Annotated in this window: 222 protein-coding genes, 3 tRNA genes and 2 riboswitches (2 of these 227 cut by a window edge); of the genes, 148 read left to right on the top strand and 77 right to left on the bottom strand. The window is 55.9% G+C overall.

Annotation, left to right across the window (positions count from 1 at the left end; all coding sequences use genetic code 11):
- Positions 1 to 480 carry the beginning of an acyl-CoA carboxylase subunit beta gene (locus tag FJV47_RS15095; RefSeq protein WP_159614427.1) on the bottom strand. The gene continues 1131 nt to the left of window position 1, outside the view, so 480 of the gene's 1611 nt are visible here — the first part of the coding sequence; it begins with the start codon at positions 478 to 480; its stop codon lies off the left edge, out of view.
- A 195-nt stretch (positions 481 to 675) separates the two neighbouring features.
- On the opposite strand from FJV47_RS15095, the gene FJV47_RS15100 reads away from it, so the two are divergent.
- The 7 genes from FJV47_RS15100 (at position 676) to FJV47_RS15130 (ending at position 8343) form a co-directional block, all read left to right on the top strand.
- Entirely contained in the window at positions 676 to 1533 is an 858-nt protein-coding gene (locus FJV47_RS15100; protein ID WP_159614428.1) for an NAD(P)-dependent oxidoreductase, read from the top strand.
- Positions 1534 to 1574: 41 nt separating this feature from the next.
- Entirely contained in the window at positions 1575 to 2441 is an 867-nt protein-coding gene (locus FJV47_RS15105) for a biotin--[acetyl-CoA-carboxylase] ligase (RefSeq protein WP_159614429.1), read from the top strand.
- Positions 2442 to 2527: 86 nt separating this feature from the next.
- A complete protein-coding gene (locus FJV47_RS15110) occupies positions 2528 to 3076 on the top strand; it encodes a hypothetical protein (RefSeq protein ID WP_159614430.1) in 549 nt (182 codons plus the stop codon).
- Entirely contained in the window at positions 3073 to 4284 is a 1212-nt protein-coding gene (locus FJV47_RS15115) for an adenylate/guanylate cyclase domain-containing protein (RefSeq protein WP_159614431.1), read from the top strand. Before FJV47_RS15110 ends, FJV47_RS15115 begins: the two co-directional genes overlap by 4 nt.
- Complete coding sequence (locus tag FJV47_RS15120; RefSeq protein ID WP_159614432.1) at positions 4284 to 5216, top strand: PP2C family serine/threonine-protein phosphatase; 933 nt, start codon at positions 4284 to 4286, stop codon at positions 5214 to 5216. The genes FJV47_RS15115 and FJV47_RS15120 overlap by 1 nt, the downstream gene beginning before the upstream one ends.
- Before the next feature lie 47 nt (positions 5217 to 5263).
- A complete protein-coding gene (ligA, locus tag FJV47_RS15125; RefSeq protein WP_235026491.1) occupies positions 5264 to 7540 on the top strand; it encodes an NAD-dependent DNA ligase LigA in 2277 nt (758 codons plus the stop codon).
- Positions 7541 to 7542: 2 nt separating this feature from the next.
- A complete protein-coding gene (locus FJV47_RS15130) occupies positions 7543 to 8343 on the top strand; it encodes an inositol monophosphatase family protein (RefSeq protein ID WP_159614433.1) in 801 nt (266 codons plus the stop codon).
- A gap of 12 nt (positions 8344 to 8355) precedes the next feature.
- Here FJV47_RS15130 and FJV47_RS15135 read toward each other — a convergent pair whose 3' ends face one another.
- The 4 genes from FJV47_RS15135 to FJV47_RS15150 are packed head-to-tail and all read right to left on the bottom strand — an operon-like array spanning position 8356 to position 11457.
- Positions 8356 to 8970: a hypothetical protein gene (locus FJV47_RS15135; protein WP_159614434.1), complete on the bottom strand. Its 615-nt coding sequence runs from the start codon at positions 8968 to 8970 to the stop codon at positions 8356 to 8358.
- Between the two features lie 3 nt (positions 8971 to 8973).
- Positions 8974 to 9423, bottom strand: a complete 450-nt coding sequence (locus FJV47_RS15140) for an SRPBCC family protein (protein WP_159614435.1) — start codon at positions 9421 to 9423, stop codon at positions 8974 to 8976.
- A gap of 40 nt (positions 9424 to 9463) precedes the next feature.
- Positions 9464 to 10270 carry a glucosamine-6-phosphate deaminase gene (locus tag FJV47_RS15145; protein WP_159614436.1) on the bottom strand — a complete coding sequence of 269 codons (807 nt, stop codon included), beginning with the start codon at positions 10268 to 10270 and terminating at the stop codon, positions 9464 to 9466.
- Positions 10271 to 10311: 41 nt separating this feature from the next.
- Positions 10312 to 11457: an ROK family transcriptional regulator gene (locus FJV47_RS15150; protein WP_159614437.1), complete on the bottom strand. Its 1146-nt coding sequence runs from the start codon at positions 11455 to 11457 to the stop codon at positions 10312 to 10314.
- 75 nt (positions 11458 to 11532) lie between these two features.
- Here FJV47_RS15150 and FJV47_RS15155 point away from each other — a divergent pair, with 75 nt between their 5' ends.
- The 8 genes from FJV47_RS15155 (at position 11533) to FJV47_RS16810 (ending at position 19665) form a co-directional block, all read left to right on the top strand.
- Entirely contained in the window at positions 11533 to 12069 is a 537-nt protein-coding gene (locus FJV47_RS15155; RefSeq protein ID WP_159614439.1) for a GNAT family N-acetyltransferase, read from the top strand.
- A gap of 51 nt (positions 12070 to 12120) precedes the next feature.
- Positions 12121 to 14034 (top strand): penicillin-binding transpeptidase domain-containing protein, encoded by a 1914-nt coding sequence (locus tag FJV47_RS15160; RefSeq protein WP_159614441.1) that lies wholly within the window; start codon positions 12121 to 12123, stop codon positions 14032 to 14034.
- 42 nt (positions 14035 to 14076) lie between these two features.
- On the top strand, positions 14077 to 14628 hold the full coding sequence (locus FJV47_RS15165; RefSeq protein WP_159614443.1) for a 1,4-alpha-glucan branching protein: 552 nt from the start codon (positions 14077 to 14079) through the stop codon (positions 14626 to 14628).
- A gap of 84 nt (positions 14629 to 14712) precedes the next feature.
- Positions 14713 to 15009, top strand: coding sequence for an Asp-tRNA(Asn)/Glu-tRNA(Gln) amidotransferase subunit GatC (gene gatC, locus FJV47_RS15170; RefSeq protein ID WP_159614445.1), 297 nt, complete (start codon positions 14713 to 14715; stop codon positions 15007 to 15009).
- 4 nt (positions 15010 to 15013) lie between these two features.
- The gene (gene gatA / locus FJV47_RS15175; protein WP_159614447.1) at positions 15014 to 16552 is read left to right on the top strand and encodes an Asp-tRNA(Asn)/Glu-tRNA(Gln) amidotransferase subunit GatA; all 1539 of its coding nucleotides are present in this window, start codon (positions 15014 to 15016) and stop codon (positions 16550 to 16552) included.
- Between the two features lie 3 nt (positions 16553 to 16555).
- A complete protein-coding gene (gatB, locus tag FJV47_RS15180) occupies positions 16556 to 18064 on the top strand; it encodes an Asp-tRNA(Asn)/Glu-tRNA(Gln) amidotransferase subunit GatB (RefSeq protein ID WP_159614449.1) in 1509 nt (502 codons plus the stop codon).
- Positions 18065 to 18207: 143 nt separating this feature from the next.
- Positions 18208 to 19140 carry a hypothetical protein gene (locus FJV47_RS15185; protein WP_159614451.1) on the top strand — a complete coding sequence of 311 codons (933 nt, stop codon included), beginning with the start codon at positions 18208 to 18210 and terminating at the stop codon, positions 19138 to 19140.
- Between the two features lie 153 nt (positions 19141 to 19293).
- Positions 19294 to 19665 carry a GrpB family protein gene (locus FJV47_RS16810; RefSeq protein ID WP_159614453.1) on the top strand — a complete coding sequence of 124 codons (372 nt, stop codon included), beginning with the start codon at positions 19294 to 19296 and terminating at the stop codon, positions 19663 to 19665.
- 35 nt (positions 19666 to 19700) lie between these two features.
- Here the strand turns inward: FJV47_RS16810 and FJV47_RS15195 are convergent, their stop codons facing one another.
- Entirely contained in the window at positions 19701 to 20648 is a 948-nt protein-coding gene (locus FJV47_RS15195) for a GlxA family transcriptional regulator (RefSeq protein ID WP_159614455.1), read from the bottom strand.
- A gap of 70 nt (positions 20649 to 20718) precedes the next feature.
- On the opposite strand from FJV47_RS15195, the gene FJV47_RS15200 reads away from it, so the two are divergent.
- Together FJV47_RS15200 and FJV47_RS15205 are read left to right on the top strand one after the other, a co-directional pair.
- Complete coding sequence (locus tag FJV47_RS15200; RefSeq protein ID WP_159614457.1) at positions 20719 to 21294, top strand: cysteine hydrolase family protein; 576 nt, start codon at positions 20719 to 20721, stop codon at positions 21292 to 21294.
- 89 nt (positions 21295 to 21383) lie between these two features.
- Entirely contained in the window at positions 21384 to 21923 is a 540-nt protein-coding gene (locus FJV47_RS15205; protein ID WP_159614459.1) for a GNAT family N-acetyltransferase, read from the top strand.
- Positions 21924 to 21939: 16 nt separating this feature from the next.
- Here the strand turns inward: FJV47_RS15205 and FJV47_RS15210 are convergent, their stop codons facing one another.
- Complete coding sequence (locus FJV47_RS15210; protein WP_159614461.1) at positions 21940 to 22413, bottom strand: DUF664 domain-containing protein; 474 nt, start codon at positions 22411 to 22413, stop codon at positions 21940 to 21942.
- A gap of 186 nt (positions 22414 to 22599) precedes the next feature.
- Positions 22600 to 23157 carry a HutD family protein gene (locus tag FJV47_RS15215; protein ID WP_159614463.1) on the bottom strand — a complete coding sequence of 186 codons (558 nt, stop codon included), beginning with the start codon at positions 23155 to 23157 and terminating at the stop codon, positions 22600 to 22602.
- Between the two features lie 134 nt (positions 23158 to 23291).
- On the opposite strand from FJV47_RS15215, the gene FJV47_RS15220 reads away from it, so the two are divergent.
- Both FJV47_RS15220 and FJV47_RS15225 read left to right on the top strand, forming a co-directional pair.
- Entirely contained in the window at positions 23292 to 24203 is a 912-nt protein-coding gene (locus tag FJV47_RS15220; protein ID WP_159614465.1) for an aminoglycoside phosphotransferase family protein, read from the top strand.
- Positions 24204 to 24298: 95 nt separating this feature from the next.
- Complete coding sequence (locus FJV47_RS15225; protein ID WP_159614467.1) at positions 24299 to 24925, top strand: maleylpyruvate isomerase N-terminal domain-containing protein; 627 nt, start codon at positions 24299 to 24301, stop codon at positions 24923 to 24925.
- A gap of 39 nt (positions 24926 to 24964) precedes the next feature.
- On the opposite strand, the gene FJV47_RS15230 is transcribed toward FJV47_RS15225, so the two are convergent.
- Positions 24965 to 25642, bottom strand: a complete 678-nt coding sequence (locus FJV47_RS15230) for an HAD family phosphatase (protein WP_235026493.1) — start codon at positions 25640 to 25642, stop codon at positions 24965 to 24967.
- 31 nt (positions 25643 to 25673) lie between these two features.
- A complete protein-coding gene (locus FJV47_RS15235; protein ID WP_159614901.1) occupies positions 25674 to 26120 on the bottom strand; it encodes a MarR family winged helix-turn-helix transcriptional regulator in 447 nt (148 codons plus the stop codon).
- A gap of 114 nt (positions 26121 to 26234) precedes the next feature.
- On the opposite strand from FJV47_RS15235, the gene FJV47_RS15240 reads away from it, so the two are divergent.
- Entirely contained in the window at positions 26235 to 27416 is a 1182-nt protein-coding gene (locus tag FJV47_RS15240; protein ID WP_159614469.1) for an MFS transporter, read from the top strand.
- Between the two features lie 45 nt (positions 27417 to 27461).
- Positions 27462 to 28292, top strand: a complete 831-nt coding sequence (locus FJV47_RS15245; protein WP_159614471.1) for an aldo/keto reductase — start codon at positions 27462 to 27464, stop codon at positions 28290 to 28292.
- Positions 28293 to 28346: 54 nt separating this feature from the next.
- On the opposite strand, the gene FJV47_RS15250 is transcribed toward FJV47_RS15245, so the two are convergent.
- Positions 28347 to 29252: a LysR family transcriptional regulator gene (locus tag FJV47_RS15250; protein WP_159614473.1), complete on the bottom strand. Its 906-nt coding sequence runs from the start codon at positions 29250 to 29252 to the stop codon at positions 28347 to 28349.
- Between the two features lie 133 nt (positions 29253 to 29385).
- Here FJV47_RS15250 and tdh point away from each other — a divergent pair, with 133 nt between their 5' ends.
- The 7 genes from tdh to hutI all read left to right on the top strand — a co-directional run bounded on the left by tdh (position 29386) and on the right by hutI (position 37755).
- On the top strand, positions 29386 to 30438 hold the full coding sequence (gene tdh / locus FJV47_RS15255; RefSeq protein ID WP_159614475.1) for an L-threonine 3-dehydrogenase: 1053 nt from the start codon (positions 29386 to 29388) through the stop codon (positions 30436 to 30438).
- A 44-nt stretch (positions 30439 to 30482) separates the two neighbouring features.
- Positions 30483 to 31682 (top strand): glycine C-acetyltransferase, encoded by a 1200-nt coding sequence (locus FJV47_RS15260; RefSeq protein ID WP_159614477.1) that lies wholly within the window; start codon positions 30483 to 30485, stop codon positions 31680 to 31682.
- Between the two features lie 69 nt (positions 31683 to 31751).
- Complete coding sequence (locus FJV47_RS15265) at positions 31752 to 32768, top strand: LacI family DNA-binding transcriptional regulator (protein ID WP_159614479.1); 1017 nt, start codon at positions 31752 to 31754, stop codon at positions 32766 to 32768.
- 131 nt (positions 32769 to 32899) lie between these two features.
- Complete coding sequence (locus tag FJV47_RS15270) at positions 32900 to 34261, top strand: ABC transporter substrate-binding protein (RefSeq protein ID WP_159614481.1); 1362 nt, start codon at positions 32900 to 32902, stop codon at positions 34259 to 34261.
- A 68-nt stretch (positions 34262 to 34329) separates the two neighbouring features.
- Positions 34330 to 35469: a carbohydrate ABC transporter permease gene (locus tag FJV47_RS15275; RefSeq protein ID WP_159614483.1), complete on the top strand. Its 1140-nt coding sequence runs from the start codon at positions 34330 to 34332 to the stop codon at positions 35467 to 35469.
- Positions 35466 to 36413, top strand: coding sequence for a carbohydrate ABC transporter permease (locus FJV47_RS15280; RefSeq protein WP_159614485.1), 948 nt, complete (start codon positions 35466 to 35468; stop codon positions 36411 to 36413). Before FJV47_RS15275 ends, FJV47_RS15280 begins: the two co-directional genes overlap by 4 nt.
- A 151-nt stretch (positions 36414 to 36564) precedes the next feature.
- Positions 36565 to 37755 carry an imidazolonepropionase gene (gene hutI / locus FJV47_RS15285; RefSeq protein WP_159614487.1) on the top strand — a complete coding sequence of 397 codons (1191 nt, stop codon included), beginning with the start codon at positions 36565 to 36567 and terminating at the stop codon, positions 37753 to 37755.
- A gap of 32 nt (positions 37756 to 37787) precedes the next feature.
- Here hutI and FJV47_RS15290 read toward each other — a convergent pair whose 3' ends face one another.
- A complete protein-coding gene (locus tag FJV47_RS15290) occupies positions 37788 to 38174 on the bottom strand; it encodes a hypothetical protein (protein WP_159614489.1) in 387 nt (128 codons plus the stop codon).
- 40 nt (positions 38175 to 38214) lie between these two features.
- The gene (locus FJV47_RS15295) at positions 38215 to 38847 is read right to left on the bottom strand and encodes a bifunctional 2-polyprenyl-6-hydroxyphenol methylase/3-demethylubiquinol 3-O-methyltransferase UbiG (RefSeq protein ID WP_159614491.1); all 633 of its coding nucleotides are present in this window, start codon (positions 38845 to 38847) and stop codon (positions 38215 to 38217) included.
- Positions 38848 to 38945: 98 nt separating this feature from the next.
- Here FJV47_RS15295 and tpx point away from each other — a divergent pair, with 98 nt between their 5' ends.
- Entirely contained in the window at positions 38946 to 39443 is a 498-nt protein-coding gene (gene tpx, locus FJV47_RS15300) for a thiol peroxidase (RefSeq protein ID WP_159614493.1), read from the top strand.
- A 148-nt stretch (positions 39444 to 39591) separates the two neighbouring features.
- Here tpx and FJV47_RS15305 read toward each other — a convergent pair whose 3' ends face one another.
- The 3 genes from FJV47_RS15305 to FJV47_RS15315 all read right to left on the bottom strand — a co-directional run bounded on the left by FJV47_RS15305 (position 39592) and on the right by FJV47_RS15315 (position 41983).
- The gene (locus FJV47_RS15305) at positions 39592 to 39978 is read right to left on the bottom strand and encodes a hypothetical protein (RefSeq protein ID WP_159614495.1); all 387 of its coding nucleotides are present in this window, start codon (positions 39976 to 39978) and stop codon (positions 39592 to 39594) included.
- 269 nt (positions 39979 to 40247) lie between these two features.
- Complete coding sequence (locus tag FJV47_RS15310; RefSeq protein WP_159614497.1) at positions 40248 to 41141, bottom strand: phosphotransferase; 894 nt, start codon at positions 41139 to 41141, stop codon at positions 40248 to 40250.
- Positions 41138 to 41983 carry a phosphotransferase family protein gene (locus FJV47_RS15315; protein WP_159614498.1) on the bottom strand — a complete coding sequence of 282 codons (846 nt, stop codon included), beginning with the start codon at positions 41981 to 41983 and terminating at the stop codon, positions 41138 to 41140. Before FJV47_RS15315 ends, FJV47_RS15310 begins: the two co-directional genes overlap by 4 nt.
- Positions 41984 to 42079: 96 nt before the next feature.
- Here FJV47_RS15315 and FJV47_RS15320 point away from each other — a divergent pair, with 96 nt between their 5' ends.
- Both FJV47_RS15320 and FJV47_RS15325 read left to right on the top strand, forming a co-directional pair.
- Positions 42080 to 42862 carry a CPBP family intramembrane glutamic endopeptidase gene (locus FJV47_RS15320; protein ID WP_159614500.1) on the top strand — a complete coding sequence of 261 codons (783 nt, stop codon included), beginning with the start codon at positions 42080 to 42082 and terminating at the stop codon, positions 42860 to 42862.
- A gap of 16 nt (positions 42863 to 42878) precedes the next feature.
- Positions 42879 to 43298 carry a GNAT family acetyltransferase gene (locus FJV47_RS15325; RefSeq protein ID WP_159614502.1) on the top strand — a complete coding sequence of 140 codons (420 nt, stop codon included), beginning with the start codon at positions 42879 to 42881 and terminating at the stop codon, positions 43296 to 43298.
- Between the two features lie 70 nt (positions 43299 to 43368).
- On the opposite strand, the gene FJV47_RS15330 is transcribed toward FJV47_RS15325, so the two are convergent.
- A complete protein-coding gene (locus tag FJV47_RS15330) occupies positions 43369 to 44013 on the bottom strand; it encodes a VOC family protein (RefSeq protein ID WP_159614504.1) in 645 nt (214 codons plus the stop codon).
- A gap of 172 nt (positions 44014 to 44185) precedes the next feature.
- Positions 44186 to 44306: riboswitch (SAM riboswitch) on the top strand.
- An 87-nt stretch (positions 44307 to 44393) separates the two neighbouring features.
- On the opposite strand from FJV47_RS15330, the gene FJV47_RS15335 reads away from it, so the two are divergent.
- Complete coding sequence (locus FJV47_RS15335; RefSeq protein WP_159614506.1) at positions 44394 to 45752, top strand: bifunctional o-acetylhomoserine/o-acetylserine sulfhydrylase; 1359 nt, start codon at positions 44394 to 44396, stop codon at positions 45750 to 45752.
- Positions 45753 to 45754: 2 nt separating this feature from the next.
- Positions 45755 to 46906: a homoserine O-acetyltransferase gene (locus tag FJV47_RS15340; protein WP_159614508.1), complete on the top strand. Its 1152-nt coding sequence runs from the start codon at positions 45755 to 45757 to the stop codon at positions 46904 to 46906.
- A 16-nt stretch (positions 46907 to 46922) separates the two neighbouring features.
- Here the strand turns inward: FJV47_RS15340 and FJV47_RS15345 are convergent, their stop codons facing one another.
- Complete coding sequence (locus tag FJV47_RS15345; protein WP_159614510.1) at positions 46923 to 47780, bottom strand: SGNH/GDSL hydrolase family protein; 858 nt, start codon at positions 47778 to 47780, stop codon at positions 46923 to 46925.
- Between the two features lie 64 nt (positions 47781 to 47844).
- Positions 47845 to 48243 (bottom strand): SHOCT domain-containing protein, encoded by a 399-nt coding sequence (locus FJV47_RS15350; protein WP_159614512.1) that lies wholly within the window; start codon positions 48241 to 48243, stop codon positions 47845 to 47847.
- Between the two features lie 248 nt (positions 48244 to 48491).
- Here FJV47_RS15350 and FJV47_RS15355 point away from each other — a divergent pair, with 248 nt between their 5' ends.
- The 4 genes from FJV47_RS15355 (at position 48492) to FJV47_RS15370 (ending at position 52762) form a co-directional block, all read left to right on the top strand.
- Complete coding sequence (locus FJV47_RS15355) at positions 48492 to 49556, top strand: hypothetical protein (RefSeq protein WP_159614514.1); 1065 nt, start codon at positions 48492 to 48494, stop codon at positions 49554 to 49556.
- Positions 49526 to 49915, top strand: a complete 390-nt coding sequence (locus tag FJV47_RS15360) for a GntR family transcriptional regulator (RefSeq protein ID WP_159614516.1) — start codon at positions 49526 to 49528, stop codon at positions 49913 to 49915. Before FJV47_RS15355 ends, FJV47_RS15360 begins: the two co-directional genes overlap by 31 nt.
- Positions 49916 to 50093: 178 nt before the next feature.
- Positions 50094 to 51653, top strand: coding sequence for an HNH endonuclease signature motif containing protein (locus FJV47_RS15365; RefSeq protein WP_159614518.1), 1560 nt, complete (start codon positions 50094 to 50096; stop codon positions 51651 to 51653).
- A gap of 458 nt (positions 51654 to 52111) precedes the next feature.
- Positions 52112 to 52762 carry an alpha/beta hydrolase gene (locus FJV47_RS15370; RefSeq protein WP_159614520.1) on the top strand — a complete coding sequence of 217 codons (651 nt, stop codon included), beginning with the start codon at positions 52112 to 52114 and terminating at the stop codon, positions 52760 to 52762.
- Here the strand turns inward: FJV47_RS15370 and FJV47_RS15375 are convergent, their stop codons facing one another.
- Positions 52763 to 52993 carry an RNA-binding S4 domain-containing protein gene (locus FJV47_RS15375; protein ID WP_159614522.1) on the bottom strand — a complete coding sequence of 77 codons (231 nt, stop codon included), beginning with the start codon at positions 52991 to 52993 and terminating at the stop codon, positions 52763 to 52765. It abuts the gene before it with no gap.
- Between the two features lie 180 nt (positions 52994 to 53173).
- Between FJV47_RS15375 and FJV47_RS15380 the strand changes: the two genes are divergently transcribed.
- The 7 genes from FJV47_RS15380 to FJV47_RS15410 all read left to right on the top strand — a co-directional run bounded on the left by FJV47_RS15380 (position 53174) and on the right by FJV47_RS15410 (position 61353).
- A complete protein-coding gene (locus FJV47_RS15380; RefSeq protein ID WP_159614524.1) occupies positions 53174 to 54559 on the top strand; it encodes a glycine--tRNA ligase in 1386 nt (461 codons plus the stop codon).
- Between the two features lie 6 nt (positions 54560 to 54565).
- Positions 54566 to 55489, top strand: a complete 924-nt coding sequence (locus tag FJV47_RS15385; RefSeq protein WP_159614526.1) for a GNAT family N-acetyltransferase — start codon at positions 54566 to 54568, stop codon at positions 55487 to 55489.
- Between the two features lie 83 nt (positions 55490 to 55572).
- Positions 55573 to 56772, top strand: coding sequence for a chromate efflux transporter (gene chrA, locus FJV47_RS15390; protein ID WP_200832024.1), 1200 nt, complete (start codon positions 55573 to 55575; stop codon positions 56770 to 56772).
- 46 nt (positions 56773 to 56818) lie between these two features.
- A complete protein-coding gene (dusB, locus tag FJV47_RS15395) occupies positions 56819 to 58003 on the top strand; it encodes a tRNA dihydrouridine synthase DusB (protein ID WP_159614530.1) in 1185 nt (394 codons plus the stop codon).
- Between the two features lie 53 nt (positions 58004 to 58056).
- Complete coding sequence (locus FJV47_RS15400; RefSeq protein ID WP_159614532.1) at positions 58057 to 59340, top strand: deoxyguanosinetriphosphate triphosphohydrolase; 1284 nt, start codon at positions 58057 to 58059, stop codon at positions 59338 to 59340.
- Between the two features lie 9 nt (positions 59341 to 59349).
- Positions 59350 to 61227: a DNA primase gene (gene dnaG, locus FJV47_RS15405; protein WP_159614534.1), complete on the top strand. Its 1878-nt coding sequence runs from the start codon at positions 59350 to 59352 to the stop codon at positions 61225 to 61227.
- Positions 61228 to 61280: 53 nt separating this feature from the next.
- A tRNA-Asn gene (locus tag FJV47_RS15410) sits at positions 61281 to 61353 on the top strand.
- Positions 61354 to 61401: 48 nt separating this feature from the next.
- Here the strand turns inward: FJV47_RS15410 and FJV47_RS15415 are convergent.
- The 7 genes from FJV47_RS15415 to FJV47_RS15445 all read right to left on the bottom strand — a co-directional run bounded on the left by FJV47_RS15415 (position 61402) and on the right by FJV47_RS15445 (position 66409).
- Complete coding sequence (locus tag FJV47_RS15415) at positions 61402 to 62229, bottom strand: hypothetical protein (protein WP_159614536.1); 828 nt, start codon at positions 62227 to 62229, stop codon at positions 61402 to 61404.
- Positions 62230 to 62345: 116 nt separating this feature from the next.
- A complete protein-coding gene (locus FJV47_RS15420; protein WP_159614538.1) occupies positions 62346 to 62720 on the bottom strand; it encodes a PH domain-containing protein in 375 nt (124 codons plus the stop codon).
- A gap of 107 nt (positions 62721 to 62827) precedes the next feature.
- The gene (locus tag FJV47_RS15425; RefSeq protein WP_159614540.1) at positions 62828 to 63265 is read right to left on the bottom strand and encodes a 6,7-dimethyl-8-ribityllumazine synthase; all 438 of its coding nucleotides are present in this window, start codon (positions 63263 to 63265) and stop codon (positions 62828 to 62830) included.
- A 179-nt stretch (positions 63266 to 63444) separates the two neighbouring features.
- On the bottom strand, positions 63445 to 63744 hold the full coding sequence (locus FJV47_RS15430; protein WP_159614542.1) for a hypothetical protein: 300 nt from the start codon (positions 63742 to 63744) through the stop codon (positions 63445 to 63447).
- A gap of 229 nt (positions 63745 to 63973) precedes the next feature.
- The gene (locus tag FJV47_RS15435; RefSeq protein WP_159614544.1) at positions 63974 to 64960 is read right to left on the bottom strand and encodes an Abi family protein; all 987 of its coding nucleotides are present in this window, start codon (positions 64958 to 64960) and stop codon (positions 63974 to 63976) included.
- Positions 64961 to 65065: 105 nt separating this feature from the next.
- On the bottom strand, positions 65066 to 66088 hold the full coding sequence (locus FJV47_RS15440; protein ID WP_159614546.1) for an LLM class flavin-dependent oxidoreductase: 1023 nt from the start codon (positions 66086 to 66088) through the stop codon (positions 65066 to 65068).
- A gap of 39 nt (positions 66089 to 66127) precedes the next feature.
- A complete protein-coding gene (locus FJV47_RS15445) occupies positions 66128 to 66409 on the bottom strand; it encodes a helix-turn-helix domain-containing protein (RefSeq protein ID WP_159614548.1) in 282 nt (93 codons plus the stop codon).
- A gap of 46 nt (positions 66410 to 66455) precedes the next feature.
- On the opposite strand from FJV47_RS15445, the gene map reads away from it, so the two are divergent.
- Complete coding sequence (gene map, locus FJV47_RS15450; RefSeq protein ID WP_159614550.1) at positions 66456 to 67238, top strand: type I methionyl aminopeptidase; 783 nt, start codon at positions 66456 to 66458, stop codon at positions 67236 to 67238.
- Between the two features lie 22 nt (positions 67239 to 67260).
- On the opposite strand, the gene bioD is transcribed toward map, so the two are convergent.
- From bioD to FJV47_RS15490, 8 genes are all read right to left on the bottom strand, one after another.
- Positions 67261 to 67959, bottom strand: a complete 699-nt coding sequence (gene bioD / locus FJV47_RS15455) for a dethiobiotin synthase (RefSeq protein WP_159614552.1) — start codon at positions 67957 to 67959, stop codon at positions 67261 to 67263.
- Complete coding sequence (locus FJV47_RS15460; protein ID WP_159614554.1) at positions 67956 to 69134, bottom strand: cytochrome P450; 1179 nt, start codon at positions 69132 to 69134, stop codon at positions 67956 to 67958. Before FJV47_RS15460 ends, bioD begins: the two co-directional genes overlap by 4 nt.
- Positions 69134 to 70306, bottom strand: a complete 1173-nt coding sequence (locus FJV47_RS15465; protein WP_159614555.1) for an aminotransferase class I/II-fold pyridoxal phosphate-dependent enzyme — start codon at positions 70304 to 70306, stop codon at positions 69134 to 69136. Before FJV47_RS15465 ends, FJV47_RS15460 begins: the two co-directional genes overlap by 1 nt.
- A complete protein-coding gene (bioA, locus tag FJV47_RS15470; protein WP_159614556.1) occupies positions 70299 to 71663 on the bottom strand; it encodes an adenosylmethionine--8-amino-7-oxononanoate transaminase in 1365 nt (454 codons plus the stop codon). The genes FJV47_RS15465 and bioA overlap by 8 nt, the downstream gene beginning before the upstream one ends.
- Positions 71660 to 72892 (bottom strand): biotin synthase BioB, encoded by a 1233-nt coding sequence (gene bioB / locus FJV47_RS15475; protein ID WP_159614557.1) that lies wholly within the window; start codon positions 72890 to 72892, stop codon positions 71660 to 71662. The genes bioA and bioB overlap by 4 nt, the downstream gene beginning before the upstream one ends.
- 193 nt (positions 72893 to 73085) lie before the next feature.
- Complete coding sequence (locus tag FJV47_RS15480; RefSeq protein ID WP_159614558.1) at positions 73086 to 75434, bottom strand: GNAT family N-acetyltransferase; 2349 nt, start codon at positions 75432 to 75434, stop codon at positions 73086 to 73088.
- A gap of 13 nt (positions 75435 to 75447) precedes the next feature.
- Positions 75448 to 76794, bottom strand: coding sequence for a lysine N(6)-hydroxylase/L-ornithine N(5)-oxygenase family protein (locus tag FJV47_RS15485; protein ID WP_200832025.1), 1347 nt, complete (start codon positions 76792 to 76794; stop codon positions 75448 to 75450).
- Complete coding sequence (locus FJV47_RS15490) at positions 76794 to 78317, bottom strand: aspartate aminotransferase family protein (RefSeq protein ID WP_235026495.1); 1524 nt, start codon at positions 78315 to 78317, stop codon at positions 76794 to 76796. The genes FJV47_RS15485 and FJV47_RS15490 overlap by 1 nt, the downstream gene beginning before the upstream one ends.
- A 318-nt stretch (positions 78318 to 78635) precedes the next feature.
- Between FJV47_RS15490 and FJV47_RS15495 the strand changes: the two genes are divergently transcribed.
- The 3 genes from FJV47_RS15495 to FJV47_RS15505 all read left to right on the top strand — a co-directional run bounded on the left by FJV47_RS15495 (position 78636) and on the right by FJV47_RS15505 (position 81233).
- Positions 78636 to 79904 (top strand): MFS transporter, encoded by a 1269-nt coding sequence (locus FJV47_RS15495; protein WP_159614560.1) that lies wholly within the window; start codon positions 78636 to 78638, stop codon positions 79902 to 79904.
- A gap of 42 nt (positions 79905 to 79946) precedes the next feature.
- Positions 79947 to 81017 (top strand): glycosyltransferase family 1 protein, encoded by a 1071-nt coding sequence (locus tag FJV47_RS15500; protein ID WP_159614561.1) that lies wholly within the window; start codon positions 79947 to 79949, stop codon positions 81015 to 81017.
- 143 nt (positions 81018 to 81160) lie between these two features.
- Positions 81161 to 81233 (top strand) — tRNA-Asn (locus FJV47_RS15505).
- Positions 81234 to 81283: 50 nt separating this feature from the next.
- Here the strand turns inward: FJV47_RS15505 and FJV47_RS15510 are convergent.
- Positions 81284 to 82252 carry an isoprenylcysteine carboxylmethyltransferase family protein gene (locus FJV47_RS15510; protein WP_159614563.1) on the bottom strand — a complete coding sequence of 323 codons (969 nt, stop codon included), beginning with the start codon at positions 82250 to 82252 and terminating at the stop codon, positions 81284 to 81286.
- 480 nt (positions 82253 to 82732) lie between these two features.
- Between FJV47_RS15510 and FJV47_RS15515 the strand changes: the two genes are divergently transcribed.
- The 4 genes from FJV47_RS15515 to FJV47_RS15530 all read left to right on the top strand — a co-directional run bounded on the left by FJV47_RS15515 (position 82733) and on the right by FJV47_RS15530 (position 85982).
- Positions 82733 to 83572: a phage holin family protein gene (locus FJV47_RS15515; protein ID WP_159614565.1), complete on the top strand. Its 840-nt coding sequence runs from the start codon at positions 82733 to 82735 to the stop codon at positions 83570 to 83572.
- An 89-nt stretch (positions 83573 to 83661) separates the two neighbouring features.
- Positions 83662 to 84573 carry a DMT family transporter gene (locus FJV47_RS15520; protein ID WP_159614567.1) on the top strand — a complete coding sequence of 304 codons (912 nt, stop codon included), beginning with the start codon at positions 83662 to 83664 and terminating at the stop codon, positions 84571 to 84573.
- A gap of 49 nt (positions 84574 to 84622) precedes the next feature.
- Positions 84623 to 85810 carry a glycosyltransferase gene (locus tag FJV47_RS15525; protein WP_159614569.1) on the top strand — a complete coding sequence of 396 codons (1188 nt, stop codon included), beginning with the start codon at positions 84623 to 84625 and terminating at the stop codon, positions 85808 to 85810.
- A 98-nt stretch (positions 85811 to 85908) separates the two neighbouring features.
- Positions 85909 to 85982 (top strand) — tRNA-Ile (locus FJV47_RS15530).
- 451 nt (positions 85983 to 86433) lie between these two features.
- On the opposite strand, the gene FJV47_RS15535 is transcribed toward FJV47_RS15530, so the two are convergent.
- Entirely contained in the window at positions 86434 to 86961 is a 528-nt protein-coding gene (locus FJV47_RS15535; protein WP_235026496.1) for a M23 family metallopeptidase, read from the bottom strand.
- A 393-nt stretch (positions 86962 to 87354) separates the two neighbouring features.
- Between FJV47_RS15535 and rpsB the strand changes: the two genes are divergently transcribed.
- The 6 genes from rpsB to FJV47_RS15565 all read left to right on the top strand — a co-directional run bounded on the left by rpsB (position 87355) and on the right by FJV47_RS15565 (position 92541).
- Positions 87355 to 88179, top strand: coding sequence for a 30S ribosomal protein S2 (gene rpsB / locus FJV47_RS15540; RefSeq protein ID WP_159614571.1), 825 nt, complete (start codon positions 87355 to 87357; stop codon positions 88177 to 88179).
- A 146-nt stretch (positions 88180 to 88325) separates the two neighbouring features.
- Positions 88326 to 89162, top strand: a complete 837-nt coding sequence (gene tsf, locus FJV47_RS15545; protein ID WP_159614573.1) for a translation elongation factor Ts — start codon at positions 88326 to 88328, stop codon at positions 89160 to 89162.
- Positions 89163 to 89362: 200 nt separating this feature from the next.
- Positions 89363 to 90085 (top strand): UMP kinase, encoded by a 723-nt coding sequence (pyrH, locus tag FJV47_RS15550; RefSeq protein WP_159614907.1) that lies wholly within the window; start codon positions 89363 to 89365, stop codon positions 90083 to 90085.
- A 78-nt stretch (positions 90086 to 90163) separates the two neighbouring features.
- Positions 90164 to 90721, top strand: coding sequence for a ribosome recycling factor (gene frr / locus FJV47_RS15555; protein ID WP_159614576.1), 558 nt, complete (start codon positions 90164 to 90166; stop codon positions 90719 to 90721).
- On the top strand, positions 90721 to 91842 hold the full coding sequence (locus FJV47_RS15560) for a phosphatidate cytidylyltransferase (RefSeq protein ID WP_235026497.1): 1122 nt from the start codon (positions 90721 to 90723) through the stop codon (positions 91840 to 91842). Before frr ends, FJV47_RS15560 begins: the two co-directional genes overlap by 1 nt.
- A 105-nt stretch (positions 91843 to 91947) precedes the next feature.
- Positions 91948 to 92541, top strand: a complete 594-nt coding sequence (locus tag FJV47_RS15565) for a DivIVA domain-containing protein (protein ID WP_159614578.1) — start codon at positions 91948 to 91950, stop codon at positions 92539 to 92541.
- 70 nt (positions 92542 to 92611) lie between these two features.
- On the opposite strand, the gene FJV47_RS15570 is transcribed toward FJV47_RS15565, so the two are convergent.
- From FJV47_RS15570 to FJV47_RS15595, 6 genes are all read right to left on the bottom strand, one after another.
- Positions 92612 to 93820: an MFS transporter gene (locus tag FJV47_RS15570; protein ID WP_159614580.1), complete on the bottom strand. Its 1209-nt coding sequence runs from the start codon at positions 93818 to 93820 to the stop codon at positions 92612 to 92614.
- The gene (locus FJV47_RS15575) at positions 93821 to 94492 is read right to left on the bottom strand and encodes a GntR family transcriptional regulator (RefSeq protein WP_159614582.1); all 672 of its coding nucleotides are present in this window, start codon (positions 94490 to 94492) and stop codon (positions 93821 to 93823) included.
- 108 nt (positions 94493 to 94600) lie between these two features.
- On the bottom strand, positions 94601 to 96025 hold the full coding sequence (locus tag FJV47_RS15580) for a cation acetate symporter (RefSeq protein ID WP_159614911.1): 1425 nt from the start codon (positions 96023 to 96025) through the stop codon (positions 94601 to 94603).
- Positions 96026 to 96068: 43 nt separating this feature from the next.
- A complete protein-coding gene (locus FJV47_RS15585; RefSeq protein WP_159614583.1) occupies positions 96069 to 96491 on the bottom strand; it encodes a hypothetical protein in 423 nt (140 codons plus the stop codon).
- Positions 96492 to 96508: 17 nt separating this feature from the next.
- A complete protein-coding gene (locus FJV47_RS15590) occupies positions 96509 to 97225 on the bottom strand; it encodes a LytTR family DNA-binding domain-containing protein (RefSeq protein WP_159614585.1) in 717 nt (238 codons plus the stop codon).
- A 45-nt stretch (positions 97226 to 97270) separates the two neighbouring features.
- Positions 97271 to 98452, bottom strand: a complete 1182-nt coding sequence (locus FJV47_RS15595) for a sensor histidine kinase (protein ID WP_159614587.1) — start codon at positions 98450 to 98452, stop codon at positions 97271 to 97273.
- Between the two features lie 195 nt (positions 98453 to 98647).
- On the opposite strand from FJV47_RS15595, the gene FJV47_RS15600 reads away from it, so the two are divergent.
- A complete protein-coding gene (locus FJV47_RS15600) occupies positions 98648 to 98992 on the top strand; it encodes a DUF485 domain-containing protein (RefSeq protein WP_159614589.1) in 345 nt (114 codons plus the stop codon).
- Positions 98993 to 100618 (top strand): cation acetate symporter, encoded by a 1626-nt coding sequence (locus FJV47_RS15605; RefSeq protein WP_159614591.1) that lies wholly within the window; start codon positions 98993 to 98995, stop codon positions 100616 to 100618.
- Between the two features lie 78 nt (positions 100619 to 100696).
- Here the strand turns inward: FJV47_RS15605 and FJV47_RS15610 are convergent, their stop codons facing one another.
- Complete coding sequence (locus tag FJV47_RS15610; RefSeq protein ID WP_235026498.1) at positions 100697 to 101155, bottom strand: Lrp/AsnC family transcriptional regulator; 459 nt, start codon at positions 101153 to 101155, stop codon at positions 100697 to 100699.
- Positions 101156 to 101319: 164 nt separating this feature from the next.
- Here FJV47_RS15610 and pdhA point away from each other — a divergent pair, with 164 nt between their 5' ends.
- From pdhA to FJV47_RS15665, 11 genes are all read left to right on the top strand, one after another.
- The gene (pdhA, locus tag FJV47_RS15615; RefSeq protein WP_159614913.1) at positions 101320 to 102435 is read left to right on the top strand and encodes a pyruvate dehydrogenase (acetyl-transferring) E1 component subunit alpha; all 1116 of its coding nucleotides are present in this window, start codon (positions 101320 to 101322) and stop codon (positions 102433 to 102435) included.
- 2 nt (positions 102436 to 102437) lie between these two features.
- A complete protein-coding gene (locus FJV47_RS15620) occupies positions 102438 to 103439 on the top strand; it encodes an alpha-ketoacid dehydrogenase subunit beta (protein ID WP_159614595.1) in 1002 nt (333 codons plus the stop codon).
- Entirely contained in the window at positions 103439 to 104740 is a 1302-nt protein-coding gene (locus FJV47_RS15625; protein ID WP_159614597.1) for a dihydrolipoamide acetyltransferase family protein, read from the top strand. Before FJV47_RS15620 ends, FJV47_RS15625 begins: the two co-directional genes overlap by 1 nt.
- 196 nt (positions 104741 to 104936) lie before the next feature.
- Positions 104937 to 106568, top strand: coding sequence for an ABC transporter substrate-binding protein (locus tag FJV47_RS15630; RefSeq protein WP_159614599.1), 1632 nt, complete (start codon positions 104937 to 104939; stop codon positions 106566 to 106568).
- 185 nt (positions 106569 to 106753) lie between these two features.
- Positions 106754 to 107680: an ABC transporter permease gene (locus tag FJV47_RS15635; protein ID WP_159614601.1), complete on the top strand. Its 927-nt coding sequence runs from the start codon at positions 106754 to 106756 to the stop codon at positions 107678 to 107680.
- Positions 107681 to 107714: 34 nt separating this feature from the next.
- Positions 107715 to 108695, top strand: coding sequence for an ABC transporter permease (locus FJV47_RS15640; protein ID WP_235026512.1), 981 nt, complete (start codon positions 107715 to 107717; stop codon positions 108693 to 108695).
- Positions 108696 to 108698: 3 nt separating this feature from the next.
- The gene (locus FJV47_RS15645) at positions 108699 to 110342 is read left to right on the top strand and encodes an ABC transporter ATP-binding protein (protein WP_159614605.1); all 1644 of its coding nucleotides are present in this window, start codon (positions 108699 to 108701) and stop codon (positions 110340 to 110342) included.
- 438 nt (positions 110343 to 110780) lie between these two features.
- Positions 110781 to 112580 carry an ABC transporter family substrate-binding protein gene (locus FJV47_RS15650; protein ID WP_159614607.1) on the top strand — a complete coding sequence of 600 codons (1800 nt, stop codon included), beginning with the start codon at positions 110781 to 110783 and terminating at the stop codon, positions 112578 to 112580.
- Between the two features lie 140 nt (positions 112581 to 112720).
- On the top strand, positions 112721 to 114238 hold the full coding sequence (locus tag FJV47_RS15655) for an ABC transporter permease (protein ID WP_159614609.1): 1518 nt from the start codon (positions 112721 to 112723) through the stop codon (positions 114236 to 114238).
- A 17-nt stretch (positions 114239 to 114255) separates the two neighbouring features.
- Positions 114256 to 115314, top strand: coding sequence for an ABC transporter permease (locus FJV47_RS15660; protein ID WP_159614610.1), 1059 nt, complete (start codon positions 114256 to 114258; stop codon positions 115312 to 115314).
- A complete protein-coding gene (locus tag FJV47_RS15665) occupies positions 115311 to 117002 on the top strand; it encodes an ABC transporter ATP-binding protein (protein WP_159614612.1) in 1692 nt (563 codons plus the stop codon). The genes FJV47_RS15660 and FJV47_RS15665 overlap by 4 nt, the downstream gene beginning before the upstream one ends.
- 83 nt (positions 117003 to 117085) lie before the next feature.
- Here FJV47_RS15665 and FJV47_RS15670 read toward each other — a convergent pair whose 3' ends face one another.
- Positions 117086 to 117547, bottom strand: a complete 462-nt coding sequence (locus FJV47_RS15670) for a GNAT family N-acetyltransferase (protein ID WP_159614614.1) — start codon at positions 117545 to 117547, stop codon at positions 117086 to 117088.
- A gap of 69 nt (positions 117548 to 117616) precedes the next feature.
- Complete coding sequence (locus FJV47_RS15675) at positions 117617 to 118264, bottom strand: TetR/AcrR family transcriptional regulator (RefSeq protein WP_235026499.1); 648 nt, start codon at positions 118262 to 118264, stop codon at positions 117617 to 117619.
- 213 nt (positions 118265 to 118477) lie between these two features.
- On the opposite strand from FJV47_RS15675, the gene FJV47_RS15680 reads away from it, so the two are divergent.
- The 8 genes from FJV47_RS15680 to FJV47_RS15715 all read left to right on the top strand — a co-directional run bounded on the left by FJV47_RS15680 (position 118478) and on the right by FJV47_RS15715 (position 125971).
- A complete protein-coding gene (locus FJV47_RS15680) occupies positions 118478 to 119632 on the top strand; it encodes an acyl-CoA dehydrogenase family protein (RefSeq protein WP_159614616.1) in 1155 nt (384 codons plus the stop codon).
- A gap of 106 nt (positions 119633 to 119738) precedes the next feature.
- Positions 119739 to 120926: a 1-deoxy-D-xylulose-5-phosphate reductoisomerase gene (gene dxr, locus FJV47_RS15685; RefSeq protein WP_159614915.1), complete on the top strand. Its 1188-nt coding sequence runs from the start codon at positions 119739 to 119741 to the stop codon at positions 120924 to 120926.
- Between the two features lie 2 nt (positions 120927 to 120928).
- A complete protein-coding gene (locus FJV47_RS15690; protein ID WP_159614618.1) occupies positions 120929 to 122278 on the top strand; it encodes an RIP metalloprotease in 1350 nt (449 codons plus the stop codon).
- Positions 122279 to 122301: 23 nt separating this feature from the next.
- The gene (locus FJV47_RS15695) at positions 122302 to 122601 is read left to right on the top strand and encodes a YciI family protein (protein WP_159614620.1); all 300 of its coding nucleotides are present in this window, start codon (positions 122302 to 122304) and stop codon (positions 122599 to 122601) included.
- A 115-nt stretch (positions 122602 to 122716) separates the two neighbouring features.
- A complete protein-coding gene (arfB, locus tag FJV47_RS15700) occupies positions 122717 to 123139 on the top strand; it encodes an alternative ribosome rescue aminoacyl-tRNA hydrolase ArfB (RefSeq protein ID WP_159614622.1) in 423 nt (140 codons plus the stop codon).
- 120 nt (positions 123140 to 123259) lie between these two features.
- Entirely contained in the window at positions 123260 to 123814 is a 555-nt protein-coding gene (locus tag FJV47_RS15705; protein ID WP_159614624.1) for an NAD(P)H-dependent oxidoreductase, read from the top strand.
- A gap of 140 nt (positions 123815 to 123954) precedes the next feature.
- Positions 123955 to 125121: a flavodoxin-dependent (E)-4-hydroxy-3-methylbut-2-enyl-diphosphate synthase gene (gene ispG, locus FJV47_RS15710; RefSeq protein ID WP_159614626.1), complete on the top strand. Its 1167-nt coding sequence runs from the start codon at positions 123955 to 123957 to the stop codon at positions 125119 to 125121.
- Positions 125075 to 125971, top strand: coding sequence for a DUF4081 domain-containing GNAT family N-acetyltransferase (locus FJV47_RS15715; protein ID WP_235026500.1), 897 nt, complete (start codon positions 125075 to 125077; stop codon positions 125969 to 125971). The genes ispG and FJV47_RS15715 overlap by 47 nt, the downstream gene beginning before the upstream one ends.
- 92 nt (positions 125972 to 126063) lie before the next feature.
- On the opposite strand, the gene FJV47_RS15720 is transcribed toward FJV47_RS15715, so the two are convergent.
- Entirely contained in the window at positions 126064 to 126324 is a 261-nt protein-coding gene (locus tag FJV47_RS15720) for a hypothetical protein (RefSeq protein ID WP_159614628.1), read from the bottom strand.
- 210 nt (positions 126325 to 126534) lie between these two features.
- On the opposite strand from FJV47_RS15720, the gene FJV47_RS15725 reads away from it, so the two are divergent.
- The 10 genes from FJV47_RS15725 (at position 126535) to FJV47_RS15770 (ending at position 135885) form a co-directional block, all read left to right on the top strand.
- The gene (locus FJV47_RS15725; protein ID WP_159614630.1) at positions 126535 to 126774 is read left to right on the top strand and encodes an iron chelate uptake ABC transporter family permease subunit; all 240 of its coding nucleotides are present in this window, start codon (positions 126535 to 126537) and stop codon (positions 126772 to 126774) included.
- Between the two features lie 95 nt (positions 126775 to 126869).
- Positions 126870 to 127112, top strand: coding sequence for a siderophore-interacting protein (locus FJV47_RS15730; RefSeq protein ID WP_159614632.1), 243 nt, complete (start codon positions 126870 to 126872; stop codon positions 127110 to 127112).
- A gap of 20 nt (positions 127113 to 127132) precedes the next feature.
- Positions 127133 to 127390 (top strand): SIP domain-containing protein, encoded by a 258-nt coding sequence (locus tag FJV47_RS16815; RefSeq protein ID WP_370515046.1) that lies wholly within the window; start codon positions 127133 to 127135, stop codon positions 127388 to 127390.
- A 138-nt stretch (positions 127391 to 127528) separates the two neighbouring features.
- Positions 127529 to 128227: a hypothetical protein gene (locus tag FJV47_RS15740; protein WP_159614636.1), complete on the top strand. Its 699-nt coding sequence runs from the start codon at positions 127529 to 127531 to the stop codon at positions 128225 to 128227.
- Between the two features lie 10 nt (positions 128228 to 128237).
- Positions 128238 to 128984: a hypothetical protein gene (locus tag FJV47_RS15745; RefSeq protein WP_159614638.1), complete on the top strand. Its 747-nt coding sequence runs from the start codon at positions 128238 to 128240 to the stop codon at positions 128982 to 128984.
- 78 nt (positions 128985 to 129062) lie between these two features.
- Complete coding sequence (locus tag FJV47_RS15750) at positions 129063 to 129782, top strand: hypothetical protein (protein ID WP_159614640.1); 720 nt, start codon at positions 129063 to 129065, stop codon at positions 129780 to 129782.
- A 120-nt stretch (positions 129783 to 129902) separates the two neighbouring features.
- The gene (locus tag FJV47_RS15755) at positions 129903 to 131072 is read left to right on the top strand and encodes a GAF domain-containing protein (RefSeq protein WP_159614642.1); all 1170 of its coding nucleotides are present in this window, start codon (positions 129903 to 129905) and stop codon (positions 131070 to 131072) included.
- A gap of 134 nt (positions 131073 to 131206) precedes the next feature.
- Positions 131207 to 132997, top strand: coding sequence for an NAD(P)/FAD-dependent oxidoreductase (locus FJV47_RS15760; RefSeq protein WP_159614644.1), 1791 nt, complete (start codon positions 131207 to 131209; stop codon positions 132995 to 132997).
- A gap of 253 nt (positions 132998 to 133250) precedes the next feature.
- Positions 133251 to 135038, top strand: coding sequence for a proline--tRNA ligase (locus tag FJV47_RS15765; RefSeq protein WP_159614646.1), 1788 nt, complete (start codon positions 133251 to 133253; stop codon positions 135036 to 135038).
- A gap of 58 nt (positions 135039 to 135096) precedes the next feature.
- A complete protein-coding gene (locus tag FJV47_RS15770; RefSeq protein ID WP_370515049.1) occupies positions 135097 to 135885 on the top strand; it encodes a sulfite exporter TauE/SafE family protein in 789 nt (262 codons plus the stop codon).
- A gap of 21 nt (positions 135886 to 135906) precedes the next feature.
- Here the strand turns inward: FJV47_RS15770 and FJV47_RS15775 are convergent, their stop codons facing one another.
- Together FJV47_RS15775 and FJV47_RS15780 are read right to left on the bottom strand one after the other, a co-directional pair.
- Positions 135907 to 136356, bottom strand: a complete 450-nt coding sequence (locus tag FJV47_RS15775; protein ID WP_159614650.1) for a hypothetical protein — start codon at positions 136354 to 136356, stop codon at positions 135907 to 135909.
- A gap of 453 nt (positions 136357 to 136809) precedes the next feature.
- Positions 136810 to 137874: a hypothetical protein gene (locus tag FJV47_RS15780; protein WP_159614652.1), complete on the bottom strand. Its 1065-nt coding sequence runs from the start codon at positions 137872 to 137874 to the stop codon at positions 136810 to 136812.
- Between the two features lie 174 nt (positions 137875 to 138048).
- Between FJV47_RS15780 and FJV47_RS15785 the strand changes: the two genes are divergently transcribed.
- The 6 genes from FJV47_RS15785 (at position 138049) to FJV47_RS15810 (ending at position 144355) form a co-directional block, all read left to right on the top strand.
- On the top strand, positions 138049 to 138615 hold the full coding sequence (locus tag FJV47_RS15785) for a ribosome maturation factor RimP (RefSeq protein WP_159614654.1): 567 nt from the start codon (positions 138049 to 138051) through the stop codon (positions 138613 to 138615).
- A 2-nt stretch (positions 138616 to 138617) separates the two neighbouring features.
- On the top strand, positions 138618 to 139601 hold the full coding sequence (gene nusA / locus FJV47_RS15790; RefSeq protein WP_159614656.1) for a transcription termination factor NusA: 984 nt from the start codon (positions 138618 to 138620) through the stop codon (positions 139599 to 139601).
- A gap of 139 nt (positions 139602 to 139740) precedes the next feature.
- On the top strand, positions 139741 to 140061 hold the full coding sequence (locus FJV47_RS16820; protein ID WP_159614658.1) for a YlxR family protein: 321 nt from the start codon (positions 139741 to 139743) through the stop codon (positions 140059 to 140061).
- Positions 140062 to 140238: 177 nt separating this feature from the next.
- A complete protein-coding gene (infB, locus tag FJV47_RS15800; protein WP_159614660.1) occupies positions 140239 to 143211 on the top strand; it encodes a translation initiation factor IF-2 in 2973 nt (990 codons plus the stop codon).
- Between the two features lie 101 nt (positions 143212 to 143312).
- Positions 143313 to 143747 (top strand): 30S ribosome-binding factor RbfA, encoded by a 435-nt coding sequence (gene rbfA, locus FJV47_RS15805; RefSeq protein WP_159614662.1) that lies wholly within the window; start codon positions 143313 to 143315, stop codon positions 143745 to 143747.
- A 161-nt stretch (positions 143748 to 143908) separates the two neighbouring features.
- Positions 143909 to 144355, top strand: coding sequence for a YdeI/OmpD-associated family protein (locus FJV47_RS15810; protein WP_159614664.1), 447 nt, complete (start codon positions 143909 to 143911; stop codon positions 144353 to 144355).
- A 15-nt stretch (positions 144356 to 144370) separates the two neighbouring features.
- On the opposite strand, the gene FJV47_RS15815 is transcribed toward FJV47_RS15810, so the two are convergent.
- The 4 genes from FJV47_RS15815 to FJV47_RS15830 form a co-directional block, all read right to left on the bottom strand.
- On the bottom strand, positions 144371 to 145855 hold the full coding sequence (locus FJV47_RS15815) for a molybdopterin-dependent oxidoreductase (protein ID WP_159614917.1): 1485 nt from the start codon (positions 145853 to 145855) through the stop codon (positions 144371 to 144373).
- Between the two features lie 198 nt (positions 145856 to 146053).
- Positions 146054 to 146878, bottom strand: a complete 825-nt coding sequence (locus FJV47_RS15820) for an anti-sigma factor domain-containing protein (RefSeq protein ID WP_159614666.1) — start codon at positions 146876 to 146878, stop codon at positions 146054 to 146056.
- The gene (gene sigK, locus FJV47_RS15825; protein WP_235026501.1) at positions 146878 to 147459 is read right to left on the bottom strand and encodes an ECF RNA polymerase sigma factor SigK; all 582 of its coding nucleotides are present in this window, start codon (positions 147457 to 147459) and stop codon (positions 146878 to 146880) included. Before sigK ends, FJV47_RS15820 begins: the two co-directional genes overlap by 1 nt.
- 169 nt (positions 147460 to 147628) lie before the next feature.
- Positions 147629 to 148291: a fasciclin domain-containing protein gene (locus FJV47_RS15830; RefSeq protein ID WP_159614668.1), complete on the bottom strand. Its 663-nt coding sequence runs from the start codon at positions 148289 to 148291 to the stop codon at positions 147629 to 147631.
- Positions 148292 to 148569: 278 nt separating this feature from the next.
- On the opposite strand from FJV47_RS15830, the gene truB reads away from it, so the two are divergent.
- From truB to FJV47_RS15885, 11 genes are all read left to right on the top strand, one after another.
- Positions 148570 to 149493, top strand: a complete 924-nt coding sequence (truB, locus tag FJV47_RS15835) for a tRNA pseudouridine(55) synthase TruB (protein WP_159614670.1) — start codon at positions 148570 to 148572, stop codon at positions 149491 to 149493.
- Positions 149494 to 149521: 28 nt separating this feature from the next.
- Positions 149522 to 149875, top strand: a complete 354-nt coding sequence (locus FJV47_RS15840) for a hypothetical protein (RefSeq protein WP_235026513.1) — start codon at positions 149522 to 149524, stop codon at positions 149873 to 149875.
- A gap of 11 nt (positions 149876 to 149886) precedes the next feature.
- On the top strand, positions 149887 to 150354 hold the full coding sequence (locus tag FJV47_RS15845; protein WP_235026502.1) for a hypothetical protein: 468 nt from the start codon (positions 149887 to 149889) through the stop codon (positions 150352 to 150354).
- Between the two features lie 62 nt (positions 150355 to 150416).
- Positions 150417 to 151370: a bifunctional riboflavin kinase/FAD synthetase gene (locus FJV47_RS15850; protein ID WP_159614674.1), complete on the top strand. Its 954-nt coding sequence runs from the start codon at positions 150417 to 150419 to the stop codon at positions 151368 to 151370.
- A gap of 5 nt (positions 151371 to 151375) precedes the next feature.
- Complete coding sequence (locus tag FJV47_RS15855; RefSeq protein WP_159614676.1) at positions 151376 to 152161, top strand: class I SAM-dependent methyltransferase; 786 nt, start codon at positions 151376 to 151378, stop codon at positions 152159 to 152161.
- A 107-nt stretch (positions 152162 to 152268) separates the two neighbouring features.
- Positions 152269 to 152538 carry a 30S ribosomal protein S15 gene (gene rpsO, locus FJV47_RS15860; RefSeq protein WP_013348393.1) on the top strand — a complete coding sequence of 90 codons (270 nt, stop codon included), beginning with the start codon at positions 152269 to 152271 and terminating at the stop codon, positions 152536 to 152538.
- 371 nt (positions 152539 to 152909) lie between these two features.
- On the top strand, positions 152910 to 153947 hold the full coding sequence (locus FJV47_RS15865; RefSeq protein ID WP_159614678.1) for an ABC transporter substrate-binding protein: 1038 nt from the start codon (positions 152910 to 152912) through the stop codon (positions 153945 to 153947).
- A gap of 3 nt (positions 153948 to 153950) precedes the next feature.
- Positions 153951 to 154799, top strand: a complete 849-nt coding sequence (locus tag FJV47_RS15870; RefSeq protein WP_159614920.1) for an ABC transporter ATP-binding protein — start codon at positions 153951 to 153953, stop codon at positions 154797 to 154799.
- Entirely contained in the window at positions 154796 to 155638 is an 843-nt protein-coding gene (locus FJV47_RS15875; RefSeq protein ID WP_159614680.1) for an ABC transporter permease, read from the top strand. Before FJV47_RS15870 ends, FJV47_RS15875 begins: the two co-directional genes overlap by 4 nt.
- A gap of 29 nt (positions 155639 to 155667) precedes the next feature.
- On the top strand, positions 155668 to 156996 hold the full coding sequence (locus FJV47_RS15880) for an LLM class flavin-dependent oxidoreductase (protein ID WP_159614682.1): 1329 nt from the start codon (positions 155668 to 155670) through the stop codon (positions 156994 to 156996).
- Between the two features lie 34 nt (positions 156997 to 157030).
- On the top strand, positions 157031 to 157525 hold the full coding sequence (locus tag FJV47_RS15885; protein ID WP_159614684.1) for a hypothetical protein: 495 nt from the start codon (positions 157031 to 157033) through the stop codon (positions 157523 to 157525).
- Between the two features lie 85 nt (positions 157526 to 157610).
- Here FJV47_RS15885 and FJV47_RS15890 read toward each other — a convergent pair whose 3' ends face one another.
- The 3 genes from FJV47_RS15890 to FJV47_RS15900 form a co-directional block, all read right to left on the bottom strand.
- The gene (locus FJV47_RS15890; protein WP_159614686.1) at positions 157611 to 158846 is read right to left on the bottom strand and encodes a cobalamin-independent methionine synthase II family protein; all 1236 of its coding nucleotides are present in this window, start codon (positions 158844 to 158846) and stop codon (positions 157611 to 157613) included.
- Between the two features lie 12 nt (positions 158847 to 158858).
- Positions 158859 to 158969: riboswitch (SAM riboswitch) on the bottom strand.
- A 193-nt stretch (positions 158970 to 159162) separates the two neighbouring features.
- Complete coding sequence (locus FJV47_RS15895; RefSeq protein ID WP_159614688.1) at positions 159163 to 159888, bottom strand: type 1 glutamine amidotransferase domain-containing protein; 726 nt, start codon at positions 159886 to 159888, stop codon at positions 159163 to 159165.
- 83 nt (positions 159889 to 159971) lie between these two features.
- A complete protein-coding gene (locus tag FJV47_RS15900) occupies positions 159972 to 161162 on the bottom strand; it encodes an MFS transporter (protein ID WP_159614690.1) in 1191 nt (396 codons plus the stop codon).
- A gap of 216 nt (positions 161163 to 161378) precedes the next feature.
- Here FJV47_RS15900 and FJV47_RS15905 point away from each other — a divergent pair, with 216 nt between their 5' ends.
- A complete protein-coding gene (locus FJV47_RS15905) occupies positions 161379 to 162476 on the top strand; it encodes an alanine--glyoxylate aminotransferase family protein (protein ID WP_159614692.1) in 1098 nt (365 codons plus the stop codon).
- Positions 162477 to 162604: 128 nt separating this feature from the next.
- Positions 162605 to 163051, top strand: a complete 447-nt coding sequence (locus FJV47_RS15910; RefSeq protein WP_159614694.1) for a DUF4282 domain-containing protein — start codon at positions 162605 to 162607, stop codon at positions 163049 to 163051.
- A gap of 68 nt (positions 163052 to 163119) precedes the next feature.
- Here FJV47_RS15910 and FJV47_RS15915 read toward each other — a convergent pair whose 3' ends face one another.
- The 4 genes from FJV47_RS15915 to FJV47_RS15930 are packed head-to-tail and all read right to left on the bottom strand — an operon-like array spanning position 163120 to position 166627.
- Positions 163120 to 163521, bottom strand: a complete 402-nt coding sequence (locus FJV47_RS15915) for a universal stress protein (protein WP_159614696.1) — start codon at positions 163519 to 163521, stop codon at positions 163120 to 163122.
- Positions 163518 to 165092, bottom strand: a complete 1575-nt coding sequence (locus FJV47_RS15920) for a tripartite tricarboxylate transporter permease (RefSeq protein ID WP_370515050.1) — start codon at positions 165090 to 165092, stop codon at positions 163518 to 163520. The genes FJV47_RS15915 and FJV47_RS15920 overlap by 4 nt, the downstream gene beginning before the upstream one ends.
- A gap of 21 nt (positions 165093 to 165113) precedes the next feature.
- Entirely contained in the window at positions 165114 to 165617 is a 504-nt protein-coding gene (locus FJV47_RS15925; RefSeq protein WP_159614698.1) for a tripartite tricarboxylate transporter TctB family protein, read from the bottom strand.
- Positions 165614 to 166627, bottom strand: coding sequence for a tripartite tricarboxylate transporter substrate binding protein (locus FJV47_RS15930; protein ID WP_159614700.1), 1014 nt, complete (start codon positions 166625 to 166627; stop codon positions 165614 to 165616). Before FJV47_RS15930 ends, FJV47_RS15925 begins: the two co-directional genes overlap by 4 nt.
- A gap of 199 nt (positions 166628 to 166826) precedes the next feature.
- Here FJV47_RS15930 and FJV47_RS15935 point away from each other — a divergent pair, with 199 nt between their 5' ends.
- The 3 genes from FJV47_RS15935 to FJV47_RS15945 all read left to right on the top strand — a co-directional run bounded on the left by FJV47_RS15935 (position 166827) and on the right by FJV47_RS15945 (position 169721).
- Positions 166827 to 168434, top strand: a complete 1608-nt coding sequence (locus FJV47_RS15935) for a sensor histidine kinase (protein WP_235026504.1) — start codon at positions 166827 to 166829, stop codon at positions 168432 to 168434.
- 10 nt (positions 168435 to 168444) lie between these two features.
- Positions 168445 to 169119: a response regulator gene (locus FJV47_RS15940; RefSeq protein ID WP_159614704.1), complete on the top strand. Its 675-nt coding sequence runs from the start codon at positions 168445 to 168447 to the stop codon at positions 169117 to 169119.
- A 104-nt stretch (positions 169120 to 169223) separates the two neighbouring features.
- Positions 169224 to 169721 (top strand): hypothetical protein, encoded by a 498-nt coding sequence (locus FJV47_RS15945; RefSeq protein WP_159614706.1) that lies wholly within the window; start codon positions 169224 to 169226, stop codon positions 169719 to 169721.
- A gap of 12 nt (positions 169722 to 169733) precedes the next feature.
- On the opposite strand, the gene FJV47_RS15950 is transcribed toward FJV47_RS15945, so the two are convergent.
- From FJV47_RS15950 to FJV47_RS15965, 4 genes are all read right to left on the bottom strand, one after another.
- A complete protein-coding gene (locus FJV47_RS15950) occupies positions 169734 to 170594 on the bottom strand; it encodes a prephenate dehydratase (RefSeq protein WP_159614921.1) in 861 nt (286 codons plus the stop codon).
- A gap of 76 nt (positions 170595 to 170670) precedes the next feature.
- Positions 170671 to 171681 (bottom strand): NAD(P)-dependent oxidoreductase, encoded by a 1011-nt coding sequence (locus tag FJV47_RS15955; protein WP_159614708.1) that lies wholly within the window; start codon positions 171679 to 171681, stop codon positions 170671 to 170673.
- Positions 171678 to 174272 carry an alpha/beta fold hydrolase gene (locus FJV47_RS15960; protein ID WP_200832031.1) on the bottom strand — a complete coding sequence of 865 codons (2595 nt, stop codon included), beginning with the start codon at positions 174270 to 174272 and terminating at the stop codon, positions 171678 to 171680. The genes FJV47_RS15955 and FJV47_RS15960 overlap by 4 nt, the downstream gene beginning before the upstream one ends.
- Positions 174266 to 175291 (bottom strand): 3-oxoacyl-ACP synthase III, encoded by a 1026-nt coding sequence (locus FJV47_RS15965; RefSeq protein WP_159614712.1) that lies wholly within the window; start codon positions 175289 to 175291, stop codon positions 174266 to 174268. The genes FJV47_RS15960 and FJV47_RS15965 overlap by 7 nt, the downstream gene beginning before the upstream one ends.
- 513 nt (positions 175292 to 175804) lie before the next feature.
- On the opposite strand from FJV47_RS15965, the gene FJV47_RS15970 reads away from it, so the two are divergent.
- Positions 175805 to 176839: a LacI family DNA-binding transcriptional regulator gene (locus FJV47_RS15970; protein ID WP_159614714.1), complete on the top strand. Its 1035-nt coding sequence runs from the start codon at positions 175805 to 175807 to the stop codon at positions 176837 to 176839.
- Between the two features lie 25 nt (positions 176840 to 176864).
- Here the strand turns inward: FJV47_RS15970 and FJV47_RS15975 are convergent, their stop codons facing one another.
- Complete coding sequence (locus FJV47_RS15975) at positions 176865 to 178496, bottom strand: glycoside hydrolase family 32 protein (protein ID WP_159614716.1); 1632 nt, start codon at positions 178494 to 178496, stop codon at positions 176865 to 176867.
- A gap of 309 nt (positions 178497 to 178805) precedes the next feature.
- On the opposite strand from FJV47_RS15975, the gene FJV47_RS15980 reads away from it, so the two are divergent.
- Positions 178806 to 180377 (top strand): glycoside hydrolase family 68 protein, encoded by a 1572-nt coding sequence (locus FJV47_RS15980; RefSeq protein WP_235026505.1) that lies wholly within the window; start codon positions 178806 to 178808, stop codon positions 180375 to 180377.
- 236 nt (positions 180378 to 180613) lie between these two features.
- Here FJV47_RS15980 and FJV47_RS16495 read toward each other — a convergent pair whose 3' ends face one another.
- The 4 genes from FJV47_RS16495 to FJV47_RS16000 form a co-directional block, all read right to left on the bottom strand.
- Positions 180614 to 182734, bottom strand: a complete 2121-nt coding sequence (locus FJV47_RS16495) for a hypothetical protein (RefSeq protein ID WP_200832026.1) — start codon at positions 182732 to 182734, stop codon at positions 180614 to 180616.
- Positions 182735 to 183539: 805 nt separating this feature from the next.
- The gene (locus FJV47_RS15990) at positions 183540 to 183833 is read right to left on the bottom strand and encodes a DUF1883 domain-containing protein (RefSeq protein WP_159614718.1); all 294 of its coding nucleotides are present in this window, start codon (positions 183831 to 183833) and stop codon (positions 183540 to 183542) included.
- A gap of 102 nt (positions 183834 to 183935) precedes the next feature.
- A complete protein-coding gene (locus tag FJV47_RS15995) occupies positions 183936 to 184982 on the bottom strand; it encodes an NAD(P)-dependent alcohol dehydrogenase (RefSeq protein ID WP_159614720.1) in 1047 nt (348 codons plus the stop codon).
- Positions 184983 to 185223: 241 nt separating this feature from the next.
- Positions 185224 to 186474, bottom strand: a complete 1251-nt coding sequence (locus FJV47_RS16000) for an MFS transporter (RefSeq protein WP_159614722.1) — start codon at positions 186472 to 186474, stop codon at positions 185224 to 185226.
- A 401-nt stretch (positions 186475 to 186875) separates the two neighbouring features.
- On the opposite strand from FJV47_RS16000, the gene FJV47_RS16005 reads away from it, so the two are divergent.
- Together FJV47_RS16005 and FJV47_RS16010 are read left to right on the top strand one after the other, a co-directional pair.
- Positions 186876 to 187232: a hypothetical protein gene (locus tag FJV47_RS16005; RefSeq protein ID WP_159614724.1), complete on the top strand. Its 357-nt coding sequence runs from the start codon at positions 186876 to 186878 to the stop codon at positions 187230 to 187232.
- Between the two features lie 322 nt (positions 187233 to 187554).
- Positions 187555 to 189783 carry a polyribonucleotide nucleotidyltransferase gene (locus FJV47_RS16010; RefSeq protein WP_159614726.1) on the top strand — a complete coding sequence of 743 codons (2229 nt, stop codon included), beginning with the start codon at positions 187555 to 187557 and terminating at the stop codon, positions 189781 to 189783.
- A 175-nt stretch (positions 189784 to 189958) separates the two neighbouring features.
- Here the strand turns inward: FJV47_RS16010 and FJV47_RS16015 are convergent, their stop codons facing one another.
- Positions 189959 to 190519, bottom strand: coding sequence for a purine-nucleoside phosphorylase (locus FJV47_RS16015; RefSeq protein WP_159614728.1), 561 nt, complete (start codon positions 190517 to 190519; stop codon positions 189959 to 189961).
- Between the two features lie 125 nt (positions 190520 to 190644).
- Between FJV47_RS16015 and FJV47_RS16020 the strand changes: the two genes are divergently transcribed.
- The 5 genes from FJV47_RS16020 (at position 190645) to FJV47_RS16040 (ending at position 196745) form a co-directional block, all read left to right on the top strand.
- Entirely contained in the window at positions 190645 to 191136 is a 492-nt protein-coding gene (locus FJV47_RS16020; RefSeq protein ID WP_022875897.1) for an S-ribosylhomocysteine lyase, read from the top strand.
- A 138-nt stretch (positions 191137 to 191274) separates the two neighbouring features.
- Positions 191275 to 191658, top strand: coding sequence for a hypothetical protein (locus FJV47_RS16025; RefSeq protein WP_159614730.1), 384 nt, complete (start codon positions 191275 to 191277; stop codon positions 191656 to 191658).
- Between the two features lie 409 nt (positions 191659 to 192067).
- Positions 192068 to 193576, top strand: coding sequence for a peptide MFS transporter (locus tag FJV47_RS16030; protein WP_159614732.1), 1509 nt, complete (start codon positions 192068 to 192070; stop codon positions 193574 to 193576).
- Positions 193577 to 193774: 198 nt separating this feature from the next.
- On the top strand, positions 193775 to 195235 hold the full coding sequence (locus FJV47_RS16035; protein WP_159614734.1) for a PucR family transcriptional regulator: 1461 nt from the start codon (positions 193775 to 193777) through the stop codon (positions 195233 to 195235).
- A gap of 139 nt (positions 195236 to 195374) precedes the next feature.
- Complete coding sequence (locus FJV47_RS16040; protein ID WP_370515047.1) at positions 195375 to 196745, top strand: M16 family metallopeptidase; 1371 nt, start codon at positions 195375 to 195377, stop codon at positions 196743 to 196745.
- Here FJV47_RS16040 and FJV47_RS16045 read toward each other — a convergent pair.
- Both FJV47_RS16045 and FJV47_RS16050 read right to left on the bottom strand, forming a co-directional pair.
- Complete coding sequence (locus FJV47_RS16045; protein WP_159614736.1) at positions 196740 to 197567, bottom strand: alpha/beta fold hydrolase; 828 nt, start codon at positions 197565 to 197567, stop codon at positions 196740 to 196742. The two genes, FJV47_RS16040 and FJV47_RS16045, sit on opposite strands and share 6 nt — an antisense overlap.
- Positions 197568 to 197651: 84 nt before the next feature.
- The gene (locus FJV47_RS16050) at positions 197652 to 198062 is read right to left on the bottom strand and encodes a hypothetical protein (RefSeq protein ID WP_159614738.1); all 411 of its coding nucleotides are present in this window, start codon (positions 198060 to 198062) and stop codon (positions 197652 to 197654) included.
- A gap of 195 nt (positions 198063 to 198257) precedes the next feature.
- On the opposite strand from FJV47_RS16050, the gene dapB reads away from it, so the two are divergent.
- Complete coding sequence (gene dapB, locus FJV47_RS16055) at positions 198258 to 199016, top strand: 4-hydroxy-tetrahydrodipicolinate reductase (RefSeq protein ID WP_159614740.1); 759 nt, start codon at positions 198258 to 198260, stop codon at positions 199014 to 199016.
- Positions 199013 to 199474, top strand: coding sequence for a tetratricopeptide repeat protein (locus tag FJV47_RS16060; RefSeq protein WP_159614742.1), 462 nt, complete (start codon positions 199013 to 199015; stop codon positions 199472 to 199474). Before dapB ends, FJV47_RS16060 begins: the two co-directional genes overlap by 4 nt.
- 144 nt (positions 199475 to 199618) lie before the next feature.
- Here FJV47_RS16060 and FJV47_RS16065 read toward each other — a convergent pair whose 3' ends face one another.
- A complete protein-coding gene (locus FJV47_RS16065) occupies positions 199619 to 200803 on the bottom strand; it encodes a heparan-alpha-glucosaminide N-acetyltransferase domain-containing protein (protein WP_159614744.1) in 1185 nt (394 codons plus the stop codon).
- A gap of 67 nt (positions 200804 to 200870) precedes the next feature.
- Between FJV47_RS16065 and dapA the strand changes: the two genes are divergently transcribed.
- Both dapA and FJV47_RS16075 read left to right on the top strand, forming a co-directional pair.
- On the top strand, positions 200871 to 201782 hold the full coding sequence (gene dapA / locus FJV47_RS16070) for a 4-hydroxy-tetrahydrodipicolinate synthase (protein ID WP_159614746.1): 912 nt from the start codon (positions 200871 to 200873) through the stop codon (positions 201780 to 201782).
- Positions 201783 to 201801: 19 nt separating this feature from the next.
- Positions 201802 to 203508, top strand: a complete 1707-nt coding sequence (locus FJV47_RS16075) for a ribonuclease J (RefSeq protein ID WP_159614748.1) — start codon at positions 201802 to 201804, stop codon at positions 203506 to 203508.
- Between the two features lie 86 nt (positions 203509 to 203594).
- On the opposite strand, the gene FJV47_RS16080 is transcribed toward FJV47_RS16075, so the two are convergent.
- The gene (locus FJV47_RS16080) at positions 203595 to 203933 is read right to left on the bottom strand and encodes a hypothetical protein (protein WP_159614750.1); all 339 of its coding nucleotides are present in this window, start codon (positions 203931 to 203933) and stop codon (positions 203595 to 203597) included.
- A 167-nt stretch (positions 203934 to 204100) separates the two neighbouring features.
- Between FJV47_RS16080 and FJV47_RS16085 the strand changes: the two genes are divergently transcribed.
- From FJV47_RS16085 to FJV47_RS16150, 14 genes are all read left to right on the top strand, one after another.
- Positions 204101 to 204928 carry an ABC transporter ATP-binding protein gene (locus tag FJV47_RS16085; protein ID WP_159614752.1) on the top strand — a complete coding sequence of 276 codons (828 nt, stop codon included), beginning with the start codon at positions 204101 to 204103 and terminating at the stop codon, positions 204926 to 204928.
- Positions 204925 to 205611, top strand: coding sequence for an ABC transporter permease (locus FJV47_RS16090; protein ID WP_159614754.1), 687 nt, complete (start codon positions 204925 to 204927; stop codon positions 205609 to 205611). Before FJV47_RS16085 ends, FJV47_RS16090 begins: the two co-directional genes overlap by 4 nt.
- On the top strand, positions 205608 to 206339 hold the full coding sequence (locus FJV47_RS16095) for an ABC transporter permease (RefSeq protein WP_159614756.1): 732 nt from the start codon (positions 205608 to 205610) through the stop codon (positions 206337 to 206339). The genes FJV47_RS16090 and FJV47_RS16095 overlap by 4 nt, the downstream gene beginning before the upstream one ends.
- Positions 206336 to 207238 carry an ABC transporter substrate-binding protein gene (locus FJV47_RS16100; RefSeq protein WP_159614757.1) on the top strand — a complete coding sequence of 301 codons (903 nt, stop codon included), beginning with the start codon at positions 206336 to 206338 and terminating at the stop codon, positions 207236 to 207238. Before FJV47_RS16095 ends, FJV47_RS16100 begins: the two co-directional genes overlap by 4 nt.
- 165 nt (positions 207239 to 207403) lie before the next feature.
- Positions 207404 to 208804 carry a mycothione reductase gene (mtr, locus tag FJV47_RS16105; protein ID WP_159614759.1) on the top strand — a complete coding sequence of 467 codons (1401 nt, stop codon included), beginning with the start codon at positions 207404 to 207406 and terminating at the stop codon, positions 208802 to 208804.
- Positions 208805 to 208859: 55 nt separating this feature from the next.
- A complete protein-coding gene (locus FJV47_RS16110) occupies positions 208860 to 209321 on the top strand; it encodes a hypothetical protein (protein WP_159614761.1) in 462 nt (153 codons plus the stop codon).
- Between the two features lie 123 nt (positions 209322 to 209444).
- Positions 209445 to 209696: a hypothetical protein gene (locus FJV47_RS16115; protein WP_159614763.1), complete on the top strand. Its 252-nt coding sequence runs from the start codon at positions 209445 to 209447 to the stop codon at positions 209694 to 209696.
- Between the two features lie 99 nt (positions 209697 to 209795).
- A complete protein-coding gene (locus tag FJV47_RS16120) occupies positions 209796 to 212801 on the top strand; it encodes a DNA translocase FtsK (RefSeq protein ID WP_159614765.1) in 3006 nt (1001 codons plus the stop codon).
- A 4-nt stretch (positions 212802 to 212805) separates the two neighbouring features.
- Positions 212806 to 213408, top strand: a complete 603-nt coding sequence (gene pgsA, locus FJV47_RS16125; protein WP_159614767.1) for a CDP-diacylglycerol--glycerol-3-phosphate 3-phosphatidyltransferase — start codon at positions 212806 to 212808, stop codon at positions 213406 to 213408.
- A gap of 11 nt (positions 213409 to 213419) precedes the next feature.
- Positions 213420 to 213905 (top strand): CinA family protein, encoded by a 486-nt coding sequence (locus tag FJV47_RS16130; protein WP_200832027.1) that lies wholly within the window; start codon positions 213420 to 213422, stop codon positions 213903 to 213905.
- Positions 213906 to 214100: 195 nt separating this feature from the next.
- Positions 214101 to 214514, top strand: a complete 414-nt coding sequence (locus FJV47_RS16135; RefSeq protein WP_159614769.1) for a helix-turn-helix domain-containing protein — start codon at positions 214101 to 214103, stop codon at positions 214512 to 214514.
- Positions 214515 to 214624: 110 nt separating this feature from the next.
- Positions 214625 to 214849: a DUF3046 domain-containing protein gene (locus FJV47_RS16140; protein ID WP_159614771.1), complete on the top strand. Its 225-nt coding sequence runs from the start codon at positions 214625 to 214627 to the stop codon at positions 214847 to 214849.
- A gap of 240 nt (positions 214850 to 215089) precedes the next feature.
- Positions 215090 to 216142 (top strand): recombinase RecA, encoded by a 1053-nt coding sequence (recA, locus tag FJV47_RS16145; protein ID WP_159614773.1) that lies wholly within the window; start codon positions 215090 to 215092, stop codon positions 216140 to 216142.
- The gene (locus tag FJV47_RS16150; protein WP_159614775.1) at positions 216142 to 217023 is read left to right on the top strand and encodes a regulatory protein RecX; all 882 of its coding nucleotides are present in this window, start codon (positions 216142 to 216144) and stop codon (positions 217021 to 217023) included. Before recA ends, FJV47_RS16150 begins: the two co-directional genes overlap by 1 nt.
- Here FJV47_RS16150 and FJV47_RS16155 read toward each other — a convergent pair.
- Positions 217020 to 217235, bottom strand: coding sequence for a hypothetical protein (locus FJV47_RS16155; protein ID WP_159614777.1), 216 nt, complete (start codon positions 217233 to 217235; stop codon positions 217020 to 217022). The two genes, FJV47_RS16150 and FJV47_RS16155, sit on opposite strands and share 4 nt — an antisense overlap.
- 260 nt (positions 217236 to 217495) lie before the next feature.
- Between FJV47_RS16155 and miaB the strand changes: the two genes are divergently transcribed.
- From miaB to dapF, 3 genes are read left to right on the top strand one after another with little or no spacing between them, the layout of a single operon-like run.
- The gene (gene miaB, locus FJV47_RS16160) at positions 217496 to 219025 is read left to right on the top strand and encodes a tRNA (N6-isopentenyl adenosine(37)-C2)-methylthiotransferase MiaB (RefSeq protein ID WP_159614779.1); all 1530 of its coding nucleotides are present in this window, start codon (positions 217496 to 217498) and stop codon (positions 219023 to 219025) included.
- A gap of 4 nt (positions 219026 to 219029) precedes the next feature.
- Positions 219030 to 219956 carry a tRNA (adenosine(37)-N6)-dimethylallyltransferase MiaA gene (gene miaA / locus FJV47_RS16165; protein ID WP_159614781.1) on the top strand — a complete coding sequence of 309 codons (927 nt, stop codon included), beginning with the start codon at positions 219030 to 219032 and terminating at the stop codon, positions 219954 to 219956.
- Between the two features lie 8 nt (positions 219957 to 219964).
- Positions 219965 to 220900: a diaminopimelate epimerase gene (gene dapF, locus FJV47_RS16170; RefSeq protein WP_159614783.1), complete on the top strand. Its 936-nt coding sequence runs from the start codon at positions 219965 to 219967 to the stop codon at positions 220898 to 220900.
- A gap of 71 nt (positions 220901 to 220971) precedes the next feature.
- On the opposite strand, the gene FJV47_RS16175 is transcribed toward dapF, so the two are convergent.
- Entirely contained in the window at positions 220972 to 221577 is a 606-nt protein-coding gene (locus FJV47_RS16175) for a class I SAM-dependent methyltransferase (protein ID WP_159614785.1), read from the bottom strand.
- Positions 221578 to 221999: 422 nt separating this feature from the next.
- On the opposite strand from FJV47_RS16175, the gene hflX reads away from it, so the two are divergent.
- The 3 genes from hflX to FJV47_RS16190 all read left to right on the top strand — a co-directional run bounded on the left by hflX (position 222000) and on the right by FJV47_RS16190 (position 226713).
- Entirely contained in the window at positions 222000 to 223568 is a 1569-nt protein-coding gene (gene hflX, locus FJV47_RS16180; protein WP_159614787.1) for a GTPase HflX, read from the top strand.
- Positions 223561 to 225561, top strand: a complete 2001-nt coding sequence (locus FJV47_RS16185; RefSeq protein WP_159614789.1) for an ATP-dependent DNA helicase — start codon at positions 223561 to 223563, stop codon at positions 225559 to 225561. Before hflX ends, FJV47_RS16185 begins: the two co-directional genes overlap by 8 nt.
- A gap of 63 nt (positions 225562 to 225624) precedes the next feature.
- Positions 225625 to 226713, top strand: coding sequence for a glycoside hydrolase family 76 protein (locus tag FJV47_RS16190; RefSeq protein ID WP_159614791.1), 1089 nt, complete (start codon positions 225625 to 225627; stop codon positions 226711 to 226713).
- A 52-nt stretch (positions 226714 to 226765) separates the two neighbouring features.
- Here FJV47_RS16190 and lexA read toward each other — a convergent pair whose 3' ends face one another.
- A complete protein-coding gene (lexA, locus tag FJV47_RS16195) occupies positions 226766 to 227485 on the bottom strand; it encodes a transcriptional repressor LexA (RefSeq protein WP_159614793.1) in 720 nt (239 codons plus the stop codon).
- A gap of 256 nt (positions 227486 to 227741) precedes the next feature.
- On the opposite strand from lexA, the gene FJV47_RS16200 reads away from it, so the two are divergent.
- The 4 genes from FJV47_RS16200 to hisH form a co-directional block, all read left to right on the top strand.
- Entirely contained in the window at positions 227742 to 228095 is a 354-nt protein-coding gene (locus tag FJV47_RS16200) for a LysM peptidoglycan-binding domain-containing protein (RefSeq protein WP_159614795.1), read from the top strand.
- 81 nt (positions 228096 to 228176) lie between these two features.
- Positions 228177 to 229283: a histidinol-phosphate transaminase gene (locus tag FJV47_RS16205; protein WP_159614797.1), complete on the top strand. Its 1107-nt coding sequence runs from the start codon at positions 228177 to 228179 to the stop codon at positions 229281 to 229283.
- Positions 229284 to 229305: 22 nt separating this feature from the next.
- Positions 229306 to 229926, top strand: coding sequence for an imidazoleglycerol-phosphate dehydratase HisB (gene hisB, locus FJV47_RS16210; RefSeq protein WP_159614799.1), 621 nt, complete (start codon positions 229306 to 229308; stop codon positions 229924 to 229926).
- A protein-coding gene (gene hisH / locus FJV47_RS16215; protein ID WP_159614801.1) for an imidazole glycerol phosphate synthase subunit HisH crosses the window boundary here: on the top strand, positions 229927 to 230160 show its beginning. The gene runs 402 nt beyond the window's last position; only the first 234 of its 636 coding nucleotides appear in the window; the start codon lies at positions 229927 to 229929; the stop codon falls past the right edge of the window.

Genomic DNA, 230160 nt, shown 5'->3' on the forward strand with positions numbered 1-230160 from the left:
GGCAAACATTGCCAGGGAGGCAACGCCCTCCTGAATGCGAGCGCCACCGCCGTCGAGGATGCCGACGACTGGGCAGCCATTGCGCAGTGCGAATTCTTGAACCTTAACAATCTTTTCGCCGTTCACCTGTGAGAGCGAGCCGCCGTAGACGGTGAAGTCTTGGGAATAAACGGCAACCAAGCGGCCGTCAACCGTGCCGTAGCCTGAGACTAGACCGTCGCCTAGTGGCTTCTTCTTTTCCATTCCAAACGCGGTGGAACGGTGAACGGCCAGGGCATCAAATTCTACAAAAGAGTCCTCGTCCATGAGCATCTCGATACGCTCACGAGCGGTGTTCTTGCCGCGCGAGTGCTGCTTTTCGATAGCTGCTTGACCGCTCGGTGCTTCGGAAAGCTTCTGGCGGCGGCGGAATTCAGCGAGTTTGCCGGCGGTGGTGGACAGGTCGATTGCTTCGTCTGCCTCGGTTCTGCCCTGCGTCATACCTTCGACTCCCTCGAGTTGTCATCAATGTGTAGGAATAGCACAAGAAAAATGCCATCTAAGTCAGTCTAGCTGGGGAAACGCGAGTTCTGATTGTAGGAATCTTACAAATTGCCAAGATATCCACTGCGTGGCACGCCAGAATAAGTTACTGATCGGTAGCTTAGTGGAGAATCATCGCGTAACCTAGATCACATGACTAATGAATCTCGAACTCAGGTTAACCCAGTTGCGCAAAACTTGAAGAACCGGACAATCTTGATGAGCGGTGGAAGTCGCGGGATCGGGCTAGCTATTGCCACAGCCGCCGGCGCTCTGGGTGCCAACGTAGTATTGCTCTCCAAAACTTCGGATCCACACCCAAGTTTAGAAGGCACGATCCATACCGCCGTTGAAGAAATCAATCAGGCCGGCGGACGAGGATTAGCAGTAGTTGGCGATGTCCGTGTCGACGCAGACGTAGAACGAGCAGTGCAAGAAGCGGTAGCAACTTTTGGTGGCATCGACATCGTGGTTAATAACGCCTCAGCGATCAACCTCGCCAAAACCGACCAGGTCGACATGAAGCGATACGACCTGATGCAGGACATCAACGTTCGCGGAACATTCTTACTGTCCAAAACCGCGTTGCCTTACCTGCGCGCCTCCGAGCACGCGCATATCCTCACGCTTTCGCCACCACTGAATCTCGATCCTCGGTGGGCCGGCGAGCACTTGGCCTACACCATGGCTAAATACGGAATGTCACTGACCACACTTGGCTTAGCCGAAGAACTCAAAAATGATCTGGTTGGTGTCAATTCCCTGTGGCCGGAAACCCTCATCGACACCGCGGCCATTCGCAATTTGCCCGGCGGGCAGAAAATGATTCAGGGAGCCCGCGATGCTCAAATCGTTGCCGATGCCGCCATGGCGATTTTAAGTTCTTCGCCAGCAACGCTCAGCGGAAACTTCTTCACCGATGGACAGGTGCTGAAACTTGCTGGAGTGACCGACCTGGATAAATACACGTTGAATCCGGACGTTCCCCTAGTAGAAGACATCTTCCTATAAGCAAGCGGTCGACGGGCAGAAGGTGTCATAGGGTTGAGAGCATGGATAATTCCTCTGGCACCGCCCGTGCTGCAATTGACCCAACTGAGTTTGCCAAGCTCACCGATCAGTTGAACCTAGGGCTCGTGCAGCTCAAACAAGTCTCAGGCTCGACCAATATCGAGCTCGCCGCGCTGGCATCTACCGGCGAGGCAGGCGATCTCAGTGTCTACTACACCGAACATCAGCAGGCCGGAAAAGGTCGACTTGGGCGTAGTTGGCTAACGCCACTTGGCTCCGCCATCACCGTGAGCGTCTTAGTTGTTCCTGGCGCGAGTATTCCCACCGAAGCTTTGAGCTGGTACACAATGATTGCTGCTGTGGCGTGGAGTCGCGCTGCGCAATCGGTCACGGGCGTGAAGGTGGGGATCAAGTGGCCCAACGACTTGCTCGCTGGAGAATATAAGATCTGTGGCATCCTGGCCCAAATGGTTCCGGTCTCCAGTGGATACGGCGTAGTCATTGGTACCGGAATGAACGTGGATCAGGGCCGAGAAGAACTACCTGTCCCCACGGCGACTTCGCTCAGGCTTGCCAGTTCGCACTCGGTGGACCGTACCCAACTGCTGGCCCAGTACCTGAAAGAACTAGCGGCATTGGACCGCAGTTTCCGCCAGGTTGGCGGATCTGTGCACATGCCGTTGCCAGGATTTGAAGGTCAATCTTTGCACCAGTTGGTCAGTGAAAAACTAGCGACCCTAGGCCACGAAGTCCGCGTGGAATTTCCTGACGGATCGGTACTAGAGGCTAGAGCGGTGCAGCTTGGTGTCGATGGTGCACTGGTTCTGGAAGAGGCCACGGGTAAACGACGAGAGGTGCTGGCCGGGGACGTGCACCACGTGCGGCGCGCCGATGGAAAGTACGCCTAATAGGCGTTGGGCCTAGTGCCGGGACTATTATTGAAGGTACTGATCGAAGCACTGTGTCTGTAAGGGGAGGGGCGAGGACCCGTACGATGAAGTTGCCGCTACATGAACGGGAGCGAGTGGTTATCAAGACTCGTGAGCACTCCCGAGTACTGCGACAGCCGATTACCGCGTTTCTCATCCTCACTGCCCTGTGCACCTTTGCCTTAGGCTATCTATCTCGCGATGACCTCTCGGATTGGCTGGCCAACAACGCCAATGTCTGGATGATTGTGAGCGTTGTGCTGTGGGCAGTGCTCATACTTATCTGGGTCGTACTACCCTGGATCCGCTGGTCACGCAGCCTAGTGGTACTGACTACCGAACGGATCATGTTCCGTTCGACTTACAGCCAAGGCCAGCTGCAATCTGTAGGATTATTTACGGTTCGTGATCTTGTTGCTTACGCCAAGAAGAACAACGCCATGACTCGCGCTGGAACCTTGGATATCGTCATGAATCAGGGATATGTCCGCGTATCCCATGTACCGGCAGTAGGGTACTTCCGCTCGTTGGCCATGGAAACAATAGCCAACCTACGCAACAACCAGAGCGCGGCGCACAGCGAAACGACGAACAGTGAGGGCATGGGGGCATGAGTACCGAGCACACTAATCAACCCCGGCCGGATTCTCCACAGTCCGCCGCGCAGGCTGCCGCCGGCGCCCGTCAACACCCTACCCCTGATACCCCAGCGGAATCCGATCCCATCCTGGAACTAGCCCAGGCGATGGAAGGTCCACTGCGTATTCCAGCACACACGTCAGATGCGGTACGTGATGGTGTCGCTTCCTTGGAAAATCGGCTGATCGGTGGCCAGCGCGAATTCCGTCGCCGCGAGGTCGCTGCTGAGGCCGGCATTTCCTTGCACTCTGCACGTAAGCTTTGGCGCGCCATCGGCTTCCCCGAACTCAGCGACGATGAAGTCTTCTTCACCAAAGCGGACAAGGCAGCCTTGGGCACCATGGTGGGCATGGTTCGTGAAGGCAAACTCACCGAAGAAACCGCGATTTCCCTGATGCGTTCGGTCGGGCAGATGACCGACCGGATGGTCGTCTGGCAAATCGAAGCATTGGTTGAGGATATGATCGCCAACCAAAATATGTCCGACCGCCAAGCGCGCCGCCAGCTCTTTGGCATGCTTCCAGAAATCATCCCGGCCATCGAAGATTTGCTGTTGTACTCCTGGCGTCGTCAGCTGAACTCCGCTGTACACCGCATGGCCTTGCGTGTGGAGACCGGAGTAGCAGCATACAAACAGGACACCACGGATGCTGACGGCGGTACTCCCTTGCCGCTGGCTCGTGCTGTGGGCTTCGCCGACCTCGTTTCCTATACCTCGCTCTCCCGGCGAATGAACGAACGTACCCTAGCCCAGCTTGTTCAACGCTTCGAGGCTAAATGCGCCGAAATCATCTCCGTGGGTGGCGGACGACTAGTCAAAACCATTGGTGACGAAGTGCTCTATGTGGCTGAAACCCCACAGGCTGGAGCCCAAATCGCCCTCTCGCTCTCGCGTGAACTGGCCAAGGACGAGCTCTTCCCGCAAACCCGTGGGGCAGTGGTGTGGGGCCGGGTACTTTCACGACTCGGCGACATTTACGGACCGACCGTGAATATGGCAGCTCGTCTGACTTCTTTAGCTGAACCCGGGATGGTGCTCACCGATCCGATCACCGCTAACACCTTGCGCAATGACGCACGCTTTGTGCTTACCGCCCAAGAAATTACGTCGATCCGCGGTTTCGGAGATATCCAACCCTATGAACTCTCGCGCGGCGAGGGAGAAGGACTGGTGATTGACTAATGACCACCGAATCAACCCCGGTACCCTTCATCCTTTCTGCTGCAGGGCTAACCGATGTAGGGCGCAGACGCACTGAAAACCAAGACCGAATCTTGCTCCATGACATCGTGTATGCGGTAGCAGACGGCATGGGCGGGCACGAAGCCGGAGAAGTTGCTAGCCAGCTCGCAGTAGAAACCATGCAGGAAATCTGTACCTTCGCCAACAAAACTTCGGTTCGCAAGCTACCGACGGTGGCCGAAGTACAGAGACAAGTACAACTTGCCGATGACCGAATTCGTGAAGCACTAGAAGCCCGTGGTGGGACAACCTTGTGCGCATTGGTGCAGATCAAGGCACCGGATCAGGGCCGTGATACGGTGACCGCACCGGTAGCCGCAGTACCACCGTGGACCTCCAGCTTCTCTATGAAGGTCAACACCGACGTGATCGCAAAGATCACTCCCGAAATGCTCAAGAATCACCGGGTGAGCGCCGAACCTGATACCACCCAACTACCTGTGGTGAGCGAAGAAATTCCCAACTTGCTACTGGTCAACGTCGGCGACTCACGCGGATACCGGTTACGTGACGGGGCGCTACAACAACTAACTCGTGACCATTCGGCCGTCCAAGAAATGGTTGACGCCGGGCAGATCACCGAGCTTGAAGCGCGCAATCACCCGCACCGCAATCTGATCACCCGCGCTTTGGGCGCCGGGGCGGAAAGTCAGCCCGAAGTCACCGTGCTACAGCCGCGCATCGGCGACCGGTACCTGCTGTGCAGCGACGGGCTCTCGGGCGAATTGACCGAAGACATTTTGCAGACCATCATGGTCAACTTTAAGGACCGGGCGGAGGCTGCTAAGGTCCTCACCGGTGCCGCCTTGGAAGCTGGTGGACGCGATAATATCGCGGTGATCGTCATAGACGTATTGGCTGCCGAAAACTAACAGGTCAAGTCATCGCTTCTGGCGATAGGTGGGGCACAATTGGATATGTGAGTGAAAATTCCGTAACCCCAGTTGAGACTACCAATGCTCCACCGGAAGCTGAGAAGACCCGCTACGAAGAGCTGGTTGAACAGATTCGTGGTCACCGCGATGCGTACTACCAGAATGACGCCCCGCTCATTTCCGACGTAGAGTACGACGCACTGTTCCATGAGCTGCAGCTGTTGGAAGCGAAGTTCCCGATTTTGGCGGGTCAGGATTCACCCACTCAGGAGGTCGGAGGCGAGGTTTCTTCCGCCTTCGCATCGGTGACCCACGCCAGCCGCATGTACTCGCTGGAAGACGTCTTTTCCCTCGATGAGCTCGAGGCCTGGCTTGAACGAGCTCAGCTAAATGCCCAACGCCTGCACCCACAAAATCCCGTCAAGTGGTTGTGCGAAGTCAAAATCGACGGTCTAGCGCTGAACTTGACCTATCGGAATGGCAAATTGGTGCGAGCTGCTACCCGAGGCGATGGCACCACTGGTGAAGATGTTACTCACAATGCACTGACCATTAGCGATATTCCGCAACAGCTGACCGGTGCAGGCTGGCCAGAAGAATTTGAAGTCCGCGGTGAAGTGTTTATCGCCACCGATGACTTCAACGCCTATAACCAGACGCTCATCGCCCAAGGCAAAGCACCTTTGGCTAACCCGCGCAATGCTGCTGCCGGTAGCCTGCGCCAAAAGGACCCGGAGCAAACCGCCAAGCGCCCACTGCGCATGTTTGTTCACGGACTGGGGCGCAGCCGTGACTTCGAGTTGACCGAACAATCCCAAGCCTATGAGCTGATGCGCGGCTGGGGCCTGCCGGTTTCGCCCTACGGACGGGTCGTAGATTCCCGCGCCGAGGCCAAGGAATACATAGCCGAACACGGCGAAAAACGCCACGACCTCATTCACGATATTGACGGCATTGTTATCAAAGTTGATGACCTAGCCACTCAAGAGCAACTGGGCTACACCTCCCGAGTTCCGCGGTGGGCCGTTGCCTATAAGTACCCTCCAGAGGAAGTGCATACCAAACTTCTGGACATCCAGGTCCAGGTGGGCCGCACCGGTCGTGTAACTCCCTTCGGCATCATGGAGCCAGTACTTGTCGCCGGTTCCACCGTGGCTCGCGCGACCCTGCACAACCAAGAGGTAGTGATTGCCAAAAACGTCAAAATTGGCGACACCATCATATTGCGTAAAGCCGGCGACGTAATTCCAGAGATCGTTGGGCCAGTCCTGCCGCTACGTGAAGGCAATACCGACCTGCGTGACTTCGTCATGCCCACACACTGCCCTTCCTGCGGTGAACCCCTGGCGCCAGCAAAGGAAGGCGACGTTGATATTCGTTGCCTCAACGCTGAAACATGCCCAGCCCAGCTAACCGAACGTGTTGCCTACCTTTCGGGACGCAGCGCACTGGATATTGAAGCACTGGGTTATGAAGCCGCAGCTGCCTTAACCAGCGGGCCGGGCGAAGACCCTGCCACCCAGGGCGGAGTGATCCTCCCTGCAGGACCTGGCCCACTGCACAATGAAGCAGAACTCTTCAACCTCAAGGACAAGCTCGAAGAATTGGGCGAGGTGAAGGTTTGGCGTGAAAAGCGGGTGAAGGGTGAAGGAACCGGCAAATTTGAGTTGGTTCCGTACTTCTACTCCAAGGCCACCGCGAAAAAGCCGTCGGCGCCAACGCGCAGCACCATGAAACTGCTCGACGAATTAGAGAAAGCCAAAGAGAATCCACTATGGCGGGTGTTGGTGGCTCTGTCCATTCGTCACGTAGGTCCTAACGCCTCACGAGCCATCGCCACTCGATATGGTTCTATGGATGCGCTACTTGAGGTTTTGAATTCTCCCAACGCGCAGGCAGAGCTCAGCGAAATTGACTCCGTTGGCTCCATCATTGCCGAGGCACTGGTCGAATGGTTTAAGGTTCAGTGGCATCGTGACATCGTTTCAGCTTGGCAAACAGCCGGGGTGAAGATGAAAGACGAGCAAGACGAAAACATCACCAAAAATCTTGAAGCCTTGGCCATCGTGGTGACCGGAACTTTGGAGAACTTCTCACGAGATACAGCCAAGGAAGCGATCATCGTGCGCGGTGGCAAGGCCACCGGCAGTGTTTCGAAGAAAACCGATTTTTTGGTAGCGGGAGAATCTGCCGGATCCAAGCTTGATAAGGCCCAATCACTTGGTGTGCCAGTGCTGGATGAAGCCGGATTTGTAGTGCTACTTGAACAAGGACCAGAAGCAGCGCGCGAGGTTGCCCTCGCCGCACCAACGGAAGGCTAAAGATGGATCACGCAATTGTTCACGACCCACTGGTATTAGTGGCTCGTCGCGCCGCCGCAGCTGGCGCAGAAGTATTAGCCGGCCGTGACGAAGCGCAGTTCAACATCAGTGATAAATCGGCTCTCGGGGACTGGGTGACCGATTTTGACCGAGCCTCAGAAGAAGCGATCCGTGCCACGATCACCACCTCGCGACCCAACGACGAGCTAACCGGTGAAGAATACCCCAGTGCTAAGCCGCTAAATCCCAGTGGTGTTCGTTGGAGCATTGACCCGTTGGATGGAACCATCAACTTTGTTCGAAACATCGCTTACTATTGCTCGTCGGTAGGTGCATGTCAGCTTGAAGAAGATGGAACTGAAACCTGGGTTGCCGCGGCGATCGTCGCCCCGGCACTACAAGTGGAGTACTTTGCCGGTAAGGGATTAGGCGCCTTCAAACGCGATCTGCGCACCGACAAGCTCACCCAACTTACCGGCCCGGTTGACGCTCCCGCGAAGATTCTGGGAACTGGTTTTGGCTACGACGCACAGCGACGTCAGTTCCAGGCCCGTGTTTTGGAAGAAATGCTCGCCGACTACGTCAATGTACGACGTATCGGTTCGGCCGCACTGGACTTGTGCTTGGTCGCTCAGGGCTCGCTGGATGCTTATGCCGAGTATGGCACCAATGAGTACGACTGGGCTGCTGGTGCATTGATCGCTGAAGAAGCTGGATGCCAGGTGGGCCGACCGGCAACCACCCCGGGCTGGCAGTACGCCGGTTTTGTGGATCCGGCCAAGCTCACCGAGCCAACAAACTAGCCCCTTCGAGAGCTAGTTCATTATTAGAGCTAAACCTTGATGGGCATAGTGAATGACTACGCCAACCGCCACACCGCCGCACACCTGTGTGGCGGTGTGCTGGTAACTACGAATCCGTGACCACGAGAGTATCGCGATGAACAGTAGTACCACCGGTATGAGCTCGACTTGATGACCCACGGCTTGCAAGATGACGTAACTACCTACGGCCAGGTGCACGGAGACCTTCCACCACAGGTTGATCACTGCCACCGTGGCCAGACCCAACAAGATGCACAGGACTTCGCGGAAAATTCCGACGCCCGAATTCATGAGCCACAGGACGAGTAGTCCGAGCACAATCATCGACGCGGTCATCGCATAAATTCGATGGCGCTGGGCACGTACCGTCACGTGCATGTCGGTGACCTTGCCACGGATATTGGCGACCGCCAGAATCATCCACGGAATGATGGTGGTGAACATCCCTGCCACCAGCGCTTCGATCCAGCTGATTGAGGCGTCTCGTACCGGTGAAAGCAACAGCAACAAGGTGGCCAGAACGATTGGTGAGAGCACGTGCGAAGTGATCAACGCGATCTTGCGTACTGGATCCGCCGTGCTGGTCGAGGAATCTAACGGTGTCACTAGTTACTGCCCGTCCTTGACCAGGTAGGCGTTACGAACCCGAATCAGTTTGGGCATATACCAAGAAAGCACCAGCCGTTCGGCTAACCATCCCAGTGGCCCCAGCGGAGCTTCAAAGTGGATCTTATCCACCATGACCGTGCCTTGAGCCGTCTCAAAGAAAATATGCTCGTGTCGAAACTTCTTGAACGGGCCACGCACCTGTTGGTCGGTAAATTGACGCGGTGCACTAAGCTCCACAATTTCTGAGGTCATCCGAAACGGAATCCCGAAGTGTGTGGCCTTCCACGTCACTTGCTCGCCAAGACCGATCTGACCGCTGGTGACACCTGCGATGGCCTGCTCGCCGGAGTCCACCATGGAACCGGTATGTGCATCGATACTCAGTGACTTTTCGAATAACTCCTGAGCTGATATATCGGTGGTGGTGAGGCATTCAAAATATACGGCCATGTGTTTCAGTCTGTCACAGCCCCCAGCCGGAGCACTGATTCTAGTCTAGGTGCAACTGCATGTTGGACAGTCCGGCTGCTGCATCGTCATAGTAGTCCCGCAGTTTGAGGCCAGTAGCCGCCGCTTCATCAAGAACCACAACAGCATCGGGGTGTAGCTGTAAAACCGAGCCAGGGCAGGAAGCAGAGAGCGGACCTTCAACGGCGGCCGCAATTGCTTCAGCCTTGCCAGCTCCGGTAGCCACCAATACCAGTCGTCCAGCCTCAAGAATGGTCCCCAACCCCTGCGTGACGCAATGGGTAGGAACTCGTTCCAAACCCTCAAAGAATCGAGCGTTATCCTGGCGCGTTTTGGCGGCCAAACGTTTGATGCGGGTACGTGAGCGCAGGGCGGATCCGGGTTCATTAAAACCCAGATGCCCATTGGCTCCGATACCAAGAATTTGAACCTGAATTCCACCGGCCGCGGCGATGGCCTGATCGTAATTTGCGGCGGCCGCCTCAATTTCTTCGATAGTCTCGCCCAGACCTTGGGGTGTGAACAGAAAGTGTTCCGGAAGGCCGATGACATTGCAGACTTCACTAATTAGTGTCTGGCGGTAGGACTGCGGATGCGTTGCCCGGATGCCGATGTACTCGTCCAAGGCAAATCCGCGGGCCGCAGAAAAGTCTGCCTTTCCTTCTCGCACTGCCTGAGCCAGCTCGCGGTACAGCCCTAGGGGAGAGGAGCCGGTGGCTAGGCCTAGCACCGGTGTGTTGCCAGAACCGTGGGCCGTGAGCCCAGCCAATACGTTCTCGGCAGCGATCTTTGCCACCTGGGATGCTGAGTTACCAATGAGCACTCGCATGGTGAATTTCCGCTCTGTTGATGGTGATTAGTGGATGCTAGTTAGGAGATGCCAAGTTCGTGAAAAAGGACGTTAACTACCGCTCCGCGGAGCACCAAATGTTCAGGCTCCTGGCTGATATTCAGCTGGAAATCATCGGCTCGGGCAGTGCGCGAACGTTCCTTGAGCGCTGCCAGTAACCAGTTAGCCAGTGCAGCGTTAACGACGTCTTGAGGTCCGGTGAAAATAAGATTGCGAATATCAAGGACCGAGATCAGCGGTGCTACCGCGCTGGCTAACGACGCGCCAACTAGTTGCCCCACCTCGTCGCTCGATTCCCCGGATTCGAGGGCCCGCTTAATGGCCGGGATACAAGCGTAGGCTTCCAAACAACCTTGCTCGCCGCAACTGCATCTCTGGGTGGATGAAGGGTCAACCTTGACGTGGCCGAGCTCGCCGGCGGAAAACTGTGCACCGCGTACAAGGGTGTTGTGGGTGATCACGCCGCAGCCCACGCCTCTCCCGAGACGCAATAACAGCATATGTTCACTTCCGGATCCGAAGGTGTGCTCGGCGAGGATCGCGCAGTCCGCATCGTTCAGTACGTGGGTGTTGAGGCCCGTGGCCTGTTCAATGGTGCCGCGCAAATCGTAATTGACCCAGCCAAATTTTTCGGCCGAACGTACTTCTCCCTTGTCGGTCACGATGCCTGGTGTTCCAATGCCGATCCCCAAGACCGGAAGGTCACAGTGGCTCAGGGCCTGGCCGATGAGCTCAAGTACTTGTGCGGTGGCTTGCTCCCCGGTGGCGGTTTCGTGGCTTTCAGGCAAAGCGAAACTGTGCAGAATCTTGCCATTCAGGTCCATAATGGCTGCGGTGAATGGGAGCACCGAGGAGAGATCCACGCTAATGATCCGCAGCCCCGAACGGTTCAGATCAACTAAGGTTGCCGGTTTGCCCGGTCGCTTACCTTCTTGCTGGCCGGTTTCGACCACATGGCCACGGGTGAGGAGTTCTGCCACGAGCTCTGAGATGGTTACCCGGGTCAGCCCGGTGACGCGCGAGAGCTCGGCTCGGGTGTGTGCTCCATGTTCCAGCAAGATCTGCAACACCAGCGCCAGGTTATTTTCTCTGCCGTCGGAGGGCAACAGGGCGCCACCATGTCGCAACATGGTCGGATTGTGGCGCGGCTTAGCGTTGGAACTCATGAGGTTAGTTAACTCTATTAACAAACCTTGGCGCAAGGGGGTAGACCTAGGAATTTGTGCCACACTTGAACCATCATGAATCAGCCCGCACACTTCACCGCCACTTGCGGTCAGCTACTCATAGAACTGGCAACGGTGCAGGACTACCAGCGCGTAGGAGAACTCACCGCGCAGTCCTACTTCGCGGCCGGGCACTTTGATAGTCCAGATCATCAGTATCTGAAGTTTGTGCAGAAAGTGGCGGCGCGAGCTAAGGACACTGAAATCTATGTTGTGCGACGCCACGGCGAAATTCTCGGTTCCATGACCCTCATCCAGCACGGCAGCAGCTATGCCGACATTGCCCTGCCCGGCGAACTAGAAATCCGCATGCTCAGCGTTGACCCAAAGGCTCAACGCAGTGGCATCGGAAAAGCCATGGTTCAGGCCAGCATTGACCGCGCTCGCCGAGAATCGGGGCTCACCGCGGTCAGCCTGACCACGGGTGAGAGCTGGCATTCGGCGCGGGCCCTTTATGAATCGATGGGTTTCATCCACCAGTCACAGCGTGACTGGCTGGTGCCGGGGACCGAGATCCAACTTGTGGTCTATCGGTACGACCTCGAACAGTAGGCTCAAGCTAAACATTGGGAACCTACAGGTGAGCATGAATAGAATGACTCCATGAGTGCTCTTCGTCGTAGTGTTGCCACCCTGTCTGTTACCGCCCTGGCCCTAGCCTCGCTGAGTGCTTGTAGCGCCAAAACACCGGATCCGGCACCGTCGGTCGATGCCTTGGTGTCGGCTATTAACTCCGGAGACTTCAGTGGCGTACAGTTCGCCAGCTCGGACGCAGATGCCGCGGCCAAGGAACAAAAGACCGCTTTTGGTTCCATGGGCGAAATTAAACACAACAGCACAGTGACTACCGTGGCTCAGGACGAGGAAGAAACTGACGGCGTGAAAACCGCGACGGCAGATATCACCACCGTGTGGGACGTTGATGACACCGACAAAGACCTGAGCTACACCACCAAGGCAGTCTGGGAATTCGATAAAGATGCCGATTCGTGGAAGCTACGTTTTGACCCAACGATTCTGGCCCCCGATCTGCAAACCGGCGACTACCTCAAATCCAGTGTCGAGGTGGCCGACCGCGGCAGCATCACCGCGGGAGACGGCTCGGATATTGTCACCAACCGGCCGGTAATTCGGGTTGGTCTGGATAAGACCCGCACGGAGCAGGCAAACTGGAAAGCCTCGGCGACCAAACTGGCCAAGCTGGTGGATATCGATGAAGACCAGTACGTCAAAACGGTGATGGCCGCGGGGGAGAAAGCCTGGGTCCCAGCCATTGTGCTGCGCGATGATTCCACCCGCGAGGTCACCGATGCTCAAATCACCGCCATCGACGGGGCAACCTTCACCAACGATGAAATTCCGTTGGCCCCCACCCGCGAATTCGCCCGTCCGCTGCTGGGTTCAGTGGGTGAAGCCACCGCGGAAATCATCAAGAAGTCCGACGGAAAGATCAAGAGCGGCGACCAAGTTGGAACTTCCGGACTGCAATCTGCCTACAACGGCACCCTCTCGGGCACCGATGGATTGAGCATCTCGCGCTACAACAAAGACGACGAAGCGCAAGATCAGCTCTTCAGCTCTAAGCCTGTCGCGGGCAAGGACGTAGAAACCACCTTGGATGTGGATCTGCAGAAGGCTGCCGATAAGCTGCTGGCCGATGCCGACGCAAATTCGGGCATTGTTGCCATCCGCCCCTCCGATGGAAGCGTTTTGGCTGCCGCATCCGGCCCTGTGAGTTCCGGACTAAACACCGCATTGCAAGGTTCCTACGCGCCTGGTTCATCTTTTAAGGTCATCAGTGCACTGGCCATGGTTCGTGATGGGGCCACCGCCGACACCAAGGTCAAATGCACCGAGACAACCACGATCGACGGCAAGTCTTTTAAGAACTACGACCACTATCCCGCCTCCAAGCTGGGAACCATCCCACTCTCTGAAGCGATCGCCCAATCCTGCAATACCGTGTTCATCAATGAAGGCTCCACAATTGGCGCCAAAAAGTTAAACGAAGCTGCCGCAGCCTTGGGGCTGACCGGCGAAGACGGCACCGGGACCGGGGCCATTCTAGGCTCCGTGCCCGATGATTCCGAAGGCACCACCCAGGCCGCCAACATGATCGGCCAGGGCGTTGTGGAAGCCTCGCCGCTGGGCATGGCCACCGTTGTCGCCTCCATTCAGGCCAAAAAAACGGTGCAGCCAAAGCTGGTGACTTCCCCGGCGCCTAAGGAAGTGGCCAAGCCTGCCTCCAGCCTCACCGAGGATGAAGCAACCCAGCTGGCCGACATGATGGCTGAAGTGATCGACCACGGCACCCTAGAGGACCTTAACTCCCTAAGCGGAGCGAAGATCATCGGTAAGAGTGGCACCGCCGAGTACGACAGTGAGCACAATGCCCACGCGTGGGCCATCGTTGCCCAGGGTGACCTAGCTATTGCAGCCTTTGTGGCCGAAGGCAACGGTGGCGCACAGACCGCAGGCCCACTGGCCAAGGCCATGCTTGAGGCCGGTGTGAAATAGTTATGGCTTGTGCCTCAATGACACAATTGACAGACTAAGCTCATGGGAATTGTCTACAACACCAGTATGTCGCCAACCAAAAACGAGTTGGTCTCCGCTTGGTTGCCCAAGCAGAAGTTCTATACCGGCAATGGCACCCCAAAGCTTGAGCATATCGGTGGGTTCCGCCTCGAAGACCCGCGCGGTGAGGTCGGAGTGGAATTGCGCATGTACGCGGACCATTCCGACACCTCCGATGTGGTCTACCATGTGCCGCTAACTTATCGTGATGCGCCGCTGCCCGGCGCCCAAAAGTATCTGCTCGGCACCAGCGAGCATGCCATTTTAGGCAAGCGATACATTTACGATGCCGAGGGTGATCCTCTCTTCACCGCCCAAGCCCGCGCTCTGCTGGCCGGTAACAGCACACCGCAACATCACAGTGAGTCTTTCACCGACGATCCACGGATCATCGTTCACGGCCAAACAGCTGGTAAAGATGCTCTGATTATCCGCAAACCGGTCTCCGGTGCGCCCACGGCAGATGGCATCATTGGCTACTGGGAGAACGCGCTGGGACAAGAACTGCGTGGATTGGTATTGCGCACAGCATAAGTAATGGGCCGTATATCGGCTTTTTGGGTGGCGTGCACGGGATAGACTTATCTATGAAATCCAATCGCCATTCTAGGGAGATATATGTCTGCCATCAGCCGTGAGGACGTTGTGCACTTGGCACACCTTGCCCACATCGAGATGAGCGACGCAGAGCTGGACAAAATGACCGGTGAACTCGACGCTATCGTCGGTGCCATCGCCTCTGTCAGCGAAGTCGCTTCCTCCGACGTTCCAGCCACTAGCCACCCGATCCCGCTGACCAATGTGTTGCGTGAAGATACGGTGGGGCAGACGCTGAGCATTGACGAAGTTCTGCTCAACGCCCCAGATTCGGACTCGGACCGCTTTAAGGTCCCAGCAATTCTGGACGGTGAATAATTTCATGAACGACCTTATTAAACTTTCAGGCACCGAACTGGCCGCCAAGCTCCGCGCCGGCGAAGTCACCTCGGTTCAGGCCGTTCAGGCTCACCTGGACCGCATCGCAGAAGTTGACGGTGCACTGAACGCCTTCCTGCACGTGAACGCGGAAGAAGCACTTGCAGTAGCCGCAGAAGTCGACGCTATCCGCGCTGCCGGCGGTGCCGAGGCGCAGGCGCTGCACCCACTAGCCGGTGTGCCGATCGCCATTAAGGACTTGATCGTCACCAAGGGTCAGCCAACCACCGCAGCATCGAAGATGCTCGAAGGCTGGATGAGCCCGTATGACGCGACCGTGATCGAAAAGATCCGAGCAGCCAAGCTGCCAATGCTGGGCAAGACCAACCTGGATGAATTCGCTATGGGTTCCTCCACCGAGCACTCCGCTTACGGCGTGACTCGCAACCCGTGGAACCTGGATCGCATCCCCGGTGGTTCCGGCGGTGGCTCGGCCGCTGCCGTGGCTTCCTTCGAAGCGCCGTTGGCTCTGGGCACCGACACCGGTGGCTCCATCCGTCAGCCAGGTGCTGTCACCGGCACCGTGGGCGTGAAGCCAACCTACGGCGCGGTTTCGCGTTACGGTGCGATCGCCATGGCCTCCTCGCTTGACCAGATCGGCCCGGTCTCCCGTACCGTGCTGGACTCGGCCTACCTGCAGGAGCTGATTGGCGGGCACGATCCCAAGGATTCCACCTCGCTGCCAAAGGACCTTGAAGGCCTCGTTGCAGCCGCTGAAGCTGGTGCCACCGGCGACCTGAAGGGTCTGCGCGTTGGTGTGATCAAGGAACTGACCGGCGAAGGCTACCAAGAAGGTGTGCAGGCACGCTTCAATGAATCCCTAGAACTGCTCAAGGCTGCCGGAGCTGAAATCGTCGAGGTTTCCTGCCCGAACTTCAAGTACGCGCTGGGCGCTTACTACCTGATCATGCCTTCGGAAGTTTCCTCCAACTTGGCTAAGTTCGACGGTGTCCGTTTCGGCCAGCGCGTGCTTCCAAAAGAGGGTCCACTGACCATCGAGCGCGTGATGGCTGCTACCCGTGCCGCCGGTTTCGGTGACGAGGTTAAGCGCCGCATCATTCTGGGTACCTACGCCCTGAGTGCCGGCTACTACGACGCCTACTACGGCTCGGCGCAGAAGGTCCGCACCTTGATCCAGCGCGACTTCGACGCCGCGTTTGAGCAGGCCGACGTGCTGGTTTCCCCAACCTCACCAACCGTGGCCTTCGAGCTGGGTAAGAACGACAATGACCCGCTAGCCATGTACCTCAACGACGTGGCAACCATTCCGGCGAACCTCGCCGGTGTTCCAGGCATTACCGTGCCTGGCGGCCTGTCCGAGGATCTTCCGGTGGGTATCCAGTTCCTGGCTCCGGCCTTCGAGGACGCACGCCTGTACCGCGCCGGCGCTGCCCTTGAAGCCCTGCTGGAAAAGCAGTGGGGCCACTCGCTGATCTCGCAGGCACCAGCCATTGATTCCGCTTCGATCGCGCAGGAGGCCTAGATCATGAGCAACTACACCGATGAATTGGTCGATTTCGACGAAGCACTGGATCGCTACGATCCGGTCCTGGGCTTTGAGGTCCACGTTGAGCTGAACACCAAGACCAAGATGTTCTCCGACGCGCCGAACGCTTTTGGCGACGACCCGAACACCAACGTCACCCCGGTTGACCTGGGACTGCCTGGCGTGCTGCCGGTGGTCAACAAGACCGCAGTAGAGTACTCCATCCTGATTGGCCTGGCCCTGAACTGCCAGATCGCCGAGAAGTGCGGCTTCGCCCGGAAGAACTACTTCTACCCGGACACCCCGAAGAACTTCCAGACCTCCCAGTTTGAAGACCCAATTGCCTACGACGGTTACCTGGACATCGAGCTGGAAGATGGCGAAGTCTTCCGCGTTGAGATCGAACGCGCCCACATGGAAGAAGACGCCGGCAAGCTGACCCACATGGGTGGCTCTACCGGTCGCATCCAGGGTGCGGACTACTCTCTGGTGGACTACAACCGCGCAGGTGTTCCACTGGTTGAGATCGTGACCAAGCCAATCACCGGCGCCGGCAAGCGCGCCCCAGAACTGGCCAAGGCCTACGTGGCCGCAGTGCGTGAAATCGTGAAGAACCTTGGTGTTTCCGATGCCAAGATGGAACGCGGCAACGTACGCTGTGACGCCAACGTTTCGCTGATGCCAAAGGACGCTGACAAGTTCGGTACCCGTACCGAAACCAAGAACGTCAACTCCCTGCGCGCAGTGGAGCACGCGGTGCGTTTCGAGATCGAACGCCACGCAGCAGTACTGGATTCCGGTGCGAAGATCGTTCAGGAAACCCGCCACTGGCATGAAGACACTCGCACCACTACTTCGGGCCGCCCGAAGTCGGATGCCGATGACTACCGCTACTTCCCAGAGCCTGACCTGGTGCCAATCGTCACCACCGTTGAGTGGATCGAAGAGCTACGCGGCCGTCTGCCAGAGCCACCAGCTGAGCGCCGCAAGCGCCTGAAGGCTGAGTGGAACTACGCGGACAAGGAATTCCGCGACGTGGTCAACGCCGGTGTGCTCGACGAAATCGAGCAGACCGTTGCCGCTGGCGCCACCGCTGCCGTAGCCCGCAAGTGGTGGATGGGTGAGATCGCTCGTCTGGCCAAGGCTGCGGACAAGGACATCTCGGATCTTGGTGTCACTCCTGCGACCATCGTTGAACTGAACTCGCTCATCGAGGGCAAGAAGATCAACGACAAGATCGCCCGTCAGGTTCTTGAGTACGTCATTGACGGCGAAGGCACCCCGAGCGAAATCGTTGAGAAGCGCAGCCTTGCTGTGGTCAACGACGATGGCGCACTGGGCAAGGCCGTGGATGACGCCATGGCTGCCATGCCTGACGTTGTTGAGAAGATCAAGGGCGGTAAGATGCAGGCTATCGGTGCGCTGATGGGTCCTGTTATGAAGGCTACCCGCGGACAGGCCGATGCCGGCCGCGTTCGTGAAATCGTGATGGAGAAGCTGGGACTCTAGTCCACAGACTCCAAACGCCGACGCCTGCCTCGAACTTCCAATAGTGAAGTCCGAGGCAGGCGTTTTTAACGAGCATTACGCGCAGGTGTTCTTGATAGCACACGTTTTTATGAGTCGTTTATATATTCAGTTAGTATCTGAATATGATCAATGCATCTCGTGGAGTAAAGGTTTTCAGTTTGATGGCGACGGTCGGATTGCTGCTTGCTGGATGTAGCGAACCGAAATCTGACCTCAAGACTCTAACGCCGACGGTTGTTCCTTCACCGAGCAAGGAAGAACCGAAGATCAAGTCCCTGCGAGATGCTGATCTTGGAAATACTACCTGGGCAGATCCGATGGCACTTGATGGCAAAGCCTCGAAAATTCGTCTGAAGAACTCGAAAGCCAGCGATGAATTCAACAACTATGCGCTGGGGAAGATCGTCTACGCGGACCTGAATGCCGACGGCGTTGATGACGCTGTCGCAACCTTCACCAGCACTTCCGGCAACGCCTACTGGCAACATTTTGTTGCATGGGTAGCGACCGAGGACGGGCCAGTTCAGGTTCCTGGCGAGATCGCTTATTCGCATAATTGCGGATCCACCGTTAAGAGCGTGGCGCCGGCCAAGCAAGGCGTCAAGGTCACTGAGTACCTCCGCAGCGACTTCAAAGATACTGCCTGCTCCGAGAACGGGCCACTAAAACAAGTTCGAACCGTAGGCGTAAAGCAGTACGCCGGCGATGACCAGCACTACCTCGTGCGCACAGATGCACTGGGTGGATACGGTGGTTACTGCCATCCAGAGGGCGAGGGTGACACGATTTCGGTCTCGATCCCGGTCTATGCTGCTCCGAACGCCAAGAGTAAGATGCCTTTGCAACGCCAGACAATGATGGGTTACATGGCCGGCCCGGAAGCTGCTGGCACGGTCACTAAAGATGGCCAGTGGGCGTTGTCAACGGTACTGATCAGGGATGAGAAATCGGCGACTGGTATGCAGACACGTTGCGCCTGGATGCCAACGACCAAGAACCCGCTGCACACAGACGGAGAAGCGGTGTTGGGTGAAAACGGGGAGCCGGTGGGGTAAGGCAATTTGGAACCTTCCGGGAACGGCATTTTCGGGCATCTGCTGTCGATGAATAATGAATAAGTGAATAGCGAATGGTTCGATAGGCCAAGGGGTGAGCCTGTCCATCTTGTTGAACATGATCCGTCGTGGGGCGTCCAAGCAGCTGACTAGATGCTGCGCATCAAGGTAGCTGTCGGTTCTACTGCAGAATCACTAGAACATATAGGATCGACCGCCGTTCCAGGTCTCATCGCCAAGCCAGTCCTCGACCTCCAAATAGCTGTTCCGGATATCTCGAAGGAAGCCGCATACCGTCGCGGCCTCGAAACCCTAGGGCTTGTTCTGTGGCAACGAGAAACTGACCATCGTTTCTTTCGGCCACCGGCGGGTGAACTGCGAACAGTTCATGTTCACGTGTGCGAAGTTGGCTCGACTTGGGAACGTGAGCATTTGGTGTTCCGTGATCGGCTGAGAGCAGACGCGTCGTTAGCCCGCGCTTACGCCGATTTGAAACTTGGTTTGGCTAGAAGCCGTTGGCCATGACCGGCTTGCTTACACCACCGGCAAATCTCAGTTCGTCAGGGACGTAATTGACGGAACGCTGCCGCGTGACTTGTCGGTGTGATTCCTAGACGAGCCGTGAAGTGCTTGCGCAGCAGATCATCAGAGGTGAATCCGACTTCGCGAGCTATGGCACCAATCGACAGATCCGTTTGTTCAAGGAGACGCTGCGCTTCGCGTACGCGCAGATCATTGAGCCACGCAACCGGTGTGGTTCCCAGATTCGCAGAGAACCATCGGTGAAATGTTCTGGGTGACATTGCGCAGGTAGCTGCGAGCTCCTTGATACTCCACCGTCGTTGAAGATCCTTTGTGACCTGCAACTGTAGCTGCTCGGCGGACGGCGCCGAACTGGCAGGAAAACTGGTATCCGCATATTGTGCTTGAGTGCCGGGCCTAAATACGGGGGTGACCATCGCCTTAGCGATGGTCTGTGCGGCGCTGGCTCCCCAACTCTCACGGACCAAATGCAACAAGAGATCAACCCCTGCAGTGACTCCAGCCGAGGTCCATACTTTGTCTTCGCCACAATACAGATCCCTCGACTGGACCTGGATTGATGGATAGAGCCGGGCGAGTTCATCGGCAAAGCGCCAGTGAGTTGTCGCATTACGTCCATCGAGCAGTCCTGCGGCAGCCAGAGTGAATGCCCCTGTGCACAATGAAGCGACGAGTACACCGGCAGCTGCAGCTCTTGCGACCGCGGAGACATCTTGCTGCGGCGGTTCAGAAAGCGGATCTTCGCTCCCTGGGACCACAAGGATGTCCAGTTCCTCCACCGAGGTGAAGTCATGGGTGCTCCGTATCGACTGGAACGGGTCCAAATCAGTGATGCTCTCGGCAGCAATGAGTCGAACAGTTGGTTGGGGGAGACCACGATCCGAACGGTCATCGAAGACTTCTCGAATAACAGCAATATCGAATGCACGCCGTCCCGGGCCGATGAGAATTCCCACGATCGTCATGGCGTAATCTTATCGAACCATGACATTCATGCCACTGTTGATGTCCCCGTATCACTGATGAACTATAAGCATGAGAAGGAATTATGAACCAGCATTGATCGTGGTCGACATGCAGCAGGGTTTTTACGACGCCTCGTGGGGAGAAACCGTTAATTACCCCGAATGCGAGAAAAACGTTGATCGCCTCCTTACCGCGTGGTCTGCACACCGGTTGCCAATAGTGATCGTCAGGCACGATAGCCGTAATCCAAACTCACCCTTGTTCGTTGAGGGGCCCGGCAATGATCTTCACAAATCGGTGCAAGCATTTACCCCTGATGTGGTGGTGACTAAAACGGTGAACTCCTCCTTTTATGGTTCGCCGGATTTGGAGCAGTGGCTTAGGTCCAGAGGGATCAATCAGATTGTCATCTGCGGGATCCAAACCAATTTATGCGTAGAAACTACCGCGCGCATGGGTGGGAATCTTGGCTTTGATGTCGTTGTTCCTCTCGACGCTACTCGCACCTTCGACCTAGCTGGCCCCGACGGCAGCGTCATTCCAGCGGCCACTTTGATGCAAGTTACGGCGACGAATCTGCATGGCGACGGGTTCGCGCAGGTGGTTTCGACACAAGAGGTGCTGGACTCACTGAGAGTGACATGATTGTGTAACGCCTGCTCAATGGCGAATTCGGTGCAAACGAGTCCTGGCTTTGCCCGCCACACGCGGCAAGATTCGTATAGGGTTGACCCATGAATATCTCGTTCACAGCGATGGGAGCAGAAGACAGTAGCGCAATTATCGCGTTTTTATCTAGTAACAGCTTCCCATTCCATGTCCGCCGGGACTGGTCAGTACCGGAGCTACAAGTGGTAGTTGATAGTGGCAGATATTGGAACAATGAGAGCCAAGGGTTCTGGATTGTTGGCGACGGTGAACGCTTGGGAATGGTTGTGCTTGAAGATCTGGAAGACGACACCCCAATGTTTGACCTGCGCCTGGCAGAGAACTATCGCGGGCAAGGCCTGGGAACCCCCATTCTGAAGGAATTGTGCGCCATGGTCTTCAAGGAATACCCGGAGATCGTTCGATTCGAGGGCCAAACCAGAGAAGACAATATTGCGATGCGCAAGGTGTTCCATAAGGCGGGTTTCCTCAAGGAAGCCCACTATCGGATGAGTTGGCCCGTCGAGGATGGTACAAGACTGGCATCGGTCGCCTACGCAATTCTCCGCCAGGATTGGGAGTCCGGCGAATCGACCAGCTTCGACTGGTACGACTTGGAAATCTGACTTCGCGCTCAAGATTTCATGTGGCGGGGCGGCACAAGAAATCTCGAGTGATTTCCAAATGCCCCAGATGCTGGCAAAGCTCTTCGTAGACATGCATGAGGACGCCTTCGCAGGTGGCCATCCAATATTCGATCTCGCGACCCGGTGGCAAGGCCGCGGGAGATTGGTGCAATTCGGTGCGCGAAATGTCTGCAACGAATGCTGTTCTGGTTTCGGACGCGAGATTCAACGCGTCGGGCTTGGCCAATTTCGCGCTAAACTCAGCGTTCCGATCACGGGGGACTGTGATGCCGAGATTCACTGTTGAAGACCAGCGACGCATCATGCCGCAACAGTGCAACAGAATCTGCACCGGAGAATTGCTGCCTTCTATCGGCGAGCAACTATTGATCACTTCGTCTGGAATATCGTTGACGGTCTCGAAGAGCTGGTCAAACTTTTCAAGTACGAGTTGAACGAGAATCTGATCGTTCGGTGCCGATGAATTCATGCCCCGAGTCTAGACGAAAGCTAGCGTTGCCATGGGCACAAGGCAGAACCACGAGATACACCCGCCAGAACAGGTTGAAAGAAGTCCTCATTGCGGGTGCTTCTTCTTTCGGGCCGTGGCGAACCTGGTCATCGATGGAAATAGCAGGTAGAAAAACCACAACGTCCCGGACCACCTAGGCATCAACTAATTGGTGTCGGAGCCCCAAGGGATCAAAGTTGCACGAAGAAAACGTCCCTCAACGGTTATCGATGCATCTGTAGGAACCACGAGTGCATCCAATCGGGCAAGATCTTCATTCTCAACTCGACAGGTGTTGTCCAATGCCACGAGGATTGTCACCGCGTAGTTGCCCGAGATCTCGCTGAGCGAGTTCTCCGTGGAGACGCTAGCCTGCCATTTCTTGCCGAGGAACATCAAGTTCAGGGCCTGAAACCCAACTCCGAGGGGTGCAACGGAAACCTCATCGTCGCCAGCAAACGCTATGTGCTCACCTGCATGGAGACGATGCGTCTGGCCACCAATGGTCAGGTCTATCTCGCCAGGCCCAAGTGCTACCTGAATCCGCTGAATTCCAGAATATTGGCTGTAGGGCTGAGACTGAGAAATTTCAGCGACGCTTACTTTCCAAGTCCACTCACCGAGTGCATCCGAATCACTGAGGAGGGTACGCGATACTCCCTTGCCGTTCTTCCAAAGCTGGGCAGAAAGATTTGCATATCGAACAACGAGCAATTCGTGCATAGCGGTAGGCTTCCTCAACGTTCACGTGGCTTTGAAGGTCATTTTGCCATCCGAGTTCTGGCCCGCTTCAATTCGTGACGGCACGAAGGGCGCTTTTCTGCCGTCCGTTCCAAACGGAAGATTAGGATTGAACGATGAGCCACGCACCCGCCAACAAATCAGCCATGCCCGACGCTGAAGTCGCGATTGATCTGAAGTTGGTGCGCGAGTTGATAACAACACAAGCTCCGCAATGGGCCCATGAAGACATTACCTACCTGGCCACTGGCTGGGACAACGAGGTCTATCGCCTCGGAGATACCTTGCTGATCCGTTTGCCCCGGCGACAGATGGGGGAGGAGATCGGTGTCAAAGAGCGCCGTTGGCTCCCTCTGTTGGAAAGGGACACCGGCGTGGATATTGGCCTGGCGATCTTTGAAGGCCAGCCCACCGCAAGCTACCCTTTTACCTTTTCAATTTGCCGCTACGTTCCTGGAACTAGCGCTGCACAACTAGCGCGCCAGGAGCGCGATGGATATGCGGAAGAATTCTCGGGGCTGCTGCGGGATCTTCATCAACCTGCAAGTTCACCGGAACCGCGAAGCAGCTTTCGCGGTTGTGCCCTGGCGCTGCTGGATACACGGACTCGCGAGCAAATCTCGAATTTGGAATCACCGTTGCAGCCCGGAGCTCTGGCGCTGTGGCAGGAAGCGTTAGGGGTCGAAGCGTACATGGACGCCCCAGTGTGGCTGCATGGTGATCCGCATCCACATAACACCGTAGTTGGCGAACAGCCGCGGCATCCCAGTGTCTCGCTGGTTGATTATGGGGACCTATGCGTTGGTGATCCTGCCTCGGATCTGGGTATGTTTTGGATGCATTTCAGTCTGGAAGGGATCACTAAGGCTTTCGAGAGCTACGGTATCGCGGAGGGCAGCCCAACGTGGAAACGCGCGAGGGGTTGGGGGCTGCGGTATGCGATGTTGACCGCAAATCTTGGCACTGATGATCTTCTAGGCATTGTTGGACGAGAGGCCTTGGAGGTGCTTCTTGGTAGTTCCGAGTAGGTCCAGAAGCACTCCATTTGGGGCGTCCCAGACCGTAAGCTAAATCCAAACCAAGCAACCCAGTGCTGTCTAATCTGGTCAATGAGAGGACCGTCATGGATCTCGAGAAAAATCCGAGCCTTGCTGCACAATTGTGCCTCGAATCCCACAAAGAGCTACTGGAGCATTTAGCTGGCCTCAGCGACGTGAGCATGCAACGAGACAGCAAATTGCCTGGTTGGTCCGTGGGCCATGTGCTGACGCACCTTGCTAGAAATGCTGATGCACATGCACGGCGTCTTGAAGGAGCCCTGAATGGCGAGGACCTTCCCAAATACGCGAATGGTGCCGAGCAGCGTCGCCAAGAAATTGAGGATGGTGCGCGGAATTCAGCTTCTGAAATCTTGGCGGACCTTGAAGTGAGCATTCATCGTTTAGACCGTCTTCTTGAGCAAAGTGAACAGGCTGAATGGCCTAACGCAGATTTCATGGGCGGCGGGCACTACGGGGTTGGAGGTTGCCCGGCGCATCGCCTGCGAGAAGTGCAGATGCATCTTGTAGATCTTGGACTGGGATACTCGCCAAGCCAGTGGCCCGACGAATACGCAGCGTGGGATCTTGGCAATCTACTGGCCACTGTTCCCGAACGTTTGGCAAGCGTGGAAGCGCGTACCGAGCTTATTGCATGGTTAGCCGGACGTGGACCATTAAGCAAGGGATTCACGTTGGATCCATGGGGTTGAGCTGCTCTGCCTGCAAAGGCTGAAGCATTCCCAAGCCAATTACTTCAGCGTGAGAAGGCCCGGCAGCTGATCCATATTCGTGAACACTTTGGTTGCGCCGGCCGCCAAGAGTTTCTCTTCGGTGCTGCTGATGGGTCCACCCGGGCAGTAACCGAAGACTGTGGCTCCGGCTGCAACGCCAGCGGTCACACCCGTGACCGTATCTTCGACGACCGCTGCCTGACGCGGATCAATGTCCAAGCCGGCGGCGGCTGCTAGATACACATCGGGCGCTGGCTTGCTTCGTGCATATTCCATACCGCTGTAGACCTGGTTGCCGAAATATGGCGCCATCTTGGTAATGGAAAGCTGCATCTCTACTTTGGTGCGATCAGCTCCTGTCGCGCACGCAATCTTGTTGTCATACAGGCCAGCAACTTGAGCCACCGCCTCCAAGGCACCGGGAATGGCAGTCAGGTTTTCGCGCAATGCGACATCGCGGCGCTGTCTGAATTCGGCGATCCATTGTTCGTCAATGCGGAATCCGGTATTCGCCAGGATTGGTTCCCATTGATCTTTCAACGCCTTGCCGATGAAGATTCTGATGCAGTCTTCTTGGCTGATGTTCCAGCCCAATTCCATGAGCATCTCGCGGAGCACTGCGTTCGTGATGGACTCGGAATCAACCAGTACGCCATCGCAATCAAAGAGCACAGCGGAAAATTTTGGACGCGACAAGTTTGACCCTTCGTGCAGGCTCGGCGAGCGGCTAGGCGACAGAGAACTCGTGGAGAATGCGGGCCAGCGGCGCCAGTTCGGGCTGCTCCTCTGCCTGCTTCAATACGCGTTCCAAGGTGGCGTCGTGAATGGGCTTGGCCTTCTGATACAGCTCGTGGCCGATCGCGGTGAGCTCGGTGTAAATGCCGCGCCGATCATCGGCACACAGCACGCGTGAGAGCAGATTGCGATCTTCCAGCCGGGTGACCAGGCGCGTCGTTGCGCTGGGGCTCAGGGCTGTGGCACGGGCCAACTGCGCCATACGCATATGCCAGCCATCCTGCCGGTTCAAGGCGTCCAATAATGTGTACTCGACCACAGAAAGTCCAGCCTGGGCAGTTAGGTCTTTTTCAAGTGCAGCATCGATTAAACCGTGCAATGACGCCAAAGTGCGCCATCCACGAGCACGGATTTCGACAGCATTATCTGCGATTCCCATGAGTTCCTCCAAAAATACTTGCTTGCGCTGGTTAGTTGCGTGTGCAACGATAGTATCCATCGCGCAATAACAAGCGTGTGCAACTAATTTATCTAGTCTATCAGGAGTAACGCTATGCCGCTCGGTCTTATTGCGTTGGCTATCGGTGCCTTTGGTATCGGGCTTACAGAATTTGTCATCATGGGCCTGTTGCCAGACGTCGCTAACGACTTCGCTGTTAGCGAGGCCGCTGCAGGCTGGCTCATTTCGGGATACGCGCTGAGCGTAGTGGTTGGAGCCCTGGGCCTGACCGCAGCAACTGTTCGTTTGCCTCGCAAGCCAGTGCTTGTTGGCCTGCTGGTTCTGTTTATCGTGGGCAATTCACTCACCGCACTGGCCTCAACCTACGAAGTGGCCATGATCGGCCGCGTGATCGCCGCCCTATGTCATGGCGCCTTCTTCGGTATTGGTTCGGTTGTCGCCTCCGACATGGTTCCAGCCAATAAGAAAGCCGGCGCTATCGCCATCATGTTCACCGGCCTGACCGCTGCCAACGTCCTAGGCGTTCCTTTTGGCACCCTGCTTGGGCAGCACTCCGGCTGGCGATCCACCTTCTGGGCAATCTCCGGTATCGGCGTTCTGGCCTTGGTCGGAATCCTTGTGTTGGTTCCGGCTATTAAGCACGCAGCCGAAGGAATCTCCCTGCGTAAAGAACTCGGTGCCTTCACCTCCTTGCAGGTCTGGCTGTCCTTGGCTGTCACCATTCTGGGTTACGGCGGTATGTTCGGTGCCTTCACCTACATCGCCTACACGCTGACCGAAATTACCGGCTTCAGCGCAACCACCGTGCCTTGGCTGCTGATGCTCTTCGGCGTAGGCCTCTTTGTTGGTAACTGGATTGGCGGTCGCATGGCCGATAAGAGCATCGACCGCACCCTGCTCTTCTTCATCTCGGCTCTGCTGGTCGTCCTTGTCCTCTTCGGATTCTTCGCGAGCAACCCGATCGCCACCGTCATCGCCTTGCTGCTTATGGGCGGCTTTGGCTTCGGTACCGTTCCCGGCCTGCAAAGCCGCATCATGCAGTACGCCGGAAACGCGCCAACCTTGGCCTCGGGCGCAAACATCGGTGCCTTCAATGTTGGCAACGCATTAGGTGCCTGGGCCGGTGGCCTGGGTATCGCAGCAGGCCTCGGCTACACCTCGCCGATCTGGATTGGTGCACTGATCACCCTCGTGGCGCTGATTGTCATTCTTGCCGCCATGGGCTTGGCCAAGAAGGCCTCGGCATCGGCACCTCAGCTAGTTCCAGCTAGCTAATCAATAGTTTTCCTCAGTCCCTCAACCAATTTTTAGGAGTTAGACATGACTACTGCTATCCCAACCATCACCCTGAACAACGGCGTTGAAATGCCTCAGGTAGGTTTCGGAGTCTTCCAAGTTCCCAACGAGGAGACCACTGCTGCGGTGAACGCAGCGCTCAAGGCAGGCTACCGCAGCATCGACACCGCTGCCATCTACGGTAACGAAGAAGGGGTCGGCAAGGCTCTGGCGCAGTCCGGTATTGCCCGCGAAGAATTGTTCATCACCTCCAAGATCTGGATCGCAGATATGGGATATGAGCAGACTCTAGAAGCCTTCGAAGCAAGCCTTGAGCGCTTGGGTCTGGACTACTTGGACCTTCTGCTGATTCACTGGCCAGCTCCAGAAAAGGACCTGTATGTGGATACTTGGAAGGCTTTCGAGAAGCTTTACGCCGACAAGAAGATCCGTGCCATTGGCGTTTCGAACTTCCAGCCAGAGCACCTGAACAAGCTGATCGCTGAAGGAACCATCGTTCCAGCCGTGCACCAGGTTGAGCTGCACCCGGCTCTGCAGAACCGCGAAGTGATCGCTGCCAACGCCGAGCACGGTATCGTCACCGAAGCATGGAGCCCACTGGCTCAGGGCGCAATGCTGACCGACGAAACCATCCTCGCCATCGCAGAAGCCCACAAGGTTTCTGCGGCACAGGTCATCCTGCGCTGGCACCTGCAGCAGGGTCGCGTGATCATTCCAAAGTCGGTCACTGAGTCCCGCATCATCGCCAACCTTGACCTGTTCGGTTTTGAGCTGACCTCCGATGAGCTGGCCAGCATCGATGCGCTTGATCGTGATGGTCGTACCGGTCCAAACCCTGACACCTTCAACGGCTAACAGCATGGCACTAGCGAAGCCCGCTCTCAATTGAGGGCGGGCTTTGCTCGTTAACTAGCCCGTAACCAGTTGCTGCACGGCCGTGCGAATAGCTTCAATAACGTCATTGATGGTGCTTCGGTGTAGATGCTCTGCCCGGAGTAAAATGTCGATTTGTCGACCAGAATTTAGCCCCTTAATTGGTCGTAAAGTCACCGACTTATCGAGGGTCTTTCTGGCGGTGAACCTCGGTAGAATTCCAAGGCAATCGCCGGCTTCAACGAGCGCCCCGGCGGTCGCGTAATCGTTGACCCGGTGCTCGATATTTGGTGCCTTGCCGGCCAGGGCGGCAATAGTTTCCAGCACATCGGCGGGGGAGTAGCCAGGGCGTGAAACGACCCACCGCTCGTCGATAACCTGCTGTGGGGTGAGCTGCTCGAATCTAGCCAGTGGATGATCCTGATGGATGGCAATGTCCAGTGGTTCGAAAGCCAACGGGATCACGGTGATGCGGTCTTCTGGCCATGGTGAGGTATGCGGCATGCGGTGGGCCAACACCAGATCATAGGTCGAGGTGAGCGCAGGGAAATCGTGTTGGGAAACATCCTCATCAAAGAAGTGCAACGGAGGCAACTGGGCCTCCGGCAATGCGAGCAGCGGCGCAAAAATAGTTTGTCCGATGGAATGGAATCCAGCGATCTTGATCGGAACATTCTTATCTTGCTCTACGGTACGAATTTTTGCTGAAGCTTCGGCCAATGTTGAAGCAACGGAGGCCGCTGCGGACGCGAGCAGTTTGCCTTCGGACGTCAATACCAAGCGCCTGCCGTCTTTCTGGGTCAGGGGTGTAGAGAACCCCCTCTGCAATTGAGTCAGGTGCTGGGAAACGGCCGACGGGGAGACGAAAAGCGCCTTCGCCACCGCGTTGACGCTGCCTAGATCCGCCAGTTCTCGCAGAATCCGTAGCTGATGTAATTCCATGAAGTAAATGCTAAATCAAGAGATCAGTGATTCGCGCTTCTTCTAATATATTTTCTCTTCGCATGTGGTGCGACACTGGAAGCAACACAGTCCGTCGTGTGTGAACCCGACGGCCATCTCCAAAGGATCACGCATGAAAGCACTGTATAAGTCCGGGCCACACGCTGGGCTGGAACTCGTGGACCGACCAGAACCAGAAGTCGGGGTGCACGATGTAAAAATCCGTGTCATGACCACCGGAATCTGCGGAACCGATCTGCACATCGAAGCCTACGATGACGCAGCCAAAGCCATTCTCAATACCCCATTGGTTCCGGGGCACGAGTTTTACGGTGAAGTTGTTGAAGTCGGTTCCTTCGTTCACGGCGTTAAAGTCGGCGAACGCGTCTCCGGCGAAGGCCACGTGGTCTGCGGGATCTGCCGCAACTGCCGCGCCGGGCGCAAACAAATGTGCATCAATGTCGACTCGGTCGGCGTTCAGCGTGATGGTGCCTTCGCCGAATATGTGGTGATCCCCGAAAGCAACGTGTACGTTCACCGCGATGAACGCATCACCCCACTGCTCGGCGCGATCTTTGACCCCTTTGGCAACGCCGTGCATACCGCCTTACAGTTCCCGATGATCGGTGAAGATGTCCTCATCACCGGAGCCGGACCCATCGGTCTGATGGCCGCCGCAGTGGCACGCCATATTGGAGCCCGCAAGATCGCGATTACCGATATCTCGGATCAACGCCTCGAACTGGCCCAGGCTATGGGCGTGGATCTAACGGTGAATGTCGGCACCACCCGCATCAACCAAGCCCAGCGTGAGCTGGGCATGGTCGAAGGCTTTGACTACGGCATGGAAATGTCCGGCCACGCAAGCGCCCTACCCGAGATGATCGAGAATATGAATCACGGTGGCAAGATCTGCATGCTCGGCCTGCCTAGCTCCTCTATCGATATCAACTGGGGCAAAGTGGTCACCCACATGCTCACCCTTAAGGGCATCTACGGCCGCGAAATGTTCGAGACCTGGTACGCAATGAGTGCCATGCTCACTTCTTCGGAACTCATGCGCGAACGCATCTCTTCGGTGGTCACCGACTTTGTGCCAGCCACCGACTGGCAAGCCGGATTTGAAGCCGCCCGCGGCGGTCACGGCGGCAAGGTCGTGCTGGACTGGACCGTTTTCGCAAGCTAATTACGCAGGCTAAGAATTTCTCGCACCAACAAGGAGCACTCCCTATGTACACCGATCTCAAAGACCACCTGGCCGCGGAACTCGACGAGCTGAAGACCTCCGGGCTGTTCAAAGCCGAACGCCACATTGACTCAGCCCAGTCTGCCTCCATCATGGCCGGCTCGCTGGGCGCCGAGGCCCGCCAGGTCTTGAACTTTTGCGCCAATAATTACCTGGGCCTGGCAGATAACCAGCAGATCATCGACGCCGCGAAGTCGGCCATGGACGAACGTGGTTTTGGTATGGCCTCGGTGCGCTTCATCTGCGGCACCCAGGATGCACACCTTGAGCTGGAAGCCAAGCTATCCAAGTTCCTGGGCACCGAAGACACCATCTTGTTCTCCAGCTGCTTTGATGCCAACGGCGGAGTCTTCGAATCGCTCTTCGGCAAGGAAGATGCCATCATTTCCGATGCGCTGAACCACGCCTCGATCATCGACGGCATCCGCCTGTCCAAGGCCGCCCGCTTCCGCTACGCCAACCAGGACATGAATGATCTGGAAACCCAACTTCAGGCCGCAGCAAAGCTCAACGACGGGGCAGGCGCACGCCGCACCATCATCGTCACCGACGGCGTGTTCTCCATGGACGGCTACCTCGCCCCACTTGAAGCCATCTGCGATCTGGCCGAAAAGTACGGCGCGCTGGTTATGGTCGATGACTCCCACGCGGTGGGCTTCATGGGCGCAACCGGTGCCGGAACTCCAGAGCACGCAGGGGTCTCGGACCGCGTGGACATCTACACCGGCACTTTCGGTAAAGCCCTGGGCGGAGCCTCCGGCGGCTATGTGTCAGGTCGCGGCGAAATTGTTGCCATGCTGCGCCAGAAGGCCCGCCCATACCTTTTCTCCAACTCACTGGCACCATCGATCGTGGCCGCCACACTCAAGGCATTGGACCTCGTGGTGGGTTCAAATGACCTGCGCGAAAAGCTCTTCGAGAATGCAGCGCTCTTCCGCCGCCGCATGAGCGAAGAAGGATTTGAACTGCTTGAGGGTGAGCACGCGATCATCCCGGTGATGTTCGGCGATGCCATCAGGGCAGCCGAAGTAGCTGCCAAAATGCTCGACCAGGGCGTATTTGTCACTGCCTTTAGCTACCCGGTGGTGCCCAAGGGCGCGGCCCGCATCCGTGTCCAGCTCTCCGCCGCGCACTCGGCGCAGGACATTGAAGCCTGTGTCCAAGCATTTGTTGCCAGCCGATGAAGCTGTAGGCTAACTGCCGACGTGTTTCAATAGAAATTACGTTTCGGCACAACCAAAGGCGGAGGACTGATGGCGACAAGGGATGATGTGGCGCACCTAGCCGGAGTTTCTCCCAGTACCGTGTCCTACGCAATCAGTGGTCGTCGCACCATCTCGGATGCCACCAAGGCCAAAGTCCTAGCGGCCATGCGGGAGCTGAACTACACCCCGGATGCGTTTGCCCAGGGCCTGGCCGGCGCACGTCGCGGTATCCTCGCGTTGCACTTTCCCACCAGTGTCGACGGCTACTCAAGTACCGAATTCGAGTACGTCACCGCGGCCATGGAGCGTGCCCGCACGCTGGGCTATCACATGCTGCTGTGGTCAAATCCGATGACCGACGTGATGGGACTGGAGAGTCTGGTCGGCCAGAAGTTGGTGGCTGGGGTGTTGATGATGGAAGTGTCAATCAACGATCTGCGCTTTGGCGTATTACGCCGAGCCAAGGTGCCCTTTGCTTCCATCGGTCGACCGGATGACAGCGACGACGTGTCCTACGTGGACAACGATTTTGCCGAAGCCGGCCGCATCGCGGTGGAATATCTCGCCGGACTTGGGCACAGCTCGATCATGTACATCAACGTCTCGGAGGAAGACCAGCAAGCCGGAAATGGTCCTGCCATCCGCACCGCCAGGGCGATCAGTGACGCAGCGCGCGAATACGGTGTGCAGATGCAGGAAGTCCCGGTAGAAAACAATGCCCGCGGTGGCCGCGAGGCGTTGGAGGCCTACCTGAAAATGGATCCACGGCCTACCGCCGTGCTGGCCCTGAAGGAATTTGCTACCGCCGGTTTTGTCAACGCTGCGGTCATGGCTTCGCTACGCATCCCCGAAGATCTTTCGGTGATTGCCTTGGGCGTGGGGGACCGCTCGGCAGAGATGGTTGCCCCGGCGCTGACCACCGTCGCTCCTTCGGGGGAGCAGATTTCCCATGCCGCGGTCGATGCCCTAGTGCAGCAAATTGAGGGGCGTACCACCGGTGTGGTGCAGAAACTGATCGCCCCGATTATGAGCGTTCGAGAAAGCTCGGGCCCGGCCCCGCAGTAGTGGGCGCGCGAAATTTATGGACAGTTTTGCCACAGGTGTTGACGCGCGTCGATGATCTAGGTCACTATTGAGGGGATCACTCGTGCCAGGCCATCCTTGCCGGTCAGGCACTTCTCGACGTGGAGGGCATCATGAAGAAAACGAAACGCGGTCTGAAGCTCGCGCCGGCCATCTCTGTAGCAGCAATCAGCCTGCTGCTCGCCGGCTGCTCCGGTGGCGCCGACCCTAACGATCCCAATGCCGGCGGAGGAAGCGCCGCACCTTCTGTCGGCACGGCAGACGGAGTTGTTGACATCTACGGCCCGGTGACCGGCACCGAAGCTCAGCTGCTCGAAAAGTCCTGGGCCAAGTGGTCCGAGGAAAACAACATCAAGATTCGCTACACCGGCGATAAGAACTTTGAATCCCAGATCGGCATCAAGGTCCAGGGTGGCGACACCCCGGACCTGGCCGTCTTCCCCCAGCCAGGCCTGCTGCAGGCCACCGTGGCCCAGGGCAAGGTGCAGAAACTTCCCGAAGGCGTCCAAACCCAGCTGTCAAACAACTGGTCCGAAGACTGGCAGAACTACGGCAAGGTTGATGGAGTCCAGTACGGTGTGCCACTGATGGCCAACGTTAAGGGCTACATTTGGTACTCGCCAAAGCAGTTTGAAGAATGGGGCGTGAGCGTTCCGAAGACCTGGGATGAAATGACCAACCTGGGCACCGAGATCTCGAAGAAGACCAACAAGCCTGCCTGGTGCGCCGGCTTTGCCTCCGGTGAAGCTTCGGGCTGGCCAGGCACCGACTGGATCGAAGACGCCGTGCTACGTCAGGCCGGCACCGACGCCTACGACAAGTGGGTTGCCGGAGATCTGGAATTCACCTCACCAGAAATCACCAGCGCTTTTGACTCCGTGGGCAAGATCCTGCTCGATCCCAAGCAGGTCAACGCAGGCTACGGCGACGTAAAGTCGATCAACTCCACCGCCTTTGGTGATGTTGCCACCGCAGTTGCCAAGGGCACCTGCCCACTGACCCACCAGGGTTCCTTCCTCGAAGGCTACTTCGCGGAATCGAAGAACGCCGATGGTAAGACGGCTACCGTGGGACCTGACGGAGACGTCTGGGCCTTCGTCGCCCCTCCAGCCAAGGCCGATGATCCCGTCTCCGTTGTTGGTGGCGGCGAATTTGTCGCAGCCTTCTCCAACGATGAGGAGACCGCCAAGGTTCAGGAATACATAGCCAGCGCGGACTGGGCGAACAGCCGCGTATCCCTCGGTGGCGTGATCTCGGCGAACTCGGGCCTTGACCCGAAGAACGCCAGCAGCGATCTTTTGCGCAGCGCCGTGGAACTGCTCCAGGATCCAAACACCACCTTCCGCTTCGACGGATCTGACCTGATGCCAAAGAGCGTCGGTTCGGACTCCTTCTGGAAGGGCTTGGTTGACTGGGTCGACGGCAAGTCCACCGAAGAGGTGCTGAAGAATATTCAAGCAGGTTATGACTCCTAGTCACCACCTGGTTCGTCGTCAACGGCCGGGACTCCCGGCCGTTGACGTGATTGTAGGAGCCTAAGACCATGTCTGAATTTTTCCAGTGGCTTGCCGGTGTGCCACCGCTGGGCCAGATCCCGATCGTACTGCTAGCTTTTGCAGTCCTGATCGCCGTGATCCTCGCCTTTGTTGAGGTCGCCACCAAACGTGGCCGTGCCTTTAACATCGTTCGTTTACTTGCCGCCGTGCTCGTCCCGGTCATCATTTTGCTAGCACTAGGGCTGTACAACTCGGTGATGTGGGTAGCCGGCATCGCGGCCGTTGCCGGCGCAATCCTGTTCTACTTTGATCGCCGTTCGCGCGACGGTGCCGGCTCGCTGCTACAACTGAGCGGCTTCCTGGCTCCGGCCATGGCCTTGTTGGCAATTGGCCTGATCTATCCGACGATCCGCACCGCCATGAGTGCCTTCATGGCCAATGATGGTTCCGGGTTTGTGGGCCTGGCCAACTTCGCCTGGGTCTTCACCAGCCCTGATGGCCTCACCGCGCTGCTGAACACCCTGGTCTGGGTCTTGGTCGCGCCGATCGTATCGACCATCGTCGGCCTGGCCTACGCGGTGTTCATTGATAAGTCCCGCGGCGAGAAGTTCTTCAAACTCCTAGTCTTCATGCCCATGGCCATCTCCTTTGTCGGCGCATCGATCATCTTTAAGTTCTTCTACGACACCCGCCAGGGCGAACAGATCGGTGTACTGAACGCGATCATCACCGCCTTTGGCGCCAAGCCGGTTGACTGGTTGGGACTTGAACCTTGGAACACCCTGTTCCTGGTGATCATCCTGATCTGGACGCAGTCAGGTTTTGCGATGGTGATCCTCTCGGCCGCCATCAAGGGTGTACCAGCCGAACAGCTCGAAGCTGCCGCGCTAGATGGCGCCAGCCCATGGCAACGCTTCACCAATGTCACCCTGCCGGGCATCCGTTCCTCGGTGATCGTGGTGCTGACCACCATCTCGATCGCCTCGCTAAAGGTCTACGACATTGTTTCCTCGATGACCGGTGGCCGCTCGGACACCACGGTGCTCGCCTTCGAAATGGTTCGCCAGTTCCAACTCGGCGCACGTACCGGGTACAGCTCGGCCCTTGCGGTGATCCTGTTCATCCTGGTCTTGCCGATCATCATCTACAACGTGCGTCAGCACAAGAAGCAAAGGAGCATCCGATGAGCGCCGTGGGTGAATCATCTCGTCGCCTGCTCAAGGCCACCGAACAAACCAGCGGCAAGCTGCGCAAGGCGACCACCTCCCGTGGTGCGACCATCGCAGCCTTCATCATCGCCGCCATCTGGACCATCCCGACCTTTGGTCTTTTTGTCTCATCCTTTAGACAGGCCGATGACATCAAGACCACCGGCTGGTGGACCGCGCTGGCTAACCCCTCGTTTACGCTGGATAACTACGCTCAGGCTTTCACCTCGGGTGATAGCTTGCCACTCTCCAAAGCGTTTTTGAACTCGTTGGTCATCACCATCCCGGCAGCTATTGTGCCGATCATCCTGGCAAGCCTGGCCGCCTATGCTTTCGCCTGGATCAACTTCAAGGGCCGCAATACGCTCTTTGTGATGGTCTTCGCGCTGCAGATTGTTCCGATCCAGATGGCCTTAGTGCCACTGCTTCAGCTGTTCTCCGATGGCGTGAAGATCGGCGGTCTTTACATCCTGCCCGGACTAGGTGTTAACGGTCTGGATGGAGCCTATGCGAAGGTGTGGATCGCGCACACGATCTTTGCATTGCCGCTGGCGATCTTCATGTTGCATAACTTCATCTCTGAAATCCCCGAGGAAGTCATTGAGGCTGCCCGAGTGGACGGCGCCGGGCACGGCAAGATCTTCGCGCAGATCGTGTTGCCACTGTCGATGCCGGCCATCGCGTCTTTCGGCATTTTCCAGTTCCTCTGGGTGTGGAATGACCTGCTGGTCGCCACGGTCTTCACCTCTGGCGCAGGACTGCCGATCACCAAGGCGTTGCAGGACTTGTCCGGAACCTATGGACAATCCTGGGAGCTGCTCACCGCTGGTGCGTTCATCTCGATGATCATTCCATTGGTGGTCTTCTTCGCCTTGCAGCGCTACTTTGTGCGTGGCCTGCTGGCCGGTGCCACCAAGGGCTAAAACGCGGTTGACCCCCAGCAAGGGCCTCGGATTTTTCCGGGGCCCTTGCTGCGTTTGAAACTGCTGGGTTTGAATCTGTTGCGTCTGAAATCCCGGATCAGAAAAGAGCGAGGCGAGCCACAAGTTTTATCCAAGCCAGTAGGCTCATCCCATGGCTACAACCTTGTTGACGAATATCGGGCAACTAACCACCGTTGATGCGTCTTCACGCGTGGTGGAGAACGCGGCGGTGCTGATCGAGAACGAGCAGATCGCGTGGATTGGCTGCGCATCCGATGCGCCACAGGCCGCTACTGTCACCGATCTCTCCGGCAAGGCTGTCCTGCCTGGCTGGGTCGACTCGCATAGCCACCTGATCTTTGGGGGAGACCGCGCCGAAGAATTTGTCGCCCGCATGGCTGGCGAATCCTATGCCGCCGGAGGCATCGCGGTGACCACCGCAGCCACCAGAAACCTCAGCAACGAACAGCTCACCAATCTAGTCGCTACTCGTCGGCACGAGGCCCTGCGCATGGGAACCACCTGGATGGAAACCAAAACCGGCTACGGTCTGGAGATGGCTGAGGAGATTCGCCATGCACAGCTAGGCCGCCGGCTAGTCGACACCCTGACCTTCCTCGGTGCCCATCTGGTACCCGCAAATTCCAACGCCGATGAGTACACCGACCTCGTCGCCGGTCAGATGCTGGAAGCAGTAGCCGAGCACATCGACTTTGTGGATGTCTTCTGCGAACGTGGCGCCTTCAATGAAGAGCAATCCCGTCGAGTACTACACGCCGCCCAGCAGAAAAACATCCCCAGCAAAGTCCACGGAAACCAGTTGGGCCACGGACCTGGCGTCAAACTGGCCGTTGAGTTCCACAGCCATTCGGTGGATCACGTCAACTACCTTGAAAATTCTGATTTCCAGGCGCTCGCCGGAAGCTGGAGCAACTGGGAGAGCACGTCCAGAACGGGGAAGCGCGGAACCGTCGCCACTTGTTTGCCCGCCTGCGATTTGTCCACCCGGCAGCCTTTGGCCCCAGGTCGCGAGCTATTGGACGCCGGGATACCTATCGCGCTGGCGAGCAATTGCAATCCCGGCACCAGCTACACCAGCAACATGAACTTCGCGGTAGCTACCGCGGTGCTACAAATGAACCTGACGCTTGCCGAAGCCATCGAGGCAGCCACTTATTCGGGAGCGCTGGCCCTCGGCGTCCAGGACCAGGTCGGGTCCATCGAAGTTGGCAAACGCGCAGACCTGCACGTTCTTGATGCGCCAGTGGCAGCGCACCTGGCCTACCGTCCCGGGATGAACCTGACTCACAGCGTGTATCGGGCGGGTCAACTGGTGCGGTAAGGCTGATTCAATGAGATCTGGCATGAAGGGCATTAACCATTAGAGCCATGATCCAGCTTCTTCCACAGTCGGTCGCGTTCTGCGCCCGTCATTGGATTTGCTTCAAATCTGGCTTCGGCTTGCGTTTTTGGATCGTCGACTAGAACGTAACCATCTCGAAGCTCGTTCACGGTGTACCAGCCCGGTCCATAGTCTTCCTCGACAAGATCGTGCTGACCGTCGGCCCAATGGGTCTGCCACCAAAGGCACTCTTGTTTCTCCCATAAGAAGGGGAAAGAGCGCATGATGCTCACCGAAGTAGTCAGCCACCCACGGACTTGACCATCGAGAGTGAGCTCCCAGACCGAGTCCCGGAAAATATCCAGCTCTGGATCTCGTGTCCAATCGCTCTCATTGAACCACTTGCCTAGCCAACGCATGGCAACAATCATGGCGGAGGCTCACTGCCTGTAAAATTACTTATGATGGCAAGACAAAGATGCCATCTGGCTTGGTAAAACCCGTTCTTTTCTGGGTTTTGGCGTACATGCTGACGCACCAATCGGCTGAGAAATCAAAAGTAGATAGGTGCCAATCTGAGAATCGTCCTACTAGCCGCAATTGTGATCGCTCAAGCAACTCGTCTTGTTGCTCCGTTCCACCTCTAGCTACTGCGCTTGTTCCAATGACTAACACGCCTGAATCACTCAGTAGCAGTTGAGCCACGGAGAACAATCCCGCGAACTCTTCTGCGGGCAAGAATGCTGGAACGTTTCCCGCAAGAACGATGGCTTCAAAACTAATCGGTAGTCCACACGCTCGAAGAGTTTCCAAGTTCAGCTCCCCAGCACCAAGTTGCCTAAACCAAGTATCGTCAAATAGCTCACCGGCGACCTCCAGAACCTGCTGCGTTGGATCGATGCCGAATGCCTGATGTCCTCGTTGGCGTAGCGCATTGACCGTATTGCCGATGCCGCAACCGATGTCGAGAATTCTCGAGCCCCGTGGGCATAACATATCAACGAATCGTGCTGCAGTCTCAAGATCCGTTCCCGCCATAGTCAGGTTGCGCATCTTAATTGCGTAGGAATCGTAGTCCTTGCTAACGCTCATGCTGGCAAGTATTCCATGCGCCAGCCAACCCGCGACTTGTTTCCGCGCGTTCATCTAAAATCTGGCAGTGAAATAGGCATTCGTGATAAACAAGAACCATGGCTAATACTGCTTTCAAGGGAACTCCCGTACAGACCATTGGTGAACTGCCAGCCGTAGGCTCGCAGGCTCCATCATTCACCCTCACCGACACCGACCTTGCGGACCTGACTAGCGATTCGCTGGCTGGCCGTCGCGTTGTCCTGAACATCTTCCCATCGGTTGATACCGGCGTCTGCGCTGCCAGCGTTCGCCGCTTCAACGAACTGGCTGCCGGCCTGGATAACACCACCGTTGTGTGTGTTTCCGCTGACCTGCCATTCGCACTGGGCCGCTTCTGCGGCGCAGAAGACATCGAGAACGTCTCGGCTGCTTCGGTTTTCCGTTCGGACTTCGGTTCGGACTACGGCGTCACCCAGGTTGACGGTCCACTAGCAGGCCTACTGGCCCGCTCGGTCATCGTCCTGGACGAGACCGGCAAGGTGATTTACACCCAGGTCGTTCCTGAGATCACCACCGAGCCAGACTACGATGCAGCAATCGCAGCCCTGAGCTAAATCTTCCTTGCATCGGCGACGATGCGCCGAAATGCCCACCCGAGCACGATGCTCAGGTGGGCATTTTGCGTTTTCAACGCGTTCGAGAAAAGTGATGTTTCGCTAAATCCTGATCGACGAAGACAACGCGAGGGATCATCATCAAGTGCTAATTCGCAGTTGAGGCAATTGATACCTTAAGTTCGTGTCCTTGCAACTCGCTCGTGACGAAAGTGAGCGAACTTGAGTAGCCGTTAAGAGAAATCTGTTCGCGGACTTTCGCGCCTTCAATTGTGCAAGGCACGCTGATTTCTCCGTTCTCTTTTTCATCATCGCTTTGCCATGCGATGGTGGACAACTTATCTTTGCCCGAGCATTCGAGCGCAATCGTATAGTCGCCGCCGCGGAGCGGAATAGCAAGGGAGATATTCTGGTCCTCTTGTTCAACTACCGTGCTGATGGCAGCCAGCTCGTGGTCTTGCAACGGCATCATCGACTCCGTAGCTGCCGTTCCCGCGCTGCTGGAATCGCTGGCAGAACAACCGGTGAATGCCATTGAAGCTCCTACGATGATCGTGAGAGCGAATGCATGTTTCAGTGTCATAGTTTCTCCTCGGTTAGGAAGCTACGACTCGAAACTGGACTCCGGTTGGGGAGAAAACTGTTCCTGAGCCGCTCGAGGTTTTAATTCCCGCGGTGTACTTGCGCCATTTGAAGATATAAAAAGTGCCTTGAGGGCGTGCCACGTACATCTGACGCGAGTTCATTTTAGATACCAACTCTAAGCATAACCCTGCGGCAAAGCCTCCTGTGCCTGCGAGAAGCCTATAGATCCTGCAGCAGGATCCGAACCCTATTGAGGAATACACTGGCAAGTTCTTCGTTCGGGCTCACCGAGGTGAAAACACCGGCCAGCATGAGAGCAGCATCCAGACGCAGCACCGCCCAAGCGGTCGTGGACTCATCGATGGTTCCGCCATAAGCACGGTAGCCGGCAAGGATGTCCATGTAGTCCAGAGCGTTTTCTGGTATCTGAGCGTATTCGCGAATACGCGCCATCTCGAGTTCTGGAGCAGCAGTGAGTGCGTTGCTCCAATCAAACAATGCCCGCGGTTCACCGGCAGCCACACGAATGTTCTGCCGGCGAATATCCAGATGCAGCTGGCTGACCCGGTGCAACGAACGTTGGAGCACCTTGGCCAGATGAGTTGGTTTAGGCAAGGCTGGCAGCTGATGATCGGTAATAATTCTCGAATGACGATCACCGATGCGCTGAGCCAGATAATCATAGATATCCGGGCATCGGGCTACTTCACTAGCTAGTGGCTCAACCTGGTGCATCTTGGCCAGGACAGCTCCCAACGCCTGCTGGTTTACCGGCGTCTGGTCGTCGTCGATAACTTCGGTGACCAGCACCGAATACCCGCCTTGATCCACCAGCTCCGTCGGATTCGCAGAGGGCACACCATGCCCTAAGGCCCAGGCGCTGAGCCTCAGTTCTTTGCATTGGAGCTCCAAAGCCTGAATTCCTGGATTATTCATGGTGTCAAAAACACGTGCGCGCGGTACGCGGTAGCCTTCACGCCGTGTCTCTGCCCTCGCGCTGAAAAACAGGAACTCCACGCCTGCACCCAATAGCCTCAGGTCGTGCGCTCCACGATTCAGCGCGAGCTCTTCCGCTGCTTGCTGCGGGGAAGTGATCTGGGAATTGAACGTCAAACGAGAACAGCTTCCGCCGCATTCAGTATCCGCGGACCGATCTTGCGCATGAGTTTGCCCATCTTTGGGTTATCGGTGCGCGAGAGGGTATCTGAAAGCCGTTCCAAACTCATCAAACCCAGCCAGATCTTCGCACGGCGGGCTTCGTCCGGATTTGGCGCAATCAAGTCCACCATCTTCAGCCCATGCCACAGGCTCAGGTATGCGGTGTTAAGCGCAGGATCCCAAGCCGCGGCCAGATCCCAGTCCAGAATGCCAATCAGTTCTTCGCCAACCCAGTGCATATTGTGCCCGGCCAGGTCTCCATGAACTAGTGCCGGGGGCACCTGTGCCAACTCATCAAGCTGTGCCCACAGGCTTCTGGCCGCTGGGCGCAGTTCATCGGGCAGTGCGTCGTAGCACTGCTGCTGGCGTTCTTCGGTCCATGGGCCGCGGAAGGCAAATGGTTTGGCCAGGTGATCGCTGATGGGTTCCAACGGAATCTCAGCAAAGTCCTTGACTACCTTGCCCAGCACCTGCGGATCTCCATAGTGCGGTTCGTGGGCACTGCCTGGAATGAATGACATCGCCACCGAACTCAGTCCATCAACGCTCAGGATCTGAGAGATGGCCACCGGGATCTGGTAATCCAACTGGCTTTCGAGGCGGTCCAGAAGGTCCAAGGTGCGCGGCATCTGCTCGGTAGCTTGCGGCGTGCGTGCCATGCGAATGACTGCCTGCGGGTTGGCAATGATCACCTTGTGGGACTGCCCGCCCTCGTTTACTGCCGCGTCATCCCATGAGAGATCGGGGCAAAGCTGGCGGGCAATCTGCAATTCTTCATTGGTGGCAGGTCGGCTCACTGGCACTCTTCTCATGTAGCTTGCTGGCGGTCTTGATCTCAGGCTATCGCAGGTTTGCCACGCGCTTCCTCAGTACGCGCAAAGCCAGATCAGCCTATGATCGAAAACGTGAATGCTGAACAAATTGAGCAGAAAGCAACCCGCAAGACCCTCAGGTTTGAGGTCGTCTTGGTACTTGCGTTGTCCTTGGGCCAAAGTGCGGTGTATTCGATCCTGAGTTTGGCCGACAAGCTCACCCGCGGGCCACTGCGCGAACAAACTACCTCGCTGAATAATCAGCTGAGCAACCGCGAATTTTTCGACTTCAGCTACCAGCTGCTCGACATTATTTTTGCTTTGGTGCCGGCGCTACTGGCCCTCTACCTGATGAAACGTAGCACCGGTCGCGGTATCCACGAGATCGGTATTGACCTGCGGCGGCCAGGCAAGGACGCTTTGCTTGGTGCTGGACTGTTCCTAGCCATGGGACTTGGCACCCTTGGCGTGTACGCCGCCGGTCGAGCACTGGGCATTACTACGGCGCTGTCCGCGGCCAACCTAGGGGATTACTGGTGGAGCGTGCCGATGCTCTTGCTCTCGGCGGTGCGCCATGCGGTGCTCGAAGAAGTACTGATGCTCGGCTTCCTTTTCACCTACGCGAAGAAGCTGAACCTCGGATTATGGACCACCATCATTTCTTCGGCGGTGATTCGCGGTAGCTACCACCTGTATCAAGGTCTGGGGCCAATGATCGGCAACTTGCTCATGGGTGTGGTTTTTGGCTGGGTCTATCACAAGTACGGCCGAGTGATGCCGCTGGTGATCGCGCACTTCCTGCTAGACGCCATCGGCTTTGTTGGGTACGCGCTGATTGGCCCGGCCATCGGGATCGGGAGCTAGCACCTAAACTGTAATAATGCAGATTTCCGAGCTGAGTACCCAGCAGATTTCCGGCGCTGTGGCGTTGTGGGAGCGCACCGGGCTGACGCGGCCCTGGAATGATCCCTACGCCGATGCCAGGCGCGCTCTGGAAACCTCCACCTCCACTGTGCTGGCCATAATCGAGGATGAAAAGGTTATCGCCACCGTCATGGTTGGCCACGACGGTCACCGCGGTTGGCTCTACTACGTGGCCGTGGATCCTCGACGCCAAGGCGCGGGCCTGGGGAGGAAGATGGTTGAAGCCGCAAGCGACTGGCTCACCGAGCGGGCTGTACCTAAGGTCCAGCTGATGGTGCGCAACGAAAACAAGGCCGTGCTCAAGTTTTATCAGCGATTGGGTTTTGAGGACCAAAAGACTGTGGTCTTGGGCAAGCGCCTGGGTGCTAAATCTTGATTCCAGCGCATAAAAAATGGTAGGTGGGGACGCCATTGTCCCCGCCTACCAACGTACTACAACACCCGCGTCACAAAACTACTGGACCATTTTCGGTTTCGAAGGTGACGGTCATGATTCCCGGGGTGCCATTAGGCGCCTCGTAGTCCATGGTCACCGCGCCGAGGTGCACATTTTCGGGTTGTCCCAACCATTCCAACACACGTTCACGTGAGCCGGCAATGGTGATCTCGCTGATCGCCCCGGTCGGCTCCAAAGCCTTGGACGGGTGAAGATCCTTGGCCTGCTCGTCCCAGGAAATTAGGTACGGGCACTGTGGATCGGCGATCAAACCTTTAATGCCGATCTGCTGCCAGGTCAGCTCCCGGCCATCGGGGAATTTGCGGTTACCCGGAACCGATTTGCGACCCAGGCGGTCTTCGGCGCCCGATAGATCGTCCACCGAAACGCACCAGCCCATCCAGCCGCCGCCAAGCTCCGAACGAGCTCGTACCGCCTGACCGAAGGGGGCCTTGTCGCTGGCCGGGTGATTGAGTACTTCGACGACCTCAAGATACTGGCCGTGCTTGAGTGGGAAGATGACATTGCGCGTCCCGAACCGAGGATGCACGCCTCCCTTAACGAACTCCAAACCCAAGGCCTCGGAGATTCTTTGCGCGGTTGGCAGCAGCCCGTCAGGGCCGCAGGCATAACTTACGTGATCTAGCCTCATCATGATGCCATCATGGCAACATGTGATGGCAGTCTCTACTTAGGCCAGCCTAATTTGCAAGTGGCAATCGAATTCTCTGCGACAAAATCGCCGATGCCGCGAAATATGACCGATTGAGACCCCGTGCCCGCTGTCATATTGCAAAAATCTTCGGTTTTCGGGCACACTAGAAATAGGTCATGAGTCCCAGTAACAAGCCCCGGCTTACTGGGCGGCAACCCTCCAACCGCGGTGGGGTGCCCCGGGTGAAGACCTGGCCCTTAGCCGTACAAGGCGACTAAGGACAAGCGCGGGTAACCCTGGAAGACCTCTCGATCGGGCTCTTCTCATCGGTGTCTTCTTAGTGGTCTACCCCAAAGTCACAGAACTATTTGGAGGAAACCATGAGCAACAACTGGTCATTTGAAACCCGTCAGATCCACTCCGGACAGACCCCCGATCCGACCACCGGGGCACGCGCCCTTCCGATCTTCCAGACCACATCCTTCGTTTTCCCGACAGCAGAAAGCGCCGCAGCACGTTTTGCGCTCCAGGAACTGGAGCCGATCTACACCCGCATCGGCAACCCAACCACCGATGCGGTGGAAACCCGGATCGCCGATCTTGAAGGTGGCGTTGGCGCACTGTTGCTGGCTTCGGGCCAAGCAGCCACCACTTTCGCGATCCTGAACCTTGCCGAAGCCGGCGACCACCTGGTGGCCAGCCCAAGTTTGTACGGCGGCACCCAGAACCTGCTTAAGCACACCCTGAAGCGTCTGGGCATCGAGGTCAGCTTTGTGGCCGACCCGGATAACCTGCAGGATTGGCGCGACGCGGTTCGCCCAAATACCAAGGCCTTCTTCGGCGAAACCATTTCCAACCCACGCCAGGACGTGTTGGATATTGAAGAAATCGCCAAGATCGCCCACGAAAATGGGGTGCCGTTGCTGGTGGATAACACCCTAGCCACCCCGTACCTGATCCGCCCGATCGAGTTCGGTGCCGACATCGTCATTCACTCGGCGACCAAGTTCCTTGGCGGTCATGGCAATGCGATCGCCGGGGTAATCGTGGATTCGGGCAACTTCGACTTTGCCAAAGATCCAGAACGTTTCCCCGGTTTTAACACCCCGGACGAGTCCTATAACAACTTGGTTTTCGCCCGCGATTTGGGTGTGAACGGGATTCTCGGCGCCAACCTGGCTTACATCCTCAAGGCGCGTGTGCAGCTGCTGCGTGACCTGGGCTCCGCGGTCTCGCCGTTCAACGCGTTCCTGATTGCCCAGGGTTTGGAAACCCTGTCCTTGCGTGTTCAGCGCCACGGTGAAAACGCCCGTGAGGTCGCCAATTGGTTAGAAGCCCGCACCGAGGTGCAGAAAGTGGCTTATGCGGGGCTGGCCTCGTCGCCATGGTTTGAACGTGCCAAAAAGTACTCGGAACACGGTGCCGGTTCGGTGATCGCCTTTGAGCTGGCCGGCGGTGCTCCGGCAGGTCAGGCCTTCGTGAATGCGCTGGAATTGCACTCCCATGTGGCCAACATCGGTGATGTTCGCTCGTTGGCCATTCACCCGGCGTCCACCACCCACGCGCAGCTTTCCGAGGCCGATCAGATCGCCGCCGGTGTCAGCCCGGGCTTAGTCCGCATCAGCGTCGGACTAGAAAATATCAAGGACATCCTGGCCGATTTGGAGCTAGGCTTCAACGCGGTGGCAGAACTTGAAAATTCGGCTCCAGATAATAAGGAATTGCAGGAAACGCTCTAGGTATGCCATCCATTGCAACCAATGAAGACACAGTGACCACCGAAAATACGCAGCTCACCCACGGCCAAGACGGCATGATGCGCCGTAGCGCCGTGGGGGAGTACCACTTCGAATTTGGGGGCTACCTGCCACAGGTTCAGCTCGGATTTGAAACGTGGGGCACCCTGGCCGCCGACGGCTCCAATGCGGTCCTGGTGATGCATGCACTGACCGGCGATGCGCACGTCGCCTCCGGAGACAGCGCAACGGCTGGCTGGTGGGACTCATTTGTGGGCCCCGGGGCCACGGTCGACACCAACAAGTACTTCGTTCTTGCCGTGAATATGATCGGCGGTTGCAATGGATCTACCGGGCCTGCCAGCCTGGATGAACATGGCCAGCCCTACGGCTCACGCTTTCCCTTTGTCACCATCAAGGATTCGGTGCGCCTAGAATCGCGCCTTGCTGCCCAACTGGGAATCACCTCTTGGCATGCGGTGATTGGTGGTTCCATGGGTGGAGCGCGAGCCCTAGAGTACGCCGTTGAATTCCCTGAGCAGGTGAAAAACCTGGTGGTGATGGCTTCCAGCGCCCAAGCCACCGCGGAACAGATCGCCTTCGCGCAGGTGCAGACCCAGTCCATCAGGCTGGATCCGCACTTTGCCGGCGGAGATTATTACAACACCGATGCGCGTCCCGATGCCGGGCTAGGCCTGGCCCGGCGTCTGGCGCACATCACCTATCGCTCTGAGTCGGAGCTTGAAGCCCGGTTCGGTCGCAGCGCACAACCCGGCGAACAGCCCACTGGGATCCTCGAAGGGCCACGTGGCCGGTACCAGATCGAAAGCTACCTAGACCATCAGGCCAGCAAACTGGCCCACCGCTTTGACGCCAACAGCTATCTACTTCTGACCGAGGCGCTGATGAGTCACGATGTGGCCCGTGGCCACGGCTCGCTGACCTTAGCGCTGGCACGACTGGCACAGACGAACGTAGTTGTTGTCGCTGTCACCTCGGACCGGCTGTACTTCCCTGAGCAGTCGCACAAGCTGGCCGCAGCGTTGCCAACACCGGTGCCGGTGCACTTCATCGAGTCGCCGATCGGACATGATGGGTTCCTCACCGATGCGCACCAGCTCGAAGGTGTTTTGCGCAGCCAGGTTTTTGATCGCTAGTTACAAGCGCTAAAAACTACTGCGCGCTGTCGCCGGCGCCCAGGGAATCGTTGGGCTTAGAAGTGGTAAATGGTGTGGCCGACGGGCGCTTTGCGGTGATTCCGTCACCCGAGGACTGGTGACGCAGGCGGCGCAATACCCACGGAGCCAAGTGCGTGCGTGCCCACTGCAGATCCTCGATGCGAGCTTCGCGCCAAGTGCGCAAATCCGGAATCGGCTGAACCGTGGTGTCCAGCGTGTGCTCAACATTCAACGCGTCCAGCGCCATCGCGGCGATGCGTTGGTGCCCCAGCGGCGAGAAGTGCAGGCGGTCCGGCGCCCACATTTGTGGCTGGTGCAGTTCGCGCAGCGCCCACATGTCGGCGACGACCGCATCGTGGCGCGCGGCCACGGTGCGGATGTTCTCGTTATAGATCGCGACCTTGCCACGGATGCTTCCCAGCACCGGAGTATCACGAATATCCGGCCCGGTGACGATCAGCAACGTCGCGCCGGACGTGCTCAGTTTTGCTACTGCGTCATCAAGTATGTCGGCGATCTTATCCGGATCCCCGCCCGGTCGCAGCACATCATTACCGCCCGCGCACAGCGAGATAAGATCTGGCTTGAGCTCGATCGCTGGTTCTAGCTGTTCGTCGACGATCTGCCCGATTAGCCGACCGCGGATCGCCAAGTTTGCGTAGGCAAAGTCAGGGACCGAGGTGCTTAGCTCCTGAGCCAAACGGTCTGCCCAGCCAAGATGCGCACCAGCATTGGCTGGATCCGGATCGCCGATTCCCTCGGTGAACGAATCGCCCAAGGCGACATAGCGGCGCCATGGGTGCAGGTTCTTTTCGGTGGAGTTGGTCGTTTCTAAGTCAAAGTCTTTAGGCACAATTCATATTGTTACCCTATGGTAACCATCCGTCAATCAACCTCAAGGATGATCTATGCCACCGCTAGCTTTTCAGCGCATCTAGGCGGGCCTGCGCGTATTCATCGCTGGAGATCACTCCACGCGATCGCAACTGATCAAGTTCGGCCAACTTCGCTTCAATACTCTTTGCCGGTGCTAGCACTTGGGACTGAGCCAACCGCGCCGCCATATCGGTCTGCAAGGTTAGCGGGTCCAGCCCAGCGCTCTTGGCCTTCTGATAATTACGCACCTGCGCGTAAATAATAAAGACCACCGCGGCCACGAAGATCACTAGGAAAATGCCGATCAGCCACGGCATGAGCGCAAGGGCCGTGTCAATAAAAGTTGAGCCGGTGGATGGTGTCTCATCGATGAAACTAAGGTCGTCGATCTGACTCGGGTCGATCTGTGAGTAATCCTCTATGACTTCGAAACTATTCATGGACCCTTGCTCCGGTATGTGTTTGTGAAATGACCTGATGAACTTGTCTTTCCACTAGTCAAGCATCGAAGCATTTAAACGCGTAGTGCCGAATCGAAAATTTACCAATTTGCAACCAAGAGTTGTGTAGGGCGCTTTGGTGCAAGAATTCTTGTATCAACCCATTGACACAAGGTGTAGTTGTTGCTTGTATTAGTCCATTGATACAAGAGGAGCTGAATCGGGCTCCCTGCCCGAAAGGACCGACCGTGAGCAACTTGATTCTGATCGTTGCACTACTTGGGTTCGCTGTTGTGCTTTTAGTTCTGCTGCGTATTGGCCTCTTGCCGCATCGACGAATCAGCGTGATCGATGCGATGCCAGTTAAAGAGGCCGATCGGGCGCTGGCCGAACGCATCTTGAGAGCACTTCGTGCTCGTAATCTGTCCGCTCTTATTCTCGGGGTGATCGGAGTCGTGGCGGCAGTCCTAATTCATCAGGCGTTTATCACTTCCGGCGGTCTGGTATTGGTGGCTGCCCCTGCGGGAATTTGGGTCTTGGTCGTGCTGGTGTTGCTGTGTTGGCCGATTCCCTTCGAAGCATCTGAACGGCAACTCGGCGAAAAGGGTCCCGCTAGTGCATCGTTGGTACCTCGAACCACGCGAATGTTCGGTCCTGCATGGGGGCTTGTTGTTCCAATCGTTCTATTCTCGGTTGCCCTGGTGGGAATTCTCGGCGCGGGGGTGCTTTCCTCCGTGGATGATCGTGGCCGTTACAGGCAGATCGACTATCAAACTGTCACCTCTTCGGTGGTGGATGGCAACATGATCGTCACTGACAACTTGGTTGGCCAAGCTTCAGCGGGACCTTTTCCAGGGTGGTATTACACAGTGCCTGTCGTAGTTCTGCTGGTTGCTGGTCTCGGACTGACCTTGTTTGCGCTTTTTGGTAATGCCCGCCGTCCAAGTTTGCGTAACCCAGGACTGGCCGAATTTGATCATGTAGTTCGCACCCACAATGGATATGTTCTGAGCTCGGGCTTTAGTGCTTTCCTTTGTCTGCAGATGGTTCCGTTGCTTTCGATGGCGGCAACGGTCGTGTACACCATGGCGTCTAATCACATATATACCGTGGGGCAAAAGATGGACGATGGCTCAACCGGTGGGGTTGTTTACGACCCGTGGCAAGTTGCCTTCGCCTGGTCGCTCGGGGGGCTTGCCGTCCTGCTGCTTATCGTTGGAATCTTACTGTTGGGCTATTTAGTTGCCTGGGTAGCGGTAGCCTATGGGGCAGGTTCCAAAAAATGGCAGCGTCGGGTTGGGGCGTCGGCGTGATCGTAATTGACCCAGCCAACCAAAATGGTCCCTCCGAGCAGATCAGGGCGCAGATCGCCGCGTTGATCTACAGTGGTGCGCTGGCCGAAGATACAAAGCTGCCTACGGTGCGCCAGCTTGCAGGAGACCTCCGTGTGGCAACAGGGACCGTCGCCAGAGCATATAAAGAACTTGAAGCGGCAGGGATGGTGCGTACGGGACGGGCCAACGGGACCAAAGTGAACGCGGGTCAAACGCTAGAGTCACCATTACTGGCTGAAGTTCGGGATCTAACTCTCGATGCGCAAAGGGCGGGCCTGGGATTGGAAGAGCTTCAAAAAATGGTTGAGGCAGCCTGGAATTCATCGATATCGCAGTAGGCGACCACCTGAACTTGCCAACTGGGAAGAGTTCGAACGAGCTCACTGAAAGCTCGAAATGCTTCTGTCTGGCCATGTTGTTGACAGCAGTCTCAGGGTTAGAACTAGCTTTCGAATCTAATTCCACAGTGAGTAGATAAGTAGTACAAATTGTCGGTACTCGGTGGGAAAATTGATCATGAGCTATCCAAGAAACGAAGAAGAATACGACGATGAAAATCGTCTCCCGCTGCGCCCTCCAGGCACTCGCAAGGAATCCCACGTGGACTCCTCGTTCGCTAATCAGCTCGATCACCAGATGTACAACGGTCCGGCCAAAAAACTGATTGATGAGCTTTACAACGCTGGGCCCGTAGATGGTCCGGGAGACGCACTGATTCGTCTTCAGAAAATTGGGAAGTTGCGAAGTTCGGTTGACGCGCTAACGGCCACGCTGTTGGCGGACTCGGTGGAACAAGTCAACCAATCATTCGCTGACATGATGGCAGTGCAACAAGCAAACTCACCTCAGGAGTACCTGGAAGCTCAGCGGAGTGCTGAATTCTATGGTGTTGATCCGGGCGATGACGAGACGATCAATTCCAATTTCATAGCTGAAGCGGCCGTTGCTCTTCGCGAAACTCCACAGAAAGTTAGCCACAGAATGTTTGTCGCCAAGGGGCTTCGACACGTCTGTACTAACACCCTCACCGCCTTGGCCGCAGGTGACATCACCGAGAAAGCTGCACATGACATCGTTAGGTTTTGTCAGGATCTCACGCCGGAACAGGTTAGCGTCATGGAAGAGAAGCTACTAGAAGCGGCCAAGACGGCTAGCGACAGCACTATCTACCAAAAGGCAAAGCGATTCCACGACCGGATGAACCCAGAGGCGGCAGCGTCACGCCATGAGAAGTCCGCACAATCAAGGAAAGTCACTGAATGGTACGACGCACACGGCATGGGCACCTTGAAGCTTTATCATCGAGCCGACGTCATTAAAGCTCTCTCTAGTACGTTGCGTTGGGTGGCAAATCAGAATAACGATCCGCAAGACACTCGAACCACAGATCAGTTACTGGCGGATGTTTATTCAGATGCCTTGGTCCACGGATGGCCCGGTTCTGAAGGAACGCCGTTGAAGCCAAGACTGTCCATTACAATTCCTGCTTTGGATATGTTGGTCAATCCAGATAAGACGTTGGCTGATTTGGAAGGCTACGGGCCTATTCCGGTATCTCTGGCATTGGAGTTGGCAAAAGACGCACCGTCCTTCCATCGCGTACTCACGGACCCTTGGACCGGAGCTGTCATTGACGTTGAACGCAGGAACTATCGCCCAACTCAGGGTTTGAAAGATCTTCTGAGATTGCGGGATGTCCATTGTTGTTTCCCGGGGTGTCGACGTAGTGCTGATCGATCTGAAATTGACCACATCGATGACTGGGCTCATGGCGGGAAGACTGAGCGGGAAAACACTCACCTACTCTGCAAACAGCATCAAATGTTCAAGCACGCGTTGGGGTGGAAGGTCGTTGCGCGGGCGGATGGAACCAAGGAATGGGTTACGCCCCACGGACTGAAAACCATTATCACTCCGGAGAGCATGAACCTAGTCGTCCGACCGGGCGGTACCGAAGATCGCGATCGGAGCTCCACCGAATCTACAGCGGAACCTTCGGTGCGGATGACTCCGGATATCAATCGGGTCCTAGGATATCCCATGGATCTTGAGCATCCGGAAACAGAAGCAAGCTGACTGATCCAGCTCTAACGGTTCTTGGGTGAACATATTTTTCGTTCACTAAGTAGGTTTCTATCACCCATCATCACGCATCCGGCAACAGCGTTCAGGCTGTGAGCCTTAGGCTTTTGCGTCCAAGGACGGCTAGCGTGTTCAGATCATTTTCTTCATGAGCCGAAGTGAACATATTTTTCGTTCACTGCACAGATCCCATTCACCGTAAACACGTATACAGGCAACAGCACGGAAGCTGCGAGCCTCATAGTTTCACGTCATGGGTGAGCTGGCGCCACTGGGCATTTTCGACGCAAGATGAAGTGAACATATTTTTCGTTCACTAAGCACGTTTAAGGTAATGGTGCTGAAGAGGGAAACCTTGGCTTTTCACGCCTGCCACAAGCTAGTGCGTCTGGATAGTTCTGGTCTTGGTCTGAAGTGAATATATTTTTCGTTCAGCCGATACGCTTGGAATCATGACTTCATACGAAACAGCTCCGGTCGCAATCATCTCCCGCAACGACGATTCCCGACTCGGCACCCCGTTGCTAGTCTTCCTGCATGGGTATGGCTCCAATGAGCAAGACCTGATGGGTCTGTCTCGGTATCTTCCTGAGGAATTCACGTATCTGTCCGTGCGCGCACCCTTGAAGGCTGGACCGGGTTACAGCTGGTTCCCTTTAACGCAGGACATCGATTATTCGACGGAAGCGGTGGGTCAAAGCGTGCAGGCGCTCTGGTCACTTCTGCAGCCCTTGAGTGAACAGCATTCGTCGATTACTTTGCTCGGCTTTTCGCAGGGGATGGCCATGGCCACCTCGCTGGCACGCTACCAACGTGATTCGATCAAGGCGGTGGTCGGGCTTTCAGGATTCGCCGTAGAGCCACGCGATCTGCAGATGTTCGACGATCGTAAACTAGTTGGATCGCCGTTGCCAATGTTCTGGGGACGAGATCTTGCGGACCCGGTCATTACTCGCGACAAAATTGCTTACACCTTGGAATGGATTTCCAAGCACGTTGAGCTAACCAGCGAAACTTACCCGCAGATCGGGCATTCGGTCAGTATGGAAGAACTGGGAGACGTCAACGCATTCCTCAAAAAGACCGTGCTCGAACAGTATTAACTACCGCGCAGAAGCGACCTTCACGCATTCTCCGTTGACGCAGACGATGTCGCCGGGGCGAATCTGCGCACCACGTCGGGTGTCGACCGCGCCGTTAACGGTAACGACGCCTTCGGAAATAAGCTCCTTGGCGTGGATGCCATCTTCGGCGAGGGACGCCAGTTTAAGCAACTGGCCCAAGCGGATGGATTCGTCGCGGATTTCTAGGTCAAAAGCTTCGTTGGCACTCATGGCTTCTATTCTTCCCTATAACTGGTGCTGCTCAAGTCCACGGTATCTAAGAGCGGGGAAATTCACTTTCGCGTTACCCGGATTCGCTTAGTCTCTAGGCCGCGGAAACGATACCCTTGAACGGTATGTATTTTTCTACGGACCGCAACCAGCGGCCTCGTAATTTCCATTGGAGTTGATATGGCGCCACAGTCCAAGCTAGACCAGGTAATTTCCCTCGCAAAGCGTCGAGGATTCGTTTTCCAGGCTGGTGAAATTTACGGTGGTTCCCGTTCCGCATGGGATTACGGACCCCTGGGTACCGAACTAAAAGAGAACATCAAGCGCGAGTGGTGGCAGAACTTTGTTCGCGGACGCGAAGACATGGTGGGTCTAGACTCGTCGATCATCTTGCCAAAGGCCGTTTGGGAAGCATCGGGGCACGTTGCTACCTTCACTGATCCGCTGGTTGAATGCATCCAGTGCCACAAGCGTCACCGTCAGGATCACCTGATTGAAGCCTTCGAAGCAAAGAAGGGTCGTCCTGCTAAGGATGGAATGAGCGAGATCGCTTGTCCTGATTGCGGCACCAAAGGTCAGTTCACCGAACCGCAGAACTTCTCCGGTTTGATGAAGACCTTCCTGGGCCCAGTGGATACCGAGGCAGGTCTGGCCTTCATGCGTCCAGAGACTGCACAGGGGATCTTCGTGAACTTCGCCAACGTGCTCACCGCCTCGCGCAAGAAGCCACCATTTGGCATCGGCCAGGTTGGTAAGGCCTTCCGTAACGAAATCACCCCAGGTAACTTCATCTTCCGTACCCGCGAGTTCGAACAGATGGAAATCGAGTTCTTCACCGCACCAGAAGATGCTCCAAAGTACTTCGATCAGTGGGTCAAGGACTGCTGGGCATGGTTCCTGGATCTGGGCATCAAGGAAGAGAACCTGCGCCAGTTCGACGTGCCAGAAGATGAGCGTGCACACTACTCGGCCGGCACCATCGACTTTGAATACCGCTTCGGTTTCCAGGGTTCGGAGTGGGGCGAGCTGATGGGTGTCGCTAACCGTACCGACTACGATCTCTCCTCCCACGCCAAGGCCTCGGGCGCCGAGCTGTCCTACTTCAACCAGGCCAGTGGCGAACGCTACACCCCCTACGTGATCGAGCCTTCCTTCGGTTTGACCCGTTCGATGATGGCGTTCTTGGTGGATTCCTACACTGAAGATGAAGCACCTAATACCAAGGGCGGGGTGGATAAGCGCACCGTGCTCAAGCTGGACCCACGTCTGGCACCGGTGAAGGCCGCCGTGCTGCCGCTGAGCCGCAACGAGAACCTCTCGCCAAAGGCTAAGGCACTGGCTTCCGAGCTGCGCAAGCGCTGGAACATCGACTTTGATGATGCCGGTGCGATCGGCCGCCGTTATCGTCGCCAGGATGAGATCGGCACCCCGTTCTGCATCACCGTTGACTTCGATACCCTGGATGATCAGGCCGTGACTATTCGCGAACGCGACACCATGGCGCAGGAACGCGTTTCCCTCGACCAAGTCACCGCCTACCTTTCCGAGCGTCTGAACGGAGCCTAGAGCCCGATGAACGAACTGGAATTTCGTAGCTGGCGCAATGGGGATGACCTAGAACTGCTGCAGGTTTTTGGTGATCCGCGCTCGCCGCAGGCCCATCAGGACCGTACGATGTTGCGCGAAAATAGCGATGCGCCGTTTTCCCGCACTTTGGTGGCCAGCGTTGATGGTGTGGCCATCGGCGCGGGCGTGGTTTTCGCTTCTTCGCTGCACCCGCAACGTTTGTGGTTGTACGTTGAAGTAGCTGCCGAACAGCGCCGCAGTGGCGTAGGTACGGCACTGGTCGCGCAGCTGCGCAAGGCGATCCCTGCCGATCAGGCGCAGCAGCTCAAGGCTCGTTACACGGTGACTGCCGGTGACCCGGCCACCGCGGCAGCAGGATTCTGCAAGTCCTTGGGGCTGAGCGAAATTCAGGTCTCGCGAGATGTTATCTTGGAGCCCGGAGCCCTAGCTGAGCCGGTTTTTGATACCAACGATCGGGTCATCGAGGAGCTGTCCACCGGCAGTGTTGAGCTGACCAAATTGGTGATGGACTTCTATAACTCGGTGCACGAGTCCTGGGACCCAGCCAAAATGACCGTGGGTTCGGCGCAGCGCATGTTGCTCGACGAACACACCTCAGCTCAGGCTGCCTTGGTGCTACGCGATAAGCCCAAGCGCGAAGGCGGTATTCCGCTGGCCTTTGCCGTGAGCTACGTTCCGGCCCGCGAGGATGCGCCATCGGATGTTTTGGTGGGGCATAACCCCGCTTTGTCCGATGAGGAGGTAGCCGAAGCGGTCCGCGACATGGTTGCCATGCTGATCTATCAATACCCGGTGAAGGTGGAAGTGGACTCTTCGATGTTCATTCTGGCTTCGCTGATTGATGCGCTGGCAGGCGTTGAGCAGGCCACGGTCATTTCGACAACGCATATTGTGGCTAGCGACGCCTAGAAGCTGCCGCACGTGATGGGACCCGGTTATCCGGGTCCCATTGCTTTACCTGCTGTTCGCTTTACTGACCTATGCTCGTATCCATGCATACAGCGCACGATCATCGCGGCACGGCCACAGAAGTGTTCCGCGCCTTCTTCAAGCTCGGAGTCACCTCCTTTGGCGGACCGGTGGCCCACTTGGGGTATTTCCGCGACGAGCTGGTGGTCAAGCGCCGCTGGGTTGATGAATCGCAATACGCCCAATTGGTGGCGCTGAGCCAATTCCTGCCCGGTCCGGCTTCCAGCCAGGTCGGTTTCGGATTGGGGCTGCAGCGTGCCGGATGGCGCGGGGCGCTGGCAGCGTTCCTGGCCTTCACGCTGCCCTCCGCCGTGCTCATGGCGGCGATCGCCTTCGGCGCTTCGATGTTCACCACGCCGCTGGGAGCCTCTGTGATCGCCGGGCTGAAGATCGTAGCGGTGGCGATCGTGGCCCAAGCGGTGATGGGCATGGCCAAAACCCTGGCCCCGGATAAGTCCCGAGCGCTGATCGCGGTGCTGGCCGCCGGATCGGCGATGCTCATCGGCGGGGCGGCCGGCCAGCTGCTGGCCATCGTGGCCGGGGCAGTGGCCGGATACTTCTTCTGCCGCGCACCGGGCAGCGCGCTGGATGGCGTCCTGGATATCGGGGTCAAGCGCTCGGTCGGGATCTGGTGCCTGGGCATCTTCGCCTTGCTGCTGGCGGGGTTGCCGCTGATCGCCGCGGCCACCGGGGCGCCGGTGCTGCAGATGATCGACGCGTTCTACCGGTCGGGGGCGCTGGTCTTCGGCGGCGGGCATGTGGTGCTTCCGCTGCTGCATAGCGAGCTGGTCGACCCCGGGCTGATCACCGAGGACCAGTTCCTCACCGGCTACGGCGCGGCCCAGGTCATGCCCGGCCCGCTGTTCACCTTCGCCTCTTATCTGGGAGTGCTGTCCCATGGGGGAGCAGGTTCCATCCTCGGGGCGGCGATCGCGCTGGCGGCGGTCTTCCTGCCCGGGTTCCTGCTGCTCGCCGGGGCGCTGCCCTTCTTTTCGCGCCTGGTCGCTTGGCCGAAGGGGCAGGCGATGATGCGCGGGGCGAATGCCGCGGTAGTGGGCATCCTGGCTGCCGCCCTCTACGATCCGGTGTTCACCACCTCGATCCACAGTCCGCAGGCATTTGTGCTGGCCCTGCTGGGTTTTGTGCTGCTGGCTGTGTGGAAGATCGCCCCGTGGCTGGTGGTCGTTCTCACCGTGATTTTGGCGGTAGTGCTGGGGGCTTGACGAAGATCTCAGTTACGCGCGGGCGGAAATCGGCAATAATAGATAGGTGACGACCCTGACTGATGCGCCGAATGACACTCCCACCTTGAAGCTGCCACCCTTGCAGCTGGGCAAGCTCACCATCGATACCCCGGTGGTTCTTGCGCCCATGGCCGGGGTGACTAACCGCGCCTTCCGCCGGCTGTGCCGCGAATACGGCGGCGGGCTGTTCGTCACCGAAATGGTCACCGCCCGTGCCCTGGTGGAACGCAACCCGGAATCCTTGCGCATCATCTCGCACGACCCGGATGAAGAAATTCGCTCCATCCAGATCTACGGCGTGGACCCGGGCACCGTTCGTGCTGCGGTACGCATGGTCGTGGATGAAAACCTGGCCGATCACGTGGACTTGAACTTCGGCTGCCCAGTGCCCAAGGTGACCCGCAAGGGCGGCGGCTCGGCCCTGCCATGGAAGACCGACCTGTTCACCTCGATTATCGAGGCCGCCACCTCTGAGGCCGCCAAGGGCGATATCCCGCTGACCGTGAAGATTCGCACCGGCATCGACAAGGACCACCTGACGTACCTAGAGTCGGCCAAAATCGCCCGCGATCACGGCGCTGCGGCCGTCACCCTGCACGCCCGCACCGCCGGTCAGTACTATGCCGGGCACTCGGACTGGGATGCGATCACCACCCTGCGCGAAGCCATGGATGACCTGCCGGTACTGGGCAATGGCGATATTTTCAGCGCCGAAGATGCGATCAATATGGTCGAACAGACCGGCGCCGCCGGCGTGATGGTGGGCCGCGGTTGCCAGGGACGCCCATGGATTTTTGGCGACCTTCAGGCAGCCTTTGAGGGCCGCGCGGATCGCTTCCGCCCTGGCGTACGCAAGGTGGCCGACACCGTGTACCGCCATGGTCAGCTGCTCACCGAGTTCTTCGAGGACGAGGGCAAGGGCATGCGTGATATCCGCAAGCACATTGCCTGGTACTTTAAGGGCTACCCGGTGGGTGGGGAAATCCGCTCGCAGCTGGCCCAGGTGCCGTCTTTGGCGGTCCTTCGTGAGCTGCTCGATCAGCTAGATCTAGACCTTCCGTACCCGGGTGATGCCGCCGAGGGTACTCGTGGCCGCGCCGGTCACCCGAAGAAGACCCACGTGCCCGACGGTTGGTTGGATAACCGAGAGATGTCCGATGCGCACCGCGAAATGATCAAGGCCGCAGAACTGGATATTTCCGGAGGCTAACCGTTGGCGGTGGATAACCCGCGCACGCCAAAAAAGTCACTAGACTAGGACACATGACTCAGATTCCCGGATACACCGACGCCGATGCGCAACGGTGGGTGCCCGAGCCAGCAAAGAAGTCCTACCGCACTGCCTTTGAGCGAGATCGTGCCCGGGTGTTACATTCGTCGGCACTGCGCCGGTTGAGCGCTAAGACCCAAGTGGTCGCTCCCAACCAGAACGACTTTGTGCGCAACCGGCTCACCCACTCGCTGGAAGTGGCTCAGGTGGGCCGCGAATTAGGCGCCGCGCTGGGCTGTGATCCGGACGTAGTTGATACCGCCTGTTTGGCGCACGATCTGGGCCACCCGCCCTTTGGCCACAATGGTGAGAAGGCGCTGGATAAGCTCGCGGCAGATATCGGCGGCTTTGAAGGTAATGCGCAGACCCTACGCCTGCTGACCCGGTTGGAAACCAAGACCTTTAGGCACAACGGGCATTCGGCCGGGCTGAATCTCTCGCGCGCTTCGCTGGATGCTGCCTGTAAGTACCCGTGGTTGAAGGCCGATGCCCCTGAGGCCAACGGCAAAAAGACCAAGAAGTTTGGCGTGTACCAGGACGATGCCCCGATCTTCAACTGGTTGCGTAATGTGCCTGAGGCGGCCGCCGGTGTGGTGTGCATGGAAGGCCAGGTGATGGATCTGGCCGATGACATCTCCTACTCGGTCCACGATGTGGAGGACGCCATCGTTGGCGGGCAACTGCAGCTGCGTTGGCTTAAGCAGGATGTACCGCGCGATCGTGCCCTGCAGGTCACCCGGGATTGGTATCTTCCGGCGACCGATGAGGCACAGATTGAAGCGGCCCTGCGTCGGTTAGAAGCCAGCGATGAATGGGTCTCGCACTTTGATGGTTCGCGCCGTTCCATGGCCGGCCTGAAGGATATGACCAGCCAATTCATTGGGCGTTTTGCCGCCGCCGCGTTGGAGGCCACCCGCGAACGCTACGGGACTGAGAATTTGACCCGCTACAACGCGAGCCTGATGGTGCCGGAAGAAACCGTGAACGAAATTGCGGTGATGAAGGGGATCGCGGCCAGTTACGTGATGACCTCCGAGGTGCGTCAGCCGCTCTACCAGGATCAACGAGCACTGCTCAGCGAATTGGTGGGGCTCTTGATGGAGACGGGTAAGGATAATTTGGAGCCGATCTTCGCTGCTGACTGGGAAGATGCGGCCGACGAGGCTGGTCAGCTACGCGTAGTGATCGACCAGGTCGCCTCGCTCACCGACGTTTCGGCCACCGAGTGGCATTCATATCTGGTCAAGGGCGAAGCCCCTGAAGCACAACTGTTTTAGAAGGGAATCATGGCAGGGCTGATCAAGCGTGAAGATATCGACGAGGTACGTAATCGTACCGACCTGCGCGAGGTCGTCGAATCCTATGTCACGCTCAAATCCGCGGGCATCGGCTCGTATAAAGGCCTATGCCCATTCCATGACGAGCGCAGCCCTTCCTTCCACATCCGCCCTCAGCTAGGCACCTTCCACTGCTTCGGTTGTGGCGAATCCGGCGACGTGATCGCCTTCATTCAGAAAATGGACCACTCCTCGTTCACCGAGACCGTGGAAGTGCTGGCGGCCCGGATTAATTACGAGCTGCACTACGAGGATGGGGGACCGGGCCCGCGCCGCGAGGACTACGGCAAGCGTCAGCGCTTGGTAGACGCGCATAAGATCGCCGAGGAGTTCTTCCGCGCACAATTGGCCACCGAAGAAGGCACCGCAGGTCGCGAGTTTTTAAGCGGTCGCGGTTTTGATGCTGAAGTCACCGAGCAGTTTTGTGTAGGTTACGCCCCCAAAGGATGGGATGCGCTGCTCAAACACCTGCGCTCCAAGGGATTTAGCGATGAGGAGCTAAAACTCACCGGCATGTTCTCCGAGGGCAACCGGGGGATTTACGACCGCTTCCGTGGACGGGTGATGTGGCCGATCCGCGACCTATCCGGGGCGACTATCGGTTTTGGTGCTCGCAAGCTGTACGAGGACGACCAGGGCCCGAAGTACTTGAATACCCCGGAGACTTCGCTGTATAAAAAGTCGCAGGTGCTCTATGGCCTGGATCTAGCCAAAAAACAGATCTCCAAGGACCGCCAGATTGTTGTGGTCGAGGGTTATACCGATGTGATGGCCTGCCACCTTGCAGGGATCAAAACCGCGGTGGCTACCTGCGGTACCGCCTTTGGTACCGACCACATCAAGATCGCTCGTAGGTTGCTTCAGGATGATGGGACCGGAGGCGAAGTAGTGTTCACCTTTGATGGCGATGCGGCCGGGCAGAAAGCCGCGCTGCGCGCCTTCGAGGAAGACCAACGCTTTATCGCTCAGACCTATGTCTGCGTGGAACCAACTGGGGCTGATCCCTGTGATCTGCGTCTGCACCGCGGGGACGAGGCAGTGCGCGAGCTCATCGCACTTAAGCGTCCGCTGTTCGAATTTGCGATCCGCGCCGAGCTGAAAAAGTTCAACCTGAATACGGTTGAAGGTCGCGTGCAGGCCTTGCGCCAGACCGCGCCGATCGTTGCGCAGATCCGTGACTCGGCGATCCGTCCGGCCTACGCGCGAGAGCTGGCCGGCTGGCTGGGCATGAACAACGAGGACGTCAACCGCTCGGTGGGTGCATCGATCAAACGTGCCCGGCTGCCCAAGAATGCCGAGCAGCAGATGCCGGTTCCGGCACAGGGCACCGAGCAGCCCGTGGCTGCGCCGGCTTTTGAACGCCCGGATCACCGCGACCCAGTGATGCGCCTGGAGCGCCAGGCCCTGGAAGTAGTTATCCAGCAGCCACAGCGTCTGCAGGACGAGCAGTGGCAGGCCTTCTACGAGGCACGGTTCATGGCACCGGCCCATTCGGCGGTGCATGACGGAATTGTTGCTGCTTCCAGCGCCGGAGCTTCGGCCACCTCGTGGGTAGAAGTGATCCGAGATGAAGTGCCGGAGCAGCTACGTAGCTTTGTTTCTGAGTTGGCGGTGACCAGTATTCCTGCCTCGGATGAGCACAGCCTGAAGCGTTATTGCGCGGACATCATTAATGGTTTGATTGAGCTTCAAATCACACACCGGAAGGCTGAGCTGATCGGTCGGTTGCAGCGCGCCGAGATGGAACCGGAAGGCGAGGAATACGCCCAGATCAACCGGGAATTAATGGAGCTGGAGATGCGCCGGAGAATCCTGCGCGGCACCTAAGGTGCCGATTTTGCATTAGCGAGATTCTTCGGTAAAGTTATATCTCGTTGCATTCCTCCATAGCTCAATTGGCAGAGCATTCGACTGTTAATCGAAGGGTTACTGGTTCAAGTCCAGTTGGAGGAGCTTACAAAAAGATCCCGGCTCGCGAAAGCGAGTCGGGATCTTTTGTTTTCACTCAACAGGATCCCACAGGCGCCGTGATTCCACGTACCAGAAGTAGGCGAACAGCCCGATTTGGAACCACTCGACGATGAACAAGGCTTCATCAACGCCGGCGATTACCAGGATCGGCCAGGCGATCAAACCCAGCGCCATCAGTGTAAGAACGACGCGATAGCGGTTCGGAGTACCGCCGCTGGTATCCGCCGGGCACATAGACGCGTGGCCCAAGTGGCTGGCAATGGCGATGCCCATGGAGAAGATCAGCAAAAACGCCGCGCTGGCATGGACCCACGCAAAAGTCTTTCCTTCGATGGCCCTGAAGAGCAGCAGCACGACAAACACGGCGAGCAGGCCGGTGCTGATCCCGCCCAAGATCTTGGTCAAGGAGCTATGGGCCAGGGCCTTATGAGGGGAACGACTGGTTTTAACCCCCAACCAGACAAATGCTGCGCTCACCACCAACACGGCAATGATCGCAACGCGAACCGAGAGGATCAATTTGCTTTGGTCCCCAGGGGAAAGCGTGGAGAGTGTCTCGCCGAGTTTGGTGGGAACCAGCGCGACGAACATGGCGTAAAACCCCGCCAAATTCAGTGCATAGTCCTCCAGCTCTTCGCCGCTGTACACCACCAGCAGGGCACCGGTGGTCACCAACATGGCCACAAACAGATCTCTGGCAGGACCCAGATAGTAGGAACTGAGCGAGTCCTCGATGCGGTGGTTGACCAAGCCGTAAATGATGATTGCTACGACCAAGAGCAAAGGAACCACGAGCAGCATGAGGCGCACATAGCGCAGGGTATCGCGACCTTGAGAACGTTCTGCTGTGGTGTGCATACAAGCATTCTGTAACGAAGGTAGTGAATCTGAGAAGGAGGCTTGCCCAGTGGACACAGTTATTCAGGAATCCTGATGGTGGGCGCATGAGGAAAGTTATTTGCGCTCCAGCGTAGTTACAGCACGTAGCTGGCGATCAACTGCGACAGGGCACGGATATCAACTTTGCCCTTGAACTCCAAGCGAACCTTGCCCAAAGAGCTGAACCAAAGATCTAGTTCCGCATCGAGGTCGAAGGTTCCTGCCGTCTCGACGGAGAAGGACTGGACTTTTGAATAGGGCAGCGAGGTGTAGTCGCGCTTCTTGCCAGTCATTCCTTGGACATTAACTGCAATGAGACGCTTGTTGGTGAAAACCACGTAGTCGCGAGCACCCTTAAAAGCGGCAAGCAGTTCTTCGCCGTTCACCAACATGGGCATGATTTCTGGTGCGACCTGTGCAAGATCCCAAGGGCCCAACTTGAAGACGGAGGAATTATTAAAATCGATCATGTCCTACAGCTTAGTGAGACTGGGGGACAAGATAGATACAGTTCAGGCGTGCTGCCGAATCCATGCGGTGTGGAGAAAACAGCACGCCTGATTCTGAACCCTCGTGGCTAGAGTTCGATAGCGGTCACGGCTCGAACTGCGCGAGCTGCCTCGGCACCCTTCTTCAGGAAGTGCTCGAAGTAGAAGTTCTGGTGTTCATCGTTGGAGTGGAAATGATGCGGGGTCAGGCTCACCGAGAAGGTTGGAACATCGGTATCCAGTTGGACACGCATCAGCCCATCAACTACTGCTTGGGCGACAAAATCGTGGCGGTAGATGCCGCCGTCGACCACCAATGCGGCGGCAACAATCGCATCATACTTTCCGGTCTTTGCAAGACGCTGAGCCTGAAGTGGCATTTCGTAGGCGCCCGGGACGCTGATGGTACTGATGGTGTAGTCGGTGCCAGACGCGTCGATGTCGGCGGTGAATCCGGCCAGTGCCTGATCAACGATATCTGCGTGCCAGCTTGCTTTGATGAAGGCGACCTTCAGCGCTTTGGACATGTCGTTCTCCCTGCGTAGTCATGTTTATGAGGTCTTTGTTCCAAGCCTAGCGCTGGGGGACTTGATGGCTTAATGGTCCTTCGACGTTGCGTAACTATTGCGCCACAGTACGTCGCAAATAAGCAGGGCAGATCCGCCGTCAATGCTGTATGCCTCAGAACAGTGTGCCTGACATATCCCTAGTCCTGCAGGAAGCCGGTGGCAGGATTTATGTCTGCGAGAAATTCGCGGATGACTGCTTCGTGCTGTTCGACGGTCGGAGCCTGATCAGTGCCGAGAGCGCTGAACCCATATCCATCATTAAGTCCGGAGATCCACGTGTAATGGACTGAAGCATGGCTCGTCGAGCGGACGGAAAATATCTCGCCATCTACCGTCAGCCGCAGATCATCGTCACCGCTGAGCCCCGGAGCGTTCTGTACTTCCACCGGTAATGGTCCGTAGCTGAAGCTCTCCCCGGGTACTTTCCTCTTACTCATGGACCGAGTGTAGCCTGGCACAGATACCGGAAATGGTTGAGATAGGACCAACCTAGCTAGAAAGCCAGATAGTTGAGCACCGATTCGATCGTATGTTCTTCCTGCTAGCCGCCTGGTTGGATAGATACGGTCAAAAGGATAATATCTACTGCCGCGATGGTTTCATCTTTGGCTATGTTCAAAGGATCTAAATCGGGCTCTTCATTTATGTGAGACCTGGATTTCGTAGTCACTTATTCCAGAGTTCGAGTTTCGTCCAACCCACGGGGACGCCCAGCGACTGAACCGTCAGCGCATGCGAGGACGGAAATTGCTTCAACAAGTCACTAGCGCGTTTGATCCATCCGCAGTCAGGGTCAACCGATTGCAAGAGGTATGCGATCACTGCCAACGCGTTGTAGGTCCCAAAGTCTTGCTTTGGGGCGTCAGCCGCCCGAAGGTGGTCAAGCATAGGAATCGTCCCGTTTGGTGGTCTGGAAGGCGCGTTCTGTAACTTTCGATTGAACAATCGTGCATGATGAGCCGCTACGTTGCGAACATAATTCAAGCTAGCAAGCCAGCTGGTCATTGTCTTCTTTTTGGGTACACCGAACGCGACCGCGAGTTCTTCGGCGTCCTTCTGGCGCATTCCTCGGTAGAGTGTTGAAAGATGCCCCAGTTCGAGTAGCTCGGTGAGGGCCCAAATCGGCATGCGATCGTCGTACTTGTCGCGAAAATGCGAGACGACTTGTTCATCGGAACTGTCTCGGCGCGCTTTGACGCGATCCAGCCACAGGACGTGTTTGCTGGGGCGCGGGTCTTGGCTATCGGTACTTTGACTTGTGAATGAGCTGTCGAAGCAATCGGCGTTTTCGTAGGCGAAGGCCGAGGTACGTCCCAAGATGTAGCCTGTCTGCATTCGGATGTCGACTTCGATGCGCTCTACGCCTTCCAGAACCAATAGCCGCAAGTGACGGTCAAAATCAATTATGTCCTCGGCATGGCTCAGAGCGGTACCTGGACGGTATCTGCCCAACAAGCGGGTGCGCTCGCGACCATCATTCCCTATGTATCGTTCCGACTCTAGGAAGGGGTAAAGATAACCGGTGAGTCGATAGTAGCCGACCGCTTGCAAGACTGAAATCGCGTGGGAGTGGTCCTCGATTCTAAGTCCCCGTGCGACCAATCGGTCGATCTGTTGTTCTAGGGACAGCCACTTTTTCGCATACTCAGTCATCAGCTCTCCTGCGGAAAGAAAATCAGTCCGCGCCTAAAGGCAACGGACTGATCATGATGAACTCATTGTAACATCATTGTTCTCTGGGAAGCACTCTCGGTTTATCTAGCGCCAGCCGAGCTGTGGAGCCACATACTTAAGTACTGACTCGATGACATGTGCGTTGTATTCGACGCCCAACTGGTTGGGCACGGTCAGCAATAATGTGTCTGCAGCGGCGATGGCTTCATCTTCTGCTAGCTTTTTTGCCAGTTCGTCGGGTTCACCGGCGTAGGACTTGCCGAAAACTGCGCGCGTCTTTTCGTCGATGTTGCCGATCTGGTCTGAGCTGTAGCGGTCGCGGCCAAAGTACTGCCAGTCGCGCTCGTCGGTCAGGGCGAAGATGCTGCGGCTGACTGAGACGCGTGGCTCGCGCTGGTGGCCGGCTTCCTTCCATGCATCACGGTAGAGCTGAATTTGTTCGGCTTGCTGAACGTGGAAAGGCTTGCCCGATTCGTCGTCTTTTAAGGTGGAGCTTTGCAAGTTCATGCCAAGTTTGGCAGCCCAGACCGCGGTGGCGTTGGAGCCCGAACCCCACCAAATGCGCTCGCGCAGACCTGGCGAATGCGGTTCGATACGCAGTAGCCCAGGTGGATTGGTGAACATTGGGCTGGGGCTAGGTTCGGCGAAGCCCTCACCGGTGAGCACTTCGAGCAGTCGTTCGGTGTGGCGGCGGCCCATGTCGGCGTCGGATTGGCCCGGCTCGGGTTCAAAACCGAAGTGGCGCCAGCCATCGACGACCTGTTCGGGTGAGCCACGGCTGATGCCCAACTGAAGGCGACGGTTAGAAATGAGATCTGCAGAACCCGCATCTTCGGCCATGTACAACGGGTTCTCGTAGCGCATGTCGATGACACCGGTACCAATTTCGATGCGGTTGGTTTTAGCGCCAATGGCAGCCAACAATGGGAACGGTGAGGCGTACTGCTGGGCGAAGTGGTGGACACGGAAGTACGCGCCGTCTGCCCCGAGTTCTTCGGCTGCCACTGCTAGGTCGATGGCCTGCAACAAGGCATCCGAGGCGTTGCGTGTTCCCGATTGCGGATGGTCGGTCCAGTGGCCGAATGACAAGAATCCGATGTTCTTCATGCTTGAAGCAACAAGCGGTATCGGTTGCTTATTCCGGTGTTAGTTCTGGGCGAGTTGGACCGCGCGAGTCGCGGTGTCTTGTTGGTTTAGCGCCAACCAAATTTCATCCAGCGAGAGATTCAGTACCCCTGCGACGGCGGCGATGGTGGAAAAAGCGGGAGTAGGCACTCGTCCGGTTTCAATTTTCCGCAGAGTCTCGGGGGAGAGGCCAGCTTCGAGAGCGATCTCAAGAATGGTGCGTTCACCGCGGGCACGTCGCAGGATCGATCCGAGGATCTTTCCTTGTTCAAGTTCGTTGGCAGTGAGCGGTAATCTGACCATAAGAAAATTATAGTACCGGTACTATATGACCGGTATAGTTATTGGCATGATTGAAATTCTTACGCCTGCAGAAGTGGACAAAGCCCGCGAAACCGGCCGATTGGTCGGCACTATTCTTGCAACGCTCAAAGAGCGAGTCCAAGTTGGTACCAACCTACTGGAAATTGATCAGTGGACCAAGGAAATGATCTTGGAAGCAGGTGCCGAATCCTGCTACGTGGACTACGCCCCGGCCTTCGGTAACGGTCCCTTTGCGCACTATATCTGCACCGGAGTTAATGACGCGGTACTGCACGGTCTGCCACGCGATTATGCATTGGTTGAGGGAGACCTGCTGAGCCTAGACTTGGCGGTTAAGCTCGGTGGCATCGCTGCCGACGCGGCGATTAGCTTTGTGGTGGGGGCTGAAGGAACCGACGAAGATCGCAAGCTCATTGAGACCACCCAGCGTGCCCTGGCCGCAGGTATTGCCGCGGCTGGACCGGATGCCAAGATCGGCGACCTTTCCTACGCTATGGGTTCGGTGATCAAGGCTGCCGGATACAAGGTCAATATGGAATTTGGTGGGCATGGCATCGGCTCAACCATGCACCAAGATCCTCATGTATCCAATGATGGTCGCCCCGGACGCGGCTATAAGCTACGCCCAGGGCTATTACTGGCGCTGGAGCCATGGATTATGACCAACACGGATCGACTGATTGTAGATAAGGACGGGTGGACGCTGCGTAGCTCCACCGGCTGCCGAACCGCGCATACCGAACACACCATCGCCATCACCGAAACCGGGGCAGAAATTCTGACCCTGCCTCGCGACCTGTCGGCCTAAGCAGAGGCAAGGCGGCTGCCGGTTACCGATCTAGGACGCTGGCGACCCGGTGCAACACGCTGTGGCTGCCGGCGGGATCCGCCACCAGATTCGCGGGCAGTGCCCCGGCGAAGTGCCAGCCGCAGCTAACGGCCATCTGCCGCAAGTTCTCCAGATACCGGGCGTGCAGGGCCGAGGGCTGCGCCGGATAGCTGCCCAGCAATAGCGTCCCGTGATCAAAGCCGCGCGCAAGACAGGCCTCCAAGGTCAGCATGCTGTGGTTCAAGGTGCCCAGATCTGGTCGAGCCACCACCACGAGCTCCGCACCGAGCGCTGCGGCGAGATCCGCAATGTTTTGCCCCTGCGCGGTCAGCTCCACAAGTAGCCCGCCGGCACCTTCGACGAGCACCACATCGTGGCTGTCCGCCATTTCGAGGATCCGCTGCACATGGCTGTCCAGACTCGGCAGGGCTAGCGCAGGATCCAATCCGGCGCACCGGGCCGCGTCCGCCGGTGCCATGGGTTCGGCTAAGCGCACACCTTCGGAAACCGTCAGCTTCTCGGGATGCCCCAGCCAGCGGGCCACGTCCAGCGCGTCGCCGGGTACCTGGCCCTGCACCCCGGTTTGGGCAGGCTTGTAGATGGCCACGCTTTGCCCGTGCTGCAATGCTCTGGCCGCCAGCACGGCTGTGGATACGGTCTTGCCAACTTCGGTATCGGTTCCTGTGATGACTTGGATCATGGGTGCCTCAATTCATCCGGGTAGCGGCAGAACACCGCATCCGGGGCCTGGAAAGATAATGAGTAGCCGAATCGCACGGGCTTCGGATCGGCCGCAAGTGCCGGCAGAAGTTGCGCAGTTTCGGCGAGGATCAATTCAGCTTCCATCCGGGCTAACCCGGCGCCGAGACAACGGTGGATACCGTGTCCGAAGGCCAGCGAGGCATCAGCGGCGGTGCCCAGCTCTCCTCCGGACAGGCGCAAGACCAGTTCGTCCCCGGCCTGGAACTCCTGGTCACCGAGCCGGATGGCGCTAGTGGCAATCCGCCGCCAGGTCGGCACCGAGGAAGCCCGGGAAAGCACCTCGTCTACCAGCTGTCGCGCCGAATCCATGCCCGTGTCCGGGTGGGCCAAGGCGCTCCAGCGATGATCGCGAAGGCCTGCGTGCAATGCGGTGGAAATGAGCATCGAGGTGGTTTCCTGCCCGGCGATGCCCAGGAAATAGGCCAGGGAGCGCAATTGCCGCTCGCCAATCCCGGTCCGGCGCAGCTGAGCGCAGAGATTTTCGTCATCGCGTTGCACCGCCTCATGCACAGCACCGTCCAGCCAGGCATAGTATTGGGCTGCGCTGCGGGCCAATTCCAGCTGTCGTGGCTCTTCGGGCCAGCCCCAGAACAGCTCCAGAGAATCCTGGCTCCAGGCCTTCAAGCTGCTGCGCGGCGGCACCGGGAGTCCGATCATTCGAGCCATGATTTCCACCGGGATCACCGCAGCCAGCTCGGTGCCCAGATCCAGAACCTCGCCTCGGCGCAGTCGGGTATCCAAGCCGGCGCAGATTTCGCGCACCCGGGTCCGGATCTGCTCGCGCTGGGCGCGAACCTTGGCCGGGCTGAAGAATCCTGCGGTAGTCCGCCGCACCGACAGATGCTCCGGTCCCGAGGCGCTGGCCAGCACCTCGGGTAACGCGAATTTCACCCGACTTAAAATGCGTAGCGCCGCCGGGGCAAGGGGCACCGCGGTGGCCAGCGCATTGGCGGGGGAGAAGTGCTCGGGTCGGGCCAGGATGGCGCGCACCGTCGCAGGGTCCTCGATACTCCGGTAGCGCCGGTTGATGGCGGCCGGGTAGGCGGCCGGCAAGTCACCTGCCAGCGGGGCCTGGTCCAGGGCGCTCGCCGTAGCGGCATAGGGACAGTTCATCAATCCTCCTCGGCGATGGTTCGAGCCACCGTATGGATGGCAATTTCAAGTTCCGGTCCCTGGTGCTGGGCATGGGCGGTGAGCCTCAACCGGGAAATCGAGTCGGGCACGCTGGGCGGGCGGAAGCAGGCCACAGCAATGCCCGCGGCCGCCAGCTTGGCCGTTGCCCTGAATGCCGCGGCGGAACTGGACATCCGCACCGAGTGGACCGCTCCAGCCCCGGCGTCTACGCGGTCAGCCAGATGCGAATAACTGCGCAACTGCTCGAAAACCAGCAGCGCATTGGACTGCAGGGCAGCTAGCCGCTCCGGGGTGGCCAAGCGCAGTGCGGCCAGTGCCGCGACCGCGGCCACAGGGGACAGCCCCGTGTCGAAGATGAAGGTGCGCGACGCGTTGACCAAGTGCTCACGCAGCGCCTGGGCACCAGGTCCGCCCAAGAGTACGGCACCGCCCTGGGAACCCAGCGCCTTGGACAAAGTGGCGGTGGACAGTACATGCGAAGCACCAGCCAGCCCGGCCGCGTGAACCGCCGAACCCTGTGGCGTGGCGGCCAGCGAATGGGCTTCGTCCACTAGCAGTAGGGCACCGTACTGCGCGCACAATGCTGCCAGCTCGGGCAACGCCGAGGCGTCCCCGAAGACCGAATAGACGGATTCGACCACCACCAGCACCCGCGGCTTGCCCTGCGGATCCTCACGGTTGGTTTGTAGCAGGCGGGTGACATCTGCGAGGTCGTTGTGCGCAGCGGTAGCCACCGCGGATGCCGAAAGCTTGGCGCCATCGATTAGGCTGGCGTGCGCATGCGCATCGAGGATGAACAGACTGCCCGGACCACCCAGGGCGCTGAGCGCCCCCAGATTGGCGGTGTAGCCGCTGGAGAAAACCAGCGCCGCTTGCCGGTGGGCGTAGTCGCATAGCCCGGCTTCTAGCTCCCGGTGCACAGCGGAAGTTCCACCGGCCACCCGGCTGGCACCGGCGCCCGCGCCGTGCTCCAGCGCGGCATCGGCCGCGGCTTGGCGTACCTGCCGGTGCGCGGACAAACCCAGGTAGTCGTTGGACGCCAGATCGAAGACCCGGCACTTGAGACTATCGTTGCGCTGCAGGCCGCGCCGTTCGCGCACTCGTGCTCGGGTGCCCAGCCAGGCCTCCCAGTGTTCAGCGGGCTCAGCCATGGATTTGTTCCAGCGCGCCGATCAGACTCCGGCCTAGGGCGGCGATGTCGCTGGGGGTGCTGGTGTACGGAGGCATCACATAGGCCAGGTTTCGGAAGGGCCGCACCCACAGTCCGCGGTCCACCGCGGCCTGGGTCAGTGCCGTTACGTTCACGGGCCCGTCGAGCTCGATGGCCCCAACCCCGCCGAGTACCCGCACATCCGTTATGCGGTCAAGCTGCGTGGCGGGAGCCAGTGCGGAGCGCAACCCGGATTCCAAGGCGGCAACCTGGGTGCGCCACGGTTCCTGGCCCGGGGAATCTGTTCCCGGAGCGCCGGTGAGCAGATCGAGTGAGGCGCAAGCCACTGCGCAGGCCAGTGGGTTGCCCATGAAGGTGGGACCATGCAGCAGTGCGGCCCCGGTGCCACCGCGGCCGGAGGCCAGGGCCGAGGTGATTCTGGTGGTGCAGAGCATCGCGGCCAGCGTGAGGTAGCCTCCGGTCAGGGCTTTTCCCACGCACATGATGTCCGGTTCGATCCCGGCATACTGCACCGCGAACAGTTCCCCGGTGCGCCCGAAACCGGTGGCGATCTCGTCGGCGATCAGCACCAGGTCGTACTCATTAGCCAGCCCGCGCAGGATCCGCAGCGCCGCCGGGGCGTAGATGCGCATGCCTCCAGCTCCCTGCAGCACCGGCTCGCACACGATCCCGGCCAGTTGGGAAGCGTGCGCTGCAATAAGGCGGCGGGTTTCTTGCTCCCACTGCTGCATCGCAGATTCGCTCTGCTCCCAGCCACCTTGCTCGGTGCGGCGTGCCGCCGGCGGCTTGGGCAGGAATACCTGCGTGGTGGCCAGCGGAGCGAATGCTGCATGCATGCCATCCACTGGGTCGCAGATGCCCATGGTCGCGAAGGTATCCCCGTGGTAGCCGCCGCGCAACGCTGCGAAGCGGTGCCGTCCTGAGCGGCCTTTGGAATCCTGATATTGCAAGGCGAGCTTTAGTGCCACCTCAACGCTGATCGACCCGGAGTCGGCCAGAAACACATGGCGCAGCCCTTCGGGTGCTATAGCGACCAAGCGTTCGGCCAGTTCGATTGCCGGACGGTGGGTCAACCCGCCGAACATCACGTGGCTGAATCGCTCAAGCTGCCCGCGCGCGGCGGCATCCAGCACCGGATTGCGGTAGCCGTGCACCGCGGACCACCATGAGGACATGCCATCGAAGACCTCACGGCGTTCGCCCCGGGCATCTTCCAAGACCAGCCGGGTGCCGCGTGCTTCGGTGACCGCATAGCTGGCTCCGGCATCCAGCGGAGCATAGGGGTGCCAGAGCAGCCCGGCATCCCGGGCGAGCAAGTCCGGTTCGGTGGCGATCATGCGTTCGGGATCTGCTGCGTCCCGGCACCGCGGCGGCGCAACACCGGCTCAGAGTCGGCAGGGCCGCAGCCCGAAGACCCGCTGCCGCAGGCAGGGGCTGCATTCGCAGAGCAGCAGGATCCGCTGCACCCGCTGACCTCGGCATTGCCCGCATCTTCCGGTTGGCGCGAAGCATGGGCCGCGGCCTCACCCAGCGCTTGGGCGAGGCCGGCGGGGTTCCGACCCTCTTGACCCAGCACCACAAAACCGGCATCGGCGATCATGGCCAGATCGGTTTTCGCGTCTTGTCCTTCGCTGGTCAGGTAGTCGCCGAGGAACAGCGAATTGGCAACTTCCAGGGCACTGGCCTGCAGGGAACGCAGATGCATTTCGCGTCCGCCGGCCATCCGGAGTTCCTTGTCTGGGCAGGCTAATCGCACTACGGCTAAGATCCGCAGACAGGCCAGCGGGGTTAAGTTCCACGTGCCTTCCAGAGGGGTGCCGTCAAAAGGCATCAGGAAGTTCACCGGGATGGAATCGGCATCCAAAGCGCGCAAGGCGAAAATTGCCTCAACCAGCTGCTCAGCGGTTTCGCCCAGTCCCACGATGAGCCCCGAGCAGGGGGAGAGGCCCGCAGACTTGGACTGCTCAACCGTGGCGACGCGCTGATCGAAGCTGTGGGTGCTGCAGATTTCCGGGTAAAGAGACTCGGCTGTATTCAGATTGTGGTTATAGGCATCGACGCCGGCGGTTTTGAGTCGCTGGGCCTGGCCCTCTTTCAGGATGCCCAGGCATGCGCATACCTCAACCTGAGGGTGCTCCTCCTTTAATGCCCCAATCATCGTTGCGACGCGGTCAACATCCCGGTCCGTTGGGCCTTTGCCCGAGGCAACCATGCACACTCGTGAGGCACCGCCGGCGATACCCAAGCCGGCTTGGTGTACCGCCTCTTCGGGCTTGAGCCAGGTGTACTTCAGAATTTCGGCCTTGGAACCCAGCCGCTGCGAGCAATAGGTGCAATCTTCGGGGCACAATCCCGATTTCAGGTTCACCAGGTAATTGACTTTGACCGTATTGCCGAAGTGCTTGCGCCGCAGCATTCCGGCGGCGCTGACAAGCCTAGAGGTAGCGGAATCAGCAGTGGCCAGCAGCTCCAGCGCTTCTTCGGCGTTGAGCTCATGGCCCTGCTCGATTCTCGTGGCCAGTTCGGTGAAATCGATCGTGGTGGTGTGCCGCGGGGAGATGCTCATGGGTTCCTTCGCCTTGTACCTTGGCCGCCTAAACTGAAGCGGTTTCGACTTGAACGGTGTTCAATACGACACTAATGTACACGAAAAAGTCCCTGCATTGAACATTGTTCAATGCAGGGACTTTTTCGGAGCTGACTGAAAATTATCTCGCCACACGATTACTGTGCGACGTGGTGCAATTTCTTGTTGAGTGCTAGTTGACGCTTCGAACTACCACCGTCAACGGGTTCTCCAAATCGCCGGCGTAGAGCAGACCACCGGACTGGTCGGTGAGATCGAGCATCTGTTGATTATTGCGTAGCTGCAACCGGTTCAGGCAGGAGAGCGGGAAGGAAGTTTCGAAAAGTCCCAAGGCATCAAAGTCCAGCGCGAATTCCGGGTGCTCATCACGATAAGCCAGAAGTCGATCGGCAACAACTTTCCAGAATTCGTCCTGCGCCAAGAGGCCTTCTCGGTCCAAGAGCGGGGCTAAGAAACGGAAGAAGGAATCAAAGACATCGGTAAAGACCGAGAGTACCGGATCCCCACCGGTGCGCACGCGACGGATTTCATCGGGCAACTCAACCCGGTCGGAAAGTACCGCGATCTCCTCGCCCAAATCCTTCAGGAGCACTTTCTTCACGACGCCGTTCTCAAGAATCATGATCACGTTCTCACCATGTGGCATGAATACTAGGTCATAAGCGGTCAGGCAGTGAACCAACGGAACCAAGTAAGCATCAAGATACTGCGAAAGCCAATTACTTGGTTCTATGCCGCTTCGCCGAATCAATGCAGCGGCGAAAGAACAACCTTGGGCATCAACATGCAAGAGGCTGGCCATCGTGGCCAATTTCTGGTCCTCTTCAAGCAGGCTGATCGGCGATTCACGCCATAGGGCAGCCAGCATTTTGCGTTGTGGTGCGCTCTTGGACGTAGCGGCTTCAAATTGCGGGTTGCGGTAACCGACGGCAGCGATTTCGCGCAGTAGCGCCACCGGTTGGGTGGAAAGTACCCGGTCCTTCTCAAAGAGCTCACCAAGCCACTGGTTGATGGCAGGGGTGACCTTCATATATTCGGCACTTAACCCGCGCATGAATCCCATATTGAGGATCGACATCGCAGTCTTCACGTAGTGGCGGGTCGGGTCCGAGAGATTAAAGAAGGTGCGGATCGACTGCTGTGCTTGATACTCGTCGGAACTAGTACCAAGCCAGACGAGCTTCTTGCGGGCAATGTCGTTGGCGAAGGTGATGGCTAGCCGATTTTCCCATTGCCAAGGGTGAACAGGAATGAAGATGTAGTCCGCGGTGGATACTCCGGTTCCGGTCAATTCAGCGCTCAAGAGGTTGTTAAGGCGTTGGCGTTCGGCATGATCCAACTGATCCTCGAGCAACGAGTCGTAATCTAGGGTGTCGATGGAGTCGAACTGCGCTCGGGATGTGTGTGCAGCAACCCAACCAAGATTTAGCGCCGCACCGGTTTCAGGAGCATAACGCAGGTAGTCGCTGCGATCCACACCCATTCGACCATTGTTGGCCACAAAGCACGGGTGGCCTTCTGTCATGGAGGATTCGATCAGCTGGAAGGACTGCGCCGCGGTGCCGGGGAACTGGGCCAGTGCAGCGGAATCGTGGGTGGTGTGCACCTGCTTATAACAGTGACTGGACAGCGTGGAGCCAAGCTCTTCTAAGTAGGTGGGCAACTGTGCTTCGGCGAGTGTGAGCTCCTGACTAAAGAGCGTGACAAAGTCGATCACGTCGACGTCCGAAGGCTGCCACGAACCCTGGACAAATTTTTCGTGCACGATGCTTTCGGGATCCACCAGCCAGTGATTGAGCTGGTACCTTGAGGCGGTAAAACGGTAGCGATGGCTATCTTTTTGCAGTGAATAGCTCTCTTCGCCATGTTCCACCGGGTCTAACAAACGTTCGTGCGAGAACTCGCCGAGGGCTTTGGCCAAGACGTGGCGGTTGGCGATTTCCCATCGTTCAGGGCTGAGGAAGGAGGAGCCCAAAGCACGCCCGGTTGCGGCTTCAAACTCGTTGCGGGTACAGATTGAGAGCAATGCGGCCTTGGTTGATCCGTCGGCTTCGGTCAGTTGGATCGGACGAATTGCGCGGAATCCTACCCGAGCGTTGAGCGCATGGATGGCCTTGTTACGTGCGTCGGGTTCAACGATGATGCGTTCGATACCTGGCTGAGCGAAGGCGTGTTGGATCGCGTCAGTCATGGCTTCCAGGGTAAAGCCCGGTTGCGGCTGATCGCTGGCGGGAGCCAAGAAGTGTAAACCGCGATCGCCACGCACATAGTTGTAGGCCGCAGCCAGCGGGGAAGTAGCCGGATCGTAGAGCTCGACGAGGAACCGCGGGGTGCCGGTGCTATCAAGACCGAGCAATACCTCATAATCAGCGGTGGCCAGAAGGCTGCTGTATTCGTCAGCGATTTGTGTCTTCGTCGCGGTGGGCATGCCCCAGAAGGCGGCGTGTTCGGTAGCGATCCATGAGTGCAGCAGGTCCGTGTCCTGTGGCAGAGCGACAGAGCGGAAAGTAAACGTGGTCATAAAGTCAGTGTCCTTAGACGTGCGAGTTGACGGGGGAGGCGGTGGGCAAATTGGCAAGTTCAGCGGCGCCAAATTCTTGGAAGGCGATGCGCTCTTCCACCGGGTACACCTCGCGTCCGGCGATGCGATTGATAATGACCGAATTGCGGTAGGCACCCATGCCCAGATCCGGCGCGGTGAAACCGTGCGTGTGAAGCTCGGCGTTCTGCACGAAGATGTCCTGCGCTAGGCCGATGGAGTATTGACGGTCCACGTTGAATCGGCCATCGGTGAGGTAGTCGATGCGCTGGCTGATTCCGTTGAGGAAATCGGGAACCCCGGCCCGGTAGCCGGTAGCTAAGACCAGGTTGTCGACCACAAAACTCAGCTGCTCATCGGTGCGTTCATGGTGCAAATGCACGTTGATGCCCTGATCGGCGGCGGTGAAACTCGTTGCTGCGCACCCGGTGCGTAGATGCACATTGGTGGGGCCGTTGATGCTGAGCTCGTAGAGCTCTTCGTGGATCTGGTTAATCAGATCTGCGTTAATGCCCTTGTAGAGTCCCTTTTGTTCGGCATTGAGCTGATCGCGTTTGGCCATCGGCAGGGAATGGAAATGATCAATATATTCGGGCGAGGTCATTTCCAAGGTGAGCTTGGTGTATTCCAACGGGAAGAACCGCTCGGAGCGGGTGGCCCAGATCAGGTGGTCTTCGTCCTTCTTGCTATGCAGCAGATCGAGAAAAACCTCCGCGGCACTTTGTCCGCTACCGATTACGCAGTGCACTTGATCACGAGAATCGACGGTGGAAGAGCTCAACAGCGATTCACGTTCAAAGAGGTACCGGCCCGAATGAATGATTTGGCCATTTTGGGCCGCGTTTTCGGCGATAACCGGTGGCATATAGGGCTGGGTGCCGGTGCCCAGTACCAGCTTGTCGGCGCTGAAGTGGCTTACTCCTTCTTCGGTCAACACCGAAAGGTGATAGCATCCGTCGCGGTATTCAGAATCTAGAACGCGGTGAGAAAACCGGACGCTGGGAAGGTTTTCTGCGGCCCACGCGAGATAGTTGGAGTACTCTTGGCGCAGCGCATAGAAGTCTTCGCGGATATAGAACGGGTAGATTCGTTGCGTCGCCTTGAGATAATTCAGGAACGAGTACTGATTTGTCGGATCTGCCAACGTAACAAGGTCAGCCATGAAGGGAACCTGAAGGTGGGTACCAGGCAACATCATGCCCGGATGCCAGATGAATTCTTCGCTGGCCTCAAGCACAGCAACACGGAGGTCTTCGACACCGTCGGTCAGTGCCGCGAAACCCAAATTGAAGGGTCCAGCACCGATGGCGATGACGTCGAAATGTTGACTTGGCTGGTTCATTATTTCTCTCCGGTGGTGAGTTCGGCCAGGATCTGGGTGCCGATGCGGCAAATGGCATCGAGGATTTCGCTGACGTCAGACAGGGTCGTGTTCGGATTAAGCAGGGTGAGTTTGAGTAGTCTCTTACCCTTGATGGTGGTGGCCGCGATCATGGCTTCACCACTGGAATACAGTCGCTGACGGATTTGATTGGCCACGGCGTTATGCTCACTCAGCGTCAGTGGGTGCTCCGGGTCTTCAAATGCGAAGACCAAAGTGCTTAGTTGTACGTCGGTCACCAGATGTAGCTGGGAGCGCATGGCAACTTCTTGTTGCGCGTCCTCGGCCAGCGCGATGACCTGATCAAACATCGCCCCGAGGCGCGCGGCCCCCAAGGAGCGCAGGGTGACCCATAATTTCAGCGCGTCAAAGCGGCGGGTGGTTTGCAAGGACTTGGAAACCTGATTTGGGGTAGCTGCTGCTTCGGCAGCTGGGTTCAGATATTCGGCATAGTGAGCGATCGATTCAAAACTCGATGCGGATTTGACTAGTAGCGCGCTTGAGCCGATGGGCTGGAAGAAGGACTTGTGATAATCCACGGTGACCGAGTCTGCTTGCTCAATTCCATCCAACCTGTGACGGTGACGTTCCGAGAGCAGGAGACCGCAGCCGTAGGCGGCATCCACATGGAACCAGGCATCAAATTCGTTGGCGATCTGGCGTAGTTCGGGCAGAGGATCAATGGCGCCAAAATCGGTCGTGCCACTGGTGGCTGAGATCGCCATCGGCACCAATCCGCCTTGCACATCTTCCACGATGCGGGTTCTCAGCGCATGGGCATCCATGCGGTGCTGAGCGTCGGTAGGGATGGCCACTGCAGCGTCGTAGCCCAGGCCGAGAAGCATTGCCGCGTTGCGGATAGAGAAGTGGGCGTCTTCGGAGCAGTAGATCCTGAGGTTTGCTAGCCGCTCGGGCAAAGATCCTTGAAGTTTAGCCGTGGCGGTGTTGCGCGCGATGAGCATCGCCTGCAGATTGGACTGGGTGCCACCGGAAGTGAATATTCCGTCGGCCTGAACAGGATCATAACCGATGAGCTCAGCGGTAAAGTTGACCAGTTTCCGTTCGATGAGCGTTGCCCCGGCGCTCTGGTCGAAGGTATCCATCGAAGTGTTGATGGAGGTGACGAAGTTTTCTGCCACAACCGCCGGGATAACCACAGGGCAGTTCAGATGGGCGGCATATTTTGTGTCGTGAAAATACACGGCGTCGTTCAAATAGAGGTCATCAAGCTCAGCCAATGAATCCGCGGTGCTGCCCAATGGGAGAGTCAGATCAACCTGATTGATCTTGCTAGCCAGCTGCTCTGGACTTGGACCAGTCGTCGGGGCATTGACTGTCGCAAATTTGGTGGCAACGGAAGCTACAGCGTTGCGGGAGTCGTTTTCATAGATTGCCGCGGTGTCCGAGCACAGCAGTGCTTCGTCATAGAGTGGCAACGGAACATCAGGGAATTGCAGGGTAGGTAGTGAAGTACCCAAGAGCATGCTCCTCAGATAGGATCGAAAGTATTTGGTCAGGCTCACCTAACAAGATTCTATTAACAACACAAAGTAATTAGTTAATGCAAGCCGAGTAACTCGGCGCTATGCGAAAATGCGATTTTTCGACATCTTGCGCGACTGAAGTATCTACTGTGATAAATTGACCCCTGACCTGATATTTGAAGCTTCATCTATTTCAGTTCAAACGCTTCATGCGGAGGAAAATCCTCACGTTAGCCAATTTCCTAGTTTCGCTAATCGGTTGATTGTGCAGTTGTATCGAATTGCATAAGCTCAGGCGAAAGAAACTAGGAGGCGCTTGTGGCAGCGAATGAGCTTGCAACTATCAGCCGTAGCCAACGGCATTTGGTTGCTTCGAATGCCACCGATGCTGCCGGGCGAAGCCTGAGCGACATCACCATTGAATTACTCTTTGTTGGCACCTTGGGCGCTAGTGCAATGCAAATGGGGTTGCTGAACACCCTGGGGTCTCTGGCGTTCGTTTTATGCGCTATTCCGGCCGGCCATTGGGTGGATAGGTACTCTGCCCTGCGGATGCTACGCATTGGCCTATCGGGGAAAATTACACTTCTGTTTTGCCTGATGGTGCTCGCGTTTAGCGGTCAGATGAGTATTGGAATCGGGCTTCTGCTTTGTACGCTGCTCGGGGCTTGCAACGTATTTTCTGAAACCGCACAAACCTCAGCGGTACCGCGAATCATCGGAGCTGATCCCAAAACTCGAACTGCCAGCATTAGCAAGCTCATCGCTCGGCTTAGCGCTGCAGATCAATCGATGACGGTGATCATTCCGGCGCTCGCCGGAACCGGGTTCACGCTTTTGGGCGCACCGGCATTGCTTGGCGTATCGCTGGCTCTTGCCATCTTTGCGCTACTACTCGCAGTACGCATTCGCCCTCATCTTGCTGGGATCAGGGAAAGCTCGAATGTAGCCGAGGCCCGAGCAGGTACCAAAGGCAAGAGGGAAGTGTTCGCCGGTGTAAGTCATCTGCTTCAACACCGTGAACTACGAATGACGACGTTTGTCGTGGGCCTTTCCAACCTCGGTTTGGCGATGGGATCTTCGGTGGAAGCTATCTTCATCATCAAAGACCTAGGCTTCGGCGAATTTGGATTTGGACTCTATGCTTCTTTAGCAGGCGTCGGCGGTCTGATCGGAGCTCTGCTGGCCAGTAGGGTTGTGGTACGATATTCCGCCCAAGAATTGTTGTTCAGTATGACCTTGGCCCAGATGGTCCTGGTGGCCGTGCTCGTAGTGGCCGCCTTCACCAATGAATTTTGGAGTATCGCTCTCGTGGCGTTACATGCACTGGGGTGGGGCAGTGCGACGCTGCTATTTAATGTCTCCGCTTCGAGCTGGCTGGTGGAAATCGTTCCAGAGAAACTTCTGGGTAGAGTCCTGAGCGCACGACGCCTTTTTACCTTTGGCGCGATCCCGCTGGGTAGTCTGCTCGGTGGTGTACTGGGAAGTGGCTTCGGAACGGTAGTGGCGCTCACTGGTTGGGGTGTTGCTGCCCTAGCCGCGTTGCTTTGCTGCAGTTGGAGCATGGGTCTTCGGCCAAGACGCTAGGCTGGAAAACATTGGATCCGAAAATTTAAGGCAACCGCGCACGTGAAACTAGTTATCGACGCCCGATATACCCGCATCACCCACCATGACGGAATTAGTCGCTATACCGCAGGACTGATTGCCTCAGCGAGCAAGCTCGCTGACGTCACCATGCTGATCAACGACACGCGCCAGTTGGCGATGCTCCCTGAGGTTCCATATTTGAAGGTGAGCGCACCAACGAGCGTGTTAGAACCATTGGTCGCACTGCAGATCAATAAGCTCAAGCCCGATGTTGTCTTTTCGCCGATGCAAACCATGGGTACGATTGGGCGAAAATTTCCGGTAATCCTCACCCTGCACGACCTGATTTACTATGCGCATCCGCACGCGCCTAAGTTCTTGCCTGCGCCAATTCGTGCTGGCTGGTTCCTTTTCCATCAGGTTTATTGGCCGCAGCGGTTCTTGCTTAATCGTGCCGATGCGGTGGCTACTGTCTCGAACACCACCGCAGATCTCATGCGCCAACACCGACTGACCAAAAAACGCATCGGTCTGGTATCAAACGCTCCTTCCGGAAATTTTGCTCGCCGAAACCCGGCAGAACAGCCCAAGAAAACCCTGCTCTACATGGGCTCCTTTATGGAGTACAAGAACGTTGAAACCCTGCTTCGTGGCATGGAGTACCTACCTGAATTTGAACTTCACCTGCTGAGCGGTATTAACGGTCAGCGTCGAGAAGAGCTCGTGGAACAGATTCCTGAGGGCGCCAGCGTGGTGTTTCACAACGGGGTCAGTGACGATGAATACGAGCAATTGCTCAGTGAATGCACCGCGCTGGTCACTCTCTCCAGAGAAGAAGGCTATGGGCTACCTCTTGTTGAGGCCATGAGCATGGGCACTCCGGTGGTTGTCACCGATATGCCAATCTTTAAAGAAGTTGCTCAAGACGCTGCCCTTTATGCCCATCCTGATGATGCGCAAGAATTCGCTGCTCAGGTTCGAAAATTGGGTGAGCGATCAGTGTGGGATGACTATTCGCGCCGCGCCGTTCAACGCGCAGAGTTTTACTCTTGGGAACGCTCTGCGCAACAACTGTTGGACTTGGCGGAATATGTGTCAGATCACAAATAATGATTCCTCGGCGTTGGTGTCGACGAGGGCCTGAATAGCAGAGGAAATCGTGGAAAATTTGGGGGTAAATCTGCTTCCTGAGCGTTGGAGCTCACCGATTTGAAAACCTGACTTGGCCAGTGCTAAAGTATTACTCGTTGCATTCCTCCATAGCTCAATTGGCAGAGCATTCGACTGTTAATCGAAGGGTTACTGGTTCAAGTCCAGTTGGAGGAGCTCATTGAGGCCTCGATCCGTTTGAAACGGATCGAGGCCTTATCTTTTTGCTATCGCTTGGCCGAGATCCGGCGCATCTTCGGAACCCAACATGAGACGCGCTGCTGATAAGTCGTAAATTCTTCGCCGAAATTTTCTCGCAGATTAGCTTCTTCGGCCGGACGTATTAGCCAATTCCACAGCAGCGATCCAACTAGCGCGTACGCAACAACGAGCCATGAGCCCAAGATCAGCCCCACGGCAACGCCCTGAGTGATTCCTGCAACGGCCATGGGATTACGCACGAACGCGTAGGGCCCGGAGATCACCAATTTTCGAGGCATTGCTGATGGCAACGGCGTGCCTTTGCCCCGAGCTGACATGGTCAGGGCGGACCAAATCCCGAGAGCACTGGCCAAGAGTAAAAGGACTAGTCCGAGGACGAGCAAGGTCATCGAGCCCTCGAGAGAAATTTCCAATCTCCGTTCGACCACCACAATGATTCCCGGAATGACCGCCAAAAAGAGCGTCCAAAAGACCAGGAGCTGCTTCACTGTGCGCCTTAGGTTACCGTGAACATCGGTGGGCGGAGCGCTACAAAAAGCAAAAGGACCGTGCAGCAAATATTCGGTGGGAATTCTCCCAAGCACTAACTGGAACGCAGAAAATGTCGAACAAAATGCGGAAGCAATCATGAGTAGCGCACCCATGCCGGCAGTTCGAGTAATCAGAGAGTAGGCGAACAGCGAAACGGTGACGAGCAGAATCCACGGCAGAACAATCCAAACGAATCTGCGCCAACCGAATGCCAATAGCAATGAACCAACTACAAAAAGAGGCACATCCATCCAGACCAGTACCCCAGGATTTAGCCCCCCGAGAGTCGAAACGCGGATGCCTTCGACGGTGAAGACCATAATCCACCAGGCTGCGCCGGCAAGCGCCTGAAGCAAGAAGAAGAGTCGTGACCAATCAAATGGCTGAGCTAGTGAGAATCGAGCGGGGTTTGCCGAGGGTTCCGTATTTGCTGCATCAGCCATGTAGTTCAGCCTACGCGACCCATGGTAGAACGTTAGGCGTCCATCAAAGGGCATCCGTTTGCGACTTCGGATTCTGCAGTTGCATTGCAAACGACCGTGAATAGGCTGACGTAGTACCGAATAGTGCCGAGCGTAGCTACCACCAGAGCACCATCCGTTGTAGCCGATCGCCGGATAATTGGCTTTCTACCAATCGTGAAAGTCCTGAAAAATTCTTCAGACACAATGCAATTCGGGCAAGTTCTTAGTGCGGGGAAGCCATCAGCGTTTGAAAACTATTTTTAAGTGGTTTCTTCGCATCGGCTGGATCTCCTATAACCTCAGGTGATTAGACGATAGACTTTCGAATCGTTAACAGTTACACCCAGAGCATGAGATTGAGCTATGGGTTTTACGCCTGAAGACTGAGTCGTTCAAGGTAACCGGAATGTTAGCGTAAGTTATATCCGGTTGCTGCGCGATCGAGAATATGGAGAAACCATGACTGAAGCTGAATCGACGCAAGCTGACGAAAGCCTTAAGTCGAGCGTGAAAAGTGCTAAGTCGCAGGTTGATGGCCTCAAGGAGCTTGTTCCCCAACAGCTTTCTGATGAAGTCAAACTTGCAACTACGGTACTCAAGGGCAAAGGAATCAGCCTAGGCACGGCCGCAGCACTCGCGGGTGCAGCAGTGGTCGTGGTTCTGCTTTTTGTTATTGCCGTCGTAGTTACCTTGGTTAACGTTCTGGCCATCTGGTTGCCCGGATGGGCTGCCGCTTTGATTATTGCCGGGTTCTTCCTACTAGTCGCCGGAATTTTGGGATTGGTTGGATACGCGAAGGTCAAGAAGGCTCTTCCGTTGAAGCCGGAAGCAGCAATCCGCGGTCTCCGCCATGACTTCGGCGTTCTCAAGGACGGTAGCGAGTTCGACGTGACCACCCTGGACGAGCCAATGAAGAAGAAGTCTGAGGATGACGAAGGCAAAGACAAGAAGAAGGAACCAAAGCCACCGGCACCAAGTGCCGACGAGCTCATCCTTCGTACCCGTCGCCGTCGCCGTCAGATTCAGGCTCTGCGAGACAACTTGGGTGAGAGCGTTCAAGCGCCACTGGCCAAGATCGACAAGGTACGTACCTTTACGCAGAACGCAGGAGACAAGGTTTCCGGTGCAGCTGCCAAGGCTCGTGGATTCGTCCGACCTGCGTCTTCGTCTTCCGAAGATCAATCGGAGGCTGACAGAGCCAGTGGTAAACGACTAGAGCAAGCACGCCCTTACGTAGTGATCGCCGGTTCCACGGTGGCACTCGGGGCTGTAATCCGCGCTTTATTCAAGCGCTCCTAAGTTTTCTACTGACGGGGCGGTGCAACAGCGCCTGGGCGAGTGGGACCGTCCCGTCATATAAGAACAATTTAGGCTAGAAAGGCACTGACATGGTTTGGATCGCTATTGCAGCGGCACTATGCAGTGCCTTTTGTCTTGCCTTCGGCGCCCATTTCCAGTCCAAAGCGGTACGCAAATCTGTGGACGGGCTGGAACTGACGCTGAAGAATGCAGGAAAAGTCGCCAGTAACAAGGTCTGGATGGCCGGTTTGTTGCTGATGATCCTAGGCATGTCGCTCAACGTCTTTGCTTTAGCCAGCGCGCCACTGACCGTGGTGCAGCCTATCGGCGCTATTGCGCTTGTCGTCACTGCCGTAGTGAATGCCAAAGAAACCAAGATCTCGATGAATCGTCCTACGGTGATGGCGATACTGAGCTGCATGATCGGCTCTGTGGGTTTTGTGCTGTTGGCGGTCACCGCAACAAATAGCAACCATGCCGTCACCGAAGAACAGTCTCACTTGATCGAATTGATCCTCGCCGGGGTGGTAGTAATCGTGGGGTTGGCCACGGTGCTGTTCCACCGCAAGCTGGTTGCGATCTTCTTTATTATCGGCGCCGGAGTGCTCTTTGGGTTTGTTGCAGTGTTGGTCCGAACCATTGCGGTCGCGGTGCTGGGCATCGGAAACAGCAACTTCTTGCAGCTTCCATGGATTGCTGGAATCGCCGTGGTGGTCGCTGGCCTACTGGGTTCATATTTTGTGCAAAAGGCCTACTCAAAAGGACCTCCGGAACTTGTTATTGCCGGATTGACGGTTATTGATCCGATCATCGGAATAGCCATCGGAGCAAGTATTTTGGGTGAGTTGCGTCCGGATGTGCCGCTAATTGTTTCGGTGCTGATGGTCGTTGCTGCCGGCTTTGCGATTGTCGGAGTGGTTGCTCTTTCTCGCTACCACCCGGATGTGATCGAGCGTCGGAACCAATCCGAGGCTGAGGAAGAACTGCAAGAGCCCAAATAGACTAAACCTACAGACTTTTCATCCAACCAAAATTTGTGAACGACTAAGGATGCCCGTGGCCGAGGAAAAACCACTGACCATTGTCATTGCAGCTGACACTTATCCGCCAGACGTCAACGGCGCAGCGATGTTTTGCTATCGGTTAGCTACCGAAATGCACGCCCGTGGACATCGGGTTCATGTACTGGCAGTACGTGGTGACAAGGGGAAGACTTTCACCGAAATTCGCGATGAGGCGATTATTCATCGCCTTGAATCGCATTCGGTTCCAACCCACGAGTACTTCCGTATCGTATTCCCCTGGGAAGCCAATCGGCAGATCGACAAGCTACTGAACGATATTAAACCTGACGTCATTCACGCACAGAGCCACTATATGATCGGCCAGCGTGCTATCGGATGGGCCAAGAAAAATAGGGTGCGCTCGGTGGCGACGAATCACTTTATGCCCGAAAATCTAGATCCGTTTCTTCCCTTCCCACGATGGTTCAAGCGCATCGTTGCGCATAACTCGTGGAAGGACATGGGCAAGATTTTTGGCCGTGCGGATGCAGTGACAACTCCAACTCCGCTGGCTGCCAAAGCGATGCGCGAACGAGCTAAGCTGATGAACGTCATGCCGTTGTCTAACGGTATTGAAGTGGGCAATTATGAGTTGGCCTCGGGGGAGCAGATCGTCAAAAACGATTTCCCCACGATTCTCTTTGCCGGTCGCCTGGCCGTTGAGAAGAACATCAACGAGCTCATCGAGGCACTACCGCTGATGACCCACGTGCCCGACGCCATTATTGAAATCGTCGGTGGTGGGGAGCAGCGAGTCCACTTGGAGAAAATCGCGGACGAGCTACAGATTCGAGACCGTGTCCGTTTCCTAGGCCATGTGAGCGACGAGGAACTTCGCCAGGCTTATTTACGGTGTGACGTTTTCTGCCAGCCAGGTACCGCAGAGCTGCAGTCGTTGGTCACCCTTGAAGCGCTTTCGGCCTCCAAGCCTGTGGTGCTGGCCAACGCGATGGCCCTGCCGCACCTGGTGGACGAGGGCGTGAACGGGTACATGTTCAAGCCAGGTGACCGAAAGGATCTAGCTGACAAGCTGGATCGGATTCTGGCCCTGGACGAAACCGAGCGAACCAAGCTCGGTGAAGCGGGGCATCGTAAGGTGATGAATCACGCGCAGAAGAAAACTATGAACTCTTTTGAAGCCCTGTACCGAGGTGAAAAGGTCACGACTCACTAAGTCTTGTGACCGGCACGGGAGCGCCAAATCGGTGTTTTGGCTAGTGATGCCCTAGAATATTTCGAGTGTGGTTTCGCCGATTGGTGTTGAGCACATGTGGGGAGTTAGCTCAGTTGGTTAGAGCAGGGGACTCATAATCCCTTGGTCATGGGTTCAAGTCCCATACTCCCTACAAATGAATTTCGCCCGGTAGCTTGTGTTAACAAGCTACCGGGCGATTTCTATTTTTAGTCGGCAGGATCTTTGAACGGACTTTGAACGTGGTGCTGAATAACGCGTGGGTCGGTTTCGGACTTCCTGCCTAAAACTAGATTCTCAAAAGTTGTGTTGGCGTCCCGCAGTGGTTCAAAGCCCCTTTTTGGATTTCCGGAACGATAAGCCACAATGAATCGGCAAATCAGTCCTGCGATGAACGCTAGACCGAATAGGACGAACGGGATGATTCCAAAATTGGGTTTGGTTCCGTCTTGCCAAAATTATAAATAACTCCAAGGATCAAGGCGACGATGCATGCGGTAACGACCAACGCTTTTCTCATAGTCTTCTAGACTCCTTGCTTCCTTTAGTGAAGGATCTTCATCGTACCGAGGGAATAGCATGAAGCACAGGCTGTGCAACATTGCTTAGTGGTGCAACGGCAACAGGATCGATGGCCGCATGTCGCGGATGAGTAGGACCGGGTCAACGTATTCGCCGTTCAATCTCACGCCCCAGTGGATGCACCGCCCAGAGCAATGAGCGCCGGTGGCCACGGTTCCCACTTGGTCCCCAGCATCGACGATGTCACCCACCATTACCGTGGCGGTGACCGGTTCGATGCTCGTCTTAAAACCTCCGCCGTGGTCGATTACCACTACCGGTCTATCCACCACTTTTGAGGTGAAAGTGACTTTGCCGCGCTGCGGGGCTAAAACCTTGGCGCCTTCGGACGCTGCCAGATCAACGCCACGATGGCCAGGTAGCCAGTTTTGGGCAGGCTTATCGAAAGGTTCCAGGATCTTTGGTTCTCCATTCAGCGGCCATCGCCAACCTGCGGTAGTACTTAGAGCGGCCGGCACCGGGCTTGATGTTGGCGGGCTTGCTGAGGCTGACGACGATATGAAGCTCAACGTCAGCACCAGTGCAAGGTAGAAAATGCGTTTGGTTTTCATGTAATCACGCTGTGCCTTCAGGTGAGGTAGGAGTATTAGTCGAACGCGAATTGTGGGTAAGTCGGTGGGCTCTAGATCACTGTTCTCGGTGCCTGCGAGCCCATTGTCTGTAGTACACTTGAATCAGCAGTTTCCTGTCATAGGTGTGTCCAAAATTGGATTCGTCTGATGGGGGATTGACTTCGCGTATGAGTTTCCATGGCCACTTCGGCTGTGGCCTGAGATTCCAGTGGTCCGAGAGAATCGGTGGATCGAAGGCGAGATGCCAAGCATCTTCGGCACGCATACTAGGGCGGGTATCCACAATGGCTATCTGCATCAACCCAAACAAACAAGAGCAGTTACCGCGGGCGCACCTGTGCCCGGTCCGCCACTGCTGAAAGGAGTTGCGACATGCCAGTCGTAACCATGCGAGAGCTGCTTGATAGCGGCGTTCACTTCGGCCACCAGACCCGTCGCTGGAACCCAAAGATGAAGCGTTTCATCTTCACCGAGCGCAACGGCATCTACATCATTGACCTGCAGCAGTCGCTGTCGTTCATCGACCGTGCTTACGAGTTCGTGAAGCAGACTGTTGCTCACGGCGGTAGCGTACTGTTCGTTGGTACCAAGAAGCAGGCTCAGGAATCCATCGCTGAGCAGGCTAACCGTGTTGGCCAGCCATACGTGAACCAGCGTTGGCTCGGCGGTATGCTGACCAACTTCCAGACCGTTTCCAAGCGCGTTCAGCGCATGAAGGAACTGGAAGAGATCAACTTCGAGGACGTTGCTGGCTCCGGTCACACCAAGAAGGAACTTCTGCTGCTCAAGCGCGAGCTGACCAAGCTGCAGAACAACCTCGGCGGTATCCGTAACCTGACCCGCACCCCTTCGGCTATCTGGATCGTTGACACCAAGAAGGAACACTTGGCTATCGACGAAGCTCAGAAGCTGGGCATCCCAGTTGTTGCTATCTTGGACACCAACTGCGATCCAGACGAAGTTACCTACCCAATCCCAGGCAACGACGACGCAATCCGCTCCGTCAACCTGCTGACCCGCGTTGTTGCTGACGCTGTGGCCGAAGGCCTCATCGCCAAGAACAACAAGGCTGCAGGCAAGTCTGAGGGTGCTGCTGAGCCACTGGCTGAGTGGGAGCGCGAACTGCTTGAGGGCGAGAAGGCTAAGGCTGAAGCTCCTGCTGCAGAAGCTGCAACCGAGGCACCAGAAGCCAAGTAGTCACCTGCGTGACTCTAAGAGTTTGCCTTGGGACACTAGCGTGTTACTAAGAGGCTGACTCGACTAAGTCTTGTGGGACGGGCCGGAGAACCGACCCGTCCCACAAGCAAATCAAACTTGAAACTCCTAGCTGAATGGGATTGCACGTGGCAAACTACACCGCTGCTGATATCAAGGCACTGCGCGAGCGCACTGGCGCTGGCATGATGGACGTTAAGAAGGCTCTTGACGAGGCTAACGGCGACGCCGAGAAGGCCATCGAGATCATTCGCGTTAAGGGCCTGAAGGGCGCTACCAAGCGCGAAGGCCGTTCGACCGCTGAAGGCTTGGTTGCTGCCAAGGTTGAAGGCAACGTCGGCGTCATGGTCGAGATTAACTGCGAGACCGACTTCGTTGCAAAGAACGAGAAGTTCATCGCACTGGCTGCTAAGGTTCTGGATGCCGCTGTGGCTTCCGGTGCAGCAGATGCAGAAGCATTGCTGGCCTACGAACTTGATGGCAAGACCCTTGGCGACACCGTGATCGAAGAGGGCGCAATCCTCGGCGAGAAGATCGTTGTACGTCGCGTAGCTCGCATCGAGGGCGCAAAGGTTGCAGCTTACCTGCACAAGACCAGCAAGGATCTGCCAGCTCAGGTTGGCGTTCTGATGGCTGTGGACGCTGACAGCGAAGCTGCTGCTACCGTTGCTCACGATGTTGCTGTTCACACCGCTGCTTTGGCTCCAACTTACCTCTCACGCGAAGAGGTTCCAGCAGATAAGGTCGCCGATGAGCGCCGTATCGCTGACGAGACCGCTCGCGCAGAAGGTAAGCCAGAGGCTGCTTTGACCAAGATCGTTGAAGGCCGTCTGACCGGCTTCTTCAAGGAGATCGTTCTGGTTGACCAGGCTTTCGCTAAGGACGCAAAGAAGTCCGTTGGTAAGGTCTTCGAAGAAGCTGGCACCAAGCCAGTTGCTTTCGCTCGCTTCCGCGTTGGCGCCTAAGCTTTAGAGCTTCAGGCACTAAAAACACGTTTTAGCGAACGGCGGGCAGGGTAACCTGACCGCACCAGAGACAAAGGGAGGTGAGCACCGAGAAAAACTCGGTGACTCGCCTCCCTTTTCTCGAGCCCGGATCTCAAGATACCTTGGGAACTGGGAAGTACTACCCACAGCTTGATTCCGAGAACCAGGAAAGACTACTAATGACAACCACCCCAGAAACCAAACGTCGTCGAGTCCTGCTCAAGCTCTCCGGTGAGGTGTTCGGCGGCGGCAAGGTCGGCGTAGACCCAGACACCGTCCGCGGCGTCGCCCAGCAAATCGCGCAGACCGTTGGGGAAGTCGAAGTGGCCATCGTTGTCGGTGGCGGTAACTTCTTCCGAGGCGCGGAACTCTCGGCTGCCGGCATGGATCGCTCGCGCGCCGACTACATGGGCATGCTGGGCACCGTCATGAACTGCCTGGCACTACAGGACTTCCTGGAACAGTGCGGTGTTGAAACCCGCGTCCAGTCAGCCATTGCAATGGCACAGGTCGCCGAGAACTACATTCCACGCCGGGCCATTCGCCACATGGAAAAGAACCGCGTTGTCATCTTTGGCGCCGGCGCAGGTCTGCCATATTTCTCCACCGATACCGTAGCCGCTCAGCGTGCTTTGGAAGTGGACGCCGATGAGGTACTCATGGCTAAGTCCGGGGTTGATGGCGTGTACACCGCGGACCCAAAGAAGGATCCCAGCGCAAAGAAGCTGGCTACCCTGACCTACAGCGAAGCCCTGCTTAATGACATCCGTGTCATGGACCAAACCGCCATGACCATGTGCCAGGACAACCAGCTGGACATGCTGGTCTTCGGCATGGAAGGCGAAGGAAATGTCGCTGCTGCCATCCGTGGCGAGCGGATCGGTACCACCGTCACCGTTTAATCGGTGATCGTGGCCTAGGATTGAAGTAGATTTATTTTCCCGTTGCGGAAACACAGATGAAGTACTTGAGGAGTACCGGTGATTGATCAAACGCTGGCGGAGACCGCCGAAAAGATGGAACGCACCATTGATGCCGCCAAGGAGGACTTCGCGACAATTCGCACCGGTCGCGCCCACCCAGGTATGTACTCGAAGGTCATGGTTGACTACTACGGTGCACCAACCCCGCTGCAGCAGCTGGCCACATTTGCGGTACCTGAAGCACGCACCATCACCATCACCCCATTCGACGTCAGCGCCATGCGTGAAATCGAAAAGGCTCTGGGTGACCCAGAGGTAGGCGCAAACCCTTCCTCGGACGGCAAGATGATCCGCGTGACCCTTCCGGTGCTGACCGAGGAACGTCGCAAGGAATACGTCAAGCTGGCAAAGGCCAAGGGTGAAGACGCTCGCGTTGCGCTACGTAACCACCGTCGCAAGGCTAAGGACGCCATCGACAAGCTGGTCAAGGACGGCGAAATCGGTGAAGACGAAGGTACTCGTGCAGAAAAGGACCTGGACGCGCTGACCAAGAAGCACGTTGAATCGGTCGATGAGATCGTGAAGAAAAAAGAAGCTGAGCTGCTGGACGTCTAATGCCAGGCTCGACAGAGAACACTGAGGGCAACGCTTCGGCGGTGCCCTCAGTGGCATCCGGTATCGCCCAGCCAATGACCCGGCGAGAAGCTCGTGCGTTGCGCGAGGCGCAAGCTAAAGCCAGCCAAGGTGCTACCGAGACAGACCATCAAGACAGTGCGGAAACCGCGCCGGCCAAGCAGGGCGAACTTAGTGTGCCGGCCCCGCCACACACTGATTCTGATGATCTTGCTGAAACCGGTGAGCCCGATGTGCAAGAGGCGGCGATCCCGCCCGAGCTACTGATCGGCAACCCCGAACCCAAGGCCTCACGTGCCGGGAGGAATCTGCCGGCAGCTATCGGCGTCGGAGTTCTTCTGCTGGGCATAGTGTTGGTGGGACTGTTTTGGGTGGAGCCCTTGCTGGTTTTCGCCGTCACCGTGCTAAGCGGCATCGGCTGTTGGGAAGTAGCCAGAGCAACAACTCACGCTAAAACCGCAGTCCCACAGGTGCCGTTGTATCTGGCCTCGATCCTGCTGCCGGTCAGTGCCGTGCTGGGCGGAATAGAAGCCCTCGGATTCAGCTTTGTCGCCTGCATCCTGATCGCGCTGCTCTTCAGATTGATGGAAGGTCTGAAGGGTGCGGTGGCCTCGGTGATGAGCAGCGTGTTCATCATCAGCTGGATTCCGCTCTTGCTCTCCTTTGCACTGTTGATGCTCGACGGGGAAGACGGGCAGTGGCTAATCGCGACGATCTTGCTTCTGGCGGTCGCCAATGACACCTTCGGATACATTGTTGGAGTGCTGATCGGCAAACATCCGATGGCCCCAAAGATCTCGCCCAAGAAGTCGTGGGAAGGCTTTGCCGGCTCGCTACTCGGCTCGGCTGCCATCGGTGCCGGAGCCATGTACTTCTGGCTGGATATGCCGTGGTGGACCGGTGTGATTCTGGCCTTATTCACCACAATCGCGGCGACCACAGGCGACTTTGCGGAGTCGATGGTCAAGCGTGAACTGGGCATTAAGGACATGAGCAACCTGCTACCGGGACATGGCGGAATTATGGACCGACTGGATTCGGTACTCTTTGTGATTCCTCTGGGTTACTTGATTTCGCATATGCTCGCCGCCGCGGTGTTGTGATCCATCATTGGCCTGCCGGTACTGGTGTGGCCATTGAGCCAAGAAGTAGTTTGAACAACTAGAATATGTGGGTATCGCCTTGCGGCGATATGCCACTGACATCTGATGAGAGACAAAGGAACTGTCGTGTCGCAGCAGCAAGATGCTCCGTTTTCCCGCGTGCCGGATGCGGAGTTTGGCTACAACGCAAAGCAGGTTGATGCGTTCCTCAGCCGTGCCCGCGCTACCTTTAACGGCGACGGCAATGACGACAGTGTGGTCACTAGCCACCTGATTCGGCGAACCACGTTTGCCCCGCAAAAAGGTGGCTATCAGGCGCGCGAAGTTGACGGAGCGCTGGACCGACTAGAAGACGTATTTGCCAAGCGGGAACGCGATGATTTGATCAGCCACCAAGGCGAAGAAGTCTGGCTACAGCAAGTTGGACGCCTCGCAGCGATCCTTCGGGGCCGTCTGCACCGTGCCAAGGGCGAGCGCTTCCGTCGCCCATCGCGGTCCAACGCAGCTAGCTACAACGTTGAAGACGTGGATCGCCTGTGCGACCAGCTCATCGACTACTTCGAAAACGACGTACCGATGGCTGTGGATGCCGTGCGTCGGGTGGAGTTCCGCTCGGCTCAAGGCACTGAGGGTTATGAAGAGTCGCAGGTTGATGCGTTCTTAGACCGTGTGGTTGAGCTGATGGCCTCCATCGACTAGCTCAGGCACCACCAACTGAATATTTTCTGTGGGCACCGAATGTTATCGTTCGGTGCCCACGGTATTTAGGCTAAGCCGCATTTGGGATTCGCAAGCTGCGTGCGCAGTAGATGGCGCAGATGCCACAGACCGCGGCGACTAAGGCAAGCGAAACCGCATAGGACATCAACGGAAGTAGCGTCGCCAGAAGGGTCGGAAGCAAGAACCCGCTGTAGGCCAGTGAGTAGTACAGGCCTGAGAGGCCGGCCAAATCTTGTGCTGTGGCGATAGCCTGCACCTGTATTAAGCCCGCTACCGTGCAGATGCCGTATGCGGCACCTAGCAACACGGCCACACACAAAGCCAGTACAGGGGCATCGACCCACGCGACCAGTACTGAGAGCAACATTCCGATGGTCATCAACGTCATTCCCACGGGTAGTGCCCGACCGCCAGTGATTTTTGCGATCCACGGCACCAAATTCTGGCTCAACGCCCCGGTTCCCAATGTCAGCACGGTCAGCACCGTGGCGTAGAGCGTACTCCAAGTACCAAGTCGGTCTTGGACGGCCGCGGGGATGATCGCATATGCGACTCCGGCAGCGGCAAAGATCCATGGGGCAGTGGGAATGATGACCTTACGGAATCGATGATGAGATGCCGAGGGGATTCGTAAATCCTTATACCAAGCACCTTCAGTCCGTTGTGCTGGTGCTAGGGACTCTTGGGCCCTGAGTAAGAAGGCCAGCGCTACGAGTGAGAGAACCAGATGAATGAGGTAGGGCGCTTGTTCGGGCATCGGGGCCCACTGAGCCATGGCTCCGCTGACAGCTGCTCCCAGACCGAATCCGAGCGTCAGAGTCAAAGATGAACGTTTTGCGCCAGCGGTGGGACCAGCATGAGTGTCGAAGGGGTGGCTTGAAAGTTCCTTGATCCAGCTTGAACCAACCGACATAGCCGCTCCCACGCCTACCCCTGACATCAGTCGCCCGAGGCAAAGCAACAGCAACGAATGAGAACCAAGGGCCAAAAGTGCACTGGCAAAGATGCTGATCACCGTCCCAGCAATCAACACGGGTTTGCGCCCGTGCTGATCAGATAAGGGACCGAGTAATAACAGGCCAGGGATCAGGCCCCCAACATAGGTGCCCAGCAACAAATTGGCTTGCCATGGCTGGAAACCTTCAAGCACCTCATATAGGTGCAGTAACGGTGTGAAGTGATTTCCGCCCCAAGCGATCATGAATACGGCGCAGGCGACATAGAGATATCCGGTTTTGCCTCTGGTGGACGTGAACAATTAATTCGCCTTTTTCGGGAAATGAGCTTTGGTGAGGTGAGCGTTGAGGCATTGAGCAAATTCGGTCGCATTGGCTTGGCCAGCCAGATCGGCTAATCTCTCATGCTCTTTGAGGTAGGTGGCTAGTTGCTCCGGGTGTTCAAGGGCAGCCTCGAAGGTGAGCCTTGCCAGCCGGGGCGCCAATTCGGTGAGCAGGTCAGTGATCACATTGTTGCCCCCAGCCTGAACGAGCGCAGCATGGAAAGCGAAGTCAGCACTGGCAAAACCCAAAAGATCTCCGGACGCGAGGGCTGCACGCTGTGCTTGGAGCGGTTCGTTCAGTGAACTGGAAAGCTCGGCGAGTTTTCCGGGTGTGGAGGTGAGCGCTTCTAATGCTCCACGCTCGAACAGGCCGCGTGTAGCAAGTAGGTCTCTGCGTTCTTCGAAGGTGATTGCCGTGACTACAGCGCCTTTTTTGGGCATGAGTCTGACCAAGCCCCATCGAGCCAGCTGGAGCATTGCTTCACGAGATGGCGTTCTGCTGACTCCCATTTCTAGGGACAGCTCGGCCTCGGTGAGTAGATGTCCAGCGGGTATGGAGCGTTCGACAATACGTTGCGCAGCATGAGCTGCGACGCGACGGGCCAATGACCCATCGGCTTGATCGGGTTCCCAAGGTAGCAAATAGCTCATACATTCACTGTACTCCTTGATGCATGCATCAATAAATTCTTGTGTCAGACAATGAAACTAGCGAATGGGGAGAGGAAGATCTGGCTCGTGGCCGTCAGGAGAAGATTTTTATGAATTGCTCGACGGGTCAGGTACATGCAGGAGCGCCATAACCCGATCGGTGTTCTGCGGAACCGCGCGTCGAGTGCCGCGCGACACCACGATCATCACCACAAAGGCCAGTGGTACGCTCCACGCTGCAGGCTGACGCAGAAGGTGAACCCACCACAGATCGATCGTGGGCAGGAAAATGCCTACGGACAGCGAAAGACCGCAGGTGATGGCGCCGGTGAGCAGGCCGGCAATCGCCCCCTTCGCGGTAAGCGAGCGCCACCAAATCCCGAGAAGCAGTAACGGGCAGATGGTGGAGGCGGTAAAGGCAAAGACGTTGCCGATGGCTCCAGCAAGGGCCAGTGAACTGGTGAGTACCGCGATGAGCACGGGCAGGGCGGTGGCAAGGATCGTGGAGATTCTAAAACCACGTACGGTGCCGTTGAAGAATTCTTGAGAGATCGCGCCGGCTAATGAGACCACGAGACCAGAGGTGGTGGAGAGGAACGCAGCAAAGGCGCCACCCACCACAATCGCGGTCAATGCATCGGCCACCACACCGTCAAGCAGTCTGCCTGGCAGTAACAGAATCGTCGCATCGCTCTCGTTAGCGGCGCCAAGTTCTGGGGTGTACAAGATACCTAACACACCCAAGGTGGTGGGCAGCAGGTAGAACGCGGAGAGCAGGCAGAGCACGATCACCGTGGTGGTGCGGGCACTGGATCCGGTGGGATTGGTATAAAAACGGACTAGTACATGCGGCAAGCCAAGGGTGCCAAAGAGCAGGGCCAAGATGATCGAGATGGTCTCGTACATATTCATCGTCGTGACCGATTCCAGCTGGGTGGAAAGGCTCTGGGCTCGTTCACTGGCAGCATGTTCTGGGATAGCTCGGGCCAAGAGGAAAAGGGTGGGGATCACCAATGCTGCCAGCTTGAACCAGTATTGGAAGGCCTGGACGAAGGTGACCGAGCGCATGCCGCCGGATAGTACGGTCACACAAACCACCACTGCCACAACAATTGGCCCTACCCAGCCCGGGAGCCCGGTAGCGATAGAGAGGGTCAGCGCCGCTCCATGCATCTGCGGGACGATATACAGCCAGCAGATCACCACCACCAGGTAGGTGGTCAGTTTGCGCAGCAGCGCAGAATCCTCGAAGCGGATCTGCGCGAAGTCCGGAATGGTATAGGCGCGGGATCGGCGTAGGGGAGCGGCGACAAAGAGCAAAAGCATGAGGTAACCGGCTGTGTAGCCGATCGGGAACCACAAGCCCGATTCTCCGGAGAGCACGATGAGTCCTGCCACGCCCAGGAAGGAGGCGGCAGAGAGATACTCGCCGCCGATCGCCGAGGCGTTCCACCACGGCCGCACGGTGCGTGAAGCTACGTAAAAATCCGAGGTGGTGCGGGAGATGCGCAGACCGTAGAAGGCAATGAGCATGGTGGTTACGCAGACTACGATAAGGGCCGCCACCGAAAATAAACTAGCCACGGCTGATACTCCGATACCGCCGCTCGTTGCGTGCTGCAGCCTTGGTGTACAGCATGCCCGCCACGATAATCAGCGGGTATATCCCTACCCCGAGCACCCACCACGGCAGCGGAATGTGAAAGAGCTCGATATCCGAGACCACAGGCCAGAACACTAGCAGTGAACAGATGCCCACCAGCAGGGCCAGCAGCCCGGCCGCCACAGCGCAAGCTAGGCGCAACTGCGAACGAATGAGCTGTCTGACGTAGAATTCTTCGGCAGTATGCTCAGGTGGTTGGCGAGTGACTGAGAGCGAAGCATCTTGTGGTGCTTGCACCCGCACTCGTTGCGGGCGCTGCTGGGCAAACCGTCCCGGTAAATCGTTGACCGGTGAACTATCGGGCTGAGAATGATGCTCGGCTTCTGGATTCTGCACGCAGGCTCCGCAGATCCCTAGAGTGGACGGACGCGGTTGGCAGCCAGACGCTCACGCAGGTACGGCAGGGCGCGTCGGGAAATGGGCAACTCCGCTCCATGCACGATCACCGCTGCCTTACCGGTCTGCAGTCGCACGGTCTCGATCTTCTCCATACATACCAAGTAGGAACGGTGGATGCGCACAAATCCGGATTCTGCCCATTGGGCCTCCAGATCGTTGAGCGGAACCCGGATCAGATAGCTGGCTTCCTTGGTGTGCAGCCGTGCATAGTCGCCTTGAGCCTGAACATAACCGATGTCACTGCGAGGGATCAGCTTGGTGATGCCGCCTTGATCCACCGTGATCATTTCCGGCTTGGCTGGTGTTTCATCAACAAGTTCGCAAATTCGGCGAACGGACTCGGCCAAACGCTGCGGGCGGATGGGTTTGAGGACATAGTCGATGGCTGCTAATTCAAAGGCTTGCAGCGCTTGGTCTTCATCGGCGGTCACAAAAACAACCAGCGGGGGATGGGTAAAGCGGGAGATTACCCGGGCGATATCAAGCCCGGAGAGGGCTGGCATGTGGATGTCTAAGAAGAGCGCGTCCACTTCGTTTTCTTCTAGGGCCTTCAGGGCGGCGGCCCCGGAGGTAGCGCGGTGGATCTTGCCAATGCGCGAATCTTGGCTCAGCAGGAAACAGATCTCTTCCACTGCAGGGAGTTCGTCATCGGCTACCACCACATTAATCATGCAAAAATTCTACCGTTTCCATAGTATTTCTAAACAACCCGAGTCCTAAGTCTGGGCGCCGGTGGTGTCCGGCGCCCGGAACTTCGGTACGCGTAGGGTGATCAGTGTTCCAGCGCCCGGTGCCGTATCGATGATCAGTCCGTTGGAGTTCCCATACAACTGGCGTAGCCGCAGGTCCACATTGCGCAGGCCTACATGCATGGTGGTCGTGGTGCCGGCTAGGACGCTGGCCAGTTGCTCGGGGTCCATGCCCATCCCGTCGTCTTCGACCGTGATCACCGCGTGCAAACCATCCTCCATAGCGGTGATGGAGATGACCCCACCATCGGGGCGGGCCTCCAGCCCATGGCGCACCGCATTTTCCACCAATGGTTGCAAGGCTAAAAAGGGGATTTGGGTGGGGAGAACTTCCGGGGCGATCTGTAGGGCAACCTTGATCCGTTCGCCGAATCTTGCCTTTTCAAGCAGTAGGTACCGGTCAATGGCTTCTAGCTCTTCGGCCAGCGTGGTGAATTCACCGCGACGCCTGAAGGAGTACCGGGTGAAGTCGGCAAATTCGATGACCAATTCGCGAGCCCGGGCCGGATCGGTATTAATAAACGAGGCGATGGCGTTTAGCGAGTTGTAGATGAAGTGTGGGGAGATTTGCGCCCGCAGGGCACGCATTTGGGCTTCAAGCAGCATTGCCTTGGACTCATCGAGCTGCGCGGTGGAAACCTGAGCGGAGACAAAAACGGCGACCTCCGAGACCGCGCGAACAAAGCTGGCTCCAGCGTGATGTGAAAGGGCAACCACCGTACCGACCACTTGATCGCCCACCATGATTGGGGCGGAAACAATATCCATGGAAGCAGAATGATTCACCTGCGTTTTGCCGGTGCTCAGCGTGGATGTGCAGGCCTTCGCCGCGTCTTCTTCCAACTGGGCAGTGAACTCGATGCCGGAGTCGGTGGCCAAGATTCGAGTGCTGTCGCTAATCAAGAGCACCTGAGAATTCAGCAACTTGCGTAGTGCCTTAGCGCTTTTGGCCGCCCCTTCTTCGGTCAAGCCACGCTCCAGATGAGGTACCGCTACCGACATGTGGTGCAACGTTTTGTAGGTGGCTTCTTCAGCGTCGGTTCCCATTTCCTTGGTGGAACGCGAGATCCTAAATCCGAAATAGCCCACGATGCTTATGCCGAGCACCACGATGACCACGATCAGGGTGATTTGCAGGGCGGGAGACATATTCACATCCTACGGCCCACGATCTCAGTGTGCGCTCAGCGCGATGGTGTGTGCCGTTGAACGCATAAAACAGCCCGTTGAACCACGGAGCGGTCAATAGGCCTAGTCGCGCGAGGATTCATGCCCAATAGTGAATTGAGTCACACCATTGATGTGGGCTCGCTCACATCTTCAACTCGCTCAAGGAGGGCCTCAATGAGCGCCAACCCGGAACACGACGTCACCGGCGACGTCGATTTCGTCAAAGAGAGCCAATCCGAGGAATTTCAAGAACTGCGCAAAACTCATCGCAGCTTCGTTTTCCCGATGGCCATCTTCTTCCTCGTCTGGTATTTCGCCTACGTCTTGCTCGCTGACTATTTCCACGACTTTATGTCCATAAAGGTCTGGGGCAATGTCAACCTCGGTATCCTCCTTGGGCTCTTGCAGTTCGTCTCTACCTTTGCAATCACCGCTGCGTACGTGAGCTACGCGAATAAGAAAATTGACCCGCAGGCAACGCGCATTCGCGAACGTCTGGAAGATCAGGGAGTGAAATAAATGCAGTCGCTAACTCTCCTGGCTCAAGGGGCAGCCGAGTCCACCAAGGTGGGCAATCCACTGGTGAATATCGCCATCTTTGTCGCTTTCGTGGGCATCACCCTGGTCATCGTGCTTCGGGCCTCTAAAAACAACAAGACCGCCGCCGATTATTATGCTGGTGGACGTTCCTTTACCGGAACGCAGAACGGCACCGCGATCGCCGGTGACTACCTCTCGGCAGCATCCTTCCTAGGCATTGTTGGCGCCATCGCCATCAATGGTTATGACGGATTCCTCTACTCCATCGGCTTCCTGGTCGCATGGTTGGTCGCATTGCTGTTGGTTGCTGAACTATTGCGCAACACCGGTAAGTTCACCATGGCCGACGTGCTCTCCTTCCGTCTCAAGCAGCGCCCGGTGCGTATTGCAGCAGCAATTTCCACCTTGGCTGTTTGTGTGTTCTACCTATTGGCCCAGATGGCTGGCGCCGGGGCACTGGTGTCCCTGCTACTGGGTATCGACGAAAAACTGGGTCAGTCACTGGTCATCGTGATCGTTGGTGCCCTGATGATCCTGTATGTACTGGTCGGTGGCATGAAGGGCACCACCTGGGTGCAGATAATCAAGGCCTGCCTGCTCATTGCCGGTGCGCTAATCATGACCGTATGGACCCTTGCGATCTTCGGCTTCAACTTCTCTGAACTCTTGGGTAAGGCCGCCGAAGTTGCTGGTAACCCAGAAATTTTGAACCCGGGATTGCAGTACGGCAAGAGTGAAACCTCGAAGCTTGACTTCATCTCGCTGGCCTTGGCACTGGTACTGGGTACCGCTGGTTTGCCACACGTGCTGATGCGTTTCTACACGGTGCCTACCGCCAAGGAAGCTCGTAAATCCGTGGTGTGGGCGATCTGGTTGATCGGTGCCTTCTACCTGTTCACCCTGGTACTGGGGTTCGGTGCTGGTGCATTGATTGGACCAGATCGGATCAAGGCTGCTCCAGGTGGCGTGAATTCGGCAGCGCCACTCTTGGCGTACGAACTAGGCGGAACGGTGTTGCTGGGTCTGATCTCGGCCGTAGCCTTCGCCACCATCTTGGCTGTGGTGGCCGGTTTGACCATCACCGCAGCGGCTTCCTTCGCTCACGATGTGTACGCTTCAGTGATCGCTAAGGGCAAGACCACCCCTGAGAAGGAAATGAAGGTGGCGCGACGTACCGTGCTGGTGATCGGTGTCTTCGCTATCGCCGGTGGTATTGGTGCTCAGGGGCAGAACGTGGCCTTCCTGGTGGCGCTGGCCTTCGCCGTGGCTGCCTCGGCCAACCTTCCAACTATCCTGTACTCGCTGTTCTGGAAGGGTTTCAAGACCCGCGGTGCAGTCTGGTCGATGTACGGTGGTTTGGGATCGGCACTGTTGCTGATTATTTTCTCGCCGGTCTTCTCTGGCTCGCCAACCTCGATGATCCCAAGTATCGATATGTCCATCTTCCCGCTGGCCAACCCTGGCATCGTTTCGATTCCGCTGGCCTTCCTGCTCGGTTGGATCGGCTCGATTACCGACAAGGGAGTTGAAGATCGAACCAAGGCAGCTGAAATGGAAGTTCGTTCACTTACCGGCGTCGGTGCTGAAAAGGCAGTCGACCACTAAAACAAGGTCAAACTGAATAACAAGTAACTCTGGGAACCAACGGCAGTAGTTGGTTCCCAGAGTTTTTTGTGCGCACAGCTAGTTGGAGTTTTTGATGCAGTGGCGTAACAGGGCGGTAGTTCGATAAGGCACCAGCTGGGCCATCGACAGGGCAGAGTCAGCGCGGTTCACACCTTCGATATGTAGCAGTTGGCCATGAACGCCAAAAAGCTGTTCGGCATCTTTGGCCGCGACGCGCACCAAAATATCGGCATTGCCCGTCAGGCCGTGAGCTTCAAGGACTTCTGGGATGGTGGCCAATTTGGCGGTAATTTCTTCGAGGTAGCGCTGATCGACGTGCAGCTCGATGAAGGAGAGCAAGCCGTAGCCTAACGCGGCTGGAGGGATGCGGCGGTCCGGATTTTCTAGAACCTCGTTCTCTAACCGAGTTAGGCGAGTCTGCACCGTATTTCGTCCCAAGTTCAACGCGGTCGCGATCGCGGAGCCGGTACGTCTTTTGGCGGTGGCCAGCGCGAGCAAGATTCGTCGATCTGTCATGTCTAAGAGGTGCATAATGAGCACGTTAGCACTAGCTGATGGGGATAAATAGGGCGTTTTGCGCTAATTTTTCGCTGACCATTGTGCGACTTGCTTTACGTGAGTAGCATCACACTTAGCGGGGTTCGATGAGGAATCTCGCCAACGACTACGTGAAAGTAAGGATGCCGATCGTGTCCACACAGCACATGGACGTAGCCGCCGGATGCCTACCAACGCATCAGCTGCTGAACGTCGACGGGAAACGAATCCCAGACGAAGAACTTGACCACCACCTCAAAGAGCTCAAGGAAGCTGACCTTGCGGATTTTTTGCGCGACATGATCGTGCTGCGCCGCATGGACAACGAGGCCACCGCCCTGCAGCGCCAGGGGCAGCTGGGGCTCTGGGCACCATTGCTCGGTCAGGAAGCTGCACAAATTGGTTCGGTACGAGCCACCGAAAATGATGACTTCATTTTTCCGTCCTATCGCGAACATGGTGTCGCATGGGCCAGGGGAGTGCAGGCAGAGGACCTGCTCAGCGTATGGCGCGGGGCTCAAGCCAGTGGATGGGATCCGAACGAAGTCAACATCGCCTGTCAACAAATTGTCATCGGATCTCAAGCGCTACACGCAGCCGGTTACGGTATGGGCATCAAATTTGATGGTGGCAAACAGGTTTCAGTGGCGTACTTCGGGGATGGCGCCACCAGCCAGGGTGACGTGAATGAAGCGATGATTTTTGCAGCCAGCTATCAAGCGCCCGTACTTTTCTTCTGCCAGAACAACCAGTGGGCCATCTCAGAGCCGGTAGCTTTGCAAAGCCGCACGCAGATTGCCGACCGCGCCCATGGATTTGGGCTGAAAACCTGGCGGGTCGACGGCAACGACATCCTGGCCGTCTATGCGGCCACCAAGGCAGCACTTGCTCATGCGCGGCACGGTTTAGGCCCCACATTCATTGAGGCCGTTACCTATCGCATGGGTTCACACACCACAGCCGATGATCCCACCAGATATCGCAAGGCCGAGCAGCTTGAAGAGTGGAAAGCCAAGGACCCGATCGACCGGTTGGTGAAGTACCTGCATGAACTTGGTGCGGACGTTCAGTCCTATCAGCAGCGTGCGGAAAATGCTGCTGACGATATGGCGGCAAAACTGCGTGCCGCCATCACCAGCATGGAAGATCCGCAGGCTGAAGAACTCTTCACCAATGTATATGCAGAAGAGCACGAACCAACCCAACGGTCGGCAAAGCAGTACTTGGATTATTTGGCTGACTTTGAGGGTGGTGAATGATCATGGCAACCACCATGCTCAAAGCATTAAACAAGTCTCTACACGATGCGCTGAGCGATGATGAAAAAGTCATCTTGCTCGGTGAGGATATCGGAACCCTAGGTGGTGTCTTCAGGGTCACCGACGGGCTCAAAGCAGAGTTCGGTGAACACCGTGTTGTGGATACACCGCTAGCCGAATCGGGAATTGTGGGAACTGCCATTGGCTTGGCCTACCGAGGTTACCGCCCGGTGGTGGAGATCCAATTTGATGGCTTCACCTATCCTGCTTTTGATCAGCTGGTCTCGCAGTTGGCCAAATTGCATTACCGTTCGCGGGGCCGAGTGAAGATGCCGGTGACCGTGCGTATTCCTTATGGCGGCGGCATCGGTTCTCCTGAGCATCACTCGGAATCACCGGAAGCCTACTTTGCACACACTGCAGGGCTTCGCGTATTTGCGCCCTCCAGTGTGGAAGATGCCTACGCAATGCTCCGTCAGGCCATTACCTGTGATGATCCAGTGATCTTCTTTGAACCAAAACGTCGATATCACGAGAAGACTGATGTTCAGCTCGGTGAAGTGCACCCAGATGCATCACCTAAGGCGAAAGTACTTCGAGAAGGTAAGGATGTGACGGTCGTGGGATATGGGCCGACCACCTACACCTTGTCCGAAGCCGCACTAGCCGCCGAGGACGAAGGCATCAGCCTAGAAGTGATTGATCTGCGTAGCCTGGATCCGCTGGATATGGATACCATCGCGCAATCGGTGCAACACACCGGCAAGCTCGTAGTAGTCCACGAGGCTAGCCGAACGGCCGGCCTTGGCGCAGAGATCTGTGCCGAGATTACCGAACGCTGTTTTGATTACCTGGAGCATGCGCCGTTGCGAGTCACCGGGTTCGATATTCCCTATCCTCCTTCCCGACTCGAAAGCCATCATTTACCTGACCTTGATCGGGTGATGCATGCGGTAGATACCGTCATGAACCACCATGAGGCTACCGAAGGAGCTGCCAAGTGATGACAGATCAGACTTTTAAGCTTCCAGATCTTGGAGAGGGCCTGACCGAATCTGAGGTGTTGAACTGGAAAATCAAAGTGGGCGAGCACGTGGCCTTAAACCAGGTGATTGCAGAGGTGGAGACCGCCAAGGCCGTTGTCGAACTTCCCTCGCCGTTTGCCGGAGTAGTGCAGCAAATCCACGCTGAGCAAGGACAAGTAGTGCAGGTAGGTGGGCCACTTGTTACCTTCGGTGATCAGGTCAACACTCAAAGCTCACCTGAGACTGGAAAGCCAAATGAAGCAGCGGGAGCGCAGCGCACCCCTACGCTCGTTGGTTATGGTGCTCCTGCGTCTACCGGTGCCCGACCCCAGCGCAAGGTGCGAAACTCACGGTCTAGTGCCGCCCCGGTTGCTTCCAACCACGCGAGCGTTCAACGTTCGGTGACTCGTTGCACTCCTCCGGTGCGAAAGCTCGCCCGAGATCACGGAGTGGATATTTCGGCGCTCGCCGGAAGCGGCGAGGATGGTCTGGTGCTGCGCAGAGACGTTCAGCAAGCAATAGATGCTGGTGGCCAGGTAACTGAGTTGTCCAGGCCCCAACCGCTCACTGCTCCTGGAACCGGCGATCGACATGTGAAGATCACCGCGGTACGCCGAGCTACTGCCAAGGCCATGGTGGCTTCTGCTTTTACCGCACCACACGCCACCGAGTTCTTAACCATCGATGTCACCGAATCGATGGAGTTGGTTCAGCGCTTGCGTTCGCATCCCTTGATGAAGGACGTGAAGCTGAATATCACTACGCTGACGGTATTGGTTGTTAGCCGATTGTTGCAGACTCACCGGTCGCTGAACTCCACCTGGGATGAGGGGGCAGACGAGATCATTGAGTTTGGTTCTGTGAATCTTGGCATGGCGGTTGCTAGCGATCGTGGATTGCTGGTCCCGGTGCTTAAGGAAGCTCAAGGGATGCCATTGGCTCAACTCGCTTCAGCTCTGAGTCAAATTATTGAGCAGGGGCGGGCCGGAACGCTGTCTCCAGCACAACTGACCGGTGGCACTTTCTCGATTACGAATGTTGGTGTGTTTAGTGTTGATGCCGGTACGCCGATTTTGCCACCGGGTCAGGCGGGCATTTTGGCACTAGGCCAAGTGAAGCGACGGCCTTGGGAGTATCAAGATGAAGTAGCGCTTCGCCATACCATGACGCTGGCCTTGTCCTTCGATCACAGAGTGGTCGATGGCAAAGAAGCAAGCGAGTTCCTCTCAAGTGTCGGAACTGTTTTACATGACCCCGCAATGATGAATATTTTTATTTGAGACTGAACAAGAGTTGACTCGGTAAGAATATTGTTCAACGAACGACTAAATGGATTTCAAGCATTGCTTTCATGAATATTCATTGGTTGTTTCGCAATTTTTGATGTAATCTCATTCACTACGTGCTATAGCTCACGCTCACGCGCACGGCTCTGCGAAACGCAGAAGCAGCAACCTTATGTTGAGGAGAAATAAGATGCGATACTCGCACGCATCTAAGGCTGTCGTTCTTTCAGCAGCCTTGGCACTGACCCTGTCGGCTTGTGGAGGCGGTTCAAGTGATTCCGCCAGCGGTGAAGGGGACGGCTCCTACGTCGTCACCGCTAACACCACCGAACCGCAGAATGGTCTTTTACCAGCTAACACCAACGAAGTTGGTGGCGGTCGTGTCATGGACCTGCTCTTCACGGGTTTGGTCAGCTATGACGCAAAGGGTAAACCAGTCAATGAACTCGCAGAGTCCATTGAATCCAAGGATTCACAGAACTACACCATCAAGATCAAGTCTGGTCAGACTTTCTCCGACGGTTCCCCGGTAACTGCTGCTTCGTTCGTGGACGCTTGGAACTTCGGTGCCGCAGCCAAGAACGCTCAGCTGAACTCCTACTTCTTCGAGTCCATCGAGGGCTACGACAAGGTAAGTGCCGAGAAGTCCAAGGAAGACAAGATGTCGGGTCTGAAGGTTGTCGATGACACCACCTTCACCGTTAAGCTGGCTCAGCCTGAGTCTGACTTCCCGTTGCGTCTGGGCTACACCGCATTCATGCCGTTGCCTGAGGCAGCATTCGAGGATCCTAAGGCCTTCGGCGAAAAGCCAGTTGGCAACGGTCCATACAAGCTGACCGAGTGGAATCACGACGTCAACCTGAAGATGGACGTCAACGACAAGTATGACGGCCCTCGTAAGGCCGCTAACGGTGGCATTGACTTCAAGGTTTACCAGTCCACCGATTCTGCCTACTCTGATCTGCAGTCCGGTAACTTGGACGTGCTCGACCAGATTCCTCCAGGACAGCTCGCTTCCTACCAGGATGACTTGGGCGAAAACTCGGTCAACTCGCCATACGCTGGTAACGCGACCATCACCATTCCAAGCTACTTGGACCACTTCAAGCAAGACGAAGAGGGCAACCTACGTCGTGCTGCAATTTCCAAGGCTATTGACCGTCAGCTGATCATCGACAAGGTGTACCAGGGTGGCAAGTCAATCGCTAAGGACTTCACCGCACCAGTGCTCGAAGGTTACAGCGATTCGCTACCTGGTAGCGACGTACTGAACTTCGATGGTGATGAGGCTAAGAAGCTGTGGGCTGAGGCTGACAAGATCAGCAAGTGGGATGCCGACAAGGAATTCACCGTTGGCTACAACGTTGATGGTGCCGGCAACAAGGAATTTGTTGAGGCAGTTGTTAACCAGCTGAAGAACAACTTGGGCATCAAGGCTAGCGCTCAGTCGTTCAGCTCCTTCAAGGAACTACGCGCCAAGGTCACTGCCTACACCATGACCGGTAGCTTCCGTACCGGCTGGCAGGCTGACTACCCATCGCTCTACAACTTCCTGGGCCCACTATTCGGCACCGGCGCAGGTTCGAACGATGGCAAGTACTCCAGCAAGGAATTCGACGATGCACTGGCCAAGGGCCTAGCAGCAACGGACCCAGCAGAGGGCGCAAAGACCTTCAACGAGGCACAGGAGATTCTGTTCAAGGATCTTCCAGCAATTCCACTGTGGTACCAAGCTGTTCAGGGCGGTTGGAGCACAAACGTTTCCAACGTTGAGTTCGGCTGGAACGGTGTTCCACTGTACAACGAAGTCACTGGTAAGTAATTTCAGCTTTCGGACTGGTCAAGTCCTAAAATAGCTGAAAGGCACGTCGAGGGAGACCCTGCTATAAGTGGGTCTCCCTTTGGCGTGTTGATCTGCCTCCCAAAAATAAACGTCGAGTTAATTATCGACGGAAAGAGGGAAATAATGGCCATGTGCCCTCCGGCATCTCGAGGTGAGATGCACGCATGTTAAGTTTCATGCTCAAACGAATCGCGCAGCTGATTCCAGTCTTTATTGGCGCAACCTTGCTTGTCTACTTCTTGGTATTTGCCACCCCGGGTAATCCGATTGAAGCGTTGTCCGGTGGAAAGCCAATGTCTGACGCAACCCGCGCTGCTTTGGAAGCACAATACAACTTGGATAAGCCCTTCTGGGTTCAGTACGGGTTATACCTGAAAAACCTGCTGACTTTCGACCTCGGAACCTCGTTCTCAGGTCAGGAAGTCTCGGCCATGTTGGGTAGGGCATTCCCAGTAACTGCACGACTAGCGATTCTCGCGCTACTCATCGAGGGCATCTTCGGCATCATCTTTGGTGTTATCGCCGGTATGCGCAAGGGCAAGTGGTTCGACTCAACCATCCTCATTGCATCGCTGATCGTTATCGCAGTTCCAACCTTCGTTCTGGGCTTCGTATTGCAGTTTGTTGTTGGTGTGAAGCTTGATCTGGTGAAACCAACGGTTTCCGGGTCCGCGACCTGGGGCGAACTCTTCCTCCCAGCTCTCGTACTTGGTCTCGTCTCATTGGCCTATGTTGTTCGCTTGACCCGTACTTCGGTGATCGAGAACAAGAGCGCCGACTTTGTACGTACCGCGACGGCCAAGGGCTTGAGCCGTCGTCGTGTCATTACCGTACACATCCTGCGTAACTCGCTGATTCCAGTTGTGACCTTCCTCGGCGCCGATCTCGGTGGCCTGATGGGTGGCGCGATTGTCACCGAAGGTATCTTCAACGTTCCTGGTGTGGGCCATTTGCTCTATCAAGCAATTCAGAAGGGCGAAACACCGACCGTTGTTGCAGTCGTCGGTGTTTTGGTTATCGTCTTCGTCGTCGCCAACCTGGTTGTAGATATGCTGTACGCACTGCTTGACCCAAGGATCCGTTATGCCTGAGAATCAAAACTTTAATCCGGAAGACGGCCTGCAAATGAGCAAGGTTCGTGCCGGTAAGGTTTCCAAATACAAGATCGACCACTATGTTGCTCCGCTGGAGGAAACGCCCTTGCAGGCAGTGGACTCGGTCAAGGAAACCGGTAAGCCACTATCAATGTGGGCCGAAGCTTGGCGTTCGCTGCGCAAGCAGCCACTGTTCATCATCTCTGCGATCATGATTCTTGCGGTCATTGTCGTTGCGGCCTTCCCCCAACTGTTCACCTCGATCGATCCCAATGGGCAGAACGCTTGTCAGCTGGAGTACTCAAATGAACCGGGTCGTCCTGGGCACATCATGGGCTTCAACCTGCAGGGCTGCGATGTCTACGCGCGAGTCATCTACGGTACGCGTGCTTCGTTGCTGGTGGGAGTCTTCACAACCCTTATTGTTGTGATCCTCGGCGGTGCGCTGGGCGCATTGGCTGGATTCTACGGCGGCTGGATCGATGCCATCTTGGCTCGTCTGGGCGATATCTTCTTCGCACTGCCACTGATCCTTGGCGCAATCATCGTCATGCAGCTTCCTGCATTCCGCGAAAACCGCAGTGTGTGGACGGTTATTGTCACGTTGGCAATCTTCGGTTGGCCTCAGCTGGCCCGGATCACCCGTGGTGCCGTAATCGAAGCGCGAGACGCTGACTATGTCAAAGCTTCACGAGCTTTGGGGCTCTCAAAGTTCAAGTCGCTGGTCAAGCACGTACTACCTAACTCGTTAGCTCCAATCATTGTTGTCGCAACAGTGAACCTCGGCGTGTACATCGTGGCGGAAGCTACCCTGTCATTCTTGGGTGTAGGGTTGCCCGGTGAAGTTATGAGCTGGGGCAACGATATCTCTCTGGCACAGCAGCAACTTCGTAGTAATCCAATGATGTTGATGTGGCCAGCGCTGTTCCTGTCGGTAACAGTTTTGAGCTTCATCATGCTCGGTGACGCAGTGCGTGACGCACTGGATCCCAAGGCCCGGAAGGGAGCCTAGGCAATGACTGAAACCGCAACACCTAAGCCGTTGCTGGAAATCAAGGACTTGGCAATTACCTTCTCCACTCCTGATGGACCAGTGCATGCAGTGCGCGATGCAAACTTTACAGTGATGCCAGGGGAGACCGTGGCGATCGTGGGCGAATCGGGGTCAGGTAAATCGACCTCGGCGCTGGCCGCTATCGGTCTGTTGGCCGGCAATGGTTCGGTCTCCGGAGGCCAGATTCTCTTTGACGGCGAAGATATTTCGCATGCCAGCGAAAAGCGCTTTGTTGAGCTTCGCGGAAATCATATTGGCATGGTTCCACAGGATCCGATGTCCAACTTGAACCCTGTTTGGAAGATTGGTTTCCAGGTTAAGGAAACCCTCAAAGCAAACGGACTGGCAGGGGATAACCCCAAGCAACGAGTGTCGCAGATTCTGGCTGACGCTGGCTTGCCCAACCCGGAGGCGCGTGCGAATCAATACCCGCATGAATTCTCCGGTGGTATGCGCCAGCGTGCCCTGATTGCTATTGGTCTGGCCTGCCGTCCGCGCTTGCTGATTGCTGATGAGCCAACCAGTGCGTTGGACGTGACTGTTCAGCAGCAGATCCTCGATCATCTGGACACGATGACCAGCGAGCTGGGCACCGCCGTTCTGCTGATCACCCACGACCTCGGCTTGGCAGCAGAGCGTGCTGAAAAAGTTGTCGTGATGTACAAGGGGCGCGTTGTTGAATACGGCCCGGCGCTAGATATCCTACGCAACCCGCAGCACCCCTACACCAAGCGTCTGATCAGTTCCGCTCCGTCCTTGTCTGCACAGCGTGGAGACAAACACGAAGCCATCGTTGATGAGATCGTCCCGGGTAAGGCTGAGCCGCTACTGAAGATCAGCAACCTGACCAAGGTCTTTGATATCCGCAAGGGATTCGGTCGTAAAGAAAAGTTCACCGCGGTGGACAATGCTTCCTTCGAAATCCCCAAGGGCACCACGACTGCAGTAGTGGGTGAATCTGGTTCGGGTAAGTCCACCATCGCTCAGATGGTGCTGAACCTGCTGGATAAGACCAGCGGGGAGATCACCTTTGACGGTGAGCAAATCGGTAACCTGAACGAGAAGAAACTGTTCAAGTACCGCCGTCGTGTACAGCCGATTTTCCAGGATCCTTACGGATCTTTGGACCCGATGTACTCGATTTACCGAACCATTGAAGAGCCACTACGCATTCACGGTATTGGCAATTCAGCATCGCGCCAGAAGAAGGTTGCGGAGCTGCTTGATCAGGTTTCCATGCCCGCTTCGACCATGCATCGCTTCCCGAATGAACTCTCTGGTGGCCAGCGTCAGCGTATTGCCATTGCTCGCGCGCTAGCGTTGCAGCCCGAGATGATCGTTTGTGACGAGGCAGTATCGGCGTTGGACGTACTCGTTCAGGCGCAGGTGCTGGAGCTTTTGGACGAACTGCAACGTGAAATGGGTTTGACCTACTTGTTCATCACCCACGACTTGGCTGTGGTCCGACAGATCGCCGATAACGTTTGCGTGATGGAACGAGGCAAGATCGTTGAGCAGGGGACTGCTGATCAGATCTTCGCAGCTCCTAAGAGTCAGTACACCCGAAACCTATTGGGTGCTATTCCAGGTGCTTCGCTGATCTAACTTGCGTTAGTGACGGCACCAAGGGCCGCTGAAACCGAAAGGTTTCAGCGGCCCTTGGTGCTTAACCGACGGTGCATACTTCGTCATATTCAACGAATATTTCAGATTTTTTCAAACTGAAGCAAATGTTGCAAAACCGTTATAAACCCATCCATGAAACATACTCGTAACACCGGTGTTCTGATTGGATTTTCCCAATGTGAAAGAAATCCTTGAAATCTCGCGGATGTGGCGCAGATCGCTCATACTCGCCCGTAACAACCTCGTTGCGAATAGATCGCAAGAACGGAGCGGTGGATGAGATGTGAAGCGAATCTTTCTCTATCCAAGCCAGAAAATTCAGGTTAGTGTATTCCTCAATGGATCGGTCATGTGACTTGGTCCACAATGAATCACACCGGTTCACAACTCGTATCATCACGAACTCAAGGAGGCGAAATGCGGTATCAGCGCGTTTCGAAAGCGGTTGTTGTAGGCGCAGCCCTGGCATTGGCACTTTCTGCATGTGCCCCAGGCGGAAGCGATTCTTCTTCAGAAACCAAGAAGAGCACCGAAGCCAACGGTGGCGCCGAAGTCACCAACTCCGGTCTGGCTGATCTGGGTGACGTTACCACCAAAGACGACACCCTCAAGGTGACCGTCGGAGCTCCTGAGTTCATCAGCTACAACGGCCTCACCCCACAGACCTACTCGACCTACAACTCGGCCATCGTAGACCGCTTGTTTGCAAGCTTCTACTACATGGGCACCGATGGAACCGTTTACCAGAATGAAGATCTGGGTTCCTACGAAAAGGTCAGCGATGATCCACTGACCATCAAGTACACCATCAAGGACGAAGCCAAGTGGTCCGATGGAACCCCCATCACCGTAGCCGATGCAGTTCTGGCATGGGGTACCCAGAACCTCAACCTGAACAGCGGTTCCAAAGATAAGCCTTTGTTTAACTCGGTCTCCACCGACTTGGGCGACACCGTGCCTAAGGGCCCAGAAGGCGCAGCCGATGGCAAAGAGTTCACCGTCACCTTCAAGGATCCAGATCCAGACTGGCAGCTACAGACTTGGCTCTCCCACCCAGCGCACGTGGTTGCTAAAAAGGGCGGCCTGAGCACCGAAGAGTTGGTTAAGGCCATCCAGGACGGCGATTCAAAGAAGCTGGAAAAGGCAGCCAAGTTCTGGAACGACGGTTGGATGACCAAGCCAGGTACGTTGCCAGACGAAGCCGACATGCCAGTATCCGGCCCGTACAAGCTAGAGTCCTGGAAGGCCGGCGAGTCGGTCACCCTGACCGCTAACGAAAACTACTATGGCGTTAAGCCTGCCACCAAGAAACTGAACTTCCGCTTCTTGGCTGACACCGGTATGGTTCAGGCGTTGCAGAACAAAGACGTTGATGTCATCTCTCCTCAGCCAACCGTTGATACGCTGGCGCAGTTGCAGGGCTTGGGTAATGCGGTGAACATCCAGCAGGGCGATACCCTGACCTGGGAGCACCTGGACTTCAACTTTGCCAAGGGCAACGAGATGACCAACCTGGAACTGCGCAAGGCATTCGCCATGTGCGTTCCACGTCAGGAAATTGTTGACAACCTGGTCAAGCCGCTGAACCCAGAGGCAGTGGTCATGAACGCACGCGAAGTCTTCCCAGTGCAGGACAACTACAAGGAAGTAGTCGACTCGGCCTATGACGGTCGCTACGATCAGGTAGATATCGACGGCGCCAAGAAGATCCTTGAAGAACAGGATGCTGTTGGCACCGAGATCCGTATCGGTTACTCTGCTCCGAACGAGCGTCGTACCAACGAAGTTGCTGCCATCAAGTCCTCTTGTGACAAGGCTGGTTTCAAAATCAAGGATTCTGGTGACGCTAAGTTCTTCGCACCGGGCGGTACCCAGGAGCGTGGCGACTACGAAGTTGCGCTGTTCGCATGGTCAGGTTCCGGCCAGATCACTTCCGGCCAGAACATTTACTCCACCGGCAAGCCACAGAACTACGGCAAGTACTCGAATAAGGCTGTAGACGAGGCATGGACCAAGCTGGCAACCTCGATGGATCCAGCAGTTCACGCTGAGCAGACCAAAGTTATCGAGAAGCTGTTGTGGGACGACCTGTATGGGATCCCAGTCTTCGCGCACCCAGGTTTGAGCGCTTCGGGTTCCGATATCCAGAATGTCCGTCACACTGCTACCCAGAGTGGCATCGTTTGGAATGCAGAACAGTGGCAGCGCGCTGAGTAAGCCCCCGAGGGCAATCTAGCTGCTAACACTAACTGTGAGCGCCTGCGGGGCCCGATCAACATCGGGCCCCGCGGTGTGTCCAACACCAGCACCGGGTGGCACTTACGCAAACAGGTGAGAAGAAAGAGGACATTAGAACCGTGTTGAAGTTCATTCTCAAGAGACTGGGATCGGCGGTCGGCGTACTACTCGGCGCCTCCCTGCTGCTCTACATCTTGGTTATCAACGCTGGCGACCCGTTGGGAGACCTGCGCGAAAGTAACGCCGACAACCGCGAGTACCTGATGCAACAACGCATCGAGTACATGAACCTAGAACAGCCGTGGTACCTGAGGTACCTGACGTGGCTGGGCGGAGTAGGCAAATGCTTTGCCGGTTCTTGCGACCTAGGCCGAAATATCAACGGTGTTGAGGTCAGCGGCTTGCTGGCCAACGCGGCATCCTCGACCTTACGTTTGGTACTGTTGGCCACGGTGATCGCGGCCGTGCTTGGCATCGCGATCGGTGTTCTGACTGCAGTTCGTCAGTATTCGGGTTTGGACTACCTGGTGACGTTCTTGACCTTCCTGTTCTTCTCCCTTCCTGTCTTCTGGGCCGCCGTATTACTCAAGGAATTCATGGCCATCGGCTACAACAACTGGCTCGAAGACCCCCAAATTTCCATCGGTACCAGCATCCTGATAGGCGTTGTTGCCGGTATTGTCTTGCAGATGCTGCTGGCTGGTTCGCTCAAACGCCGAGGGCTGACTTTCATCATCACCGCGATTTTCGTGCCACTCTTGCTGCAGTACAGCGTCTGGTTGAATTTCTATCGATACCCCCAAATGGGGCCGGCCATCATCGTTGTGCTCACTGTGTTGCTCGCGCTCTCGGCCACCGCGATGAGCGTGGGTCTAAAGGAGAAGAAGGTTCTCTATCCCGCATTGATCACCGCGGTCCTAGTACTCGTGATGTACTACGCAACCTTCTGGTTACTTAAGGATGCCAACACCTGGATCTTGTTGATCGGCCTGGTTCTGGCCGTGCTTATCCCCGGACTTATCGGCAAATTTATGGGGGGACGCCTTTCCAAGCTCGCTTCCGGGGTTTCGGTGCTGGTGGGTGTCGTTGGTGCAGGACTGACAGTGCTGGATCATATCTTCCGTGCATGGCCTGGTTTCCTTGAGCTCAAGGGTCGCCCAATCGGTACGATCGGTTCCTCCACCGCAAACCTTGGCGGAGGGTTCTGGGATAGCCTCTTGGACAACGCAACGCAGCTTTTACTGCCAACCATCGTGCTGACCATCATCTCCTTGGCCAGCTACTCGCGTTACACCCGCTCCTCGATGCTTGAAGTGCAGCAGCAGGATTACATCCGCACTGCACGTTCCAAAGGACTGAGTGAACGCACCGTGATCTTCCGCCACGCGTTCCGCAACGCACTGATCCCGATTGCCACTATCGCGGCCTTTGACTTCGCAGGACTGATCGGTGGCGCTGTGGTCACCGAAACGGTCTTTGGCTGGAAAGGCATGGGCGACATGTTCAGCACCGGTCTGCACGCAGTAGACCCGGCACCAGTCATGGCCTTCTTCTTGGTTACCGGTACCGCAGCGGTGCTCTTCAACCTGCTGGCCGATATCGTTTACGCGCTGCTTGATCCGCGGATCCGGGTCTAGGGAAATAAGGACAATCGATGAGTAACTTAAACGGAAAAATTCCGCAGGACCTGACCTCAATCGCTGAAGTCGAGGACGCGAAACTAGCAGCCGCGACAGAACAATCAAAAAGCCAATCAAAGATCGTTCTTGAACGATTCCTCAAGCACAAGCCTGCCATGATCTCCTCGGTAATTCTTGTGGTGATTACCGTCATTGCGTTCACCTCCGTGGGCTTTGGACCCATCCCAGGATGGTGGAAGCTGAGCTACCTGGATGCAGGATCCGTGGTCAACGGTGGCAAGCCGACCCTTTCGCTGATCCCCACCTGGCTCGGGGGATCGGGCATTACCATTGGTGATCATCCTTTCGGCCAAGACTCGGTAGGCAAGGACTACTTCGCGCTGGTGATGAACGGTGCACAGAAGTCCATCATTATTGGTGTCGTGGTCGGTGCGGTGGCCACCTTCCTTGGTGCGGTGATCGGCGCAGTCGCCGGCTACTTCCGCGGCTGGGTTGATGAAGTGCTGATGCGCATCACTGACCTGTTCATCGTGATCCCACTGTTGGTTCTAGCTGCTGTCCTAGGTCAAATTGCCGGACGTAGCTCGGGATCGATCTTCGCCCTAGCATTGGTGCTCGGTCTGGTCACTTGGACCGGTCTAGCCCGTCTGGTGCGTGGTGAGATCCTCTCTCTGCGCGAACGCGAATATGTGTCGGCAGCCCAAGCCATGGGCTCGCGCACTTCGCGAGTCATCTTTAAGCACCTGTTGCCCAATACCATCGGCGTGATCGTCGTGAACGCCACCTTCGCGATTGCCGGGGCAATTCTGCTTGAATCCTCGCTCTCCTTCCTCGGCTTTGGTGTGCAACCACCGGAATCTTCGCTGGGTCTGCTAATCAGCCAGTACCAAAACGCGTTCTTGACCAGGCCGTGGCTGTTCTGGTGGCCGGGCATGATCATTGTGGTCATTGCCCTGTCTGTAAACTTCCTTGGCGACGGGCTGCGCGATGCGTTTGACCCACGCCAAAGTGGCAAGCGCCGTCGCCCTCGTGCTGGTCTGTTTGCCCTTCCAACTCGTAAGGAGAAGCCATGAGCCACGTAGCACCAGAGAATAACGCCGGTGAGTACGCACTGAGCTTCAACGACCTGAAGGTCACTTTCGAAACCTCCGGTCCATTGGTCCACGCGGTCAAGGGTCTGTCCTTGGCTGTGCGCCCCGGCGAGGTAGTTGCCCTAGTGGGTGAATCCGGCTCAGGAAAGTCCGTGACGTCTACCGCGGCCATGGGCCTACTTCCTTCAAACGCCAATATCAGCGGCGAGGCCAAGATCGGCAACGTCAACGTTGTTGGTCTGGAGCAAGGCAAGATGCGCAAGATGCGCGCCACCGACATCGCGATGGTCTTCCAGGAACCAATGACCGCCCTGAACCCGGTGCTGACCATTGAACGGCAGTTGACCGAAGCATTGGAGCTTCACGGTTTGGCCTACGGTAAGGCCGCCACTCAGCGTGCGATCGAACTGTTGGAGATGGTGGGGATCCCGGAGCCAGATAAGCGCATCAAGCAATACCCGCACCAGTTCTCCGGTGGTCAGCGTCAGCGCATTGTGATCGCCATGGCGATTTCCTGCGATCCCAAGGTCATCATCGCTGATGAGCCGACCACGGCGTTGGATGTGACCGTTCAGGCCGAAATTCTGGACCTTTTGCGTGAGCTCAAGGATCGGCTGAACACCGGCATCCTGTTGATCACGCACAATATGGGTGTGGTCGCCGATATGGCGGATCAAGTGGCGGTCATGTTCCAAGGCAGCTTGGTGGAAACCGGCCGCGTCGATCAGGTGTTGTTGCACCCACAGCATCCATACACCCAGCGGCTGCTGGCCGCCGTGCCTCGCCTATCGTCGGCTTCGATCACCGCGGAAAACGAGCCTCATAGCGCCCAGACTGCTCCGGCCGGTCGTGAACTGGTGCTCGAGGCCAAAGACCTTGTCCTTGAATACAATATGCGTGGCAAGATTTTCCGAGCTGTTGAAGGCGTGAGCTTTGATGTGGCCAAGGGCGAAGTACTTGGCATTGTGGGGGAGTCCGGGTCGGGCAAGTCCACCATTGCCAAGGCAGTGATCGGACTGTTGCCGGTGGCTGAAGGTTCACTGTCAGTCAAGGGGCATAATCTGCCCAAGCTCTCGCCCAAGCAGGCTCGCGTGGTGCGCAAGCAGATCGGCGTCATCTTCCAGGATCCTGCGGCCTCGCTGAACCCGCGCTTCCCGATTGGCGAATGCATTACCGAACCCATGGTGGTGCACAAGGTAGGCACCAAGGCCTCGCGTATCAAGCGTGCAGAAGAGCTGCTCGATGCGGTTAAACTTCCTCGCAACGTGATCAACCGTTACCCACATGAGCTCTCCGGCGGTCAGCGTCAGCGTATTTGCATCGCTCGTGCGCTGACTTTGAACCCTGAGCTACTGATTGCTGATGAGCCAACCAGTGCGTTGGATGTTTCGGTGCAGGCAGTGGTGCTGGAGATGATCCAGGAGCTGCAACGCGACTTCAACTTTGCTTGCCTCTTTGTCAGTCACGACCTTGCTGTGGTGGACATGCTGGCGGATGCGGTAGTGGTGATGCGGTCGGGTAAGGCCGTGGAGCAGGGCATGGTGAAGAACGTTTTGCATGCGCCAACCCATGATTACACCAAGCGTTTGTTGGCGGCAGCACCTGTGCCGGATCCACACGCGCAGGCGGTACGTCGTGATGCGTGGCGGGTGCTGAATAAGACGAAGTAACTGAAACACCAGACAATGACGAAGGGAGCTGACCAAACTGGTCAGCTCCCTGTCTAATATCCGCTGTGTCGCAGACTTTAGTTCTAGTCCAGCTGCATGACGTTCTCGGTTACAACCTCAGCACGGGCGTTCGAGAAGATCTGCTCGGTGCCGATGGTCTTGAAACCACGGCGTTCAAGTACCTTGATAGAACCAAGATTGTCCTGCACCACATGGGCGGTCAGTGGACGCTTGGTGTATTCGGCAAGGAAAGCATCCACCGCGCTGGTGGTGATTCCTTTGCCCCAGTACTTGGTGGAAGTCCAGAAGTTGATTTCTGGGCTCTCGCCATCAAATACCAAGATCGATCCGACAACTTCACCATCGTCTTCGATGGTGCGAACTAGGACGCTAGGATCGTTCAAGATCGAGTTCCAGTGGTGGTCGAACACCGCACGGTCCGCTGGGTTACGGGCCTGGTAGGCGGCCATGAGGTTCGCCTCGGGTTCTTGCTGGTGAGCAAAGAATGCGTCCAAGTCGGAAGGGCGGACTTCACGTAGCTGCACGATAAAGGCCTTTCAATCGGGTAGGTCAGCATGCCGTTTTCGGAACGCTGCGGAACAATGGCTTGGGAACTACACTACCGGGGATGTGAGCGCAGCGAGAGCCATATTGGACAAAAGTGGCTTAAGACCAGACTTTTTAGTTCTTGGGGAGTGCGCCGAATGAGCTGTGGAGTTCAATAGGCCAAAGACTGCATGGGCGCGGAAACGGTGGGACTGCTTTGATCCTGTGGGGTGTAGTTTGGCAAGTTCGTTAGTCCACAACGCTATGTAGGAGTTTTGAAGCTTTCGCACCAGCGCCAGTTCCGCTGTTGGTAGAGACTTCAAATCCCGGTCCTGAACCTGCAGAATATCTGGGCGAGCCAGAGAAAAATCGGTGTGGAAGTCCACTAGGCGAGAGAGAACTTCTAGTGCCGTTCCGCCTGCTTCGCAAGCCTTTTGACCACCGGCGTAGATGTCTTTGGACATGTCTACCAATAGGGCAATGAGAACGGCCTGCTTGCCGGCGAAGTGGCGGTAAACAGCGGGACCGGAAATGCCGCAGGCCGCTCCGAGATCTTCAAGCGAAACTCCGGCATAGCCATGCTGGGCAAAGAGGCGAGTGGCTTCGCGCAACAGGGCTTCTCGTCGTTCAGCTTTGGCGCGTTCGCGGTCTGTTGGTTCGTTGAGAGCCTGGTATCTACCGGCCATCACCATCATCTCCTCACGACGTCGCGCCATACTCTGGACAAGTGTGACCCGTGCCACTACTGTCAAAAATGAAGCTGTTTACCCATCGGTAGGCAGCAATCAGTTAACAAGTATTAACCATACGCGTCACACAGTGTGCTTCCAAGACCTGCGCTCATCGATCGCAATAATCGATCGTGAGTGAGATCAAATAAGCATGCGGTCCACTGCACGGACAACGTCCCTCAACGAAGAGAGAGTCTGATGATTAACCTCGAACTCGATGATCAATACCAAGACCTGGTAAGCATGGTCCGAGAATTTGCCCAAGAAGTGGTTGCCCCGCAGAGCGCCGAGAACGACGCTAATCATTCTTTCCCCTATGACATCGTGAAACAAATGGGTCAGATGGGATTATTTGGTCTGCCGATTTCTGAAGAATATGGCGGCTCGGGCGGAGACTACTTCCATCTAGCGCTGGCGCTAGAAGAATTGGGCAAGGTCGATCAATCGGTAGCCATTACCCTAGAAGCGGGTGTGTCCCTGGGTGCTATGCCGATCTATCGATTCGGCAACGAGGAACAGAAGCAAAAATGGCTCCAACCGTTGGCCACCGGCGAACGTCTTGCCGGATTTGGTCTCACGGAACCTGGAGCGGGTTCGGATGCATCGGCAGCGCTGACCAAAGCAACACTAGATGATGGCCAATGGGTCATCGACGGGGCCAAGGAATTCATCACCAACTCTGGCACCGATATCACTTCGCACGTCACTGCCACAGCCGTGACCGGAGTTGACCAAGGGACCGGCAAAAAAGAAATTTCCGCCATTATCGTGCCCACCGGCACGCCAGGATTCACCGCGCAGAAGGCTTACAACAAGGTGGGTTGGCATGCTAGTGATACCCATCCGCTAAGTTTCGACTCGGTTCGAGTGCCAGAAGAGAATCTCTTAGGCGAGCGCGGAAGAGGATATGCCTACTTCCTAGAGATCCTCGATGAAGGACGTATTGCGATTGCGGCTTTGGCAACCGGTGCTGCGCAGGGATGTTTGGATGAAGCCGTGAAGTACGCCAAAACCCGAACGACCTTCGGCAACGCGATTGGTACCAATCAGGGCATTTCATTCATGATCGCCCGCATGGCCTCGCGCGCCCACACCGCACGACTGGCCTACTACGCGGCAGCAGCCAAGATGTTGGCCGGCAAGGACTTCAAAATTGAAGCGGCTCATGCCAAGCTCGTAGCCAGTGAGGCGGCCATGGATAACGCCCGAGATGCCACCCAGATCTTTGGCGGTTACGGTTTCATGAATGAAACCTTGGTGGCCCGACACTACCGCGATTCTAAGATCTTGGAAATTGGCGAAGGGACCACCCAGGTGCAGCAGATGCTGATCGCACGAAGCCTGGGCCTTTAAGCCAATCTCGCCGATCGCGCGTCACGCCATACACACCGCGTGGCGCGCTTTGGGCGCTCACAGATAAACGAACCATAATGGATGAGTGAGCTCCCAAAATACTTTCATTCCGGCCGAGCAGATACGCCGAGTTAGCCTCATTGGTTCTACTGGTTCGATCGGAACCCAAGGGCTAGACGTAATTAGTCAGACGCCTGAGAAATTCAGTGTTGCCGCTATTTCAGGCGGCTACAACCTTGAACTGCTCGCCCAGCAAGCCGTGCGCTTTCGCCCCGCGCTCGTTGGCTGCGCTACAGAGTCAACCGATGAGCTGGCCGCCGCGATTAAGCAGGCCGCCAGCGATGCCTGTGTGACTGGTTATGAACCGGAGCTTGTAGCTGGAGAACAAGCGGCCACCATAGTCGCCGGATATGCAGACGCCGACGTAGTGCTCAACGGCATTACCGGAGCTATCGGTTTGGCACCAACAATTGCGGCCCTGGAAGCCGGACACCTGCTCGCCCTGGCAAACAAAGAGTCATTGATCATTGGCGGTCAAGTCGTCAAGCAAATCGCAGCCCCGGGACAGATCTCACCTGTAGATTCTGAACACTCGGCCCTTGCCCAGGCTCTTCGCTCGGGCGCTCCGGAAGAAGTGGCCAAGCTTCTAGTCACCGCGTCAGGTGGACCGTTCTTCGGCTACAGCTATGACCAGCTGCGTGAAGTCACCCCATCCCAGGCTCTAGCTCACCCAACCTGGGATATGGGTCGAATGGTGACCACCAACTCGGCAACTATGGTCAATAAGGCGCTAGAAGTTATAGAAGCACACTTGCTCTTTGATGTACCGCTGGAGAAAATCGAGCCAGTAGTTCACCGTCAATCGATCATTCATTCGATGGTCGAGTTCATCGATGGGTCGGTGATCGCTCAGGCCTCACCCCCAGATATGCGACTGCCCATCGCTTTAGGGATCAACTGGCCGCATCGTGTAGCCGGTGCAGCGACCCCTTGCGATTTCTCGCAGAGCGCCAGCTGGACATTTGAACCGTTAGATCAGGATGTGTTCTTCGCCGTCAAATTAGCTAAGCAAGCGGCCGCTGCTTCAGGAACTCATATGGCGGTTTATAACGCTGCCAACGAAGTTGCCGTTGATGCTTTCCACGAGGGCAAGATCAAATTCACTGACATCGTAGAAACCATTGAGCGCGTATTGAACAACTACACTCCGGTTAATGCTCAGTTGAGTGTTGAAGCCGTTCTGGAAACCGACCGCTGGGCGCGTGCCCACGCTACAAAGATCGTGGGTGCCTAAGCATGAGCGTGATCCTGTTTATTGCTGGCATCCTCTTTATGTTGGTGGCCGTTGGATTGTCCATCGCCTTGCACGAGATCGGGCATCTGGTTCCGGCCAAGCTCTTTAAGCTGCGAGTGCCGCAGTACATGATTGGTTTTGGCAAGACCTTGGTCTCGTTCAAGCGGGGCGAGACGCAGTACGGCATTAAGGCTCTGCCACTGGGTGGCTACATATCCATGGTTGGAATGTACCCACCTAGGGCAAAAACCGCCGATGGCCAGCCTGGTAAGAAACCCGGCCTGTTCCAAAAAGTCTTTGGCCAGATGGTTGATGATGCTAGGTCGCAGGCCAACGAAAATGTATTGCCCAGCGACGAAGGCCGCCTGTTTTATCAGTTGCCGGTCTACAAGCGTGTGATCATCATGCTCGGCGGCCCGCTGATGAACCTGATCATTGGGTTTGTGGTCATTGCCATCGTGCTCACCAGCTTCGGCCAAGCTACGCCGAGTACCACGGTCTCCGAGGTATATCAGTGCATTGCCACTGCGCAGAACGCGGATCAAAAGCAATGCACCGACAAGGATGAGCCTGCGCCCGCGTATGCAGCTGGTCTACTCCCGGGCGATACCATCACCTCCGTGAATGGCAACGCAGTGGCAGAGGACCAATGGAACAAGCTCACCGATGTCATTAGGGTCAATCCGGGCAAGCCCATTACCTTGGACTACCAGCGCGATGGGGTCAGCCACAGCACAACTTTGACCCCATATCTGACCGATCGTCCGGCTACGGATGACAAGGGTTATGCCCTCACTGATGATCAAGGCAACACGATCATGACCAAGGTTGGATTTGTTGGCATGAGTTCTTTGCAAAAAGACATGACGCAGCCCTTGAGTGCAGTGCCCGCAGTGATTGGTGATCAACTGCTAAGCATCGGCAACGTCATCCTGCATTTGCCACAGCGTATGGTGGACGTTGCTCAGGCGGCATTTGGTAGCGAGCAACGAGACCCCAACGGTCCGGTGTCCATTGTGGGCGTCGGACGAATTGCGGGGGAGATTAGTGCGGAAGATTCAATTTCCGTAACTGATAAGTTCGCGACCTTACTCTCATTGGTCGGGGGACTGAACCTAGCGTTGTTCGCCTTCAATTTGATTCCACTGTTGCCTTTGGACGGCGGCCACGTGGTGGGTGCACTGTATGACGGTATAAAGCGCTTGTTTGCGCGAATCTTCAAGCTGAAAAACGTGAAACCCGTCGATACGGTCAAGCTGTTGCCGCTGACGTATGTGGTCGTGGTAGCCATGCTGCTCATGGGTGGTCTCTTAATATATGCAGACATCTTCAAGCCAATACAGCTGTTCTAGTCCAAGAGAAATAAGGTGTAGCTATGACTGTTTTTGCTGTTGAATACGTGTATGCACAAGACTCCGTTGACTTACGCAACGAGCATCGCCCCGCCCACCGTGAATACCTTGGTGGCTTCCTGAACGAAGGCCCAGTTCGCGTTTTGGCGTCGGGCCCAACCCCCGCAGCAGACGGCGCTCTGTTGATCATCGCTGCTCGGTCACAGTCGGCCCTTGAAGAAGTGCTTGCCAACGACCCGTTCAACAAGTCCGGTGCTTTGGCAGGGACCAAGATTACCGAATGGAATCCAGTGACCGGTCTCTTGAAGGAATTCTCTTCCTAAGCTCGTTGGTATGCTAAGCCCTCGCGCTCCTGTAAACGGAGAGCGAGGGCTTTTTACCTTTTGAGCCCTTATTCCCAAGGCGATATCTCGCTAAGCAGGAAAGGAGGCATTGATCATGGATCTGCACGTAACTGATTCCTTGGTGATTCCAAGCTCGGAGCTGTCGTGGAATTTCAGCCGCTCAACTGGTCCCGGCGGCCAACACGTTAATACTTCTGATTCGCGGGTTGAGCTTTCCTGGGTGGTTGCGTCTTCCCGTGCGCTTACGGCGTGGCAGCGTGAGCGACTCCTTCAGAAGCTATCGTCGAAGCTGGTGTCCGGAGCGGTGGTGATTCGAGCCTCGCAGGAGCGCTCGCAGTGGCGTAACCGGCAAATTGCCATGGACAAACTGGCCCAGCTAATAGCCAAGGCGTTGGCGCCAGATGCACCGAAACGAAAAGCTACCAAGCCGACGAAGGGCTCTGTGCGGCGTAGGATCACAGCGAAAACTAACCGCTCGGTCACCAAGCAGTTGCGTCGCAAACCCGGGCGGGATTGATGTGACAAAGCATGACATGACGTGCGACACAAAGTTTCGCATAATTGCGTGCGCTCAACCATAGTTAAAAGTAGATGAAGCGTCAGCTTCTTTTCTCTTTTGTCTTTTAGGAGCACACCCATGGCTACAAAGGTTCTCACCCTCGTTGGATCCCTGCGTAACGGTTCAACCAACGCGCAGCTGGCTGAAGCCACATCCCACCACGCTCCAGAAGGCGTGGAAGTTTCGGTCTTTAGCGGTCTGGAGACTATCCCTTTCTACAATGAGGATCTCGACGTTGAAGGCACTGTTCCAGCAGCAGCTCAGAGCCTTCGTGATGCAGCTGGCGATGCAGATGCGCTGATCTTGGTTACCCCTGAGTACAACGGAACCATGCCAGCCGTGTTGAAGAATGCGATTGACTGGCTGTCGCGCCCATTCGGTGCAGGCGCCGTTTCGGGTCTTCCAACCGTGGTTGTTGGTACCGCCTTCGGTCAGTACGGTGGCGTGTGGGCTCAAGATGAAGCTCGCAAGGCCCTGAATATCGCTGGCGCCAAGGTGCTTGAAGACGTCAAGTTGGCAATCCCTAACTCCGTTGTCCGCTTCGCTGAACTTCACCCAAAGGATGACGTTGAGGTTGCCGAGCAGGTTGCTGGCGTTCTAAAGGCCATCAAAGAAATCGCAGAGGCAAACTAGTTCTCTTTGGTAGAACCGCGCAAGACTCTTCGAGAGGCCACGGGTTCCCCGTGGCCTTTCTCGCATCAGTACCCGCTCACCTAAATACGGTGACATACTTGGACTAAGAGATTTATCCACAATTTACTCGGAGGCGTCCATTGACTTCGGTCAGCCTAGGCATGCCGGCAGGCCCACCGCCGGTCCTTACCCCACGTCGAAAGACCCGTCAGTTCCAGGTTGGTTCTGTGGGCGTCGGTTCCGATTCACCGATTTCGGTTCAGTCGATGACGACCACCAAGACTCACGACATCAATGCAACGCTGCAGCAGATCGCTGAGTTGACCGCGGCTGGTTGCGATATCGTTCGTGTTGCGTGCCCTACGGATAAAGACGCAGAAGCGCTGAAGATCATCGCGATGAAATCGCAGATCCCAGTGATCGCCGATATTCACTTCCAGCCAAAGTACGTCTTTGCTGCGATTGAAGCCGGTTGTGGCGCTGTGCGTGTGAATCCGGGCAATATCCGCCAGTTCGACGACCAGGTCAAGGAAATCGCTCAGGCGGCCAAGGACCACGGCACTTCGATCCGTATCGGAGTCAACGCCGGTTCCTTGGACCGCCGCCTTCTGCAAAAGTACGGCAAGGCTACTCCTGAAGCTTTGGTTGAGTCGGCCGTTTGGGAAGCTTCCTTGTTCGAAGAGCACGGATTCCATGACTTCAAGATTTCGGTCAAGCACAATGACCCAGTGATCATGGTTCGAGCATATGAACTTCTGGCAGAACGTGGTGACTGGCCACTGCACTTGGGTGTAACTGAGGCGGGTCCTGCCTTCCAGGGCACTATCAAGTCCGCTACCGCATTTGGTGCTTTGCTCTCCAAGGGCATCGGCGACACCATCCGCGTATCGCTCTCAGCGCCTCCTGTTGAGGAAGTTAAGGTTGGCAACCAGATTCTGGAATCGCTGAACCTGCGTCCTCGCAAGCTCGATATCGTTTCTTGCCCATCGTGTGGACGCGCTCAGGTGGATGTTTACACCTTGGCTGAGCAGGTCACCGCAGGGCTTGAAGGAATGAAGGCTCCGCTGCGAGTTGCGGTCATGGGCTGTGTCGTCAACGGACCCGGTGAAGCGCGCGACGCTGACCTTGGTGTAGCATCAGGCAACGGCAAGGGACAGATTTTCGTCAAGGGCGAAGTCATCAAGACCGTTGCCGAGGATCAGATCGTTGAGACTCTGATTGAAGAAGCTAACCGCCTGGCTGAGGAAATGGGACTAAGCGATGACGAGAATCCTACCTCGGGTTCTCCCGTGGTCTCCGTCAGCTAAGGAGAATCGACGAGGCGAGGCGACGGCGCCGCGGACTCTGGGCCGTCGTGATACGACGGCCCTCATTGAGCTACTCGACCGTGACCCGGTGGTCAATATCTTTACGCGTTCGCAGGTATCCCTGCATCGTTCTGCCGTTCCAGATGGCTTCGCGCATATCGTGGGTTTGGACGGTAATGAGGGGCTGAACGCTGCGTGCTGGATGGGTGCCAATGTTGCGCCAACGGCTATGACAGAAGACCAAGCACAAAAGGTTGCTGTCCATGCTTTGGATTCACGGCAACGTTTTGCCTCGGTCTTCGGGCCCGCTCAGTCGGTTTTGGCCATGCACGATGTACTTCGCCAAGGCCCACAATCGATCTTTGACGTGCGAGAAAATCAGCCGTTGCTGACCATCTCAAAGCTTCCCGAAGGTGTGGAACGAAACCCGATACGAGCAGCGAAAATCCACGAATTTGATCTGGTGCTTCCTGCTAGTGCTGCCATGTTTGAAGAAGAGCTCGGCTATTCACCTCTGGAAAATGGCGGTAGCTTTTACCGCAATCGGGTGCGTCAGCTGATTCGTGACGGGCATACCGTCATTGACTGCGATGACCACGGCGAGGTGATCTTCAAGGCTGATTTGGGAACCGTTACCAATGAAGTAGTCCAAATCCAAGGAGTCTGGGTTAACCCTCGATACCGGGGGCTGGGCTTGGCCTCGGGCTATATGAGCTCTACGGTTCAGTATGCATTGGGATTTGCGCCTCTTGTAAGTCTCTACGTCAACGACTTCAACGTGCCGGCACTGAAAACTTATCAACGAATTGGTTTTGAGCAGGTTGGCACCTTCGCGACGATCTTGTTCTAACGCAGGAATACTGAGCAAATTAGCCAAACGAGTTCAGGGCGGGACAGGACCTTCTGGTCCTGTCCCGCCCTGAACTCGTAGTGCTTAGACTTCTACTTCGAGAGAATCTGTTCTACGTCGTCGAGGATCTTGTTGGCTCCAAGAATTCCGATTCCAACCATCCAAGTTTCATCGGCAACTTCGTGGAGTTTTTCATTTTTCACGGAGTCAAGGGACTTCCATAGACCGGTGACTTTCTCCATGGTAGTTGCTTTGGGATCCCCACCTGAGTTGGTGTAGAAGACCACGTCGCCATCGATCTTTTCGCCAACTTGCTGAGCGCGTTCGTCGAGATCGGAGATCAGGTTTTCCATTTTGTCGCTCTCACCGACTGCCGCGGTGGTGATGCGAGCCTGTTCCGTTCACAGTGCTGAACAATTGTCTGTTGACCCAGGTTTTTGTCCCGTCTGCGCAAGTGGCTCAGACATGGTTGGTCGGATCTTTACGGGGCAGAGGGTGGGTCGAAATTCCATGGCTCAGCGTGGCAGTCTGGGTTGTCCTAGTGGTCCAGTTGGCTTGCGACCGTGATCTGTGCCGGTCCAATTGGTTTTGTTGCGCTGGTTGCTCCGCATATTACTTACGCGATGAGCAGATCTCGCAATCTCGTGGTTTGTGCGCTCACCGGTGGCATGCTGCTCATGCTCAGCGACTTGGTGGCTCAATATGCACTGCCCGTGGTCCTGCCCGTGGGTATGGTGACCAATCGTCTTTGGCGGTGGTTTATTCCTGTGGCTGTTATCCAGGCGGGGCGGGTAGGTGGCTGAAACTATGGAACGACGAAGGACTAAGCTTCGCGATCAACACTGCCATGCAAAGAGACTGACGCAACTCCGGGTTCACGCGGTGAGGTTCATCAACGATGAATTCTCATGACTTCGACGACTCGTTGGTGCTGCGCTTCCCGGTGGAATCAGTAACCGCGGCGGTTTCTCACGATGAGGATGAATCCGCAGTATCCGTCACGCGCGAGTACACAGTTCAGTCCTTGGATCCTGAAAATAGTCGCTTGAGTGTGGATTTTTTAGTGCATGAGCATGGGGTAGCGTCGCAGTGGTCTCAACGTGCCAGAGCCCAGCGGTCAGCAGATTTCATCGTGAAGTAGGAAATACGCCGGGGCATAAAGTGTTGATTGACTCGAACCCGCCTCCCTCAATGGTTGATTATTCAGGGAGCCGTAAAATCACCATCCTCCATGTTGATTCTTCGCCTGAACAATTGATTGAGGCGAGTGAACTAGCGCAGACGGGCAGAGCCGAAACAACTTTTATCTGGATTGTGGGAGAGGCTAGCTGGGCCGGAGAGCTTCGACGGACGCTGATCCGGGACTATGGAGTCGACAAAGACAACATTCAGTTCACCGGGTATTGGAAGTCGGCCTAGTGCTGCACGTAGCTCAACGGGTTCAGATACGGGAGGACTCATTCTTAATGGAGCCGATACGATCTCATAGACTCTAGAGAGCAGTGAACCGTAGGGATGGGAGATTTTGTGGCTAGAGTTTTCGGGTCTGCGAAGCTGGTGGGCGCTGCTTTGCTCCTGGGTTCCTTGCTCCTGGGCGGCTGCAGTCAGGTAGAGCCTGTCCCTGAACCGAGCGCCAAAAAATCAGTGAATCTCGACAGTAGCGAATTGCAAAGAATCTTGACGCAATTTACTTCTTCAGAAGACAACCCGAAGGTGCTTTCAGATCAGAAGCTTCGCGCCAGCATCCCTCTAGCTCAACAGTGGCTCGAAAGTGCAAAGATCAAACCAAGTAAATGTGGTGTGACTTTTGCTCAACCAGTGAGCGGGCAGCTAGGGACAGCGACGCTTGGTGCGGTGGAACTTAAAGACAGCTATCTCATGGTTGCGATCTTTCACAACCCAGATGTCTTGAAAAAGCAATGGTCGGCGATGAACGATCTCTTTAACGAGTGCTCCCGGTATTCGGTAGCCACCGACGGGAAATCTCGTGCCTATCACTTAGCTGCTCAACAATTGAATTCTGATGCTGAGCACGACCAAAGTTACGTAGTCACTAGCAGTGACGGAACAACGTCTCAGCAACAGTTCGTAGTTCATTCCGTTGATGCAAATGTGTTGATTGGAATCCAACAGCCTGTCACTCAGACTCAAACAGCGGAGCAAATTGAATCTGCGACTGGCATAATCAACAACTTGTTGCGGGAACTACAGCACGCAGGTCAGGTTTCGGCGACAGCTCCGTCAGGAAATAATTAGAGGAATCTTAATGAACAAACTTCGAATTCTGTCGCTCGTTACCGTGGTGGCTTCCATGGCCTTGGTCGGTTGCTCTGAGGGATCCCAGCAGTCACAAACTAGCGATTCCTCGCAATCCTCTGATTCGGTCCAGAGCCCGAGCGAAAACCTAACAAACCAGCAAAACTTGAGCGCGGAACAAGTCAAAAGTGTGGCTTCAAAATTGCTTTCCAGCGACCAATCGGTACAGGTTATTGGCAACGAACAGATGCAACCTCAACTCAAGGCCGCCAAAGACGCCACTGCGCCTTCAGGCATTAAGCCGGAAAAGTGTGCAGATTTGAACGCCAAGTATTCGGTAACTGATCTCACCGGAACGGTAGCGGCTACGGCGACTAGCAGTTCGGAACAAATGGGCAAGGTGGTCCAGATATTTTCAGTGACCGATGCAGCTACCAAGAAGAACATTTCGAATGCTTTGGCATTTGATGATCTTGCAGACTGCGACAAGGTCACGATTGAACAAGATGGCGAAAATCTGACTGCACAACGTCAGATTTTGCCGATGAATGTGAAAGCAGAACAAGCTTTGACCATGTCCACTATTCTCGATGCCGGTGGTGGACAGAAGCTGAGTTCAATCGCCGTTCAAGCGATGGACGGAAACAATTTTGTTCTGGTTACGCTGCAGACCGGTTCGATGCAACCGGCCGAGCTTGCCACCGAAGCTGTAGAGCTGACGGATCAAGCGTTTGATGAAATCAAATCGGTGCAATAGTTCTGGTAATTACTTTTATTTCGAACGTGTTGTGTAATACTGGGTATTGCATTTCATCACCGACGTGAGGATTACATCATGAAGAAGCAAGCTCTGTGGGTGCTACCGATCGCGGCAGCATTCGCTTTGACCGGTTGTGGCGGCGCCAGCGACAACTCTGCAGGTAGCAACGGTGGCGATGAAGCCAAAGCGCTGACTGCCGAACAGACCACCACCGTCGTTAAATCATTGGTTGGAGACGACTCCGATGCAAAGGTCTTGGACAGCGAGACGCTCAAGTCAGCACTGCCGGATTCCAAGAAGCTGATTGAGCAGATGAATATCAAGCCGGAGAAGTGCGCCGAACTGGTCACCCAGCAGGGTACCGAGGATCTTGATGGAATTAATATGGCTGTTGCCATGATTACCAGTGGCGGTACCGCATCGACGACGTATTCAGTCGCTGGTTATGAGGACACGGCCAAACTAGACAAGACCAAGGAAATGGCCGAAAAGAAAGACATGCAGGGCTGTGACAAGTTCACCATGTCCATGTCTGGACAAGAGATCTCCGCATCAGCCAAGATCCTCGATGCGTCCTCTGATGCAGACACCACTATCGCTACCCAGACCAGCATGACGGTCAACGGCCAAGAGTTCCCTGGTGGTGCATACCAGATTCAGGGACTCGTTGGAAATAACGCTGTCGTCATCGCCTACTCGGGTGGAGACGGAAGCGAGTCCGAGGCAGATGTACTCAAGAAGCTCACCACCGAGCTGAACAAGGGCGTCGCCAAGATTAAGGAAACTGCGAAGTAGTCAATACTGAAACTTCGAACGGCTCCTTTGCAGGTCACCTCGATCTGTAGGGGAGCCTTCGGTGATTAAAAACCTGAGTGGCACTTCCCAAGCATTGTGTCGACGTGGCATTCTCAATAAATGACTGTGGAGCAACGTGGCCCGCGGGGGCTAATTCAGGCAGCCTTAACTGCGGGCGAAGACCCGGCGGCTAAAGCGCGGAGCCTCAAATCCTTGCATCAATCATGGGCTGAGGGAACACGCATTGAAGAAGTCGTGCGCCCGGTGGTTGCGCGGTCGTGGTCACGAGCCGGGTCGCTAGGCAAAAACATCGTGCCATTGGACGCTTCCGCGGTGCGCGAAAAGCGCGAGTCCAATGAGCAGCTTGTTGATTTGGTTGATCTGTTCAAGGATCGCCTCCTGTCCATGGCGACTCAAGCCGGAAACCAGTTGGTGATTTCTGACGAGCAAGGATACGTGCTGTGGGTACTGGGACCATCGACCATCCGACGTCGAAGTGACGGAATAGGATTCGTTTCAGGAGCCAGATGGCGCGAAAGTGATGTCGGGACCAACGGGATCGGCGCGGCCATGGCGGAGATGCTACCTGTGCAGATCTTTGGCCCAGAGCATGCCCGTGAAGAGCAACATTCTTGGGTGTGTACCTCAGCGCCTGTTGTGAACCCGGCGACCACTGCGTTGGTGGGTACGGTGACTCTGGCCGGATCGTTTCGAACGGCACACCCTCACTCGCTTGCTCTAGTCTCCTCCGTTGCCAAAGAAGCTGAATCCCTATTGCTTGCGGAGCACAAGCTAAAAATGCAACGGCTCGAGCTCACGAGCGAATTGCCTCAAGGGGAATTTGTCCTGGTAGATTCGCACGGTTCGGTTGCGGCAAGCCGGGGTTTTAGTACCGGCGGTAAGGTACATCTGCCGCCGGGTCTAGCCGAAGGGCACGTCTGGGTCGATGCATTGGGTCCGGTTGATGCTCTGCGTACCGTAGGTGGTTGGATTTTCACCCGGACGAAAGAAGGTATGAGTCTCCAACTGTGCTTCGGTCCTCAGCGACAGGTGATGATTCATGCTGCCACGGGAACGTCTCTCGTAGTTTTGGGGGAGAAGCACTGGCAAATCATCGAGTTATTGTCTCGACATACCCACGGAGTGGATGCCGAACAATTGCGATTATTGTGGCCACCGTCCACTCCACAGGTAACCATCAGGGCGGAGATTTCTAGGCTCCGAGCCAAACTGCCCGGAGTCATTGCGTCGCGTCCATATCGATTGGTTGTTCCTATCGTTAATCAATAGCAGCACATGAGCTTTCTTCTTTGGGTGCAACCTTTTGCAACGCTTCTCTTTTGTGACGCACGTCATATTCTTACTTCAAGGCGGTATGAACGCCGTGAATTTTTCCGGACTTCGAACGAATTGAAGTGATGAAGATGTCAAGCAATGAAGCACTGTCCCAAGCCCAAGAATGGGGCAAAGCACTTGAAGTAGCACTGGGCGCCGGCGATGTCGAACAGGCCATCGAACTATTTGGTGAAGAGTCCTATTGGCGAGATCTCACCGCCTTGACCTGGAATCTGCATACCTCCGAAGGACGCGAAGACATTGCCAAGATGCTCTTGGGCGTTGACCGCGGCTCCTGGCCTAGGAATATCCAAGTGACCAGTGCGGAAGAAAACGACGGGGTTATCGAAGCGTGGTACACCTTCGACAATGATGCCATCCAAGGTCTGGGTCTCTTCAGGCTGCGTCAGGGGAAGTGCTGGACTTTATTGAGCACAGCTCAGTCGTTGGTCGAGTACCCTGAACCAGCAGGGAAACTTCGCGAACGCGGCGCCGAACATGGTTCATCCATGAGCAAAGAAAACTGGCTGGATCGACGCACCGAACAGCAGCTATCCATAGGAATTACCGAGCAGCCCTACACCCTGATCATTGGAGGCGGCCAGGGAGGCATCGGGCTGGCTGCCCGACTCAAGCGCATGGGCGTGCCTGCCCTTGTCATCGACAAACATCCGCGGCCAGGAGATCAATGGCGCTCGCGTTACCACTCACTGGCTCTCCATGACCCGGTTTGGTACGACCATATGCCCTACATTGACTTTCCCGATCACTGGCCGGTGTTTACCCCGAAGGACAAAATGGGGGACTGGCTTGAAAGCTATACCAAGCTCATGGAACTGGATTACTGGTCCTTGACGGAAGCGAAGAGTGCACGCCAAGATCCAGAAGGTGAAGGATGGATTGTAGAGGTGGTGCGTGATGGTGTACCGGTGACACTGCGCCCAACACAGCTTGTCCTGGCTACCGGGATGTCAGGTGTTCCCAATATTCCGCACTACCCGGGCGCCGAGATTTTCACCGGTGAACAAAACCACTCATCCACCCACCCCGGCGGCGAGCGTTACGCGGGCAAAAACGTTGTGGTAATTGGGGCCAACAACTCTGCCCATGACATTTGCGCAGACCTGGTTCAAAACGGTGCCAAACCAACGATGGTGCAACGTTCGAGCACGCACATCGTCCGGTCGGAATCGTTGATGAAGTACGTGTTGGGTGGCCTCTATTCGGAAGAGGCTTTGGAAGCAGGAATTGACCACAATAAAGCGGACCTGATCTTCGCATCGATTCCCTATAAGGTCTTGCCTGATTTCCATAGGCCAATTTTTGACAAGATTCGTGAAGTTGACGCCGAGTTCTATCAGTCCCTGGAAGATGTGGGCTTCGACTTGGACTTCGGTGACGATGATTCTGGACTATTTTTGAAGTACCTGCGTCGTGGTTCGGGCTATTACATCAATATTGGTGCCAGCGAGTTAGTGGCCGACGGATCCATAGCACTGGCCAAGGGCGAAGTTTCTCACCTGAGTGAAAATGCCGTGGTACTCGCCGATGGCACACAACTGCCAGCAGATGCAGTGGTCTACGCGACCGGCTACGGTTCAATGAACGGGTGGGCTGCCAAGCTCATCTCCCAAGACGTTGCCGACGAAGTAGGCAAGTGCTGGGGATTTGGTTCGGGAACCACCAAAGATCCGGGCCCATGGCAAGGGGAACTACGAAACATGTGGAAGCCGACCAAGGTGAAGAACCTATGGTTCCACGGTGGCAACCTGCACCAGTCGCGGCACTATTCCAAGTACTTGGGGTTGCAACTCAAGGCGCGTTATGAGGGGCTAGCCACCCCGGTGTACGCGCTCGCCGAGACGTTCCATCAGTCTTAAAAAATCAAACCTGCTAGATCAGCGTCGAACAGGTAGGGGAGATCCTTATTCTTGGGATCTTCCCTACCTGTGTGTGAGGAAGAAAATCCGCAACACGATCTAGTGGATTCCCCTTGAATTTATTGGGAAGTGGCGCGAAGCGGTAGCATTAGAACTGGTCGACTTTGCGGCCAAAAACCCTTTTGATTTTGCATAGCTAGTCGGCACCGGATTACCTTCTTCCGAGTCGACGGACGGAATAGGACGCCCCTCAGTGGTTTTGAAGCTTTCCACTACCTTCTTGCGCACCCTGCGTGAAGATCCGGTTGACGCCGAAGTCGCCAGCCACAAGCTGTTGGTTCGCGCTGGTTATATCCGCCGCGCAGCACCGGGTATCTACACGTGGTTGCCGCTGGGCTTGAAAGTTCTTGCGCGCGTTGAAGCTATTGTGCGCGAAGAAATGAACGCTATCGGTGGCCAGGAAGTTCACTTCCCGGCGCTACTTCCTCGCGAGCCCTACGAACAGACCGGTCGCTGGACCGAATATGGTGACGGGCTGTTCCGACTGAAGGACCGCAAAGACGCGGACTACCTCTTGGCACCAACCCACGAGGAAATGTTCACCCTGCTGGTCAAGGACCTGTACAACTCGTACAAGGATCTTCCGGTGTATCTGTACCAGATCCAGAACAAGTACCGCGATGAAGCGCGTCCACGCGCGGGCCTGCTACGCGGACGTGAATTCATCATGAAGGACTCGTACTCTTTCAATATCGATGATGAGGGTCTGGACGAGGCTTACATGGCCCACCGCGGCGCATACCTGAAGATCTTTGAGCGTTTGGGACTAGAAGTTGTTCCAGTCTTCGCTCAGGCTGGCGCCATGGGTGGTTCCAAATCGGAAGAATTCCTCCACCCAACCCCAATTGGCGAAGACACCTTCGTGCGTTCGCCAGGCGGATATGCGGCCAACGTGGAAGCAGTGACCACGGTGGTGCCTGAGGAAATTGATTTCACCAATGCGCCATCATTTGAAGTCATCGACACCCCGGATACCCCAACCATCGCCACCTTGGTGGCCGCAGCCAACGAACTGCGACCACGTCAGGACCGTGCTTGGGAAGCCAAAGACACCCTGAAGAACGTGGTGCTTGCGGTCATCGATCCAGAAGGCAACCGCCACCTAGTTGTTCTGGGCATTCCCGGCGACCGCCAGGTTGACGAGAAGCGTTTGGAAGCAACCGTTGGCATCGCACTAGGCATCAGTGGCGAAGTTGGCGTGGAACAGGCTACCGCCGAAGACTTAAAGAGCCACCCTGAGATCGTCACCGGGTACCTCGGCCCAGCATTGGGTATGGAGAAGCAGCTACTGGGTAAGGACACCGAGAGTGGCATCACCTACCTGGTTGATCCCCGTGTAGTTTCGGGCACCACCTGGATCACCGGTGCCAATGAAAAGGGCAAGCACGTCTTCGGATTGGTCGCTGGCCGAGACTTCGCCGTTGATGGAACCATCGAGGCAGTCAATGTTCTCGAAGGTGACCCAGCACCGGACGGATCCGGTCCACTGCGCACCGAGCGCGGTATCGAAATGGGACACATCTTCCAGCTGGGACGCAAGTACGCCGAAGCACTTGACCTGAGGGTTCTTGACCAGAACGGTAAGCTGACCGTGGTCACCATGGGTTCCTACGGTGTTGGCGTGACCCGTGCGGTGGCGGCTTTGGCCGAAACCTACCACGACGACAACGGCTTGACTTGGCCAAAGCAGATCGCACCGGCACAGATTCACATTGTGGTGACCGGTAAGGGCCCAGAGTTGCTTGAAGCTGCTGAGAAGTTGGCGAATGAGTTTGAGGCTGCCGGGCAAGACGTGATTCTTGATGACCGTCCAAAGCTCTCTGCCGGCGTGAAGTTCTCGGACGCAGAACTGATCGGCGTGCCAACCATCGTTGTGGTTGGTCGAGGTTTGGCCGACGGCGTTGTGGAAGTCAAGGACCGGGCTACCGGTGAGCGTCAAGACGTCAAGGTCGAAGACGTGGTCGCCCAGCTCAGCGCGTAAAACGCTGTACACAAAAACTGAATAGGGGAGTAGTGCGGTGCAAGAAGTTTTGGAATTTCTGTCCGTCAACGGTGAACCGGTCTCCGTCTGGCCTTTGTTGCTGCTGCTGATTGCAGCCTTAGGCGCAGGATGGATTGATGCGGTGGTTGGCGGCGGTGGCCTGATTCAATTGCCCGCGCTACTTCTTTTTCCAGGCATCACTCCGGTGCAAGCCCTTGCGACCAATAAGCTCGGGTCAATTTTTGGTACTGCGACCAGTGCCGTCACCTACTATCGGCGCACGAGTCCGGATTTAAGAACCGCCATCCCGATGGCGTTGACCGCGTTGGTTGGTGCCTTTGGTGGCGCCGGATTGGCGACAATTCTTCCCTCGCAGGCAATCAAACCAATTATCATTGCCGCCCTGATTGCTGTATTGCTCTTTACTATCTTTAAACCAAGAGCCGGGGAGCTTTCACGCTTACGCTACGTTGGTCGCCAGCACTATGTTCGGGCGCTGGCCATTGGGGTAATAATCGGCGGTTACGACGGCATGGTTGGTCCAGGAACAGGCTCATTCCTGATTATCTCCATGGTCACGGTGCTCGGTTACAACTTTCTGCAGTCCTCAGCGAAAGCAAAGATCGTTAACCTGTGCACCAATTTGGGTGCACTATTGCTTTTTGTGCCGACGGGCCATGTGTTGGTTGGTTTGGGAATAGCCATGGGAGTGATGAACATGATTGGTGGCTACCTCGGTGCGCGTATGGCCATATCCAAAGGTAGTGGATTCATCCGAATTGTTTTTGTCGTTGTTGTTAGCGCGCTAATTATCAAGCTTGGCTCGGACATGATCCTCGCCGACTAACTACTGTTGAGCAGACCTGATTTAGAGCGTGCTTGCTGTGGAAGCTTCAACCGTTGTGTAGCCGCTTTCATGCTTCACGTGCTGTGGGGCGATAGCGTGGACCACTGAACTGGCGGGCATTTGTTCAATGCGGAAGGTTAGGAAGCTTGATTCCAATGACGAGCGATACAGCTGCTCGATGGTGGTTTCTTTCGGCAACGGGTCAACAACCTGCAGGGCTGTGCAGCCGATGGAGACGTACATAAACCACAAGTCCCCATTTGATGGGTCGGTGGTGGCAACTAGTACCGGTGGTTGGTGAGCTGCGACCAAGGACATCACGTCGCTCAGGCTCTCTTCCGGTTGCGCGATGACAATCGGCATACCTTGAGACCAACCGTGCGCGCTGAGTTGGGCACGGCCTTGTCGAGAATTAATAATTTCACTGACAAGTTCTGCAATTTTAGATCGTACAAATCGACCTGGCATCATCCATCCTCCTGTATACACTGTTGTAACGAGTGTCCGGATCCCCATGCAAGGCTCGCTTGTTTCCGGTTTCCACATAATCTGCGACAGTGAAAACTTGAACTGTTGAACCTTGATTTCACCCTAGCCGTTTTGTACAGGAATAGCGAGAGTGCGATGTTCCTGAAGGCTTTTCGATAATCCCGAATTTGTTTCCACAATGCTACACGGAGGAATAACCTCCTGTACGACAATGTCGTCAGTAATTTCGAAGGAGTGGCTGTCTAGGACTTTTTTGGCACTGTAGCGTATTCGAATGCAGGGAGAACAGATAATGATCTGTCTCGACGCGGTAGTCAGCGGCTGTAAATTATCGTCACGGTTTCACACTTAGTGGCGGAAAATATTACCGTCGTGATTATTTTGTTATAGATCTGGTGTAGGGCAACAAGATCAAATTCCAGGGTTGATTCGGTTCTAATTGACGCCGGTACCAGACTCTAAGATGCGATGATCAGGATCGGACGCTGACTCGCTTTTGAGCACTTCAAAGGTCACAGCAGCGATCTGTGACTGGGTCGAACCATCAGAACTCCCGGAAGCAAGAACTAATGCTTGATCGAAATCTTCGCTCGCTTCGGAAACGATCGAGTCTAGATTCTTCAGGCCATCCTCGGGCAGCGCGTAGGCAGGCTGGCGCAAATCACCGCACTGTGAATCTACTACTGAACGAAGACTCGCCAACCGCTTGTTGAGCACTGTTCGACGCTTTTCAATGGATTCAGAGGCTGCGGCTTCACCACGTGCTGCCTGTAATTGCAATGTGTAATCCAAGGCGTATCCACGGTCCAGAGCGCGGGCAACAGTGACAGACTCAAAGTCCTCAGGGTTCTTGACCTCGATATCATCGTTCAGAAGATTTCCATCAGGCAGGCAACTTACCGGTTCGGTCTCTTGTTGCCCAGCATCTTCGCTCAACGGCATGGCAAGTTCCGGTGGATTCTTCTCGCCTATTGAATTCACTACCTGATGGGCGTCCGCATTGGTCTGAAAGGATATCTGCGACAGAAGCTTCACTGTTTGTAATGACGGATTTTTCAGTGACGGTAGGTTGGCTGACATTGTGGCCACATCTTGAGCTACTGCCGTCGCTTCTTCCGGGGAGTAGGACTGCGGCAGTTCGGTGGCGGATTCCTCTTCGAACTGCAATTCTCCGAGCAACGCTGCGCCCTGCGCGAGAGATGCTCCCAAATTTGCCAATGCGTCTGCACTGTCGCCATCGGTGAGACCGGCTAAATGGTTTGCACGCGCGGCAAGATCTGCCAGCTGCGCACCATGAATCCACAAGGACCTCTCATCGACACTCGCCGACTGAACCTCCTGAGGCAAGCCGCGGTCAACCAGTGCGCCATGAAAGACCGTGCTGCCAATTCCCCAAGTAAGTGCCGCAGCCACCACGCCACCTAGTGCTGGTGCGATCCAAATAGGTGCCCGTGAAACGCTCTGTTTGCGGCCATTGGAGTGAGGAAATTTTTCAGTCATAGCGATTCGATCATTTCACGTTCGGCCGCAAATTTAGGCCTAATCTCGTGTCGCGCGCCACCCTACGGGGAAAAAGTTCGTGAGTTCTTTCACCTGAGGCCGGTTGATAGTTCTCAACGAGCGAAACGCACTATACGCTTAATGGACAACATCGAATAGCGTGGGAGGATATCCATGACCGGAATGCCGGCCGATACCGAACAGGAAGCGCAGCGACTGACTGCATTGCTTTCCAAAGAAGTAGAATCCCACGGGCTTCTGTTAGAAGAAGTCACTTTGCGTCCTTCTGGCAAGCAGATGATCGTGCAGATCATCGTCGACAAAGCCGACGGCAATGATTCGGTGAATCTTGATGAACTTGGTGAAGTAACGACCACAATCTCCAACGCTCTGGACAAGGACGCTGCTTACGCAGCAGCAGATCCTTACGAACTCGAAGTGAGCTCCCCAGGGCTCTCACGCCCACTGACAGCACAGCGTCACTGGGTTCGTGCTCTGAACCGCATGGTGAAAATTTCCTTGAGTGACGGCGCCAAACTGCGTGGACGTTTGTTGGAAGTTAATGACGCTGACGTTCTTGTCGCCGAGCACCGTGAGCCGGCTAAGAAGGGTATGAAGACTAAGGTTCTTGAGCCTGCCCTCCACCCTTTTGAAAATATTCGTAAAGCTGTTGTCGATCCAGAACTGAACTTCGATGACGCACTATTGGACACCGTTGATTCTGAAGATTTGGAGGGCTAAGCGTGGATATTGATCTCAACGCTCTGCGTATTCTGGAAAAAGACCGCGACATCCCGATGGATGTACTGATCCCAACCATCGAGTCGGCATTGCTGCTGGCTTACAACAAGACCGAAGGCGCCATGCCAGGGGCGCGTGCTCACATTGAGCGCGCCACCGGCCACGTTGCCATCATGGTTGAAGACCGCGACAACGCTGGTGTGTTGCTCGGTGAATTCGACGACACCCCTCACGGCTTTGGACGCATCGCTGCCTCCACCGCTCGTCAGGTCATCATGCAGCGTCTGCGCGAAGCTGAAGACGCGCAGGTTGTTGGCGAGTACACGGCCCGTGTTGGAACTTTGATCTCCGGCGTAATCCAGCAGGGTTACTCGGCACATATGGTGCAGGTAAAGATCGGCGACCTAGAGGCACTACTGCCACCAGTTGAGCAGTCCCCAGGCGAGAAGTACCAGCACGGCAATCGCCTGCGCGCCTACGTTGTTTCGGCTGAACGCGGCAACAAAGGTCCAGCTGTGACCCTGTCACGTTCGCACCCAGGCATGGTTCGCTTGCTGTTCGAAATGGAAGTTCCTGAAATCGCTGACGGCACCGTCGTGGTTGAGGCGCTGGCTCGCGAGGCCGGACACCGCACCAAGATTGCTGTGCGTGCCACCAAGCCTGGCGTTAACGCCAAGGGCGCTTGCATCGGTGAAATGGGTACTCGCGTCCGCGCCGTGATGAATGAGCTGAACGACGAGAAGATCGACATCGTTGACTACAACGAGGATCCTGCGAAGTTCATCGCCGCTGCCTTGTCCCCATCGAAGGTTGTCTCGGTAGAGATCCTTGATGAGGCAGAACGCCGCGCTCGCGTGGTCGTTCCAGACTCGCAGCTGTCGTTGGCTATTGGTAAGGAAGGGCAGAACGCCCGTCTGGCTGCCAAGCTGACCGGCTGGCGCATTGACATCTTGGCTGCCTCCGGTGGCAAGGAGCCACAGCTCTAAAGCTGGATGGTCAAGAATAGCTAGGACGTTGTGGGCAAGCCTAGCGCCTGTGAGTCAGAACTCATGCGCGCTATGGCTTGCAAACGCGCTAGACTAGTAGATGGCTCGTACAACTAGGGAAGGTGGCGACGGCGCTCGCATGAAGCTGCATCAGCAACGCACGTGCATTGGCTGTCGAACCGTAACCAGCAAAAACGAGTTACTCCGCTGGGTCCTGACGCAGGGCAATCCACTTTCTGTGGTGAGCCTAGATATGCAGGGTTCCGCCTTCGGGCGAGGAACCTGGACTCACGGTACACAAAAGTGTGTGCGGCAAGCTGTGCAGCGTAAAGCATTCGCGCGGACCTTCCGGTCCGCTGTGGATGACTCGCAGGTAGTACAAGCTTTTGCCGCATACGAAGATCAGCTGGCAACACGCCAGCAATCTGGCAAACATGATGAAAGCGGGTCAGAAATCTGATGGCAACCCGATGAGTCGGCAATGTTGAGCGCACAACGATGAATTATCAGTTCTGCGTGATCCACCGTGCGACGGAAGAATTTCACGAATTACACAGCTGATTTGCCAGACCTCCTGCATTAAAGATTTTTTCTTTGAAACTGGGGTTTGAGCAGATCACATCGATACAGGAGAGATGTGGCTAAACCCCGCGTTCACGAGCTCGCTAAAGAGCTCGGAATCACTTCAAAAGAAGCACTAACCAAATTGCAGGATATGGGCGAATTTGTTCGCTCTGCATCCTCGACCGTTGAACCTCCAGTAGCACGCAAACTGCGTGATGCTTTCCCAGGTTCCAACGCAGCAGCAGCCAAGCCGGCTGCAGCAAAGCCAGCAACCTCGAGCGCACCAAAGCCGGGATCGAAGCCAGCACCAAGCCCAGCGGCTTCGTCGCCAGCTAAGCCAGGCGCCAAGCCTGCCGCTAAGCCAGCAGCAGCTACCCCGGCTCCGGCTGCTCCAGCAGCGCCGGCAACCCCAGCGGCACCAGCTGCTAAGGCAACTCCGGGTGCACCTGTTCCAGGTGCCGCTCCAAAGCCAGCTGCCAAGTCGGGACCAAAGCCAGGGGCACCACGCCCGGGTAACAACCCATTCTCATCCCAGCAGGGTATGCGTTCGGGTGATTCCGGCGAGCGTCGCGGACAAAACCGTGAAGGTAACCGCGATGGCAACCGTGCACCACGTCCGGGCGCTCCTCGTCCGGGTGGCCCACGCCCAGGCAACAACCCATTCTCCTCGCAGCAGGGTATGCGCGGCGAAGGCGGTCAAGGTCAGAGCGGTCCACGTCCACCACGTGACGGCCAGCGCGGCCCACGTCCAGGCGGTCAGGGCCAGGGCGGTCCACGTCCAGCACGCGACGGTCAGGGTGGCCCGCGTCCAGCACGTGACGGTCAGGGCGGTCCACGTCCACCACGCGACGGCCAGCGTAGCCCACGCCCAGCGGGTGCAGGCCAGGGCGGTCCACGTCCTGCTGGTGCAGGTGCCGGCGGTCCACGCCCAGCAGGTGCAGGAACTTCCGCAACTCCACGCATGATGCCTAACCGCACCGATCGTCCAGCTCCAGCAGCTGGCGGTCGTCCAGGTGCAGGTGCCGGCGGTCGCGGTCGCCCAGGTGGCGGCAACGGCGGCGGTGCCGGTACCGGTGGCGGTTTCCGTCCAGGTGCACCACGCGGTCGCGGTGGTGTTGGCGGTGCTTTCGGTAAGGGAGGCGCCGGTCGCGGCAAGCAGCGCAAGTCCAAGCGCGCAAAGCGCCAGGAATTGGAGCAGATGAGTGTTCCAAGCCTGGGCGGTGTCAACGTACCTCGCGGTACCGGTGAGACCGAGATCCGCCTGCGTCGTGGTGCTTCGATCACCGACTTCGCAGACAAGATTGGCGCAAACCCAGCAGCACTGGTGACCGTACTGTTCCACCTTGGTGAAATGGCTACCTCCACCCAGTCGCTGGACGAGGCAACCTTCGAGGTCCTCGGCGAAGAGCTAGGCTACAAGGTTTCTGTCGTCTCCCCAGAGGACGAAGACAAGGAACTGCTCGAAGGCTTCGGCCTGGACCTGGATGCCGAGCTTGAGGCTGAAGGCGAAGACGTTCTTGAAGAGCGCGCCCCAGTTATTACCATCATGGGTCACGTTGACCACGGTAAGACTCGACTGCTTGACGCTATCCGTAAGTCCAACGTTATTGAGGGCGAGCACGGCGGCATCACCCAGCACATCGGTGCTTACCAGATCAACCACGAACACGAAGGTCGCGAACGTGCAATGACCTTCATCGATACCCCGGGTCACGAGGCGTTCACCGCCATGCGTGCTCGTGGTGCCGAGGTCACCGACGTAGCCGTACTGGTTGTTGCAGCGGACGATGGCGTCATGCCACAGACCGTTGAAGCACTGAACCACGCACAGGCTGCTGGTGTGCCGATCATCGTTGCAGTGAACAAGATCGATAAGGAAGGCGCTAACCCAGACAAGGTCATGGGCCAGCTCACCGAATACGGTCTGGTTCCTGAAGAATACGGTGGCGACACCATGTTCGTGAAGGTCTCTGCACTGCAGAAGCAGGGTATCGATGAGTTGCTCGACGCTGTCTTGCTGACTTCCGATGTTCTGGAACTTCAGGCCAACCCAGATAAGTCCGCTCGTGGTGTAGCCATTGAAGCGAACCTGGATAAGGGTCGCGGTTCGGTTGTCACCGTTCTGGTTCAGTCCGGTACCTTGTGCGTCGGCGACACCATGGTTGTGGGCACCGCCCACGGTCGCGTGCGTGCAATGTTCAACGAAAACGGCGAGAACCTGGATGTGGCACTGCCATCTCGTCCAGTTCAGGTCTTGGGTATGTCCTCGGTGCCACGCGCCGGCGACGGCTTCTTGATCACCGATGATGAGCGCACCGCTCGTCAGATCGCTGACAAGCGCGAAACTGCAGAGCGTAACGCAATGCTGGCTAAGCGTCGTAAGCGCATCACCTTGGAAGACTTCGATAAGGCTGTTGCAGATGGCAAGATCGATACCTTGAACCTGATCCTTAAGGGTGACGCTTCGGGTGCTGTTGAAGCACTGGAAGATTCGCTGATGAAGATCGAGGTAGGCGACGACGTTCAGCTGCGCGTTATTCACCGCGGCGTGGGTGCTATCACCCAGAACGACGTCAACCTGGCTACCGTGGACAACGCCATCATCATTGGCTTCAACGTCCGCCCAGCCGAGCGTGTGTCTGAACTGGCTGACAAAGAAGGCGTGGATATGCGCTTCTACTCGGTCATCTACTCCGCTATCGACGACATCGAAGCAGCGCTCAAGGGCATGCTCAAGCCGGAATACGAAGAAGTGGCCCTCGGTACCGCCGAGATCCGCATGGTCTTCCGTTCCTCGAAGTTCGGCAACATTGCCGGTTCGATCATCCGTTCGGGCACCATCAAGCGCAATTCCAAGGCACGCCTGGTGCGCGATGGCAACGTGGTTGGCGACAACCTGGCGATCGACTCGCTGCGCCGCGAAAAGGACGATGTCACCGAGGTCCGCGAAGGCTTCGAATGTGGTATCGGCCTGGGGTCGTTCAACGACATCAAGGAAGGCGACATCATCGAGACCTTCGAGATGCGCGAAAAGCCACGCGACTAATTGCTCCCCAGCAATTAGCAGTGTGACTCACTGATTCGTGGGCGTTTGACCGATAAACTTTGGTCAAGCGCCCACGAATTTTGAACCATTAGGAGAAAACCATGGCTGATTCAGCCCGCGCCGCACGCCTGGCTAAGCGCGTACAGGTCCTCATGGCCCAGTCGCTGCGCAACGTCATCAAAGATGAGCGCATCGATAACGTCACCGTGACCGACGCTCGCGTCACCAACGACCTACAGCACGCCACGGTGTACTACACAGTCTTTGGTGATGACGAGATGAAGAAGGGTATCGCCGAAATGCTTGAAAAGCGCGGCGGTGCGCTGCGCAAGGAATTGGGCCGCAACCTGACCATTCGCCTGACCCCAACGCTGGCATTTGTGGCCGACGAAATCCCTGAGGGTGCCTCGCACCTGGAGGAATTGCTGGCTAAGGCCCGCGAGAAGGATGCAGAAGTTGCAGCCTTGCGCGAAGGCAAAGACTTTGCTGGAGATCAGGACCCATACAAGAAGGACGACGAGGAAGAAGAAGCCTAAGCGCTTCTGAGCTCGAGACCGATCTGAGGTCAATGCCCGGGACACCACGCACTGCGTAGTGACCCGGGCATTGCACGTTTAACGCCGGGGTCTCTAGTGTTTACGTTGCTCATGCGATAGCGTGAGGAATCATTATCGGAAACGATCAAAGGTGCAGGTAGATGCCGGAATTCGTCACCACTCTCATTGCTAGCAACGGAAACAACGTGGGCATCGTTGTTCCCGATGAGATCGTCTACTCCTTTGGCCGGGGCAAACGTGTTCCGGTGACGGTTCTCATCGATCATGACTACAGCTACCGCAATACCATCTCCTCGATGGGCGGACAGTTTTTGATCTCGTTTAACGCAGAAACCCGCGCGGCCACAGGCAAAGATGCGGGGGATGAAATAAACGTGAAGCTGGAATTGGACGAAGAGCCACGCACCGTCGAAATCCCAGAACCCCTGGCGGTACTGCTCAGCGCTGAACCGGAACTACTTGAAGCATGGAACCAACTGTCCTACAGCAAACAACGAGGACATGTAGACCCCATCATTTCCGCACGAGGTGAAGATACGCGGGGGCGTCGGGTCGAAAAAGTCATCAAAACGTTGCGCAGCCAATAGGTTACCGACCGATGCCTACCCAACGGTGAATTGCAGGCGCTGCCAGCCGCTGGCGCCATTAGGCACCGGGTCGGCTTTCTCGCTGGTCTGAAGTCGGCCCTGCGCGTCACAGGCGCGCACAGTTGCCGAATGCGTGCCGGGCGCCATATCTTTGGACACTAAACGCCACTGCCGCCATGTATCCAAGGAGGCCTCAGCTGCCAAATCTGCATCTTGCCACGGTCCGTCATCAATCTGCACCTGCACGCGGGAAATGCCACGGGTTTGCGCCCAGGCGGTGCCGCCTAGCACGATATCCCCTGCAGGTACCTTGGCGAACGGGCGAGGCGTATCGATTCGGGAAGAGAGCTTAATGGGACCGCGTTCGGACCAACCGCGTGTAGTCCAATAAGCAACCTTGTCCTGGAAGCGGGTGACTTCCAGATCGACAACCCATTTGGTAGCAGACACGTAGCCGTACAAACCGGGAACTACCATGCGTACCGGGAACCCGTGTTCGAATGGTAGCGGCTCGCCGTTCATGCCGATCGCAAGCAAAGCCATCCGGTCATCTCTCAGGACTTCCAGCGGGGTGGAAGCGCTGAAGCCGTCATGCGAGGTGGAGAGCACCATATCGGCGCCGGCTTGAGGAACCGCGCGTTCTAACAGCTGGCGCAGCGGGTATCCCAACCATTTTGCGTTGCCTACCAAGTCGCCTCCGACCGGATTCGATACACAGGTCAGCGTCAGATAGGTTTCCACGAGCTCCTGGTTCAGCAGTTCGTCGAAGTTCATGGTGAATTCATTCTCAACCATCCCATGAACCCGCAAGGACCACTGTCCTGGGTCGATTTGCGGCACCGAAAGTGCAGTATCGATGCGGTAGAAGTCCTCGTTCGGGGTAACAAAATCTGGCATATTCGCTTCTTCGACCTGAACCCCAGCAGGTAGGGCCTTTGCCTTTGCTCGGGGCGCGGGCAAACGCAATGCCTTGCGGGCAGCATCGGCCATGTTCCGCGAAGCTGAGATCGAAGTTGATACCCCGGTGGCAATGGCCGCGGCGGCCAAGGACAAGCCCGAGGCGAGTAGGAAAGCTCTTCGGCTTGGGCCGGAGGGACCAACATCCTCGCCGCGCTGTGGGGCCGTGGTTACTGCCAGCCGACTGAGCCACTGCAGAACGCCGATGCCGGCAATCGCACCGAGTACCGTAGGGACAATATCAAGCAGGCTGGTGGAGGCGCGAGCGGCCACGGCGCTGGACATCACCACGGCCAAGGCAATGATGGCGGTGCAGGCAAGGGCGAAGCTCCGCTTTGCCAGCAGGCCGATCAACGCGGAGAGGACCGTCGCGACGACGGCGATGGAAATGAACAGCGCCAGCTTGTCATTGGTGCCGAAGGTCGCGATGGCGAAGTCCTTGAGCCACGGGGGAGTCAAATCGATGATGGCCGAGCCCAAGGCGAAAAACGGTGACGAGGCGCTATTAAAAAATGCCGAAGCGAACTGGGCCACGGCGAACATGGCTGCTGCCGAACAGAATCCAGCCACCGCGTGGAATACGAGAACTCTGTCGTTGCGTTTCGTTGAAATGCCCACTGCCACTCACCTCATGCGTTGCGATCCATGTTCCCCTGCCGATCGCAGGGGAACAACCACTCACCATGTATTCGGAACATCCTTCGATGCGGATTGGAATCGGCTATGAGAGTTTTTGCGGCTTCACAGCGACTGGACCATGATGGGATCTGTTGTCGGGGCAGGGGATCCAGCAGCTGGCTCCACAGTGATCCCGAAATGCGTGATGTCCTTCATCGGATCTGAAACCATGATCATGCCATCGGCATCGGGGCCGGTGAGCATGCCCGCAGAAACTGCACCATCAGCCGAAATCAGCCATAGTTCATAGCCCTTGTCGCTGGACAAAGCCGGCATGCCAGAGGTGGAAACAGCCATTAAGCCCTCATTGGCCGAATAGGAAAGAGTGATACGGGCTCCGTCCTCCAAGGTCTGCGTTTTTGACTTCGCATCAGGGGCGCTCAGAATCCGCGTGAGCTCTTCTTCATGCGAGGCCATGGCGGCCATCTTGTTCTCCAACTCGCGCTGTTCGGAAGTTTGGTTGATCGCCAATCCTCCCAAGGCGACTGCTGCCAGTAGCAGCACACCGGCGGCCAGGGCAAAGAAGCGCTGCGTACCGCGTCCTGTTCCTGTCTGCTGGACCGGAGGTTCTGAAGCGGAACCAGGTTCCCGCGGGGCCTCGGTGGCTGGAGCGGCTGCGGGGGAGTTGTCCAGGGTGGGCGCCTGGTCCGCAACGGGAGGCAGCTGCTCGGTGGTGCGGATGGCGGACATGATGTTGGCCTTCAACCGTGGCGGAGGCGCGACCGGTTGTGCCGCCAAGCCAAGCAGCCCGGCAGTTTCCTGAAGTGCGTCGAGTTCTTGGCGAGCCTGGGCGGAATTCGGAGACTGGTTGAGCAGCTGCTCGCGCTCTTTGTCTCCCAGGGCATCCGCGGCGAAACTGTCGGTTCGCTCGTTCTCATGCTTGTCCATTACGCCACTCCCATCAGGTCTCGAAGTTTGCTCATTCCATCGCGTATTCGCGTTTTGGCGGTTCCCACCGGTATTTTCAGCATCTCGGCGACTTCCAGGTGGGTGTATCCGCCAAAGTAGGCCAGGTGTATGGCCTCTCGCTGTGGCGCGCTGAGCCGTTGCAGTGCCTGGGAGACGCGCACGGTTTCATCGTGCAAGATGGCGTTCTCTTCCACATCATCGTAGCTGTCTTGGAAGTCCTTGATTCCAACGCGCAAATCCCGTGCTTGGCTTGCTTGGCTCGAACGCACGCGGTCCACGGCCCGGCGGTGGGCAATGGTCAGCAGCCAGGAGGCTGCGGTGCCGCGGGCAGGATCAAAGCGCCGGGCCTGCTGCCACGCTTCAACGAAAACTTCTTGGGTAACTTCTTCACTCTGCCCCCTGTCGCGAAGCACCCGCAGCACGAGTCCGAAGACTCGGGAAGCCATGGCATCGTAGAGCGATTCGAAGGCAGCTTCTTGTCCCAGCGCGACCTGTTGCATCAGGGCGTCCGGCGTTTGAACGGAATCGTCTTCCATGGAGTCGAGTCTATTTGAACTCATGAATCCTAGAGTCTCACGCATCTGTGTCTGTTTCGCTGTCTGCTGTTCCGTGGCGCTTTGCGAAAGTTGCCGATGAGGGAGCAACTGCCCGTTGCACCAGCGAAGGTGATGCCTGGATCTGGACTCCATGCATCACCTTCAGGCCACCGGCCTTGCGATTGCGCCGTTGCTACTTTTTGGCTGGTGGCATCAGGACGGTGTCCACCAGGTACACGGTCGCGTTGGCCGTCTGCACGCCACCGCAGATGACCGAAGCGCCATTGACTTCGAGGTCGTCGCCGCTGCCGGTGACTTCCACATCCTCGCCCTGGACGGTTGCATGGGTTCCGGGCAGATCATCCGGCGCGATCTGGCCGGGGATCACATGGTAGGTCAGGACGCTGGTCAAGGTGTCCGCGTCCTTGGCCACGGCGGCCAGGTCATCCTTGGGGATGGCGGCGAACGCATCGTCGACTGGGGCGAAGACGGTGAACTCGCCGCCGTTGAGGGTGTCGACGAGGTCAACGTCTGCGTTCAGCTTTCCGGAAACTGCGGAAGTCAGCGTGGTCAACAGCGGATTGTTCGAAGCTGCGACGGCCACTGGATCCTTGGCCATTCCGGCTACCGAACCGTCACCGGTTGGCACTGCTTCTGCATAGGCCGCGCAACCGCTACCCACCAGATTGCTTGCCGGATCCATTGCCGATTCGCTGGCCATGGACGAGCTGCTCTCCGTGGCGGAGGCCGTGGGCGATTCCATGGTTTCCGAACCGGTCGAGCAGGCGCTCAGTCCCATGGCGGCGACTGCGATGAGCCCGAATGCTCCAGCGACTTTGCTGTATGTGCGCTTCATGATTTTCTCCTTGCTTCGCCGCGACTGATGTCGTCGGTGTTTTTCCTGTCTGTGCGGACCAGGTTGTCAATGAGCATTCGGGGCTGGAGGCTTTGCGGATTGGATTCTTTTGAAACTTTTTTGCTTCCCGCGGGCAGGGAGTAGTCCGGCCACATTCGCTGACTGACGGACCTGCTCCCGGAACGCAGCCGGATCATGGAAATGGGCAGCAAGTGGGATCGGCCACGCTGGGAACCATCGGCAGGCTAATTTTCTGCTCAACCCATATACTGGAAAGCGTGAGTAAAGCCGGGCAGAACACGCAAGAGCAGGCCTCGGGCCTGGTACTAGTCGACAAAAATCAGGGAATGACTTCCCATGATGTGGTGGGTCGCATCCGACGACTCGCGGGCACCCGCAAGGTGGGCCATGCTGGCACCCTAGACCCAATGGCCACCGGAGTTCTGGTCGTCGGTGTTAATAAGGCAACCCGCTTGCTCACCTACATCGTTGGTCACGATAAGACTTACACCGCCACCATCCGTCTGGGACAGAACACCGTCACCGATGATGCCGAAGGCGAGATCATTTCTCAGCGCATCGCTGCTGCAGTTAGTGATGAAGACATCGAACGTGAAGTCGCCAAGCTGCGCGGAGACATTGAACAGGTGCCCAGTCAGGTTTCGGCTATCAAGGTTGATGGCAAGCGCTCCTACGCCCGCGTGCGGGCTGGTGAGCAAGTGGAACTCAAATCCCGTCCGGTCACCATTTCACGCTTTGAGATTCACGAAATCCGACGCGAAAACGGCGGCAAGATTCTGGACGTAGACGTTACCGTTGCTTGTAGCTCCGGCACCTACATTCGCGCCCTGGCCCGCGATCTAGGCGAAGCGTTAGATGTTGGCGGACACCTGACCGCCTTGCGCCGCACCGAAGTCGGGCCGTACAAGATTGAGCTAACTCGCACCCTTGAGCAGCTGGCTCAACAGTTCGAGATGCTGCCTATCGAAAAGGCTGCTGCCGCATTGTTCCCTAACCGCACCGTCAGCGTTGATGAAGCCATTGAGCTTTCCTTCGGACGCACCATCCCCGCCTCGCACCTGAGCATGGATATTGAACAGGGGCAGACCGTCGCCGCATTTGCGCCGAATGGTGTGCTGGTGGCGTTGCTAGAAGACAAGGGCGATAAAGCTCGCACCGCACTAGTCTTCACTGCAAAGTAAGCGGCGGAAGGAAGAACCGTTGTTTGCAATGAACGGATTTTTCATCGCCGGTGCAGTGATCTGCGCACTGGCATTGCTGGTGGCGGTCGTGGCAACGATCATTCGCAAGCACCCCGATGATTGGGCGCTGATTGGTGCCGCGGCCACCGAATTATTTTTGATTGTTTATGGTGTGGGAGCTGGGATCAGGCAAGCTGCGGGAAATGCCGTGCAGGGTGACCCCTTGGAATTCTGGGGCTACCTGATTACCGCGCTAATCATGCCACCACTGGCATTCTTCTGGGCCGTCAGTGAGAAGAGCCGCTGGTCCAACGCAGTGCTGGCAGCCTCGGCAGCCGTAACCTTCATCATGCTGTTCCGCATGGAACAAATCTGGCACTAGGAATTGAGAAAATGAGTCAGAAACCTCGCAACTCACGGATCATGCAGGCTGCGCAAGCCCGTAACGCTGATAAGGCTCCCAAGCCAAGTCGTTCCACCGGCTTGGGACGAGTCATTATTGCGGTGTACGGCATTCTAGCGTTGGCCGCGACCGTACGTGGCGCGTACCAAATTGTCAGCAAGTTTGATGAAGCGCCCGTGGCCTACACCCTGTCCTTGATCTCGGGGCTGATCTACATTGTGGCTACCTTCTCACTGTCTTCGTCGAAGTCACGAGCTTGGCTAGTGTCGTTGTGGGCGGTGAGCATCGAGCTTGTTGGTGTGATTGTTGTGGGTATTTTGTCCCTAACACACCCCGAAGATTTTGCCCACCCTTCGGTGTGGAGCGGATTTGGTGAAGGGTATGGGTACATTCCCTTGGTATTGCCTCTTGTTGGTTTGTGGTGGCTTTACCGTAACCGCAGTGAGCGTCACGCCTAGAGACGTGTAAGAATTGCCTCGGTGGGATTTCTACTCACCGAAAGAATTTCTAAAGGAGCACAGTGCACTATTGGAAAGGCTTGGATGCCGTCCCCGCGGACATGGCTCCCACTGTCGTGACCATTGGCAACTTTGACGGTGTTCATTTGGGACACTGCGAAGTCCTTGACGCCGCTGTCACACAAGCAAAGGCGCGCTCTGCCCAATCGGTAGCCATTACCTTTGACCCGCACCCTGCCTTGGTGCACCGGCCCGATGCTGCTCCTGAGTTGATCATGGGAATAGCCGACCGTATCGATACCTTGGCCAGCGTCGGATTGGATGCCACGCTGATGATCCACTACACGCTGGAATTTGCTGATCAAAGCGCTGAAGATTTCGTGCGTTCGCTGATCGTTGAAAAACTTCACGCGGTGGCTGTCGTGGTTGGCCATGATGTGCGCTTTGGTCGAAACAATTCAGGCGACTTCGGCTACATGCGAGAGCTTGGCGAAAAATACAACTTCGAGGTTATCGGCGTTGAAGATGTGGGGGACAAGCGACGTCTGTCCTCGACCTGGGTCCGTGAAGAGCTGGCCGCCGGCGACGTCGAGGAAGCCGCAAAGATTTTGGGACGTCCGCATCGTATGCGTGGCGAAGTAGTACACGGTCACGCCCGCGGACGTGAACTTGGATTCCCCACTGCCAACTTGGACCCGGAAGCTACCGGCATCATTCCTGCCGATGGAGTTTATGCCGGGTGGGTGATCGACGAAGCTGAAGTCCGGTGGCCAGCTGCCATCTCTGTCGGGTCCAACCCAACCTTTGACGGAGTCTCCCGCGTGGTCGAAGCTCATGTGATCGACCGACCTGAAGAAGGCGTGGAAGACTTTGATCTTTATGGTCAGCAGATTGTTGTTGAGTTTATTTCGCGCTTGCGTCCGATGGTTGCCTACCGCGGAATTGAAGCCTTGATCGAACAGATGACCGAGGATGTAGACCAAGCACGCACGGTCTTGGCCGTTGAATCGTGCTAAGCAACATGTCTGAGATCCCTTCCCTGCCACAGCGGGCCTTTGTGGTGAACGCCAAGCGTCGTGACGAACTAGCTTCGGCCTTCCAATCGGGGGCTGAGAGCTACGACAAGATCCGCCCTTCGTATCCTGAAGACGCACTGGATTTTGCGTTGCAGGATCAGCCAACAAATGCCGTTGATATCGGTTGTGGTTCAGGAATCTTTACCGAGCAATTGGTCGCGCGCGGACTGGACGTCAGCGCCGTTGACCCTTCTGCTGACATGCTGACTGTGTTGAACAAGCGGCTGCCAAATGTCCTGACCATGTGTGCTTCGGGCGAAGCTACCGGGCTGGGGGAGAATAGCGTTGACCTGGTGACCTATGCGCAAGCCTGGCACTGGGTAGACCATCCCAAAGCCAGCGCTGAAGCAGCCCGACTACTCCACGACCGCGGGTGGCTGACTTTGTTATGGAACCAATTGGATGTCTCCATTCCTTGGGTCCACCGGCTGGCACGAATCATGCATGCAGGAGATGTACACCGCCCGGAGCTCGAACCACCACTGGGACGTGAATTCGCAAAGCCTGAACACGGTATCTGGCACTGGTCGATGCCACTGGATTTTGACGAGATCATTGAACTGACCAAATCACGCAGTTATTACCGCAAATCTACGCCGACTATCCAAGCCAAGGTGGAAGCAAACCTCGCTTGGTATTGGGGTGAACATCTGGGCTACGACCTTCAGGAGAAGGTTCAGGTGCCCTATCTCACCCATGCCTGGAGGTCCCGCCGGCGTACCCGTCGGTGATATGATTGACGATGGTTCTCGCTGCAGTCCGCGGTTGCGGGATTCCATCGTGAACGCCTCGGCGTTTGCACTGACTTATGAACGCGGTCCAACTCTAGGAGTTTGTTATGGCATTGGATGCCACTATCAAGAACGAAATCATCAAGGCTTACGCTACCCACGAGGGTGACACCGGTTCGCCTGAGGTTCAGATTGCCGTCATGTCCCGCCGTATTTCGGACCTGACCGAGCACCTGAAGATGCACAAGCATGACCACCACACCCGCCGTGGCCTGATGGCTCTGGTTGGTCGTCGTCGTCGTATGCTCGGCTACCTGAAGAACACCGACATCGAGCGTTACCGTTCGCTGATCGAGCGCTTGGGCCTGCGTAAGTAGTCTCTCGCACTGGTGCGAAGATCCCCGCTTTCCTTTTTGGACAGCGGGGATTTTTTTATGCCCAAAACTAGTCTCGAACCTCGCCAGCTCTAACTCTGACGTCGCGCTGTCAGCCGCGTTCCTTGGCCAGTGCTACGAGTGATCACGACGTGTAAAGCCAAAATACCCAGATCCTGCGCAATGTGTGACGATGTATTGCCTCAGGCTACGTCCAGTGTAGTTTGCCGGGACTTTCTGTGACATGTCATATCGACTTTGACCTCGTGTTTCATCTAATTTCATCAGATTTCGGGCCTCTTCCATCCCTCTTTCCTCAGGTGCTTGTATGGCTAACAAGCAATCGCACCGTAGAGGAACAGGAAATACCCGAGATGTTCAGTACCCCGCTTACCCGCAGAAAACGCAAGGCAGCTGCAACGCTCTTACTGGCACCGGCACTATTGTTGGCCTCCTGCACTGCATCGGCACATGGCACCGATCTGAAAAACTCGGATGGGACGGTCAACGTTCGGTACGAGGGCGCAGCCAATACGGTAACGCTGATCGAGCTAGCTCAAGCGTTGGGATATCTTGAGGGCATCAAGCTGGAATGGGTTGGCAACAACTCTAGCGGCCCCTTGTCGATCCAAAATACTGCTACCGGCGAGACCGATATCGGTGGAGCGTTCTCCGGTGCGGTGGTGAAACTACAAGAAGCAGGATCTCCGGTGACGGCGGTCGTCTCGTACTACGGGTCTAACGATGACTACTTTGTGGGCTTCTATTCGGCCAAAGATAGCGGTATCAAGAACGCACGAGACTTGATTGGCAAAACTGTTGCCGTGAATACGCTGGGCGCCCATTCCGAGGCCGTAATTCACACCTATCTGCAAGCGCAGGGACTGAGTCAAGACGAAATCGACCAGGTGCAGCTGGTAGTTCTGCCACCTACCGAGACCGAACAGGCCGTTAGAACACATCAGGTTGATGTTGGAGCTCTTTCCGGGGCTTCGCAGGTTCACGCGGTGAAGCAAGGCGATCTGCAAGAAGTCTTCAGAGACACCGAAGTTTTCGACAACTTCAATGGCGGTGAATATGTGCTGCGTGATGACTTCATTAACGAATATCCAGAAGCAGCGCATGCCTTGGCAACGGGCACAGCAAAAGCCGTGAACTGGGCAGCATCTCACTCACGCGAAGAAGTCATCAAAAAAATGACCAGCATTATTGAATCCCGAAACCGTGGCGAAGACGTTGCAGCCCTGCAGTACTTCAATGGCTTTGGAGTAGGTAAAAATGCGCTAATTCGCGACGAGGACTTCAGTCGTTGGACCGGATGGCTGCAAGACACCGGAATTGTTGACGGCGAAATAACACCTAGCGAGTACTACACCAACCAGTTCAATGACCTAGCCAAAGAGGGGAAGTAGCCGATCATGTCGACTATTGAGATCAAGAACCTGAGCAAGAAATTCCAGCGAACCGGCGCCAGCGACGAAACAGCGGTCACAGCCATTGAGTCTTTGGATCTGTGGATCGAAGACGGAGAGTTCTACACTCTGGTTGGTCCCAGCGGCTGCGGAAAATCGACGCTGTTGGATATTCTCGCGGGCCTGAGCACTCCAAGTCAGGGCGAAATGCTCGTTGACGGGCAACCCATTGCAGGACCGAGTCTAGAGCGCTCAGTGGTCTTTCAACAATATGCACTGTTTCCCTGGCTCACTGCGGCGGCAAATGTTCAGATCGGACTGGAAAGTCAGACTCGACACGGGAAGGGTTTGGGCAAAGTCGAACGTCGGGCGCGCGCCCATGAGTATCTGCGCTTGGTTGGTCTGGAAGGTGTAGAAGACAAATACCCGCATGAACTTTCTGGTGGCATGCGTCAGCGCGTAGCCATTGCGCGAGCGCTGGCCCATGAGCCAAAGGTGTTACTGATGGATGAGCCCTTCGCAGCTTTGGACGCGCAGACTCGTGAGCAGCTACAGGATCTGTTGTTGGATATTTGGAAACGTACCAAGACCACGATCGTTTTCATCACCCACGGCATTGAAGAAGCCGTCTACTTAGGGCAGAAAGTTGCCGTGATGTCGGCTAAGCCCGGGAAGATCAAAGAGATCGTGAACATTGATCTGCAAGATCGCCAATCGGTGGACGACATACGTTCTACTCAACAGTTTGGGGAATACCGGCACCACATTTGGAATCTCCTACACAGCCGCGCTGCGCAGGAATCACCGGCACAGTTCGAGAAAACTTTGATCACTTCAGGAGCGCACGCATGAGCACCCTAACCCTTGAAGAACAGCAGATCAGTCTTGAACGCTCGGTGGCGCCGGCTAAGTACTCAACTGGCCGACTCGGAAAAACTCTACGGAAAACTCTGTACAGTTCCGGGGCCATCATTGGATTTCTGCTCGTATGGGAACTGGTCCCACAATTTGTCTTGGAACCAGCTTCCAAAGTCTTCTTGCCACCGCTACACGAAGTTCTCCAACAACTCTGGAAAATGATCATCAGCGGGGATCTGCTGACCCACGTCTCTGCGAGCTTGGGACGCTCAGCCATCGGATTTCTCTTGGCCGTGGTGATCGGCGTACCCGTTGGACTGGTGGTGGCCTGGTTTTCCAAAGTGGGAGATTTCCTGAACCCGCTCTTGGAGGTCTTCCGCAACACCGCAGCGTTGGCCCTGTTGCCTGTTTTCACCCTGCTACTGGGAATTGGCGAGCTGTCCAAGGTGAGCATTGTTCTATACGCCGCATTCTTCCCGGTACTGCTAAACACCATCCTCGGTGCTCGAAGCGTTGATCCGCTGTTGATTCGTGCAGGGCGAACGCTCGGACTGAACAACTTCGAGATCTTTTCGAAGGTAGTTCTTCCGGCCTCGGTGCCGATTATCTTTACCGGTATTCGCATGGCTGGAACATCCGCCGTGCTGGTACTGATTGCCGCCGAAATGATCGGGGCTAAAGCCGGTCTTGGTTACCTGATCACCAACTCCCAGGCCAGTTTCTTGATCCCCAAAATGTATGCGGCCATTCTTACCGTTGCCGTTCTCGGGTTTGTCGTCAATGCAGCCCTTGTCGCACTGGAACGTCACTTCTCCCGCTGGGCGCGCGCCTAACCACGCACTATCCTCAAAGGAATTGAACCATGACCCGCAAGCTAACCCTCAACGCTTTTCTGCTCACCACCGGCCATCATGAGTCCTCGTGGCGTCGCCCCGAAAGTGATCCGCATGCAGGAACGGACATCGGGCACTACATTCACCTGGCTCAATTGGCTGAGAAAGCGAAGTTCGATGCCATTTTCTTCGCTGACGGCCCACTTCTACAAGGCTCGGTGGCTCAACGACCGGCATCGATCCTGGACCCTTTGACCATCTTGTCGGCCATCGCGCCACTGACCACGAACATTGGTCTGATCGCTACCGCTTCAACCAGCTACAACGATCCGTACAATTTGGCACGGCGTTTTGCATCTTTGGACATCATCAGCAACGGCCGAGCGGGATGGAACGTGGTGACGACCGCGGGGGATGCGGCAGCGCAGAACTTCTCTCAACCAAAACAGCACGATAGTTCTGCACGTTATGCCCGCGCAGATGAATTTCTGACGGTGGCCAAGAAGCTATGGAACTCGTGGGAACCGGACGCGGTCATTGCAGATAAGAACAGTGGGAAGTGGGCCGATCCGGCTAAGGTACATGCTGCCGAACATGTGGGGGAGCATTTCCAAGTGGCCGGTGCACTCAACGTTCATCGTTCGGCCCAAGGACATCCGGTGCTTATACAGGCTGGAGCATCTGAAGCAGGAAAGGATTTCGCTGCCCGTTGGGCAGAGGCGATCTTCACAGCTCACCAGTCGTTTGAATCGGCCCGTGACTTCTATCAGGACCTCAAGGTTCGTGCGGGGACCTATGGGCGTTCGGCAGATTCGGTGAAAGTTCTGCCGGGCATTGTTCCTATTCTTGGTTCCACCGAAGCTGAAGCCCTTGAACTAGCTGATTCCTTGGATGAGCTGATCTTGCCGGAGTACGCCAAGAAGACTTTGGCACAGCAGTTGCACGTCGACCCAGAAACTTTGAAACTCGATAGGGTGCTTCCCGACGGTCTTGAAAAAGTGGTTTCGAAGGAGCAGTCCACTTCACGTCGTGACCTGATTTTGGATCTGGGCTACGGCAAGAACCTCACGGTACGCCAGATCATTAGAGAGCTGGGACCAGGTCGAGGCCATCTGACGTTCACCGGGACACCCGAACAACTGGCCGATCGAATCGAATACTGGTTTAAGGCCGGTGCCGCGGATGGGTTCAATATTATGGCGCCGGTGCTTCCCTCAGGACTTGAGGCTTTCACCGAACAGGTAGTTCCTTTGTTGCAGGACCGCGGATTGTTCCGCACCGATTATGAGCACAGCACATTGCGTGGCCACTATGGTTTGCCAATACCTGCAGTAGAGCATGGGGAACTGATCCGTTAGCCATCCTGTCCCAGGCCTTACTTATGCTGTGTTCATGATTAATACGATTGAAGTCTCTGGCAGCCTAGAGCTCGATAACCTGCGCGACTGGTACAGCGCGGAGGAACTCAACCTCCTATTGATTGATCCTGAGCTTGAAGAGCAGATGTATTGGAAAGTGACCGGCAATTATGGTTGGGAGGAACTCGAATCAACGGGACAGATCCCCGAAATCCTGCGTATGGTCACCGGTTATGGAGATACTTTTGGATTCGAAGGTGAGGAACCAGCGAGTCGATACGCACAAGGTGCGCGGTTGGATGACGGGAATTTCATGCTGGAATTAGCGGTGGTGGACGGTAGCGCTTATAACATGCGAATCGCCTACGGCCCGGACGCTGAAAATACTTCTAGCGCTCCGGATGACGACGTTGCACGTTTCGGCCCGCAGTCTCTATCGCTGGCACAGGTTCATGAAGTGCTCACCAGCTGGGTGCTCGGTCGAGGACTTCCCGATGGCTACGGCGGCAGCATTCATATCTACGGCTAGTTTCAACTTGCTGGAAAACAAAAGTGGTGGGCACCTCGCAAAAATGCGAAGTGCCCACCATGGGTTTGATTACAGGCAAGAAAAGCTAGATCACCGTTGAAGATTTCGCGTAGAGACGGTTGGTAGCGATACGTGCGCCCTCACCTAGCGCTTCTAATTTTGCTGTAGCGATTTGTGGGTGGACACGTCCTCCAAGACCACAGTCAGTGGACGCAATGACGTTTTCTCGACCCACGAGGTTGGCGAAGCGTTCGATGCGATCCGCGACCAATTCGGGGTGCTCAACCACGTTGGTTGCATGGGATACGACCCCAGGGATCAGGATCTTGCCTTCTGGCAGGGATCGGTTTTCCCAGATGCGCCATTCGTGCTCGTGGCGGACGTTGCCCGCTTCGAAGGAAATCATGCCCGCATTGATTTGTAGGACCGAATCCAGAATGTCGGCGAAGGCAATATCAGTGGTATGCGGACCATGCCACGAACCCCAGCACACGTGCAGTCGGATCTTCTCTGCAGGCAGGTCACGCAGTGCGTAGTTGGTTGCTTCTACACGTAGCTGAATGAACTTCAGATAGTCCTCTAGGCTGGGCTCAGGATTGATCTGGTCCCATGATTCGGCCAATGAAGGGTCATCAATCTGCAATGTCAGTCCGGCGTCAAGAATCGCCTTGTATTCCTCACGCATTGCGTCTGCTGCAGCGTAGAGGTACTCCTCATCATTGGTATAAAAATCATTGGCCAGACGCGCACAAGAGGCAGGAGACAAAGCCGCAAGGAACCCTTGTTCGGTTTCGGTGGCTTCAAGGGCGGCTTTCAAGTTATTGATATCCGAGGCCACTAGATCGTGCCCGGTGTAGGTCAACGGCGCGACAACCTTGGGCTGGGTCGTGGATTTGCGGTTGGTGAGGATACCTGAGGAAGGATCCGAGTATGCCTCATTAAAACGCTGGCGGTCACGCCGGTCCGGGAATGAGGTGAGCACGAGATTACCGGGGGAAGAACGACGTACTTCGGCTTCAGCCCAGCGGTCAACATTCGTGGCTTCCAACCCACCCAAACGCGCAAAGGAGTAGTTCCACCACGCTCCGTAGTCCACTGAGGAAGACATGGTATGCCCGTACTCGCCGTCGTTGGGGACATCGATTCCAGCCTCACGCTGTCGCTGGACTACGTCCACTACTGCGCTTGAGAGTAACTCGGTGAAGTGTGCAACGTCCTGCGGGTTGTTCTCCTTGGCTGCATTAGCCGCCAGGAGTTCAGTAGTGCGTGGCAGTGACCCCGCATGTGTAGTGAGAATGTGATCTGGGGTCTGCGAAGACATGGCAAAGCCACCTTTCCATCGGTCCTGGCGTTAGCACCGTATCTTCATGAGCGAATGCTTCATCGGTAAGATCGGTTGCTGCGGCGTCAAAGAGCCAGGTCTCTCGGCCACTCGGGATGGTTACACATCAAGGACTATCAGGTTTGAGGCACGGGTAGCCACTACCAGTGATTGTGTTGCGTCGAGAAACATCTTGAACGCTTCATATTGTCACTGCAGAACGTAAAAAACGCTTGGACTCGTGTGCGAACACGAGTCCAAGCGTTTCTATTACGTCACGTCGTTACATAACGACAGACCTTATTCGCTGTTCGGACTACTCTGCTTCAGCTTCGGCGGCTTCTTCCTCAGCTGCTTTTTCTTGATGGATGACTTCCGCGAGAAGCTTTTCCATTTCCTTAGCGACACCTGCGGCCGAGGCCGGGTTCTGACCTGTCACCAAGAGTTCAGAGACCTGAACATTTTCTTCGAAATTATCGGCGGCAATATGGTTGGCGCCTTGCTCGGTGAGTTTGTCAGCCAGGAAGAACGGGATGACCTTGTCCTTGCCGACGGCAACTTCTTCATCGTTGGTAAAGGCTGCGACATCCTTACCACTGAGCAGTTTTAATCCGTGGTGTAGTTCGACATCGAGCAGTCCGGCCGGGCCGTGACAAACTGCGCCGACAACGCCACCCTTGTTGTAGATCGCGCCAACTAGTTTCTGCAGGCCTTCATTATTAGGGAAGTCCCACATGGTGCCGTGGCCACCAACGAGATAGACACCGTCGTACTGTTCTGGATCAACGACTTCTACCCTCGCGGTGTTGTACAGGCCGGCACGAGTAGTTTCGTCTTCGGTGAATTGCACCTGAATCGGGTCGTCGGTATCGACGGTGTCCCGTGGCGGTTGTCCGCCCTTGATGGAAGCAAAGTCTACAAAGTGCCCTGAATCTCGGAAGACCTTCCAAGGGTGGGCAGCCTCTGCGACGTTATAACCGGTGGGTTCTCCTGATGCACCGAGTTCGGAAACGCTGGTCAGGACCATGAGGATTTTCTTCACGGAGTACTCCTTTCGCATTCGTCCTTTCAGACTTATACAAATGGTGCGAACCTTTCAACCGCAGTGATGTTGTTTTCAGGTTTCTATGCGGTAGTTCCATGATTGACTGAGGGCTTAGTTGAGCGAAGCATCAGAAAACCGACGATGTTAATAACAATGATGACTACTGCCAGCACACCCAGTCCAACGCTCAGGGTGGCTACTGCGGCGAACGTTCCCACGAGAATTGGCCCACCAGCGTCTCCGGCTTCTCGGCCAAGTTCTGCTGAACCCATGGTGCGTCCCATACGTTCTTCTGGAGTTGTTGATGCCAGATGAGCGAAACCCAGTGGTGTCGTAATTCCGATGCCAATTCCCAAGAGAACTGCCCCTAACAGGAGGCTGATAAAGGCAGGTAACAGAGCTACGATCAGCAGTCCTGCAACAATCAATGACAATCCGAGCATCACGCCGAGGCGGAAAGAAACTCTGGCGCTGTCAGCCAAACGGCCAATCCATGGTTGGACAGCTGCCGAACACACTGCAAGAAGTGAAACGACACCCATGCTTTCGACGCTCGTCAGACCTATTTCCGAGCCAATGTTTGGAAAGAATCCTACGGCGGTACCTAAAGCACCAGTAGCGGCGGCCAACACCATCGTTGGCACGATGAAGCCTGGCTCTACAACTTGACCGGCTAAGTCTTTAAGGGTGTAGCGCTTTTTGGGGAGAATGGGCAGATTTGGCATGGTGCGCCATACCCACAGCGCTGCAACAAGGGAGATTAGTGACATGAAGAGGAATAAGGCAGGGAAGCCTGCCCACAGAATTAGACCTGCTCCCACCAGTGGTCCAGAAACATATCCGAGTGTCTTCCACGCGCCGTATCGGCCAAAATAACGTCCGGTGTTTTTACCAGACAGTCTGGCCACGGCCGCTGAGGCGGCGGGGGAAAAAGCTGAAGCTGCCGCGCCCTGGCCCAACCGGACTAGCCCCAGGGTCAAGGCTGAATTGGCGAAGATTCCTAAGAGAGACATGATGGTGAATACCACCAAGCCGCCAAGTATGACCGGTTTGGCACCGATTCGGTCGCTCAAAGTTCCGAATACTGGCTTAAGAATGACCTCAGCAACATCGTAAACAGCTAGCAGTAGGCCCAAGGTCAGCAGGCTTGACCCCAATGAATCAAACTCTGCGCCGAGTCCGGCGGCTATGCTGTGGGCGCCAAACGCAGTGGTGAAGCCTGCTGCAAATAATGGTGCAACCTGTCGGCTGGTGGTGGTTTCAGTCTTCACGGCAACCCTTCACTGATTGTCTACGGCTTAACATTCTTATGCAGAATCAGCAAGGTCAGATTGCCGAGTACGAGTCCTTCAAAGTTTACGTGAGAGGGGAACTGCACAAGACAAAAGAACTAATTCTACGATGCGGAAGTAACCTTTCGTTACGCCTTGTCGAGGGGATACGCTGAGTCTGAGTTGGAAAAAACAGCAACATGAAAGTGAGCAGTCATGAGCGAGAGCGTTCTTCAACGTCACCTATTCGGTCCAGGCCCATGCAATCCGTATCCAGAAGCAACAGCGGCCTTAGGGCTTCCGCTACTCGGACACCTAGACCCGGCTTTTATAGCCAGAATGGATCATGTGGCTGATGGTCTGCGAACCCTCTGGGGTACAGAAAATCTGCGTACTTTGCCATTGAGCGCCACCGGTTCAGCAGGTATGGAAGCTGCCTTCGTTAATACGATCAACCCTGGCGATGTGGCCGTAATCGCTATCAACGGATTGTTCGGCGAGCGCATGTGTGAAGTTGCGTCGCGGGTGGGGGCAGAAGTGGTTCGCGTTGATCATGAGTATGGAACGCCAATTGATGCTCAGCGTGTGGCTGAAGCGCATCCAAATCCATCGGTGATTGCCGGTGTTCATGCCGAAACCAGCACGGGAGTTCTCTCGGATATTGCTGCGCTGGGTGCCATTAAGGGTGATGCCTTGCTGATTACTGACGCAGTGACGTCCATCGGTGGTATGCCGGTGCTTGCCGATGAGTGGGGCATTGATGTTGGTTACGCAGGTACCCAAAAGTGCATCGGTGTCGCTCCGGGGCTGGCACCATTCACTATTTCTGACCGTGCCTTTGAGCGTCGTGTCCAAAAGCCACAGTCGTGGTACTTGGATCTCGGTCTGCTCGGTGGTTATGCCACGGGGTCGGCTGGCGGAGGTCGAACCTACCACCACACTGCACCGGTTGCGATGGTTGCTTCGTTGGAAGCGGGAATCGACAGAATTCTTACTGAGGGCCTGGACGCAGTGACTGCCCGTCATCAACAGGCGGGAACCGAGTTGCAGGTGGGCCTGCAGGAAATGGGCTTGACCTTATTTGCGCAGGAAGGACATCGGCTGCCCCAGCTGACCACCGTGAATGTTCCAGAAGGAGTCGATTCTGCCAGGGTGCGTGATTACTTGTTGGATCGATTCAATATTGAAATTGGCGGGGGAGTTGGCCAATACGCCAGCACCGTGTGGCGCATCGGACTGATGGGACCGAACGCTAACCCAAGTTCGGTAGCTCTCTTATTGGCAGCTCTTAAAGAAGCGATTTCTAAGGCCTAGAAGTTGTGATGAGAAGTTGGCAATCATTACGTCGGTCTGTACTTATTTTCTAGATTCGCTTTCGCCCTGTCGTAGAGTTCGATACGCTCGGCTATATCATTCGTTTCGACATGAGAGAAGGCAGAAGGATGAAAGCACTATTTGATTTCAACTTCAGAAAGTTCATCACTCCCTCAATTATCAAGATCATCTACATCTTGGTCATGATCATGTTGGCTGTTGCTTACCTGGGAATGGTAATCAGCGCCTTCGTGGAAGACACGCTTCTTGGATTCTTGGTATTGATCATCCTCGGGCCACTGTTCGTCTTGGTTTACCTGTGCTTGATCCGTGCCGGCCTTGAATCGCTGATTGCGTCGATTCGCACGGCTGAGAATACCGCTGAGCTTGTTCGCCTAGCTGGGGGAACCCCACCTTCTGACACGGGTCATGGTCCATTGCCAGGTAACCCACCAGCACCGCAGGGTTACACGAGCCCAGCAACCCAGTATCCTTCGCAGGGCAACCCACAGGTTCGTCCCGCTGATCCGAACAACGGTGGAACCACTCCACCGACAAATCCTTACCAGAAGTAAAGCAAGGAGCGATGGCCCGCACCAATTGGTGCGGGCCATCGCTCTGTCCAAGGTTATTGACAGTACGTTTACCAGTCGTTTTTTGCCTTCAACGAAAGCACTGGACAGCCTGCCTGGAGCAATACCCGCTGTGCGACACTGCCCATAATGAACTTACCCATGGCAGTTCGTTTACGAAGTCCAATAACAATCAGTTCTGCCCTTTGTGCTTCGGCTACTTGCAGAATCTGATCTGCAGCGTCAATTCCCTGACTTTGACGTTGAATCCAAAAGTCGAGACCAGTTTGAGTTAGTCGTGCTTCGAGTTCATGATGCTGTTTGGCATCGATGAGTCGGTCATCGACCAATTGGTCTCCCTTCGAAGAATTGACCACGATCAATCGGGAATTCTTCTGCTTGGCTTCTTCGATGGCTCGGGACAACGCAACTTCGCCTTCTTCGGAAGGAATGTATCCAACAACGATGGTCATGAATCGTTCCTTTCTTCATCTGAGCGACCTTCGTAGGCCACGCCGGCCTTGTGCTTTGGCTGTTCTGGTGCTTCGCCAAGGACTTGGTCAGCAACGGTGGTATTCACACCGCGTGAGCGCCTGATGAAGCGGATCAGTACCGGTAATAACAACAGCACGGCAATCAGAACGTAGATTCCAACAGCCAGAGGCTCGCTCCAGATTCCTGATGCGCTACCCGAGGAAAGCTGGAATGTCTTACGTAGTTGTTCTTCGGCCATCGGACCGATGATGACACCAAGGATCAACGGTAATACCGGCAAACCGAAGCGACGCAGTGCAAAGCCCAGCAAGCCGATGAGCAGCAAGATCCAGAGATCAGCAACCTGCATGTTCACGGAGAAGGCGCCGAGGGTCGCGAAGAACAAGATTCCCGCGTACAGGTAGGGGCGTGGAATCTTCAGCAACTTGGCCCACAGTGGCGCCAATGGCAGGTTGATCAACAGCAACAACGTATTGCCAATAAACAGGCTGGCAATCAGTGCCCAGACCAAATCCGGTTCATTCTCGAAGAGGAACGGGCCAGGCTGGATGCCCTTCATGGTCAAGAACGCCAACATCACTGCAGCGGTGGCGTTGGTAGGAAGGCCCAACGCAAGCATCGGAGTCAGGGTTCCGGCCGCCGAGGCGTTGTTGGCAGCTTCAGGACCGGCGACACCTTCGATGGCACCGTGACCGAATTCTTCAGGGTGTTTGGAGAGCTTCTTCTCGGTCACATAGGACAAGAAAGTTGGGACTTCTGCACCGCCGGCAGGCAAAGCACCAAAGGGGAAGCCGAAGGCTGTACCGCGAAGCCAGGGCTTCCAGGATCGTTTCCAGTCTTCTTTGCCCATCCAAGGTGTGCCCACGGGGATGGTGTGTGCTGGTGTCCTGCGAAGGTGGGCAGCAATCCACAGGGCCTCGCCGATCGCGAAAATAGCTACGGCAACAACAACGATGTCGATGCCGTCAATCAGCGGGGCAAAACCGAAGGTTAGTCGTTTTTGCCCCGACACTGGATCCATACCGATCAGTCCGATCGCCAATCCTAAACCGAGGGCGGCAAATCCACGGATCTTGGAGGAGCCCAATACGGCAGTGACCGTAACTAGCGAAAGGACCATGATGGCAAAGTAGCTTGGTGCACCCAAACTGACGGCGAACTTCACCACAATCGGGGTGACAGTCACCAGCAGTGCCGTACCGATGGTACCGGCGACAAAAGAGCCGATAGCTGCGGTGGCCAGAGCCTGCGAGGCGCGACCAGCCTTAGCCATCTTGTGGCCTTCAATGGCGGTGATCACGGTTGCTGATTCACCAGGTGTGTTCAACAGGATGGAGGTTGTGGAACCGCCATACATGCCGCCGTAGTAGATGCCGGCAAACATGATCAACGCACTGGAAGTTTCCATGCCGAAGGTCAGCGGCAAAAGAAGTGCCACTGCCATGGCTGGCCCAATGCCGGGAAGAACACCAACAGCGGTGCCCAGAACAACGCCCGCGAAGGCGAATAACAGGTTGACTGGGGTGAGAGCGGACTCGAAGCCACCCATCAACAGATTAAGAGTATCCACCTACAGCACCCCCGAAAGAATTCCGGCTGGCAGCTTGATGCCCAGCCCTAGATAGAAGCCGTAAAAAGATCCCAACGCCAGAACCAATGAAATGATCAGCGTCAAGACCCACCGGCGAGCGCCCAAGCTGGTCGCCACGCCAAAGAATAGGATTGTTCCGGAAATGACCCAACCGGCCCAGTTGATCAGCAGCAGGTTTAGTACGAAGAATCCCAGCAGGGGGATGAGAACTTTCCAGTCTGAAGGTTGGCTCAGGTCAACGTCTTCGCCGTCATCGCCTTCAGCTAGATTGCCACGGGCCACACTGATACTCAGGGCGATAGCCGAGAGGATGAGGATTCCCGACACGATATAGGGAACTGCCCTAGGCCCAATGGCATCGGCCTGGGAGTACGTCGCGTGTAGCTGCGACGCGTCAACAAACACAATGATTCCGACGAGAAGAAGAAACGCGGCGAACAGAAGTTCGACGCGTTTCTTCTTTGCGGTGCTTACTGAGCTCACGCCAGACCCAGGGTCTTCAGTACGCTAGCTACGCGCTCATCCTGCTCGGTGAGGAACTTGGAGAAGTCATCACCGGTCATGAAGGCGTCAGTCCAGCCATTGGTCTTCAGCGCAGTCTTCCACTCTTCGGATTCGTGCATCTTGGTCATGAGTTCTACCCACTTGGTCTTGTCTTCGTCAGAGATACCTGGAGGGGCTACAAGACCGCGCCAGTTCGAGAAGACCAGGTCGATGTCGGAGTCTTTCAGGGTTGGAGCATCCACGCCTTCCAGTGGCTTCTCGCCACTGGTGGCTAGTACGCGTACCGAGCCCTTTTCGATCTGCTGCATGTACTCACCAGCACCCGAAGCGGCGACGTCTACCTTGTCACCCAAGATGGCCGGGAGTAGGTCGCCACCACCATCGAAGGAAACGAAGTTCACGTCCTTTGGGTCGATGCCGACTGCTTCTGCAAGTTGCATTGGAAGCAAGTGGTCAGGGCCGCCAGGGGAGGAACCACCGCCGACGGAGATGTTCTTGGGATCCTTCTTCCATGCTGCGACCAAATCATCAATGGTTTTGTACGGAGAGTCCTTGGAAACCATAATGGCTCCTGGCTCCTCGATCAGCTTGGCGATAGGGGTAGTGTCGGTCAGCTTGCCGTCGGTGTCATTGGTGTAACTAGCACCAACCACGCCTAGACCCATGAGCATGGCAAGATCGCCGTTGCCCTTTTCATTGATCAAACGGGCCAGACCCACCGTGCCACCAGCACCCGCGAGGTTGAAGACTTCTGGGTTGGTGGCTAGCTTGGCGTCATCCATGACCTTGGCGCCCACACGTGCGGTGGTGTCATAGCCACCACCTGGAGTGTTTGGCACCATGATGCGAAGATTTGCGATCGGCCCGTCTGAGCTGCCTGCATCGGAGCTCGACTTTTCGGAGGTGACGCCACAGCTCGTGGCCCCCAGAGCCAGTGCAGCGGTGGCGGCGATTGCCGTCAGTGCCCGGAAGGTCTTGAAAGTTTTCATTGATTTCAGCCTCGTTGCTTTCATCGTAGTTGCGAGTAATGCAACCGTACGTCGCATTGTGAACTGGGTCACTCTTGCGTACTCAAAGAAAATACTGTTCATTGTGTAACCAAAAAATGTGATTTAAGTCATTTGAACTTCGGTAACATTTCCTAAGGGCCACTGGCCAAGAATTATGGGATCTCGGGAAGGTGAATGCGTGAGCTTCAAGGCATCACACTTCGGCAATTACTTTGCTCGGAAGATCTCGCTCGCAGGTCAGTACCTCATTTTGCAGTTACTGATCATCGCGGTTGTTCTGATCGGTGTGGTCACAGTTTCGCTGATTCAGTCCACCAACAACTTTGAAACGGTAGAAGGTCGGCGCAGTTTGTCCGCAGCCGAATCCTTGGCGGCTAATCCGCTCATGCGCGAGCTAATGCCACAAGCCGCGCCAGAAATGGGTTCTGCTCTGCCTGCCATGGCTGAGACTACCCGAAGCATTTCAGGTCTACAGTTCGTGACGCTGGCCGATGAACAGGGCATGATCGTCACCTCCACATTCCCCGATGAAGTGGGAACTTCAATCCTCCATCCGCAATCGCTGGTGGAACGTGGCAGGGGTTGGACCGGTGAGGTGCATCGCAACGGGGATCACCTGCTCATCGCTCAAGTTCCAGTGCTTGCCGACGACGGGCAAATGGTGGGCATTGTCAGCGCCGGACAGGCTTACCCAAGCACACAGGAACTTGTCCAAGAAATTGCTCCCAGCGCACTAATTACCTTGGTTATCGCGGTAGTCCTTGGTGCCACCGGATCGGTGTTGCTCTCGCGCAGGGTCAAACACCAAACTCGTGGCATGGAGCCTCAGGAAATTGCAGAGCTTTTTGAACACCGTGAAGCACTGTTGCATGGCGTCAAAGAAGGCATCATCTCCGTATCACCGGACAGTCGAATCATGTTGGCCAACGATATAGCCATTGAGCTACTGCAACTGCCCTCAAATTGTGTAGGGAGAACGTTGGCAGAGCTACAAGTCGCTCCGCAGGTGAGCCACGCATTAACCACAAACCAACAGCAGCCGGATAGGCAATTCCTCATTGGTGAGCGAGTCGTCGTGTTCAACCGCATGCCGGTGAAAACCGCGCGCAAAGACTTGGGTTCGGTCACTACGTTTAGAGACAGGACGGAACTGACGTTACTGGAGCAAGAGCTCGGAGACAGTAAGGCCACTGCAGATATGCTGCGAGCCCAGACCCACGAGTTCGCCAATCACCTTCACGCGATCTCTGGGCTGATCCAGTTAGAGGAATATCACGAGGTGGTTCGCTTTATTGACGGAGTGAGTTTCAGCCGTAGTAAGGTCTTGGAAAATGTTCTCGCGCAAATTGCTGAACCAACAATTTCTGCCTTGCTCATTGCCAAATCTAGCGTGTGTGCGGAACGAGGAATCCACTTCGAAGTTTCCGAACATACAAAACTGGACCGCGGAGATGAACAAACCGCTCGTGACCTGACCACCGTGATCGGCAACCTCATCGATAACGCCATGGATGCCGTTGCACAAAGCGCAGCGCCAAGGATTAGTCTGTCGATAGCCGATGATCATGGTTGGGTTACCGTGGTGGTCAGCGACAATGGAATAGGGATTGCTGATGAAGCAATGAGTGAAATTTTCACTCAAGGATTCTCCACCAAGGACACCAGCGTTTCCGGAGGCAGGGGCTTTGGGCTAGCGCTCAGCCGACTAGTCTGTCGGCGCCGTGAAGGAGACATTGAAGCCGTCAACGACGATGGTGCAAGATTTACCGCAACACTGAGGAAGTAGGACCGATCTAGTGATCAAAGTTCTGGTGATCGACGATGATTTTATGGTGGCAAAGGTGCACGCCGGATTCGTCAACAAGGAACCAGGGTTCGGTGTCGCGGCGGTTGCCCACACCGCTAAGGATGCCATCAAAGCGGCCGCGGAACTGACCCCGGATTTGGCGTTGCTGGATATCCATCTGCCAGATATGAGCGGACTAGATCTCCTACAACGATTACGCGAAGTTCAACCCGAACTTGACGTGATTGTCATCAGCGCTGCCCGGGAAATGGAGACGGTTCGCCGTGCACTGCGTGGCGGAATTGTTCACTACCTGATGAAGCCGTTCTCCTGGGATGACCTAAGCGAGCGGCTCCAACACTATGCCAAGACCTATCAACCGCTTCAGGCATCAGCTGATCACGAACTGAAGCAGGCAGACGTCAATCGACTCTTTGGGCTTGGGGGCCAGGACCGTCGTCCGCTACCCAAAGGATGTAGTGCCGAAACCATGGCCCTAGTTGAGAACATCGTCAAGGAATCGGTGGACCCAATTTCTGCCACCGAAACGGCCGAAAAGCTCGGCACTTCGCGAGTGAGCGCTCGCCGGTACCTGGAGTACCTAGCGGAAGAGAATTTGGCTCGGGTAAATCTTCGATATGGGGGAGTGGGGCGTCCAGAGCGCCGGTATTCTTGGAGCGCCTAATGAGTCGGTAACGATTGTGGATCGAGCGGGTGAACATCCGTGAACGAAGTGTAATTTTTTCAGTACCCTCTTGAATAAGGTGAGCGGCTTGATAATCTGCACCTATGAGTGGCGACGGACTTTACATATTTTCAGAAACGATTCCCAACTGGATCATGGCTCTGAGCGCAATGGCCGCCGTTGTAGTCTTCTGGTGGCGCAAACAGGATAAACGTGAGCTAGCTGCTCAAAAAGAAGAAGACATCCTCAGCGGCGTGAACGCGGTTTGGGTCAAAGCTGAAGTCAGCAACTCCGAGCAACCCAAATGGGGGGTTGTTGTCACCAACGAACATCGAATTCCGGTGACCAACGTTCGCATCGAATGCAGTGGCAACCGTCATTCCAGTGAGCTGATCCATCCCAACGTGCAGAAAGGGCAGCACTTTTTTGAGTCGTTGCCTCAAATTGATCGTGGCCGTTCATGGGCGTTGCCCACCACGAATTTCACTAGCCGTGAGTTCATAACGGGCAGCCAAAAATACGAGACGAAAACACTGAGTTTCTCATACCTCGGCAAACCGTATCAGAAGCAGATCGTCGAAGAACAGAAGTTCACAGACTGATCTCGGTGCTAGCTAAACAAATGCTGCGGCAGTGCTCTTGCGGTGTTCACTGGCTGCGTAGGTTCCCAGAATCTTGATTTCCCAGGTGAAGAACTCAAGTTCCTCCAGGGCCAGACGCACCGCTAAATCTTCAGGGTGTCCCTCAACATCGATCATAAACGTGGTGGCAGCGAAGGTTGAGCCGACCATGTAGCTTTCCAAGCGAGTGATGTTCACGCCGTTGGTGGCGAACCCACCCAGCGCTTTGTACAGTGCACTGGGCACGTTACGTACCTTAAAGACCAGCGTGGTCACGGCTGCTTCGGGTAGCTGGGTACGAATGGGTAGTTCTTGCTTTCGTGCCAATACGACAAAGCGTGTGGTGTTGGTGGGGTCATCTTCAACGCCCGAGGCGAGGACCTCTAGTCCGTAGAGGTCAGCAGCCAGCGGGGGAGCGAGGGACAACTTTGTGGGGTCGTTCCAGTCCCTGACCTCACGCGCGGAGCCAGCTGTGTCGCCGGCAATGACCGGGGTTAACTGGTTTTCGCGGATGACCTTACGGCATTGCCCCAAGGCATGAATGTGACTGTGCACCTCTGTAGCTTGCTCGACACTGCTACCTGGCAGTCCCAGCAAGTCGAATCGGATGCGCAGGTAGTGTTCGCCAACGATCTGCAGATTAGATTCTGGGAGTAGAACGTGGATATCGGCAACACGGCCAGCCAAAGAATTTTCGATGGGAATCATCGCCAAATCCGCTTCGCCCGATTCGACCATGGCAAAGGCATCCTCAAAGCTGGCGCACGGAACTGCCTGCATTTCAGGGAATTGTTCTGTGCAGGCCATATTAGAATTGGAGCCGGCTTCACCTTGGTACGAAATCTTGTTGCCCATCATTTCAAGGTACAACGCTTTGCTCGCTATAGCTCAGTCCGCGCCAATTCATGACGTTCGCTGAATGCTGCCAGATCTAAGACTGCTGGTAATGGGCTCTGAGAGCGGCTAAACCCTCATCGATGCTCACTGCTGGCTTCCAGTCGAGTGCCTCTTGGGTTTCACGCTGGTCAAACCAGTGGGCGGTGGACAACTGTTCGGCCAGGAACCTAGTCATCGGTGGTTCATCGTGGACAAGATTGCGTGAACCAGCGGCCAACCATACCTTCTCGATGATCGAACCAGCACCGCGGGCCAACCAACCCGGGACGTTGAGCTTGGGCGCTGGAGCGCCGCCAGCCTCACAGATTCCAGCCATCAGTTCACCCACGGCGCGCGGTTCACCGTTGGTGACAACCAAGGCACGACCATGGGCATGGTCCATACGTTCTAAGCCACGAACAATTGCCGAAGCGGCATTGTCGATGTAAATGGTATCAATCAGTGCGGCACCCTGATCGAGCAATGGTAAACGCCCACCCCTGGCACGATCGATGACTCGTTCTACCAGTTGGGTATCACCCGGACCCCACACCACATGTGGACGGATCGAGGTGACACGGAAGTCTGTCGAGTCCGCAGCCAGCGCAACCAGTTCGGCTGCCGCCTTGGAGCGAGCGTAATAACCACGGGCCAGGTCAGGGTTAGCGGTACCGGCACTTGCGCCAGCCAGCGAATCACCAAAGTGCGCCACCGAAGGCGAAGAGACAAAGACAAAGTCCCTGATTCCTTCGGTTTGAGCAGCTTGGAGCAGGTTCTCGGTGCCGGTGATGTTGGTATCCACAAATTCCTGCCAGTGTCCGGTAAAGGAGACCTTGGCAGCCAAGTGGATAACCGCGTCAATGGATTCAACAGCACGAGCCAGCGCGGCCGGATCGGTCAGTGAACCTTGAACCTCGTCGGTGGCAGCTTGTGAGGCACGGCGTTGGAAGGTCCGTACATGGTGACCTTTCTCGCGCAGTAGCTGCGCCACCGCGCCGCCGAGCATTCCGCTGGCTCCGGTCACTAAGACCCTGCGGGGTGCTAACTGGTTCTCAGGTTCGCTCATGGTTTGCGGATCCTTCCGCCGGCAAGGCTCGTGCTGGCCCATTGCGCCAGCGCGGCACGATCAATCTTCGAATTATGACGAATATCCGTCGGCAGGGTCGGTACCACCAGCACGGCGGCAACCTCGGTGCCGGTGGCCGCCACGGCTTCCCGGATCTTGGCAGTCAAAACCGTACTCGCCGGGCCTGCCTTTCGGGCTGGCGGGATGGTCTCCATAACCACGACTGCGGCCTGGGTTCCTGCCGGTCCAACGCCTACCAACGCGGCACGACCGGCCCCAGCTACCGACTGCACTGCATTCTCGGCAGCTACCGGGGTAATGGCCCCGGTGGCGGTGCTCAAGACATGGATCAGACGGCCCTCAACCCAGAGCCGAGAGTTCTCATCGAGGTGTCCAACATCGCCGGTGCGGTGCCAGCCAGCAATCGAGCTGCTAGCACTTTCGGTGATCCACAAACGGTCGTAGCGATCCTTGACATGCGGTGCGCGGACCAAGATTTCACCGGTGACTCCAGGGGTGTACTGCGGTCGATCGCCGGCAACGCCCAAGGCGTCAATCGGTGCGATTGCGACCGTAGCACCGGCGACCGCTGTACCTACACAAACACCGTTACCGTTGCCGGCCTCTCGGATCCCGGCTAGATCAATATCCGTAACCGGAAGCGCCTCGGTCATCCCATAAGGGGTGTGTACCTGGGCATTGGGCACCAGATCTTGAACCTTTGCAAGCAGTGGCTCGGGAATTGGTGCCCCGGCGGAAAGCAACAGGGAAACCGCGGCCAACTTCTTACGTTGCGCGGTGTTCAGCTCCGAGGCGGTTTCCAGCACGTTGGCCAGGGCTGCAGGGGAGGCAAAAACGGCGGTGGCGTTGATCGCCGTAGCCGCTTCGGCTAAGGCTGAGGCCGTGAGCGTTCGTGGAGCTGTCACATCCATGTCTGGAGTGACTGAGGTGGCACCCAAGGCCGGACCTAGCAGAGCGAAGGGAGCGAATCCGGCAACTAGCCCGGAACCCGCTTTCAGATCGTAGGTCTCGCGCAGGGTATCGCGCATTGCAGCGAGCTGACGGTGCGTGTAGACAGCACCCTTGGCTGGACCGGTGGAGCCGGATGTGAAAAGAATGGCTGCATCGGCATCCGGATCAGCAGCCACGAAGTTCGGGGCCGCGCCAGATTGTTGTTCGCCAATTTCCAGCAATTCTTCGAGGGTATGCGAGACACCGAGTAGCTTGCGCTTGGTGCTCGACAGGTTGCTGACCGCGATCTTGATACCTGGCCAGTTCAGCAAGCGCGCACCGCTCAGTGCACGATCGATGCCGATCAGGAAGCTAGGTCCAGCACCCTTGATGGCGCGACCCAGACCCTTGGTGCCCAAACCCGCATCGGCCACAACAATCACCGCACCCAAACGTAGGCACGCATAGATCAGCGAGGTCAGCTCGATACCCGGCGGAACCAGCAGGTTGACCCGGTCCCCAGGCTTGACCCCGATGTGCTGTAGGCCGGCGGCGAGGAAGTTCACCCGTTGGCCTAACTGAGACCAGGAAAGGGTGCGCGGCGGATGGATGTCGACGACCGCTGGGCTGTGATCGCTCACGCGCGAATCAAGTTCGGCGAGCATCGGCTGATAGTCGTTGGCGGACTGCGCACGCTCAGCTCCCGCGGCGTCGTCGCGATTAGCTAGCCACCGGAAGATCGGGGAAGCGATATCGCGGTCTTCGCCCACCAGGTGGCTGGCACCTTCAAAGCGGTGCACCTGAGCTTGGGGCAAACGCCAAATCAAATCGCGCAGGTAGCGATCTGAGAAGACCGGATCCTTAGGACCCCACAACATGAGTACCGGCACGCGCAGTGTACGAACGGCTTCCGAAATATCATTCAGTGCACCGCGGCTTGGGTGTGAATCATCAAAGGGGATATCGGCAACAAAGTTGGCCACACCATCGCGTGCTTCGGCGTTGGTATAAGGGGCCATGAACGCGTTGCGGATCTCGGGTGCCAATGCTGGTTGCGCCAGCGAGTGGGTGACCTTCAGGAAAGCTGGGGTTGTCTTAGTTCCCCAGCCATGTACGGCTGGGTGGGAGGCAAGCTTGAGGGCGGAAGGCAGTTCAAAACCTGCCGGGTGGATCGCGGTGTTGGTCAATACGACGTTGGCCAATCGATCCTGGTGGGACACTGCCCAACCCAAGGAGATGATTCCGCCCCAGTCGTGACCAACGGTGGTGACGTTATCGCCAATTTCTAGAGCCTCGGCGAGATCCTCAAGGTCATTAACGCGGTCTGCTAAGCGACGGAACTTACCGGTGCGCTCGGAGAAACCCATATCTAACTGGTCTACCGCGACAATGCGCCACGCCAGGTTGTTTTCTGAAACGTGGTTGAGCAGGCTACGCCAGAGGTAGGACCAGGTGGGATTGCCATGAACGCATAGCAGCGTACCCACCGGAGTGATGCCACGTTCTGCCAGCTCGGCTGCGTTATCTAGTACGTGCCAGCGATAGGTGGCACCCTTGGAGCCGTCCACCTCAGATGTGGATGGAACATCGAGATACTTTGAGTAGATTTCCTTGACGCCGGGGAAAATCTCGGTCACCAGACAATCTCCATCATCGCGGTATTAAGTCCCGAGCCTACGCCCATGCACAACACACGGTCGCCGGACTTCAGCGTTTCAGCTTCTTGCGACAAAGTCATTGGTAGGGAGGCAGGACCCACGTTGCCCCACTTGGAGAAGGTGATGGGCACACGGTCTTTGACCAGCCCGACAGCCTTGATAATTGCGCTGGTGTAGGACTTGGAGACCTGGTGGGTGACGTAACGGTCCATTGACTTCCATTCCCAGCCGGTGCGGTGGGCTTCGTCCCAGGCATCCACAACCAGGTCCAGGCCGTTATCCAGTAGGCCCTTGGTGTCGGTGAACATGCCATCGGGTCCGCCCACACACAGTTCGTGGTGTTCGGTGCCGGCACGCGAGACTCCGCCAACAATGCGGTGCGCATCTGGGTGTGCGTCCGCTGGGCCGATTACGGCCGCTGCTGCGCCTGAGCCCAAGGTCAAGGTAGCAAATTCTCGCATGTAGTCTTCGCGGGTGGAGCCTTCAGCGTTCAATCGCTCGAAGGTGGTCTCCTGTGTGGCCTTGGCATCTTCGCCGGCGACAATCAGGGCGTACTTGATCTGACCGGAATCGATCATATTTGCGGCTAGGCTCATGCCGTTAACAAAACCGAGGCAGGCGTTGGCCACGTCGAAGTTCATTGCCGAAGACGGCAGTCCGAGGCCGTTGTGAACCTTGGAGGCAACCGATGGCTCAAGGTTGCGGCGAGTCACCGACGTATTAATAAGCAGACCGATTTCGCTGGCATCAACGCCAGCTTCTTTTAATGCCTTTTTACCGGCAACGATAGCGGCATCGTCAAATTCCATGCCTTTAGACCACCAGCGTCGTTCTTTGACGCCGGACACTCGTTCGAGCAGTTTCTTGGACAACCGCAAACGTTTCAAACTTGGAGCCAGCCGCTCATCAAATTCGGATGAGGTCACCACCTCGGGCGCGAGAACACTGTTCACTGATAAGAGCGCAACGTTGTGGTGTTTAAAGGTGGCATTGCCGTTCAAAGTGTTGCCTTCGTTTCTGCTGGACTATCTGTGTGGTGCGTGCTGCGATGAAACGCATTTACCAACGGGCAGGTTCTGCCGAAGATAAGTTTGTACTCCTAGATTATTCCCTGCCCAGCCATTCGATGAACTTGGCAGGCCAATTTCAGCCGAGGGCTGGAAATGGGAATAACGCAGACACCCTTGATCCTACAGAGTTGACCTTTGAGATTCATGGAAAGATCTTCATCTCACACTTTTGTTTTGAGCAAATCGTGGCATTTGAGAATTGACCGGAACAGCATTCGTGTTGAGCCAACTGTCAATCTCTTAGTTCAGAACTAAGGATCGACAACTACTTTGGTGATGTGTGGCTGTTGGGTGGCCGACCGCGCGTTATGCCAAAGCTGGCACCGCGAGAATCTCGAAGACCTGTTTCTGTGCTGGCTCAATCACGGTAAATTGGCTCTTTGGTTTTCAATGGCTGCACTCTTTGGTTAGTTAGATAAGCAAAGAATGTGAAAAAGTATTGTTATGAATAAGAAGGTTCGGGCCTCTGCCCGAGTGGGGATCCGCGATGTCGCTGCGGCCGCGGGCGTATCACCAACAACGGTCTCGCACGCCTTGAGCGGAGCTCGTGCGATCAACCCAGAAACACGTACTCGTGTATTGGCGACGGCCGAAAAATTGGGTTACTCACCGGACCTTCGCGCGCGTGGAATGCGTAGTTCGAGAACGTTCACGGTCGGATTGCTCAGCGATACTATCGCCGTCACACCGTATGCAGGGCAACTCATTAGCGGTGCGCAAGACGCTGCAGCCTTACACCAAAGCGTGGTTCTTGCTTTGGATTCTACCGGTGATAAACAGCGAGAATTATTGGGGATCCGAACCCTCATGGATCACCGTGTTGATGGTCTGATTTATGCTCGGATGTGGCACCAAGAAGTGCAGATTCCTCCAGAGCTCACGAGCGTACCTGTTGTGGTGGCTAATGCTTCCAGTACAAATACGGGTCATTCTTCGGTGGTTCCGGATGAGCATCGGATCGGTGTGGATGCGACGAATCACTTGATCAGCTTTGGCCATAAAAAGATCGGATTTGCCACGGTAGCAACCCGAGTTCCTGCAGCGCTGGGCCGTGAGCGTGGCTTTCGGCAAGCGTTGGCTGACGCTAGCATCGATGTGAACGAATCCTGGATTGCCGCGAAGTCTACCGGCGCCAAGGGAGGACGCGAAGCAGGGAGAGCCTTGCTAGAGCGTGAAGACCGTCCCACCGCAATCTTCTGCTTCAATGATGAAATGGCCATGGGTGTTTATCAGGTAGCGGCAGATCTGGGACTGAGCATTCCTGATGACCTATCTGTCATTGGAGTCGATGATCTCCAACTCATCACCCAAGCCCTGCTACCCACTCTCAGTACTGTAGCCTTGCCCCACTATGAGATGGGGCATTGGGCGGTATCCCAACTTTTCGCTGAAATCTCCGGTGATCGAACGGCCAATGACTCGGAGCTGTTGCGTTGCCAGTTGGTGCAACGTGACTCCGTTGCAGTGCCCAAGGAATAATGTCTAACGCGGTCTGTACCGGGAACTATTTCTCAATAGTCTCTGCCACTGCCATAGGGGCCACACTGGAACTGCGCAGATCAGTAGTCCCGCCCAAGGACTTTAGGTTTAACTCATGCTTGCCCGGCGATAGGAAAGTTACTGAACTCAATGTAGTTCGGCCATCCTGAGCGAAAACTTCCACTGAGGTGGTATCAACCACGATATCCAAGCTCACAGATCCATTTTCGCTGGGCAGGTGCTCGGTGCGAATTTGGCGGTAGGCCTCGGGCATGGTTGAGGCGACCTTGTCATTGTCCCGGTTGAGGAACAGAGTTTGGTCTTTGAAGCTATAGCCGACGGTCACCGATGATCCATCGGTGTCTTTGATCTGAAGTTGAGACTCATCGGTAGGGGAGTCTTCGTCTTGAGCGAGGTCAATCTGGACTCGGTACGAATCCGTTGTAGTTTGACCCAGCGAAGCGCTCTGGTCCTTGGAAACATTTTGCGCTTCGCCCTGGACTGGGTCTCCAGAAAGCTCGTTTACAGCGTCGATTGGTTCGGAAAATAGGGTTGGCTTTCCCGAAACATCACGCAAGGACAGCTGACGGACAGTGGACATGGATCCACCCGACCAATCGCTGAGTGGGAGGTCGCCAGCATAGGCCCAGTTGTTCATCCAACCCAGAGCGTAGCGATGCGCCAGAGGAGTTTCCGCGTTCGGGTCATCCCAGGTCACTGCACCGTAGAAGTCAGACCCGGCATCGAGCCATTGTGGCTCTGCCTCGGTAGGGAAGAAAGTCTTGCCGTCAAAATCGCCGGTCCAATAGGTGTATCCGGTGGTGCGACCTGAGCTTTCGCCATTGGCACTAATGCCAAGGACCCAAGTGGTACGTTCTGGGTCTCCGTCTACTGACATTTGGAAGAAGTCGGGACATTCGACAGTGCCTAGGTTCGGAGCGTCAAAACCGGATTGGTAACTCCAAGACTTCAGATCCTTAGAAGTGTAGAAACCTATCTTGTTGCCTTCGGCCAACAGCATGAGCCAGTGCTTGCGTTCTTTGTCCCAGACAACCTTTGGATCTCGCCAAGCCTCGACGCCGGGGTTATCCATGACTGGGTTGCCTTCGTAAGAAGTGAAGGAATAGCCGCCGTCGGTTGAGTAGAACAACGATTGACGCTGTACACCGTCAACTTGCTGAGTGACTAATGAGACGACGGCATTCTTACCGAATCCCGCAGTGTTCTCGGTGTCGACTACCGCGCTGCCTGTCCAGATGTCGCCCAAGCCGTTTTTGTATTTTTCGATGGCAACACCTTCGTCTTTCCAATGAACTAGGTCAGTGGAGGTGACGTGGTACCACTCAGTACCGTTGCCGTCCGGGTAATCAGCGTTGTAGAGGTAATAGAAGTGCCACACGCCATCAAGGAAGAACGGGCGTTGCGGATCGTTCATCCAGTTCTGATCGGGGGTGAGGTGATTAGCTGGTCGGTATTCTGACCAGTTCTCAGGGCGCTGGAATTGCTCGGCAACCTGGCCGTCTTGTGGGCTGTCGGTAGCGGTAGCCTGAGGTTCTGGGCGCAAGGAGTTCCATGAGATTAGGCCGAATATGACTAGGACGCAGACGACGGCCGTAGTAACTATAACTTTGGCCTTTGTGGTCTTTGGTTGTGTCATCGGTCTTTCCTTCATGTCGTTGCAAACGCCAGAGAAAAGCGACGGCGCGAGTACGTCGTCGCAAAAAATTTGGGGGAGAGATCGTGAGTCACTACGAGTGACAGTCAACTACGCTAGCGAACAACCAAAACGTTTTGCAAACAATGTGACGAGGCTTTCATAAAGACTCCTAAATAATGTGATCCTGCTTCCAAAACGTTTTGAACTGATTGACTTCAGCTATGTGATTCCTTAGATTCGTCTGTGGAGAGAGCGTGTGTCGCAGCCCGAGCGATTGTCCGATTCCATATCGAACGAAGGCAAACAATCGTGAACAAGCAACGCACCAAACGCGGCATTCTTGTCGCTGCGCTGAGCATTTCAGCGCTGGGAGCATCCTTGGTTTCAACGCCAGCAATGGCAGCAACCGAGCCAGTGCCAGGGTTCCCTGCACCAACTGAGCACACTCAAAAGGCCTACAGCCCAACCGAGAATTTCACTTCTCGTTGGACCCGTGCCGATGCTAAGCAGATCAAGGCCATGTCCGATCCAGATGCTGGATCTCGTGAGAACTCCCTTCCTTCGGAGTACACCATGCCAACGGTTCCTCAGGACTTCCCTGACATGAGCAACGAAAAGGTTTGGGTCTGGGACACTTGGCCACTGACCGACGAGAATGCCAATCAGTACAGCGTTAACGGGCAAGAGATTATCTTCTCGCTGGTTGCCGACCGCAAGCTCGGTTTTGATGAGCGCCACCAGTACGCTCGCATCGGTTACTTCTACCGCCCGGCCGGCATCCCAGCTGACGAGCGTCCAAAGGACGGTGGCTGGACCTACGGTGGACAGGTCTTCGATGAAGGCGTTACCGGCAAGATCTTTGAAGATCAGTCCTACAGCCACCAGACCCAGTGGTCTGGCTCGGCACGTGTAACCAAGAATGGCGAAATCAAGCTGTTCTTCACCGATGTTGCCTTCTACCGCGACAAGGACGGTAAGGACATCAAGCCTTACGACCCACGTATCGCCTTGAGCGTTGGTCACGTTCACTCCAACAAGAAGGGAGTGAAACTCACCGGCTTCAAGAAGGTCAAGCAGCTACTCAAAGCAGACGGTAAGTACTACCAGACTGCTGAGCAGAACCAGTACTTCAACTTCCGTGACCCGTTCACTTTTGAAGACCCTGCACACCCGGGTGAGACCTACATGGTCTTCGAAGGCAACACCGCACAGAACCGTGATTCGGCAAAGTGCGACGCTGACGACCTTGGCTACAACAAGGGCGAGACCAATGGTGAAACCGTTGACGAAGTGAACAAGTCCGGTGCAACCTACCAGATTGGTAACGTTGGCTTGGCCCGTGCCAAGAACAAGGATCTGACAAAGTGGGAGTTCTTGCCACCAATCCTGTCCGCTAACTGCGTCACCGACCAGACCGAGCGCCCACAGATCTACATGCAGGATGGCAAGTACTACCTGTTCACCATTAGCCACCGCTCCACCTTTGCCGCTGGCATCGACGGACCAGAAGGCGTTTACGGCTTCGTTGGTAACGGCATCCGCAGTGACTACCAGCCACTGAACCGTGGCTCGGGTCTTGCGCTGGGTAGCCCATCGAACCTGAACTTTGCAGCAGGTAGCCCATTCGCTCCTGACTACAACCAGCACCCAGGTCAGTTCCAGGCATACTCGCACTACGTCATGCCTGGCGGTCTGGTGCAGTCCTTCATCGATACCATCGGAACCAAGGACAACTTCGTTCGTGGTGGTACTTTGGGCCCAACCGTGAAGTTGAACATTAAGGGTGATTCCGCCACCGTTGACTACAACTACGGCGACAATGGCCTTGGCGGCTGGGCAGATATTCCTGCCAACCGCGAGCTGAAGAACAAAAAGAAGTAGTTCCATAGCGTGAGCTATGGACGGTGCGTCGTTTCTTATTTGTAGATAGACACGCACGAGTCAAAATATCAACAATCGCTGCGTCAACCATCGGTTGACGCAGCGATTGTTGGTTTATGGAAAATCTAACGTTCGGTCTATGGCCCGAACGTTCGTTGAAATTAAACACCTGTGGGGTGGCATCAATCTTAGTATTGATGCCACCCCACGTTTAGTGCTTTCTATTCCTTTGGGCGTTAGCCGTGACGACCCCGGCGACGCATTGCTATGGCAATGGCGCCCACGACGATCAATCCCAGCGCTATGCCGCCTGAAAGAAGCAGGCCTGTGCTGACACCGGTATCCGCGAGACGATCATCCTTAGGATTCTCCTCGTCAGATGAATCTCGTTCCTGATCTGGGGCGGAAGGCGAAGCAGTAGCTGTTGATGTTGGGCTGCTCTCGTTTGTCGGTTCTACGGTTGGATCATCAGATGGATCCGTGGTGGAATCGTCCGAGGGATCGGTAGTTGGTTCTTCCGAAGGTTCGGCAGTTGGCTCCTGCGGAGGCTCTGCGGTTGGCTCCTGACCTGGTGTGAACAAACCGAACCATGTCGATACGGTCGCTGCTTCTTGATCGGCGGCCGCTGCGAAGGCGCTAGTATCCGCAATGGATGACGACTCTTCCGTGCCCTTTAGGTAGTACGTTCCGGCAGAAAGTTTAGCCACCCGCGGATCATTGATCACCAGTAGCTGGCCATCAACCGTAAATTCTACGGATTCAAGAGTGACAGGCTTGCCATTCGCAGCGACGTATTGAAGATCAAAGTCGTAGCCGTCCGCGATTTCAGGGAAATCTGCAGGAATCTTGAAGCGAAGTTCCTTCTGGCCAGCTTCGCTAAGGCGTACGCCCAACCGACCATCCACGACGTTGGAGTCGAGGGCCAACACATTTGCTCCGGAAAGCAATGCTGATACTACGTGTCCACTCGAATCTTTGACTGAAATGAGCAACTGATTATTGTCGCTCACGCTACTCGCGAAGGTGTCGTCAGCGTTGATGGTCAGTTTGCCATTTTTGACAGAACCGGTAATGACTTGTGCCTTAGCATTAGGCGAAGTGCGGTAAGTGACAGCTACTTCACCGTCTGTGACATCAGTGTTCGTGTTGTAGACGTACTTACCTTCGGCAACAGACGATGACTCACTGTCGTATGACAGCTGTTCTTCCCCCGGAGCGACTTGGTCGCCTGACTCAGGATCTTCTGCTTTTGGAACATCCGTCGCGGTTGGCTCGGTGGTTGGCTCGTCCGTCGGGGTAGGGGTTGGCTTGTCCGTTGGAGTTGGCTCGGTGGTTGGCTCGTCCGTTGGAGTTGGGGTTGGCTTGTCCGTTGGAGTTGGCTCGGTGGTTGGCTCGTCCGTCGGGGTTGGGGTTGGCTTGTCCGTTGGTGTTGGCTCGGTGGTTGGCTCGTCCGTCGGGGTTGGCTCGGTGGTTGGCTCGTCCGTTGGAGTAGGAGTTGGGTCTGTGGCCTTGTCGTACAGACCGACGTAGCTGGTTGCGTTGTCACCCTTGTTCGAGCCTCCAACGGAAACGAAGTAGTCCGTTCCCTCAGTGAGATTCTGGAGACGATCGTCTCGTAACACTACCTGGCCATTGGACAGGCTGACATCGTCGACCATTATGGTTACGAAGCCGCCCGTCGCTTCAGCTGAGGGATCATCCGTGTAGTAGAAAACTGAAGTTTGGTCTCCGGCTACAGGGAAGAAATCTGAAGGCACATCGAATTTCCAAGTTGTCGACCCAGTAGGTAACAACGGTGTTCCTGACAGCTTATCGGTGGTGCCTGTCGAAAGACGTAGTCCCTCAACTGGTGCGTTAATTGCACCACCGAGATACGTTGAGTCTGCATTATCTAAGCTGAAGCCGTAACTTACCTGCTGAACGACATAATTTTCGTCGTCGCCTGTGACGGGTCTTGAGTCCGTAGTGATGATAACTTGGTCATTTTTCACTGCTACGTTTTCGAAGGATTCGCCGGTATTTGGGTAAACGCTAGCGCTGCCCGAGATTGGTGTCCCATCCTTGAGCATTCCCGGAAGGGTGTCAAAGACAATCTTTCCGGCCTCAAAATCGGTTGCAGAAGCGTTGTACTTCAAGTTCTCCTTACCCTTGGCCACCGCAGTCACCGGGTAACGATTATAGATCGGAGGTACATCGGCGGCTGGTTTGCCGACTTCGGTGGCCACACTCGAGGCAGCTTCTGCTGGCGCAACGGTCGCGATCCCAACAGCGACACCACTTATAGCCAACGATCCAGCAGTAATGACAGCTAATGGGAGACGCGCAGATCGCGCGTGTTTGCGAGTGGTTTGGTTCATCAGATATGACCTTCAACTTCGATGCGAGATGGGCAAGACTCGTCCCACCAGACGATCATCGGCGAAACTGCGACTAGTAGATCACATTTTGGTAACGGGTTCAACAACCGATTTGATATGAAGATCTCAATCTTAGGAATCGTCACACGTCAGCCCAGAGTTTACGACTTGATTGTCGATCAGTAGTTCGAGCGTAGTGTTGGCGGGGAATCTCCGGGTCCCAGATTTACGTTTCGATCGACCTATTTCTCAGGCATGATCATCTCGAATAATTCGTCAATTTAGGCTTACAAGTTGGTGGAGAATACTGAATCCGACATGTTCAGTCGACTTGGTCTAGTCGACTCTTGATGAATCGTGGAGGACGATAGCAGGGCCAATCACAGGGCAAAACAGGTGGCTTGTCTAGGGTGTTGTCGGATGAGGAAAAACGGTGCAACGTGGGCATGTCATTTCACGCCGTGCAATCGAATAGCATTCTGCGTGTTCGTGAAAGGTTGGGTTTCGAGTTATCAAAACGAACGTGGAATTCGGCTAGGACAATTCGCGATGATTGCCGGCGGACTCGTGAACTGTTACCCCCGCTCTTTGGGCAGCCAAACAAATTCAAACTGCTCCACAGAGCGACGGGCTTGTTGCCCTTTCCTAGAAGTACTCGGGTGCAACGAACTCCTAGCAGGCGCATCTGTAGGACTGCGTGCCCCCAGGGTTTCCACGTTTAGCAAGTCACGGATATGTCTCGTCCAGTCGTGGAATGAGCTATCGGTGAGGCCGAAGTTGAGTGTAAATTGCAACGAATAAGTTCTTAACCATCTGCTCGTTGCGGATGCTGAATGCTTACCTCGTGCCGAACGCCGTGCCTGTTCAGACCATCGAAATCGATGGCTAGGTACCATGGGCCAGAGTGTGGAACCTTAATCCGATAGGGAGCCTTTCGGGCCAGTCCGCCATGGAACACATATTTTTCGCCATCTTGATAAGCCGCGAAGTTTTCGGGATCCATGAGCCTGAGATTTGCGGGGCCGCTGAGAGTCACTACCAGAACGCTGCCGCGCTCAAGGTAGTCCCAGGAGTGTTCAGCAAAATTTTTCTCGGTCACTAGTTACCTTTCGGGACTCGGAGAATCTACGGTAAAGACAAAATGGCGTCCGATTGACCAACCTATCAGGTGGTGAATCGGACGCCATTGGAGCCTAGAAATTTAGGCCATGGTCGCCGTATCAATGACGAAACGGTAACGAACATCCGACTTGAGGACTCGTTCGTAAGCTTCGTTGATCTGATCTGCCGAGATCACTTCAATCTCCGCACCAATGCCGTGCTCGCCACAGAAGTCGAGCATTTCCTGGGTCTCCTTGATGCCACCAATGCTGGAACCTGCGAAGGAGCGACGACCACCAATCAGCGCAAAAGCGTTCACCGGAAGTGGCTCAGCTGGTGCACCAACGTTGACCAAAGTGCCATCTACGCGCAACAACTGAAGGTAGGCACTGATGTTGATCGACGCGCTAACGGTATTGATGATCAGGTCGAAGGTCTTATGCAAATCCTTGAAAGTGTTCTCGTCATTGGTTGCGCGGTAATCGCTTGCACCCAATTTCAGCCCATCTTCCTGCTTCTTCAGCGACTGGGATAGTACGGTCACTTCGGCGCCCATAGCGCTGGCGATCTTCACGGCCATATGGCCCAAGCCGCCCAGACCAACCACTGCAACCTTCTTACCTGGGCCTGCGCCCCAGTGGTGAAGCGGGGAGAAGGTGGTGATACCTGCGCAGAGCAGGGGAGCAGCAACGTCGAGCTCGATGCTATCCGGAATGCTGACAACGAAGTTTTCGGTCACGACAACGTTGGTGGTGTAACCGCCCTGGGTGATGGTGCCATCGCGGTCCACTGCACCGTAGGTGCCGACCATGCCCTGGACGCAGAACTGCTCTTCGCCAGCGACGCAGTATTCACACTCGCCACAAGAGTTGACCATGCAGCCAACGCCGACGCGGTCGCCGACCTTGTGCTTGGTGACCTCGGATCCGACCTCTGCAACGATGCCAGCAATTTCGTGGCCCGGAGCCAGTGGGTAGGACTGTGGTCCCCAGTCACCGCGAACGGTGTGAATATCTGAGTGGCAGATGCCCGCAAACTTGATGTCGATCAAAACATCCTTTGGTCCAACTGCGCGACGCTGAATCTGGGTTGGAATCAGAGCCTCGGTAGCCGAAGGCGCAGCGTATGCGTTTGCCATAGTAGTCATAGGAGATTTTTCCTTTGCTTATCTGTTTACTTGTCTTCGCATGCCGGATGTGCACGCGTAGGTATTCAGTTTCTGGCGGGTTTAGATTTGTCCGCATTGCCGCGAGTGGATTCCTGTTGGAATCAACTTCCTGCTGTGAAAAACGAAATGTTCCCCATACAACAACAGTGCCGGTTAGCTAAATAATCCCATCTCGCCGAAATTTCTGTTCGTTTTTTGGACAACTCACAGCTAAGAGGATCTAGCTGTGAATTAACCCTGCCGCTGACGCAGTTCTTGCGCTATTCGCCATGATTGCCAAGATGATCACCGGAATCAACGTGAGCACGGCAATACTTGCTCCAACGACCACCGGGCCGGTCGTACCCAACGACGATTCCAGTGACTTGCTGCCCAACCAAGACGCCACTGTGGTGCCCAGATTAAAGCCAGCAACGGTCAGTGACGAAGCCAAAGTTGGCGACTTGTCACCGTATTTGATAGCCAAGGAAGCCAGGATTGGATTGGCTCCCAAACCGAAGAAGCCCAGCAGCGTGATCAGGATGATCATTGGAAGTTGGAGGTTTGCCAGAAGGCCGATCAGTACGAGAACCACTGTCGAGGTGGCTGGGGCGATGAACGTGAGCAGGTGCGGATGAGCATCACCCAGACGCCCTCCAATCAACGATCCAACCAGGGATCCAACGCCAAAACCGATGAGCACCAGAGGAATGGCAGCTTCACTGAAACCAGTGCCATCAATGAGAAGCGGGGATATGTAGGAATAGGCAGAGAGCACGCCTCCGGTGGTCGTGGCGCAGGCAGCCAAGGTCAGCCACAACCGCAAAGAACGAAGTCCCGCGATTTCACCGACAACGGATACTTGAGAATGCTTGGAGGTGTTATGCGGAACGTACCGCGCAATGAGCAGGGCTGAAATGGCCGCCAATACCGCCAAGCCCCAGAACGAACCACGCCACCCGAAGTACTGGGAGGCGAAAGCGCCCAGCGGAACCCCGAGCACGGTAGCTAGCATGCCACCGGCATTAATAATCCCCAGTGCCCGCGAGGCCATGCCTGGCCCAGCGCTCTTGGCGGCTACAACTCCTGCGATCGCCCAGAACGCGCCCGTAGCCAAGGCAGTGACAAAACGAGCCACCATCAGCAAGGTGAAGTTGGATCCCAGTGCGACCACTACGTGACCAGCCGCAAAGACAGTTAAGGCTAAGATCAGTGTTATTTTTTGTGGAAGGCGCAACGTCAATAGGGCCATCAACGGGGCGCCGATGACCATGCCCGCGGCGAAAACAGTGATCAACAAGCCGGCACGTGCCACGCTGATTTCTAGCTCGGCGGCCAACTGGGTCAATATGCCCGCCACAATGAACTCAGTCGTGAGCATGGTGAACGTACCCACAGCAAGTATGTAGACAACCAAAGGAATTGGCCGGTTGGCCTTGGATTTAGTTGGCGCACTAGATCGTACCGTTACACGGCGATCGTCAACTTTCATCAACATCCTGTTCTATAAGTAGGATTCCTTCCTTATCTATTAGACCCGGACGTTCAAGCCGGAGGAAGTGCTCGCTTATACAGGTATTGGCAGTATCCCTTTCAAGGTTCATTGTAGGATTCCATCTCGACCTTGAATCGGACTGGCGGGCAGCAGATGTTTCGTGGGGAAGATGCCGTTTTTCAAAAAACTTCGCGCAATATCGACACCCCGCGTAGCGGATGTTCAGGGGCAGGGGCAGCGCTTTCGCGATAGTTCCCGACGTAATTTGAAGAGGTAAATCTTGAATGACGGACCAAAGGCCTGAAAGGATTGTTAGAGCCCTTGGGGTAAAGGTATCGCACTCATCAACGGAGGTTCAGTTGAACATCAAGAGAAAACTAGCTAGCACACTGATGGCAATGGCGCTTATTGCTGGCGGCACAGTCATCGCCCCAGCCGCACAGGCCGGAGAACACATCAGCTCGACCCGCAATGGCGCAACCGGAGTCACCTACAAGTTTAATCACTGGACCAATAAGTTCTGTATCAAGCAGAACATCGGCAAAAAGTATCAGGGGATTGCTACTTTCTACGGCTCCCACGACACCTCTAGTCTACAAACAAATGGCTACCGTAAATGGAGCTGCCTGAACCTCGTCAAGGGCACAAGCTCTGGTATTTGGAACGGGGACACCATTCGTTTCTGCCTGAAGAGTCGAATTGTGGGCGGTTTGAATACACATCCTCCTGTCTCCTGCGGATACGTCAAGATCTAACGGCCTGTAGGAAGACGTGGCCCGTGCGTGGTGCAGATCCCGGGAATTCACCTAAAGGTGGCAGGTCGGGATCTGCACCATTGGGCAATTCCCGGTAGGCTAGTTACTGGGTCTGCATGTTCTGTGCCGTCCCCGTAAGAAAATAACTCTCAGGGCTGACTGACCGTTGGTCCCGACCGCCAGTTTCGCGGTCCTCGGTAGTGACTTTCGCTAGGACTATTAAAGGTCTCAGCGCGGGTCTCGATCGAAGACCAGATCTGGGTAGGGCCAAGCGGTTCGCTCATCCACCGAGCTGGGAGCGATCGAAAGGAGCACCCCCTTAATGGAGGGTCCAGAAATCCAATTCGCCGAAGCACAGATCGACAACGGTCGCTACGGCACCCGTACCATCCGCTTCGAAACCGGCCGCCTTGCCAAGCAGGCTGCTGGCTCGGCAATGGTTTACATCGATGATGAAACCGCACTGCTCTCGGCAACCACCGCAGGCAAGCACCCACGCGAAGGCTTCGACTTCTTCCCACTGACCGTGGATGTTGAAGAACGCATGTACGCTGCCGGCCGCATCCCAGGTAGCTTCTTCCGCCGCGAAGGCCGCCCATCAACCGAAGCCATCCTGGCTTGCCGTCTGATGGACCGCCCATTGCGCCCAGCCTTCGTCAAGGGCCTGCGCAACGAGGTTCAGGTTGTTGTTACCGTTCTGTCCATCGAGCCAGATGAACTGTACGACGTCGTAGCAATCAACGCTTCCTCGATGTCCACTCAGCTTTCCGGTCTGCCATTCTCCGGCCCAATCGGTGGCGTTCGCGTTGCACTGGTTGACGATGGAAACGGTGCACAGTGGGTTGCTTTCCCTAAGCACTCCGAGCTGAAGAACGCTGTGTTCAACATGGTTGTTGCCGGCCGCGTTGCTGGCGACGACGTTGCCATCATGATGGTTGAAGCTGAAGCTACCGACAATGCTTGGGAACTGATCAAGGACCGCGGCGCTGTAGCTCCAACCGAAGAGGTTGTTGCAGAAGGTCTTGAGGCTGCAAAGCCATTCATCAAGGTTCTGTGCGACGCTCAGGCTGACCTAGCTGCTCGTGCTGCCAAGGAAACCGTTGAGTTCCCAGTCTTCCGCGATTACGAAGAAGATGCCTTCACCGCTGTTGAAGCTGCTGCTTCGACTCGCTTGGCTGAAATCTACACCATCGCTGACAAGCAGGAACGCGACAACGCTGCCGGCGCTTACAAGGACGAAATCCTTGCTTCGTTGACCGGTGAAGGCAACGCCTTCGCTGGCCGTGAAGGCGAAATCTCCAAGGCCTTCGGTGCTGTGACCAAGCATATCGTTCGCCAGCGCATCCTGACCGACCAGGTCCGTATCGACGGCCGCGGTCTGGCTGACATCCGTCAGCTCTCGGCCGAGGTTGAGGTTCTTCCTCGCGTTCACGGTTCGGCAATCTTCGAGCGTGGCGAAACCCAGATCATGGGCGTGACCACCTTGAACATGCTGAAGATGGAGCAGCAGATTGACTCGCTGTCCCCAGTGAAGTCCAAGCGCTACATGCACAACTACAACTTCCCTCCATACTCGACCGGTGAAACCGGCCGTGTTGGTTCGCCAAAGCGCCGCGAAATCGGCCACGGCGCACTGGCAGAGCGTGCACTGGTTCCAGTGCTGCCAAGCCGCGAGGAATTCCCATACGCCATTCGTCAGGTCTCCGAGGCACTGGGCTCCAACGGCTCGACCTCGATGGGCTCGGTCTGCGCTTCCACCCTGTCGCTGCTGAACGCAGGTGTGCCACTGCGCGCACCAGTCGCCGGTATCGCCATGGGTCTGGTTTCGGACACCGTCGACGGCGAAACCCGTTACGCTGCGCTGACCGATATCCTCGGTGCCGAAGATGCCATGGGTGACATGGACTTCAAGGTTGCCGGTACTTCCGAGTTCGTTACCGCTATCCAGCTGGACACCAAGCTGGACGGTATTCCTGCTTCGGTTCTGGCCGCTGCGCTGACCCAGGCTCGTGAAGCTCGCCTGCACATCCTGAACGTTCTGAACCAGGCCATCGACACCCCAGATGAGCTGAACGTCAATGCTCCACGAATCATCTCCGTGAAGATTCCAGTGGATAAGATCGGTGAAGTCATCGGCCCTAAGGGCAAGATGATCAACCAGATCCAGGAAGACACCGGCGCTGACATCTCGATCGAAGATGACGGAACCGTGCTGATCGGTGCTACCGGTGGCGAAGCTGCTGAAGCTGCTCGTTCGGCTATCAACGCTATTGCTAACCCTCAGGTTCCTGAGGTTGGCGAGCGTTACCTGGGTACCGTCGTGAAGCTAACCACCTTCGGTGCGTTCGTTTCTCTGACCCCGGGCAAGGACGGTCTGCTGCACATCTCCGAGTTGCGCAAGATCAACGACGGCAAGCGTGTTGAAGACGTTGAAGACGTCGTCGGCGTTGGCCAGAAGCTCCAGGTTGAGATCACCAAGATCGATGACCGTGGAAAGCTGTCGCTGGCACCAGTGATCGAAGAAGCTGAAGAAGAAGCTGCTGCAGAGTAGATATTAGTCTCCTGCTAAGGCCCCGGTTCTCCACCTGTTGGTGTGGGACCGGGGTTTCTTTGTGCCCGAGAAGACAGGGCGTCTTGGGCGAAGCATGGAGTGATCAGATGGTACAAAAACGCACCGGTACCCCGAGCATGGCTCGGAGTGCCGGTGCGTCGATTGAAGCTATTCGCTAGGCGAGGTTCTTGTCATAGAACGCGCGCAGTGCAATGCTCTTCTGCTTGGCGATCTCGTCCCACTCATCGATGGAGGCCGAATCATCAGCGTAGTCAGAGGGAATCTTGAAAATCTGTAGCGGAACATCGAAGCGCTGGCAGATACTCGCGTAGGCATAGCCTTCCATATCTACCAAGGATGCGCCGAGTTCCTTAATATGTACTCGCTGTTCGTCATTGGAGACAAAGACGTCACCGGTAGCCATCACGGCTTGGAAATCCGGTAGCAGGACTTCTCCAGTGGGATCAACATCAGCAGAGGGCAGAGGGAAATCGTGCTGGATGAGCTTGGTGACCTGGTAGATGGTCTCCAGACTTGGGCGGTCTTCACCAGCATGCCCAACAACACCAGCGGTACCTAAGACGATGACGTTCTTGATATCGCCTTGTGCAAGGGCGCCAGCCAAAACTACTGAGGCATTAATCTTGCCCACCCCTGAAATCAGGTGCTCAACATCTGTAAAGGCAACTGCTTCGTCCTGGTGCGCAAAGACGAGCAAAGACTTCTGGTCCGACATGAATTTCCCCTCTAAATGAAGTCAGCTCGGGTAGTGTACTGAGCCCGAACGTCCTAAGAAGTCTACCGGTTACGACTCATGAACCGGCATCGATTCTCCAAGGGGTCAACCGATACACTTTATTCATGAGTGATATTGAACTTGCTGAAGTTGAAAGCTTTGCCTTGGACCACACGAAGGTCAAGGCTCCGTACGTGAGAAAAATTGGTGTGGAGCGCGGGCCAAAGGGCGATGCCATCACCAACTACGACATCCGATTTGTACAGCCTAACCACGGTGAAATCCCAACCGCGGGGTTGCATACCATTGAACACACAATGGCTGGTCTGTTGCGCACCCGCATTGACGGACTGATTGATTTTTCGCCGTTCGGCTGCCGAACCGGCTTCCACATGATTCTCTGGGGCGAGCCAGAACCAGCTGAGGTTGCTGCTGCAGTCAAGAGCTCGCTGGAAGATATTGCGGAAAGAATTACCTGGGAGGACGTGCCAGGTACCGAGGCAAAGAGCTGCGGTAATTACCGCGACCACTCACTTCACTCGGCACGTGAGTGGGCCAAGGTCATTCTCGAACAGGGAATCAGTTTGGACGCTTTTAAGCGTTCCAAGCTTGCCTAACTGGCTTAGCAATTTTCTGGCAGATCCCGTGCTTCTTTGAAAAGAAGCACGGGATCTGCGTGTTTCATGGGCAGGGAATAAATCGATGAAGCGCAGCGTCTCAGCGAAAGCGTAGCTGAATTCGGTAGCATGGTTGATATGCGCAAAGTTCTTTCCTCAGCCGCCGTAGTTGCCTTCATTCTTTGTTCCACGAGCGGATGCGCGGATCTCGATGCGGCCAGAACAGCCACCATCTCTCAGGGATGCCAAGATGCCATCTCGGATCAAAATAAGACTTGGTCGGATAACGATGCTTCCGAGGAAAAGATCAAGGAGTCCGAGTCCAAGGGCCTGGACGCATGCAAAGACCTGGACGAATGGAGCACCGCGGTTTCATATAACCCGGGATCCGTTGGGTATGAGGAACTAAGCGTCGAGGAAGCGGCCAACTCGGTGTATCTCGCGTGCTCTTCCATTGATCCCGAGCACAAGACGCCGGTGTGCGCAGACGCAGCGAAGCGCGGCTACCTCGACGAGTCCTAAAATCGCTACTCCGCTACGCGGCGGATCTTGGTTGCGCCATTCGGGTGAAAAGTCGGTTTCTTGGCCCCACCCCAAAAGATTAGTGTGAAGCGCAACACTAAATATCTTGGTTTACTCATCCTCATGCAAAGTTACGCATGCCCCAAAAAACTCCTATATTCCGGCACTCGTCCAAGTGTTTGTGATGCACCTCTTGTTGCATCGGATAGTTAATGCCCAGCGATTTGTTGATCAGTATGAGGGTTGGAGCACCTTCAAGGCTCTAGAGTGAGTCGGGTAACAAATGAGCTTTGAGAAATACCGATAGTGGCATTGTCGCGTTCGTACAGCCATGCGCTGTCGCGAGCTATTCGCGGTGCCTATGGGCCAAGGCTGATCTTCACATTTTGGAAAGCGGAGACCGACCACCATGCCAAACATTGAACTTGATGAGCAAGATCTGCGCGTCGAACAAGCCACGCAGAGCGCGGCGACGGTAGAGAAGGGCGACAAGCCACGTGTCCCGCGCGGTGTAGGTACGCTAGCCTTTACTGAATTCTGGGAACGTTTTTCGTTCTATGGCCTCAACGGCATCCTGACCTTCTACTTGCTGTACACGGCTGCCGACGGCGGCCTAGGAATCGACGCGGCATCTGCCTCCGGTATCGTGGGTGCCTACGGTGGTTCGGTCTACCTGGCACAGCTTCTCGGATCCTGGCTGGGCGAAAGAGTTATCAGCCCAAAGTGGATGGTATTTATCGGCGGCATCATTATTGCCGCAGGACACGTAGCACTGGCTTTTGTTCCAGGTATGGCTGGTTTGGCCTTCGGTCTTGGCCTGATCATTTTGGGCACTGGCGCACTGAAAACCAACATCACCAACATCGTTGGCCTAGCGGTTGAAGGGCAAGACGAAGGCCGACGCGATGTCGGCTTCGCTTACTTTTACCTTGCCATCAACTTGGGTGCTGTCACCGGTCCGTTGGCTTCGGGCTTCGCACAAAACGAATGGGGCTTCCACGTTGGCTTCGGACTAGCCGCCATCGGTATGCTTCTCTCGCTGGGTATCTATATGGCCTCTATGGCGAAGTTGCCAGTGAGGGCCGCGATTGTTGAACGTCCCATCGAAAAATCCAAGTTGGTACAGCTGAGCGTTATTGCTCTAGTTGTTCTGCTGGCTATTATCGTCATTTTGTCTTCGGGCGTGCTGCCCGCATCGTCGCTCTCGGCAATAACTACGGTGCTGATTCTGGCCAGTGCCGCTTGGTACTTCATCATGATGCTAGGAAACAAGGAAGTAACCCACGACGAGAAGCGCAGAGTAGGTGCGTACCTGCCGCTGTTCCTTGCAGGTGGCCTGTTCTTTGGCCTGCTCTTTCAACAGTCCACGACCATTGCCATCCTGATCTCAGAACGTGTTGACCTTGTCATTGCGGGCTGGAGCGTTCCGGTCGCTTGGATCACTATGCTTGCGCAGTTCGCTGCGGTGTTGATTACCCCATTTGTCACCTATTTTTGGGGTAAGTCCGGTAACAACGGTCCAGGTGCACCATCCAAATTTGCCGTTGGTATGTTCCATATGGGCTGTGCCTACATCATCATGCTGGTCATCCTCAAAGCCTACGAAGGCGCACTGATCCCGCTGTTGCTCATCGTGCTGGTCATGATGGCTGCTGGTGCTTCGGAAGTCTTTGTCGGTCCGGTGAGCCTTTCGCTGGCTACGCGCATCGGCCCAGAACGTTTCCGTTCACAGATGGTGGGTCTGAACTTCTTAACTTTGTCCTTGGGCTCGGCTTTCTCCGGACTTTTCGGTCAGCTGTATACGGTCATGACCGACTACTCGTACTTCATCTGCATCATTGCCGCCGGCGTGATCGTCGGTATCGTCTTGTGGATCTTCCGTAAGAAGCTGCAGGAAAACCTGTACGCAGGTTTGTAGACAGTGCCATCACCAAATATAGCGAGCCCGCTGGATCGAGGATCCAGCGGGTTTTGCTGTTCCAGCAGGGTGTCAGGTGAAGAACTACACAGGAATTTTCGCCCTTTTTCACACTTCACAAAGGTACGGTTGAATGCATGGTTCCAGTAGAAACGAAGGCGCAGCTGCGCGCACCAGCACCCACAGGAGGGCGCTGAGATGATCATTTCTGACCTGCTGGATATCGAAGCTTCCGGATGCCGACTTGTCGCCGGGGCTATGGGCGTCCATCGAGATTTGCTCTGGGCGCATAGTTGCGAATTACCAGATCCTTATCGATGGTTGGGCCATAACGAACTGTTGATGACCATTGGTCATTGTGTCCCCGGCGAAGCACCCGAACAGGTGGATTTCATCCGCCACTTGGAACGAGCCGGATTGTGTGGCCTGGTGGTCGAGGACAACGATCAAGCGCCGCAGCTACACCCAGAAGCATTGGAAGTTGCTAACCTGCTGGGCTTTCCGGTGATGCTGATGAAGCCTCAGGTCCCCTTTGCGAGCATCGCACGGATGGTCGCCGCAGCTAATAACAGTAATCAGGCCCAGCAGCTGATGACCTTGAACCAGCTCTATCGTGCAGCTTTGGGCGAATATGAGCATCCGTCGGGTTTCGCGCAGCAACTTGAAGACGTTTTTAGAGTCGCTATGAGTGCGGTGGATATCTCTACCGGTGTTAGTGTTCTTCCCGGATCACTGACCGTGCACAGCTCGGAGATTAAGAAGTTGTCATCCGAGGTTCTCCCTTACGGGCAGGGAATGATCAATCGTATGAGCTCGTTACGGGACGGAGAGCTCTCGGTGTGGAGTCTGCCAACGCAACGTCCTACCGTGTTGTTGGTGGAAGAAAGCGCCGGCTCGATGCTGGATTCTTTCACGATGACCCATTTGAGTCAGGTGATCGCCGGTGAAGTTAATCGCCGTACGCATACTGCCCTAGGTCTGGCACATCAGCGCAGCCACCTATTCGCCGATTCTTTGGAGAACAGCACGTCCCAAGACCGATTGGTACGCGACGCCACGCAGCTAGGACAGCCAGTACAAGATCTTTTGATTGCCATCACCGCAATAGATAACGAAGAACTCGTCTTTTCCTCGTTGAGCTTGGCGGGCATCGCCCATGCGAGCCAAATCCAAAATGGTTATTACGCCTCGATAGTGCGGTCCACCGACTTGCCAGTCTTGGCAAGCATCAGTGAATTTCACGGCATAGGAATTGGTATTTCGCCCGCAGTCGCCGACCTCAGCGAAGTGAAAGATGGGCTGCTTCGAGCACAAGTGGCCTATGAATCCGGTGATGGCGTGGAGAGCGGAATACTGCCCTATGACGAAGTGAATTTCTCCCTAGCGCCTAAGTCTGCGAGTCAGGCAAAAGAAATCGTGGATCGAGTCTTGGGGCCGCTAAGCCAAGCCGGTACCTCCGAGCAGGCCCTGATCGATACGCTGTGCGCTTACCTCGATGCAAACCGGAACTGGAACGAAGCCTCGGCGAAGCTGGGTATACACCGGCAAACGTTGAGCTATCGTATTGGCCGAATCGAACAGCTGACCGGCAGAAACTTAAAATCAAGCAAGGATCTAGCCGAGCTTTGGATCGCGAGAATCGCATTAAAACGAAGCTGACGTTTGTTTCTTGAACGGGAGTTTTTCAGGCAGCCAGCGCGTTTGACAGTTGCTTGTGATCATCCGTTCTGTGGGAGAATAAGTGCAAAGTTCCAAGCCCTGAACGGGTGTAATTCCGAAGATCAAAGGACGTATCTACGTGGCCATGATTCCATTGCCGTTGCATTCGGTGGAGACCAACCAGTTTTCTCCGACAGACCCGGCGGACCCTACTTTGGTCCACCGCGGAGATGGCGGCTCTGAAGTCCGGCGCAGTATCTTGCCTGGAGGTGTTCGCGTCCTCACCGAGGCGATGCCAGGGCAGCGCTCCACCACAGTAGGTTTTTGGGTGCCGGTCGGCTCGCGCGATGAGGAAGCTGGCCATTACGGGTCAACTCATTTCCTAGAGCATCTCCTGTTCAAAGGAACCAAAAAGCGCTCAGCCTTGGAAATAGCGCAGTCTTTTGATGCAGTGGGTGGGGAGTCCAACGCGGCCACCGCCAAGGAATCAACCTGCTACTACGCTCGCGTGCTGGATACTGACCTGCCAATGGCGCTAGAAGTCATCGCTGACATGGTTACCTCTGCGGTCATTGACCCCCAGGAACTGGAACAAGAACGCGGTGTGATCATCGAAGAACTTGCGATGGACGCTGATGATGCTACCGATGTCGCCCACGAAAGATTCGTCGCCCGCGTTCTGGGGGAGCACCCGTTGGGACGTCCCATTGGTGGAACCCCCGAAGAAATTAACAACATCAGCCGTGAAGCGGTGATGGAGCACTACCGTGCTCATTACCGTCCGAGCGAGCTGATCATTACCGCTGCTGGCTCGTTGGAGCACGACAAGCTGTGCACCATGGTTCTTGAAGCGCTCGGCGAGGCTGGCTGGGACCTAGATCCACTGGCAGTACCTGAACCGCGTCGTGAAGCTCAGCCTGCACAAATTAGCTCTGTGGCAGGTATTGAAGTTGTCAACCGTCCGGTAGAACAAGCCAACATCATCATGGGCTGCGCCGGAATCACCGGGCATGATGAGCGCCGTCAGGTGCTTGCAGTACTCAACGCCGTCCTCGGTGGAGGAATGAGTTCGCGCTTGTTCCAAGAGATTCGTGAAAAGCGTGGCTTGGTGTACTCAACGTATTCCTTCTCTGCTGCCTACACAGACGCTGGCTATTTCGGTATGTACGCCGGTTGCGCACCGGCAAAGGCTGGGGAAGTCATCAACTTGCTTGGCGCTGAACTTGACCGGTTGGCAAGTGATGGAATTACCGAAGCGGAGCTCATCCAGGCTAAGGGACAGCTTGCCGGCGGGACCGTTCTTGCCTTGGAAGATCCAGGAAGCCGTATGTCGCGTCTGGCGCGTGCAGAGATGGTCACTGGCGAATTCCAAGACATTGACGAGGCACTAGATAGGGTCAATGCGGTTTCCACAACGCAGGTTCAGGAACTTGCTCAGGAGCTGGCTGCCAAGGATCGAGTAATTACGGTGGTAGGCCCGTTCCAGGACAAAGCAGACCTGGGGCTATAGGGCTGACGGATACCGCGGTGGCTCAGTGACGTACTGGGCTATCGCGGTATTACTGTCTTTTGTCCTGTTTGATGGCTCGTTTGCAGCATCGATGAGTTCGGCCAGTTCCGGTGCATGAGAAAAATTGAATCCATGCGCACCTTGATTCATGATGCTTAGCTTGGCGTGCTTGATCCCGGAGATCAGACGCAAGCCAAATTCCGGAGGTGATAACGGATCTCGGGTGCCACAGACAACGTCGATTGGACAGGTAACGGTCTTGAGTAAGTCGATGGTCGAATAACCCAACATCCGCTCACAGCTCTTGGCCCACCAAGGAATGCCACAACGAAGATAGTCAACAAGCAGGATCGCTTTGACAGAATTGATTTCATTGGGGAAATCTTGAATCAAACGACGAGCTTGGCGGAACAGCGTAGCTTCCCGATCATTGACTGCCGGGGCAGCAATGAGCAGGTGTTTAACCAACGTCGGCCAGGTTCGAGCCAGTTCAATCGAAACTTGCGCGCCCATGGAATGTCCAAGCACGATGGCGTTGTCTACTTTGAGTTCGCGCAGGGCTAGGGCGACTTCATGGGCAAACCGAGCCACGGTGACTGGGCGCCCATCACCGAGATTCTTGCCATGTCCTGGAAGCTCAGGAACGATCACCCGGTACTTTTTCGCCAAGATGTTGGCTAGAGGTGTGAAATATCTGCTGGAAGCACCTAGGCCGTGAATGAGTACTACATCTGGCCCTTGCCCGGCAATCCGAACAGACAATCGAGTCTTGAGGGTTTCGGGCAACTGCCCAAAATATTCGTGACGCACAGGGCCTTTCATGGCGCGAGAAATGCGCACGCAAACTTTGAATCAATAGTGAAAGACTCAGTCTATCGTTTTTGTCGAGTATCGCCGTGGAAAAGCCTATCCGGCCGCGCCAGTCGCATGCTGTTTGATGGCAGAGCGCAAGTCTTCAGGGAAGAGTTTGTCGACATCCTTTTGATAGTTAGCTCCTTCATCCGGCCGACTGAGTTTGTTCTCTTCAATCCGGAACGGGAAGGAATCTGCTTGAGCGCCGGCTTGTGGATCGGCCTCGTCACTCGGGGCACAAGTAGCCCAGCCGTAGGTGGTGGATCCCTGGATACGGAAGATCTCAACCTGGCACGAAGCACCATCAATGACAGTGCCTTGGTCCTGAACAACGCTAGAGACTTTTGCTAATTCTTGGTCGGATAGCGCATTAGGTTCCGTCTCTGATCCGCAAGAAGCCAAGGTAAAAGTAGCAACTAGCAAGACACTGACGCCTAGACCTACACGTCCCAATTTCTGAATCATATTCCTGCCCACTCTTAGGAGATTCCTGAAACTTATTTTTCACCGTCTCGCGAGGCAAAACAAGCCGGACTGGCCGTAGTGCAGCCACCGATTCAAATTATTTCGATGTTCTATGATCCTCGACGTTACGGGACGACTATGGGCAAGCGTCGTCATGGTAATGCGCAACCCATCGAAAACGATAGGCTTAAGCTCATGAGTGCACAGATCAAGGTGGCCGTGCTCGGCGCGGCCGGACGAATGGGAGCTGAAGCGGTCAAGGCCGTCAGTGAGGCACCCGACATGGAATTAGTGGCTAGCTTGGGCCGCGGTGATGAGCTTACTCAGATCCTTGAAGCGGGGGCGACCCACGTGGTTGATCTCTCGGTACCTGATGCTACCGAAGCCAACGTTCACTTCGCCGTAGAAAATCACCTGCACGCCGTCGTTGGCACCACCGGTTGGGATGATGATCGTCGCGCTGAGCTTGAAACACTGCTGCAGAAGAACCCCGAGACAGGCGTGTTGATCGCACCGAATTTCGCTTTGGGATCGGTACTGGCCAGCGCCTTTGCCGCCACCGCTGCGAAATACTTTGAATCAGTCGAAATTATCGAGTTGCATCATCCAAATAAGGTCGATGCTCCTAGCGGTACCGCGGTGCGAACCGCAGAACTTGTTGCTAAGTCGCGCGAAGCCGCTGGCGTACCAACTAGCCCGGACGCAACTGAGACTCAAATTGATGGTGCTCGCGGAGCTGTGGTGGATGGGATCAACGTTCACTCTGTTCGTTTGCGCGGGCTCGTGGCACACCAAGAAGTACTGCTGGGTGGGCCCGGGGAACAGCTGACCTTGCGTCATGATTCCTTTGACCGAGCCTCCTTCATGCCGGGGGTGCTACTGGGTCTGCGAACCGTAGGATCGCGTCCAGGTCTGACTTATGGGTTGGATGGATACTTGGAGCTCGGCCAGTGAAAACCAAACTTTGGGTCGGCGGGATACTGCTGCTTTTTGCCTTGTACATAGGCATGACCTTCACTCAAGCGTTCCGCCTCATCGGCTCAGATGTGCTCATTGCCCAAATTATGGGTGTAGCGATCCTGGTTATTCCGGCACTATGCGTTTGGATCTTGATTCGTGAAGTACTCTTCGGACTGCGCACCGAGAAAATGGGCAAGTCTCTAGCTTCGACCAGTGAACTGCCTAAGGACCTACCCCGAAAACCTTCGGGACGAATTATTCGGGCTGCTGCAGACGAAGATTTCCCCAACCATCAGCGTGATGTTGAAGAGAATCCAGAATCTTGGAAGTCTTGGTACCGTCTGGCGTTGGCCTATGAAGCTTGCGGAGATAAGGGCCGGGCACGCAGCTCGATGCGAACCGCTATTGGGTTTTGGCGCCAAGCTGAAAAGTCGGCATCTAACGCTAGATGAATGCTGAGCTTCGACAAGTCTAGATAGTCTGCTGGATCTTGGCATGAATGGCTACGGCCGTCGATCTACCTGAATTTTCGGGCCGATCGGCGGCCGATCCTCGTTAAGGGAATTGCGACAATCGCAGAATAACAGTGTTGCTAGTCATTGGGTCTTTGCGCTGGACTGCTTCGGTCCACTGACGGAATCGGCGCCGCTTAGTACCCGGACACAATATTCCAAAGGACCAGAGGCTTTGGTGAAACCTAGCCAGAGTCCGAAGCTCGCGGTGAAGGAACACAGAATCCACCAAATCACCATCGGGGTCAGGAAATGCTGCAGTACGGGCAGAAGCACGAGGTGGCCCACATACAAAGTCAACGGTGCCCGTCCGGCTCCTGCAAGGATCCTTCCGAACCCGCCAAGCCGAGGGATAACAAGTACGAGCACGCCGATTACCGCCACAGCGCATCCTGCCGCATGCAGCGTGGCCAACAGTGAGTTGCTGTGGCCTGTAGGCAACCAAAGGTAGTGAACATCTGCCAGATACGGGTCCAAATTGATCCCGGCTAAACGACCGGTAATGATCAGCGTGGAAACCAAAGAAGTCGGCGAGCCCACGGCCGCGGAAATTTGATCCGCAGCTCCAAGGGCGAGGGTGCGTCCAAGCCCGTAGGTAACGATTGCTACGGTGGTGCCCGCAGCAATGAGCCAGAGCACCACTGCTCGGTCTCGCAAATTACATCGGGCCAGGGCGATTCCCAAAAGTCCGTAACCGAACCAGACCATCAATGGATAGTAGCCGGTCACTATTAGATCTTGGCCAAGAAGCAACGGTGTTTTTAGGTCAGAAAACGTTGGATTATGCTCCAACGTCTGACCCAGCCAGATGGCCGCGAGTGGACGCCACAGTATTGGCATCAGGAGCAACCATGAGGCCGAGACCACACAAATGATTGTTCTCGGAAGCCTTAGAGCCAGTGGAAGCAACAGAAATAGTAGCCCATAGTGGACAAGAATGACTGCGATGCGTTCATTTATCGTCCCAATTAGCATTCCGAGACCGGCAATTATTAACGCTCTCCGGGCAAGGACTGAGTAAATCTTAGGGTGAGAAAGGCCCTTTTTCGACAATGAATCGCTGAGTAAAGCCAAGGACAAACCAGCGAGCACCATGAACAATACAGAGGCCCGTCCTGAGGCCAAAGCCCCAGTAAATGTAGGGGAAAACTCGCCCCCAGCATCAGTTGTGTAGAGACTAAAAACGTGGGCCGCGAACATCCCTAGAATGGCAACCAGACGAGCTGCATCCACACCCAGCAACCGTTGAGACGTGCCCAAATTTTCCATGAAATCATCGCATCACGGATTTGGCGTCGGATGCCATCGCAACATGCGCGCGTGTAGATTTATAGTCATGGCTACAAGTGCAATTGATAATCAGGCATTCCCCTTCGGTACCGTACTTACCGCTATGGTCACTCCCTTTAACGATGAAGGAGAAGTTGACTATGAGTTGGCAGCAAAGTTGGCCATCAAGCTGGTTGATGATGGCTGCGATGGACTGGTAGTCACCGGTACCACCGGCGAAACTTCGACCCTCAGCGATGAAGAGAACATTGAAATGTTCCGCACCGTGGTCAAAGCTGTGGGAGACCGTGCCGCAGTACTGGCAGGTTCAACCACGAACGACACCCGCCACTCCATCAAGTTGTCCCTCGCTGCTAAGGAAGCTGGCGTAGACGGTGTGCTGTTGACCACCCCGTACTACAACAAGCCAAGCCAGGCAGGCGTCATTGCGCACGTAAAGACCATCGCAGAAGCCGTAGAGCTTCCGATCATGCTTTACGACATCCCAGGACGAACCGGCATCGCGCTGGCCCCAGAAACCATTATTGAGCTAGCAAAGATTCCTCAGGTCATTGCGCTGAAGGACGCCAAGGCCGATTACCAGTCCACCACCACCGTGCTGGCTAATACCAACCTACATGTCTATTCCGGCGATGATGGGCTCACCTTGCCACTCATGGCAGCAGGTGCCGTCGGCGTGGTTTCGGTAACGGCTCACGTTGCAGCTGCCAAGTACCGTACGCTTGTTAATGCAATGCATGCGGGGGATTTGGCTACTGCACGCACCACACACTTTGAGCTGGACGCGATCCAGCGCGGCATCATGGGCCACATTCAGGGCGCCGTGGCCGCAAAATATGGACTTCACTGGCAGGGTGTCCTGCCGAACACCGTCGTCCGACTGCCGCTTGTGGCACCGTCGGACGCAGAGCTTGATGCTATCCGCGCGGACCTACGTGAAGGCGGATGGGATCTGTAAAGAAAGGGACTAACTACATATGACTGAGACTTCAGTAGGAAAGGCCGACTCTGCACGTTTGCAGACCCCGGCCAAGCTGAAGAAGGGAACAATGCGCATTGTTCCACTCGGCGGTTTGGGCGAAGTCGGACGAAATATGACCGTCTTCGAGCTCAACGGGAAACTGTTGATCGTCGACTGCGGTGTGCTCTTCCCGGAAGAGCACCAGCCTGGCGTGGATTTGATCCTGCCGGACTTCTCCTACATCAAGAACCGGTTGGACGATGTGGTGGGCGTTGTGCTCACCCACGGCCACGAGGATCATATTGGTGCAGTACCCTACCTGTTGCGTCTACGCGAAGACATCCCACTATATGGGTCGAAGCTGACTCTGGCCTTCGTCGAAGCAAAACTGGCTGAACACCGCATTAAGGCCAACACCAACATTGTGGTGGAAGGCGAGATCGCACAGATCGGCAGTTTCGAATGTGAATTCGTCGCTGTGAACCACTCGATCCCGGACGCACTGGCTGTGTTCCTCCGTACCGAAGCCGGTACCGTGCTGCACACCGGTGACTTCAAAATGGACCAGTTGCCGCTGGATGGTCGCATTACCGACCTACGCCATTTCGCCCGCCTTGGTGAAGAAGGCGTGGACCTGTTCCTGCCTGACTCCACCAACGCTGAAGTTCCTGGCTTTACCGTGGCAGAGCGCGAAATCGGTCCAGTGCTTGAAGCGAAGTTCGCTCGTGCTCGCCGCCGCATCATTGTTGCCTCCTTCTCTTCCCACGTGCACCGTGTACAGCAGGTCTTGGATGCTGCTGCCATGCACGGTCGAAAGGTCGCCTTCATCGGCCGCTCCATGGTCCGCAACATGGGCATCGCGGAGCGCTTGGGCTATTTGGATGTTCCGCAGGGCGTACTTGTTGATTTGAAGCAGATCGACTCGTTGCCGGATCACAAGGTAGTGCTGATGTCCACCGGTTCGCAGGGCGAACCAATGGCTGCGCTTTCCCGGATGGCCAATGGCGAGCACAAGGTTCAGATCAACCCGGGTGATACCGTGATCCTGGCTTCGAGCTTGATCCCAGGTAACGAGAACTCGGTCTTCCGTGTGATCAATGGTCTGATGCGTCTTGGCGCTGAAGTCATCCACAAGGGCATGGCCAAGGTTCACGTCTCCGGTCACGCTTCGGCTGGCGAATTGCTGTACTGCTACAACATCTTGCGTCCAAAGAATGTGCTTCCGGTGCACGGCGAGACCCGTCACCTCATCGCTAACGGCCGTTTGGCCGCGCAGTCCGGCGTACCAGAAGAGAACGTACTTCTGGCAGAAGATGGCTCGGTCATCGATATGCGTGACGGTGTTGCCCAGCTGGTTGGACAGGTCGAGTGCGGTTACGTCTATGTTGATGGTTCCAAGGTTGGCACCATCACCGATGATGACCTGAAGGACCGTGTCACTCTGGGTGAAGAAGGTTTCATCTCGGTCATCACCGTGATCAACCGTCAGAACGGTACCATCATCTCCGGACCGGACATTCACGCCCGCGGTGTGGCTGAAGAAGACTCAGTCTTCAACGAAATTAAGCCAAAGATTGCAGCAGCAATTGTGGAAGCGGTATCGAATAACCCGAACCACTCCACCCACCAGCTGCAGCAGATCACCCGTCGCGTGATCGGCTCATGGGTTTCGCGCAAGCTGCGCCGCCGCCCAATGATCGTTCCAGTAGTTCTCGAAGCCTAAACGTCACAGAATAATGCCCCAAACCAATAACTTGGTTTGGGGCATTATTTGATTCTGGAGAAGATCAGCTCACGATAGGTTGCAACTTAGACTAAACCCAAGAACCCTGCCAAATTTGCTGGCAAAAGCGGGACGGCACCCGTGACCGTGCCAACACAGGCATCGGGAGTCTTGGTATCTTGCCATTCGTTGCACTTGGTGACTTGTTGGATGCGCCCCGTGCGGACATCCATTTCAACCACTGTATTCCACTGGGATGGGACAAAATGTCCCAAGATCTTACCCGTACCTACTTCCATGAGAACCATGGATTCTGCCGGGTCCGTTGGCTCTGGCAAAACAACATCCGCCGAGGCTGGCGAAGCCAAAGTTAGCATCGCTGCCAGTAGTGCAGGCGTGGTCAAGGCTAGAGTGCGAGGCTTCATTCTGTTCCTTCAAGAATATTAATGACAATATTTTTATCCTACTGTTGACCAGTGATTTATTCTTCAGAGGTTCGGTCAACCAGTGAGCGTGTTTATCTTGTACGTTGTATCGAGAAGCAACTTAATGGTGCAGAATTATCATCAACGCCCTCATTAGGAGTCGACACGTGATCGAATTCGAAAATATTTCAAAGCACTATCCTGATGGCACCGTTGCGGTCAGCAACTTCAATTTGCAGATCCCTGCGCATAGTTCCACGGTGTTTGTTGGATCCTCAGGGTGTGGCAAGACCACCTTGCTACGGATGATTAACCGGATGGTGGACCCCAGCGCGGGTTCGGTGCGCATCGACGGTGAAGATATTTCCGGTAAGAACGCTGTGCAGTTGCGTCGAAGCATCGGCTACGTCATGCAAAATTCGGGTCTGCTCCCGCACTTCACGGTGGCAGAGAACATTGCAACAGTCCCGCGCCTGATGGGGGAGTCGAGGAAATCTTCTCGCCGCCGAGCTCTGGAATTGATGGAGACCGTTGGACTGAACAGCTCGATGGCAGACAGGTATCCGCACCAACTTTCTGGTGGCCAGCAACAACGCGTCGGCGTCGCCCGAGGCTTGGCATCGGACCCCAACATTTTGCTGATGGATGAGCCTTTCGGCGCCGTGGATCCGATTGTTCGAGCGGAACTGCAAACCGAATTGCTGAGATTGCAAAAAGAACTCGACAAGACCATCGTTTTTGTCACTCACGATATCGATGAAGCGTTTTTGCTCGGAGACCAGGTGGTTATCCTTGCCGCAGGCGCACAGAAACTACAGGTGGGCAGCCCGAGCGACATCATTGAGAATCCTGCCAACGACTTTGTCGCGTCCTTCATCGGCGCACAACGCGGTTCCAGGTCGTTGAGCGTCAAGCAGACGGCTCAAGGACCCGTATTGGTTGATGCTCAAGGCCGAACCCAGGGACGACTGGTCGAGGGCGGGACACACCTATGACCTGGATTTCCGAAAACCTAGCACTGATTGCTTCTTTATCCCTTGAGCACCTGCGCCAGTCATTGATCGCAATCTTGATCGGGTTTGTGCTTTCAGTACCCTTGGGCTGGATTGCCTGGCGCTACAAGCTGGTGGGTGGACCCTTAGTCACCTTAACTGGATTGCTCTACACAATTCCCTCGCTTGCGTTGTTGATGATTCTTCCGGTGATCACCGGAATGAGTGCCATCAGCGAAGCCAATCTGATCGTGGCCTTGAGCATTTATGCAGTCGCCATTATGGTTCGGGGCGTGGTGGACGGATTGAACTCGGTAGATTCTGCAACGCGATCTGCCGCCACCGCCATGGGCTACTCCAGTGCTCGTCGATTTATTGCAGTGGATCTGCCCTTGGCCGGACCTGTCATTTTGGCGGGGCTTCGGGTGACTGCCGTGAGCACCATTTCGCTGGCCACCGTGGGCATCCTAGTGGGCGTCACTAACTTGGGTTACCTGTTTACCAACGGTCTGCAAAGGCGCATCATCGTTGAGGTCTTTTCGGGGTTGGTGGCGGTGGTGCTCATCGCGTTGCTCGTTGACCTCTTGCTGGTTTTGCTGGGCCGATGGCTTATGCCATGGAGCAGGAAGAGTCACAAACGCAAGGCCATTAGTACCAATGACGGTTCACAGGCGGTGACCGCATGAACTTACTCGCTGGAGCAATCAGGTGGCTTTTTGCCCCCGAACAGTGGGAGGGCAAAGACGGGTTGCTTGCGCTGCTAGGACAGCACTTGCTCTTCACCTTGCTCTCTGTGATTATCGCCGGAATCATTGCCATTCCCGCCGGTTGGGCCATCGGCCACACAGGTAAGGGACGCGAAATTGCGGTGGCAGCTGCCGGAATTGCCCGTGCTGTGCCTTCCTTTGGCCTGCTGATCTTGCTGGTGCTGCTGTTCGGAGTCACGCATAAGCCGGCAGCCGCCTTGGTGGCGTTCGTGGTGCTTGCTATTCCTTCGCTACTGGCCGGTGCGTATACAGGATTTGAAGCTATTGATCGCAAAACCGTTGATGCGGCCCGATCTATGGGAATGACTGAATGGCAAATCTTATTGAAGGTTGAGATCCCTTTGGGTCTTTCGCTGTTGGTCGGAGGAATTCGGGCGGCAACCTTGCAAGTGGTAGCGACCGTAACGATTGCAGCCTATGTGAACCTCGGGGGACTGGGGCTTCCGATCATTACCGGGCTGAACCTGCGCAGATTCGACATGGTGCTTGGCGGCGCCTTGATGGTGGCGGTGCTGGCGCTGCTGCTTGATTTGCTGCTTGCACTGGCCCAGAAGGCCTCGGTCCCTCGTGGGCTAGGCTACTCGAAGACGACATATAAAAAGCACGAAGCGGATCACGCACAAGCACAAGATAAGGAACTGACATGAAAAACAAACAGGTGGCGCGCGTGGCAGCAGTGGTGGCGGCGGGGTCTTTGGCCCTGGCCGGATGCTCCAGCTCTGATCCGCTGGCGACGCAAAGCAGTTCCGAGAAATCAGGGTCGGAGAAAGTCGTGGTGGGTTCGCAGGCCTACTATTCCAATGAGATCGTCGCTGAAATCTACGCGCAGGCGCTGGAGAACTCCGGCTTGGAAGTAGAACGGCAGTTCAACATCGGACAGCGCGATGCCTACATGCCTCAGCTGGAAAATGGCAGCATCAATGTCTTCCCCGAGTACACCGGCAACTTGCTCCAGTTCTTCAAGGAAGATACCAAAGCGCGCTCATCCGAAGATGTCTACAAGGAGCTGGAGAAGGAGCTTCCTGATTCGCTGGCAGTCCTTGACGAGGCCCAGGCCTCCGATCAGGACTCCTACACCGTGACCAGCAAATTTGCGCAGGAGAACAACCTGGAGAGCATCGAGGATCTGGCGAATGTCAAAGACCAGCTGACCCTTGGCGGCCCACCTGAACTAGCAGAGCGCCCTTACGGTCCGAAGGGTCTGGAAAGCACCTACGGCGTGAAGACCGAGTTCTCGGCAACCGGCGACACCACGGTGGAAGACCTTGTTGCGGGAACGGTGAATGTGGCCAACGTGTTCACTGCGGATCCACGCATCAAGACCGAAGACCTCGTGGTGCTTGAAGATCCTAAGTCGCTTTTCCTAGCATCCAATGTGGTACCGGTAGTGACGGCAGACCAGTCCTCGAAGCTGGGAGAAGTCTTGAATCCCGTGAGTGAAAAGCTGACAGCGCAGGACCTGATTGACCTGAACGTCCAGAGCACCGTCGATAAGAAGTCGGCTGCCGACATCGCCAAATCGTGGCTCTCGGAGCAAGGCCTGTAGGCCCAGCACCGTTGCGAGGGGCGATATTACCCAGCGGCCAGCCAAAGGAGCAGAGACCTGTGGCTTGCCGCTGGATCGCTTTAACACGATCTCAAACCAAAGTAATCTTCCAGGGTGATACCCTCCGGAAAGAGCATTCCGCCACCGTGAAAGGGACTTAACAAGATGGCTTCCACTGCTGTTTCGGTAGACAAGCACTACGATTTGATCATTCTCGGCACAGGATCGGGGAATTCGATTCCCGGCCCCGAATTCGATGACAAATCTATTGCCATCATTGAGAAGGGAACCTTCGGAGGCACCTGCCTCAACGTGGGCTGCATCCCGACCAAGATGTACGTCTATGCCGCCGATACCGCCTTGGAAACCCGCGAGTCCTCGCGCTTGGGAATTAATGCCCAGGTGAACTCGGTGGATTGGCCAGGCATCGTCAATCGGGTTTTTGACCAGCGGATCGACCTCATCGCCAAGGGCGGAGAAGAATATCGCCGAGGGGATAAGACCCCTAACATCGAGGTTTATGACCAGTTTGCCCGATTCGTTGCCGAAAGAACGCTCAAGACTGGGCAGGGATCGAAGGAAATGACGATCAGCGCGGATCAGATCGTGCTGGCCGCTGGCTCTCGTCCTTTCATCCCTGAGGTGATTGCCGAGAGTGGTGTCCATTTCCATACCAATGAAGACATCATGCGCCTGGCCCGGCAGCCGGAATCGATAGTGATCGTCGGTGGCGGATATATCGCCATGGAGTTCGCCCATGTTTTTGAAGCCCTGGGCACCAAGGTGAGCATCATTGCCCGCTCGGAACTGCTGCGCCATCTGGATACGGATTTGCGTGAACCCTTTAATGAGCTCTCGGCGCAACGCTATGACGTGCACTGTGGCAAGAACATCACGCAGGTCAGTCAGGATAGCCACGGAATTACCGTGACATTGGATGATGAATCAGCCGTGAATGCCGAGGTGCTGTTGGTGGCCACAGGCCGCGTTCCCAACGGTGACGAACTCGACGTGGAACGCGCTGGCATTGAAGCTGAGGACGGGCGCATCAAAGTGGACGAGTTTGGTCGCTCAACTTCCGCCGAGGGCATCTGGGCGTTAGGCGACATTTCTTCTCCATACATGCTCAAGCACGTTGCCAACGCTGAAATGCGCGCGGTGCGCCACAACCTGCTGAACCCTCAGAACATGAAGAAAATGCCTCATGAGCACGTACCCGCGGCAGTGTTTACCCATCCGCAGATCGCCTATGTGGGACTGACCGAGGAACAAGCCCGCGAAGCTGGGCATGGCATCGCGGTCAAAGTGCAGAAATATGCTGACGTGGCCTACGGGTGGGCCATGGAAGATAAAACGGGGATTGCCAAGCTGATCGCGGACAAGAAAACTGGCAAGCTGCTCGGGGCACACTACATGGGCCCGCAGGCCTCGACCTTGATTCAGCAAATGATCACGGTCATGGCGTTCGATCTAGATGTGCGCGAGGTCGCCACGAAGCAGTACTGGATCCACCCGGCGCTGCCAGAAGTGACCGAGAACGCATTGCTCGGCCTGGACTTCTCCTGAGCGCGAAGGGTTATGGACTGTTGTAAATAGTACCTAGTCGTCTTACGCTTGAGCCATGAATAGGAATGTACCAAAGAGTGTTGCTTCGATGGCCGGAAGGCTGTTCTTGAGCTCGGCGGTTTTGGGGATGGTGCTAGGAATTCTGGCTGTGCTCCTGATGTTCTGGCCGATCCGGGATAGCGGGTACGGCGGAAGCCTGGATTATCTGGGTATCCCGTTGGCCATCGGAGCCATTACAGGATTGCTGGTAGGGCTGATCTGCGGTGGCGGCGCGTACGTGGCCGTTGAAATCCAGAATATGAAGGACTGGAGTCCCACCGGTGCCAGCCAAGCGGTTGCTGCAGGCACCGGAGCGGCGGTGGCGGGATTGCTTCCAGCTATGGCGTTGGTCGCCGTCGCTTTGAACGAAGCTGATCCGGCTGGGTTGATGGCCCTAGCCCTTGGGGTGCTCGCGGTATGCTTTGCCTCGGGATTCTCTATCGTGACGGGCCTGAACCGCTGCCAAGCGCGCGGCTAAATCACCACGGATCGGCAAGCCAGGGCCGGATCAAAGCTGGTACCTGTTGATTCTCCGCCATAGCGACAGGCAAAAGTGGCATCGGGTTATAAACTTGAGCCCGTAAAATCTTCAGGAGGAATAGTGAAGTTGAAGAACAGTATTACCGTGGGCGCCGCAACTGGTTTCTTGGCCGTCGCGATGGGGCTGGGGGCCATCCCCGCAGCACATGCTAGCGGCAAGACCTACACGCAAACGGTGGCCAGTGCCGGTACGTGCACCACAATGGAAACCGCAACAGTCAAAGCTTTCAAGGCTTCGGGCTACAAAGTCAGAGCTCATTCTTGTCTGAAAAGCCCTGAGGGTTACACCTTGATGATTGGCTATTCGAAATAGGTCAGCTGCCAATCACGTGATCATTCTCTAACTCCCGCCAAACCCCGAGCAGACGTGTAAATTCGGGGCGCATACAGCTGATGGCGATACCCTAGAACTATGGCCCCACGTACTCAGTCTCAGGGGACGAAGAAGCCCACGACACGCAAACCCAAGGCGTCGAGCTCCTCGTCCTCCAAGAAAACATCAGAGAATCCGGAACAGGAACTCGCCCTACCCTTACGCGCCCTGCGCAGCGTTTGGATGGGGATCGCCCGGATCTTTGGTGGCGCATTCCGCCGCATCGGTGGAACGGTCAACCCTGACTATGAAATCCGCCGCGATGGCACAGGGCTTTTCCTTGCCCTCATCGCGGTCGTCGTAGCTGTTATTGAATGGTGGGGCCTGCGCGAATCGGGATGGTTCGGACAGGGGGTGCATGCCGTTGTTGGTGGCACCCTGGGCTTTATGGCAGTGCTCTTGCCAGTGATCTTATTCATCGGAGCCTTCCGCCTCTTCCGCTATCCAGAAGCGGTCACCGCCAATAACCGTATTGGTATTGGCCTGTTGATCATGACCCTCTCCGGATCATCCATCGCCTCCTTGGCCAAAGGATCCCCGTCGGTCTCCGACGACTTTGAGCTTTTGTGGAATGCCGGTGGCATGGCCGGTTCCATTTTGGGTACGCCACTGGGTCTGCTGATCTCGGTGCCGGGGGCCATGGCTGTGTTTATTTTCCTGGCTTTCATGTCGATCTTGATCGTCACCGCCACTCCTTTCACCCAGATCCCTGAACGGATCCGCGGTGGTTACAACCGTCTGCTGGGCCAAGACCCGAATGCCACGCGGCCGGCCCGTCAGGCCGCGGCTGCTGAACTTGATCCAAGCCGTGAAGAGCACGATCAGTCCTACCTCTATCCAGAGGATGAGCCTGAAGCGCCAGCACCGAAAAAGAAAAAGCCTGGCTTCTTTGAACGTCGTGCTGCCGCGGCTCGTCAGGTCACCGAGGTTTACGACGTTGACGGGCACGAGAAGCAGAGCACCGACCGTCCCGGCGACGTTGCCTACGACAAGGCAGTGATCGATCCCGTTGACGCTTCTGAGGCTTCGACCACCGCGTTGCCGGTCTCTAACCGCAACTCGGGCAAGATCTTCGACGCGGACGAGGCCGCCACCCAAGCGATTGCCCGTCCTTCGTTCAACGAACCAGAAGAAGCATCTGAGGCAGCAACTCAGGCCATCCCGGCCGCCAGCATTCCTAAGCCTGCCGGCCCGCCTCCCGGAGTGAAGCGCCCGACCAAGGCCGAAAGCGACATGGCCGAGATTATGGCTAATATCGGCCTGAAGGCCGAACCGGAGGCCACTACCTCCGCCATGGATCAGGTGTCCTCGCGCGCCGCCGGCCTGACCTCCGGACCGCAGTCTCCGATCCCAGCGCGTAGCGAACAACTTCAGCTCTCCGGGGATATCACATACACCCTGCCAGAAGACCATTACCTGCCAGCAGGCCCACCGGCCAAGGAAGCCTCCGAGGCTAACCAAGTGGTGGTTGATGCGCTGACCAATACCCTGCAGCAGTTCAAAGTGGACGCGAAGGTCACCGGTTTCTCCCGCGGTCCAACGGTGACCCGTTACGAGATCGAACTGGCACCGGGCACCAAGGTGGAGAAGGTCACCGCGTTGGCCAAGAACATCTCCTATGCAGTGGCATCTTCGGATGTTCGTATTCTTTCGCCGATCCCTGGCAAGTCCGCCATCGGTATTGAGATCCCGAATACTGACAAGGAAGTTGTTGCCCTCGGCGACGTACTGCGCAGCAACAACGCCCGCAAGACCGAACACCCGATGGTGATGGGCGTGGGCAAGGACGTTGAAGGTGGCTTTGTGGTCGCCAACCTCGCCAAGATGCCTCACCTTTTGGTCGCAGGTGCCACCGGTGCCGGTAAGTCCTCCTTTGTGAACTCGATGATTACCTCGATCTTGATGCGTGCCACCCCCGATGAGGTGCGCATGGTCATGGTTGACCCGAAGCGCGTGGAACTCACCGCTTATGAAGGTGTGCCACACCTGATCACTCCGATCATCACCAACCCTAAAAAGGCTGCCGAAGCACTGGGCTGGGTGGTTCGTGAAATGGACACCCGCTACGATGACTTGGCCAACTTCGGCTTCAAGCACATCGATGACTTTAACAAGGCGGTCAAGGCCGGCAAGGTGCATCCCCCTGAGGGGTCCAAGCGCGTGCTCAAGCCTTACCCGTACCTGCTGGTGATTGTGGATGAGCTCGCCGATTTGATGATGGTCGCTCCACGCGACGTTGAAGAGTCGATTGTGCGTATTACCCAGCTGGCCCGTGCCGCGGGTATTCACTTGGTGCTGGCAACCCAGCGCCCATCGGTGGATGTGGTCACTGGTTTGATTAAGGCCAACGTTCCTTCGCGTATGGCTTTCGCCACCTCCTCGGTCACCGACTCCCGTGTGGTCCTGGACCAGCCTGGTGCTGAGAAGCTGCTGGGGCAAGGTGACGCACTGTTCTTGCCCATGGGTTCATCTAAGCCAATGCGTGTGCAGGGTGCTTGGGTCACCGAGTCTGAAATCCAGCGCGTGGTTGAACACGTCAAATCCCAGCTCGCACCGGAGTACCGCGAGGACGTGATTCCTGCCGCCGAGAAGAAGAAGCAGATCGACGAGGACATCGGAGACGATCTGGACCTGCTCTTGCAGGCCACCGAGCTGGTGGTCACCAGCCAGTTCGGTTCCACCTCGATGCTCCAGCGTAAGTTGCGCGTAGGCTTCGCCAAGGCAGGACGTCTGATGGACTTGATGGAATCACGTGGCGTGGTGGGTCCTTCCGAGGGTTCGAAGGCTCGCGACGTGCTCATCCAGCCCGATGACCTGCCGATGGTTCTTGCTGCCATGCGCGGCGATGATCCAGCCACCAGCGCACCATCAGCCAGTGAGGCAGCCTTGGTTCAGGAAGCTAACGTGAACCATGCCGACCCGGTGGCGGAATACGCCGAGGATCTTGTCGCCAAGGATCTGGACGATCGCCCGCAGGCCGTTGACTATTTTGATGGCTCCGATGAACCGGGCGAAGACGCCTGGGACCTGACAGGAAGAAACTAATCTCATGAGCGAGCAAGCTGGCCAAGGCGCCCAGCCGCCGGTGCCGACGTTGAACATAGCCAACGTGCTCACCACCATCCGCATCATCATGGTGCCCTTCTTCGTGTGGGCCTTGCTGGCCGATGATTCCGAACAGGGACTGTGGCGTTGGATCGCCTTGGTGCTTTTTGTTTTGGCGATGTACACCGACAAGCTTGATGGCGACCTCGCCCGCAGCCGTGGGCTGATCACCAACTTCGGCAAGATCGCTGATCCGATCGCCGATAAGCTGCTCACCGGTGCAGCGTTGGTTAGTTTCTCGATCTTGGCAGAACTGCCTTGGTGGGTCACCATTGTGATCCTGGTTCGAGAATGGGGCATCACCTTATTGCGCGTGGTGGTTATTCGTTATGGCGTGATCGCGGCCAATATGGGTGGAAAGATCAAGACGGTATTGCAGTCCGTAGTGATCGGACTGTACTTGCTGCCATGGACTCAAGAAATCACGTGGCTACATACCGTGGCGTGGTATCTGATGCTCTTGACCTTAGCGGTCACCGTGGTCACCGGCGTGGAGTACCTCATCAAGGCTGGCCAGCTTGTGGCTGGCGCCAAGAAGCAGAAGTAGGGTGTGAGAAGATGCTGAAGCCACAGGCCCCGGCGGTCATCGCTGCTGCCAGCGAGCGCGGTGTCCAGCTTGCCACCGCTGAGTCGCTGACCGCCGGTATGATCGCCGCACGTCTGGCCGAGGTATCTGGAGCATCTGCAGTACTACGCGGGGGAGTCGTGAGTTATTCCTCGGACGTAAAACGCGAACTGCTGAACGTGGATGAAAACTTGCTACAAAGCAACGGCTCGGTCGACCCGGAAGTGGCTCGCCAGATGGCCGTGGGTGCGCTCAAGGCTTGCGGCGCGGACCTTGCGATCTCAGCGACCGGCGTCGCTGGCCCCGAGCCTCACGACGGAAAGTCGGTCGGTACAGTTTTTATTGGCTGGGCCTACGGTGCGCAATCCGGCAGTCAGGAGCACCATTTTGTCGGCGATCGCTCGCAGATTCGGGAGCAGAGTACCCAAGCAGCACTTGGACAGATTGCTGCCATCTTGAATAAAGCTTCTTCACAGTAAGACGCGAAATACTATTTCTCCCGAGATATTTCGCAAAAATCGGATCATATGTGGCATGTGTCGCATTTTTCAGATTAGGGTGAGAAGTAGGGAACAAAACCGTATGACCCGTCGTTGTACGAATTACAGGGCCACAAGGATGACCCCCGTATTAAACAGATCTTCGAGATGGACCTAGGAGCAAAGGCTAAATTTATGGTCAAGCAACCCTTTACAGTCAATGGTGTTGTCCGTTGGCGCGATATGGGAGAAGCCCATACGGTCCAGCCCGAGAAGGAGGAGCACAAAATGGTAGTACTCCGTCATGAAATCGGCGACGTTCTTCGCGACGTCCGTCAGCGCCAGGGTCGTACCCTTCGCGAGGTTTCACACAGCGCACGAGTTTCCCTTGGATATCTCTCCGAGGTTGAACGTGGTCAGAAGGAAGCTTCTTCGGAGCTACTTTCCTCGATCTGCGTAGCGCTGGAAATCCCACTATCCCTGATGCTTCGTGAAGTATCCGAACGCGTAGCACTAGCCGAAGGCATCGCTATCCCAGATACCGTTCCTACGGATATGGCCAACGAGTTCGCTGAAAAGAACACCGGCAAGCCACTGGCATCGGTCTAAGTTCAAAAATCTTATGGTTGCCGCAGCTCAGTAATCGAGTTACCGGAGCCGTCCAAGGAGTCCACGTGTACCGCGTGGGCTCCTTGCCTATGTCATGGGAGAATAGCTAGGTGAAGATCAGCGATTTTTGGCGCAATATGGAAGCCGAGTTTGGCCCGCGTTATTCCCACGTTCTAGCCGACTCGATGGCACTGACCGAATTGGATAGCCTGACGGCCTCTGAAGCATTGGCCAAGGGGATTAAGCCAAAACAGATTTGGGAAGCACTGTGCCTAGCCCAAGATGTCCCGGTCGACCGGTGGCTTGGCGTGGATATCGAACCCAAAGAATCCTAAGACGAACATTCGAAAATTCCGTTTTCGATCCTTCGAAAACGCCGTGTTGGATTTCGAACATCTGTTCGGATATGCTTATCCTAGAAACAGCGCAGGAAACTGCATCAAAAACTTAAGCACGCAGATTGTCCACACTTCAGGGCCATCCGAGTCCAAAGTGTCGGTGGACGAGCATACTGTCTACAGCAGGACATAAATCATGAGCAGGTCGCTAGAGGCTTGCACGAGCAAAGGTGAACCATGGCAGCAAATAATGATCGAGAAAAGGCCCTAGAAGCCGTCCTCGGACAAATCGACAAGGCCTATGGCAAGGGCTCGGTCATGCGTTTGGGCGATGAAACCCGTGCACCAATTGAAGTTATTCCTACTGGTTCGGTCGCATTGGATGTAGCTCTGGGCATTGGCGGCCTGCCACGCGGACGCGTGGTGGAGATCTACGGCCCAGAATCTTCGGGTAAAACCACTGTTGCTTTGCACGCCGTGGCCAGCGCGCAAAAGGCTGGCGGCGTCGCCGCATTCATTGACGCTGAGCACGCTCTAGATCCTGAATACGCCAAGAAGCTCGGCGTTGATACCGATGCACTGCTGGTTTCTCAGCCAGATACCGGTGAACAGGCACTGGAAATCATGGATATGCTCGTGGGCTCCGGTGCACTGGACATTATCGTCATTGACTCGGTTGCCGCACTGGTTCCACGTGCTGAAATCGAGGGCGAAATGGGCGATAGCCACGTTGGCCTTCAGGCACGACTGATGTCGCAGGCACTGCGTAAGATTACCGGTCGTCTCTCACACTCGAAGACCACTGCTATCTTCATCAACCAGTTACGTGAAAAGATCGGTGTCTTCTTCGGTAGTCCTGAAACCACCACTGGTGGTAAGGCTTTGAAGTTCTACGCTTCGGTTCGTATTGATATCCGCCGAATCGAAACTTTGAAGGAAGGTACCAACCCAGTTGGTAACCGTACTCGTTGCAAGGTCGTCAAGAACAAGATGGCCCCTCCTTTCAAGCAGGCAGAATTCGACATTCTTTATGGTCACGGAATCTCCCGTGAAGGTTCCCTCATTGACATGGGTGTTGAACACAACTTGGTCAAGAAGTCCGGTGCTTGGTTCACCTATGACGGCGATCAGTTGGGTCAGGGTAAGGAAAACGCTCGTCGCTTCCTACGCGATAACCCGGACCTCTCTGATGAACTAGAGCGTCAGATCTTGCAGAAGCTCGGCGTCCTGCCAAAGGACGAAGTTGAAGAAGACGAGGCAGAACTGCGAGTTGTCGAGGGCGACAAGTAGTGAGCTCAAGCTTTCAACGACGTAGCGTCCGACCTGGATACAAATCCGGGTCGGACGCTACGTCCGTTTCCAAAGAGTTTCAGGGCGACTTTGAGGACATGCCAGAGTGGGCCAAGCCTACTGTGGAAGAGGAGCAAGCAGAGCTTGAAGCCACAGAGCGCGAATCGACCTCAAGCGCTCATGCAGGCCCAGAGAAGCAGCCTGTTATATTTGCACCCCTGCCTCGGGAAGCAGAAAAGCAACCTGAAAGTATCGAGGAAATTCGTGCGGCCATGGCTCGCATTGTGGCGGCACCGCCAGCTCCTGCGCCAGCCAAACCTTCAAAGAAGCAACGGCGTGAGGCTCGCGAGGCCCGCAAACTAGCTAGGGAAACTGGTGAGCCTGAAGAACTTTCCGATGACCAGTGGCGTGAAAAGGCTCGCGGTATCCTGCTTCGACAGCTCACGGTGGGGGATAAGACTGCCAAGCAGCTCAAAGACAAGTTGCTCGACAAGGAATGTCCAGAAGAAATTGCTGACGAAGTCATCGAGCGTTATGCCGAGATCAATCTTGTTGATGATCAGCGCTTTGCCAAGTCTTGGGTTGTGACGCGCGCTCGTTCGCGTGGATTGGCTCGTGGGGCGATTAAGCATGAACTACGTTCCAAAGGCGTTGATGATGACCTAGCGGCAGAAGCGCTGGAGCAAATCGACGATGAAGCAGAGGAGCAACGTGCACGCGAACTAGTCCGGGCAAAATTGCGCCCAGAATCAATGGGCTTAGACCGCGACCGGTCGCTTCGCCGGCTGGTCGGAATGCTCGGGCGTAAAGGCTATAACGGTGGCATGGCGTTTAAAGTGGCTCGTGAGGAGTGGGACGCGCGATTCAGGTCCGCTGACTAATCGCTCTTTCGGCGTCGAGTTGCTCCCTTACCCAACCGAAACAACCAGTCATCGAAACTTTGATATGCCCACAAGATGATGGCGGCAATTCCGACTAATACAGAGCCCACGCCAATGTTAAAAAGTAGGTCAGCTGTCTCATGGTCAATGGCCGGGATGATGCCGATGATGATGGGAATGGCAAGAAGAAACAGCGCAGTAATTGAGGCCATCCACCAATGAAATACCTTCATCGAGCGTGACAATGGAAGCGATGCCCGCTGGGGATCCTTTTTGGCTTGTTTTTCACAGTTGCTTCCCATGGCTCTGCACACTGTCCTTTAAATCGTCAAGAGATGGATCGACTCGACTCTATCCGAAATTGACGACTCTAGCCTTGAGACAATCTGCGGGCAATCGACTCCGATACGAAAGCATTCTGCCTAGGGTCCCCTACATTTCAGCTCAATGGAAATTTCGGTAATCTTGAAGAGTGACTGAGCAACAAATCGCTAATACCACGAGCGCTGAAGAATCGAACCGCACCTACGAAGTGCGCACCTTTGGTTGCCAAATGAACGTCCACGATTCAGAACGCCTCTCAGGCCTGCTCGAAGATGCGGGGCTGACGCGCAAGACTGAAGAATTTACCGAGGACGTTGCGGACGTAGTTGTCTTTAATACATGCGCAGTGCGCGAGAACGCAGACAATAAGCTTTATGGGAATCTCGGCATCCTCAAGAAGATCAAGGCAGAACGCCCCGATATGCAGATTGCTGTTGGCGGTTGTTTAGCCCAAAAGGACCGAGACACCATCTTGAAAAAGGCTCCGTGGGTCGATGTTGTATTCGGAACTCACAACATCGGATCCTTGCCGACCTTGTTGGCACGATCCGAGCACAATAAGAAGGCAGAACTTGAAATTCTCGAGTCTCTGGATGTCTTCCCCTCGACGCTACCTACGCGACGAGAATCGGTGTACGCCGGTTGGGTCTCCATCTCTGTAGGTTGCAACAACACCTGCACTTTCTGCATTGTTCCCTCCCTGCGCGGCAAGGAACGGGACCGTCGACCAGGCGAGATCTTGGCCGAAATCCAAGCTTTAGTAGACGATGGTGCCATTGAGGTGACGTTGCTGGGTCAAAACGTGAATTCTTACGGTGTTGAGTTCGGAGACCGCTTGGCATTCGGAAAACTCCTGCGTGCCTGCGGTGAGATCCAGGGACTGGAGCGCGTTCGTTTCACCAGCCCGCATCCTGCAGCCTTCACCGATGACGTTATTGAAGCCATGGCAGAAACGCCGAACGTCATGCCTCAATTACATATGCCGCTGCAGTCCGGCTCGGACAAGGTACTCAAGGACATGCGCCGGTCCTACCGATCCAAGAAGTTCTTAGGCATCTTGGACAAGGTACGCGACCGCATTCCCAATGCTGCAATCACCACCGACATCATCGTGGGATTCCCTGGAGAAACCGAGGAAGATTTCCAAGCAACGCTGGACGTTGTGCAGGCTTCACGCTTCTCCTCGGCCTATACCTTCCAATATTCCAAACGTCCTGGTACTCCCGCTGCGACACTGGATGATCAACTGCCTAAGGCTGTTGTACAGGAACGTTATGAGCGCTTAACCGCGTTGCAAGACCGCATAGCCAAGGAAGAAAACGCCAAGCAATTGGGACGTACCGTGGAAGTTTTGGTCACGGAACAGTCCGGGCGTAAGGCTGAGGAAACGCACCGACTCGCCGGCCGTTCGCAGGACCAACGCCTCGTGCACTTCTCCGTGCCAGAGGGCGCACAAGCACCGCGCCCAGGTGATTTGGTGACTTTGCCAATTACCGAAGTGGCCGCTTTCCATCTCATCTCGGATCCAAGCCTCGAAGAGTATTCCTTGCGCGGTTCGCGTGCTGGAGATGCGTGGGATCGGTCTCAGGCTGAAAGCTGCGGTGTTCCTGCAACTGGCTCAAGCACAGCCGCAGGGCGCACAAATTTGGGTATGCCGACCTTGAAGGTGCGCGATTAACCGGATGGGCAATTCTCAATTGCCAGTCATTGCCGTCGTCGGCCCGACTGGCACTGGTAAATCCGACCTCGCCATTGCTCTGGCCCAAGAACTCGGCGGGGAGATCGTCAACTCTGATGCGTTGCAGTTTTATCGCGGTATGGATATCGGAACAGCAAAACTTCCGGTCGCGGAACGCGGAGGCGTCCCTCATCATTTGATGGATACCTTGTCTATCAGGCAAGAGGCTTCCGTTGCCCTGTTCCAGGCTCAAGCCCGCGAACACTTTGCCGATATTCGTGCGCGAGGAAAAGTACCTGTCATGGTTGGTGGCTCAGGACTATATGTCCGTGCCGCACTAGACGTCATCGATTTTCCTCCTACCGATCCTGCAGTACGCCAACGTTTGGAAAACGAAGTGGATGCTCAGGGCGATGGAAATCTGCGACGACGACTAGCAGAGGTGGACCCAGAGTCAGCAGCCCGCAATTTGGACGTGCGCAGGGCGGTCAGAGCGTTGGAAGTTTTCGAGATTTCAGGCAGACCCTTTAGCTCCTACATGCCACAACGAGAGTATTTTGCTCCCGCACTTCAGATCGGACTAAATTACGAACGCTCGGCGTTGCATGAAGCATTGGAAGCACGCGTCCACAAAATGGATAGCATGGGATTAGCTGAAGAAGTTGCAGGGCTACTAGAGAACGGACTTCGTGAGGGGAAAACTGCCTCACGTGCCATCGGTTATCAGCAATACACCGATTATCTCGACGGAGAAATTAGCAAGGCTGAAGCAATTAGCCAGACGGTTATTGCCACTCGAAAATTTGCTCGCCGACAAATTACCTGGTTCAACGCTGATCCGCGGGTCAGCTGGTTGAACCCGACCGAACCTGACTTGATCAGCAAAGCACTTTCCCTCGTTGGCTTGGCCAATGAAGCACCAACACGCTAGGAGTATCGATGTACACCACGGAACTAGGTCAATTGGCGGGGCAGGCATTTGCCAAGGGGCATGCAACGGGAAACGACTTTGTTTTGATCTCAGATCCGGATGGACAGTTGGATCTGAATGAACAGCAAGTAGCCGCATTGTGTCATCGCCGTTTTGGCATTGGTGGAGACGGGTTGATCCGTGCGGTTCCTACGGCCAAGGTGGCCGGTCAAGAGCAGCTAGCTAGCGATAATCCAGAGGCGTACTGGTTCATGGACTACCGTAACAACGATGGTTCGATTGCGGAGATGTGCGGCAACGGTGTACGCGCATTTGCGCACTTCCTGATTGCTGAAGGGCTTGTGGAACTTGAGGTAGGCCAGAGCATTAAGATCGGAAGCCGGGCTGGGATCAAAACTATTACGCGGATCGTTGACGGGTACGCGGTGAATCTGGGCCCTTGGGGATTGATCCACGAAGAGCAGGCTAAAGCACAATCCGTTGATTCTATGGTCAAGCCTCGAGGTTGGGAGCAAGCTCTGCCTGGACTAAGCATCACGATGGGCAATCCACACACGGTGGTCGCACTACCGGATCTGGCCATGCTCGAAGATCTTGATTTATTTCAGGCCCCAGAAGTCGCTCCTACTCCACCAAACGGAACGAACGTTGAGTTTGTTGTGCCCAGTGATCCATTGATCGAAGAAGACGGAGTTGCTCAGGTGCGCATGCGCGTTCATGAACGTGGAGTGGGGGAGACCTTGTCCTGCGGCACCGGAGCCTGCGCTGCGGCGGCTGCAGTTCGCTACTGGGCCAAAGGTACCGCATTGATCAACCAATGGGCGGTGGCTATCCCTGGGGGCGTCGTGGGCGTGGAGTTCCGCGAAAATGCAACCGGCGGGGAAGACACTATTCTTTCCGGACCGGCCGAGCTCGTGGGTCGAGGAATTATCGGCGCCGCGTAGCTGCTTGCCAACGACCATTGATAAAGGTTGTAGGGATTAGTTTTCACTAACCCCTGCAACCTTTATTCGTCCTAGGCCGGACGGGAAATCTTGAGCACGCGGAAGGCTTTGGCTGTCGCTTCGCGAGTTACTGACCAATCGGCTGGCATTTGCTCAATAAGCCATTTCTGCAAAGAATCGCTTCCCAGATTCTTCTGAACAACCAGCCACGCATCCCCGCCTGGGGCTAGACGCGGGAGCCATAGCAGGAGTAGCTCATGCAAGGCTTCTTTACCGATACGAATCGGGGGATTTGACCAGATCGTATCGAACTGAAGTTGCGGATCGACCGAATCGGGCGTTCCCACGAAGACATTCTTTAGGCCCAAACTTTGTGCATTAAGCCTGGTCAGTTCAATGGAACGTTCATTGACATCGACGCCGTAAACTTCAGACTCCGGTGATTGCTCGGCGGCAGTGAGCGTGATCGGACCCCAACCGCAACCGATGTCTAGCACGCGGCCTCGTGGAGTTGGGACATACTGCAATAAGACAGCCGTGCCCTTATCTAGCCCAGTCGGAGAGAAGATTCCCGAAGCGGTCTGAACCTTGCGAGTTGAACCGTTGAGTTCAACGTCAATGGTGCGACGTTCATCTGCCGAAGCCGGGCTGGCGGTGAAGTAATGATCCGAGGTCATAACCAAAGTTTATCGTTGTGTATCGCCGGGCCAAAGACCATGGCAATCAACGTGAGCAAAGCGATATAGGCAGGCCGAATATTCACTGATAGAGTTTTCTCTATGACTTTCGTATTCGTCTAAAACGTAACCGCTGTGGTTACCACGCGACTTTCCTGACGCAGGAGCGCCATGTTGGCCTGCCCAAATTAGGGGATCCGTAGACTGCGAAGTCATTTTTTCTTTTCTGTAAGTAGTGCCGCTCACCACTTATCATTCGACTTTGCTCCTGGTAACTCAGCTTCCACCTGACTATCTGCAGATTTCAACGCCTTTGCAAAGGACTACGAATGTTTGATGAATCCACTGATCCCCAACGAGTCACGTCGCGAAGTGGGGGTCCTCGGCACTATTCTGGAAAGCGAAGTACTTCTAAGGAGACCATGACTAACTCCGAGTCACACGAGCACGATTCTGCATCAATGGATGATGCCCAGATCCAGGCCGCTATCGACCGGATCCTCGAGGCTGACGAAGCCCAGAGTCCACAAATACAGCACTTTGGTGAAGAGGATTCCTCAATCTTCTCTGGCCAAGCTACGGCCCTGAACCGATTCTCATCGGGTCTTTCGCACTTTGACGGGGACCAAGACGATCTGGCTGATCGTCGCGCCCTGCGTCGCGTCGCGGGACTATCCACTGAGTTGGAAGACGTTACCGAGGTTGAGTATCGACAGCTTCGCCTTGAACGCGTAGTTCTTGCAGGTATTTGGAATGAAGGTACAGTCACTGACGCTGAGAACTCGCTGCGCGAGTTGGCAGCGCTGGCCGAAACCGCAGGATCAGAGGTTCTTGACGGTGTCGTGCAGCGGCGAAGCAAGCCAGATCCATCCACGTTCCTAGGCTCGGGTAAGGCCGAGGAGCTACGAGGTATCGTAGCCTCCACCGGCGCCGATACCGTGGTAGTGGATGCTGAACTAGCACCATCGCAGCGACGCGCGTTGGAAGATATCGTAAAGGTCAAAGTTATTGACCGGACTAGCTTGATCTTGGATATCTTCGCGCAACATGCCAAGTCCCGTGAGGGCAAGGCGCAGGTCGAGCTTGCCCAGCTCGAGTACCTCTTGCCACGTCTGCGTGGTTGGGGCGAATCCATGTCTCGTCAGGCTGGTGGTCGCGTGGGTGCCGCAGGTGGCGGTATCGGCTCCCGTGGTCCGGGTGAAACCAAGATCGAAATGGATCGCCGTCGTATTCGTGACCGGATGGCAAAGCTCCGCCGCGAAATCAAGGCCATGAAGCCTGCACGCGAGGCCAAGCGAGCCAATCGAAAACGTAACGAAGTCCCAGCCGTGGCCATTGCCGGTTACACCAACGCCGGTAAGTCCTCGTTGTTGAACCGACTGACCAACGCCGGTGTGCTGGTGGAAAACGCACTTTTTGCTACCTTGGACCCAACGGTACGTCAGTCCTCGACAGAAGACGGGTTGACCTACACGCTGGCTGACACGGTCGGATTTGTGTCCAACCTTCCGACTCAGCTTGTTGAAGCCTTCCGCTCCACATTGGAGGAGATCGCTGATTCAGATTTGATTCTGCATGTTGTGGATGCATCCCACCCGGATCCTGAAGGCCAAATTCAAGCTGTGCGCACGGTGCTGGGCGAAGTCAATGCGCTGAACATTCCTGAAATAATAGTCCTGAATAAGGCTGATGTTGCTGATCCGTTTGTGATCGAACGAATCAGGAACAAAGAGTCCAATACCTCGGTGGTTTCAGCTCACACTGGTGAAGGTATTGAAGCCCTGCTTGAAAAGATCAGTTCATCAATCCCTCGTCCGGGGATACAGATGGAAGTTCTCATTCCTTACAATCGTGGAGATTTGATCGCGAAGCTTCACCAAAGTGAATCTGAAATTCTAGAAAATGAACACCTAGAAAATGGCACACGGATGATCGTGAAGGTACGCGACTCCCTAGCTGCAGAGTTGGAGAACTTCAACCTTCATGGATAAGCAAGAGCAGGCCCTAGAACTTCTTGAGGCCGCGGTAACTTCCATGGGTGGTGCCATGCGCACCGGCCAGCAGGAAATGGTCAAGCACGTAGTGACTGCCTTGGAAGACGAAGAACATTTGCTAGTGCAGGCTGGCACCGGAACGGGTAAGTCCATGGGCTACCTGATTCCGGCGCTAGCTCATGCGCAAACTAGTGCTAAGCCAGTGATTGTCTCCACGGCAACCCTGGCTTTGCAGTCCCAGATTGTTGGACGTGATGTTCCGCGGTTGCTCGAATCGCTCAAGGGCAAGCTCTCGCGTCCCATGGACGTTGCTCTACTCAAGGGGCGCTCAAACTATCTATGCCAATATAAGCTCGGCGGCGGATACCCGGATGACGAGGGCACGTTATTCTCGATGGATGAGCCTGCAATTCCGGCAGGCACTACCTATTCACCGTTAGCTAGCGAAGTCATGAAGCTTCGTGACTGGGCAGACCGCACGGATACGGGAGACCGCGACGAACTGGTTCCCGGCGTTAGCGATAAGGCTTGGAAGCAAGTTTCGGTCTCGGCCATGGAATGTCTCGGATCCCAAAAGTGCCCCATGGCCGACGAATGCTTCTCTGAGATGGCTCGCGCTCGGGCCTCAGAAGCTGATGTCGTGATCACCAATCATGCCTTGTTGGCGGTCTCGGCTTTCGAAGGACTTTCGGTGCTTCCGGACTTCGAAGTTGCCATCATTGACGAGGCCCACGAACTACAAGACCGTGTGACCAGCTCCGTTTCTGGTGCGCTCTCAGCACGCATGGTGATGACAGCAGCCGGTGGTGCCAAGCGCCACTGCGGGGTCAACGTTGATGAGATGGTCAAAGCTGCCAACCGGTTGGAGAAGTCGTTGACCGGCATCCCTACGGGTTTGTTGGAACAGGGCCTCCGCGAAGACATGGGTATTGCCCTGAACGACATTGTTGAGCAGGCTCGACTGGTTTTGGCGTTGTCTAAGCCGGAAGCTAATGCACCGGCAGATGGTGGTCGGCAGACCGCACGTTCCCAAATGCAGGCGGTGATGGATGATGCCATTCGCATGCTCGAATCTGAAGAGCGCCGAGAAGTTCTCTATACGACCAGACCACGCGAATTTATCGAAGGTCGTGGTTATGTTGAGGCCGAAGATTCGCAGCCAGCAACGCTGAATGTGGCTCCATTGTCGGTCGCGGGAAAACTACGGGAGGGACTCTTCGACGGTCGTACCGTGGTGCTGACCAGCGCTACGTTGGCCATCGGGTCGCAGTTTGATGCGGTCGCAGGTTCCCTGGGCTTGATGGGTGCAGGAGCTCCAACATGGACCGGCGTGGATGTAGGTAGCCCCTTTGATTATCCGAAGCAGGGAATCCTCTACGTCGCCAAGCACCTGCCCAAGCCAGGTCGCCAGTTGGCAGCAGAAACGCTGGATGAGATCGAAGATCTCATCAAGGCTTCGGGCGGTGGAGCACTGGCGCTGTTCACTTCGAAACGCTCTGCCGAAGAAGCCGCAAGCATCCTGCGCGAAAAGCTCGACGTGGAAATTTTGTGTCAAGGCGAAGCGAGTATGAAATCGCTCGTTGAGCAGTTCGCTGCCGAACGGGATACCTGTCTGTTTGGCACCATGACGCTGTGGCAAGGTGTGGATGTTCCCGGTGACTCATGCCGCTTAGTCATTATCGACAAGATCCCGTTCCCTCGTCCCGATGATCCGATCTCTAAGGCACGAACTGAAGATGTCGCTAAGCATGGAGGTAATGGGTTCATGCAGGTCTCTGCGACTCATGCGGCGATTCGTCTGGCTCAGGGTGCAGGACGACTCATTCGTTCCGTTAATGACCGTGGTGTGGTCGCGATCCTAGATTCACGCATGGCCACCGCACGTTACGGGAGCTTCTTAAAAGCCACTTTGCCTCCCATGTGGCCAACGGTAGATAAAAAGGTGATTACCGGCGTACTGGAACGGCTCAAGCCCGAAGAGAAGAAGTAGCGCGTTGAACCGCCGGTGAGCCATCTAGTCCTACAGCTCGTCGCTTGCTAGTGTCTGTGCCAGATGGATGAACCACTTACTCCGGAAGGCATCATGGACTCTTGGAAAAACCTGTCTGCTCAGGCGGCCCAGGACACCCATCAACGCTTTGGACAACGCCTACTTGGCATACCCGGAACGTGGATAGGATTACCGTATAGTCGCCAGCATCGTCTGCGTGATGGCAGCATGCTTAGCGATATCAACGGTATTTCCCACCCGCTACGGGAGTGGAACTATTGGTGGCAGGCCCATTACCTCGACGCGATCATCGATGATGGTTTGAGGTATCTTGGCGACGGCCAACGTGAGCAAGCTAAGCGTGAGCTTCGTCGGGCCAACGAGTTACTTCGCGGCATTCGCTTTCGAAATTTCGGGGTCTATCCAAACTACTTTTTTGATGACATGGCATGGCTAGCTCTGGCCAGCCAACGTTTGGTCTCGTTCTCGCGCCAGTTGGAAGGTCGTAGTGCTCCGCAGGCCAAGCAGGCCATTTTGACTTTGCGCAAGCAACTGGCGGGTGCCATCGACGATGTTCTCGATGGTGGCATGTATTGGTCTCGTAAGCGAGATTTCAAGAATGCTCCAGCAAACGCACCAGCTGCGTTGTTCTTTGCTAGAAATGGCGAACGGGAACTGTCACGGGGTCTGCTCAGTTGGCTTCGGCTTAAACTGTTCAACACTGAACGCGGATTGTATGTGGACGGGCTACGCCTCATTGCCACTGGACGCAAGGTTGAAGAAGCCGTGTATACCTACAATCAAGGGCCTGTGCTCGGAGCCTTACTTGAGCTGGGCACCGATGAGGATCTGGAACATGCAAGCATCCTGATTCATGCTTCGCAAAGGTTCTTGACTGATAGTTCGGGGGCTTTGGCGATGAACGGTGGTGGAGATGGAAATCTCTTTGCCGGAATACTAAGCCGATACCTAGCGTTGGCAGCCAACGACATTCGGCTTGATGACTCAACACGAGCTGTGGCAAGCAAAATGATTGTGGACACGGCCCGTAGCATCGTAGATCAAGAGCCCCGAAGGCTGTCGGCAGCGGTGCAACGGTGGATGATCTTCAACTCGGCCGGCGCCTGCTCAGAAGGAGCAAGTACTGAATAAAAATTTGAGGGTCTGACGCCAGCTGGCATCAGACCCCCAAATCTTGTTCGTATTAGAGCGAACGCATGACCGAAACTACTCGTCCCATAATCGTTGCTGCATCGCCAAGAATCGGTTCATAACGTGAGTTTTGCGGCAATAGCCAGGTGTGACCGTCACGTTGACGGAAGGTCTTTACCGTTGCTTCTTCGTCGAGAAGTGCTGCAACGATATCTCCATTATCAGCGTTCTGCTGGCGACGAACCACGACCCAGTCACCGTCGCAGATTGCGGCATCGACCATTGAGTCTCCAGAAACTTTGAGCATGAATAGCTCGCCGTGACCGACCAGCTGGCGAGGCAACGAGAAAACATCTTCAACGGACTGGTCAGCCAGGATCGGGCCACCAGCGGCGATCCGACCAACCAAAGGAACCATGGTGGTGTCGGCGGAGGTGCTGAGTTCGATAACTGTTGCATCTTCGGACGCCGTTGCCTCAGATACCTCGGGGGTTTCCGTATTTCCCTTATCATCGGCTAGCTGTAGGGGAAGCAGGATCTCCATTGCGCGTGGACGACGAGGATCGCGACGGATGTAGCAGAGTTTTTCGAGCTGGCTCAGCTGGTGAGTAACGCTAGAGAGACTCTTGAGTCCGACTGAGTCGCCAATCTCACGCATTGATGGTGGATAGCCATTCTTTCCAATGGATCGCTGGATGGTTTCCAAGATCTTCTTTTGGCGAATCGTCAGCGAACGGGCATTCGATCGGGGAGTGCGTTGTGAAGCTGACATGAGATTTTGCCTTCCCTAGCAATTTTGCGAAAGTTCGTGAGTCCAAACTGTCGGAGCTAGATGGTGTGATGTTTTCATTGCTCGTCTACTTCGAAATCTTAGTAGATAAGTGGCGTTCTTTCAAAGATTTGTTCGAAAACTTCTGGACAAGTTTGATCAAGCTCTGTTAGAACAGATATACGAGATTCGAATACGTCTTCGAATCTTCATCATCGAACACAACTTCGCATCAATCTAGTTCTGAGGAGACATGGTCATGGCAACTGTCGCGCTTGACTCAAATGAAACCAATTCGCCAATGAAGATTCGTATCAACCGTCGCGGTTGGGCTGTTCTAATCGGGATTCCCGTTTTCGCCCTGACCGTCGCAGCTGCCTTCTACTTCTCAATGTTTGCTTCCGATGCGCACGCTTCATCTGAAGTTCCTTCTGGTGTTGAAACCGTTGACGTCACTGTCATTCCAGGTGACACCCTGTGGAGCCTGGCTCAGGAATATGCTCAGGGTTACGACGTTACTTCGGCAGTTAGCCACATCTCCGAGCTGAATTCGCTTGAAGGTACCGAGATTCACGTTGGCGACTCGCTGTCGATTCCAGTGATAGCTGGCTAAAGATCGAAACCGGCCGAGGGATTGTTACCTTGGTCCGTAGCGGATTCACCGCCCAAGCCCGTGCACACGTAGACTTGTTGCGTGAATGACCGCAGTGAACTTTTGAGTCAGCTGCCCTTGCGTGAGAATCTCCGCGGGCTATCCCCATATGGCGCACCACAAATTGATGTGCCCATTCAGCTGAACGTCAATGAGAACACCCATCCGCTACCAACAACGGTTGTGGAAGCCATCGCACAAGAAGTCGCTAAAGCCGCGACAAGTCTTAATCGATATCCCGATCGCGAATTTACTGAACTTCGCGAACTACTCGCCGACTATCTCGGACACGGTCTGTCGACCGACAATATTTGGGCTGCGAATGGATCCAATGAGATCCTGCAGCAAATCCTGCAAGCTTTTGGTGGTCCCGGCCGTAGCCTGATGAGCTTCGGACCAACGTATTCGATGTATCCACTGCTGGCTAGCGGAACCGACACCGCCTATATTGCCGGAAAGCGCGCTGAGGACTTCACCCTCTCGGCCGAGTCAGCAGCAGAGCAGGTTCGCAAAAACAAACCGAACATCGTTTTCCTTTGTTCTCCCAATAATCCCACGGGCACCGCGCTTGGGCTCGACGTCATCACCGAAGTGTATGACGCCATGAGTGAGCACAATGGCGTGGTTATCGTGGACGAAGCTTACGCCGAGTTTTCCCTTGCCAACACTAAATCGGCCCTCACCTTGCTTGAAGGTAGGCAGCGCCTGATCGTCTCTCGAACGATGTCCAAGGCTTTTGGGCTAGCCGGTGCCCGAGTGGGCTACTTGGCGGCCGCACCGGAGGTAACCGACGCAATTCGTTTGGTTCGGTTGCCGTATCACCTGTCTGCAGTCACCCAAGCAACGGCCATAGCCGCGTTGAAAAACATTGAATTGCTGCTTGCCCAAGTTGAAGACATCAAAACTCAACGTGACCGGATCGTTGAAAGACTAAAGTCCTTGGGGCTCAAGCCTTCTGTCTCAGATTCCAACTTCGTCTTCTTCGGCGGATTGGAAGATCCTCACGCGATCTGGGAGGGCTTGCTAGAAGCTGGCATCATTGTCCGAGACAATGGAATCCCGGGTACGTTGCGTGTGACCGCCGGTACCGAATCAGAAACTACAGCATTCCTGGATCGTCTGGCCGAACTGCTCGGCGCGGACAAATAAACAGGAACGAGCGAAGGAAGACATGTCTGCCGAATTGATTGGCGCACGTCGCGCCCGCATGGAACGCGTCACCAGCGAATCGTCCATCTTTGTTGAGCTAGATCTCGACGGAACTGGCGTCTCGGATATCAGCACCTCGGTGCCGTTCTACGACCATATGCTGACCGCGTTGTCCAAGCATTCGCTCATCGACCTCACCGTTCGCGCCACTGGCGATACCCACATCGATGTACACCACACCGTTGAGGACACCGCCATTACCATCGGTGAAGTTCTGCGCGTTGCCCTCGGCAATAAAGCTGGAATTCGCCGCTTCGGCACATCCTACGCTCCGTTGGACGAGGCCCTATCGCGCTCCGTAGTAGATGTTTCAGGTCGTCCATATCTGGTCCATTCAGGTGAGCCAGCAGGTCAGGAGTACCACTTGATTGGCGGACACTTCACCGGTTCGATGACCCGCCACGTTTTTGAAGCCATTACATTCCACGCCCAGATCTGCGCGCACATTGAGGTCCTCTCCGGCCGCGACCCGCACCATATCGTTGAAGCTCAATTCAAATCCTTTGCCCGTGCGTTGCGTGAAGCAGTCGAATTTGATGAGCGCATGGGCGACAAGATTCCATCCACGAAGGGCGCACTGTAAGTGGCAAAGAAGAATGTAGTAGTGCTCGACTACGGTTCGGGCAATGTTCGGTCGGCTGTTCGCGCGCTCGAAGCTGCAGGTGCAGAAGTTGAGCTCACCGCAGATCCGAAAAAAATTGTCGCCGCAGACGGTCTGGTTGTTCCCGGTGTCGGCGCTTACGCCTCGGTGATGGAACAGCTGAAGGCTACCGGAGCGTTGCGCTGGATCGGAAGCCGAATTGCCGGTGGCAAGGCC

Origin of the sequence: Glutamicibacter sp. JC586 (assembly GCF_009805585.1) — a bacterium.
GTDB lineage: Bacteria > Actinomycetota > Actinomycetes > Actinomycetales > Micrococcaceae > Glutamicibacter.

Excerpts from the sequence above, each read along its gene's own strand:
- FJV47_RS15290 (WP_159614489.1), bottom strand. The coding sequence starts at position 38,174 with ATGCGTTGGCTAGGCAAGTGGTTCAATGAGAGCGATTGGACACGAGAT.
- FJV47_RS15215 (WP_159614463.1), bottom strand. The coding sequence starts at position 23,157 with ATGCACGAATTGCTCGTTGTTCGATATGCAAATCTTTCTGCCCAGCTT.
- FJV47_RS15330 (WP_159614504.1), bottom strand. The coding sequence starts at position 44,013 with ATGATGAGGCTAGATCACGTAAGTTATGCCTGCGGCCCTGACGGGCTG.
- FJV47_RS15360 (WP_159614516.1), top strand. The coding sequence starts at position 49,526 with ATGGCAGCGTCGGGTTGGGGCGTCGGCGTGATCGTAATTGACCCAGCC.
- FJV47_RS15920 (WP_370515050.1), bottom strand. The coding sequence starts at position 165,092 with ATGGGTGGCTTCGAGTCCGCTCTCACCCCAGTCAACCTGTTATTCGCC.
- FJV47_RS16185 (WP_159614789.1), top strand. The coding sequence starts at position 223,561 with ATGGATAAGCAAGAGCAGGCCCTAGAACTTCTTGAGGCCGCGGTAACT.
- FJV47_RS15840 (WP_235026513.1), top strand. The coding sequence starts at position 149,522 with ATGAACGGATTTTTCATCGCCGGTGCAGTGATCTGCGCACTGGCATTG.
- FJV47_RS16025 (WP_159614730.1), top strand. The coding sequence starts at position 191,275 with ATGCGCAAAGTTCTTTCCTCAGCCGCCGTAGTTGCCTTCATTCTTTGT.
- FJV47_RS15200 (WP_159614457.1), top strand. The coding sequence starts at position 20,719 with ATGAGAAGGAATTATGAACCAGCATTGATCGTGGTCGACATGCAGCAG.
- FJV47_RS15810 (WP_159614664.1), top strand. The coding sequence starts at position 143,909 with ATGCCGGAATTCGTCACCACTCTCATTGCTAGCAACGGAAACAACGTG.
- FJV47_RS15640 (WP_235026512.1), top strand. The coding sequence starts at position 107,715 with ATGAGCAAGGTTCGTGCCGGTAAGGTTTCCAAATACAAGATCGACCAC.
- FJV47_RS15880 (WP_159614682.1), top strand. The coding sequence starts at position 155,668 with ATGACCCGCAAGCTAACCCTCAACGCTTTTCTGCTCACCACCGGCCAT.
- pyrH (WP_159614907.1), top strand. The coding sequence starts at position 89,363 with ATGACAACCACCCCAGAAACCAAACGTCGTCGAGTCCTGCTCAAGCTC.
- dapF (WP_159614783.1), top strand. The coding sequence starts at position 219,965 with ATGTACACCACGGAACTAGGTCAATTGGCGGGGCAGGCATTTGCCAAG.
- FJV47_RS15875 (WP_159614680.1), top strand. The coding sequence starts at position 154,796 with ATGAGCACCCTAACCCTTGAAGAACAGCAGATCAGTCTTGAACGCTCG.
- FJV47_RS16010 (WP_159614726.1), top strand. The coding sequence starts at position 187,555 with ATGGAGGGTCCAGAAATCCAATTCGCCGAAGCACAGATCGACAACGGT.
- FJV47_RS15605 (WP_159614591.1), top strand. The coding sequence starts at position 98,993 with ATGCAGTCGCTAACTCTCCTGGCTCAAGGGGCAGCCGAGTCCACCAAG.
- FJV47_RS15535 (WP_235026496.1), bottom strand. The coding sequence starts at position 86,961 with ATGAAAACCAAACGCATTTTCTACCTTGCACTGGTGCTGACGTTGAGC.
- FJV47_RS15815 (WP_159614917.1), bottom strand. The coding sequence starts at position 145,855 with ATGTTCGCCGTGGCCCAGTTCGCTTCGGCATTTTTTAATAGCGCCTCG.
- FJV47_RS15910 (WP_159614694.1), top strand. The coding sequence starts at position 162,605 with ATGAAAGCACTATTTGATTTCAACTTCAGAAAGTTCATCACTCCCTCA.
- FJV47_RS15305 (WP_159614495.1), bottom strand. The coding sequence starts at position 39,978 with ATGGCATTCACCGGTTGTTCTGCCAGCGATTCCAGCAGCGCGGGAACG.
- FJV47_RS15380 (WP_159614524.1), top strand. The coding sequence starts at position 53,174 with ATGGCGCCACAGTCCAAGCTAGACCAGGTAATTTCCCTCGCAAAGCGT.
- FJV47_RS15460 (WP_159614554.1), bottom strand. The coding sequence starts at position 69,134 with ATGAACTGTCCCTATGCCGCTACGGCGAGCGCCCTGGACCAGGCCCCG.
- FJV47_RS15730 (WP_159614632.1), top strand. The coding sequence starts at position 126,870 with ATGAATTCTCATGACTTCGACGACTCGTTGGTGCTGCGCTTCCCGGTG.
- FJV47_RS15580 (WP_159614911.1), bottom strand. The coding sequence starts at position 96,025 with ATGCTCATTGCCTTCTACGGTCTGCGCATCTCCCGCACCACCTCGGAT.
- FJV47_RS15240 (WP_159614469.1), top strand. The coding sequence starts at position 26,235 with ATGCCGCTCGGTCTTATTGCGTTGGCTATCGGTGCCTTTGGTATCGGG.
- FJV47_RS15930 (WP_159614700.1), bottom strand. The coding sequence starts at position 166,627 with ATGAAAACTTTCAAGACCTTCCGGGCACTGACGGCAATCGCCGCCACC.
- FJV47_RS16110 (WP_159614761.1), top strand. The coding sequence starts at position 208,860 with ATGAATAGGAATGTACCAAAGAGTGTTGCTTCGATGGCCGGAAGGCTG.
- FJV47_RS16030 (WP_159614732.1), top strand. The coding sequence starts at position 192,068 with ATGCCAAACATTGAACTTGATGAGCAAGATCTGCGCGTCGAACAAGCC.
- FJV47_RS16000 (WP_159614722.1), bottom strand. The coding sequence starts at position 186,474 with ATGAAAGTTGACGATCGCCGTGTAACGGTACGATCTAGTGCGCCAACT.
- FJV47_RS16190 (WP_159614791.1), top strand. The coding sequence starts at position 225,625 with ATGGATGAACCACTTACTCCGGAAGGCATCATGGACTCTTGGAAAAAC.
- FJV47_RS15275 (WP_159614483.1), top strand. The coding sequence starts at position 34,330 with ATGTCTGAATTTTTCCAGTGGCTTGCCGGTGTGCCACCGCTGGGCCAG.
- rpsB (WP_159614571.1), top strand. The coding sequence starts at position 87,355 with ATGCCAGTCGTAACCATGCGAGAGCTGCTTGATAGCGGCGTTCACTTC.
- FJV47_RS16050 (WP_159614738.1), bottom strand. The coding sequence starts at position 198,062 with ATGATTCAGAAATTGGGACGTGTAGGTCTAGGCGTCAGTGTCTTGCTA.
- FJV47_RS15695 (WP_159614620.1), top strand. The coding sequence starts at position 122,302 with ATGACTGTTTTTGCTGTTGAATACGTGTATGCACAAGACTCCGTTGAC.
- map (WP_159614550.1), top strand. The coding sequence starts at position 66,456 with ATGATTGAAATTCTTACGCCTGCAGAAGTGGACAAAGCCCGCGAAACC.
- FJV47_RS15620 (WP_159614595.1), top strand. The coding sequence starts at position 102,438 with ATGGCAACCACCATGCTCAAAGCATTAAACAAGTCTCTACACGATGCG.
- FJV47_RS15225 (WP_159614467.1), top strand. The coding sequence starts at position 24,299 with ATGGATCTCGAGAAAAATCCGAGCCTTGCTGCACAATTGTGCCTCGAA.
- FJV47_RS15465 (WP_159614555.1), bottom strand. The coding sequence starts at position 70,306 with ATGGCTGAGCCCGCTGAACACTGGGAGGCCTGGCTGGGCACCCGAGCA.
- FJV47_RS15350 (WP_159614512.1), bottom strand. The coding sequence starts at position 48,243 with ATGAATAGTTTCGAAGTCATAGAGGATTACTCACAGATCGACCCGAGT.
- FJV47_RS16045 (WP_159614736.1), bottom strand. The coding sequence starts at position 197,567 with ATGAAAGGCCCTGTGCGTCACGAATATTTTGGGCAGTTGCCCGAAACC.
- FJV47_RS15205 (WP_159614459.1), top strand. The coding sequence starts at position 21,384 with ATGAATATCTCGTTCACAGCGATGGGAGCAGAAGACAGTAGCGCAATT.
- FJV47_RS15995 (WP_159614720.1), bottom strand. The coding sequence starts at position 184,982 with ATGACTACTATGGCAAACGCATACGCTGCGCCTTCGGCTACCGAGGCT.
- FJV47_RS16810 (WP_159614453.1), top strand. The coding sequence starts at position 19,294 with ATGCTGCGCATCAAGGTAGCTGTCGGTTCTACTGCAGAATCACTAGAA.
- tpx (WP_159614493.1), top strand. The coding sequence starts at position 38,946 with ATGGCTAATACTGCTTTCAAGGGAACTCCCGTACAGACCATTGGTGAA.
- FJV47_RS15335 (WP_159614506.1), top strand. The coding sequence starts at position 44,394 with ATGAGCAACAACTGGTCATTTGAAACCCGTCAGATCCACTCCGGACAG.
- FJV47_RS15855 (WP_159614676.1), top strand. The coding sequence starts at position 151,376 with ATGTCTGAGATCCCTTCCCTGCCACAGCGGGCCTTTGTGGTGAACGCC.
- FJV47_RS15440 (WP_159614546.1), bottom strand. The coding sequence starts at position 66,088 with ATGAAGAACATCGGATTCTTGTCATTCGGCCACTGGACCGACCATCCG.
- FJV47_RS15120 (WP_159614432.1), top strand. The coding sequence starts at position 4,284 with ATGACCACCGAATCAACCCCGGTACCCTTCATCCTTTCTGCTGCAGGG.
- FJV47_RS15245 (WP_159614471.1), top strand. The coding sequence starts at position 27,462 with ATGACTACTGCTATCCCAACCATCACCCTGAACAACGGCGTTGAAATG.
- recA (WP_159614773.1), top strand. The coding sequence starts at position 215,090 with ATGGCAGCAAATAATGATCGAGAAAAGGCCCTAGAAGCCGTCCTCGGA.
- FJV47_RS15630 (WP_159614599.1), top strand. The coding sequence starts at position 104,937 with ATGCGATACTCGCACGCATCTAAGGCTGTCGTTCTTTCAGCAGCCTTG.
- miaA (WP_159614781.1), top strand. The coding sequence starts at position 219,030 with ATGGGCAATTCTCAATTGCCAGTCATTGCCGTCGTCGGCCCGACTGGC.
- FJV47_RS15785 (WP_159614654.1), top strand. The coding sequence starts at position 138,049 with ATGACCGGAATGCCGGCCGATACCGAACAGGAAGCGCAGCGACTGACT.
- FJV47_RS15145 (WP_159614436.1), bottom strand. The coding sequence starts at position 10,270 with ATGCGAGTGCTCATTGGTAACTCAGCATCCCAGGTGGCAAAGATCGCT.
- lexA (WP_159614793.1), bottom strand. The coding sequence starts at position 227,485 with ATGTCAGCTTCACAACGCACTCCCCGATCGAATGCCCGTTCGCTGACG.
- FJV47_RS15820 (WP_159614666.1), bottom strand. The coding sequence starts at position 146,878 with ATGGACAAGCATGAGAACGAGCGAACCGACAGTTTCGCCGCGGATGCC.
- FJV47_RS15945 (WP_159614706.1), top strand. The coding sequence starts at position 169,224 with ATGAGTGGCGACGGACTTTACATATTTTCAGAAACGATTCCCAACTGG.
- FJV47_RS15560 (WP_235026497.1), top strand. The coding sequence starts at position 90,721 with ATGCCAGGCTCGACAGAGAACACTGAGGGCAACGCTTCGGCGGTGCCC.
- FJV47_RS15100 (WP_159614428.1), top strand. The coding sequence starts at position 676 with ATGACTAATGAATCTCGAACTCAGGTTAACCCAGTTGCGCAAAACTTG.
- FJV47_RS16020 (WP_022875897.1), top strand. The coding sequence starts at position 190,645 with ATGAGTGATATTGAACTTGCTGAAGTTGAAAGCTTTGCCTTGGACCAC.
- FJV47_RS15250 (WP_159614473.1), bottom strand. The coding sequence starts at position 29,252 with ATGGAATTACATCAGCTACGGATTCTGCGAGAACTGGCGGATCTAGGC.
- FJV47_RS15400 (WP_159614532.1), top strand. The coding sequence starts at position 58,057 with ATGACTCAGATTCCCGGATACACCGACGCCGATGCGCAACGGTGGGTG.
- FJV47_RS16080 (WP_159614750.1), bottom strand. The coding sequence starts at position 203,933 with ATGAAGCCTCGCACTCTAGCCTTGACCACGCCTGCACTACTGGCAGCG.
- FJV47_RS15105 (WP_159614429.1), top strand. The coding sequence starts at position 1,575 with ATGGATAATTCCTCTGGCACCGCCCGTGCTGCAATTGACCCAACTGAG.
- FJV47_RS15950 (WP_159614921.1), bottom strand. The coding sequence starts at position 170,594 with ATGGGCAACAAGATTTCGTACCAAGGTGAAGCCGGCTCCAATTCTAAT.
- FJV47_RS15480 (WP_159614558.1), bottom strand. The coding sequence starts at position 75,434 with ATGACCACGTTTACTTTCCGCTCTGTCGCTCTGCCACAGGACACGGAC.
- FJV47_RS16120 (WP_159614765.1), top strand. The coding sequence starts at position 209,796 with ATGGCCCCACGTACTCAGTCTCAGGGGACGAAGAAGCCCACGACACGC.
- FJV47_RS15320 (WP_159614500.1), top strand. The coding sequence starts at position 42,080 with ATGATCGAAAACGTGAATGCTGAACAAATTGAGCAGAAAGCAACCCGC.
- bioD (WP_159614552.1), bottom strand. The coding sequence starts at position 67,959 with ATGATCCAAGTCATCACAGGAACCGATACCGAAGTTGGCAAGACCGTA.
- pgsA (WP_159614767.1), top strand. The coding sequence starts at position 212,806 with ATGAGCGAGCAAGCTGGCCAAGGCGCCCAGCCGCCGGTGCCGACGTTG.
- FJV47_RS15525 (WP_159614569.1), top strand. The coding sequence starts at position 84,623 with ATGCCCGTGGCCGAGGAAAAACCACTGACCATTGTCATTGCAGCTGAC.
- FJV47_RS16015 (WP_159614728.1), bottom strand. The coding sequence starts at position 190,519 with ATGTCGGACCAGAAGTCTTTGCTCGTCTTTGCGCACCAGGACGAAGCA.
- FJV47_RS15235 (WP_159614901.1), bottom strand. The coding sequence starts at position 26,120 with ATGGGAATCGCAGATAATGCTGTCGAAATCCGTGCTCGTGGATGGCGC.
- FJV47_RS15110 (WP_159614430.1), top strand. The coding sequence starts at position 2,528 with ATGAAGTTGCCGCTACATGAACGGGAGCGAGTGGTTATCAAGACTCGT.
- FJV47_RS16100 (WP_159614757.1), top strand. The coding sequence starts at position 206,336 with ATGAAAAACAAACAGGTGGCGCGCGTGGCAGCAGTGGTGGCGGCGGGG.
- FJV47_RS16075 (WP_159614748.1), top strand. The coding sequence starts at position 201,802 with ATGACTGAGACTTCAGTAGGAAAGGCCGACTCTGCACGTTTGCAGACC.
- FJV47_RS15955 (WP_159614708.1), bottom strand. The coding sequence starts at position 171,681 with ATGAGCGAACCTGAGAACCAGTTAGCACCCCGCAGGGTCTTAGTGACC.
- FJV47_RS16090 (WP_159614754.1), top strand. The coding sequence starts at position 204,925 with ATGACCTGGATTTCCGAAAACCTAGCACTGATTGCTTCTTTATCCCTT.
- FJV47_RS16135 (WP_159614769.1), top strand. The coding sequence starts at position 214,101 with ATGGTCAAGCAACCCTTTACAGTCAATGGTGTTGTCCGTTGGCGCGAT.
- FJV47_RS15270 (WP_159614481.1), top strand. The coding sequence starts at position 32,900 with ATGAAGAAAACGAAACGCGGTCTGAAGCTCGCGCCGGCCATCTCTGTA.
- arfB (WP_159614622.1), top strand. The coding sequence starts at position 122,717 with ATGGATCTGCACGTAACTGATTCCTTGGTGATTCCAAGCTCGGAGCTG.
- FJV47_RS15780 (WP_159614652.1), bottom strand. The coding sequence starts at position 137,874 with ATGACTGAAAAATTTCCTCACTCCAATGGCCGCAAACAGAGCGTTTCA.
- FJV47_RS15510 (WP_159614563.1), bottom strand. The coding sequence starts at position 82,252 with ATGGCTGATGCAGCAAATACGGAACCCTCGGCAAACCCCGCTCGATTC.
- FJV47_RS15845 (WP_235026502.1), top strand. The coding sequence starts at position 149,887 with ATGAGTCAGAAACCTCGCAACTCACGGATCATGCAGGCTGCGCAAGCC.
- FJV47_RS15370 (WP_159614520.1), top strand. The coding sequence starts at position 52,112 with ATGACTTCATACGAAACAGCTCCGGTCGCAATCATCTCCCGCAACGAC.
- FJV47_RS15115 (WP_159614431.1), top strand. The coding sequence starts at position 3,073 with ATGAGTACCGAGCACACTAATCAACCCCGGCCGGATTCTCCACAGTCC.
- bioA (WP_159614556.1), bottom strand. The coding sequence starts at position 71,663 with ATGATCGCCACCGAACCGGACTTGCTCGCCCGGGATGCCGGGCTGCTC.
- FJV47_RS15760 (WP_159614644.1), top strand. The coding sequence starts at position 131,207 with ATGTCAAGCAATGAAGCACTGTCCCAAGCCCAAGAATGGGGCAAAGCA.
- FJV47_RS15150 (WP_159614437.1), bottom strand. The coding sequence starts at position 11,457 with ATGAGTTCCAACGCTAAGCCGCGCCACAATCCGACCATGTTGCGACAT.
- FJV47_RS15210 (WP_159614461.1), bottom strand. The coding sequence starts at position 22,413 with ATGAATTCATCGGCACCGAACGATCAGATTCTCGTTCAACTCGTACTT.
- FJV47_RS15600 (WP_159614589.1), top strand. The coding sequence starts at position 98,648 with ATGAGCGCCAACCCGGAACACGACGTCACCGGCGACGTCGATTTCGTC.
- FJV47_RS15445 (WP_159614548.1), bottom strand. The coding sequence starts at position 66,409 with ATGGTCAGATTACCGCTCACTGCCAACGAACTTGAACAAGGAAAGATC.
- FJV47_RS16200 (WP_159614795.1), top strand. The coding sequence starts at position 227,742 with ATGGCAACTGTCGCGCTTGACTCAAATGAAACCAATTCGCCAATGAAG.
- FJV47_RS15565 (WP_159614578.1), top strand. The coding sequence starts at position 91,948 with ATGAGAGACAAAGGAACTGTCGTGTCGCAGCAGCAAGATGCTCCGTTT.
- FJV47_RS15185 (WP_159614451.1), top strand. The coding sequence starts at position 18,208 with ATGATCAATGCATCTCGTGGAGTAAAGGTTTTCAGTTTGATGGCGACG.
- FJV47_RS16175 (WP_159614785.1), bottom strand. The coding sequence starts at position 221,577 with ATGACCTCGGATCATTACTTCACCGCCAGCCCGGCTTCGGCAGATGAA.
- FJV47_RS15975 (WP_159614716.1), bottom strand. The coding sequence starts at position 178,496 with ATGACACAACCAAAGACCACAAAGGCCAAAGTTATAGTTACTACGGCC.
- dapB (WP_159614740.1), top strand. The coding sequence starts at position 198,258 with ATGAGTGCACAGATCAAGGTGGCCGTGCTCGGCGCGGCCGGACGAATG.
- FJV47_RS15775 (WP_159614650.1), bottom strand. The coding sequence starts at position 136,356 with ATGATGCCAGGTCGATTTGTACGATCTAAAATTGCAGAACTTGTCAGT.
- FJV47_RS15625 (WP_159614597.1), top strand. The coding sequence starts at position 103,439 with ATGACAGATCAGACTTTTAAGCTTCCAGATCTTGGAGAGGGCCTGACC.
- dnaG (WP_159614534.1), top strand. The coding sequence starts at position 59,350 with ATGGCAGGGCTGATCAAGCGTGAAGATATCGACGAGGTACGTAATCGT.
- FJV47_RS15220 (WP_159614465.1), top strand. The coding sequence starts at position 23,292 with ATGAGCCACGCACCCGCCAACAAATCAGCCATGCCCGACGCTGAAGTC.
- rbfA (WP_159614662.1), top strand. The coding sequence starts at position 143,313 with ATGGCTGATTCAGCCCGCGCCGCACGCCTGGCTAAGCGCGTACAGGTC.
- FJV47_RS15295 (WP_159614491.1), bottom strand. The coding sequence starts at position 38,847 with ATGAGCGTTAGCAAGGACTACGATTCCTACGCAATTAAGATGCGCAAC.
- FJV47_RS15720 (WP_159614628.1), bottom strand. The coding sequence starts at position 126,324 with ATGGAAAACCTGATCTCCGATCTCGACGAACGCGCTCAGCAAGTTGGC.
- FJV47_RS15750 (WP_159614640.1), top strand. The coding sequence starts at position 129,063 with ATGAAGAAGCAAGCTCTGTGGGTGCTACCGATCGCGGCAGCATTCGCT.
- FJV47_RS15645 (WP_159614605.1), top strand. The coding sequence starts at position 108,699 with ATGACTGAAACCGCAACACCTAAGCCGTTGCTGGAAATCAAGGACTTG.
- FJV47_RS15260 (WP_159614477.1), top strand. The coding sequence starts at position 30,483 with ATGTACACCGATCTCAAAGACCACCTGGCCGCGGAACTCGACGAGCTG.
- FJV47_RS15420 (WP_159614538.1), bottom strand. The coding sequence starts at position 62,720 with ATGATCGATTTTAATAATTCCTCCGTCTTCAAGTTGGGCCCTTGGGAT.
- FJV47_RS15970 (WP_159614714.1), top strand. The coding sequence starts at position 175,805 with ATGAATAAGAAGGTTCGGGCCTCTGCCCGAGTGGGGATCCGCGATGTC.
- FJV47_RS15575 (WP_159614582.1), bottom strand. The coding sequence starts at position 94,492 with ATGAGCTATTTGCTACCTTGGGAACCCGATCAAGCCGATGGGTCATTG.
- gatB (WP_159614449.1), top strand. The coding sequence starts at position 16,556 with ATGAGCAACTACACCGATGAATTGGTCGATTTCGACGAAGCACTGGAT.
- FJV47_RS15635 (WP_159614601.1), top strand. The coding sequence starts at position 106,754 with ATGTTAAGTTTCATGCTCAAACGAATCGCGCAGCTGATTCCAGTCTTT.
- FJV47_RS15365 (WP_159614518.1), top strand. The coding sequence starts at position 50,094 with ATGAGCTATCCAAGAAACGAAGAAGAATACGACGATGAAAATCGTCTC.
- hflX (WP_159614787.1), top strand. The coding sequence starts at position 222,000 with ATGACTAACTCCGAGTCACACGAGCACGATTCTGCATCAATGGATGAT.
- FJV47_RS15650 (WP_159614607.1), top strand. The coding sequence starts at position 110,781 with ATGCGGTATCAGCGCGTTTCGAAAGCGGTTGTTGTAGGCGCAGCCCTG.
- FJV47_RS15905 (WP_159614692.1), top strand. The coding sequence starts at position 161,379 with ATGAGCGAGAGCGTTCTTCAACGTCACCTATTCGGTCCAGGCCCATGC.
- tdh (WP_159614475.1), top strand. The coding sequence starts at position 29,386 with ATGAAAGCACTGTATAAGTCCGGGCCACACGCTGGGCTGGAACTCGTG.
- FJV47_RS15830 (WP_159614668.1), bottom strand. The coding sequence starts at position 148,291 with ATGAAGCGCACATACAGCAAAGTCGCTGGAGCATTCGGGCTCATCGCA.
- FJV47_RS15415 (WP_159614536.1), bottom strand. The coding sequence starts at position 62,229 with ATGCACACCACAGCAGAACGTTCTCAAGGTCGCGATACCCTGCGCTAT.
- FJV47_RS15325 (WP_159614502.1), top strand. The coding sequence starts at position 42,879 with ATGCAGATTTCCGAGCTGAGTACCCAGCAGATTTCCGGCGCTGTGGCG.
- rpsO (WP_013348393.1), top strand. The coding sequence starts at position 152,269 with ATGGCATTGGATGCCACTATCAAGAACGAAATCATCAAGGCTTACGCT.
- FJV47_RS16065 (WP_159614744.1), bottom strand. The coding sequence starts at position 200,803 with ATGGAAAATTTGGGCACGTCTCAACGGTTGCTGGGTGTGGATGCAGCT.
- FJV47_RS15690 (WP_159614618.1), top strand. The coding sequence starts at position 120,929 with ATGAGCGTGATCCTGTTTATTGCTGGCATCCTCTTTATGTTGGTGGCC.
- FJV47_RS15140 (WP_159614435.1), bottom strand. The coding sequence starts at position 9,423 with ATGGCCGTATATTTTGAATGCCTCACCACCACCGATATATCAGCTCAG.
- FJV47_RS15890 (WP_159614686.1), bottom strand. The coding sequence starts at position 158,846 with ATGTCTTCGCAGACCCCAGATCACATTCTCACTACACATGCGGGGTCA.
- FJV47_RS15435 (WP_159614544.1), bottom strand. The coding sequence starts at position 64,960 with ATGACTGAGTATGCGAAAAAGTGGCTGTCCCTAGAACAACAGATCGAC.
- FJV47_RS15665 (WP_159614612.1), top strand. The coding sequence starts at position 115,311 with ATGAGCCACGTAGCACCAGAGAATAACGCCGGTGAGTACGCACTGAGC.
- FJV47_RS16155 (WP_159614777.1), bottom strand. The coding sequence starts at position 217,235 with ATGGCCTCAATTACTGCGCTGTTTCTTCTTGCCATTCCCATCATCATC.
- FJV47_RS15590 (WP_159614585.1), bottom strand. The coding sequence starts at position 97,225 with ATGATTAATGTGGTGGTAGCCGATGACGAACTCCCTGCAGTGGAAGAG.
- chrA (WP_200832024.1), top strand. The coding sequence starts at position 55,573 with ATGCATACAGCGCACGATCATCGCGGCACGGCCACAGAAGTGTTCCGC.
- FJV47_RS15195 (WP_159614455.1), bottom strand. The coding sequence starts at position 20,648 with ATGACGATCGTGGGAATTCTCATCGGCCCGGGACGGCGTGCATTCGAT.
- FJV47_RS15265 (WP_159614479.1), top strand. The coding sequence starts at position 31,752 with ATGGCGACAAGGGATGATGTGGCGCACCTAGCCGGAGTTTCTCCCAGT.
- FJV47_RS15885 (WP_159614684.1), top strand. The coding sequence starts at position 157,031 with ATGATTAATACGATTGAAGTCTCTGGCAGCCTAGAGCTCGATAACCTG.
- FJV47_RS15595 (WP_159614587.1), bottom strand. The coding sequence starts at position 98,452 with ATGTCTCCCGCCCTGCAAATCACCCTGATCGTGGTCATCGTGGTGCTC.
- FJV47_RS15130 (WP_159614433.1), top strand. The coding sequence starts at position 7,543 with ATGGATCACGCAATTGTTCACGACCCACTGGTATTAGTGGCTCGTCGC.
- pdhA (WP_159614913.1), top strand. The coding sequence starts at position 101,320 with ATGCCGATCGTGTCCACACAGCACATGGACGTAGCCGCCGGATGCCTA.
- FJV47_RS15485 (WP_200832025.1), bottom strand. The coding sequence starts at position 76,794 with ATGAACCAGCCAAGTCAACATTTCGACGTCATCGCCATCGGTGCTGGA.
- FJV47_RS16005 (WP_159614724.1), top strand. The coding sequence starts at position 186,876 with ATGGCGCTTATTGCTGGCGGCACAGTCATCGCCCCAGCCGCACAGGCC.
- mtr (WP_159614759.1), top strand. The coding sequence starts at position 207,404 with ATGGCTTCCACTGCTGTTTCGGTAGACAAGCACTACGATTTGATCATT.
- FJV47_RS16130 (WP_200832027.1), top strand. The coding sequence starts at position 213,420 with ATGCTGAAGCCACAGGCCCCGGCGGTCATCGCTGCTGCCAGCGAGCGC.
- FJV47_RS15675 (WP_235026499.1), bottom strand. The coding sequence starts at position 118,264 with ATGGCGCGACGTCGTGAGGAGATGATGGTGATGGCCGGTAGATACCAG.
- hisB (WP_159614799.1), top strand. The coding sequence starts at position 229,306 with ATGTCTGCCGAATTGATTGGCGCACGTCGCGCCCGCATGGAACGCGTC.
- FJV47_RS15515 (WP_159614565.1), top strand. The coding sequence starts at position 82,733 with ATGACTGAAGCTGAATCGACGCAAGCTGACGAAAGCCTTAAGTCGAGC.
- FJV47_RS15425 (WP_159614540.1), bottom strand. The coding sequence starts at position 63,265 with ATGTCCAAAGCGCTGAAGGTCGCCTTCATCAAAGCAAGCTGGCACGCA.
- dapA (WP_159614746.1), top strand. The coding sequence starts at position 200,871 with ATGGCTACAAGTGCAATTGATAATCAGGCATTCCCCTTCGGTACCGTA.
- FJV47_RS15160 (WP_159614441.1), top strand. The coding sequence starts at position 12,121 with ATGAGTGCTCTTCGTCGTAGTGTTGCCACCCTGTCTGTTACCGCCCTG.
- FJV47_RS15385 (WP_159614526.1), top strand. The coding sequence starts at position 54,566 with ATGAACGAACTGGAATTTCGTAGCTGGCGCAATGGGGATGACCTAGAA.
- FJV47_RS15490 (WP_235026495.1), bottom strand. The coding sequence starts at position 78,317 with ATGCTCTTGGGTACTTCACTACCTACCCTGCAATTCCCTGATGTTCCG.
- gatA (WP_159614447.1), top strand. The coding sequence starts at position 15,014 with ATGAACGACCTTATTAAACTTTCAGGCACCGAACTGGCCGCCAAGCTC.
- FJV47_RS15155 (WP_159614439.1), top strand. The coding sequence starts at position 11,533 with ATGAATCAGCCCGCACACTTCACCGCCACTTGCGGTCAGCTACTCATA.
- FJV47_RS15745 (WP_159614638.1), top strand. The coding sequence starts at position 128,238 with ATGAACAAACTTCGAATTCTGTCGCTCGTTACCGTGGTGGCTTCCATG.
- FJV47_RS15680 (WP_159614616.1), top strand. The coding sequence starts at position 118,478 with ATGATTAACCTCGAACTCGATGATCAATACCAAGACCTGGTAAGCATG.
- FJV47_RS15375 (WP_159614522.1), bottom strand. The coding sequence starts at position 52,993 with ATGAGTGCCAACGAAGCTTTTGACCTAGAAATCCGCGACGAATCCATC.
- FJV47_RS16495 (WP_200832026.1), bottom strand. The coding sequence starts at position 182,734 with ATGAACCAAACCACTCGCAAACACGCGCGATCTGCGCGTCTCCCATTA.
- FJV47_RS15610 (WP_235026498.1), bottom strand. The coding sequence starts at position 101,155 with ATGACAGATCGACGAATCTTGCTCGCGCTGGCCACCGCCAAAAGACGT.
- gatC (WP_159614445.1), top strand. The coding sequence starts at position 14,713 with ATGTCTGCCATCAGCCGTGAGGACGTTGTGCACTTGGCACACCTTGCC.
- FJV47_RS15340 (WP_159614508.1), top strand. The coding sequence starts at position 45,755 with ATGCCATCCATTGCAACCAATGAAGACACAGTGACCACCGAAAATACG.
- FJV47_RS15865 (WP_159614678.1), top strand. The coding sequence starts at position 152,910 with ATGTTCAGTACCCCGCTTACCCGCAGAAAACGCAAGGCAGCTGCAACG.
- sigK (WP_235026501.1), bottom strand. The coding sequence starts at position 147,459 with ATGAGTTCAAATAGACTCGACTCCATGGAAGACGATTCCGTTCAAACG.
- FJV47_RS15915 (WP_159614696.1), bottom strand. The coding sequence starts at position 163,521 with ATGACCATCGTTGTTGGATACATTCCTTCCGAAGAAGGCGAAGTTGCG.
- hutI (WP_159614487.1), top strand. The coding sequence starts at position 36,565 with ATGGCTACAACCTTGTTGACGAATATCGGGCAACTAACCACCGTTGAT.
- FJV47_RS15755 (WP_159614642.1), top strand. The coding sequence starts at position 129,903 with ATGACTGTGGAGCAACGTGGCCCGCGGGGGCTAATTCAGGCAGCCTTA.
- FJV47_RS15715 (WP_235026500.1), top strand. The coding sequence starts at position 125,075 with ATGACGAGAATCCTACCTCGGGTTCTCCCGTGGTCTCCGTCAGCTAAG.
- FJV47_RS15165 (WP_159614443.1), top strand. The coding sequence starts at position 14,077 with ATGGGAATTGTCTACAACACCAGTATGTCGCCAACCAAAAACGAGTTG.
- FJV47_RS15660 (WP_159614610.1), top strand. The coding sequence starts at position 114,256 with ATGAGTAACTTAAACGGAAAAATTCCGCAGGACCTGACCTCAATCGCT.
- FJV47_RS15520 (WP_159614567.1), top strand. The coding sequence starts at position 83,662 with ATGGTTTGGATCGCTATTGCAGCGGCACTATGCAGTGCCTTTTGTCTT.
- bioB (WP_159614557.1), bottom strand. The coding sequence starts at position 72,892 with ATGAGCATCTCCCCGCGGCACACCACCACGATCGATTTCACCGAACTG.
- FJV47_RS16820 (WP_159614658.1), top strand. The coding sequence starts at position 139,741 with ATGAAGCTGCATCAGCAACGCACGTGCATTGGCTGTCGAACCGTAACC.
- FJV47_RS16035 (WP_159614734.1), top strand. The coding sequence starts at position 193,775 with ATGATCATTTCTGACCTGCTGGATATCGAAGCTTCCGGATGCCGACTT.
- FJV47_RS16095 (WP_159614756.1), top strand. The coding sequence starts at position 205,608 with ATGAACTTACTCGCTGGAGCAATCAGGTGGCTTTTTGCCCCCGAACAG.
- FJV47_RS15430 (WP_159614542.1), bottom strand. The coding sequence starts at position 63,744 with ATGAGTAAGAGGAAAGTACCCGGGGAGAGCTTCAGCTACGGACCATTA.
- FJV47_RS15280 (WP_159614485.1), top strand. The coding sequence starts at position 35,466 with ATGAGCGCCGTGGGTGAATCATCTCGTCGCCTGCTCAAGGCCACCGAA.
- FJV47_RS15705 (WP_159614624.1), top strand. The coding sequence starts at position 123,260 with ATGGCTACAAAGGTTCTCACCCTCGTTGGATCCCTGCGTAACGGTTCA.